Source organism: Proteus alimentorum (genome assembly GCF_002607735.1).
Classification (GTDB): domain Bacteria; phylum Pseudomonadota; class Gammaproteobacteria; order Enterobacterales; family Enterobacteriaceae; genus Proteus; species Proteus alimentorum.
Genome location: NZ_NBVR01000039.1, coordinates 1 through 230,686, shown reverse-complemented (window position 1 = coordinate 230,686; position 230,686 = coordinate 1). Strand labels below are relative to the sequence as shown.

The 230,686-nt window shown below is 38.9% G+C and carries 208 protein-coding genes, 2 tRNA genes and 1 pseudogene; 112 read left to right on the top strand and 99 right to left on the bottom strand.

Going from position 1 to position 230,686, the window contains the following annotated elements:
- Window positions 1–117 precede the first annotated feature (117 nt).
- Window positions 118–1,458 carry an NADP-specific glutamate dehydrogenase gene (gene gdhA / locus B6258_RS16145; RefSeq protein WP_099076115.1) on the top strand — a complete coding sequence of 447 codons (1,341 nt, stop codon included), beginning with the start codon at window positions 118–120 and terminating at the stop codon, window positions 1,456–1,458.
- Window positions 1,459–1,533: 75 nt separating this feature from the next.
- Here the strand turns inward: gdhA and rsmJ are convergent, their stop codons facing one another.
- Together rsmJ and prlC are read right to left on the bottom strand one after the other, a co-directional pair.
- Window positions 1,534–2,280 (bottom strand): 16S rRNA (guanine(1516)-N(2))-methyltransferase RsmJ, encoded by a 747-nt coding sequence (gene rsmJ, locus B6258_RS16140; protein ID WP_099076114.1) that lies wholly within the window; start codon window positions 2,278–2,280, stop codon window positions 1,534–1,536.
- Between the two features lie 3 nt (window positions 2,281–2,283).
- Window positions 2,284–4,326 carry an oligopeptidase A gene (gene prlC / locus B6258_RS16135; protein WP_099076113.1) on the bottom strand — a complete coding sequence of 681 codons (2,043 nt, stop codon included), beginning with the start codon at window positions 4,324–4,326 and terminating at the stop codon, window positions 2,284–2,286.
- A gap of 241 nt (window positions 4,327–4,567) precedes the next feature.
- Here prlC and B6258_RS16130 point away from each other — a divergent pair.
- Window positions 4,568–4,662: transfer RNA gene (locus tag B6258_RS16130), tRNA-Sec, on the top strand.
- Window positions 4,663–4,996: 334 nt separating this feature from the next.
- Here B6258_RS16130 and B6258_RS16125 read toward each other — a convergent pair.
- Together B6258_RS16125 and yajD are read right to left on the bottom strand one after the other, a co-directional pair.
- Window positions 4,997–5,359, bottom strand: a complete 363-nt coding sequence (locus B6258_RS16125) for a YibL family ribosome-associated protein (protein ID WP_099076112.1) — start codon at window positions 5,357–5,359, stop codon at window positions 4,997–4,999.
- 104 nt (window positions 5,360–5,463) lie between these two features.
- The gene (yajD, locus tag B6258_RS16120) at window positions 5,464–5,811 is read right to left on the bottom strand and encodes an HNH nuclease YajD (RefSeq protein WP_099076111.1); all 348 of its coding nucleotides are present in this window, start codon (window positions 5,809–5,811) and stop codon (window positions 5,464–5,466) included.
- A 183-nt stretch (window positions 5,812–5,994) separates the two neighbouring features.
- Between yajD and B6258_RS16115 the strand changes: the two genes are divergently transcribed.
- Window positions 5,995–6,528 carry a DUF2058 domain-containing protein gene (locus B6258_RS16115; protein ID WP_099076110.1) on the top strand — a complete coding sequence of 178 codons (534 nt, stop codon included), beginning with the start codon at window positions 5,995–5,997 and terminating at the stop codon, window positions 6,526–6,528.
- 101 nt (window positions 6,529–6,629) lie between these two features.
- Window positions 6,630–7,112, top strand: coding sequence for a cold-shock protein (locus tag B6258_RS16110; protein ID WP_099076109.1), 483 nt, complete (start codon window positions 6,630–6,632; stop codon window positions 7,110–7,112).
- A gap of 10 nt (window positions 7,113–7,122) precedes the next feature.
- Here B6258_RS16110 and B6258_RS16105 read toward each other — a convergent pair whose 3' ends face one another.
- On the bottom strand, window positions 7,123–7,839 hold the full coding sequence (locus tag B6258_RS16105) for an RluA family pseudouridine synthase (protein ID WP_099076108.1): 717 nt from the start codon (window positions 7,837–7,839) through the stop codon (window positions 7,123–7,125).
- Between the two features lie 124 nt (window positions 7,840–7,963).
- Between B6258_RS16105 and B6258_RS16100 the strand changes: the two genes are divergently transcribed.
- The 4 genes from B6258_RS16100 to B6258_RS16085 all read left to right on the top strand — a co-directional run bounded on the left by B6258_RS16100 (window position 7,964) and on the right by B6258_RS16085 (window position 12,419).
- Complete coding sequence (locus B6258_RS16100; protein WP_099076107.1) at window positions 7,964–8,209, top strand: DUF2543 family protein; 246 nt, start codon at window positions 7,964–7,966, stop codon at window positions 8,207–8,209.
- 214 nt (window positions 8,210–8,423) lie between these two features.
- A complete protein-coding gene (locus B6258_RS16095; RefSeq protein WP_099076106.1) occupies window positions 8,424–9,164 on the top strand; it encodes a MurR/RpiR family transcriptional regulator in 741 nt (246 codons plus the stop codon).
- Window positions 9,165–9,480: 316 nt separating this feature from the next.
- Window positions 9,481–11,037, top strand: a complete 1,557-nt coding sequence (locus B6258_RS16090) for a PTS transporter subunit EIIC (RefSeq protein WP_099076105.1) — start codon at window positions 9,481–9,483, stop codon at window positions 11,035–11,037.
- An 11-nt stretch (window positions 11,038–11,048) separates the two neighbouring features.
- Window positions 11,049–12,419 (top strand): class-II fumarase/aspartase family protein, encoded by a 1,371-nt coding sequence (locus B6258_RS16085; RefSeq protein ID WP_099076104.1) that lies wholly within the window; start codon window positions 11,049–11,051, stop codon window positions 12,417–12,419.
- Between the two features lie 102 nt (window positions 12,420–12,521).
- Here the strand turns inward: B6258_RS16085 and B6258_RS16080 are convergent, their stop codons facing one another.
- On the bottom strand, window positions 12,522–13,838 hold the full coding sequence (locus B6258_RS16080) for a sodium-dependent transporter (RefSeq protein WP_099076103.1): 1,317 nt from the start codon (window positions 13,836–13,838) through the stop codon (window positions 12,522–12,524).
- A gap of 1,392 nt (window positions 13,839–15,230) precedes the next feature.
- On the opposite strand from B6258_RS16080, the gene B6258_RS16075 reads away from it, so the two are divergent.
- Genes B6258_RS16075 through B6258_RS16060 form a run of 4 tightly spaced genes read left to right on the top strand, consistent with a single transcriptional unit; the run spans window position 15,231 to window position 20,020 of the window.
- Window positions 15,231–15,845 (top strand): fimbrial protein, encoded by a 615-nt coding sequence (locus tag B6258_RS16075; protein WP_099076102.1) that lies wholly within the window; start codon window positions 15,231–15,233, stop codon window positions 15,843–15,845.
- Window positions 15,846–15,897: 52 nt separating this feature from the next.
- Entirely contained in the window at window positions 15,898–16,563 is a 666-nt protein-coding gene (locus B6258_RS16070) for a fimbrial biogenesis chaperone (RefSeq protein WP_099076101.1), read from the top strand.
- Window positions 16,564–16,574: 11 nt separating this feature from the next.
- Window positions 16,575–18,980 carry a fimbria/pilus outer membrane usher protein gene (locus B6258_RS16065; RefSeq protein ID WP_099076100.1) on the top strand — a complete coding sequence of 802 codons (2,406 nt, stop codon included), beginning with the start codon at window positions 16,575–16,577 and terminating at the stop codon, window positions 18,978–18,980.
- 2 nt (window positions 18,981–18,982) lie between these two features.
- Window positions 18,983–20,020 carry a fimbrial protein gene (locus tag B6258_RS16060; RefSeq protein ID WP_099076099.1) on the top strand — a complete coding sequence of 346 codons (1,038 nt, stop codon included), beginning with the start codon at window positions 18,983–18,985 and terminating at the stop codon, window positions 20,018–20,020.
- Between the two features lie 115 nt (window positions 20,021–20,135).
- On the opposite strand, the gene fdoI is transcribed toward B6258_RS16060, so the two are convergent.
- The 3 genes from fdoI to fdnG are packed head-to-tail and all read right to left on the bottom strand — an operon-like array spanning window position 20,136 to window position 24,779.
- Window positions 20,136–20,795 (bottom strand): formate dehydrogenase cytochrome b556 subunit, encoded by a 660-nt coding sequence (gene fdoI, locus B6258_RS16055; protein ID WP_099076098.1) that lies wholly within the window; start codon window positions 20,793–20,795, stop codon window positions 20,136–20,138.
- The gene (gene fdxH / locus B6258_RS16050) at window positions 20,792–21,721 is read right to left on the bottom strand and encodes a formate dehydrogenase subunit beta (RefSeq protein WP_099076097.1); all 930 of its coding nucleotides are present in this window, start codon (window positions 21,719–21,721) and stop codon (window positions 20,792–20,794) included. Before fdxH ends, fdoI begins: the two co-directional genes overlap by 4 nt.
- 10 nt (window positions 21,722–21,731) lie before the next feature.
- A complete protein-coding gene (fdnG, locus tag B6258_RS16045) occupies window positions 21,732–24,779 on the bottom strand; it encodes a formate dehydrogenase-N subunit alpha (protein WP_099076096.1) in 3,048 nt (1,015 codons plus the stop codon).
- A gap of 622 nt (window positions 24,780–25,401) precedes the next feature.
- Here fdnG and B6258_RS16040 point away from each other — a divergent pair.
- The 10 genes from B6258_RS16040 to B6258_RS15995 all read left to right on the top strand — a co-directional run bounded on the left by B6258_RS16040 (window position 25,402) and on the right by B6258_RS15995 (window position 36,264).
- Window positions 25,402–26,559 carry an N-acetylneuraminate epimerase gene (locus B6258_RS16040; RefSeq protein WP_206073636.1) on the top strand — a complete coding sequence of 386 codons (1,158 nt, stop codon included), beginning with the start codon at window positions 25,402–25,404 and terminating at the stop codon, window positions 26,557–26,559.
- A gap of 82 nt (window positions 26,560–26,641) precedes the next feature.
- Window positions 26,642–27,337 carry an oligogalacturonate-specific porin KdgM family protein gene (locus B6258_RS16035; protein ID WP_099076094.1) on the top strand — a complete coding sequence of 232 codons (696 nt, stop codon included), beginning with the start codon at window positions 26,642–26,644 and terminating at the stop codon, window positions 27,335–27,337.
- A 209-nt stretch (window positions 27,338–27,546) separates the two neighbouring features.
- Entirely contained in the window at window positions 27,547–28,245 is a 699-nt protein-coding gene (locus tag B6258_RS16030; RefSeq protein WP_099076093.1) for an N-acetylmannosamine-6-phosphate 2-epimerase, read from the top strand.
- Window positions 28,242–29,111 carry an N-acetylmannosamine kinase gene (nanK, locus tag B6258_RS16025; protein WP_099076092.1) on the top strand — a complete coding sequence of 290 codons (870 nt, stop codon included), beginning with the start codon at window positions 28,242–28,244 and terminating at the stop codon, window positions 29,109–29,111. Before B6258_RS16030 ends, nanK begins: the two co-directional genes overlap by 4 nt.
- Before the next feature lie 51 nt (window positions 29,112–29,162).
- Window positions 29,163–30,653: a sodium:solute symporter family protein gene (locus tag B6258_RS16020; protein ID WP_099076091.1), complete on the top strand. Its 1,491-nt coding sequence runs from the start codon at window positions 29,163–29,165 to the stop codon at window positions 30,651–30,653.
- Window positions 30,654–30,666: 13 nt separating this feature from the next.
- On the top strand, window positions 30,667–31,140 hold the full coding sequence (gene nanQ, locus B6258_RS16015; protein WP_099076090.1) for an N-acetylneuraminate anomerase: 474 nt from the start codon (window positions 30,667–30,669) through the stop codon (window positions 31,138–31,140).
- Window positions 31,141–31,330: 190 nt separating this feature from the next.
- Window positions 31,331–32,218 carry a MurR/RpiR family transcriptional regulator gene (locus B6258_RS16010; protein WP_099076089.1) on the top strand — a complete coding sequence of 296 codons (888 nt, stop codon included), beginning with the start codon at window positions 31,331–31,333 and terminating at the stop codon, window positions 32,216–32,218.
- Between the two features lie 175 nt (window positions 32,219–32,393).
- Window positions 32,394–33,284, top strand: a complete 891-nt coding sequence (locus tag B6258_RS16005; protein ID WP_099076088.1) for a dihydrodipicolinate synthase family protein — start codon at window positions 32,394–32,396, stop codon at window positions 33,282–33,284.
- Window positions 33,285–33,463: 179 nt separating this feature from the next.
- A complete protein-coding gene (locus tag B6258_RS16000; RefSeq protein ID WP_099076087.1) occupies window positions 33,464–34,180 on the top strand; it encodes a hypothetical protein in 717 nt (238 codons plus the stop codon).
- Between the two features lie 101 nt (window positions 34,181–34,281).
- The gene (locus B6258_RS15995; RefSeq protein WP_099076086.1) at window positions 34,282–36,264 is read left to right on the top strand and encodes an acyltransferase family protein; all 1,983 of its coding nucleotides are present in this window, start codon (window positions 34,282–34,284) and stop codon (window positions 36,262–36,264) included.
- 81 nt (window positions 36,265–36,345) lie between these two features.
- On the opposite strand, the gene B6258_RS15990 is transcribed toward B6258_RS15995, so the two are convergent.
- From B6258_RS15990 to B6258_RS15980, 3 genes are read right to left on the bottom strand one after another with little or no spacing between them, the layout of a single operon-like run.
- Window positions 36,346–37,059, bottom strand: coding sequence for an MgtC/SapB family protein (locus B6258_RS15990; protein ID WP_099076085.1), 714 nt, complete (start codon window positions 37,057–37,059; stop codon window positions 36,346–36,348).
- A 39-nt stretch (window positions 37,060–37,098) separates the two neighbouring features.
- Complete coding sequence (locus B6258_RS15985) at window positions 37,099–38,346, bottom strand: MFS transporter (RefSeq protein ID WP_099076084.1); 1,248 nt, start codon at window positions 38,344–38,346, stop codon at window positions 37,099–37,101.
- 13 nt (window positions 38,347–38,359) lie between these two features.
- On the bottom strand, window positions 38,360–39,181 hold the full coding sequence (locus B6258_RS15980) for an MBL fold metallo-hydrolase (protein ID WP_099076083.1): 822 nt from the start codon (window positions 39,179–39,181) through the stop codon (window positions 38,360–38,362).
- Between the two features lie 345 nt (window positions 39,182–39,526).
- Here B6258_RS15980 and B6258_RS15975 point away from each other — a divergent pair, with 345 nt between their 5' ends.
- Window positions 39,527–41,734, top strand: coding sequence for an extracellular solute-binding protein (locus B6258_RS15975; protein ID WP_099076082.1), 2,208 nt, complete (start codon window positions 39,527–39,529; stop codon window positions 41,732–41,734).
- 200 nt (window positions 41,735–41,934) lie between these two features.
- On the opposite strand, the pseudogene B6258_RS15965 reads toward B6258_RS15975, so the two are convergent.
- A pseudogene (locus tag B6258_RS15965) lies at window positions 41,935–42,610 on the bottom strand (MBL fold metallo-hydrolase); the annotation flags it as partial.
- Between the two features lie 190 nt (window positions 42,611–42,800).
- Here B6258_RS15965 and norR point away from each other — a divergent pair.
- Window positions 42,801–44,318, top strand: a complete 1,518-nt coding sequence (gene norR / locus B6258_RS15960; RefSeq protein ID WP_099076080.1) for a nitric oxide reductase transcriptional regulator NorR — start codon at window positions 42,801–42,803, stop codon at window positions 44,316–44,318.
- 98 nt (window positions 44,319–44,416) lie between these two features.
- Here the strand turns inward: norR and dmsD are convergent, their stop codons facing one another.
- From dmsD to B6258_RS15940, 4 genes are all read right to left on the bottom strand, one after another.
- Window positions 44,417–44,986, bottom strand: coding sequence for a Tat proofreading chaperone DmsD (gene dmsD / locus B6258_RS15955; protein WP_099076079.1), 570 nt, complete (start codon window positions 44,984–44,986; stop codon window positions 44,417–44,419).
- 78 nt (window positions 44,987–45,064) lie between these two features.
- The gene (locus tag B6258_RS15950) at window positions 45,065–45,964 is read right to left on the bottom strand and encodes a dimethyl sulfoxide reductase anchor subunit family protein (protein ID WP_099076078.1); all 900 of its coding nucleotides are present in this window, start codon (window positions 45,962–45,964) and stop codon (window positions 45,065–45,067) included.
- Window positions 45,961–46,602: a DMSO/selenate family reductase complex B subunit gene (locus B6258_RS15945; protein WP_099076077.1), complete on the bottom strand. Its 642-nt coding sequence runs from the start codon at window positions 46,600–46,602 to the stop codon at window positions 45,961–45,963. The genes B6258_RS15950 and B6258_RS15945 overlap by 4 nt, the downstream gene beginning before the upstream one ends.
- Window positions 46,599–49,019: a DMSO/selenate family reductase complex A subunit gene (locus B6258_RS15940; RefSeq protein ID WP_099076076.1), complete on the bottom strand. Its 2,421-nt coding sequence runs from the start codon at window positions 49,017–49,019 to the stop codon at window positions 46,599–46,601. The genes B6258_RS15945 and B6258_RS15940 overlap by 4 nt, the downstream gene beginning before the upstream one ends.
- Window positions 49,020–49,465: 446 nt before the next feature.
- On the opposite strand from B6258_RS15940, the gene B6258_RS15935 reads away from it, so the two are divergent.
- Window positions 49,466–50,251 (top strand): AraC family transcriptional regulator, encoded by a 786-nt coding sequence (locus tag B6258_RS15935; protein ID WP_099076075.1) that lies wholly within the window; start codon window positions 49,466–49,468, stop codon window positions 50,249–50,251.
- Window positions 50,252–50,320: 69 nt separating this feature from the next.
- Here B6258_RS15935 and B6258_RS15930 read toward each other — a convergent pair whose 3' ends face one another.
- Entirely contained in the window at window positions 50,321–51,820 is a 1,500-nt protein-coding gene (locus B6258_RS15930; RefSeq protein ID WP_099076074.1) for an MFS transporter, read from the bottom strand.
- A gap of 83 nt (window positions 51,821–51,903) precedes the next feature.
- Between B6258_RS15930 and B6258_RS15925 the strand changes: the two genes are divergently transcribed.
- Window positions 51,904–52,458, top strand: coding sequence for a TetR/AcrR family transcriptional regulator (locus B6258_RS15925; protein ID WP_099076073.1), 555 nt, complete (start codon window positions 51,904–51,906; stop codon window positions 52,456–52,458).
- A gap of 81 nt (window positions 52,459–52,539) precedes the next feature.
- Here the strand turns inward: B6258_RS15925 and B6258_RS15920 are convergent, their stop codons facing one another.
- From B6258_RS15920 to B6258_RS15905, 4 genes are read right to left on the bottom strand one after another with little or no spacing between them, the layout of a single operon-like run.
- Window positions 52,540–53,295 (bottom strand): iron ABC transporter ATP-binding protein, encoded by a 756-nt coding sequence (locus tag B6258_RS15920; RefSeq protein ID WP_099076072.1) that lies wholly within the window; start codon window positions 53,293–53,295, stop codon window positions 52,540–52,542.
- 1 nt (window position 53,296) lies between these two features.
- The gene (locus tag B6258_RS15915) at window positions 53,297–54,304 is read right to left on the bottom strand and encodes an iron chelate uptake ABC transporter family permease subunit (protein ID WP_099076071.1); all 1,008 of its coding nucleotides are present in this window, start codon (window positions 54,302–54,304) and stop codon (window positions 53,297–53,299) included.
- A complete protein-coding gene (locus B6258_RS15910) occupies window positions 54,291–55,253 on the bottom strand; it encodes an ABC transporter permease (RefSeq protein ID WP_099076070.1) in 963 nt (320 codons plus the stop codon). The genes B6258_RS15915 and B6258_RS15910 overlap by 14 nt, the downstream gene beginning before the upstream one ends.
- A 9-nt stretch (window positions 55,254–55,262) precedes the next feature.
- A complete protein-coding gene (locus tag B6258_RS15905; RefSeq protein ID WP_099076069.1) occupies window positions 55,263–56,222 on the bottom strand; it encodes a siderophore ABC transporter substrate-binding protein in 960 nt (319 codons plus the stop codon).
- A gap of 451 nt (window positions 56,223–56,673) precedes the next feature.
- Between B6258_RS15905 and B6258_RS15900 the strand changes: the two genes are divergently transcribed.
- The 6 genes from B6258_RS15900 to chbG all read left to right on the top strand — a co-directional run bounded on the left by B6258_RS15900 (window position 56,674) and on the right by chbG (window position 62,037).
- The gene (locus B6258_RS15900; protein WP_069369489.1) at window positions 56,674–57,000 is read left to right on the top strand and encodes a PTS sugar transporter subunit IIB; all 327 of its coding nucleotides are present in this window, start codon (window positions 56,674–56,676) and stop codon (window positions 56,998–57,000) included.
- 94 nt (window positions 57,001–57,094) lie between these two features.
- The gene (chbC, locus tag B6258_RS15895) at window positions 57,095–58,453 is read left to right on the top strand and encodes a PTS N,N'-diacetylchitobiose transporter subunit IIC (RefSeq protein ID WP_099076068.1); all 1,359 of its coding nucleotides are present in this window, start codon (window positions 57,095–57,097) and stop codon (window positions 58,451–58,453) included.
- 60 nt (window positions 58,454–58,513) lie between these two features.
- Window positions 58,514–58,861 carry a PTS N,N'-diacetylchitobiose transporter subunit IIA gene (gene chbA, locus B6258_RS15890; RefSeq protein ID WP_099076147.1) on the top strand — a complete coding sequence of 116 codons (348 nt, stop codon included), beginning with the start codon at window positions 58,514–58,516 and terminating at the stop codon, window positions 58,859–58,861.
- A gap of 1 nt (window position 58,862) precedes the next feature.
- Window positions 58,863–59,720, top strand: coding sequence for a transcriptional regulator ChbR (gene chbR / locus B6258_RS15885; RefSeq protein ID WP_099076067.1), 858 nt, complete (start codon window positions 58,863–58,865; stop codon window positions 59,718–59,720).
- A gap of 160 nt (window positions 59,721–59,880) precedes the next feature.
- Complete coding sequence (locus B6258_RS15880; protein ID WP_099076066.1) at window positions 59,881–61,236, top strand: 6-phospho-beta-glucosidase; 1,356 nt, start codon at window positions 59,881–59,883, stop codon at window positions 61,234–61,236.
- A 36-nt stretch (window positions 61,237–61,272) separates the two neighbouring features.
- Window positions 61,273–62,037 carry a chitin disaccharide deacetylase gene (gene chbG / locus B6258_RS15875; protein WP_099076065.1) on the top strand — a complete coding sequence of 255 codons (765 nt, stop codon included), beginning with the start codon at window positions 61,273–61,275 and terminating at the stop codon, window positions 62,035–62,037.
- 116 nt (window positions 62,038–62,153) lie between these two features.
- On the opposite strand, the gene B6258_RS15870 is transcribed toward chbG, so the two are convergent.
- Window positions 62,154–62,570, bottom strand: coding sequence for a hypothetical protein (locus B6258_RS15870; protein ID WP_099076064.1), 417 nt, complete (start codon window positions 62,568–62,570; stop codon window positions 62,154–62,156).
- A 21-nt stretch (window positions 62,571–62,591) separates the two neighbouring features.
- Here B6258_RS15870 and B6258_RS15865 point away from each other — a divergent pair, with 21 nt between their 5' ends.
- Both B6258_RS15865 and B6258_RS15860 read left to right on the top strand, forming a co-directional pair.
- Complete coding sequence (locus B6258_RS15865; RefSeq protein WP_099076063.1) at window positions 62,592–63,590, top strand: hypothetical protein; 999 nt, start codon at window positions 62,592–62,594, stop codon at window positions 63,588–63,590.
- A gap of 72 nt (window positions 63,591–63,662) precedes the next feature.
- The gene (locus tag B6258_RS15860) at window positions 63,663–64,121 is read left to right on the top strand and encodes a GNAT family N-acetyltransferase (RefSeq protein ID WP_164996186.1); all 459 of its coding nucleotides are present in this window, start codon (window positions 63,663–63,665) and stop codon (window positions 64,119–64,121) included.
- A 59-nt stretch (window positions 64,122–64,180) separates the two neighbouring features.
- Here B6258_RS15860 and B6258_RS15855 read toward each other — a convergent pair whose 3' ends face one another.
- The 13 genes from B6258_RS15855 to B6258_RS18200 form a co-directional block, all read right to left on the bottom strand.
- Window positions 64,181–64,690, bottom strand: coding sequence for an outer membrane beta-barrel protein (locus B6258_RS15855; RefSeq protein WP_164996185.1), 510 nt, complete (start codon window positions 64,688–64,690; stop codon window positions 64,181–64,183).
- A gap of 74 nt (window positions 64,691–64,764) precedes the next feature.
- Complete coding sequence (locus B6258_RS15850; protein WP_099076060.1) at window positions 64,765–65,328, bottom strand: Ail/Lom family outer membrane beta-barrel protein; 564 nt, start codon at window positions 65,326–65,328, stop codon at window positions 64,765–64,767.
- A gap of 341 nt (window positions 65,329–65,669) precedes the next feature.
- Window positions 65,670–66,158: a hypothetical protein gene (locus tag B6258_RS15845; protein ID WP_240531609.1), complete on the bottom strand. Its 489-nt coding sequence runs from the start codon at window positions 66,156–66,158 to the stop codon at window positions 65,670–65,672.
- A gap of 17 nt (window positions 66,159–66,175) precedes the next feature.
- A complete protein-coding gene (locus B6258_RS15840; RefSeq protein WP_099076059.1) occupies window positions 66,176–66,859 on the bottom strand; it encodes a hypothetical protein in 684 nt (227 codons plus the stop codon).
- A 24-nt stretch (window positions 66,860–66,883) separates the two neighbouring features.
- Window positions 66,884–68,440 carry a formylglycine-generating enzyme family protein gene (locus B6258_RS15835; protein ID WP_099076058.1) on the bottom strand — a complete coding sequence of 519 codons (1,557 nt, stop codon included), beginning with the start codon at window positions 68,438–68,440 and terminating at the stop codon, window positions 66,884–66,886.
- On the bottom strand, window positions 68,430–69,665 hold the full coding sequence (locus B6258_RS15830) for an ABC transporter permease (protein ID WP_240531608.1): 1,236 nt from the start codon (window positions 69,663–69,665) through the stop codon (window positions 68,430–68,432). Before B6258_RS15830 ends, B6258_RS15835 begins: the two co-directional genes overlap by 11 nt.
- Window positions 69,646–70,338 carry an ABC transporter ATP-binding protein gene (locus B6258_RS15825; protein ID WP_099076056.1) on the bottom strand — a complete coding sequence of 231 codons (693 nt, stop codon included), beginning with the start codon at window positions 70,336–70,338 and terminating at the stop codon, window positions 69,646–69,648. Before B6258_RS15825 ends, B6258_RS15830 begins: the two co-directional genes overlap by 20 nt.
- Window positions 70,338–72,341, bottom strand: coding sequence for a vWA domain-containing protein (locus B6258_RS15820; protein ID WP_099076055.1), 2,004 nt, complete (start codon window positions 72,339–72,341; stop codon window positions 70,338–70,340). Before B6258_RS15820 ends, B6258_RS15825 begins: the two co-directional genes overlap by 1 nt.
- Before the next feature lie 9 nt (window positions 72,342–72,350).
- A complete protein-coding gene (locus tag B6258_RS15815; RefSeq protein WP_099076054.1) occupies window positions 72,351–73,367 on the bottom strand; it encodes a hypothetical protein in 1,017 nt (338 codons plus the stop codon).
- Window positions 73,368–73,370: 3 nt separating this feature from the next.
- Entirely contained in the window at window positions 73,371–76,079 is a 2,709-nt protein-coding gene (locus B6258_RS15810; protein WP_240531607.1) for a putative virulence factor, read from the bottom strand.
- 2 nt (window positions 76,080–76,081) lie between these two features.
- Window positions 76,082–79,066 (bottom strand): virulence factor SrfB, encoded by a 2,985-nt coding sequence (locus B6258_RS15805; protein ID WP_099076052.1) that lies wholly within the window; start codon window positions 79,064–79,066, stop codon window positions 76,082–76,084.
- A 3-nt stretch (window positions 79,067–79,069) separates the two neighbouring features.
- Complete coding sequence (locus tag B6258_RS15800) at window positions 79,070–80,545, bottom strand: SrfA family protein (RefSeq protein ID WP_099076051.1); 1,476 nt, start codon at window positions 80,543–80,545, stop codon at window positions 79,070–79,072.
- Between the two features lie 579 nt (window positions 80,546–81,124).
- Window positions 81,125–82,630: a vWA domain-containing protein gene (locus B6258_RS18200; RefSeq protein WP_206073635.1), complete on the bottom strand. Its 1,506-nt coding sequence runs from the start codon at window positions 82,628–82,630 to the stop codon at window positions 81,125–81,127.
- 411 nt (window positions 82,631–83,041) lie between these two features.
- On the opposite strand from B6258_RS18200, the gene B6258_RS15780 reads away from it, so the two are divergent.
- From B6258_RS15780 to B6258_RS15755, 6 genes are all read left to right on the top strand, one after another.
- Window positions 83,042–83,827 (top strand): class I SAM-dependent methyltransferase, encoded by a 786-nt coding sequence (locus B6258_RS15780; protein WP_099076050.1) that lies wholly within the window; start codon window positions 83,042–83,044, stop codon window positions 83,825–83,827.
- A gap of 11 nt (window positions 83,828–83,838) precedes the next feature.
- On the top strand, window positions 83,839–85,413 hold the full coding sequence (nikA, locus tag B6258_RS15775) for a nickel ABC transporter substrate-binding protein (RefSeq protein ID WP_099076049.1): 1,575 nt from the start codon (window positions 83,839–83,841) through the stop codon (window positions 85,411–85,413).
- Window positions 85,414–85,487: 74 nt separating this feature from the next.
- Complete coding sequence (opp1B, locus tag B6258_RS15770) at window positions 85,488–86,414, top strand: nickel/cobalt ABC transporter permease (RefSeq protein WP_099076048.1); 927 nt, start codon at window positions 85,488–85,490, stop codon at window positions 86,412–86,414.
- A gap of 2 nt (window positions 86,415–86,416) precedes the next feature.
- The gene (opp1C, locus tag B6258_RS15765) at window positions 86,417–87,286 is read left to right on the top strand and encodes a nickel/cobalt ABC transporter permease (RefSeq protein ID WP_099076047.1); all 870 of its coding nucleotides are present in this window, start codon (window positions 86,417–86,419) and stop codon (window positions 87,284–87,286) included.
- Window positions 87,264–88,079 carry an ABC transporter ATP-binding protein gene (locus B6258_RS15760; RefSeq protein ID WP_099076046.1) on the top strand — a complete coding sequence of 272 codons (816 nt, stop codon included), beginning with the start codon at window positions 87,264–87,266 and terminating at the stop codon, window positions 88,077–88,079. The genes opp1C and B6258_RS15760 overlap by 23 nt, the downstream gene beginning before the upstream one ends.
- Window positions 88,080–88,103: 24 nt before the next feature.
- On the top strand, window positions 88,104–88,856 hold the full coding sequence (locus B6258_RS15755) for an ABC transporter ATP-binding protein (protein WP_099076045.1): 753 nt from the start codon (window positions 88,104–88,106) through the stop codon (window positions 88,854–88,856).
- A 51-nt stretch (window positions 88,857–88,907) separates the two neighbouring features.
- Here the strand turns inward: B6258_RS15755 and B6258_RS15750 are convergent, their stop codons facing one another.
- The gene (locus B6258_RS15750) at window positions 88,908–89,336 is read right to left on the bottom strand and encodes a hypothetical protein (protein WP_099076044.1); all 429 of its coding nucleotides are present in this window, start codon (window positions 89,334–89,336) and stop codon (window positions 88,908–88,910) included.
- A gap of 440 nt (window positions 89,337–89,776) precedes the next feature.
- Between B6258_RS15750 and B6258_RS15745 the strand changes: the two genes are divergently transcribed.
- The 9 genes from B6258_RS15745 to B6258_RS15705 all read left to right on the top strand — a co-directional run bounded on the left by B6258_RS15745 (window position 89,777) and on the right by B6258_RS15705 (window position 100,034).
- Entirely contained in the window at window positions 89,777–91,363 is a 1,587-nt protein-coding gene (locus B6258_RS15745) for an FGGY-family carbohydrate kinase (RefSeq protein WP_099076043.1), read from the top strand.
- Window positions 91,364–91,413: 50 nt separating this feature from the next.
- The gene (locus tag B6258_RS15740; RefSeq protein WP_099076042.1) at window positions 91,414–93,060 is read left to right on the top strand and encodes a signal transduction protein; all 1,647 of its coding nucleotides are present in this window, start codon (window positions 91,414–91,416) and stop codon (window positions 93,058–93,060) included.
- Between the two features lie 10 nt (window positions 93,061–93,070).
- A complete protein-coding gene (locus tag B6258_RS15735) occupies window positions 93,071–94,000 on the top strand; it encodes a dihydrodipicolinate synthase family protein (RefSeq protein ID WP_099076041.1) in 930 nt (309 codons plus the stop codon).
- A 22-nt stretch (window positions 94,001–94,022) separates the two neighbouring features.
- Window positions 94,023–95,075: a sialidase family protein gene (locus B6258_RS15730; RefSeq protein ID WP_099076040.1), complete on the top strand. Its 1,053-nt coding sequence runs from the start codon at window positions 94,023–94,025 to the stop codon at window positions 95,073–95,075.
- Window positions 95,076–95,095: 20 nt separating this feature from the next.
- On the top strand, window positions 95,096–96,070 hold the full coding sequence (locus B6258_RS15725; RefSeq protein WP_240531606.1) for a tripartite tricarboxylate transporter substrate binding protein: 975 nt from the start codon (window positions 95,096–95,098) through the stop codon (window positions 96,068–96,070).
- A 61-nt stretch (window positions 96,071–96,131) separates the two neighbouring features.
- Window positions 96,132–96,593, top strand: coding sequence for a tripartite tricarboxylate transporter TctB family protein (locus B6258_RS15720; protein ID WP_099076038.1), 462 nt, complete (start codon window positions 96,132–96,134; stop codon window positions 96,591–96,593).
- 19 nt (window positions 96,594–96,612) lie between these two features.
- Window positions 96,613–98,130 (top strand): tripartite tricarboxylate transporter permease, encoded by a 1,518-nt coding sequence (locus B6258_RS15715; RefSeq protein ID WP_099076037.1) that lies wholly within the window; start codon window positions 96,613–96,615, stop codon window positions 98,128–98,130.
- A gap of 54 nt (window positions 98,131–98,184) precedes the next feature.
- On the top strand, window positions 98,185–99,186 hold the full coding sequence (locus tag B6258_RS15710; protein WP_099076036.1) for a LacI family DNA-binding transcriptional regulator: 1,002 nt from the start codon (window positions 98,185–98,187) through the stop codon (window positions 99,184–99,186).
- A 257-nt stretch (window positions 99,187–99,443) separates the two neighbouring features.
- Window positions 99,444–100,034 carry a DUF4291 domain-containing protein gene (locus B6258_RS15705; protein ID WP_099076035.1) on the top strand — a complete coding sequence of 197 codons (591 nt, stop codon included), beginning with the start codon at window positions 99,444–99,446 and terminating at the stop codon, window positions 100,032–100,034.
- A 50-nt stretch (window positions 100,035–100,084) separates the two neighbouring features.
- Here B6258_RS15705 and metF read toward each other — a convergent pair whose 3' ends face one another.
- Window positions 100,085–100,984, bottom strand: coding sequence for a methylenetetrahydrofolate reductase (metF, locus tag B6258_RS15700; protein WP_099076034.1), 900 nt, complete (start codon window positions 100,982–100,984; stop codon window positions 100,085–100,087).
- 278 nt (window positions 100,985–101,262) lie between these two features.
- Here metF and B6258_RS15695 point away from each other — a divergent pair, with 278 nt between their 5' ends.
- Window positions 101,263–101,622: a DUF488 domain-containing protein gene (locus B6258_RS15695; protein ID WP_099076033.1), complete on the top strand. Its 360-nt coding sequence runs from the start codon at window positions 101,263–101,265 to the stop codon at window positions 101,620–101,622.
- 115 nt (window positions 101,623–101,737) lie between these two features.
- Here B6258_RS15695 and glpD read toward each other — a convergent pair whose 3' ends face one another.
- The 6 genes from glpD to gntX form a co-directional block, all read right to left on the bottom strand.
- Window positions 101,738–103,231 carry a glycerol-3-phosphate dehydrogenase gene (gene glpD / locus B6258_RS15690; protein ID WP_099076032.1) on the bottom strand — a complete coding sequence of 498 codons (1,494 nt, stop codon included), beginning with the start codon at window positions 103,229–103,231 and terminating at the stop codon, window positions 101,738–101,740.
- Window positions 103,232–103,540: 309 nt separating this feature from the next.
- On the bottom strand, window positions 103,541–104,299 hold the full coding sequence (locus B6258_RS15685; RefSeq protein ID WP_006534541.1) for a DeoR/GlpR family transcriptional regulator: 759 nt from the start codon (window positions 104,297–104,299) through the stop codon (window positions 103,541–103,543).
- 38 nt (window positions 104,300–104,337) lie between these two features.
- On the bottom strand, window positions 104,338–105,177 hold the full coding sequence (gene glpG / locus B6258_RS15680; RefSeq protein ID WP_099076031.1) for a rhomboid family intramembrane serine protease GlpG: 840 nt from the start codon (window positions 105,175–105,177) through the stop codon (window positions 104,338–104,340).
- Between the two features lie 19 nt (window positions 105,178–105,196).
- Window positions 105,197–105,523 carry a thiosulfate sulfurtransferase GlpE gene (glpE, locus tag B6258_RS15675; RefSeq protein WP_099076030.1) on the bottom strand — a complete coding sequence of 109 codons (327 nt, stop codon included), beginning with the start codon at window positions 105,521–105,523 and terminating at the stop codon, window positions 105,197–105,199.
- A 179-nt stretch (window positions 105,524–105,702) separates the two neighbouring features.
- Complete coding sequence (gene nfuA, locus B6258_RS15670) at window positions 105,703–106,281, bottom strand: Fe-S biogenesis protein NfuA (RefSeq protein WP_023583208.1); 579 nt, start codon at window positions 106,279–106,281, stop codon at window positions 105,703–105,705.
- A gap of 60 nt (window positions 106,282–106,341) precedes the next feature.
- Window positions 106,342–107,034 carry a DNA utilization protein GntX gene (gntX, locus tag B6258_RS15665; protein WP_099076029.1) on the bottom strand — a complete coding sequence of 231 codons (693 nt, stop codon included), beginning with the start codon at window positions 107,032–107,034 and terminating at the stop codon, window positions 106,342–106,344.
- A 37-nt stretch (window positions 107,035–107,071) separates the two neighbouring features.
- Here gntX and bioH point away from each other — a divergent pair, with 37 nt between their 5' ends.
- On the top strand, window positions 107,072–107,839 hold the full coding sequence (gene bioH, locus B6258_RS15660) for a pimeloyl-ACP methyl ester esterase BioH (protein WP_099076028.1): 768 nt from the start codon (window positions 107,072–107,074) through the stop codon (window positions 107,837–107,839).
- 118 nt (window positions 107,840–107,957) lie between these two features.
- Here bioH and B6258_RS15655 read toward each other — a convergent pair whose 3' ends face one another.
- The 5 genes from B6258_RS15655 to yihI form a co-directional block, all read right to left on the bottom strand.
- Window positions 107,958–108,188 (bottom strand): FeoC-like transcriptional regulator, encoded by a 231-nt coding sequence (locus B6258_RS15655; protein ID WP_099076027.1) that lies wholly within the window; start codon window positions 108,186–108,188, stop codon window positions 107,958–107,960.
- Between the two features lie 19 nt (window positions 108,189–108,207).
- On the bottom strand, window positions 108,208–110,535 hold the full coding sequence (feoB, locus tag B6258_RS15650; protein ID WP_099076026.1) for a Fe(2+) transporter permease subunit FeoB: 2,328 nt from the start codon (window positions 110,533–110,535) through the stop codon (window positions 108,208–108,210).
- Window positions 110,536–110,583: 48 nt separating this feature from the next.
- Window positions 110,584–110,820, bottom strand: coding sequence for a ferrous iron transporter A (gene feoA, locus B6258_RS15645; RefSeq protein WP_036914344.1), 237 nt, complete (start codon window positions 110,818–110,820; stop codon window positions 110,584–110,586).
- 398 nt (window positions 110,821–111,218) lie between these two features.
- Window positions 111,219–112,664 (bottom strand): DUF4026 domain-containing protein, encoded by a 1,446-nt coding sequence (locus tag B6258_RS15640; protein ID WP_099076025.1) that lies wholly within the window; start codon window positions 112,662–112,664, stop codon window positions 111,219–111,221.
- 224 nt (window positions 112,665–112,888) lie between these two features.
- Window positions 112,889–113,386 carry a Der GTPase-activating protein YihI gene (gene yihI / locus B6258_RS15635; RefSeq protein WP_099076024.1) on the bottom strand — a complete coding sequence of 166 codons (498 nt, stop codon included), beginning with the start codon at window positions 113,384–113,386 and terminating at the stop codon, window positions 112,889–112,891.
- A gap of 188 nt (window positions 113,387–113,574) precedes the next feature.
- On the opposite strand from yihI, the gene B6258_RS15630 reads away from it, so the two are divergent.
- Both B6258_RS15630 and B6258_RS15625 read left to right on the top strand, forming a co-directional pair.
- A complete protein-coding gene (locus B6258_RS15630; protein WP_099076023.1) occupies window positions 113,575–115,047 on the top strand; it encodes a glycosyltransferase family 39 protein in 1,473 nt (490 codons plus the stop codon).
- Window positions 115,048–115,049: 2 nt separating this feature from the next.
- Window positions 115,050–115,601 (top strand): GNAT family N-acetyltransferase, encoded by a 552-nt coding sequence (locus B6258_RS15625; protein ID WP_099076022.1) that lies wholly within the window; start codon window positions 115,050–115,052, stop codon window positions 115,599–115,601.
- Here the strand turns inward: B6258_RS15625 and B6258_RS15620 are convergent, their stop codons facing one another.
- From B6258_RS15620 to B6258_RS18575, 4 genes are all read right to left on the bottom strand, one after another.
- Window positions 115,602–116,060 carry a hypothetical protein gene (locus B6258_RS15620; protein WP_099076021.1) on the bottom strand — a complete coding sequence of 153 codons (459 nt, stop codon included), beginning with the start codon at window positions 116,058–116,060 and terminating at the stop codon, window positions 115,602–115,604.
- A gap of 184 nt (window positions 116,061–116,244) precedes the next feature.
- Entirely contained in the window at window positions 116,245–116,619 is a 375-nt protein-coding gene (locus tag B6258_RS15615) for a hypothetical protein (protein WP_099076020.1), read from the bottom strand.
- A 218-nt stretch (window positions 116,620–116,837) separates the two neighbouring features.
- Complete coding sequence (locus B6258_RS15610; protein WP_099076019.1) at window positions 116,838–118,196, bottom strand: NCS2 family permease; 1,359 nt, start codon at window positions 118,194–118,196, stop codon at window positions 116,838–116,840.
- A gap of 156 nt (window positions 118,197–118,352) precedes the next feature.
- On the bottom strand, window positions 118,353–118,430 hold the full coding sequence (locus B6258_RS18575; RefSeq protein WP_099076144.1) for a type II toxin-antitoxin system YoeB family toxin: 78 nt from the start codon (window positions 118,428–118,430) through the stop codon (window positions 118,353–118,355).
- A gap of 69 nt (window positions 118,431–118,499) precedes the next feature.
- On the opposite strand from B6258_RS18575, the gene B6258_RS15600 reads away from it, so the two are divergent.
- The 3 genes from B6258_RS15600 to B6258_RS15590 all read left to right on the top strand — a co-directional run bounded on the left by B6258_RS15600 (window position 118,500) and on the right by B6258_RS15590 (window position 120,022).
- Window positions 118,500–118,904 (top strand): DUF1240 domain-containing protein, encoded by a 405-nt coding sequence (locus B6258_RS15600; RefSeq protein WP_099076018.1) that lies wholly within the window; start codon window positions 118,500–118,502, stop codon window positions 118,902–118,904.
- A gap of 2 nt (window positions 118,905–118,906) precedes the next feature.
- Window positions 118,907–119,311, top strand: a complete 405-nt coding sequence (locus B6258_RS15595; RefSeq protein WP_099076017.1) for a DUF1240 domain-containing protein — start codon at window positions 118,907–118,909, stop codon at window positions 119,309–119,311.
- 423 nt (window positions 119,312–119,734) lie between these two features.
- The gene (locus tag B6258_RS15590; protein WP_099076016.1) at window positions 119,735–120,022 is read left to right on the top strand and encodes a DUF2645 family protein; all 288 of its coding nucleotides are present in this window, start codon (window positions 119,735–119,737) and stop codon (window positions 120,020–120,022) included.
- A gap of 128 nt (window positions 120,023–120,150) precedes the next feature.
- Here the strand turns inward: B6258_RS15590 and B6258_RS15585 are convergent, their stop codons facing one another.
- The 11 genes from B6258_RS15585 to greB form a co-directional block, all read right to left on the bottom strand.
- A complete protein-coding gene (locus B6258_RS15585) occupies window positions 120,151–120,897 on the bottom strand; it encodes an amino acid ABC transporter permease (RefSeq protein ID WP_099076015.1) in 747 nt (248 codons plus the stop codon).
- A 1-nt stretch (window position 120,898) separates the two neighbouring features.
- Window positions 120,899–121,636, bottom strand: a complete 738-nt coding sequence (locus B6258_RS15580; RefSeq protein WP_099076014.1) for an amino acid ABC transporter permease — start codon at window positions 121,634–121,636, stop codon at window positions 120,899–120,901.
- 107 nt (window positions 121,637–121,743) lie between these two features.
- Window positions 121,744–122,583 carry an ABC transporter substrate-binding protein gene (locus B6258_RS15575; RefSeq protein WP_099076013.1) on the bottom strand — a complete coding sequence of 280 codons (840 nt, stop codon included), beginning with the start codon at window positions 122,581–122,583 and terminating at the stop codon, window positions 121,744–121,746.
- Window positions 122,584–122,797: 214 nt separating this feature from the next.
- Window positions 122,798–123,532, bottom strand: a complete 735-nt coding sequence (phoU, locus tag B6258_RS15570; RefSeq protein ID WP_099076012.1) for a phosphate signaling complex protein PhoU — start codon at window positions 123,530–123,532, stop codon at window positions 122,798–122,800.
- Between the two features lie 14 nt (window positions 123,533–123,546).
- The gene (gene pstB / locus B6258_RS15565) at window positions 123,547–124,323 is read right to left on the bottom strand and encodes a phosphate ABC transporter ATP-binding protein PstB (RefSeq protein WP_006534565.1); all 777 of its coding nucleotides are present in this window, start codon (window positions 124,321–124,323) and stop codon (window positions 123,547–123,549) included.
- A gap of 29 nt (window positions 124,324–124,352) precedes the next feature.
- The gene (gene pstA / locus B6258_RS15560; RefSeq protein WP_099076011.1) at window positions 124,353–125,255 is read right to left on the bottom strand and encodes a phosphate ABC transporter permease PstA; all 903 of its coding nucleotides are present in this window, start codon (window positions 125,253–125,255) and stop codon (window positions 124,353–124,355) included.
- 1 nt (window position 125,256) lies between these two features.
- Window positions 125,257–126,216, bottom strand: coding sequence for a phosphate ABC transporter permease PstC (gene pstC / locus B6258_RS15555; protein ID WP_099076010.1), 960 nt, complete (start codon window positions 126,214–126,216; stop codon window positions 125,257–125,259).
- 76 nt (window positions 126,217–126,292) lie between these two features.
- Window positions 126,293–127,333: a phosphate ABC transporter substrate-binding protein PstS gene (gene pstS, locus B6258_RS15550; protein ID WP_099076009.1), complete on the bottom strand. Its 1,041-nt coding sequence runs from the start codon at window positions 127,331–127,333 to the stop codon at window positions 126,293–126,295.
- Window positions 127,334–127,546: 213 nt separating this feature from the next.
- On the bottom strand, window positions 127,547–128,887 hold the full coding sequence (gene envZ, locus B6258_RS15545; protein WP_099076008.1) for a two-component system sensor histidine kinase EnvZ: 1,341 nt from the start codon (window positions 128,885–128,887) through the stop codon (window positions 127,547–127,549).
- A complete protein-coding gene (ompR, locus tag B6258_RS15540; RefSeq protein WP_023583230.1) occupies window positions 128,884–129,606 on the bottom strand; it encodes an osmolarity response regulator transcription factor OmpR in 723 nt (240 codons plus the stop codon). The genes envZ and ompR overlap by 4 nt, the downstream gene beginning before the upstream one ends.
- 149 nt (window positions 129,607–129,755) lie before the next feature.
- Window positions 129,756–130,235, bottom strand: a complete 480-nt coding sequence (greB, locus tag B6258_RS15535; RefSeq protein WP_099076007.1) for a transcription elongation factor GreB — start codon at window positions 130,233–130,235, stop codon at window positions 129,756–129,758.
- A gap of 181 nt (window positions 130,236–130,416) precedes the next feature.
- Here greB and B6258_RS15530 point away from each other — a divergent pair, with 181 nt between their 5' ends.
- The 5 genes from B6258_RS15530 (at window position 130,417) to hemN (ending at window position 137,156) form a co-directional block, all read left to right on the top strand.
- On the top strand, window positions 130,417–132,756 hold the full coding sequence (locus B6258_RS15530; RefSeq protein ID WP_099076006.1) for a Tex family protein: 2,340 nt from the start codon (window positions 130,417–130,419) through the stop codon (window positions 132,754–132,756).
- A gap of 480 nt (window positions 132,757–133,236) precedes the next feature.
- On the top strand, window positions 133,237–133,911 hold the full coding sequence (locus tag B6258_RS15525; RefSeq protein ID WP_099076143.1) for a CsgG/HfaB family protein: 675 nt from the start codon (window positions 133,237–133,239) through the stop codon (window positions 133,909–133,911).
- Between the two features lie 23 nt (window positions 133,912–133,934).
- Window positions 133,935–134,288, top strand: a complete 354-nt coding sequence (locus B6258_RS15520) for a DUF4810 domain-containing protein (protein ID WP_023583233.1) — start codon at window positions 133,935–133,937, stop codon at window positions 134,286–134,288.
- On the top strand, window positions 134,285–134,941 hold the full coding sequence (locus B6258_RS15515) for a DUF799 domain-containing protein (RefSeq protein WP_099076005.1): 657 nt from the start codon (window positions 134,285–134,287) through the stop codon (window positions 134,939–134,941). Before B6258_RS15520 ends, B6258_RS15515 begins: the two co-directional genes overlap by 4 nt.
- A gap of 841 nt (window positions 134,942–135,782) precedes the next feature.
- The gene (gene hemN, locus B6258_RS15510) at window positions 135,783–137,156 is read left to right on the top strand and encodes an oxygen-independent coproporphyrinogen III oxidase (RefSeq protein WP_099076004.1); all 1,374 of its coding nucleotides are present in this window, start codon (window positions 135,783–135,785) and stop codon (window positions 137,154–137,156) included.
- A gap of 147 nt (window positions 137,157–137,303) precedes the next feature.
- Here hemN and glnG read toward each other — a convergent pair whose 3' ends face one another.
- From glnG to glnA, 3 genes are all read right to left on the bottom strand, one after another.
- A complete protein-coding gene (glnG, locus tag B6258_RS15505; protein WP_099076003.1) occupies window positions 137,304–138,728 on the bottom strand; it encodes a nitrogen regulation protein NR(I) in 1,425 nt (474 codons plus the stop codon).
- A 10-nt stretch (window positions 138,729–138,738) separates the two neighbouring features.
- The gene (glnL, locus tag B6258_RS15500; protein ID WP_099076002.1) at window positions 138,739–139,785 is read right to left on the bottom strand and encodes a nitrogen regulation protein NR(II); all 1,047 of its coding nucleotides are present in this window, start codon (window positions 139,783–139,785) and stop codon (window positions 138,739–138,741) included.
- Between the two features lie 186 nt (window positions 139,786–139,971).
- Entirely contained in the window at window positions 139,972–141,381 is a 1,410-nt protein-coding gene (gene glnA / locus B6258_RS15495; RefSeq protein WP_088494326.1) for a glutamate--ammonia ligase, read from the bottom strand.
- A 359-nt stretch (window positions 141,382–141,740) separates the two neighbouring features.
- Here glnA and typA point away from each other — a divergent pair, with 359 nt between their 5' ends.
- The 5 genes from typA to rluF all read left to right on the top strand — a co-directional run bounded on the left by typA (window position 141,741) and on the right by rluF (window position 147,186).
- Window positions 141,741–143,576, top strand: a complete 1,836-nt coding sequence (gene typA / locus B6258_RS15490; protein ID WP_099076001.1) for a ribosome-dependent GTPase TypA — start codon at window positions 141,741–141,743, stop codon at window positions 143,574–143,576.
- 472 nt (window positions 143,577–144,048) lie between these two features.
- A complete protein-coding gene (yihX, locus tag B6258_RS15485; protein ID WP_099076000.1) occupies window positions 144,049–144,666 on the top strand; it encodes a glucose-1-phosphatase in 618 nt (205 codons plus the stop codon).
- A 67-nt stretch (window positions 144,667–144,733) separates the two neighbouring features.
- Window positions 144,734–145,171, top strand: coding sequence for a D-aminoacyl-tRNA deacylase (gene dtd / locus B6258_RS15480; RefSeq protein ID WP_099075999.1), 438 nt, complete (start codon window positions 144,734–144,736; stop codon window positions 145,169–145,171).
- Between the two features lie 36 nt (window positions 145,172–145,207).
- Window positions 145,208–146,122 (top strand): fatty acid biosynthesis protein FabY, encoded by a 915-nt coding sequence (gene fabY, locus B6258_RS15475; RefSeq protein ID WP_099075998.1) that lies wholly within the window; start codon window positions 145,208–145,210, stop codon window positions 146,120–146,122.
- Between the two features lie 182 nt (window positions 146,123–146,304).
- On the top strand, window positions 146,305–147,186 hold the full coding sequence (rluF, locus tag B6258_RS15470; RefSeq protein ID WP_099075997.1) for a 23S rRNA pseudouridine(2604) synthase RluF: 882 nt from the start codon (window positions 146,305–146,307) through the stop codon (window positions 147,184–147,186).
- 92 nt (window positions 147,187–147,278) lie between these two features.
- On the opposite strand, the gene B6258_RS15465 is transcribed toward rluF, so the two are convergent.
- The 3 genes from B6258_RS15465 to B6258_RS15455 all read right to left on the bottom strand — a co-directional run bounded on the left by B6258_RS15465 (window position 147,279) and on the right by B6258_RS15455 (window position 150,873).
- Window positions 147,279–147,518: a hypothetical protein gene (locus B6258_RS15465; RefSeq protein WP_088494331.1), complete on the bottom strand. Its 240-nt coding sequence runs from the start codon at window positions 147,516–147,518 to the stop codon at window positions 147,279–147,281.
- 87 nt (window positions 147,519–147,605) lie between these two features.
- The gene (locus tag B6258_RS15460; RefSeq protein WP_099075996.1) at window positions 147,606–149,282 is read right to left on the bottom strand and encodes an AsmA family protein; all 1,677 of its coding nucleotides are present in this window, start codon (window positions 149,280–149,282) and stop codon (window positions 147,606–147,608) included.
- Between the two features lie 199 nt (window positions 149,283–149,481).
- The gene (locus B6258_RS15455; RefSeq protein WP_099075995.1) at window positions 149,482–150,873 is read right to left on the bottom strand and encodes a uracil-xanthine permease family protein; all 1,392 of its coding nucleotides are present in this window, start codon (window positions 150,871–150,873) and stop codon (window positions 149,482–149,484) included.
- Between the two features lie 241 nt (window positions 150,874–151,114).
- Here B6258_RS15455 and gltS point away from each other — a divergent pair, with 241 nt between their 5' ends.
- A complete protein-coding gene (gene gltS / locus B6258_RS15450; RefSeq protein WP_099075994.1) occupies window positions 151,115–152,332 on the top strand; it encodes a sodium/glutamate symporter in 1,218 nt (405 codons plus the stop codon).
- A gap of 162 nt (window positions 152,333–152,494) precedes the next feature.
- Here the strand turns inward: gltS and recG are convergent, their stop codons facing one another.
- The 6 genes from recG to B6258_RS15420 form a co-directional block, all read right to left on the bottom strand.
- Window positions 152,495–154,582, bottom strand: a complete 2,088-nt coding sequence (gene recG, locus B6258_RS15445) for an ATP-dependent DNA helicase RecG (protein ID WP_099075993.1) — start codon at window positions 154,580–154,582, stop codon at window positions 152,495–152,497.
- 4 nt (window positions 154,583–154,586) lie between these two features.
- Complete coding sequence (gene trmH / locus B6258_RS15440; RefSeq protein ID WP_099075992.1) at window positions 154,587–155,309, bottom strand: tRNA (guanosine(18)-2'-O)-methyltransferase TrmH; 723 nt, start codon at window positions 155,307–155,309, stop codon at window positions 154,587–154,589.
- A 2-nt stretch (window positions 155,310–155,311) separates the two neighbouring features.
- Entirely contained in the window at window positions 155,312–157,438 is a 2,127-nt protein-coding gene (gene spoT / locus B6258_RS15435; RefSeq protein ID WP_099075991.1) for a bifunctional GTP diphosphokinase/guanosine-3',5'-bis pyrophosphate 3'-pyrophosphohydrolase, read from the bottom strand.
- A gap of 29 nt (window positions 157,439–157,467) precedes the next feature.
- On the bottom strand, window positions 157,468–157,743 hold the full coding sequence (gene rpoZ, locus B6258_RS15430; RefSeq protein WP_006534607.1) for a DNA-directed RNA polymerase subunit omega: 276 nt from the start codon (window positions 157,741–157,743) through the stop codon (window positions 157,468–157,470).
- Window positions 157,744–157,797: 54 nt separating this feature from the next.
- Entirely contained in the window at window positions 157,798–158,421 is a 624-nt protein-coding gene (gene gmk / locus B6258_RS15425; RefSeq protein WP_023583250.1) for a guanylate kinase, read from the bottom strand.
- A gap of 305 nt (window positions 158,422–158,726) precedes the next feature.
- Complete coding sequence (locus B6258_RS15420) at window positions 158,727–159,344, bottom strand: trimeric intracellular cation channel family protein (protein ID WP_099075990.1); 618 nt, start codon at window positions 159,342–159,344, stop codon at window positions 158,727–158,729.
- 136 nt (window positions 159,345–159,480) lie between these two features.
- Here B6258_RS15420 and B6258_RS15415 point away from each other — a divergent pair, with 136 nt between their 5' ends.
- The 3 genes from B6258_RS15415 to B6258_RS15405 all read left to right on the top strand — a co-directional run bounded on the left by B6258_RS15415 (window position 159,481) and on the right by B6258_RS15405 (window position 162,303).
- The gene (locus tag B6258_RS15415; protein WP_099075989.1) at window positions 159,481–160,767 is read left to right on the top strand and encodes a YidR family protein; all 1,287 of its coding nucleotides are present in this window, start codon (window positions 159,481–159,483) and stop codon (window positions 160,765–160,767) included.
- Window positions 160,768–160,985: 218 nt separating this feature from the next.
- Window positions 160,986–161,873 (top strand): endonuclease/exonuclease/phosphatase family protein, encoded by an 888-nt coding sequence (locus tag B6258_RS15410; protein ID WP_099075988.1) that lies wholly within the window; start codon window positions 160,986–160,988, stop codon window positions 161,871–161,873.
- Window positions 161,863–162,303, top strand: coding sequence for a hypothetical protein (locus B6258_RS15405; protein ID WP_099075987.1), 441 nt, complete (start codon window positions 161,863–161,865; stop codon window positions 162,301–162,303). Before B6258_RS15410 ends, B6258_RS15405 begins: the two co-directional genes overlap by 11 nt.
- 55 nt (window positions 162,304–162,358) lie before the next feature.
- On the opposite strand, the gene glyS is transcribed toward B6258_RS15405, so the two are convergent.
- Entirely contained in the window at window positions 162,359–164,431 is a 2,073-nt protein-coding gene (gene glyS / locus B6258_RS15400) for a glycine--tRNA ligase subunit beta (RefSeq protein WP_099075986.1), read from the bottom strand.
- 9 nt (window positions 164,432–164,440) lie between these two features.
- Complete coding sequence (gene glyQ / locus B6258_RS15395; protein WP_004246832.1) at window positions 164,441–165,346, bottom strand: glycine--tRNA ligase subunit alpha; 906 nt, start codon at window positions 165,344–165,346, stop codon at window positions 164,441–164,443.
- A 238-nt stretch (window positions 165,347–165,584) separates the two neighbouring features.
- On the opposite strand from glyQ, the gene B6258_RS15390 reads away from it, so the two are divergent.
- Window positions 165,585–166,169, top strand: a complete 585-nt coding sequence (locus B6258_RS15390) for a DNA-3-methyladenine glycosylase I (RefSeq protein WP_099075985.1) — start codon at window positions 165,585–165,587, stop codon at window positions 166,167–166,169.
- 170 nt (window positions 166,170–166,339) lie between these two features.
- Window positions 166,340–167,599 (top strand): valine--pyruvate transaminase, encoded by a 1,260-nt coding sequence (locus tag B6258_RS15385; protein WP_099075984.1) that lies wholly within the window; start codon window positions 166,340–166,342, stop codon window positions 167,597–167,599.
- Between the two features lie 265 nt (window positions 167,600–167,864).
- Here B6258_RS15385 and B6258_RS15380 read toward each other — a convergent pair whose 3' ends face one another.
- Window positions 167,865–169,523, bottom strand: a complete 1,659-nt coding sequence (locus B6258_RS15380) for a putative transporter (RefSeq protein ID WP_099075983.1) — start codon at window positions 169,521–169,523, stop codon at window positions 167,865–167,867.
- Between the two features lie 390 nt (window positions 169,524–169,913).
- On the opposite strand from B6258_RS15380, the gene B6258_RS15375 reads away from it, so the two are divergent.
- Window positions 169,914–170,249, top strand: a complete 336-nt coding sequence (locus B6258_RS15375; RefSeq protein ID WP_099075982.1) for a YceK/YidQ family lipoprotein — start codon at window positions 169,914–169,916, stop codon at window positions 170,247–170,249.
- A gap of 54 nt (window positions 170,250–170,303) precedes the next feature.
- Here the strand turns inward: B6258_RS15375 and B6258_RS15370 are convergent, their stop codons facing one another.
- A complete protein-coding gene (locus tag B6258_RS15370; protein ID WP_099075981.1) occupies window positions 170,304–170,609 on the bottom strand; it encodes a DUF5339 family protein in 306 nt (101 codons plus the stop codon).
- A 300-nt stretch (window positions 170,610–170,909) separates the two neighbouring features.
- Here B6258_RS15370 and B6258_RS15365 point away from each other — a divergent pair.
- The 9 genes from B6258_RS15365 (at window position 170,910) to B6258_RS15325 (ending at window position 182,037) form a co-directional block, all read left to right on the top strand.
- Window positions 170,910–170,986: transfer RNA gene (locus B6258_RS15365), tRNA-Pro, on the top strand.
- A 206-nt stretch (window positions 170,987–171,192) separates the two neighbouring features.
- Window positions 171,193–172,875 (top strand): ShlB/FhaC/HecB family hemolysin secretion/activation protein, encoded by a 1,683-nt coding sequence (locus tag B6258_RS15360; protein ID WP_099075980.1) that lies wholly within the window; start codon window positions 171,193–171,195, stop codon window positions 172,873–172,875.
- A 519-nt stretch (window positions 172,876–173,394) separates the two neighbouring features.
- Window positions 173,395–175,002 (top strand): dipeptide ABC transporter periplasmic-binding protein DppA, encoded by a 1,608-nt coding sequence (gene dppA / locus B6258_RS15355; protein WP_099075979.1) that lies wholly within the window; start codon window positions 173,395–173,397, stop codon window positions 175,000–175,002.
- A gap of 165 nt (window positions 175,003–175,167) precedes the next feature.
- On the top strand, window positions 175,168–176,187 hold the full coding sequence (gene dppB, locus B6258_RS15350) for a dipeptide ABC transporter permease DppB (protein WP_099075978.1): 1,020 nt from the start codon (window positions 175,168–175,170) through the stop codon (window positions 176,185–176,187).
- Window positions 176,188–176,197: 10 nt separating this feature from the next.
- Window positions 176,198–177,100, top strand: coding sequence for a dipeptide ABC transporter permease DppC (dppC, locus tag B6258_RS15345; protein ID WP_099075977.1), 903 nt, complete (start codon window positions 176,198–176,200; stop codon window positions 177,098–177,100).
- A gap of 12 nt (window positions 177,101–177,112) precedes the next feature.
- Window positions 177,113–178,096: a dipeptide ABC transporter ATP-binding protein gene (gene dppD, locus B6258_RS15340; protein ID WP_099075976.1), complete on the top strand. Its 984-nt coding sequence runs from the start codon at window positions 177,113–177,115 to the stop codon at window positions 178,094–178,096.
- The gene (dppF, locus tag B6258_RS15335) at window positions 178,089–179,090 is read left to right on the top strand and encodes a dipeptide ABC transporter ATP-binding subunit DppF (protein ID WP_099075975.1); all 1,002 of its coding nucleotides are present in this window, start codon (window positions 178,089–178,091) and stop codon (window positions 179,088–179,090) included. The genes dppD and dppF overlap by 8 nt, the downstream gene beginning before the upstream one ends.
- A 526-nt stretch (window positions 179,091–179,616) precedes the next feature.
- Entirely contained in the window at window positions 179,617–180,327 is a 711-nt protein-coding gene (locus B6258_RS15330) for a HAMP domain-containing protein (RefSeq protein ID WP_099075974.1), read from the top strand.
- A gap of 174 nt (window positions 180,328–180,501) precedes the next feature.
- Window positions 180,502–182,037: an insulinase family protein gene (locus tag B6258_RS15325; RefSeq protein WP_240531605.1), complete on the top strand. Its 1,536-nt coding sequence runs from the start codon at window positions 180,502–180,504 to the stop codon at window positions 182,035–182,037.
- A 98-nt stretch (window positions 182,038–182,135) separates the two neighbouring features.
- Here B6258_RS15325 and B6258_RS15320 read toward each other — a convergent pair whose 3' ends face one another.
- The 4 genes from B6258_RS15320 to B6258_RS15305 form a co-directional block, all read right to left on the bottom strand.
- Window positions 182,136–183,146 (bottom strand): serine hydrolase domain-containing protein, encoded by a 1,011-nt coding sequence (locus tag B6258_RS15320; RefSeq protein WP_099075973.1) that lies wholly within the window; start codon window positions 183,144–183,146, stop codon window positions 182,136–182,138.
- Between the two features lie 80 nt (window positions 183,147–183,226).
- Window positions 183,227–183,436, bottom strand: coding sequence for a 2-hydroxymuconate tautomerase family protein (locus tag B6258_RS15315; protein ID WP_006534633.1), 210 nt, complete (start codon window positions 183,434–183,436; stop codon window positions 183,227–183,229).
- A 69-nt stretch (window positions 183,437–183,505) separates the two neighbouring features.
- Window positions 183,506–184,525, bottom strand: coding sequence for an inner membrane protein YhjD (yhjD, locus tag B6258_RS15310; protein WP_099075972.1), 1,020 nt, complete (start codon window positions 184,523–184,525; stop codon window positions 183,506–183,508).
- A gap of 330 nt (window positions 184,526–184,855) precedes the next feature.
- Window positions 184,856–185,245 (bottom strand): DUF1090 domain-containing protein, encoded by a 390-nt coding sequence (locus B6258_RS15305; RefSeq protein ID WP_099075971.1) that lies wholly within the window; start codon window positions 185,243–185,245, stop codon window positions 184,856–184,858.
- 180 nt (window positions 185,246–185,425) lie between these two features.
- On the opposite strand from B6258_RS15305, the gene B6258_RS15300 reads away from it, so the two are divergent.
- The 4 genes from B6258_RS15300 to B6258_RS15285 all read left to right on the top strand — a co-directional run bounded on the left by B6258_RS15300 (window position 185,426) and on the right by B6258_RS15285 (window position 190,356).
- On the top strand, window positions 185,426–186,268 hold the full coding sequence (locus B6258_RS15300; RefSeq protein ID WP_099075970.1) for a 23S rRNA (adenine(2030)-N(6))-methyltransferase RlmJ: 843 nt from the start codon (window positions 185,426–185,428) through the stop codon (window positions 186,266–186,268).
- 144 nt (window positions 186,269–186,412) lie between these two features.
- The gene (gorA, locus tag B6258_RS15295) at window positions 186,413–187,768 is read left to right on the top strand and encodes a glutathione-disulfide reductase (RefSeq protein WP_099075969.1); all 1,356 of its coding nucleotides are present in this window, start codon (window positions 186,413–186,415) and stop codon (window positions 187,766–187,768) included.
- A gap of 623 nt (window positions 187,769–188,391) precedes the next feature.
- The gene (locus B6258_RS15290) at window positions 188,392–189,813 is read left to right on the top strand and encodes an NAD(P)/FAD-dependent oxidoreductase (RefSeq protein WP_099075968.1); all 1,422 of its coding nucleotides are present in this window, start codon (window positions 188,392–188,394) and stop codon (window positions 189,811–189,813) included.
- 45 nt (window positions 189,814–189,858) lie between these two features.
- On the top strand, window positions 189,859–190,356 hold the full coding sequence (locus B6258_RS15285) for a RidA family protein (protein WP_099075967.1): 498 nt from the start codon (window positions 189,859–189,861) through the stop codon (window positions 190,354–190,356).
- Window positions 190,357–190,499: 143 nt separating this feature from the next.
- Here the strand turns inward: B6258_RS15285 and B6258_RS15280 are convergent, their stop codons facing one another.
- Window positions 190,500–191,480, bottom strand: a complete 981-nt coding sequence (locus B6258_RS15280; RefSeq protein ID WP_099075966.1) for a LacI family DNA-binding transcriptional regulator — start codon at window positions 191,478–191,480, stop codon at window positions 190,500–190,502.
- Between the two features lie 216 nt (window positions 191,481–191,696).
- On the opposite strand from B6258_RS15280, the gene B6258_RS15275 reads away from it, so the two are divergent.
- Complete coding sequence (locus tag B6258_RS15275; protein ID WP_099075965.1) at window positions 191,697–193,355, top strand: alpha-glucosidase; 1,659 nt, start codon at window positions 191,697–191,699, stop codon at window positions 193,353–193,355.
- A 64-nt stretch (window positions 193,356–193,419) separates the two neighbouring features.
- On the opposite strand, the gene mobB is transcribed toward B6258_RS15275, so the two are convergent.
- Together mobB and mobA are read right to left on the bottom strand one after the other, a co-directional pair.
- On the bottom strand, window positions 193,420–193,938 hold the full coding sequence (mobB, locus tag B6258_RS15270) for a molybdopterin-guanine dinucleotide biosynthesis protein MobB (protein WP_099075964.1): 519 nt from the start codon (window positions 193,936–193,938) through the stop codon (window positions 193,420–193,422).
- Window positions 193,939–193,949: 11 nt separating this feature from the next.
- Window positions 193,950–194,534 (bottom strand): molybdenum cofactor guanylyltransferase MobA, encoded by a 585-nt coding sequence (mobA, locus tag B6258_RS15265; RefSeq protein WP_099075963.1) that lies wholly within the window; start codon window positions 194,532–194,534, stop codon window positions 193,950–193,952.
- 220 nt (window positions 194,535–194,754) lie between these two features.
- On the opposite strand from mobA, the gene B6258_RS15260 reads away from it, so the two are divergent.
- The 4 genes from B6258_RS15260 (at window position 194,755) to polA (ending at window position 200,111) form a co-directional block, all read left to right on the top strand.
- A complete protein-coding gene (locus B6258_RS15260) occupies window positions 194,755–195,024 on the top strand; it encodes a YihD family protein (protein WP_023583277.1) in 270 nt (89 codons plus the stop codon).
- Between the two features lie 14 nt (window positions 195,025–195,038).
- Window positions 195,039–196,034 (top strand): serine/threonine protein kinase, encoded by a 996-nt coding sequence (locus tag B6258_RS15255; protein ID WP_099075962.1) that lies wholly within the window; start codon window positions 195,039–195,041, stop codon window positions 196,032–196,034.
- A gap of 20 nt (window positions 196,035–196,054) precedes the next feature.
- A complete protein-coding gene (gene dsbA / locus B6258_RS15250) occupies window positions 196,055–196,678 on the top strand; it encodes a thiol:disulfide interchange protein DsbA (RefSeq protein WP_099075961.1) in 624 nt (207 codons plus the stop codon).
- A 634-nt stretch (window positions 196,679–197,312) separates the two neighbouring features.
- Window positions 197,313–200,111, top strand: a complete 2,799-nt coding sequence (gene polA / locus B6258_RS15245) for a DNA polymerase I (RefSeq protein ID WP_099076142.1) — start codon at window positions 197,313–197,315, stop codon at window positions 200,109–200,111.
- 95 nt (window positions 200,112–200,206) lie between these two features.
- Here polA and def read toward each other — a convergent pair whose 3' ends face one another.
- Window positions 200,207–200,725 carry a peptide deformylase gene (gene def, locus B6258_RS15240; RefSeq protein ID WP_099075960.1) on the bottom strand — a complete coding sequence of 173 codons (519 nt, stop codon included), beginning with the start codon at window positions 200,723–200,725 and terminating at the stop codon, window positions 200,207–200,209.
- Between the two features lie 286 nt (window positions 200,726–201,011).
- Here def and spfP point away from each other — a divergent pair, with 286 nt between their 5' ends.
- Complete coding sequence (spfP, locus tag B6258_RS18630; RefSeq protein WP_438361642.1) at window positions 201,012–201,059, top strand: small protein SpfP; 48 nt, start codon at window positions 201,012–201,014, stop codon at window positions 201,057–201,059.
- Between the two features lie 150 nt (window positions 201,060–201,209).
- Here spfP and yihA read toward each other — a convergent pair whose 3' ends face one another.
- Entirely contained in the window at window positions 201,210–201,842 is a 633-nt protein-coding gene (yihA, locus tag B6258_RS15235) for a ribosome biogenesis GTP-binding protein YihA/YsxC (protein WP_099075959.1), read from the bottom strand.
- A 270-nt stretch (window positions 201,843–202,112) separates the two neighbouring features.
- On the opposite strand from yihA, the gene ppiA reads away from it, so the two are divergent.
- From ppiA to argD, 3 genes are all read left to right on the top strand, one after another.
- A complete protein-coding gene (ppiA, locus tag B6258_RS15230; RefSeq protein WP_069369599.1) occupies window positions 202,113–202,682 on the top strand; it encodes a peptidylprolyl isomerase A in 570 nt (189 codons plus the stop codon).
- 372 nt (window positions 202,683–203,054) lie between these two features.
- Window positions 203,055–203,630: an aminodeoxychorismate synthase component II gene (locus tag B6258_RS15225; protein WP_036933913.1), complete on the top strand. Its 576-nt coding sequence runs from the start codon at window positions 203,055–203,057 to the stop codon at window positions 203,628–203,630.
- A 117-nt stretch (window positions 203,631–203,747) separates the two neighbouring features.
- Window positions 203,748–204,962 (top strand): bifunctional acetylornithine/succinyldiaminopimelate transaminase, encoded by a 1,215-nt coding sequence (gene argD / locus B6258_RS15220; RefSeq protein ID WP_099075958.1) that lies wholly within the window; start codon window positions 203,748–203,750, stop codon window positions 204,960–204,962.
- 94 nt (window positions 204,963–205,056) lie between these two features.
- Here the strand turns inward: argD and crp are convergent, their stop codons facing one another.
- The gene (crp, locus tag B6258_RS15215; protein WP_004246872.1) at window positions 205,057–205,689 is read right to left on the bottom strand and encodes a cAMP-activated global transcriptional regulator CRP; all 633 of its coding nucleotides are present in this window, start codon (window positions 205,687–205,689) and stop codon (window positions 205,057–205,059) included.
- A gap of 312 nt (window positions 205,690–206,001) precedes the next feature.
- On the opposite strand from crp, the gene B6258_RS15210 reads away from it, so the two are divergent.
- A complete protein-coding gene (locus B6258_RS15210) occupies window positions 206,002–206,409 on the top strand; it encodes an OsmC family protein (protein WP_023583286.1) in 408 nt (135 codons plus the stop codon).
- A gap of 89 nt (window positions 206,410–206,498) precedes the next feature.
- On the opposite strand, the gene B6258_RS15205 is transcribed toward B6258_RS15210, so the two are convergent.
- The 3 genes from B6258_RS15205 to B6258_RS15195 form a co-directional block, all read right to left on the bottom strand.
- On the bottom strand, window positions 206,499–207,368 hold the full coding sequence (locus tag B6258_RS15205) for a phosphoribulokinase (protein WP_088494371.1): 870 nt from the start codon (window positions 207,366–207,368) through the stop codon (window positions 206,499–206,501).
- A 65-nt stretch (window positions 207,369–207,433) separates the two neighbouring features.
- Window positions 207,434–207,655: a YheU family protein gene (locus B6258_RS15200; RefSeq protein WP_023583288.1), complete on the bottom strand. Its 222-nt coding sequence runs from the start codon at window positions 207,653–207,655 to the stop codon at window positions 207,434–207,436.
- A complete protein-coding gene (locus B6258_RS15195) occupies window positions 207,652–208,632 on the bottom strand; it encodes a hydrolase (protein WP_099075957.1) in 981 nt (326 codons plus the stop codon). The genes B6258_RS15200 and B6258_RS15195 overlap by 4 nt, the downstream gene beginning before the upstream one ends.
- 99 nt (window positions 208,633–208,731) lie before the next feature.
- Between B6258_RS15195 and B6258_RS15190 the strand changes: the two genes are divergently transcribed.
- From B6258_RS15190 to B6258_RS15180, 3 genes are all read left to right on the top strand, one after another.
- The gene (locus tag B6258_RS15190) at window positions 208,732–209,334 is read left to right on the top strand and encodes a LysE family translocator (RefSeq protein WP_099075956.1); all 603 of its coding nucleotides are present in this window, start codon (window positions 208,732–208,734) and stop codon (window positions 209,332–209,334) included.
- Window positions 209,335–210,054: 720 nt separating this feature from the next.
- Window positions 210,055–210,915 carry an SIS domain-containing protein gene (locus B6258_RS15185; RefSeq protein ID WP_099075955.1) on the top strand — a complete coding sequence of 287 codons (861 nt, stop codon included), beginning with the start codon at window positions 210,055–210,057 and terminating at the stop codon, window positions 210,913–210,915.
- A gap of 149 nt (window positions 210,916–211,064) precedes the next feature.
- On the top strand, window positions 211,065–212,609 hold the full coding sequence (locus B6258_RS15180; RefSeq protein WP_099075954.1) for a methyl-accepting chemotaxis protein: 1,545 nt from the start codon (window positions 211,065–211,067) through the stop codon (window positions 212,607–212,609).
- Window positions 212,610–212,708: 99 nt separating this feature from the next.
- On the opposite strand, the gene B6258_RS15175 is transcribed toward B6258_RS15180, so the two are convergent.
- The 3 genes from B6258_RS15175 to B6258_RS15165 all read right to left on the bottom strand — a co-directional run bounded on the left by B6258_RS15175 (window position 212,709) and on the right by B6258_RS15165 (window position 218,945).
- A complete protein-coding gene (locus B6258_RS15175; protein ID WP_099075953.1) occupies window positions 212,709–214,451 on the bottom strand; it encodes a methyl-accepting chemotaxis protein in 1,743 nt (580 codons plus the stop codon).
- A 539-nt stretch (window positions 214,452–214,990) separates the two neighbouring features.
- A complete protein-coding gene (locus tag B6258_RS15170; protein ID WP_099075952.1) occupies window positions 214,991–216,679 on the bottom strand; it encodes a methyl-accepting chemotaxis protein in 1,689 nt (562 codons plus the stop codon).
- 331 nt (window positions 216,680–217,010) lie between these two features.
- Complete coding sequence (locus B6258_RS15165) at window positions 217,011–218,945, bottom strand: ABC transporter ATP-binding protein (protein ID WP_099075951.1); 1,935 nt, start codon at window positions 218,943–218,945, stop codon at window positions 217,011–217,013.
- A gap of 121 nt (window positions 218,946–219,066) precedes the next feature.
- Between B6258_RS15165 and kefG the strand changes: the two genes are divergently transcribed.
- From kefG to slyD, 4 genes are all read left to right on the top strand, one after another.
- Window positions 219,067–219,618, top strand: coding sequence for a glutathione-regulated potassium-efflux system ancillary protein KefG (kefG, locus tag B6258_RS15160; protein ID WP_099075950.1), 552 nt, complete (start codon window positions 219,067–219,069; stop codon window positions 219,616–219,618).
- Window positions 219,618–221,471, top strand: a complete 1,854-nt coding sequence (gene kefB, locus B6258_RS15155; RefSeq protein WP_099075949.1) for a glutathione-regulated potassium-efflux system protein KefB — start codon at window positions 219,618–219,620, stop codon at window positions 221,469–221,471. The genes kefG and kefB overlap by 1 nt, the downstream gene beginning before the upstream one ends.
- A gap of 13 nt (window positions 221,472–221,484) precedes the next feature.
- The gene (locus B6258_RS15150; RefSeq protein ID WP_036914399.1) at window positions 221,485–221,688 is read left to right on the top strand and encodes a YheV family putative zinc ribbon protein; all 204 of its coding nucleotides are present in this window, start codon (window positions 221,485–221,487) and stop codon (window positions 221,686–221,688) included.
- 89 nt (window positions 221,689–221,777) lie between these two features.
- Window positions 221,778–222,428: a peptidylprolyl isomerase gene (gene slyD / locus B6258_RS15145; RefSeq protein ID WP_099075948.1), complete on the top strand. Its 651-nt coding sequence runs from the start codon at window positions 221,778–221,780 to the stop codon at window positions 222,426–222,428.
- An 80-nt stretch (window positions 222,429–222,508) separates the two neighbouring features.
- Here slyD and B6258_RS15140 read toward each other — a convergent pair whose 3' ends face one another.
- Window positions 222,509–222,727 carry a SlyX family protein gene (locus B6258_RS15140; RefSeq protein WP_023583298.1) on the bottom strand — a complete coding sequence of 73 codons (219 nt, stop codon included), beginning with the start codon at window positions 222,725–222,727 and terminating at the stop codon, window positions 222,509–222,511.
- A 334-nt stretch (window positions 222,728–223,061) separates the two neighbouring features.
- On the opposite strand from B6258_RS15140, the gene fkpA reads away from it, so the two are divergent.
- Window positions 223,062–223,811, top strand: a complete 750-nt coding sequence (fkpA, locus tag B6258_RS15135) for an FKBP-type peptidyl-prolyl cis-trans isomerase (RefSeq protein ID WP_099075947.1) — start codon at window positions 223,062–223,064, stop codon at window positions 223,809–223,811.
- 93 nt (window positions 223,812–223,904) lie between these two features.
- On the opposite strand, the gene B6258_RS15130 is transcribed toward fkpA, so the two are convergent.
- Window positions 223,905–224,786: a DMT family transporter gene (locus B6258_RS15130; RefSeq protein WP_099075946.1), complete on the bottom strand. Its 882-nt coding sequence runs from the start codon at window positions 224,784–224,786 to the stop codon at window positions 223,905–223,907.
- 113 nt (window positions 224,787–224,899) lie between these two features.
- Window positions 224,900–225,058: a hypothetical protein gene (locus B6258_RS18105; protein WP_164996184.1), complete on the bottom strand. Its 159-nt coding sequence runs from the start codon at window positions 225,056–225,058 to the stop codon at window positions 224,900–224,902.
- 343 nt (window positions 225,059–225,401) lie between these two features.
- Between B6258_RS18105 and B6258_RS15125 the strand changes: the two genes are divergently transcribed.
- The 8 genes from B6258_RS15125 to B6258_RS15090 all read left to right on the top strand — a co-directional run.
- Window positions 225,402–226,106, top strand: coding sequence for a helix-turn-helix transcriptional regulator (locus B6258_RS15125; protein WP_023583301.1), 705 nt, complete (start codon window positions 225,402–225,404; stop codon window positions 226,104–226,106).
- Between the two features lie 9 nt (window positions 226,107–226,115).
- The gene (tusD, locus tag B6258_RS15120) at window positions 226,116–226,511 is read left to right on the top strand and encodes a sulfurtransferase complex subunit TusD (protein WP_099075945.1); all 396 of its coding nucleotides are present in this window, start codon (window positions 226,116–226,118) and stop codon (window positions 226,509–226,511) included.
- A complete protein-coding gene (gene tusC / locus B6258_RS15115; RefSeq protein ID WP_099075944.1) occupies window positions 226,511–226,879 on the top strand; it encodes a sulfurtransferase complex subunit TusC in 369 nt (122 codons plus the stop codon). The genes tusD and tusC overlap by 1 nt, the downstream gene beginning before the upstream one ends.
- Before the next feature lie 31 nt (window positions 226,880–226,910).
- Window positions 226,911–227,204, top strand: a complete 294-nt coding sequence (gene tusB / locus B6258_RS15110) for a sulfurtransferase complex subunit TusB (RefSeq protein ID WP_099075943.1) — start codon at window positions 226,911–226,913, stop codon at window positions 227,202–227,204.
- Between the two features lie 127 nt (window positions 227,205–227,331).
- On the top strand, window positions 227,332–227,706 hold the full coding sequence (gene rpsL, locus B6258_RS15105) for a 30S ribosomal protein S12 (protein ID WP_004236497.1): 375 nt from the start codon (window positions 227,332–227,334) through the stop codon (window positions 227,704–227,706).
- 99 nt (window positions 227,707–227,805) lie between these two features.
- The gene (gene rpsG / locus B6258_RS15100; protein WP_004246897.1) at window positions 227,806–228,276 is read left to right on the top strand and encodes a 30S ribosomal protein S7; all 471 of its coding nucleotides are present in this window, start codon (window positions 227,806–227,808) and stop codon (window positions 228,274–228,276) included.
- Window positions 228,277–228,354: 78 nt separating this feature from the next.
- Entirely contained in the window at window positions 228,355–230,469 is a 2,115-nt protein-coding gene (gene fusA, locus B6258_RS15095; protein ID WP_099075942.1) for an elongation factor G, read from the top strand.
- A gap of 67 nt (window positions 230,470–230,536) precedes the next feature.
- Window positions 230,537–230,686, top strand: a 150-nt coding sequence (locus B6258_RS15090) for a GTP-binding protein (RefSeq protein ID WP_235514998.1), incomplete at its 3' end; no start/stop codon positions are given.

Below are 230,686 nucleotides of genomic sequence, written 5' to 3'. Positions count from 1 at the left end.
AATGTATTTTAATGATATATTCAAGAAGCAAAACAACATCAACCTCACAAAACCCAAAAATATTCCGAATAAATGAGGTTATGCCAACATCACATTACACCAAAAAGGAATAGCTGAATGAATATATCTGGCTCATTATCTTCGTTTTTAGAAGAGGTAGAAAAATATAACGCTCATCAGCCTGAGTATCATCAGGCAGTTCGTGAAGTTTTTACCACTTTGTGGCCTTTTTTAGAGAAAAACCCACAATATCGTGAACAATCATTACTTGAGCGCTTAGTTGAGCCTGAACGTATTATTCAGTTTCGCGTCTGTTGGTTAGATGATAAAGGGCAAGTGCAAGTTAACCGCGCTTGGCGTATCCAATTTAACTCAGCCATTGGACCTTACAAAGGTGGTATGCGTTTTCATCCATCAGTCAATCTTTCGATCCTAAAATTCTTAGGTTTTGAGCAAACATTTAAAAATGCATTAACGACATTGCCAATGGGCGGAGCCAAAGGTGGTTCTGATTTTAATCCTAAAGGCAAAAGTCATGGGGAAGTGATGCGTTTTTGTCAGGCACTGATGACTGAACTTTATCGCCATTTAGGCGCCAATACGGATGTTCCAGCGGGTGATATTGGTGTGGGTGCACGAGAAGTGGGCTTTATGGCAGGCATGATGAAAAAGCTGTCTAATAGCAATGAATGTGTATTTACAGGTAAAGGTCTTTCATTTGGTGGCAGTTTAATCCGCCCAGAAGCCACTGGGTACGGTTTAGTTTACTTTACTAATGCGATGCTTAAACGTCATGGTATGTCTCTTGAGGGAATGCGTGTGGCGGTTTCTGGCGCAGGGAATGTTGCACAGTTCACTATCGAAAAATGTTTAGAGTTAGGCGCTAAAGTAATAACGGCATCAGATTCAGGTGGTACGGTGGTTGATGAAGCTGGGTTTACCACTGAAAAACTCGCTCGACTCACTGAAATTAAAAATAATTACGGTCGTGTTGAAGAGTACGCAAAAGAATTTGGCTTAACGTATCTTGAAGGGCAACAACCTTGGGCGGTTCCTGTTGATATTGCTTTGCCTTGTGCAACACAAAATGAGTTAGATTTAGACGCAGCTAAAGTACTTATCAAAAATGGTGTGAGAGCCGTTGCTGAAGGTGCAAATATGCCAACAACCATTGCAGCAACAGATGCCTTTATCGAAGCCGGTGTCCTTTTTGCACCAGGTAAAGCAGCTAATGCTGGTGGTGTTGCAACCTCGGGTTTGGAGATGGCACAGAATGCAGCACGTTTAAGTTGGAAAGCAGAGAAAGTGGATGCTCGCTTACATCACATCATGTTAGATATTCACCATGCTTGTGTGAATTATGGCGGTGAAGGTAAGCAAACTAACTATATTCAAGGCGCGAACATTGCAGGCTTTGTTAAAGTCGCTGATGCAATGTTGGCACAAGGTGTACTGTAAATTTTATCTATTCTGAACGGGTGTTAAACACCCGTCAGATTCCAGAAAAACTCAGCTTTACTTGCATGTAAGTGGTTACACACAAGGATAAATATCAAAACGGTGATTTTTTGTCGTTACATTGGCGTGTGCGGGCTGATTATTTAATGGTTCTGCATAATCAGGGCGTTTTACCACAACACGTTTTTTTGCCAAAGTGATTGCGGGTTCTAGCAGTGCATCTGCATCTTCATCGGCACCAACTAAAGATTGAAACACTCGCATCTCTTTTTTCACTAATGCGCTTTTCGCCTTATGTGGATACATTGGATCAAGATAGACAACATCAGGAGGCGGTGTGATCTCAGTGAGTGCTTGGGCAGAGGAGGCATGAATTAACGTCATTCTCTCTCGCATCCATTCACCGATGTCAGCATCAAGATAAGCACGCTTTAGACCATCTTCAAGTAATGCAGCAACGACTGGGTGACGCTCTACCATTCTGACTTTGCAACCAATAGACGCCAAGACAAATGCATCTCGACCAAGCCCTGCTGTTGCATCAACAACATCCGGTAAATAATCTTTTTTGATCCCAACAGCCTTTGCTACCGCCTCACCTCGACCGCCACCAAATTTACGACGATGTGCCATTGTGCCTTCAACGAAATCCACATAGATACCACCTAATTTAGGTTCATCTTGTTTGCGTAATTCAAGGTGGGTAGGCGTTAAGACTAAAGCCATGGTTTGCGTTTCGTCGTGAACTAATCCCCAACGTTGCGCTAAATCAGATAAGGCGCTGTTATCAGCGCCTTCTTCACAAAGTAAGCAGATATTCACATATCATCCTTTAATGCCGTAGCCTTTGAGCATAGCATCAAGTTTCGGCTCACGACCACGGAAGCGTTTGAACAGCTCCATTGGCTCTTCTGAACCACCACGAGTTAAAATATTATCAAGGAATGATTGACCCGTTTCACGGTTAAAAATGCCTTCTTCAGAGAAGCGAGAGAATGCATCAGCTGCTAGGACATCAGCCCATAAATAGCTGTAATAACCGGCTGCATACCCACCTGCAAAAATATGGCTAAAGGCATGGGGGAAGCGAGCCCAAGGCGTTGAAGGAACAACAGAAACTTGTTCTTTCACTTGGGTTAAGGTTTCCATTACACAAGCGCCTTTTGCTGGGTCATACTCTGCATGTAAACGGAAATCAAACAAACCAAATTCCAATTGGCGTAATACAAACATCGCTGACTGATAATTTTTTGCTTTGAGCATATTATCAAGCATTGCCTGTGGTAATGGCTCGCCAGTTTCATAATGACCAGAAATAAAGGCTAACGCTTCAGGCTCCCAGCACCAGTTTTCCATAAATTGGCTTGGTAATTCAACGGCATCCCATGGTACACCATTAATGCCTGCAACATCGGCAGTATCAATTTGCGTCAACATATGATGCAAACCATGACCAAATTCATGGAACAGCGTGGTGACTTCATTATGAGTAAATAGCGCAGGTTTATCGCCTACAGGTTTATTGAAGTTACAAGTGAGGTAAGCAACAGGGTTTTGTAGTGAGCCATCAGCATGGCGCATTCTTCCCATGCAGTCATCCATCCAAGCGCCACCACGTTTGTGTTCACGTGCATATAAATCAAGATAGAAGCTACCACGTAAAGTATTGCTTTCATCATAAAGCTCAAAGAAACGGACATCATCATGCCAAGTGTCGATGTCATTACGTTCTTTGGCTGTTAAACCATAGATACGATGAACGACTTCAAATAAGCCACTTAAAGCGCGTTGTTCAGGGAAGTAAGGACGTAGTTGTTCATCATCGATTGAGAAAAGGTGTTGTTTCTGCTTTTCGCTGTAGTAAGCCAGATCCCATGATTCTAATTTATCAACACCATAGTGTTCTTTGGCAAATTGAGTTAACTCCGCCAACTCTTCTTTACCTTGTGGGTGAGCGCGTTGTGCTAAGTCAGTTAAAAAGCTAAGGACTTGCTCGGGAGATTCTGCCATTTTAGTGGCAAGTGATTTTTCAGCGTAATTTTTAAAACCAAGCAATTGAGCGAGTTCGTGACGTAATGCGAGGATCTCGGCAATAATTTCGCTATTATCCCACTGATTTGCATTTGGGCCTTGATCAGAGGCACGCGTACTATAAGCGATGCTCATCTCTTTTCGCAGTTCACGATTATCTGCGTAAGTCATAACAGGGAGATAGCTTGGCATATCAAGTGTTAACAGATAGCCGTCTTGCTCTTTCGCTTGTGCAATCGCTTTTGCGGCATCAATAGCACTTTGAGGCATACCGGATAAATCTTTTACATCAGTAATTAATTTAGACCAACCCATTGTGGCATCTAATACATTATTACCGTATTTAGCACCTAACTCAGACATACGCGCACTGATTTCACCAAAACGCTGCTGTTTCTCTTTTGGTAAACCGATACCGGATAATTCAAAGTCACGTAATGCGTTTTCAATCGCTTTTTTCTGTGGTTGAGTTAAGGCATTAAAATCAGCACTTTCTTTTATTGATTTATAAGCTTGATATAAGCCTTCGTGCTGTCCCATCCATGTACTGAATTCAGATAGCAACGGTAAACTTTGTTCATATGCTTCACGCAGTTCAGCACTGTTTTTAACTGAATTTAAATGGCTAACGGGGGACCAAACACGAGAAAGTTTATCACCTGCCTCTGCTAATGGTTGGCAAAGGTTATCCCAGTTAAATTGAGTATTATCCGCCAGTAATTTTTCGACGGTTTGGCGATATGTGGTTAAAACTTCTTTTAGCGCAGGGACAACATGTTCTGGTTTGATAAGGGAAAATGCAGGCAATCCCGTTGTGCTAAGTAATGGATTTGACATAAAAAACATCCTGTATTTTGGTTTGCAGTGACGTAAAACACACCACTGAGTTTATTCGTTATAGATAGTAAGATGAGGATGAAACTGTATAAGTTCAATAGTATCGCGGTAATTATCCGAGGTTTTACTCAAAAACGGGATTATTTTATTTGAAAGAACTTTTATTGATTTGATGCACTTGGGATTAAAAATAATTCAGCGTATAATCATCCCATTATTTCCTTTTGACCCATTTAAAAATGGAAGATCATCGTCCCCGGTGGGGCGGCTGGACTTCAAATCCAGATGGGGCCGCCAGCGGTCCTTGGCAGGTTCGACTCCTGTGATCTTCCGCCACTTCTTATTTCATCACTTCCCAATAAAACCTCTTGTTATCTCTTTATCGTATTGATTTTTGGTAAAATAATAAGTTTATTATCTATTTACAGGCACCTTTATTTTTTTGAATACACAGGCTGAAATTTTTGAATGATATGATAAAGATACCCATACAATTAATGAGCATCAAATTAGATGTTTTCTCTGTAGGGAAACTTGCTTAAAACAGAACCATCCGAAATTTTCGGATGGTTCTATTGGAAAGTAATCAATCGGCTTAGTTGTAATACACGCCACATAATCTTTCAGTATTCGTCGAGAATTACAGGCTTGAATGGGGTTAATTTTTTAACTAGAAATCTGTCTTAGAAAAACCGGTCATACCTTCTAGTTCCATTTCGCGGCCTAATGCGGTCATTGGATGGACAATTATCAAGCCTCGTACCGCTTTCTTCAGTTTGCCAATATCCGCTTGTTCTTTCTTAGTGATGAGGCGTTTGAAGGGCATATTCTCTAATTTTTGTGCTTCTTTACTGAGCTTATTGTTACGTAAGGCTTTCAGACGAACGATTTCAGTTTCCAGTTCTACTTTTTCTTTCTCAAACTCGGCGTATTTTTCCGCTTCGTCCGCCAGCGAGATATTTGCCATCTTGTGACGAATAAGGTCTAAACGGTCGCTAAGGAGTTTGATTTTTGCTTTTTCGATTTCTTTCATTATTAATTAACCGTGAACAAATTTCTTGTTAGCAAGTATACACTATTCTGCATAGGAGCGTAAAAAAGGGCGGATTGCTTGCATCAAAGTAGATATCACATTCACTATTTTTTCTTATTAATCATCGATTTTAAATCAGCAAAAGGATTATAAGTGGCTGCACCTACATCATCTTGTGCATCTTCGCCGGCAACAACCGTTGTACCGTATTGGTCTGCTTCGGTGTATTTTGAATGTTCATGATCATGGCAAAATAGACACAATAACTCCCAGTTACTGCCGTCTTCTGGATTATTGGTATGGTCGTGATCAATATGATGAACGGTGAGTTCACGTAGGTTTGAGTAGACAAATTCACGCGCACAACGCCCACATACCCACGGGTAGATTTTCAGTGCTTTTTCACGGTAGCCACTTTCCAACCGTGCATAGTTTTTTGGGATCAGAGCCATTGTTAATATCACCTCTTATAGCGCATCTTTACAATAATGTTTCCAATATACTCTGAATGCACTCATTGGTTCAAATGTTGCGCTGTCTATTTTCCTATATAAACCATCAACCTCACAACCTGATGCACTCTTGGAAATTACAGGTATAATTTCAAAAATTATTGAGCAGATTTAGGCATAAAAATGGCAAAACTTACCTTACAAGAACAAATGTTAAAAGCAGGGCTTGTGACCAGTAAAAAAATGGCAAAAGTCCAAAGAACGGCAAAAAAATCACGAGTTCAAGCACGAGAAGCAAGAGAAGCGGTAGAAGAAAATAAAAAAGCGCAACTTGAGCGGGATAAGCTGCTTAGTGAGCAACAGAAACAAGCTGTTTTATCTAAAGAATATAAAGCGCAAGTTAAGCAACTTATTGAGATGAATAGAATTACGCCAGCCAAAGGCGATATTGATTTTAATTTCACTGACAATAATGTGATTAAAAATATTGTGGTGGATAAACTGACACAATCTCAATTGATCAGTGGACGTCTCGCTATTGCTCGTCTGGATAATGCAGATAAAACCGAATATGCAATTATTCCAGCCAGTGTCGCGGATAAAATTACACAAAGAGATGTGGACTGTATCTTGTTAAATAATGCACTTAGCGAAAAAGAACAAGATGAAGACGATCCTTATGCTGATTTTAAAATCCCAGATGATTTAATGTGGTAATAAGCAAAGTCGCTTATTAGCTCAAAGACATAGTCTGTATAAGCATTGTGCTTTATACTGCGTCTGGAAATTTTTGTAGATAAACGATTAGGTAGGCGATAATGGCAATGAACGGAATAATCACAAAGTGGTTTGAAGATAAAGGTTTTGGATTTATTAAAGATGAAAACGGTGATAACCGTTATTTTCATGTGATTAAAGTTGCCAACCCTGCTTTGATAAAGACAGATGCAAATGTCACGTTTGAACCAACCACAAATACCAAAGGTTTGTCTGCTTACGCGGTGAAAGTGATCCCAGATAGCAAATATGTCTATATTGCAGGTGAGCGAGTTAAGCTGACATCCATTAAATCATTTCGAATTTATAGTGAAGAGGTATCTGCAGATACACATATCAATAAAGAAAACACCGTACTTTCTGTCGGTGCTTTAATGAATAGTATCAAACCAAAATCAGCGGATGATACCAATAATATGCGCACGTTGAGAAAACTTGCGATCACCACAATGCACGGAACAGAAATTGTTTTTACTGAAGATGAACTCGATATCGATGAAACAGTAAAAGCGCTTAAACTGTAAATATTGATATTTAAAACGGGCTCTCGCAGCATGCTTTTATTGGTGCTTGGCTAATGGGGTGGACAAAATGAAGTTCACTTGCATGAAGCATAAGCCGCGGAGTCCGTTCAGTTCTTTCCATTTCATTAATTAAACCTTTGTCGCACCCACCATATAAATCACAACCTAAAATAGGATGCCCTATAAATTGGCTGTGAATACGAAGTTGATGCGTTCTCCCTGTTTCAGGCGTAAATTGCACCCGCGTTAAAGGCAATAATGTTCCACCTTCTCGCGTATGATAAAAACGCTCAATAACGTGATAACGAGAGCGTGCAGGTTTGCCATTCACAGGGCAAATCGACATACGTGGAAACAGAGCAGGATCTTTTGCTATTGGCGCATCGATTATTCCTTCATTCTCATCTAAATGCCCACACAGTAATGCGCTGTATATTTTTGTTACACTACGTTGGCTAAATTGCTGACACAAAAGCGCATTGATTGCTTTATTGCGCGCTACAAGCATCAATCCGGATGTGCCAAAATCAAGTCGATGAACAAGAGTACACCCTGGAAATAGCTTCACTAATCGATAATGTACCGAATCGATATTCTGTGGATTTTTTCCTGACAAGCTCAGTAATCCTGTCGGTTTGTTGATAAGTACTAAGTGCTCGTCTTGATAAAGGATCTCGATTTCATCATGGCAAGGTGGAGCAATAAAAGTATCGATAATCGTAGACATCAGCGTATCCGCAAAAAAGAAGGAAGTGGATGATAGCGAATTTTAGGTTATCAGGCGAATGTAGAGATATACTCTTAATAATTTGAATATAATGACTATAAACGTTAATCCTTGGGGACAACTTATGAATAATGAAATCCACTTTAAATATTATGATATGGTCGAAGAGTATGCGATGGAATCTGCAAAGCCGGTTGTTGAGACAGAAGAAGATGCGCTTGCTCTCTATTTCCAGTTACTCCTTACACGATTAATGAATAACGAAGAAATTAGCGAAAACGCACAACAAGAGATGGCAAAAGAAGCGGGTATTGATAAAAATCGCATTGATGATATCGCTGAATTTCTAAATCGTTGGGGTAATGAATAACATGTATTGGGCTCATTAAAAAATGGGCTCAATATTATCCTAATTCACAAAATACCACTCTGATCCTACATAACTGTATGATTTAACGTATACTTGTTATGTATTTTATTTCACATAAACTCGCAGAAAGCACAGAACTGCTTTTTTGATGTTTGCTGTTTTCATAAGCTTGCTGTTTTCATAAGATAGTTTAGATTAATTTATTGGGTGAGATATGCTGGATTTTTTAAAAAATTATGACAATTTAACGATCAGCGAAAAGAAAGTATTAAAATATCTCACCGATAATATTGCGGATATTCCGTATTTAAATATTAATGATTTAGTCGCTAAAACCTTTGTATCAAAAACAGTTATCATTAATTTATCGCAAAAGTTAGGGTTTAGTGGATTTAAAGAGCTTAAATTCCAAATTAATAATTATATCTTAACGAAAAATAAGACAGAAAAAACAACCGTTACTTCATATAAAAAACAATTAGAAAAAAACATACATAAAACATTTACCTTAATTAATGAAGAACAAATTCAGGAGTGTGCAAAAACCTTACGCCACTCTAGGAATATTTTTATTGTTGCAAGAGGCACGAGTAAAGCCGTAGGGTATTACCTTGAACACCTATTGTTTGCACTAGGTCTACATTGCTTTTTTATTAATGATTACAACTTATCTGATTCGTTTACACGTCTTGTTAATGAAGACGACACGGTGATCTTTATCTCTCTTTCTGGTGGCACTAAGAAAATTATCGAGACAGCAAAAATCGTGCAGTTAAAAGATGCCAACATCATTAGCATGACAGCATTTAATACCAATGAATTAACCACTTATGCAACTCATGCTCTATTTTGTTTCGCTGATAACCATGATACAAAAAAAGATGATACCAAATCCCGTATTGGCTTTTTTATGCTGGTGGATTTATTGATTAATGAGTTGGAAAATCTACTTTAAAAAGAGATAACAGTATTTCTATGATTTATGAGATCCTCTTTTTAATTATTAAAGTGTGAACAGTATTAATATATCCGCTTAGATTAATCACCGTTTATTTTAAAATAGCCTTTCTTTTCAATCTTACTTCTAAATCTTAAAATAAATATTATTTATTTGCTGTTCTTTATTAAGTCGATATTTAATAAAAAGACCTAAGTCATAAAATATGACCTGAGATAATATTTAAAACCAGTGCGTCATTCATTTCCTATAATCCCTAAGATAGAGTACCTCGGTAATTCTTTTATATTCGAGAAGTCATAAGGAAACAAATATGGCCAGAAAAAAGTTCAGCGAATCTATTCAGCGCTTTGGTAGAACCCTACTTCTACCAATCGGCGTGTTAGCACCTATTGGTATGATACTGGGGATCAGTGGTGCTCTTGTTCAGTCTTATATGATTGCACGCTTTCCTTTTCTAGGAAATGAAACAGTCAATGCTTTATTAGTGAGTATTCGTTCTATTGCGGGTGTGGTGTTTGACAATATCCCACTCTTATTTGCAATGGGTGTGGCATATGGTATGAGTCACAAAGATAAGGGGATAGCCGTCTTTGCCTCCGTTGTCGGCTACTTAACTTTGATAAGCACTATCAATATCTGGCTGGTATTGACAGGGAAGCTTGCTGATCCTGCGATTATGACGCAGGTGGGGCAAATCAAGGTGCTTGGTATACAAACCATGAATATTAGTGCCGCAGGGGGGATTATCACGGGATTAATTGCCGCATGGGCAACCGACAAATTCTATAATCTTGAACTTCCTACCGCATTTGCCTTCTTCTCTGGGAAAAAATCTGTCGCCATCATTATGGTCGGATTAATGATTGGCGTGGGTGCATTACTGCCATTTATTTGGGAAGTCTTAGTCATGGGCTTAACTAAGCTCTCGGCTGTCTTCTTAAGTCCTGTCGGGCCTTTTTTTACCGCGGGTGGTGAGCGTCTATTTATTCCATTTGGTTTACACCATGTGTGGAACGTTCTGTTTCGATTTACTGAAGCCGGTGGTTCTTATGTGATTGATGGACAAACCTATGTGGGCGTTGTTCCAGCAATGACAGAAGTGTTATTTAATCAAGGGCCAAGCAGTGAATATTGGGCAATGATGCCAAGCCTAACGCGTTTTATGGCTCAGCAACAGATGCTGGTTACGCTGTTCCTGTTCCCTGCGATTGCATTAGCGATTTATAAAACCTCGAAAAAAGAGAACCGCGCTGAAGTTAAATCGATGTTGGTGACGATGGTCTTAACGGCAATGTTAGGTAACGTTACAGAACCTCTTGAATTTACTTTCGTCTTTATCGCACCGTTACTTTATTTAATTTACGCGATTATTGTGGGTATTGGTGCAGTTCTGCTCTCTTTTGCGGGTGTTGCAATCGGTTATATCCGAGGCACTGTCTTTGACTTCACTATCTTTGGTTTACTGTACGAACACACTAACTGGATCTTCTTAGTGCTGATTGGTAGCGCACTGGCTGTTGTGACCTACTTCATTTTCTACTGGGCTATCGTCAAATTTGATATCAAAACGCCGGGTAGAGAAGAATCAAGCAATATGAAAAATACGCTAATCAAAGAAAAACGTTATGGCGAAATTGCAGAGATTTTAATTCAAGCGTTAGGTGGCAAACAAAATATTCGTAATGTTGATAACTGTATTACACGATTACGTATTGATATTAATGAAGTTAATCAAATAGATAAAGAATTGATGTTGGAGTCTGGCTGTACAGCATTCTTCTTTCCGGCAGCAAACCATGTCCATGTCGTTTATGGCCCTAAAGTCGAGTTTGTTCGCAATGCTGTTGATGAAGCAATGAAGAAATAAAAGGATACATGATGAGAGCGTTATACGATTCTAAAAGTAAAACAATCGACGATCGCGGTATAAAAAATCTGCTGTCCAATGAAGCTAAATATTCAACTTGGTTGATGTTTGAAGCCATGTTAGCGCAAGCACAAGCTGAATACGGTTTTATTCCACAGTCTGCCGCAGATGAAATTAAAGAAAAAGCGATTATTGAGAATATCGATTTCGAAGAGATGAATCGTATTTATCAAAAAATCGGTCATGGCTTTGTACCGTTCTTAAAAGTACTGGTGAATGCCTGTTCTGAAGAGAGTGGTAAATATGTGCACTACGGCATTACCACGCAAAATATACAGCAAAGTTCACAGCTGTATATGATGAAAACGGTACACAACAAATTTATGTTGTTGTTAAGCGAGATCATCGAAAATTTATCAAATCTCGCTGAAAAAACAAAACATATGGTGATGGCAGGTAGAACGCACGGTCGCCATGCTATTCCGATTACTTACGGGTATAAAGTTTCAGTGTGGATCAGCGATTTTATTGATTGCTACCAGCGTATGAAAGAGAGTGAGAAGCGTGTATTCACCATTATGATGGGTGGCGCAGTAGGTGCTTTTAACTCAATGCCAGAAGTGGGAATGAAAGTACAAAAACGCGTTGCTGAATTAGTGGGTATGCAAGCAATGGAAGTACCCTCTCGTAACCTCAGTACGCATAAATTAGAGTACATGATGAACTTGGCATTGATGGCAAATATCTGCCATAAAATGGGTGAGGAAGTGTATAGCACCACGTTAGAAGAGATTGCTGAGGTTTCTGAAGGGTTTACAAAAGGCACGGTGGGTAGTAGCACAATGCCTCATAAAATTAATCCAAAATTAGCGAAAGGCATTATTGCTAACTCACAGAAACTGTATTCCTTACCGAATGTGGGGATGTACTCTGCGGTCAGACCTTATGAAGGTGACAGCAGTTCTTACATGTTATTCGATGGCTTAATTGAAGAAGCATTAGAATTAACAACAGAAATTTTATTAAGAACGGAAGAGCTTTCAAGAACCATCGTTCCTCATGAAGAGAGAATGCTACATAACGTGATGAGAAATAAGGGTTTAGATAATACCGAATACGTTATGATGAAAATGGCAGAAAAATTAGGTAAAGATAAAGCGCATTCACTGTTATATGAAGAAGCCATTAAAACGGCAGCAGACGGCGAGGATTTTTACACTAATCTGATGAAGAATGAAACCATTACCGCCGCCTTTAATGCAGATGAAATTAAGGCAATGCTTGATCCTCGTTCTTATATCGGTTTATCCGTTGAACTTGCTGAAAAAGAAGCAAAACGTGGACTAGCGATTTCTCAAGAAATTAAACAAAGCTATAAATAAAGTCATCAAGTATCCATAAATAAATCATTATCAGTTAAGTCGATAGCCACTCATTTTGAGTGGCTATTTTTTATGAATAACCTGTTTTTGCAGGGGGTTTTTCTAGCCAATCAATCCATGAACTAAAATAATACCGATACAAATTGGACCAATATAACGCCATACCAATAATAAGCTTTGACGTTTTAATCCAGTGATATTTTCAGGAATAAAGGCATTCGCTCTACGAGACCAACCAAAGATCAAACACATTGCAATACCAAACAATGGCATCAAAATATTAGAAGTCAGGTAATCTAATAAATCGAAGACGGTTTTGCCCCCCAGTGTCACATCACTCATAGGTCCGAAAGATAATGACACTGGAATACCCATCAACATAATAGAGGCTGTAACCACTAATCCGGCACGACGACGAGTCCATTGAAAACGCATTTGTACGTAAGCGACGATATGCTCAAGTAATGAAATTGCAGAGGTTAACGCTGCCATTAATAATAAGACAAAGAAAGTCACTGCTAAAATATTACCACCGGGCAAGTTGGCAAAATAAACTGGCATTGTCATAAAGGTTAAACCGGGGCCAGCATTAGGCTCTAAGCCTGCGGCAGATAATGCAGGGAAAATCATTAATCCAGCAAGTACACACACCATACAAGACAAAATAACGACCCACATACTGGAGTTAGCGATACCTTTATTATCCGCTAAATAAGCACTGTAAGTGATGTGAATACCTAAACCGATAGACAGTGAAAAGAAGGCTAACCCTAATGCATCTAATACGCCTTGAGGTGTTAACTTACTGAAATCAGGGTATAAAAATAATTTTAAACCTTCCGAAGAACCGGGTAAGCTGATGCCGACAATAATCAATAAAATCATAATGATAAATAACATAGGCATCATGATTTTGACGGCTTTTTCTAATCCACGTTGTACACCTGCTAAAACGACAAAACAGGTTAATCCAGCAAAGGCAAGGTGAGCCAAAATAGGCCATAAAGGATCACTAATAAAGCGGGTAAAAATACCTGTTAATTCAGCGCTATCGGTAATATTCAACTGACCTGTTGCCGCCATTACGGTATAGCCAATTGTCCAACCGCCGACAACACTATAGAAGCTATAAATACACCATGAACTGAATACACCAATAACGCCAATGATGACCCAATTACGTCCCATCATTTTTTTAAATGCGTTAACGGCTTCAGCGTGTGTGCTACTACCCAAAATATTCTCAGCGAGCAATACAGCAAGTCCGATCACAAAACTAAATAATAAGAAGACAATTAAAAATGCACCGCCACCATTATTGGCTGCGACATAAGAAAACTTCCAGATTGCGCCAATACCGATTGCAGAGCCTGCGGCTGCTAAGATATGGCCGACTCGTGATGTCCATTGCTGGCTCATTTTGCCTCCTGTGTTATCGAATGAGTAATAGAGGCAATTGTCATACGGTGGCTTATTGGTAAGACGTTGTAACTCATCATCCTAATGGTGAAACTAAACATTATAGAAACTCCCCTAAAAGACAGTTCCACCAGTAGGAGCACAACAAAAAGCCACCTTACTGGTGGCTTTTGCAAAAAAATGAACGTGCTCGGCCACCTAACGAAGGAGTAGTAGGTTTAGGCCTAAGAGTCGGTTATTGGTGTTCATATTCATCTTTTTGCTCTTTATTGATAGAAATTTGGTTTGTTGCAGTGATTGATTGATTTTCACTGCTAAGAATCAACCCTTTTGTTATATCACAAAAACAGATTAAAGAAAGCATTATTTTACCTCTTTTGGGATGTGCTCAGTCATTGCGTTCTTTTTGATGAGTGGGGGGTGTGAAAAGAGAATATAATAATAATAGAGTCTAATTTTTTATTCTTAAAGGAGTCTATTTCTCAAGTAATAATAGAATATATATAAGTTGATAATGGAGGTTATATAAAAGACATTCTTATTTTTTTAGGTTTATTTTGAGTTTAATTTTTTATTTTTTTTATAAACAAACTATTCTTTTTTTGACTATCAATTAAAGTTAAATTGTTATCATTTGTAAAAAAATATTATCTTTATAGGAGATGGTTGAAATTTGTTTATTATATTTAATATTGCCGTAAGTCATATGTGTGGATTTTCTATTTTTCTTTAAGTTTATTTAATAGGCGCTTTCTTATGTTAATTTTTTATTTTTAATCAATATTTATTTTTGAGGGTGTAGTGTGTTTTTTTATTTTCATTCGAAAAATAAATAATTCAACCTTTTGATACTAAAGTGATTTTAAGAAACTATTCTTTTTTAGATTATTATTTATAAAACAATCGTTTGATTTTTATATTCTGCAATTAAATGATTTCATTGTAAATAAAAAAGTACAAACAAATGATTTAATAATGATTTAAAGTGTGTTTTATAGGGTTATTCTTATTGCTTTTTTGTTTTTCGCTGTTGTTGTTGGTTGTGCATGGTTGTTTTTCTCATAAGGGTAAAATAGAGTTTTTATCTTAATAATTTTGTTTTGTCGTTATTTTGTATTTTTAATCAATGTTATTTTTATTACGTTTTATTGCATTTCCATTTTTGAGTGCTATTACTTATTGATGTATGGTTATTAACTCATTGTTATTTTTCTCGCGCTAATCGAAAAAAGAATATATAGAAGGGCGGTTTGAATCTTTTTTAAAGGAGTGTGTTTAAGCTGTATATTAAATTGATATTTAATATACAACTATCACAGATGTACTTTCAGGTAATACGCTTTCTGCTATATATGATTAGCTATCTTAAAAAACTAAGTATGGTTATAGAAAATGATTGCATATAAAAAATGTCTTCCCGCGTTACTTGTTTTAGCCTCTTCGACTGTATTTGCTGATGGTACCGTTAATCAATCAGGAACGATTAACTTCCAAGGTGAGATTTATACAGCAACATGTACGATTACAATTAACGATATCAACATTGAAGCAAATCCAAACCCTGTTGTCGAAATGGGACGTCATCCGACTTCTGCTTTTATTGGTCAAGATACTGAAGTGGGGGCATCTAAAAGCTCACATGATGGCAAGGTAACTATTCTTGCTAAAGAGTGTCCGCCAACAATGAATTTGATACTGACACTCAACGGCACAACTGAAAATGGTACAGATAATAAAGTATTAAAGCTGACATCTGATTCTGTGGCCACAAATGTAGGTGTTGTGCTTTATAAACATACAGCCGATGCAGGATTATTAGATAATGCTATTCCAATAAATGGGAAGCCTATAAATTCTAAAGACTATGTTAATGATGGTATTCATATGGATGAAGGAAAAACAAAAAGCATTAGCTTCTATCCTTATTACAGAAAACTGGATAACACAAAAGTCGTTACGGCTGGCAGTGCGGATGCCAATCTAAACTACACCTTAGAATATAAGTAATTATTTTTATGATAAGTGCCTTAATTAAAAACTAAGGCATTTTTGAGGCTATATGAAAAATATTATCTATGCACTGTTCTTTTTTTCTGTTTCGTCTTATGCCGGTTTTGGCTTAGAAACAACGAGAGTTGTTTATCATGGAAATGAGGCTAAAACGTCATTTGTTGCCTTCAATGATTCAGAAGCATCGTCGGGTGAAAATTTTCTTATACAATCGTGGGTGAGTGACCTAACGGGAAAAGAGTCTGATCATTTTATTATGACTCCACCTATCTTTAAACTTAGTGCTTCTGAAAAAAATGCGATAAATATTACTAAAGTAGCTAATCTCCCAGAAGATAAGGAATCCATGTATTGGATAAATGTAAGATTTATTTCACCTGAGAAAAAAGAGGGTGATTCAAATCCCATTAACTATTCATTTACAAATAAGATTAAATTAATTTATAGACCTGATGTTCTGTTAAATGAATCAATCGATAAGCAGTTTAAACTGATCTCGGTGAAAAAAAATCAAGATGGGTTTGAAATTGTTAATCCGACGCCTTTTTATATCAATATAAATCGTGTTGTTTTCAATGGTAATGATATTGAAAATAAAGGCTATATTTTACCGAATTCATCATTAGCATTAAATAAAGTAAAAGAAAATGGCTCTGTTTCGGTATTTTTCTTGAATGATCTTGGTGCAGAAATTGAATATTCATATAAACTATAATTAATAAAAAAATGAAAAATAAACTCTTATTAATTGCTTGTATTTCTATGACATTTGGTGTGCAAGCTGATGATAATTATCCTCTTGGTTTGTTATATAAGGGTGATAGTTCAAATAATAACTATAATGAAGATATTTCATTATTTGTTAATAATGAATTTTTACCTGGGGTATATAATGTCATGCTAATTATTAATGGGCAAAAGATTAAGAGAATAGATAAAGAGTTTATTATTTTGCCTGATAATAAAGGAAATAAAGTATTAACACCTTGTTTTTCAGCAGATGAATTGACTTCGTTTGGAATTGAAGGCGTTAAATTTACGTATATCAATGATTGTGTTGATTTAAGTAAGATAGAATATCTTTCTCACAAAGTTAAAATCGGTGACAACAATCTGTTTATCACCGTGCCCCAATCCGTTTTTAATGAGAATAGAAAACGTGAACTGGAAAAAAGCTTATGGGATGATGGTATTGCTGCTATTTTTACCAACTACACAGCATCAGGTTATGGCTCTGGTGGTGACAGTTTTTCTCATAATTCTAATTATATTAATCTTCAATCAGGTGTGAATCTAGGGGCATGGCGCTACCGTAATTACTCGACATGGCAAAATAATCAAAATGGCAATAAATGGAAAAATATTTCCAGCTATGTCTTTAGAAGTATCAGGTCAATCAATAGCCTTTTATCTGTGGGTGATATTTATACCTCATCATGGCACTTTGATTCGGTCAAAATCTCTGGCGCGAAGCTCGAAACAGACACCATGATGCTACCCTCGGAAGCGAACAGATACACCCCTAATGTCACAGGGATAGCAAGCACAGAATCCACAATTACGATTGTACAGAATGGCCATGTTATTTATCAAAAAGTCGTTCCTCCTGGGACTTTTGATATTACGGATTACTCTCCGACTAATGGCGGTGGTAATTTGTATGTCACGGTAGAGTCTATGAGTGGTGAGAAAAATAGCTTTGTGGTGCCTTTCTCATCAATGCAAAATTTGAAACCTAAAGGACAAGTAGTATACAGCCTGTCAACGGGTAAATATGATAAAAGAAATACGATTGTTAGTCAGGTAGATGTGGCAGCCGGTATTACCCGTTTTATTACCCTTCTGGGGGGTGTTCAGGTATCTAGCCAATATAATGCCTTATCAACCGGCTTTGGGGCCAACTTAGGGCAGCTTGGTGCTTTTGATATTAGCTTGATTTCAGCTAAAAATGATTTGGATAATAAAACAGGCATGGCATTGAAGGCCAATTTATCAAAATCATCCATAGAGACAGGCACAAATTTCAGCCTGATGATAAACCATATATTAAATAATGGTTTCTCTACCTTTAGCGAAGCAATGGATGATGATACTCGTTATGGTAATCGGGTAAAAGATAATATCACACTGACACTATCCCAACAGATATTTGAACATAGCCAAGTTGGGATCGGTTCATCTTTGACAAAAAATCAAAATGGCACAAGAACAAACTCATTTAATGCTTCTTTTTCCAGTAATATAAAGAACCTTTCATATAGTCTTTATATTAATAAATATATTAAGAACAACGGTGCTAATGATCCTTGGTCTGTTGGTCTTAATTTATCAATTCCATTTAGTGTCAATAATAAGCTTTATTGGGCTAACTCAAGTTCGTCATATAACAATAGAACTTTTGCGATTTCGAATAGTGCAAGTGGCTCTTTTGGTGAGAATAATCAAGCACAAGTCTCAGTCAATCAAAGTTCTTATGATGATGGGCGAGATTATAGTTACGGAATATCTGCAAACTATGGAAGCCCTTATGGCAGTATTGGTGCGGGTTATTCTGAATCTAAAAATAATAAATCTATTAATTACAATGCCTCTGGTGCGATAACATTAACACAATATGGTGCATCAATAGGAAACACCTTATCTGATACCAATTCAATTGTTTTAATAGATGGTGTTTCTGGTGTTGAAAATAACAGCGCAACGATGAGAACCAATGGATTTGGTGTCGGGGTGCAACCGGGACTTTCGGCTTATCGAGAAAACTTTGTTTATTTAAATACAAAAAGCATCCCAGATACTATTGATATTAACGAAAGTGTATCTGGTCGAGTTATCCCCACAAGAGGTGCGATTGTTTTATCTGAATTCAATACTAAAAAAGGGAATAAATTATATATCACGATGTTATCTGATAAAACGATCCCTATGGGAGCAATTGCAAAAAACAGTTCAGGTGAAATTTTCTTAACATCCATTGGCAATAAGTTATACCTGACAACGGAAGATGAGTCCGGTGAGATTAATGTATCGTGGAAAGAGGGCGATGTATTAAATGGATGTAAGATTAATTACGATATTAATAATGTGCCTAAAAAAGGCGGCATTGCAATATTAAGTGAAAGGTGCAATTAGTCATGAGAGTATTAATAAGCATAATATTACTTTGTTTTTCGGGATTATCTTTTGCTGAGTGTAAACCAGCAAATGGTAGTCGTATTGTATCAGTTTCTAAAGAGTTTCATACGAGTAGAGCCGCAGGAATAAAAAAAGACGGGCTTGTTTATCAGTATATTATTTCTTCGAAAGCTAATTTATTAGAATGTACAGCAGGATCTAAAATTTATTTAAGTGTGCATAATGATGAGAAATTTGCACCATCTGGTCTTCAAGGGGAATATGGGCGAATTGACGGTAAAATAGCGTACAATTTTACCTCTAACTATGCTTTTACTGTTGATGATGTGGAAACGGGGCAAGAGGTACCTAAATACCCTAGTTATAGAGAAATTACTGTTGATCACGATGGGCTTTATACTCCCCCTTCAATTAAGGTAAGTGTTTATGCCACTAATGACGGTGAAAGTATATCGTCCAGTAGTGTAATTCCGTACACTTATGTTTCATATTTACAAAATGAACAGCAAAAGAGTAGTAAACCCACCCCTTCTAACAACAACGCTATTGTAACGTATATGACAAACGGCTTAATTTCTGCACCTCCTACTACTTGTCGGATCCAAAATGGTAAAAATATATTACAGCTTAATTTGCCTAGGGTAGCGCACTCGTCTTTTCCTGAAAAAGGCTTTACGCAAGACAGTAATGGTGTTGCGGAGGACTATTTTGATATTCAATGTAGTGGTAGTGCAACTGGACTTGTCTACATAACAACTCAGTATGAACATTATGAAAATGTGACCCTTAACTCTAAGGCAGCAAGTGTATTTAAATCACAGAATGAAGGCCAAGATGGTAATGCTAAAGGTGTAGGCATCATTATTTCCGCAGAATCAGATTTCTCAACAGGGTTTGTTGCTAATAACGCAGATCCTCTAATAAGTGCGGGTAAAGAGAAAAAAGTAACCCTTTATGCAAAATATTATCGCTATGCTGATGACTATACCCCTGGAAAAATATCAGGTTCAATTAATTTCGACCTTGAAGTGAGATAAAGAAAAATAGAACAATAGTCTATTAAGTTTAATATTGATTAAAAAGAGAAATGGAGGCCATTAAGCCTCCATTTTTTCTCACATCTATTTTATTTATAAAAACAAAAGCAGTGTATTATTTTTGATTTAATTTGTTTTCTGCTTCTTTTTTCTCTTCTTCTAAAATCTCACGATACCAACGTGGGTGATGCTTTTTCGCCCAACCACGCGTTACCCAACCTTCAATCATGCTACGAATTGAACCTTTTACCCAAAATGCGGCATAAGCATGAACAATCACGGTGATGATCAATAAGATGGCTGACAGTGAGTGAGCCAGTAAGGCAATGCGGATTACCGGAATAGAGAAATAATCGGCAAAATAAGGACGCCAAATAATTATCCCACTAATGGTCAGAACAATCAGGCTGAGACTTAATGTCCAATAAATTCCTTTTTGACCTAAGTTGTAATGCCCAATATCGCCTGCTTCTTCATTTTGCAGCACTTTATGGATATTTTTTGCCCACACTAAATCATCTTTATCAACAGAGTTATATTTGAAGTATCTAAAAAACATAAAGATAAAGAAAAATACCATCGCAACACCCGTAAATGGATGCAGTAAACGCGACAGTTGTGGTGTGCCTAAAATATTCATAAACCAATTTAGAGATGGGAAGAAAAAGCCCAGCCCGCTAAAGGTGGTAAAGACAAAGAAAATCGCCACAACCCAGTGATTGATTCGCTCTGAGGCCGTATGACGAAGGATTTTATCGCTCTTCTTCTTCATTATTTCTGCTCCTCTTTATTCACTGAATTTTGTGATGCTTCCATCTCTTTTTGCGCCTCTTCTTCATCTTCTTCGGTGGTATGGTTAGGGCCAATACCTAAATAATGGAACATGGCACCTGCAAAGGTGGCAGCAAAACCTACTGCGGCTAATGGCTTCCAAATACCTTTCCAGAATTTCACTGTTGAGCTAATTTCTGGGTTTTCTGGTAAACCATGATACAAGTTAGGTCTATCCGCATGATGAAGAACATACATCACATGAGTTCCGCCAACGCCTTGTGGATCGTATAAACCGGCTTTGTCATAACCGCGTGTATTGAGTTCAGCGACGCGCTCATTGGCAAGATGCGTCATTGCTTCTTTAGAGCCAAAATGAATGGCACCGGTAGGACAGGTTTTTACACAGGCAGGCTCTTGGCCTACTTCAACGCGATCAACACACAATGTGCATTTATAAGCGCGGTTATCTTCTTCATTAATACGAGGGACATCGAAAGGGCAGCCAGCAATACAGTAGCCACAACCAATGCAGTGTTCAGATTGGAAATCGACAATACCGTTAGCGTATTGCACAATAGCGCCTTCCGATGGGCATGCTTTTAAACAGCCCGGATCAGCACAGTGCATACAGCCATCTTTGCGAATTAACCATTCCAGCTTGCCATTTTCTTCTACTTCAGAAAAACGCATCACTGTCCAAGATTTGGCGGTTAAATCCATGGGATTATCGTAAACCCCGACGTTAAGACCAACTTTATCGCGAATATCGTTCCATTCAGAACACGCCACCTGACAGGCTTTACAGCCAATACAGGTTGTTACGTCGATAAGTTTTGCCACTTCTTCTTTAAAGTCACGTACCTGTGGTGCTGGCGTGAGGGAATTGGTCGCCGAACGACGAATAATATCTTGAGATTGTAATGACATCAGTTTCCCCTTATGCCTTTTCGATATTAACTAAAAACGCTTTATATTCAGGTGTGAATGAGTTTGCATCACCCACTGATGGCGTTAATGTGTTGGCAAGGAAACCTTTGCGAGTCGCACCCTCAAAGCCCCAGTGACAAGGAATACCGATAGTATCAACCACTTTGCCATTAATCGTCAGTGGTCTAATACGCTTAGTGACCACGGCTTTGGCTTTGATATAGCCACGTTTAGCGCTGACTTTAACTTCATCACCTGCCACAATGCCTTTGCGTGAAGCAAGCTGCTCACCAATCTCAATAAATTGATCAGGCTGTGCAATGGCATTGATCAGAGAGTGTTTAGTCCAATGGCGGAATAATTCAGTAATTGAATAGGTTGTTGCCACATAAGGGAATTCATTCGCTTTACCTAAATGTTCGGCATCGTAGCTGTATAACCGTGCAACAGGGTTACGAGAGACGTTCGGGTGCAGAATATTCTCTTCTGTTGGTGATTCAAATGGTTCATAGAATTCGGGGAATGGACCATCAGCCATTTTATCAACGGCAAACAAGCGTCCCATACCTTCCGGCTGCATAATAAAAGGACCTACACCGCTATTAGGGGCTGCGTTGCTATAGTCTGGCACATCAGGGCCAACCCATTGATTACCATTCCATTTGATCAATTGGCGTTTTTCATCCCATGGTTGACCTTGTGGGTCAACAGATGCACGGTTATATAACACTCGGCGGTTTTGAGGCCATGCAAACGCCCAACCCGGCGTACAACCTAAACCTGATGGATCGGCGTTATCACGGTTGGCCATTTGGTTGCCTTTTTCAGTCCAGCAACCGGAATAAACCCAACAGAAACTGGCTGTTGAACCGTCGGATTTCAGTTGATGGAAACCATCAAGCTGTTGTCCTTTTTTAAACAACAATTTGCCTGTTTCATCAAAGATATCTTGCATTGCTTGACCATTTGCCTCTTTTGCGACTTCTTCAGGCTGAGGATCGTAAGGGTCAACGTAGTTCCAAGACAGATTCATGACAGGTTCAGGACAAACACCGCCTTCTTCGCGATAAAGCTCGCGTAGACGCATCAACAGATGCCCTAAAATTTTACCATCGTGCCATGCTTGTGCTGGTGGTTTAGCGCCAGCCCAGTGCCATTGTAGCCAGCGGCCTGAGTTTGCAATTGAGCCATTTTCTTCTGCAAAACAAGAAGATGGTAAACGGAAGATTTCAGTTTGAATATCTGCAGGTGTGACATCATTCATTTCGCCGTGATTTTGCCAGAAGTTAGACGATTCTGTGACTAACGGATCGATAACCACCATATATTTCAATTTGGCTAAGGCAGCACTGCATTTATTTTTATCTGCAAAGGCGGCTAATGGGTTAAAACCTTGAACGATATAGCCATTCATTTTGCCATCGATCATCAATTGGGTTTGCGCCATGATGTCGTAGCTTTTATCCCATTTCGGTAACCAATGATAGCCCCACTCATTTTGAGCCGTGGCGTGCTCACCCCAGAAGCTTTTTAGCAAACTAATAAAGAAATCAGGGGTTCTTTTCCAGTAGTTAACTTGGTCTGCAACCACTGTTTTGGGTGTCACTTGGGATAAGTAAGTTTCTAATGATGTCTGTTTTTCATTAGGCAGAGGCATATAACCTGGTAGGTTTAATGATAATAAACCCAAATCGCTATAACCTTGGATATTAGAGTGCCCACGTAATGCATTGACACCGCCACCCGGCATACCCACGTTACCTAATAATAACTGGATCATACCTGCTGCACGGATAGTTTGCGCGCCTCCTGTATGGTGTGTCCAACCAAGGGCATACAAAATAGTTGAGGTTCGGTCTTTTACGCTAGTAGACGCAAGGGCTTCACAGATATAGGTGAAATCTTCTAATGGCGTACCACAAAGTGTGGTAACAATTTCAGGGGTATAGCGTGAAACATGTTGTTTTAAAAGATTCCACACACAACGAGGATGTTGTAGTGAATTATCTCTTAATGCCAAACCTTTCTCATCAAGTTCATAGTGCCATGAGGTTTTATCGTAGCTTTGGTTCTCTTTATCAAACCCACTGAAAAGACCTTCCTCAAAGCTAAAATCTTCACGTACAATTAATGAAGCATTGGTATAGGCTTTCACATATTCATGCTGAATTTTATTGTGTTCGATAAGGTAATTAATCACACCTAATAAAAACGCAGTATCAGAGCCTGCACGAATAGGAGAGTAGAGGTCGGCAACGGAAGCACTACGGTTAAAACGAGGATCGACAACGATAACCTTCGCATTGTTCTTAATTTTAGCTTCGATAACCCATTTAAAACCGACTGGATGCGCTTCAGCGGGGTTACCGCCCATGATCAGCACAACGTTAGCGTTTTTAATATCAACCCAGTTATTGGTCATTGCTCCTCGACCGAAGGTTGGCGCTAATGCAGCAACGGTTGGTGCATGGCAAAGTCTCGCCTGACAATCGATAGCAATCATGCCTAATGAACGAGAAAATTTATTATCTAGAATGCCTGTTTCATTACTGGCAGCAGATGAACAAAGCATACCGGTTGTTAGCCAGCGGTTAACTTCTTGCCCTTTTTCATTATGGGTAACAAAGTTTTCATCGCGATCTTTTTTCATTAAGCGTGCGATTTTATCAATCGCTTCATTCCATGAAATACGCTCCCACTTATCAGAGCCGGGTCTACGATATTCAGGATATTTCAGGCGATTTTCACTGTGGATATAATCGACAAGCCCTGCGCCTTTCGGGCATAAAGAGCCACGGCTAACAGGATGATCAGGGTCGCCTTCAATGTGATAAATACTTTTATCGACATTCTTTGCGCCATCCCCAAGGCTATACATCAAAATACCGCAACCCACAGAACAATAAGTGCAGTTATTACGAGTTTCAACGGAACGTAATAATTTATATTGGCGAGCGTTCGCAATAGATACTTCAGGTGCTAAGCCTAGTAATGCAGCAGATGTGCCTGCCATACCGCCAGCACAGATCTTAAAGAACGATCTACGACTGATTTGCATCAGTGTCTCCTTGATAAATTGATAAATAACATCCGTACCGGGCGTTTAAAAAACGTCCAGTAAAGATAAGATTTCATTTTTCAATCATTCAAGACAGACCTGAGTATCGTTTTATGAACTCAATGTGATGAACTACTACTTAAAATGACGTTGGTGATTATAACGAGGAAAAAAAATAAATCCATACTAACAATGCGGATACAAATTATATTAAAAAATAACAAATTAGTTTGATTTTCATCATGTTAAATAACTAATTTTTCAATTAACACACAGGGTAAAAATGAGCATTAAATCGATTAAAAAGGCATTTGAAATAAAACTCCATTTTTACCTTTATCATAAAAATTTTTACTGTAAAAGAAATGACATTATATTCTGCATAAAATCTCAACAATAAATTTTTATGACTATTTTTTATTCAACTGTCAGTTTTTTATCCCTAAATTTAGCTTAAGTAAAGCTGTGAAAATAGAAGGTTAAAAAATAGACATTTTGATCGCCTTCACAATTCAGAAAAGATCGATTTGAAGTTTAACTCCGAAAATAATTATATATTGGAGTGATATTCAAGATACAAGAAAAATACCCTACTTGATGACAATAATAAGAGCTAATAAGTATGAACAGAATAAAGAAAATACCTTACTCCTGTCTTTCTGTAATGCTGGTGTCGGCAATATTCACATCTATTAGTTTTGCAGAAAAACTTCCTGATTTGCCTATGACATTTAAAAGTGGCGCGGGAACAATCAGCGAAAATGTTATTTATGTTGGTTTAGGTACAGCGGGAAAATCATGGTATAAGCTTGATCTCAATAGTTCGATGAAACAATGGGAAAAAATAGCAGATTTTCCCGGAACACAAAGAGACCAAGCTATTGCACTAACACTAGATAACGATATTTATATTATTGGTGGCGCTGGGAAAGAAAATGAAAATAGCGAAACAATGAGTGCGCTTACAGATGTTTATCGCTATTCACCAAAAGAAAATAAATGGGAAAAGATCAATACACGAGCACCTTATGGATTAGTTGGGCACACAGGAATTAATATTAACAATGATCAAGCTATTATTATTGGCGGTGTTAATCAACAAATATTTGACGGTTATTTCATTGATTTAAATCGAACTAAATCAAATGAAACTGAAAATAAAAAAGTCATTAGTGATTATTTTAATAAGCCAGCAGAAGGTTATTTTTTTAATCGAAATATAATGGAATATAATGCTAAAAATAATCAATGGAGATTATTAGGTGTTATGCCATTTAATGGAACAGCAGGTTCTTCACTAGTTTATGATGGCAATAAAATCACTTTAATCAATGGTGAAATAAAGCCAGGATTACGCACTAGTGAAGTACAAACCGCCACATTAAAAAATAATCAGTTACAGTGGAATTCTGTTGTTCAGAAACTACCTGATCCTACACCTAATCAGCGGCAAGATGGTTTAGCGGGTGCATTTGCAGGTTATAGTATGCACACTTTACTTGTTGCTGGTGGGGCTAATTTTCCGGGAGCACAGGCAAACTATGCACAGCAACATTACTTTGCGCATCAAGGGTTAGAAAAGGCATGGCATAAAGAAATTTATGGCTTTATTAATAATCAATGGAAAGTTATTGGTGAATTACCTCTTCCTCTTGGTTATGGCGTTACTGTTTCACATGATAATTCACTTTATTTAATTGGAGGCGAAACAAATAAAGGTGAAGCTGTTAATTCAGTTATTACTTTAACGATGAAAGATAAACAATTAATTATTGAATAATCTCTTCCTACATATAAATTAAAATAATTCATAAAGATCTCCTTGATTAATTCAGGGGATCTCACCTTTGTGGATAAACATTATGCTAAATAAAAAGAAAAAACTTTTATTGTCATGCTGTACTTTATTAATGTCATCTCAATTATATGCGACTACATTAGATTTCCGTCATGAATATGCAGACTCTACTCGAATTAATAAAGATAGAATTGCATTTATTCACTCTTTTTCGAATGGCATTGGTTTTTATATTGATGCTAGCGTTAAATCCGGTGGTGTTGATGGTGAAAAAGATAAGCTATTTAGTGATGTTGTTAATAATGCGATTGAAATGGGATTAAGTTATAACTATAAACTAAATAGCAATATTACATTGCAGCCTGGCCTTATTTTTGAAACCGTAACAGATACTTCTATATATAAACCTTATTTAAAAGCACAATATAACTTTGATAATGGTTTATATATTGCAGGACGTTATCGTTTTGATTATGCCCGTAAAACAAAACAAGGGGTTGATGATGAAAAAACAAATCGTCTTGATGGTTTTATCGGTTATAAATATAACAAATTTAAAGTGGAATATGATTATACTCAAATGTATAGCGACGCCATAAAATATGATAATAAAAAACGTAATTATGAACATAACGTTGCTTTCTCTTATCAAATCAACAGTACTTTCACACCTTATATTGAAGTTGGCAATATGGCGGTAAGCCCTCTTAGTGATGCTCGTCAGACACGTTATCGAGTCGGGTTGCAGTTCCATTTCTAATTTAAGTTAAGTAAAGCAGAATAAAAAAGAGGAAGAGTGGTGGGAACATCACTCTACTTTTTATTTTATCTATTTATCAGTGAGTTGCGAAAGCTTGGCTATTGTTTGATCTTCTTCACAAATTACTGTTTTTCTGATTGAGAAATTAAACTCCGTAAAATACTATAATTTGGAGTTACATTTCAAAAGAAGAGAACAGTGAGTTCAAAATGGCGCTAATTGAAAAGATGACTAAAGATATTCAACAAAAAGGTGGGCTAATTGTCTCTTGCCAACCGGTTGATAATAGCCCAATGGATAAGCCAGAGATTGTTGCTGCAATGGCTCAAGCTGCGGTAAATGCGGGAGCAATCGCAGTGCGTATTGAGGGAATTGATAATTTAAGAGCAACTCGTCCTCTTATTGATGTGCCGATTATTGGCATCGTGAAGCGTGATTTACCTGATAGCTCAGTGAGGATCACGCCATGGCTTAGTGATGTTGATGACTTGGCTAAAGCGGGCGCCGATATTATTGCCTTTGATGGTACTGATCGTGTACGTCCTGTACCCGTGAAAACGTTATTAACTCATATTCATCATTTAGGAAAATTGGCGATGGCAGATTGCGCCACCTTTGATGAAGGTATGTATTGCCAAGAGTTAGGCACTGAATTTATTGGTTCAACGATGTCGGGTTATACCGGTGGTGAAATACCAAAGTTACCTGACTTACAGCTGGTTACGGCATTGGCAGAAAAGGGATGCAGAGTGATTGCCGAAGGACGTTATAACACACCAATGATAGCCGCAAGGGGAATGCAAGCCGGTGCTTGGGCTGTCACGGTAGGCTCTGCAATAACGCGTCTTGAGCATGTCTGTGATTGGTTTACTCAGGCATTAAAGTGGCAGCAGGAGTTAGATAAATGAATACATTAGCCATTGATATTGGAGGAACAAAAATCTCGGCGGCACTAATTAGTCGAGATAACCAACTGACACAACATACTCAGATAGCTACACCTGCAAGTGCATCACCAATGCAACTTTATGAAGCCTTAGTTGCTATTACTACACCGCTAAAACGCTATGCAGATAGCGTTGCTGTTGCATCAACAGGGATTATTTGCAATGGCATTTTGACCGCGTTGAATCCTGATAATTTAGGTGGGCTAAAAGATTTTCCTTTAAAAGAAACACTTTTTGCACTCACCGGATTGCCTTGTTGGCTACTCAACGATGCTCAAGCAGCCACATGGGCTGAATATGATCATCGCCGTGACACTATTTCTGATATGGCATTTATCACCGTATCGACAGGTGTCGGCGGTGGCGTCATTCAACAAGGACAACTTTCTACTGGAAAGCGAGGTATAGCAGGCCATTTAGGTCACACGCTTGCTGATCCTCATGGTCCACTTTGTGGTTGTGGTCGCTATGGTTGTGTTGAAACAATCGCTTCTGGCCGTGCAATTGCGTCGCAAGCGACAGAGGAGCTAGCCGGAAAAGATGCAAAAGCGATTTTTGCTGCCTTTCATCAGGGAAATTCACAAGCAAAATCAATTATTGAACGTTCAGCAAACACCATTGCAAATTTGGTGACCGATATTAAAGCAACAACGGATGCTGATTGTGTCGTTCTTGGGGGAAGTGTTGGGCTAGCAAAGGGATATATCGAACTCGTTCAAGCTGCCCAGATAAAGCAACCAGTTGCATTACAAGTGCCGATATTATCGGCTCACTATCATCATGATGCCGGGCTCTGGGGCGCTGTCCTTTGGGCTAGAGAGCAATAAAAAAACTGTCGTAAAACTTACCTTTTACCCTACATATGGCAGGACTAAAAAATGCAATTACATGATTTTGGTTTTATTAACTATGCAGTGCTGTTTGGTTATTTGGCAGCAATGTTACTCGTGGGTGTTTATTTCTCTAAACGCCAAAAAACAGCGGATGATTATTTTCGTGGAGGAGGTCGAGTGCCTGGTTGGGCGGCTGGGGTTTCTGTCTTTGCGACTACTTTAAGTTCAATTACTTTTATGTCGATCCCAGCAAAAGCCTATACCTCCGACTGGACGTTTATTATCGGGCAATATTTGGCTATTGCTATTTTGCCTTTAGTTTTTTATTTTTACATTCCTTTCTTTAGAAAATTAAAAATCACTTCGGCTTATGAGTATTTAGAAGCCCGTTTTGATGTACGCAGTCGTTTATTTGCCAGCCTTTCATTTATGTTATTCCATATTGGTCGAGTCGCTATTATTACGTATTTAACGGTACTTGCTCTTCGTCCTTTTATGGGTATAGACCCCGTTGTTTTAATCGTACTGATTAGCTTGCTATGTATTATTTATACATGGATGGGCGGAATTGAAGGGGTTATTTGGACTGACGTTATTCAAGGGTTATTACTTTCAGGTGGTGCAGTTCTTATTTTTATTATGATCTGCTTTAAAGTTGATGGCGGAATTAGTGAAATTTTCACTGCAACATCACAAGCCGATAAATTCTTCCCTACGACTCAATTTCGTTGGAGTTGGACTGATAGCACTATTCCTGTTTTGATGATCGGATTTTTATTTGCCAATATTCAACAGTTTACAGCAAGTCAGGATGTTGTACAGCGCTATATTGTGACGGATTCCATTGAAGAAACAAAACGTACACTGATAACAAATGCGAAATTAGTTGCCATTATTCCTATCTTCTTCTTTGCTATTGGATCTGCCTTGTTTGTGTATTACAAACAAAATCCTAATTTCTTACCTGAAGGCTTTAATACGGGGGGAATTTTGCCTCTGTTTATTGTGACTGAAATGCCTGTTGGTATTGCTGGATTAATTATTGCAGCTATTTTTGCTGCGGCTCAATCCAGTATTTCGAGTAGCTTAAACAGTATCTCAAGCTGTTTTAACTCTGATATTTATACTCGCTTAAGTAAATCTGAACGCAGTGCTGAACAAAAGATGAAAGTCGCAAGATTGGTCATTATTGTTGCTGGCGTCTTCAGTAGCTTGGCTGCAATCTGGTTAGTTTTATCTGATGAATCTGAAATTTGGGATGCCTTTAATAGTCTGATTGGTTTAATGGGGGGCCCAATGACCGGATTGTTTATGCTGGGTATTTTTGTTAAACGCGCGAATGCAGGTAGTGCGGTTGTCGGGATCATTGTCAGTATTATTGCTGTATTAGCCGCGCGTTACGGCAGTGATCTTAATTTCTTCTTCTACGGAGTGATTGGCGCAATGTCTGTTGTTATTGCAGGAACAATGACAGCACCGCTTTTCGCATCAGCAAAACAAGTTTCATTAGATGATAGTGAAACATCAGGAAACTAATAGGGAATAATCTATGTTATTTGGACATACCTCAGATCTGACTACGATGCCAGAAATGAATCCTGCGTTGCGTGACGCAATGGAAAAAGCATTAGCACTTGATCCTGCTTCACTTGCACCAGGGAGTTATAAAATTGATGGCGAAACACTGTTTATGAATGTGATGACGTTTGACACTCAGCCTCGTGAACAGAAGCGCGCGGAATTACATCAGCGTTATATTGATATTCAAATATTGCTTAGTGGTGAAGAAATTATTGATTTTGGTATACAGGGTTCAGCGCAAGATGTGACACCTTATAATGAGGCTGACGATTATCAATTAACCGATACAATAATAGGTCAACAGACCTTAACACTTACACCAAGCATGTTTGCTGTTTTTATGCCTTATGAACCTCATAAACCGGGAATTTCGGCTGAAAAGGGGGCAAATACGCTGAAGAAAGTGGTTGTTAAGCTAGATGTCACCGCATTGTCTGACTAACAATGCCTGTTTTTATTAAGCGCTTTATGTCTGACGTATCAGTAGATTGTATTCTGATGATATTGAGGAATAAAGCGTTTTTTATTATCACATTATTGTATTAGCAAGGCTTTTTTTAACCTGTTGGAATTGGTACTCTTGTGGGCAGAATTTTTTTCCCGTGTATCTTCTGCAACCAAGGATAATCTCCATGACAGAACAGGCAACGACCCGATTAAAGCCGGGTAAAATACTTGATACGCTAGGCGCAATGAAAAATAGTCTAACGCGAGTATCACAGCGTATTGCAGACTATATCCTGTTCCATCCTACAGAAGTCACTCAGCTCTCTATTGCTCAACTTTCACAAGCGACAAAAGCGGGTGAAGCGACGGTTGTGCGTTTTTGTCGTACATTGGGTTATAAAGGGTTTCAAGATTTTAAAATGGATTTGGCGATTGAAATGGCGACCTCTGATAATGAAGAGTCACCTATTCTTGATGCAGAAGTCACCCATCAAGACGATATCCATACCATTGGTTTAAAACTTCAAGCAACGATTAATAATGTACTATCAGAGACATTGAATCTACTCGATATGAAGCAAGTTCAAGGTGCTGTAACGGCTTTATTATCTGCAAACTATATTTTTATTTGTGGTGTGGGTTCTTCAGGAATTACAGCTGAAGATTTAAAAAATAAACTGATGCGAATTGGTTATCGTGTTGATGCTGTTACCAATAACCACTTTATGTATATGCAAGCTTCATTATTAAAACCCGGTGATGTTGCTATTGGAATTAGCCATTCAGGTAATTCTCCTGAAACTGTTCATGCGCTTAAATTAGCTAAAGAAGCAGGAGCCAGCACGATCGCATTGACGCATAATTTAGGCTCACAAATTATGGAGTATGCTGATCACCATTTAATTAATGGTAACCGACAAGGGAAACTGCAAGGTGACTCTATTGGTACAAAAACAGCACAACTCTTTGTATTAGATCTTCTTTATACGTTATTAGTGCAAGCTCAACCTGACATGGTGAAAGAGCAAAAATTACGAACATTGAATGCGCTAAAACAGACTCATTCTGCATAAGTTTATCTCTACATCATTGTGTGATTTTTAGTGAAAATTGGCTAAAGATCACACTTTCATTTTTCTCTTCCTTTAATGCTCATTTCGTTATTGCGTTCTGAAGTATTGCTCCCTAATATAGAGCTAAGCTCCATAAAATTAATAGAAAAGAAATTAACCTCCAAAGGAAGTTATCATGAACAAACTCTCTGGACTGATTGCCGCACCACATACTCCTTTTGCAACAGATGGTAGCGTTAATTACCCTGTCATTGATGAGATAGCAAAACACCTGATTGCAAGTGGTGTGACAGGTGCTTATGTATTAGGAACAACAGGCGAAGGTATTCATTGTTCTGTTGAAGAACGTAAGAAAGTGGCTGAACGCTGGGTTAATGCAAGTCAGGGCAAGCTTGATCTTATTATTCATACAGGTGCATTAAGTATTGCTGATACGTTAGAACTTGCTCGCCATGCCGAAACATTAGATATCAAAGCAACATCTGTTATTGGCCCTTGTTTTTTTAAACCGGGCAATGTTGATGATCTGGTTGAATATTGTCGTTTGGCTGCTGCCGGCGCACCATCTAAAGGTTTTTACTATTATCACTCCACCATGTCAGGCTTAAGCATTGATATGGAAAAATTTCTACAAGTAGCGGGTAAAGCAATACCTAATTTATCGGGTATGAAATTTAACTCCCCGGATATGTATGAATTCCAGCGTTGTTTACGCGTAGATGGTGGAAAGTACGATGTTCCATTTGGTGTTGATGAGTTTATTCCTGCTGGATTAGCCTGTGGTGCATTGAGCGCTGTTGGTAGTACATATAACTATGCTGCGCCATTATACCTTGAAATTATTGAAAAATTTAAAGCGGGTGATCATGAAGGTGTTACCGCTTGCATGGATAAAGTGATTGCGATTATTCGTGTATTAGTTGAATACGGCGGCGTTGCAGCAGGAAAAGTGGCAATGCAATTACATGGCATTGATGTGGGTGATCCTCGTCGTCCGTTACGGCCAATGACAGCAGAACAAAAAGCTGATGCGCTCGCGAAGTTTAAAGCGGCTAATTTTCTGTAATCGATTTGACTTTGATTGAGTTCTTTGTAGATAGACCCATCTTTCAACATCTCCCCCTTTGATGTGACTGTGGCTTTCAGAAGAAAGCCACTTTTTTATTCTTCTTTCTAAAGCTTGATTTTAAATGTCACTCAAACCAAAGTACGAGTTATTATTTTATTCTTAATTAAGGTGTGTGGATGGCATACGAATTTCTGACACAAGCAACACTCAAAAAATTGGCAACAGGTGAAACTTGGCAACGACAAATTAATGATGAAAGTATTATTGATGTCAGCTTAAATGCGGGGCAATTAATGATTTGTCAGCCTGAAATTGACGAAAACTTTATTCCCTTTAGCCAGAAGCTAATGACTTATTGTGAACAGCTTGCACTTCAATTTCCATTTATTGAATTTGCTCAGCCACAAGAGTTTCATTCCACATTATTAACGATTTTTAATCAACAAAATGAACAGTTTAAACTGCAACGGCCCATATTATTATCATGGTGCCATGAGATTGCAAAAATCTTTAATCAAATAAAAAGTATCGAAATTTCATTTAGTCATGTTGTCCTAACATCCAATGGCAGTTTGATATTAACGGGTATTTCAGAGGAATTAACACTTTTTAGACAGCAGATTTATCAGCAAATCCCCATTGAGAGTGAGCTTCATAAAAACATTATTCATATCACACTTGGGCGATTACGTGAGAATACATCATCAGCAGAAATGAAAACGCTTTATGATGAGTTAGAGCAGAATCGATCATCATTAATGCATTATGATATTAATATCCCTATCGTTATTCGACACCCTAAATTTGTAGTGAGTAAAGGTTCACTTTCATCTGAAGTGCAATTGGGTTTAACGATGGAATTTAATCAGCTATGGCCATTTCGATGTTATTAATAGTCAATATTAAATAGTCTTCTTCTTTTTGTGACTAAAGCAAAATGGCTAATTGGTATATAATCCAGCGATTCTTTTTATTTGGATTATTTGTTTGAATTATGAATGTAAAATATCGGGCAGATATCGATGGTTTAAGAGCAGTCGCTGTTATTTTGGTTATCTTTTTCCATTTAGATAATTGTTTAATTCCTTCAGGGTTTATTGGCGTTGATATTTTCTTTGTGATCTCTGGTTTTTTGATCTCGCTGATAATCAAAACTTCATTGTCGCAAGGTGATTTTTCATTTCGTGATTTTTATAATCGTCGATTATGGCGATTGCAGCCGCTTTATCTTGTTGTATTAATTGCAATACTAGTAATATCAGGGATTTTTTATCTCCCTAGCGATTATTTAGATATTACAAATAGCGAAAAATACGCCTCAGCCTTTCTCTCTAATAAATATTTTGCGAGAGTAACAACCAGTTATGCAGCGCAAGATGCACTCTTTTTACCACTATTGCATACATGGTCTTTAGCGATAGAGTGGCAATGGTATCTTTTCTTGCCTTTTGCACTTTATTTTCTGCATAAAATCAATATAAAAGAGAGCATTAATCCTTTTTATTTGGTGGCATTAGTCACTGTTATTTCGTTTTTTTTGGTGTTTTTTTACCAAAAAGATCAACCGAAAAATTACTACTATTTTAGTACGCGGATCTTTGAATTTATGTTGGGTGCATGTGTTGCCTACCTCCCAACAAAGATAAAACCTAACCGAAGAATCAATGATGTTATTAGCTTAATTGCGCTAGGTATAATTGTTTGGGTTGCATTTCAAAACGATATTATTGCAGGTTATCCGAACCTTAATACGTTGTATGTTTGTCTTGGTGCTGCACTCATTATTTATACCGGACAGCATGGAAGCATTATTAAAAAAATACTTTCATTAAAGCCAATCGTGATCGTTGGGTTATTATCTTACTCACTCTATTTATGGCATTGGCCATTATTTGCAGTTGCACGTTATATTGGTGTATTTAATACAGAACTGCAAAAAGGATCACTATTAGCATTAACCTTATTGCTCTCTATTATCTCTTATTTTCTTATTGAAAAACCGCTTAGAAGAAAGCGTTTAGCCTTTAAATATTCCATCACACTTCTGTTAATTATTCCTATTTTATGTGCTTTGGGGCTAAATGCACTAAATGAAAAATATCAAGGTTTTGGATTAAGGCTTGGGCAAAATTATGTTAATTTAGAAGCCAAGTTGAATCAGTTTGATTATCCAAATCGAACTAAATGCATGAATTTTGAAGCCACTGATCCAGATAAAATGTGCCATATTGGTGAAGTGGGAAGCCAGAGAAAAGCTTTTTTATTGGGTGATTCTCATGCAAATCATTATTGGGGCTTTATGGATATTTTAGGTAAAGATGCCAAGATAGATGTATATGCACAAGCAACTTCATCCTGTATTACGCTTCCTAATATTTATCTTTATGACTGGTCTAATCATAAAAATACCGTTTATCAACGTTGTTATGATCAAACAGCGAAATATTATCAACTTATCAAAAATAATCACTTTGATTATGTAATATTTGGGCAAGTTTGGAATAACTACGCGTCAAATCATGTCATTAATAAACTAGGCGATGTTAGAACCGTTGAGGAGTCTCGTAAACGCGTTGAGAAAGCGATGCGTGAAGCACTTGATCTTATTATTGCAACGGGTGCTAAACCCGTTTTTATTAAAACAGTCAATTCTATGCCAAGTGGTTTTATGACCTGTTTTTATGAAAATGCAAAATTAAGAAAAGACTTTGCAGATAATAATTGTAACCCTAAAAACTATAAAGGTGAGGGAAATACATGGATGAATCAGTTATTTGTTACATTAAAAAAGGACTATCCAACTTTAATTATCATCGATCCTAAAGATGTACAGTGTGATAAAAATATCTGTTTAACTGATATAGAAGGTGTGCCGGTTTATCGTGATGTAGGGCATATTACAGATTATGCTTCAACAATCTTTGGCATGATGTATCTAGAACGTTTTGATAATCCGTTAGTCATAGAAAATCCTTAATATGACCATCAATCGATCATCAAAATAATAAAAAAGTGCGCGGTTATCTAAGATAATGCGCACTTTTTATTTTTGAATATATTAATGATCAAGCGAAACAGAATGAACATGTTCAAGTTGTTTTAATGAGCAATAAAATTCAGGTAAGGTAATTTTTTGCCTAACCAACAGTTTTAAATTTACTTCAACACGTTCTTTTTTAATATCGCGAATAGTCAGATTTTCAATTACGTCTTTATGGCTTTTTAAATACTCAATTAAAAGAGGAACACCGCTTTCATGAGTAAATAACATACGCACTTTTATCTTACCTAAGCGTTGGTTTTTCATCTGAAATAGCACCACTTGCGGGCTAAGTTGAATAGCCATAAAAAAGAGAACAGTCACAATCATGGCATGCCAATAGAAACCCGAGCCACAAGCAATACCAACACCGGCTGACGCCCATACAATAGCGGCTGTGGTCAGGCCTGAAATTGCATCATCACGTCGATGCAATATAACGCCAGCGCCAAGAAAGCCGACTCCACTGATAATTTGCGCCGCTAATCTCATGGGATCACTACGAATATTGTCGGAAATATTGGCGTAATATTCCGCGGATTGAATAGAAACAATGGTTAATAAACAACTGGCAACAGCAATAATGACACAGGTTTTAAAACCGACAGGTTTTCCCTTTGATTCACGCTCTAAGCCAATAAGGCCACCCAAAATAAAGGCGGCCAGTAATTTAGCGATACTTGAAAGTGATAAAGGGCCAATGCTGTCAACAAACTGTATTAATACATCCATGGTTTGCTCCTAACGTTGGCTTATTCCTTTATTTTAAAACTATGGTGTTGCAATACTTTCTTGTGCTTTTTTATCTTCGTTATTTTTCTTTTTACTCACATCATCTTTAAAGAAGAAGATAAAGAATAGGGATACAACGGCGGCAACGATTGCTGGATATATCCAGAATGTTGACCACTGTGGTAATGCAGCTTCACCGGTTTCTGTTATGGTTGAATTAAAGATTTGACCACAAATAGTGGAAGCAAATAATAAGCCGAAACCATTAGAGACAATAAAGCGTAGGCCTTGTGCTTGAGCACGAATTTCCGGTTTAGCTTTGCGGTCAACATAGATATCACCAGCAGTAAAGAAGAAGTCCCAACATAATCCCTGTAACATTAATCCGATAACGATAAAATAAAACTCTGTATTTACCGCTGCATAAGAGAAGAATATTGAGCGAATGATCCAGCTAACAGCCCCTAAAAGTAATGTGATTTTGAAGCCAAACTTCATTAAGAAGAAGGATAAGACAAACATAAACAGCACTTCACAGGCGATCCCTATTTGCATAATAGACGCTGCGTTATTAAAACCTAATGCTTTAATAAAAACGGGAATATAAGCAGAGTAAGCTGTTTTTGGGATCATTAAAATAAAGATACTAAACATTAAGATCGCAAAATAACGATCTTTAAATAATGAAAGTGCGTCTAAACATAAAATATCACGAGCAGAGAATGGCTTACCTTTCGCTTTAGGTGGCGTATTAGGTAAAGTAAAGCAGTAGAAACCAAGTAAAACGCCCACAGCAGAAGCGATATACCAAGTCATAGTACTACCAGAGAAGCCCATTTCACCTAATATAAACCCGATAGCCATAAAACCGAATGTACCGAATACACGAATAATAGGGAAATATTTCACGCCATTGATATGAGAGAAACTAATACTATTTGAAAGCGCAGTTGTTGGATAAAACAATAATCCAATAATGAAAATTAAGAATAAAGTCATACCACTGTTTTGTGCCTCAATAAATTGAGGAACACAAATAATGACAGCGGCATTAATTAAATGAAGGATGCCCATGACTTTTTGTGAAGCAAAGAAACGGTCAGCCACCATACCTATAAATAATGGGGAGATAATTGTTGCGACACCTAATAAAGCGTAGGCATTACCAATAATGCTTGCCATACCATAGCTACTTAATACTAGCCCCATGGTCATATTCCATGCACCTTGCATGAAATATTGCACAAACATCATAATCAGTAAGCGAGAGGTTATTTTCATATCCATCATCGTTCTCCTCTTAATTTGTTTCTAATGTTAATCCGTCGTAGGCAACGCGGATATTGTGAGGAGCACAAACGGCTTCTAATTCGTGGTGAAGTAATTTGCCACTATGTGAAATATGCGAAACGGCAATTTGTGTATCTTGATGTAAACAACCTTGCTGTTGCAGTTTTTCTTTCGCTGCAAATACGGTTTCTAGGCTCATATGATTATCAGTACGATCTTTACCATTGAGTCCGTAAGTACATTCAAAAACAACGATATCAAGTGGTTTGTTTTCTAACCATTTCCACGTTAATTCAGGGAACCAACCAGAGTCATGGCCATAGAAAATAACCTTGCCATCTTTCTCAATATGATAAACATAGCAAAGTTCCCATTTTGCATGATTAGCGAGTAATGGCGTAATTTTATAACCATTTCTTTCGACAGTAACAAAAGGAATTAAGCAGTGAAAAGCAAAACGCTCTTTGCTGTAACCGGGTAAAACTTCGATACAACCATTAATGGCGCGATCATTACCAAAAATATGAAGGGGATGGTTAATTTCAAAACCATAACCTTCCATTCGGCTAAACAGATCGCCAACATTGAAATGATCAGGATGCGTATGAGTGAATAGAAGGCTTTCAAAATGGGTAGCATCCATTCCATCACGCATTAACTGGTAACTAAATGTAGGCGATACGTCGATTAACATAATGTCATCGACAATGGCAGAAGAGTGAGTCCTGATATCTTTCCCACCGAGTTCTCTTGCTTTCAGACAGTGTTCACAACGGCAGAAGGGATTAGGTATGCCTTCTGAGGCTGCCGTCCCTAAAAAATGAAGTTTCATAAGAAATCCCCTTATCCTATTGTTTTATTATGATTTTATTAATTATCTGGTGTTGGCTATCTATAAGATATAGATTAATTTGAACGTTCCAATAATAAAATGATGAGGATTGTTTGCCAATAAATGAAGATCAGATCAGTGATCTCTTTCAAATTAAATTTATTATATTATTGATTATTATAGTAATAATTTTTAATTGATATTGATAATTATTTATTTGCGATAAGTAAAAAGCGTTTGTTTTATCAACAGTTTAAAAATGGAACGTTCAAATTAATTAGCAGTAGTCGCGATAAATAATTCAGGTATGCTAGTAAAAGCAGAAATTGAGATGGAAAAAGGTCAATGGCAACGATTAAAGATATTGCAAAGCTAGCAGGTGTCTCTCATGGAACGGTTTCTAACGTATTGAATAAACGTGGAAATGTCAGTGTTGAGAAAATTGAAGCTGTGTATCAAGCGGCCAAAAAAATGGGCTATCAATTGAATACACAGGCTCAACTGTTAAGAACCAATAAAAGCCATAAAATTGCGATACTTTTACCTCAATTAGTTTCTGAAAAATATGCAGTTTTCTTTAATTCATTAAGGCAGTCTATTGCTCACTTCCCTGAGGTCACTTACGATCTGTTTTTAACCGACGATCTTGAAACCACAGAATTAGAGGTATTACAGAAAATTGCTGCGGGTGGTTATAAACAAGTGATCACTGTTAGCTGTCTCAAAGATGCAAATATCTATTTTGACACGTTAAAATTACCACCTTCTCAAGTTGCATTTGTTTATCGCCAGCCACTGAATACTCACAGATTTTTTACACTCGATTTTGCTCAAGCAGCAGAAGCTATTTGCCAACAGATTGCAAACACCACAGGTAAATTAGTGGGCATTTTTATGGGGAGTCGCGATTATTTAAATAATCAAAACTTTGCCAATGAATTACAAAATCGACTTTTAAAAAATGCCCCCAATAAAAAAAACGTGGTGCTTTGTGCATCAGATGAAGAGAGTTATAAAATTGCGTTTGATTTCTTTTCTCTAGAGCAAATCCCAGACATATTTATTGCTCAGGATATAGAGAAAGCACGTTATTTAACGCAAGCGAGTTATTTCGGTAGTCATAATGATTGCCCACCTATTTTTGCATTGAGCGATAATATTCCACCTGTATTAAAAGGGTTGTATTACTTTCCAATGAATTACGCTCAACTTGGATTAGAAGTCATGGATGCATTAATGCAAGTAGAGGATGAAAGTGAAATAACTGAAATTAATGTAACTTGTGTACGTAATCAAAGTGACCATCTTTATACTTTAACACCCGCCGTTATCAGTGAGGATAAAGCAGAGATCAGTCTTAATTTACTGATTTTGCCTAGCCCTTCAACGAGTGCATTAAAAAAACTACTGCCTCATTTTTATCGTCAAACAGGGATTAAAGTTAATTTAGCGATACATCCTTACGATGAAGTTTATCAAATTTTAAGTCAGTTACATTTGCATCCCTATTATGATTTATTACGTATTGATATGGCCTGTTTTCCTTGGTTTGCGGAAAGAATATTACGGCCATTAGATAAGATCGGTAATGGGCTAACGGACTTATTAAATAATTTTTCACTGCCTACTCAGCAGAAATTTAGTTTAGTGAATAATGTTGCTTATGCCATGCCTTTTGATGCCAGTGCGCAACTCCTGTTTTATCGAAAAGACTTATTTGAAGATCCTATTCTAAAAAGAATGTATTACGAAAAAACTGGTAACGAGTTAACCGTACCGACAACATTTGAAGAATACGATAATGTGACGCAGTTTTTTACTGAGCAACATGAGGAAGGGCAATTAAGTTGCCCTATGGGCGCTTCAACAACATTGGGCAGTGCTGGGTTGATTGCAACAGAGTATCTATTGCGTTATTACGCCAAAGGTGGGTGTTTAATAGGAAGTCATAATATTCCTAGATTAGAAATGCCTTTAGCGGGTGAAATATTAGAAGAATATTTAAAACAGCTGTCGATCACTGAGAATATTCATAATAAGTGGTGGAGTGAGTCGGTTAGGCAATTTGAGCAAGGGCATCTTGCTATGCTGATCGCTTATATGAATTTATTTAACGATGTTGCTCATAGCAATATTTTGCCTAAAACGGGTTTTGCACCTGTTCCCGGAAGTATTCCACAATTAGGCGGTGGTGTATTAGGCGTTTCGCGGTATAGCCAAAAATCACAATATGCAGAGCAATTTTATCGTTGGCTTTATTCCCCAATGGTTATGGATCACCTTATTTTATTAGGTGGAAACAGTAATCATCAAAATTTCAGCCATAACCAAGAGATTAGCCATCGTTATCCATGGATGACATTGGCTTATCAAGAAATTAATAAGGGAATACGCGAATCTTCGGTACCGAATGGTAAGTTATTTAATTTACGCCAAGCCGAAATTATTATCGGACAAGGGATCACTAATGTCGTTAATAATATTATGACGATAGACGAGACTATCGAATATATAAATCAGCGTTTGTTGATAGATACTCAAGGTGAGCGGTGAATCAGTTTTTATTAATAGAGATAACAAAGGTACGAGATTAAAAAGGTGTCTTCTTTTAGGGCGTTTTTGTGGGGTTTGTTATTGATATATCTAATAATTTAGTTACTATTGATCATACTCATAATGATTTTTGTATCACAACTCCTCATGAAAATCCCGCGGTTCTTTTCCTCGGAAATCTAAAAGTGACATCTATTTTTTCTCGAACTAAAGGTGAACGAGACACAGAAAATTGTGATGTGATCTTCTTGATAGTCCGCTGCCTATTTTAGATATAATTCAACGAGTTGCGTTGGATTGTCACGCCATACCACGCTGTGAGACGTGGCAATCATATCGACAGGTAAATTGAAGCCTAAAATGACATTAATCTTCGGTGTGACAAGGCGACTAAATGGCGTCAAGATATTGGCGTAATAACGTTGGCATTGCTCAAACAGCTCTGTTTGGTCAACTTTATCGTTAAATAAGCGTTCATCACAATAGTGCTGACCAAAGGCATCGTGACTAAATAAAATTGCATTCAGGGTGATGGTGATGACCATTGATTGAGTCAATCGCGTTTGCTGTGCAGTAAATTGGGGTATTAGGAATAAAAGACATCAGCTCAGTGAGTGCGCCAGCGTGATCTTCTTCTGCATGATTAATAATAATGTAATCAATCTGTTCCAGATTAATTTGAGCGCGTAAGTTTTGCACAAATTCGCGGCTAAATTTATGATCAACCGTATCAATCAGGACGTTCTTTTCTTCACATATTAGATAACTGTTATAGCTACTGCCTAATAATGTTTTGTATTCAGTGCCATGAAAATCACGAACTTCCCAGTCACGTTGTCCAACCCAATTAACATTATTTTTAACATGAATAGCCATTTTGTATTGTTCCTTCTCATTAATCTTTTCATAGGGATATGTATTGATATAATCAAGAAGCGTGATGATTTTTATCTCGTTGTTTTTAAATGATTTTTATTTTTGTGGTGATTTGAATATTGTCAATATGACTATCTTTATCATGTCAAAATGACCATAATAACAGTCATAATGACTATGAGGTGTTTTTATGGGCTTTTCCGTTGATGTGCTGGCTAAAATTGCCATTGAATTACAAAAAGATGTCGGTCATCAAGATAGGTTTCAGCGGCTGGTGACTACGCTTCGACAAGTGCTAAATTGTGATGCAGCAGCGTTGCTTCGTTATGAGCCTCATCAGTTTATTCCATTAGCCATAGATGGTCTTGTACCGGATGTTTTAGGGCGTCGGTTTTTACTTGAAGGGCATCCTCGTCTTGAAACGATAGCGCGAGCAGGCGATGTGGTTCGCTTCCCTGCAGACAGTGATTTACCTGATCCTTATGATGGGCTTATTCCAGATAGAGAACATTTAAAAGTGCATGCTTGTGTCGGATTACCATTATTTGCGGGACAAGATTTAATTGGTACGTTAACGCTTGATGGAGTGAACCCTCATCAGTTTGATACCTTTAGTGATGAAGAATTACGTTTAATTGCTGCATTAATTTCTGGGGCATTAAATAATGCGTTATTGATTGAGCAGCTCGAAAATCAAAATATGTTATTTACGCCAACTAATACGTTTAAGCCCACAGTAAAAACAGAAATTATTGGTTTATCGCCTTCGATGATGCAACTGAAAAAAGAGATAGAAATTGTTGCACCCGCAGAGATGAATATTTTAGTGAGTGGCGAAACTGGAACCGGTAAAGAGCTGGTGGTAAAAGCCATTCATGAAATGTCTGATCGTGCAGATAATCCGTTAGTCTATTTAAATTGTGCTGCACTTCCTGAGAGCGTGGCGGAAAGTGAATTATTTGGGTATGTGAAAGGGGCTTTTACCGGCGCAATTAGTCATCGTAGTGGTAAATTTGAAATGGCAGATAATGGCACTTTATTTCTTGATGAAATAGGTGAGTTATCATTATCACTCCAAGCTAAACTACTGCGTGTCTTGCAGTATGGCGATATTCAACGGATTGGTGATGATCGTAATTTACGCGTTAATGTGCGTGTATTAGCAGCAACAAATCGTGATTTATGGGAAGACGTCTTGGCGGGGAATTTTCGCGCCGATCTTTTCCATCGGTTAAGCATCTTTTCTTTGCATGTTCCACCATTACGAGAAAGAGACGAAGATATTTTGCTCTTAGTGGGTTATTTTTGTGAGCAATATCGTCAACGTTTTAACCTTACTCAAGTGATTATTAGTTCTGAATTACGTCTTTATTTATTGCACTATTCTTGGCCGGGTAATGTGCGTGAGTTAGAACATACTATTCACCGAGCAATTGTTTTAGCAAGAGCCGGAAATAAAACTGATAGCCTTATTCTACAAGTTAGCCATTTTGCTTTGGGGGCCGAAAATCCAGCTCACTCTAGTTCTCAAATGTTACCTTCTGAAGAAAAAAATTTAAAAGAGGCAACGGATGAGTTTCAGCGAGATTTAATTAAACAAGCATTGCTACGTAATAACCAAAATTGGGCGGCAACCGCGCGAGAATTATCACTTGATCCTGCTAACCTACGTCGTTTAACTAAACGCTTAGGATTAAAATTATCATAATCTTAAAAAGAAATATTCTAAATGAAAAAGGTAATTTGGGTGCGTGGTCCAAATTACCTTAAATAATTATGTTAGGATGATAAGTTGTTAATAAATTTCTATTTTCTGAATGCGTTCACCGTGATAGTTACCAGTTCTGTTAACGTGCTATAAAATTGGCTATACCCACTCATTTTTAATTTATTTAAATAGTGAGGTAGCCATGTGGTCAAATGAAGGGATAATAATTCATTAACCGCGTCTTCTCTTTTTTCCGATGCCAATACTGCCGCTTGAAATAACATCAAACCGATATGATCAACAGGCTCAGGAAAAGGCGTGTTTACTTTTAAACGTTCCCGTTTTAAAAATTCACTCAGAGCAAGGGTAGAATCCCCTTGTAATAAACCTTCAGGATCTAAATAGACCGAACCCCAAGGAGGGGCAGGTAACGCATTAGGGCCAACAAAAAGATTTTGCCATTGGGTTTTTAATTGCTCTGTATCGATAGAAACGGAATCAATTAAACGCTCACACAGACGGTTTTCAATTTTACAAGGCCACTGTGCTGCAAAATCCCCAGTTTTAAAAAAGTTGAGTGCAGTTTTATTGGTGTCATCATCAGGGGGGAATAAATAACAAATTCCCAATAAATTAAATGCAGCCGCATAATAAGAGAGCCTGCTCATAATTTTTGATACTTCCTTAAACAAACCCCAATCAATGAGGTTTGTTTTTTATTATTTCAACAATATGCTCAATCACAATTAGTGAATTGAGTAGAAAACATAGCGCAGCATAAAGTCAGCGATAATGGCGATAACACAGCCAAGTGCAAAAATAGACTCAGTTGATTTATCTTGATTTTTAGGCGCTAGGAATTTCACTAAACTATAGCCACAAGCTAATACTGCAAAGGTTGCTAATATCCAGCATGTAGTCCGTAATGAACCCATGGAGTAATAGACTTGGATAGGTGATAACGGGAATGTCACCGATTTTTGGCTATATAACGTGCTCGTTAAGTATTGCTCATAAAAAGGTTGATACAGTAATCGCCCCATTAAGCTAAATGCCATTATTCCCCATAATTGCCACTTCCAGCGTATTGGGAAAGAGGTTTGAGGTATTTCAATACCTAACTTAATTCCTACGCGTTGTAATACTTTGATCAGCAAAAAGAAAATAGCCACACCAAGCGTAAACATTGCCCCGAAGAACATCACGTAAGTGTTTGGATCCATCCATGTCAAAATGGAGGTATGGCGATAAATTGATGCCATGCAGTAAATATCAAATAGCCCAATCAGAATACTGGTACTTAATAACAGCATTGAGAGTTTGCGAGTGCGCCAGAGCCATAAAAAAGTTACGCCTAGACAGCCAACAAAAATAGCGGTGACGGCAACTTCACGACTTAGCCAAGCAGAAAAAACATTTCTAATCGCATTAGGGGCATTTAATGGCACACCTAAGTGAGTGATTGAGGCAATAGAGCCTAAACCCGCCAATCCGCAAATAACAAATAAGGCCAATAGCATAAAGCGATAGTAGCTTTCAGCATTGAGATAATGAGAAAGGCGACGAGCAAAAAGCCCTGTTGTTAGCGCAAGACCAATGGTCGCATTCATCATAAATGTGAAGATTAATAATGACCATTCATTCATTTTCTTTCTCCCTTATTATTAATTCCGTCATTGTTTGCACCCTGATGTGGGTTAATAACAAGGTTGGGATGCGTTATTTCAGGGGAAGGTAAACCTGTGACATAATCTAAATCACCATAGCGTTTACGTAGTTCATCAATAGGGCCAAATTGGATTGCACCTAGCGGGCAAGTGGCGACACAAACTGGTTGTTCACCTTTTTGCTGTAAATCAATACAAAAGTCGCATTTTGACATCTGTTTGGTTTCTGGGTTCATTTGTGGCGCGCCATAAGGGCAAGACCACGCACAAGCACCACAACCGACGCATTTGTCTGTATCTACCATCACAATGCCGTCACCTTCACGCTTATGCATTGCTGTGGTTGGGCAGTTTTTAACGCAAATAGGATCGTCACAATGGTTACAAGAAATAGATAACGTGTAAGCAAAGACATTATTGACCAGTGCGCCTTTAGGATTACGGGTATAACCACCGCCCGTGATTTCATAGACACGACGAAATTTGCGTCCGACATCAAGGTTGTTTTTATCTTTACAGGCAACCTGACACGCCTTACAACCTGAACAGCGAGCGCTGTCGATATAAAATCCTAACTGTTTGTTGCTCACAGCGGGATAAACGATAAATTTGCTCATGCTTTTGCTACCTCGACCAATAATGTTTGGTGAGCATTGCCGTGTGCCATTGCGGTGCTACGAGATGATGTTAATACGTTGGCACATCCACCTTGATCTATACCTTTTGCATCAGGTTGCCACCAAGCACCTGCTTGCAAGGCGACGACACCAGGCATAATTCGTTGTGTTAATTTGACGGGAACCATCGTGATCCCACGATCGTTATACACTTTGACTTTCTCGCCCTCTTTGATGTTTCTATCTTGGGCATCTAATGGGTTTAACCAGAGTTCTTGGCGTTGTACTTCTTGCAACCAAGGGTTGGCAAACTGCGTTGAATTTGCGCGATTACGCCCTTTCCATGTGATAAGTTGTAACGGGAATTTATCTGTTAACGTATCTTCAGGACCCTCAATAGCGGGTACGTAATGAGAGAGTGCAGGAATATCGACATTATTCATGTCATATAAGCGTTTAGAGAAAATCTCAATTTTACCTGACGGTGTTGGGAATGGGTTGTTCTCGATATCTTGGATATTTTTCTCAAACGCCACATTTTGAGTATGAGGACGATGTTTTAATAAATGACGGCGTTTAACTAATAGCTCTTTAAAGGTTGGAATACCGTCTTCCGGGCGTTTAACACTTGCGTCATCGACTAAATATTCAATCCAATCGCGGTCAGTCTCTTTACCTTCGCTAAATTGTTCACCTACGCCTAATTTATTGGCAACTTCACATAACCAATCGTAGTCAGTACGACGTTCAAATTCAGGCTCAATCACTTTTTCAGAAAGAATAATGTAGTCGCCATAACTCCATGTACCACCGATGTTCCAGCGTTCTAAGAAGCTGGTTTCTGGCAGTAAAATATCGGCGTATTTTGCACTTGGTGTCAGATAGAGATCACTACAAACAATAAATTCTACTTTCGATTCATCTTCAAGGACTTTCGCGGCATGAAGAATATCGGTATTTTGGTTTGTCATGTAGTTACCCGCCATGGAGAAAATCATCTTGATTTCAGTATCAAGTTTCTCTGCATTCAGTAACCCATTCTGTGGTGTGACTAGATTTTTATCTTCACAGGCTTGTACCCAGTTGGTGATATTGATTTTCGCTTTTACAGGGTTGGTTAATAGGCTTGGCCCTGCGATGGTTTTACGCAGTTCAGAGTTTAATGCCATACCATAACCTGCAGCCCAACCACCACGCACACCCACATTGCCCGTGATAGTCGCAAGTAATGTTGCACCACGCGCCGTCCGTTCACCACAAATATGGCGCTGAGGACCCCAGCCTTGCATTAATGCTGCCGGTTTTGTCGATGCATATTCACGAGCTAATTGTTTAATAGTATCTGCGGGTACTTTAGTGATGGTTTCTGCCCATTCAGGGGTTTTCTTAATACCATCTTTTTTACCCATTAAATAGGCAACTAAAGATTCATTTTCACCCACACCTTCTGGCATTTGGTGTTCATCAAAACCAACCGTGTATTTATCGATAAAAGCTTGATCATGCAGGTTTTCACTTATGATGACATACATCATCGCATCCATCATGGCATTATCTGTTGTTGGCAGTAACGGGATCCATTGATCAGCTAAAGAAGAGGCGGTATCAGAATAACGGGGATCAACAACAATAAATTTAGTGCCGTTTTTCTTCATTTTTTGGAAGAAATGGTTTGAATGGCCAAAAATAGTTTCGTTAGGGTTATGACCCCATAAAATCACAAGAGGGGTATTTTCTAACGTGTCGAGTGTACTACCGCTGGCTGCGGTACCATAAGTATAAGGGGTGACCGCCAGTGTATTACCGTTACTGACAGAGTGATAGTTTTCCAGAAAACCACCTGTGATATTAAACAGGCGACGTAACATATTCGCACCTGAGAAAATACCGCCAGTGACACCCGTACTTAAGCTGACAAAACGAGATGCGGGGCCATATTGCTGGTTAATACGCTGCATGTTTTGTGCAATAAGTGTGGTTGCTTCTTCCCAAGTGATACGCTCAAATTTGCCTTCGCCACGTTTTCCAACGCGTTTCATTGGGTATTTTAAACGGTCTGGATGATAGACAAATTTACGATAACCACGGCCTCGTACACAGGCACGCATAATGGGCATCTCTTCATCTAAATCAGCATCTGGGCGTGTGCTAATACGGGTGACTTTGCCATCTTTTACATGGGCACGAATGTCACATTTACCACCACAGTCAAAGCTACTACACGTTGAAACAACGCGCTCATCCTCTTCGCTTATTATTGATTTTACTGGGATAGCGTTATCTGTTGTCGCAGCAAAAGCGTTTGATGCGAGAAAAGGAAGGGTGACTAATGCTGAGCTCGCTTGAATAAAGTGACGGCGGCTAACATCGTTGAGAATGCTCTTTGTATCACTATCGTGATCGGACTGATTGCTCATAATGAACTCTACCTTAAACATAATAGGCGGATCCCGATATACCCGATACTTGATATAAAGAATGTGCGTGATTTTTCTAGGCTATGAATAAAGGGAATGTCTGGTATCCGCTGCATTATTATTGAATGCATAGATAATTGCAGAATGCTCGAAATAACCTCTGCGAGAGGGATAGTAGTTGATTAATCTTTTGCCAACATTCTAAAACCAGACAATGACATTCGAATTTCAGCCTATTTACGAGGGGTGTTAAAAGCTCGTTTTTTGATTGTTAATAGGGTTTGTTAAATAGATATCAATAAGGTTGAAATTTCATATAAGGTATTTTCGTTGTTTATATAAATATATAACGATTTTAATTATATAGGTCATTATTTGCCAGTGTGTAGAGTGTGGGATAACTGCTATATTAAAAGGACGAAAATAAAAAGAGAGTGACCTAAATTGTGAGAAATGTACCTTTAAAAAGCGTTGATTCACTTGACCGAGATGTTATTGCGCTGGGTACAGACTATTTGCCCAATACGTTATTAGAAACGCATCAACATCGTCGAGCCCAATTTTTATACCCCGCCACAGGCTTAATTGAAGTGAGTACCGATGATGGTGAGTGGGTTATTCCACCCTCTTGTGGTGTGTGGATCCCGCCGGAAACTGGGCATGAAACGCGTATGTTAGATGTGAGTACGCGAAGCCTCTATATCGAGCCTTCTGCTGCTCCTCGTCACAGTAAACAGTGTGAAGTGTTAAGTGTTTCTCCTCTCTTTCGTCAGTTGTTACTTGAAGCTGTGGATGTCCCTGCTGAATATGATAAAAAAGGGCGAGATGGTCTTTTAATGCAGTTAATCCTATGTGAATTAGCGAAAGCAAAACCATTACCGTTTTTTGCGCCTATTCCACAAGACAGTAAATTAGCTAAATTATGTCGTGATTTTATCCGTAATCCTAAAATAGATTCTTTGCCGCAACAGTGGGCAGATAAATTACATAAAAGTGAGCGCTCTTTTAGCCGATTTTTTCGTCAGCAAACAGGAATGTCATTTTCACAATGGCGACAACAAGTCTGTTTATTAAATTCATTAACACGGATCTTATCAGGGCGCGGTATTACGGAAATTGCCTTTGATTTGGGGTATAACAGTGCTGGCTCATTCTCAACAATGTTTAAAAAACAGATGGGGCAATCACCTTCTCATTTTAGTATGGATGCATTGGATATTGATCGGTTTTAGTTGAGTACCCTATTGTTATTAAAAACGCGCCATTTAGACGCGTTTATTTTGCAGAAATTACTTCACAATTTAAGCCACTTTTGTCCGTACGATATTCCGTAAACAATAAGGTAGGATCACTAAGCTAAGTGCTGTAATAATTGCGGTTGCAGTTAGCACGACAAAAAAAGCATTTTCAAAGGCGATATTTGCTTGGGATATCACAAGAGACGCCACGTCATTTGGTAATTTTTCTACCACAATAAGAGCCTCATCTAAACTGTCATATACCGCATCATCAATTGTTAATGAGTCAGGTAACATCAATTTTAAGGTGTACACCGTACTCATTAAACTGCCCATAAATGTCACACCAATCACGCTGCCTAGCTCATAAGCCACATCTTCAATTGATGCCGCCATTCCCGCTTGCCTATCTGCGACACTCAACATAATAGAGGTGGATGCTGTGGTAAAAATAATACCTAAACCAAAGCCGATTAAGAATAAGCTACCGATTAATACCATTGGCGATGTTGTTTGATAAACGGCAATTAACCACAGATTTCCCACTAAAGTCAGCATAAATCCGGTAATAATTAGACGAACTTCACCTAAACGCACCAAGAAATAACCGGCCAATAGAGAAGCAAGTACAGAGCCAATAGGAATGGGTAAAATGACCAGCGCTGCATTAAGTGGAGTAAAACCCGCAACAAGCTGTAAACGCTGGCTAAGCAATAATTCAATGCCTACAATGATCACCATAGAAAGTACAGCCATTAAAATACCGATACTAAAAAAGCGGTTTTTAAAGAGTCTAAAGTCAATCATCGGGTGAGTCTGTTTACGTTGACGTAGAGTAAATAGCGTGAGAAAGACGACGGCAATAATGAGGGCGATCGTTGCTTCATTCCATTGTGTATAAGGTTTTCCTATCTCTTTTAGGGTAAAAATGGCGCTGATCAAACCCACTAAAATGAGTATTGAGCTTAAATAATCAATCTTATGGTCACCATGTCCTGAAAACTTAGGAATAAGCCAAATAGAAAACGGTAATACAAAAAGAACAATGGGGACGTTAATTAAAAAGACAGAGCCCCACCAAAAATTATTTAATAAAATACCCCCAATTAAAGGCCCTAAAGCTGCACCGCCAGAAGCAACTGCAGACCAAATGCCAATCGCAATAGCGCGTTCTTGTGGGTTGCTAAAGACTTGGCGCACTATTGATAGTGTTGCTGGCATACTCATTGCAGCGCCTACGGCTAAAAAACCACGAGAAGCAATTAAAGCGGTAGCTGAGGGTGAAAATGCTGCACATAATGAAGCGAGCGCAAATAGTGGTAACCCACTAATAAATAATGTTTTATGACCCATTCTGTCTGTGAGCATACCTGCCGCAGGTAATAATCCGGCAACAATTAATGGATAAGCATTCATTATCCAAAGTTTTTCTGAAGCAGTTGCATTTAAGTCATGGGTTAAACGTGGTAATGCGGTATAAAGCACAGTTACATCAACAACAATGAGAAACAGCATGCTAGATACCAAAAGTAATATTATCCAACGCTTATAATCTTTTATCATATAAATCTCAGTTATTTTATGAGTATTATTTTTACTAGCGGCTATAATATAAATCCATACGGTCGTATTGAAAAGAGGTTTTTATGGGACGGCAAAGAACGATTGATAGAGAAAAGCTACTCGAAGCCATTTTTGACATCGTCATGGAACAAGGCGCTGCAGCTCTGACGATTGATACCGTGGCGAAAAAAATGGGGATCTCAAAAGGAGGCGTTCAATATTGCTTTAGCAGCAAAGAGGCGATGATAGATGCCATGTTTGAACACTGGGAAGGCAGTTATGAAACGCAATTTAAAAAAATCGTTGAAAACGATAACTCACCTGAAAATCGAGTCACTGCACATATTCATGCCACTCATAATCATGACAAAGTCTCTTTTGCTAAAGGGGCGAGTTTGATGGCGGCATTGCTACAAACGCCTGAATATCTGCAAAGTACAAAAGAGTGGTATCAGCAACGATTAGTTGGTGTAGATGCGACAACAGAAGTTGGAAAACGGGCACGATTGGCATTTTTAGCGACAGAAGGCACCTTTTTACTGCGTTATTTTGGATTAATGGATATTGATGATAACGAATGGCAATCTATCTTTGAAGATATTGATTCAGAGTTGCTTCAACAAGAAAAAAGACAATAAAAAAGCATATTGTTAATAATAAAAACAACATGCTTTTTATTGAAGATAATAGGGCTAAATGGAATTAGTCATACATTGTAATTAGTAATACATTGCAATCAGTTTATTATCGAGCTCTTTAACGTCAACGGGAGTGTCAAAAATATCTTCGATAATATCTGCTTTCATGATCTCTTTGGGTGAGCCATGATAATACAACTGCCCATTACGCATGGCTAAAATATAGTCTGAATAGACCGAAGCAAAATTGATATCATGAATAACGATAATAATGGTTTTTCCTAGCTCATCGGCAGCTTTTCGCAGGAGTTTCATCATGATTACTGCATGCTTCATATCCAGATTATTGAGTGGTTCATCCAGCATGACATATTCTGTGTCTTGGCAGAGTACCATTGCCACATAAGTGCGTTGACGTTGTCCACCAGACAATTCATCGAGATAACGGTGACGAAATTCTGTCAAATTTAAAAAGGCTAATGACTCATCAATCACTTTTTTATCATCGAGCGTCAAACGCCCTTTGCTGTAAGGATAGCGCCCAAAACCGACTAGCTCTTCTACGGTTAAACGACTAACAAATTGGTTTTCTTGGCGCAATATTGAGAGATTTTTAGCAAGAACATCACTATCAGTTGCAGCAACATTCATACCATTAACGCTCACCATGCCACTTTCAGGAAGTAATAAACGCCCAATAACAGAAAGTAGTGTGGATTTACCTGCGCCATTAGGGCCTATGATCGAAGTAATACCGCCACGTTGAATAGTTGTTGTAATATTATCGAGAACAGTTGTGTCTTGATAACGTTTTGATATTTTGCTGATTTCAATCATATTAAAGTCTTCTTAACACCAAATAGATAAAGAACATCCCACCAACAAACTCAATCACAACAGAGAGTGTTCCTGTCATTTTTAAGCCATATTCTAAAACCAGTTGCCCACCGATTAAGGCAATCGTACCCAGTAGGAAGGCTACGGGCATCAAGAAACGGTGTTGGCTACTGCCACTGATATGATAAGCAAGGTTAGCGACAATTAAACCCAAGAAGGTTAACGGGCCAACTAAAGCGGTAGAAACTGCAACCAAAACAGAAATCAGCAACAGAATATAAGTGGTCTGTTTGCGGTAATTGATACCGAGGTTAATGGCATTTGCTTGTCCTAATGCCATGACATCAAAGCTATAACGCATACGCCAAAGTAAAACACCAACAACCACAATAATGGCTAAGGCACAAAAGATAAGATCAGGCGTGGCACGAGTGAAGGTGGCAAACATGCGGCCTTGTAAGATGGAAAACTCATTAGGGTCCATCAAACGTTGTAATAACGTAGCTGAACTACGAAATAGCGTGCCTAAAATAATCCCAATCATTAGGACTAAATTAATGTTAAAGCGTACAGAGCTAAACAGCCAGCGGTAGAGTACAACGGAAAATAGCACGAGTAATGTCGATTCTAAGAAGAACTTTGAGAGGTTCAGCATCCACGAGGCCGGCATATCCCCTTCAAAGAAGACAAACACGGTTTGTAGCAACACAAATAGGGCTTCTAACCCCATTAGGGAAGGGGTCAAAATACGGTTATTCGCGATAGTTTGAAACAATATTGTGGAAACACCTGCGGCAAAAGCCACGACAATCATCGTCAGAATAATGTAAGCACGGTGAGTCAGAATATAAGAGATATTGCCGTTTAGGTTTATCGTCATAAATAACACAATAGATAATAACGATGCCCCTAATAATAACCAGATACGAGACATAGGTGAGAGGCGCATTTTCTTATGTTCGACAGCGCCAGTACATTTGCTAATTATGGATGAATTAACTTTTTGCATAACGTTGCTGCTTTAGTAGTAAGAAAAGGAAAATAATGGCACCTACAGCGCCTAAAATCACGCTGGCAGGAATTTCAAATGGGTAGCGAATAAGGCGACCAATCACATCACACAGTAAAACAATCGCACCACCACTTAAGCAAACCCAAGGGATAGTTTTGCGAACATTATCCCCCATCACTAAGCTCACCAGATTGGGCACAATCAAACCAAGGAAAGGCAATGCACCAACAACAGAAACCACAACACCACTGATAAGCGCGATAATCGATAATCCTATTATCATGACCTTGCGGTAATTCAGCCCCACGTTAATGGAGAATTCTCGCCCCATTCCGGCAACAGTAAAGCTATCTGCAACCCAACACGCCATGATTGCTAGCGCACCGACAAGCCATAACAGCTCGTAACGGCCTTGTAGCACACTTGAGAAATCGCCACTTGTCCATGCATCTAATGATTGTAGTAAATCGAAATACACCGCTAAGAAGATGGTGAGTGCGCCAATAACGGCACTGAGCATAATGCCGACTAAAGGAACTATCAGTGTTGTTTTTAACGTGATCCTTTGCAAAAGCAACATAAACAACAACGTACCCAGAAGGGCAAAAACCGTTGCGACCATCATTTTGGTAAAGATGCTAGCTGCAGGAAAGAGCAGCATGACGACTAATAATCCAAGACTTGCAGATTGTGTTGTTCCTGCAAGAGAAGGTTCAACGAAGCGGTTTTGAGTAAGCAGTTGCATGATTAAACCTGCAACACTAATGGCACCACCGGCGAGTAATAATGATAGGGTTCTTGGAACTCGGCTGATAAAGAAGATATCACGCATATCGGGATCAGAAAAAAGCGAAGCAGGAGTAATATCTCCTGCACCGACAAATAGACTGATCATTGAGAGGATAGCGATAACCCCTATCCCCAATGATAAATGGAACGTTTTCATTCAGTTATTTTATTTTTTTTGATCCAATGCCTGATTAATTGTATCCATTAAGCGAGAGTAAGTTTGGATCCCGCCGGAGATATAAATAGAACTTGCATCAAGATAGATAACTTGGTCTTTATTCCAAGCATTTACTTTTCTGACCAGTGCATTATCAAGGACTTGTTGCGCAGGTTGTGAATCTTCACGACCAATTGCTGCGTCACGGTCAATAACAAACATCCAGTCTGGGTTAAGTTTTAACAGTAATTCAGAGTTAACGATGTTGCCGTGTGAGCCTGGGCTATCAAAAACATAAGCGGGTTCAAAACCTAATACATCATAGATAAAGCCAAAGCGAGAGCCTGGGCCATAAGCAGAAATTTTACCGCCACTGACTAAAACGACCATTGCTTTACCTGCATCTGGTGTTTTGGTTTTTACGGTATCAATTTTGTTATTAAAATCAGCCAATAGTTTTTGGGCTTGTTCTTCTTTGCCAAAAATTTGACCTAATGTTGTTGTGCGTTCAGCAAGGCTTTCGACAAAACGTTTAGGGTCAATATCCATTGAAATCGCCGGTGCAATTTCACTTAATTTTGAATACGCATCACGAGCACGGCTACCACTTAAAATTAAATCAGGCGCTGTTGTGCTGAGCTTTTCATAGTTCGGCTCAAATAATGCACCTTCATTGATATAGTCGTTCGGGTTGGTGTACTTCTCTAAAAATTTTGGTAAATGAACATTCGTTTGTGGAAGACCAACAATAGAAACACCTAATGCATCAATAATATCGAGGGTTTCCATATTCATCACAACCACTTTTTGTGGGTGTGCAGGGATTTCAGTTGTCCCTTGAAAATGTTCAATCGTGAGAGTTTGTTTCTCTGCTGATTGTGCTGTTGATGTGTCTTGAGCGTTATCACAACCTGCGATAACAAGTGAAGAAAGCAGTAAAAACAGTGGGCTTAATGACTTTTTAAACATTCTCTTTCCCATATTGTTGCAACACGAAATAACACGGATCTTTACAGCAGTGGCTTAAATGTCGATCCACAAAAAAGACGATAATACCATCAAAAACATAAAGAGTAATGATACTAATTCACATTCTCATAATAATAAAGGATTAACTTGACTAAAATGGTGAAATTTTGTGAGAGATCATCAAAGGAAAATAAAGAACAAATTTCGTGACGTGAAAGAACTCTTAAGATTATTTGCTCAATTTGTGAAGAGTGTCAAAAGAGTAGGTCAAGGAGAGACAATTCTTAACCTATAAGAAATATCGTTAACTAGTATCATTGCGTATACTTCATTCAAGCAGAAACAATCCTTATTTTAATCTTACTTCGGTTTCTGTACTGACACAGTAATGAATGCACAAGAGAACGCCTTGTTATCTCTAGGGTAATCGTTGCCAACTCAAGAGGGTTTTATGCAAAAGAAATATATTTACTTATTTTGTTCTGCTGGCATGTCAACATCTCTTTTAGTGACCAAAATGCGAGCACAAGCAGAAAAATATGAAGTGCCTGTGGTCATTGAAGCATTTCCTGAAACTTTAGCTGCACAAAAAGGACAGGATGCGGATCTGATTTTACTTGGTCCACAAATTAGTTGGATGTTGCCTGATATCCAAAAATTACTCCCTAATAAACCGGTCGAAGTGATCGATTCTTTGTTATACGGAAAAGTAGATGGCTTAGGTGTGTTAAAAGCCGCTGTTGCCTCTATCAAAAAAGCATCTGCAACCACAAATTAATTTTATTTTTTATTTTTTTATTATTTCTATTCCAGTCAAAGAGCGAATTTTTCAGCAAGCCGAGCAGTTAGCGGCATTTTAAGGGTATTTTTCTATGAGTAAGTTTATTGGTTCACTTGAAAAGGTACTCCTTCCTTTTGCGGTTAAAATTGGAAAGCAACCTCACGTTAATGCGATTAAAAATGGTTTTATTCGTTTAATGCCACTAACCCTTGCAGGGGCAATGTTTGTCCTTATCAATAACGTCTTTCTTAGTTTTGGTGATGGCTCCTTCTTTTATTCTTTAGGTATCCGCCTTGATGCATCAACAATAGAAACGCTCAATGGTTTTAAAGCCATTGGGGGGAATGTCTATAATGGTACATTGGGTATAATGTCGTTGATGGCACCGTTCTTTATCGGAATGGCATTAGCAGAAGAGCGTAAAGTTGACCCGATTGCGGCAGGTTTACTTTCTATTGCGGCCTTTATGACAGTAACACCTTATAACGCAGGTGGTGCTTATGCTGTAGGTGCTAATTGGTTAGGTGGGGCAAATATTATTTCAGGTATCATTATTGGTCTTGTTGTGGCTGAAATGTTTACCTTTATTGTCCGTCGTAACTGGGTTATCCGTTTACCCGATAGCGTACCAGCATCTGTTTCGCGTTCATTCTCTGCATTAATTCCAGGTTTTATTATCTTATCTGTTATGGGGATTGTTTCGTGGGGATTAGCGACGTATGAAACGAACTTCCATCAAATTATTTTAGATTCTATCTCAACACCATTAGCATCAATGGGCTCTGTGGTAGGTTGGGCTTACGTTATTTTCACCTCGCTACTGTGGTTCTTTGGTATTCATGGTTCGCTCGCACTTGCAGCACTTGATAGTGGCATTATGACACCTTGGGCATTAGAGAACGTCTCAATTTATACTGAATACGGTTCAGTCGAAGCAGCATTGGCAGCAGGTAAGACGTTCCATCTCTGGGCGAAACCGATGTTAGATTCCTTTATCTTCTTAGGGGGTACAGGGGCAACACTGGGACTGATTATTGCAATCTTTATCGCATCTCGTCGCGCCGATCATCGCCAAGTGGCAAAACTGGCATTACCAGCAGGTTTATTCCAAATTAACGAACCGATTATTTTTGGCCTGCCTGTGATTATGAACCCCGTGATGTTTATTCCATTTATTCTTATTCAGCCTATTCTTGCCGCTATTACTGTGACTGCTTATTACTTAGGGATAATCCCACCAGTGACAAATATTGCACCATGGACAATGCCAACTGGGCTCGGTGCCTTCTTTAATACCAACGGTAGTATTGCAGCACTGTTATTAGCACTGTTTAACTTGGGTGTTGCCACACTGATTTATCTTCCTTTTGTGATTATTTCAAATAAAGCTCAAACTGAAATTGAAAAAGAAGAAAGTGAAGAAGATATTGCTAATGCGTTGAAATTTTAAGTCATAGAAAAAGAAGTGCAGAGGCTTCTCTGCACTTGTTAGTGTCAAAGAGGAAAGATGATGTTAGATATTGAAAATGCCGTTGATAGCAGTGCAACCGATGATGAATTTGAAGAGATCATTATGGGGCTTATTATTAACTCAGGCCAAGCTCGTAGTGTGGCTTATGGCGCATTAAAGAAAGCCAAGGAAGGTGATTTTGAAAGCGCGAGAAAATTGATGGAACAATCTCGCGAAGCATTAAATGAAGCTCATAAAATACAGACTCGTTTAATTGGCGATGACCAAGGTGTAGGAAAAACGAAAGTCAGTTTGGTATTAGTTCACGCGCAAGATCATTTAATGACATCAATGTTAGCCAGAGAGTTAGTGACAGAATTAATCGAGTTACATGAGAAGATAAAATAAGATGAATACTGTGGTGGAGTCATTGAGAGCACCAAGCGAAATCCGCATGGTCTATGAAGATCAGCTATTTAATGGCAAAAACTTTCATGTCTTTATTTATAATAAAACAGAAAGTGTTAGTGGATTGCATCAGCATGATTATTATGAATTCACCATTGTATTAACAGGGCGCTATTATCAAGAGATTAATGGCAAAAAGGTTTTATTAGAGCGGGGTGACTTTGTTTTTATTCCCATAGGCTCTCATCATCAAAGTTTTTATGATTTTGGTGCAACACGCATTTTAAATGTGGGAATTAGTAAAGCCTTTTTTGATAAACATTACCTCTCGTTATTGCCTTCTTATTTTATCGCTTCACAAGTTTATGAATTAAAAAATGAGTTTCTTTCCTATATTGAATCCGTTATTGGTTCATTAAATTTCCGTCATACCGAATTTAATGAATTTATTGAAATTGTCACCTTCAATGTGGTGAATAGATTACGACACCATCGAGAAAATAGAACGCAAGACGATATTCCCTTATGGTTGAAAGACACTGTAAGCGAGATGCATGATAAACAAAAATTTGGTGAAAATGCACTGGTTAATATGGTGATGTTATCAGGGAAATCACAAGAATATTTAACTCGAGCAACTCGGCGTTATTACGATAAAACACCAATGCAAATTATTCATGATATTCGAATTAATTTTGCGAAAAAACAATTGGAAATTACAAACTATTCGATAACAGATATTGCTTTTGATGCGGGTTACAGCAGCCCAAGTTTATTTATTAAGACATTTAAGAAAATAACTTCGCTGACACCAAATAGTTATCGGAAAAATTTATACAGTATTAAAGAAACAAACTAATTCATTATTAAGCGAAAGAAATTAATCAACAATAAAGATTAATTTTATTGAAAATAGAGAGAAAGAAGAAAATAAGCTTATTTTCTTCATGGCTCTTTACGCCTTAATTTCGTCATTAATACACAAATAACAGCACTATTACGCTGTATGGGAGTATTTTATGAGTCATAAATTAAAAGTAGTTACCATTGGTGGTGGAAGCAGCTATACGCCTGAATTATTAGAAGGTTTTATTAAGCGTTATCATGAACTGCCTATCACTGAATTATGGTTAGTAGATGTTGAAGAAGGGAAAGAGAAGCTTGATATTATCTTTGAGCTTTGCCAACGCATGATAAAAAAAGCGGGTATTCCTTTAACCCTTTATAAAACACTTAATCGCCGTGAAGCATTAAAAGAGGCTGATTTTGTCACAACACAATTGCGTGTGGGTCAATTGAAAGCCAGAGAGCTTGATGAATCTATTCCGTTAAGCCATGGCTATTTAGGACAAGAAACCAATGGTGCGGGTGGGTTATTTAAAGGCTTACGCACTATTCCGGTTATTTTCGATATTATTAAGGATGTTGAAGAAATTTGCCCTCATGCGTGGATCATCAACTTTACGAATCCAGCAGGTATGGTAACAGAAGCCGTTTATCGTCATACCAATTTTAAGAAATTTATTGGCGTTTGTAATATTCCAATTGGTATGAAGATGTTTATTACAGATGTTCTTAAGTTAACAGATAAAGATGAACTTTCCATTGATTTATTTGGCTTAAATCACATGGTGTTTATTAAAGACGTTATTGTAAATGGTCAATCTCGTTTCCCTGAATTGTTAGACGGTGTGGCTTCAGGCACATTAACCGCGGGCTCTGTAAAAAATATTTTTGACCTACCCTTTAGTGAAGGGTTGATCCGCTCTCTTAATATGCTGCCATGCTCTTATTTACTGTATTACTTCAAGCAAAAAGAGATGTTAGCTATTGAAATGGGCGAATACTATAAAGGGGGTGCTCGCGCTAAAGTAGTACAAAAAGTCGAAAAGCAACTGTTTGAATTGTATAAAGATCCTGATTTAAATATCAAACCGAAAGAGTTGGAATTGCGAGGTGGTGCTTATTATTCTGATGCAGCCTGTGAAGTGATTAATGCTATTTATAATGATAAACAAGCTGAACATTATGTGAATATTCCTCACCATGGTCATATTGATAATATTCCAGCAGATTGGTCAATTGAAGTGACCGCTATTTTAGGGCGTGATGGCGCTAAACCTCACCCACGTTTAACGCATTTTGATGAAAAAGTAATGGGATTAATTCATACCATCAAAGCCTTTGAAATTGCAGCCAGTAAAGCGGCGATTAGTGGTGAATTAAATGATGCTTTATTAGCGATGAACTTAACACCGTTAGTCCTTTCAGATAAAGATGCAGAAGTGCTTACGCGTGAAATGTTATTAGCACATAAAGCACATCTACCTAATTTTGCTAAAGCAATTGCTGAGTTAGAAAAAGCCTCTCATTAATTGTCAGTAGATAAAAATAAGTAATAAGGAGACAGAATGGCTGGTTTATTAATTGTGAATGCGGATGATTTCGGGCTGAGTAAAGGCCAAAACTACGGTATTGCAGAGTGTTTTCGTCATGGTGTCGTTAGCTCAACAACGGCACTTGTCAATGCTGAAGGAATTAAACACGCAGCACAATTGCGTCATGAGTTGCCTGGACTAGGTATTGGGCTTCATTTTACGTTGACGATGGGTAAACCGCTGTCTCCTTTACCTTCTTTAATGCGTGAAGGTGTACTCGGGAAATGGGTATGGCAAATGGCTGAAGAGGGCAATTTACCGCTTGATGAAATACGTGTGGAGCTTAACGCACAATATCAGCGTTTTATTGAGATCTTTGGTTGTGCGCCAGACCATATTGATAGCCACCATCATGTGCATATGTTTAAACAAATTTTTCCTATTGTGGCGGAGTTTGCCAAAGAGAAATCGCTACCAATGCGCGTTGATAGAGCGCTAGCCCATAAAGAAGGGATTAATACTCAAGGTGTGATAAGTAGTGATGGTTTTGATAGTCAATTTTATGGAAATGAAATTACTCAAGCATTGTTTTTAAAAGTGCTTGATGAATCAAAAGCGCGTCATGAGCATTCTATTGAAGTGATGACACATCCTGCTTTTGTCGATAATCCATTGCGTGCAAGTGGTTACTGTTTTCAGCGTTTAACGGAGCTTGAGGTATTAACAGATATCACGTTAAAACAAGCAATTATTGAACGAGGATATCAGTTAGGAACGTATCAAGATTTAATAAAATGATTCGGAATGTCGTTTAGGCAATAGATGTCTGTGTTATTCCCTAGTGTGGGTCTTTTGGAAATTATAATTTATTTTATATTTGCCTCTATTTTTATAAAGCAGAGGCATTTTTGTTTTTAAGTGTTCTCATTAAGTAATAATGTAAGTGCATCTGAAACATAACAATAAGATTGTGGTGCAGTGAAGCCTGTTTCTTTAAGTTTTGCGAGTGAGATCGGTTTTTGGTATTCAACTATATTTTTTAACCAAATCATTATTCCTTTTTTGCCATTAGTAAGGTAGTTTTCTAACTCATCGTTTGAGATAGCAATTTTATCTAAATAATACTGTTTTATTTCATCCTTACTAACGTGTTCTATTTTATCGATATAAGCATGACCCGTGATCGCTTTTTTAGGCGATGAACTATAAATATACATTTTATTGTGTTGTATAAAACTTAACCCGACAGATTTACGGAGTTCTATAACTTTATTGCCATTATAGATTTTTTGAACATACTTAGGTTTGATACTGATAATAATTTTTTTCATCTTGATCAGGAATGATTATAAATGACACAAAGTTTAGCTTTTTGGGTTGAAAACTCAAGTGAAAATGCGTTTAACACTCTGGGTTTAGAGCTACATTTTAATTATTGGCACCTTCCTGATGATAAAATAAATTATTTAGATATAGGTGTATTAATTAGTGGGAAAAATAAATGTTTCGATTCAATCAATGTTTACTTACCTTTTAAGTACAATATAAAAAGCTATATTCCGACTTTAGGGGATAAAGTTGTTGAAAGTGAAAAATTAATCTCGGCTGTTTTTAATAATGATGTCAGTAATATAAAACCAATAAGAGAATGTAGTGCTAAATACATTGTTTTTTCAGAACAAAAAGATAGCGAAGGTATTGTATTTTTTACTAATTTATCACATGGAACATCAGAAGGTAGAGTGTTAATTGAAGAGCATAGTGAAGATGACGAAGTTGGAACAATTATTAAATTCTCCAATAAAATATTCAATTGTTCAGAAGAGTATAAAGAAAAAAATTGGTATTTAAGATTTAGGTATATTCTAGAAAAAGAAGATATTGATAATATTTCAAGAGAGTATAAATCAAAAGATTCATTAATAACATATTATTTTGAAAAAAGCGAAGTTGTAGATTTTAGAGTTAATGAATCGCGTAATTTACCGAAAACAATTAGAGAAAAAGTCGCGACATGCAGAGAGATTAATAAAGTTCATTTTTTCCTCATTAGAAATGAATCCTCAGAATTTAAAATAGGACATACAACCTATGATCGCTGTCGAATATTAGAAGATAAACTGTGGGATTCATATCTTTGTTATAATAAAGATACACAGGTCAAAACAAAAATGTTGATCTATCATTGGAAGACAAAATCAGAGAAAAACATAGAGTATTTTTCAGCTTTTGCTAGGTTTATGACTCGAAAAGTGGGATTAAAAGAAGTTATGTTTGTTATATTATGTATTCTAGTTCTAGGTACTATTTCTAGTTTACTTGCAACAGTATTAACGAATATTATTACTTGATTTTTTGTAAGTTAATATATAATTAAAATTAATCCATTAATAATAGGTTTTTATATGAAGAAGGAGAGTTATATGCGAAGTATCAATTATGCTTCTCTATTTTCGTATGATCACCAAGCCTCTCTGTTACAGATCAGCCACTTTTTAAGTGACATATCTGCGTTATATCCTAATTTTAATTACTGGCTCCAATATAAATTTTATCAACCATCTCATGAAAGTCAGCGAAAAATTATTATTGCTCATAATGGTACTGCGCTCTTAGGTATCGCTTTACTGAAAAAAAGCCATGATGAGAATAAAATTTGCACCCTTTACACTTCACCATTTCATCAAGGGCAAGGGATAGGTAGCCAATTGGTCGATTTATCATTGCAATACTTTGATTCACCAGATGTACTTATTACGGTTGCACAAGAAAAGTTGATAGAATTAGCACCTATTTTAAAATCAAAAGGTTTTATATGTACGTCGTCAATACAAGGGTTTTATCGCCCAGAAAGTACAGAATATTTTTTTAATTTAGAATAATTTTTTGGAAACGAGGTTTAGGCAATATTTTAAATTTAAAAACACGCCTGTACAGTTAATCAAAACCGATAACCAATATTGCCGATAAGTGCATAGCTTGGGTAACTTTTTCCTTCCATTTTAAAATAACTACCTTCATAACTAACGGTTAACGCTATATTTTTGGCGATTGTAAATGTGGATCCTGTTCCCCAACTTAATGATTTTGAAGCATTATCTTTATTGGCATTTTCTTCAGTATGATAACTAATGCCACTTGCACCCACTGTGGCATAGAGGTCAATAAAAGGCGTTAGAGCATAAGCAGGGCCTAAGGAAAGGGAAACATAACGTAATCTGCCATTATTGGATAATGGCTGGTGTGAGAGTGTACCCGAAAATTGCATAGAAATTTTTTTATTAGTATGAGGTGATGTTTGAACTCTTAGATTAACGCCATTTGCGGTAGGCAAATCTTTTACTTTTATATAAGCATAACCAATAGAATAGAGAGTACGATCATTTTTAGCATAAGTGAGAGAAGTCAATAATAGTGTAAAGGGCAATAGCGCTAATAATGTTTTTTTCATAAAAATAAAAACTCTAATAATAATTAGAACGATAGAAGAGCACATATTATAAAAATAATATGTGCTTTATATAATTAGAATCGGTAACCGATATTGGCGATAAATCCATCCATAACTAAGCGATTTTCGCTTAATTCACTCATTTTATAGCGGCTGTTTTCGTAACCCACAGACATAGACAGCATTTCAGTTGGGTTAATAATCATACCAGCCCCCCAGCTAAAGGTATTTTTCTTGATTTTATTTTTTCCAATATTTTCATCAGTGATATTTTTGAACTGTATTTGGCTAATACCTGCGACGCCATAAACACTGAAGAAATCATTTAAACGTAGTGTGGGACCAGCCATAACAGAATAATAACGGGCATTCACATCACGCAGAACTTGTTTGACGGGTTTATCTAAATCGTATTCATTTTGTGCATAGGTTGCTGTTGCTAAAATACCAAACTGTTGATTCAATTCTTGGCGTAAAGAAACAGAACCGCCATGCATAGGGTCTTGTCCTTCCATTTTGAGTTGTGCGTAACCCGCTGAAAGTGTTGTTTTACCAAAATTAAGATCTTCTTGAGCCTGTGTTGAAGTTGTCGCTAATAAACCAGTAATAAATAAAATCGATAGTAATTTTGTTTTCATAATTTTTATTCCATTAATAAAAGAGTAAGGATGGCTATTAAACGAAGAAGATTATAATAATGACTTTATTTTTAATGGAATAAAAAATAGCGCGTTGATTTAAATACGGTTGTTTTATTAAAGAGATCTGTTAAACATTATCAATGTTATATAAACAANTGGAATAAAAAATAGCGCGTTGATTTAAATACGGTTGTTTTATTAAAGAGATCTGTTAAACATTATCAATGTTATATAAACAATAATATGCGATTAATATAAATCACCATGAGGATAAATAAAAAATAAGCATGAAAATAAATAAAAGGCTCTCTAAAAAAAAATAGAGAGCCTTTTTCGGTTTATTTAAGACCTAAATCACTTTGTAGACTGAGTACTTTATTTTGTAAATTATCTAATTCAAGCTGTTTCTCCATCACTGATTTTGATGGATTGTTTTGTGCCGCTTTCATTTGTTTATCAATTTCATTGATCTGTTTTTGAATATCATTTTGCCCTTTGGTTTTTTGGCGAATTTGATTTAACAGATTGGTCATGGACTGATTTAAGGCACGTTGATTTGCTTGTTGGGTTTTGAGGCTCGCATTGGTCTGTTGCTTTTCTTTCTCTATGGCAGCAAGAACCGCTTTAAACTCTGTATTTAATGCTTTCTCATTAGCGAGAGTAGCTTGTTTTTGCTCGATACGATTATCGTAAGTCCCTGAATAATTACAGTTAAACTTAGTAATTATACTAACATCACCCGTTGTTGGATCACAATCTGCGGGATTGGTGACACAACCGCTTAATAGTAAGGTCATGCCAACAAGGGAAAGAGGTAAAAATTTCATTATCATCCTTTTTAACGTTAACTAAGTCTTATTGCAGTGCGTTGAGTATAAAGGCTATCAAGCTCTTCTTGTAAAGAAGCAACTTGTTGCTTCATCCCATCGATTTGTTTATCAAGCTGTGCGGTTTTTAAGCCATCTTGACGACTTTGAGCCGCGATATCACGCCACTCACCTTCACGTTTTTTCATATCTGCTAAGCGTGAACGAAGTGCTGCAATATTGGCATCAATACCTTTGAGTTGTTTCTCTGCGGCGTCTTTATTTAAACGTTGCTGTTTCATATCTTGCTGAATTTTGGCAATGGCTTTTTTATCATCAGCAATCACGGCTTTTGCCGTGTTAGAGGCGCTTTGTAAGCGCTGATTTTCATTTTGAATATCAGCAATCATGGAATTGAGCATCTCTTCTTTTGTCGCGTAATTTTGGCGTTTATTGTCTAAATAGGCATTGGCACCAATACCGACACCACACCCCGCGACAGCAGCAATAAGCATACATGCGCCTTTATTGCTGGAATTTGAGACTAAGCAGCCTAATGCGCCAATAGCGGCCCCCCCTGCACAAGCCGTAATACCTGACTTGCTGAAAAACTCCATATCACTGTTATTTTTCAAACGAGGATCAGTACCGTTATTACTTTGGCACCCTGATAAGGCAAGTAAAGCACTAATGCTAAGTACCGCCATAAGTTGTTTATTCATACCACACCTATCCCAAAGTCTCTGTTATTGTTTTTTGCACGCTTCAAGCCATTCATTCCGTGAAACTTTACCGTTAGCCCAATATCCTTGGAGTCCCTGCATATACGTTGAAAGGTACGTATTTAAATTTGATTTGCCTCTGGCTTCCATCAATTGGCGTACAACGTCAATTTGTGGTTTTACTAAAGAAGCATCATACGTTGTTGCCATATCCACTAATGTGTCTGCGTAATAACTCACGACAAAGTCGAGGGTTTTCTTATGTTCGTTAACTTGTTCTTGACGTCGTTCACAAGTGGCATCTTTTGTGCCCGCAGGACAATTTTTTTCATGTAATGCAATTAATCTGTCGTAGAACTCGCCATCATCTTTTAATTTGGTACATAAAAAAGCGCCTAATTGCAGTGAAGTACGGATAGCTTGATCTCGTTGCTCATCACGCAGTTGCGCATTTGCGCGTAATGTATTTTTCAATTCAGCTAACTGTTTTTTCAACGCTTCATCTTGTACTTGGGTTGAGAGTGTATTCAGGCTATTAATGGAATTATCGCTATTGGTTTTCGATTTATTATTTGTAGGTTTCTCATTACCTAACTGTTGCCACTCTTTTTCGATCTCTTTGATTTTGTCTCGTGATGTTAATGCTGGGGCAACAATCGCTAAACGAAAGCCTGTGTATTTGTTTTTATTTGCACCCGTATTGGTGTAATAAGGCTCTTCTTGACGCCATGAACTGCGCATATCGCTTTCTGGGGTGAGATAGCTACCACCACGCACAATAAAACCACCAGCTTGACCATGTAAGCGGTCGAGTTTGTTTAATCTAAAAGGTTCAAACATCATTTCTGCGACATTACCGAGCATGTCATGCAAACCTAATGGATTAGGTGATAACAACCCTGTTAGCTGTAAAGAACCATTAGCAGATTGACTGCCTGCTGACCAAATATAGTTCTTAGTACCTTCTGGCATTGGGAAACGCACATCACGAAATTCTGAGGCTGAGACTTTTAAACCGCCACGCGCCGCAAATTCCCATTCCGTTTCTGTCGGTAATCTTGCAAAACCTTTTGCGCCATCTTCCACGGGTAAAGCATCAGCATGATTGCTTCTTAACCATTGATTGTATTGATCCGCAAATTGCATCGCTTCATACCAACTGATATTTACTTTAGGTAAACGTAATTTGTTGGATGCTGTAGGGCACTCTTTGCCGTTTATCGCGCTCTGCATGGCGTTATATTGCAGATCGGTAACGGGGTATTTTGCCATAAGGTAGTAACGGCCTTTTTCTTTCCCTTTTAATGGAAAGCTACCCGCAATATGTTCTGCTCGTGATTGTTCTAAATAGCCCCACTCATCACCTTCTTGCCCTAGGGTTACACTGTAATCTTGTAATGGCTGGCTTAAAGGAATGGTGACTTGGCGAAAAACCATTGCACCTTCACAAGGGAAAGGCAGGATCACATCATCAGGCAACGCTTTTGGATTAACGAATTTATCATCCCATTTGGCCGATACAGTAAAACTGCTAGATAACAGCGCGAATGATAAAGTGAGAAGCGATAAATTAAATTTCACGTAAGCTCTCCGCAGGTTCAATTGAAACGGCTCGTAATGCGCCAATACTTGCCACCACTAAAGCCACAAGTAAGGCACTGCACATGGCAATCAATAAATCCCAAAATGTTAACTGACAAACAAAGGCTTGTTCAGGTAAATGTGTACCTAATAATGTGGTAAATAAGGCACTACCGATGGCATAAAGCCCAAGGGCTAAAATAAAGGCAACACTCGTTAATAACAGTGCTTGCAACACAATATATAAAGAGACGGCAAATTGACGAAAACCCAATAGGCGTAATACCGCCATGTCTTTGCGTTTACGGTCAATATTGGCAAGGAATGCGCCAATGAGAGAGGCAATACAGCCTAAGAGTGATACCCACGCAATCACGGAAAAAATAACGTTAAGGACATAACTGATTGCTTTTACAGAATCGATTTGGCTTCTTTGTGTCATCACATCAATGTGTTGTTGTCTAAACCAATCATCTAGCGGTGCAATGGCATCTAAATTTTCTGCATAAAGGCGAGCTTTAGCAAACTGAGTTCTTGATTTCGCTTCAGTGCCTTGTGTTACGCCAAAAAGAGGCGCTTGATAACCATCTCGGTAATCTTCCATTGCCACTAAAACATCAAGAGAAACAAACGCAGCTGCTCTTGGAAATTTGCTGTCACTGATAATGGCACTGACCGTAAAGGTACGTTTGGCGCGTTCATTGGCGCCATTAAGTTTACGGCTGATAAATAAGCGTACACTATCACCTATATTCGCCTGTAGTTTATGTGCCGCATTGGCAGAGAGCACTAAGGTGTCTGCATTTTGAGGAATAGCTACACCCTCTAATAATGGATCGTTTTCTGCTGTCGGAATAATTTCTGCATTATCAATAAAACGTTGTCCATCAATCACAATATCAGCTTGTGTGTTTAAGCTACGTGTTAATGGGATAACAAAACGAACCTCTTCTTTGTGTGCAATCTCATTAAACCAACTTTGTGGATAATTGCCATTGCCTAACATCCGTATTTCAAGGTTACGAGGATCATTGAGTAGTTGGTTGTGAAGTTGCGTTACAATGCCATTTTTTAGTCCAAACAGCAGTAACAGTGGCGCAATCACTGAGACTAAAGAGAACACAATACAGAGCGCGACTTTGCGATCATAAATTAAGTCACGCCAAGCGAGTGAACTGAGTAAGCCAAGGCGATTAGGATTGGTATTATTGTTTGATAAAGACACTACCGTCCCCTTGTAGTTGTGCATGATAGTGACTAAATTCAAAACGCTCGACTAAAGACCAATCGTGACTCACAACCAACGCAGAAATATCGAGTTGCTTTACCATCTCCACAATCAATGCATATAACGCTTGTGCATTATAAGGATCGAGAGCGGCTGTAGGCTCATCGGCAAGTAATAAAGCGGGTTCATGGGCGATTGCGCGAATAAACGCCGCACGCTGACGCTCACCAATGGAGAGTTGTCGAGGAAGACGATTAAGTAAAGGGCGTAATTGCAGATGCTCAATTGCGTGATCGAGCCAAGCAGAGTGCGGCGTTAATCCCAGCATCTTACGAGGTAATTGAATATTTTGCATGACGGTTAAAAAGGGAAGTAATCCGCCACTTTGGAGCATAAAACCCAATTTCTCAGCACGTAATGATGCGAGTTGAGCTTGTTGATGACTCGACACTGCTCGCGTGATAATTAAATCATCACTGAGTTGAAAATGCGTTAATTCATCGGGGCGTAAAATCAACCCTATCATTTCTAGTAAGGTACTTTTACCACAACCACTTAATCCCGTTAGCGCGCCAATTTCTCCTTTTTCAAGGATCAATGAAGGAAGCGCAACACGAAAACCATGTTGCGCATCTCCACGCGTAATTGCCATGCCTTCAATCTGGATCATTAAGGCAAGTTTTCCAGTGGAACAGGATAAACGTGATCGCGAGGATCACTTTGCGGTGCAAGAGATATCCAACGATCAACATCTTCGTTATAACGTTGATAGTATTGTAACTTGGTATTTAATCGACGAATAAATTTCTCTTGCTCTAGACCATCCCAGCTTTTCCACGTTTCTTCATCTAAGCCCAATACTTCACTTAAATAAGGGAGGTTTTCGACGTATTCACCCAATAAGCCCATTTCGCCTAATTTAGTCGCTGAGCCTTGTTTGATTTGATTTGGATCGTTCCCCATAGTGGCGGCAATTGAGCGTAAATCCGCAAACATATTGTCAGGAGAGATCAAACCTTCATTAGCCGCATTAACGATTTTTTTCATCACATCGCTTAAATCGCTAAGCTCACTTTTCGTCAGTAAAACCTGCACTTCAGTGGTTGGGATATTTTGCTGTAATAAATCTCGGTCACTTATCCATGCTTTAAACACAGGAGGCGCTTTTGTACCTTGTTTTTCACCTAAATAGGCTAAACGCATGGCATAGCCTAAATCGTGTGCATCGTTAAGCAAGGTATCTGTCTCTTTATCTTTGCTATAAGTAGGATCAGCATTTAATGCACTACCTACAGTCACTTCACCACGATAAGCCGTTTGAATTTGAGTGGTGACAGCAGTGGCTAGACTATCGACCATCCGACCAAAACTATTTACATCCCCTGAGTTGATAGGGTAGTAAAGCGATTTATGTAAGAACGGGTTAAGCGTTAATGCTTCATATTGGGCTTGTGCTGAAGCATGATTTTTTGCCCCTGATGGGGTTTTTAAATGCAGTGTATAAAGTGCAACACCGCGATAAGCGGCTTCTTGGCGAATTTGTTCAGCATCCAGCTTAGTGGATGAAAGAGGATCATCGCCTGTTAATGCGCCAGCATCAGTGATTAAAATAACGTAACGCGCACCAAAGCGTGTCCAATCAACATCATCAAGGGCTTGCATTACACCCGCATAAGCATCTTCATCAAAACGACTACTTGAGACTTTAGCTTGGCGTAATTCTTTGACTTTATTCAGGAAATCGGGCCCATCTTTTACATCATTGGGGTTTACAAACATTTTGCTGTCGTATTCCAATGCAGGGACGGCTTTGATATTAGAGCGAAACGCCACTAAGCCAAATTTTACCTTATCCAACATGTTGTCTTTTTCGACTTGTGCATAAACCTTTTGGATCGCTTCTTTGGTTCTATCAATATAAGGATCCATCGATATTGTTGAGTCGATAACAAACACCACTGCGGCAGAAAAGCCTTGCATCATATTATCAGCATCTTTGCTGTTAGGTGTTGCCGGTTTTGTATTGTTTGCCGTTGTATTTGCATTCTGTGTGTCTTTGCTGTCTTTGGTTTGAGAAGAGACAGAAGCCACATTGAGCACACGTACTTTATAGCCCGCATCAGTAAAGACTTCATCTGAGCCTAATACAGGCAGTAGATAGAAATTACTTTTCTGATCAATCATATAATCAGGCTCTTTTGCTAAAACAGCCGGATTCACTTTTTGGTTTTTGATATCCGCTAAAAAGGGTTTGTACTGTTTTTCAGGGGTTGGGCTTTCAAGTAAGCTTTCAACCGTTTGTTTATCTTTGAAAAACAGCATTGGGTTACGACCTGCTGGGTTAGTAAATGCGAGTGTTAACTGCATTTTCCACTCTGATGTACAACTTGCATCCATCCAACCACTGATATGGCCTAAGCTATCAGGACCAACTTGTAACCACTCATTAGCGCCTTGTTTTTGGCGTTGATAAACATAAAAACGGCTGAATGCAGGTTGCTCTTTACCTTTTGCGCCAACAGTATCAGCGACTTGGCAACCTGGATAAGTTAGTACACGTTGATAGAGGGTTTTTTTACCCTCTTGTAATAGCGGTTTTTTCTCTTCAGCACTTGCTGGCGCTGTTAGAATTAAACCGCTGAGAATAAGCGTAAGCCAATGCGCCTTTTTCATGCGACTTTCCTATTTTTTCAAAGCTTCAAGACGCGCTTTGGCGTCACTGTTTTGTGAGTCATGATTGAGAACCGCTTCGTACCAATAAATAGCGGTCTCTTTGTCTGCACTAAAGCAGCCTTGTGTTGATGCGGTTTCTGGATCATATTCACGCGCGTAATTCAGTGCGATCTCAATATCACCTGATTGTGCTTTATAAGCATATAAACGCTGCGCAACATCACATTGATTGTTCTGTTTCGCTTGTTCAATTGTTGCAAGGATAGTTTTGCTATCAGGTTGACTCTGTATGCAACTTTGTACAAAAGCTAATGCGGTACCCGATTTCATGTTTTCAACACTACACACACTGGGTGTTGCCGGTTCTGGTGTTGGTTGTGGTGCAGGCTCGCCTGCTGGATTGCCTCTTAGTAAGAAGAACCACGTTAAGATACCCGCTAAAATTAAAATCAAGATAATCGCTAAAATTAAGCCAATTTTTGATTTTTTCGGCGCGGGTGGTGTTGGTCGTTGTGGTGGTTCATCTACGTTGATTTCAGGGATAATCGGCTCTGGTTCTTCCGATCCAATTTTAATAGGTTCTGGCGCTGGCTCCGATGGGGTTTCTTCAACAATAGGAGTAGGCGGAACAGGCTGATTATCTAATGTTGCTATGGATTTTAATGCTTCACTTTGACCTTGCGCTTGTGAGGCTAATACGCCATCACGAATACGTAATCGCCCGATATCTTGTGTTTCATTATCGTCTTTTAACGTAAATTGATACGCCATTTGTAAGTTGCTAACGAGGGGATCAACTAACGTTTTATCAAGAATGATTTGATAACCGTCATCAGCATCTTCAAGTGAAAGCTGGTGGAAAAAGGCATTACCCACCCATTCCCCTTTATCATTTAAGAAATAACGATCTTGGTTACGCTGAATGCTTAAATAAACAGGGGAAGCGTCACCTTCCCAATTACGAATACTTAATACCGCAAAGCCGGGACGAGCAGGTTGTACGGGTTTTAATTCTGGATTAAACACGAATTATGACTCCACGACGGATGATTTCATGGTTTGAATGATTTGGCCTAATAGTGCGTTTTGTTCAGCACTGATCTCTCTTCCCGCAGAATGCCCCGCATTCTCAGTAATAATCGCGGATAAAGCGATAAGCCAATCAATTACAAATAAAAGGGTGTAGTTAACAGGGTTGGTCGGTAAGCGGACTAAACGCTCATCATCACCCCATTGCACACTGGTATTATCGGGTCTTTCAAAGATTTTATGACCGACATTGATTTTGCTCTCTGGCTTCTCAACACCGTTATCTTTGAAATTAAACCAAGTAATAAAATCACCTAGTACATTATAAACACGAGATGATTGCTGTTCTGCTAAGTCATCACGGCGGGCAATGGCTTCAGTCCCTGCAAGGGTTTTCAACATGCGTTGTTCAACACCGAGACGATTAATCGCCGTGATAAGCTCATCAACTAACAGCACCATAATTTCTTGGTCAATGCCTAAATAGGTTAACAAAGTGCTGTTATCGGGCAGGCTACGCAGATGATTTATCCATAATGCCATCACTTTTTTAGGATAGGTAACCTCATTGCCATGACCTTTAGGGGCCTCATTTTCTTCTGGCTCTAGAGAAATTGGCGCATCGCTAAAGAGATCGAAAGTCGGTTGCTCCATCGCCGCAAAGGCAGAAACGGGGGCTTGAGTCGCTTTTTTGTTATCTGAAAGCGTATCGATAACCTCTTTTTCTTGCATATACAGGTCGTAGAGTGATTTGCGAGAAGGTAACAGGTAATCCAGTAATGCACCTTGCAAATAAGGGCGACTTTGCATAAAGCGTAAAATAGTGGCTGCGTTACGACGTTTGACTTGGAGCTCTTCTTCACCACCTGATTGATACCATTTTTCAAGATGATGACCGATTAAATCACGTTGAATTTCTTGCAATTGCTCGCTGATACGTTCAAGTTTTAGTGATTTTAAGGCAACGGTTTCAAGATAATCAGCAAGGCGCTGCATACCCCCATCGTTAAGCGACAACATCGCATCCCATGCTTGGTCTGGCTCACGAATATAGCGTTGGACCGTTTCGTCTTCAGCAAAAGTTTTTTTCATCAAATGTAACTGTGAAACACTGTCCTCATTTAGAACAGTCTCTTTGCCATTGCTGATTTGAATAAACGGGGTAGGTACACCCGGTTTACGCACTAAGAAGGTGTTATTAAAGGCTTCACCATTGATCCAATCTGATGACATCCATTCATATTGGCCAAAGCGCTCTAACATCGCCATTTTGATCATGCCACCTTTACCCCATGATTGGCGTAATAACGCTTCATTCATGGTTAAAGAGTTGGTAATACGCATATCAAACATGGTCATTGCCCAAATTAAACCAGAAGGGCGTTTGGCGCGCGTTAATGCATCTTTACCTTGCGTGTTATTGATCCATTCTGTGAGGACAGCACCGACTTCTTTCACATCTGACTGTTTGTTCGATGCGGTACACACGACTAACACATTCATCTCTTGGTTATCGGTATAACGCTCAAACAGATAGGCAACTTTACCCCGAAGGATAAGCTGTGCCAGAGGGTTAGCACTGTCATCGTTGACCTGACGACGTACATCTGCCATGGTTTCAACCCCCAAACGACCGCGATAGCCCGGAAAATCGAGCAGCTCAACGTGTTCAAACAGGGCTTTGCTTGGCGCATCTAATAATGGGACGACTAATTCAACCGTCAGCGCAGTTAACTCTGCTAACGAAAGGGTGACAGGGGCATCAATACGATCACCATGAACAGGACAAATACTGATCTGGCTATCATTGGCAGTATTGAGACGCTCTAACATATCCACGTTCATAATACTGTCTGCTTGTACTAACACACCGTCTTGCTCTTTGACTAACGAAGAGAGTGGAGCCAAAACAAGAGAGGCATTACCTAAAGCAGAAAGTGTGGTGCTAAAACGTTGATAAGCGGATGTCAGCTCTGCAATATCGCCCCATAAAACAGAAAAGAGTTTAGCGCGTTGCGCAATGCTGAGATAAGGCGCTAATTCAATCGCTTTAGGCCAATAGGTTGTTGCCAATTTTTTCTGGCTTTTTTCCGCATGGCGTTGCAGATAATCCCATAATGAAACAACATCATCATGAGTAATACCCGCAACAGGTGTCGCGCTGCATTGTGAGCTTAACGAATTGATTAAACGAGAAATTTTCTCATCATCTAATTCAAATTCAATTTTTTCCTGATTAAAGTCATACAGGTAAGCATTGGCAAGAATTTTAACGATCTCAATTTCGCTGAAAAGATGTAGCTCGACAGGAAACGCTTGTGTACCTTTTGTGGCGCTGCGACTAAAACGAGTCACTAAACCCGTTGCCTCTTTACCGCCACCCGGTGGGTTGATATGGTCGATAAAATCAAGGGTTTTACCTGACATGCTGGTTCTTAATCGGCCTTCTTGCCCTGCGGCAAGTGCTGAAATTAGGTATGATTTTCCTGCCTGTGATAGCCCAAAAAAGCCCACAGACATTGGTCGCTGAGTTGCTAAACTGAGATTTTTTGCCATATTACGGCTGCGGCGCAAGCGATAGATAAGGCTATCGGCTTCGGTATTTAAACGCGGTGCATTACTTCTTACTGCCGTTACCCAATCAATGGCTTTACCCGCGCCTTGATAAATGGCATCCCATTTGGCTGTTAACTGTTTTTCATCCATCATATTCATTTGCCTAATACACTCCCGCTATCCAGCCAATAGGATGTTTCACCAATACCACTATCTGCTAACGTATTGAGTTTGAAACTTAAACCGTTCTTATTAACGCCACCTTTGCCATTAATAAGCTCCATTTCTTCGATACGTAATTTTTCAGATTTATTGTCATCATTATGGCCTGAGGCACCTCTTTCTTCTCCAAGCTTGATATGCAATACGCTGTCTTCTTGGCTAAGTTGCTGCGCCAATTTCGGATTTTTAATGCGTAAGGTATAAAGTGGAGATGCAGGCCAACGGGCATTATCTAATTGACGGAAACCTAAGCGGATCCCGCCTCTGACTTCAAAATAGGTATCCGGATCAGGCTCAAATTTATCCTGAATATCACGGTAGTAAACGTCATTATCGGAAATCGTGTTGTTGTTATCCAACATCCCTAAATAACGTACTGTTGAGTAAGTTTTAAAGTTACCTGTCGAGAAGTAGAAGTTGAGTAAACGGGCATTTTCAGCCATTAAACACAACATCGCACCGACGGCTGCTGTTGATTTTGGATCGTCAATACGGCCTTTTTTGTTGAATGGATACCAACCCCCTGTTTTGTAACCGTGTAATGGCAGAATACGAGAAGGCGGCACAGGCTGTAAGACTTTTAATAGTGCTTGAATACCCGGTAAACGAGAAGGGCGACCTGTCAGCAGTAAAACATCACAGGAGTAGTAATAAAGCACTTCACACAGCGCTTTTAAACTCCGTGTGATATTAATACGTTCACCAGAAATAAATTCAGCGTGCAATTGTGCAAAGTTAATTTGTACAGGCACATTTAAAATGGAGAAGCTGTCACCACCACCGAGCTCTTTATTGGCTGCATCATCAATATAACGGCGTACATGCTCTGTCGGGAGAACGTTAAGTAATTCACCAAAAGTACTGTTAATGCCTTCATGTGGGACTAAGGGATCGTAGTTTTCGTATTGGCTTAAAATCGTCAACCCAATGGGATTAAAGATTTGTAGGGTAAGTTGTTGGCGCAACACTTGTTGCCCAGCATCTAAACCTTCACTGCCAAAAAGAGAAGACATCAGAGCATCAGCATCAGAAATACCTGCATCCGTTAATGCGGTGCGTAATGCAGGCAATACGCAAATCTGGATGATATCTAATAAAATATCATCACCTGCAATTTTGAATCCTTCACGGAATAACTGTGTTGGAATAATTTTGACGTTACTACCGGTACCCGTATCCAGTTTATAGCGTGTGATAACGAGATCGGTTGTTCCGCCACCAATATCAATGGAGGCAATCTTTAACGTACTATCACCCGTTAATGCGCGGTTATCTTCACGCACTTGGCTGGCAAAAAAGGCTTCCGTACGTTCACCAAATTTAATTTGTGTTTCGTTGTAGAGGTAAACTAACTGACCACAAGTGGCTTCATCCCATTTCACATGGATGTTTGGCATCGGGAGACGGCATTGTTCATCTTTACCATCAAAACGCAGTTTTTCGTCTGTAGGATCCCAATTCATTGCCTTCCAAATTAGCCCTAATGCGTTTTCCATGCAGGTTTCAAAAATAGCGCGCTCGGGTTTTGGCATCGCAGGTGGAATAGTCAAAATGATATTGCGCAATTGACGAGGCGCACTTGCGTGACTCATTTTAAGGCGTTGAGCAGGGCTGTTCATTTGCGTTAATGCCTGTGCTAACACTTCGGTTAACATCATGGTCATTAATGAACTGCGAGTATAGTTTGGCGTAAATACTGGCATGCGATCATCCGGCTCTAAACGGAATAACGGTTCGCCGTGATCGTTTAGAAGGTATGTCATCGGAACTGCGGTCGCCAGTGGCTCTCTGTCTGTTTGACCAAAAGAGCGACTAAAGCGCCAACCCGGAGAATACGGCGAGTCATCCCATAAATAGCGTTTAGGGCTTGAAATGCCTGTTGAGCCTTCAGTCCCTAAACGTTGCGCTGCCATGCGATTAGCTTCAGGGCCAACGCGCCCAATCGTGGGCCACATAAAGGCGTTGTTGCGACCGCTATTCACTGAAAAATCTTGTTTACCAAATTCTGCTTGCGCAAATTCAACACGACTTTCAAATGGCTCATTATAGATTTGATAAGGGTGGCTTAAATCACGCAGTGTCATTTCATAGAGTTGCGTTAGCCCTTTGTTATCATTGATATGATCTTCAATTAAGATCCCACAAGTGCGTGAGTTACCCACATCAAGAATAAGATCGACTTCAATCGCAGGCTCTTGTGGTTTGGTTTCGTTAATTTTGATTTCAGGTAAGTGGAGTTTCTCACCTAAGATATTGAGTAAATTGAGATAATGTGCCTGATGTTGAAACTCTTTGAGCGCATCTTCAAGTTCATCATGGTACATTTTGGTGACAGCCAGCGCTCTTTCGCTAAAGACTTCCTTTAACCAACCATCAATCCATGGTGTTTCAAGGAAGTTTTCAACTTCATAACCTAAATAGGCCAGCGCAAAAGCAACACCAGAGCGAACATCTTCTTCGTTGGGTGCCAGATAAGCGGTATTGGTGCGATTCGGTTCAATTCGGGTATCAAATGCCACAACAACGCGGTGTGTATGTCCATCTTCATCTGGTTCTGGCAGTTGATGGAACATCATTCTTACCCAGTTATCAGGGCCTTGAGAGAATGCGCGTGGCGGATTAAAGCGGAAAAATGGCACGGGTAGCCATGTGTCATTTAATAACGTTAATGACTCTTCAAGGGAGAAACTAAATTCAGCTTCTCTCGGTGTTTGAGACTGATTTTTAGGTGCAGGATAAAGATAATTATCATCTCGTTCATTATAGATGAGTCGCATTAACGGGCCGTTTTCGCCTTTTTTAACAAACTCACCGTACTCTTTGCGCTGTGGTAGCTTAAAACCAAAATCCAGAAACTGAATATTGCTATCTCGGATAAGGGTAATTTTATCTTTATAATCGGTCAGTGGCGCTAACATGAATTAGTTATTCTCCCGCTTCATTGATAATGGGAATGGCTGATTGTTTTCATATTTTCCTTGGCAATCAGCAATATTTTGGTTTCCTGGTTGGCAAATAATATTTGGCATCAAATAGTTTGAACCATCACTACACAGAGCCTGACCTTGGTTATTAATATTTAATCCACCCTGATTAATGGCTGCATTGACAGGCGCTTTACAGGTCACGCCATCACTGCGTGTCATGACGACTTGTCCTTTACCATTATCAATTTGGTAATTCAGGCTCAGTGGTTTACCTGTTTTTTGATCTTGAATTCCTGCTCCTGCTTTCCATTGACCATTTAGGAATTGGGTTGAGCCATTGGCTAACGCATTTGCCGGGATCGTCAGTGGTGTTGTGTTATCTGCTGTCACCGGTGGGGTGACATCGGGTGGTGCATTAGGATCAACAGGAGGGGGAGGCGTGTTGTTCTCATTTCCCGTATTTGGGGTGTTATCTGTTTTCGGTTGCTCATTTTGAGCCGCAGGATCAACGGGCGGTATATTCGGTTGTTGCGTATCTTCAGGCAATGTTCCTTCAGGTAAGGCACCTTGGTTATTGTCTATTTGAGGATCAACCACAGGTAAACCCGCATTAGGATCAACCACTGCGCCATTACCGTCAGTGCCATTCATCACATTTCCATTCGCATCTACAGTGCCTAATGTTCCTGTGTGAACCGTACCTGTTGGTACACCGAGTGTGTGACCGTTAGTCACCACGGTAGGAACTGTCGGCTTTTCAAGCGTAGGATCGGGCAATTTAGGTGCTTCAATATCGGGCGTTTTAATATCGACTGTAGGTAATGCTGGCGTTGAGAAACAGCCTCTTAAGAAGAAAATCGCGAGTAGAAGTAATAATAAAGGTAACAGCCACCATAAGAAACGCCACCAAGGGCGTTTAGTGTCAGTAATGATGACTTTTTCTTGTACTGGTGGAACTACGGTTGATGTTGGTGCGATTGGCGCAACCGCTGGCTTTAAGCAAGCAACAGGATCAACTCTCAGTTGTTGGTTGGCGCTGACAAATCCCCAAAAGGTAATAATCGGCTGTCCATCAACAATAAAAATATGGTTTTCGTCAGGAAATTGGATAGTTTTACTGAGTAAGGCACCAAAAAGCTGACTTTCTTTATTTCCAGCTCTTTGCTGTTCTTGTTCACTAAAGGCGATTAAATCATCTTGATTCTTTTTCAGTAGCGCATAAGCGGCGGCGCGCTCTTCTTCTGAAGCCGCAGACCAAGGAATAACAGCACCGTCAATCGGTGAATACCAGTCAATACGCTCGCCTGTTTCATTTGGCTGAGGAATAGCAAGGCATTGAGAAATATGAGCCTTTCCTCTTAAACGTAGAGTTTCACGTAGCTGCAGTGCCGAGATATAAACAGCCTGTCCATTTTCTCCCATAGGGAGGTAACTTTCTAATTTACCACTTCGTAAGAATGCTTTATTCACGACGATCATTCCGCTAGGCAAGATTATCTATGGGTAAGCTGGCTTATCCGTAAATAGGCTTTAAGGCTAAAAATAAAGATATAAATTTGATATACATTTTATATTATCAGAAATTGGGTGTCTATCTAGCGGATTATTTAGGGTTAATTAACTGATTATTATTAAAGGCTTTTTTATTTTTCTTGAGTGAAAGTGGGAATATTAAGATAACAATTATGATAATTAAATAATGACGTTACAGGTTGCGCTATATTTTCTTAAATATATAGATTAAATCACCGAGATATTGATTTTTACATTAAAAAATAATGGAATAGAAGAAAAAAAAGATAAAATATAAAAGAACAAACTATTAATGTTCATCTATTTGTTGTGATAATAATCACAAAATAGGTTTATTCTGAATAATGAGAGAATAAAAAAAGAAAAAACACATAATTAAGGAATGGTCTTAAATAGATAAGATATAGAGCTTATTCGCTTCAATATAATAATAAAATACACGTAATACGTGAAAAAACTCACCCTCAATGTGAAACCAAAGAGGGTGAATTAAATATTAGCAACAGTAATCACTCATTATTTACAGTTCTTGGGAATATAATCTTCAATTGCTTTTCGAGTCATTAAAGTGACTTCATCCGCATTACGTGCTGTGAAGACTTTACCGCCAGTTGCATTCGCCACACAGTTACCTGCGCCGGTACCTAAAATATCAACCACATTAATGATGGCGCGAGGGTGAGCACGTTTTAAGGTTCTAGCGGCTGCACATGGGTCTTGATCACAAGACTCTAAACCATCTGATAACAACACAATAATGGTGTCACGATTATTGCCTTTAATTAAATTACCTGCGCGTTTAATAGATTCGGCTAATGGAGTGCCACTGTCTGGCTCAATGCGCTTAATGTAACTGAGTAATTTTGATCTCTCATTACCCCCATAAGCAGGGCTTGATTTCACAACACCACAATCAGATGCCACAACGGTGGTAATTTTCATATCGGATGGAATGTTATTAATGATTTTTATTGCTGCGTTTCTTGCGGTTGTGATCCGTCGAGGTTCGGCATCATAACCAGGGAAAAGTTGTCCCGTTGAAGCGATATAGTCTAAATCACTCTCTGTTAAATTCATGCTCAGTGCCATAGAGCCGGATGCATCAAAGATAAGGATCACTTGAGGTGCAAGTTCCGCGGGGCGATCTGCGGGGCACATTTGCTTAATGTTGTTTGCTAAGCGATTTTCACACGTCGCATTTGCTGTTTTCTCTGTCACCCCCGCTTTTTTCAATTCATCTTGTACACAAGCTTCTAGTGGCGTGAGTTTTTTCACTGGCACCGGCTTGGGTGCAGGTTCAGGCACGGGTTCAGGTTCAGAAATAGGCTCTGGTACAGGTTCTGGCGCGGGTTCAGGGATTGGCTCTGGCTCAGGGACAGGCTCTGGTTTTGGTGGTATGACAACGGCAGGTTTTTCTTCAACGACCGGAGGAACCGCTTTCGGATCAAAACAGCCTTTCAGCCAAGATGCCAGTAAGACCAAAAACAGTAACAATAACAGCAGTAATAACCAACGTAGCCAGCGATTGCGTGTTTTAGCAGGTACATCAGCAAGTGCTGCACCTGCCGCCGCGGCACTTGCGCCAGCAGTGACTTGTGCAATAGGTGGTGGCAATGGTGTTGTGCGTGGCCACCATGTAATAACGGGTTGCCCATTAATAATATAGACACTTTCGCTATCAGGTAGTGTTGATGCTGTATCTAAAAGATGGCGCTCTTCATCCGTAATTCTGTTTTGCGATGCTAATAGCGCCGTTTGCGTTTTAATATCGTTAAGGCGTTCATCTAAAATGCGTCTTATCTCTTGCTGCTCTTGTCCTTGTAATGATGTTAAAGCGACAGGATTACCCGAAACAGGAGAATACCATTCAATCACGTTATCCGATTTTTTCTCTGGCGTCGCAAATAGAGAACGATATTTAGTCGGAAAGTGTTGAGTCAGCAATTGAAGTAATTGCTGTTGATGCGTTAAGGCAAAATCGGCGCGGGTAATATCAGCCGTTAATCGTGAGATTCGATTCATATTTTAGAGAGCCTTATGTGACGGCTATATTCGTTTAAAGAAAGAAATTTAAGATAGCAATATTATTGACTATAACGGTTTTATAAAAAAGGTGAAATTAAAGCGTTCACTTTTTTAATATAAGACAAAATTAATTTTTATTTCTAAATTCGCTCAATTTGTTTCTCTATTTTATCAGGGGAAATAATCCATTTGCTTATTTATCTTCACTCCCATTAGGATGCACATTTATGTTAAAGATGAAGATCGCAAATTGGCAGATCTCTCTTATTGAGTACTGGTGAATATTGATATAGCACATAGAGCATCTTGGGGTTACAAGGTATGTTACCCACACTAAAAAATAGCCAAATCATTCGCTTTTAGGGGGATTTATTCCTCTCTTTACGTTGATATAACAGCAGGTTTCTGATGACAAATAAGATAAATAATAACCAATTACTTAATGATGTAACTCGCTACTGGAATATCAGAGCTGAAAGTTATAGTGAGTCTAATCAACAGGAATTGCTGAGCGAGAAACAACAGAAATGGCGTCATCTGTTATTGGGGCATATCAAAGAAGGTGAAACCTTAAAAGTGCTTGATATTGGAACAGGACCCGGCTTTTTTGCCATTTTATTAGCGTTATCGGGTCATGATGTCACTGCAATTGATGCAACTGAGGGGATGTTGCTGGAAGCCAAACAAAATGCGCAAACGCATCAGGCAAATATTCAATTTATTCGTGGTGATGTACATCAACTGCCTTTTGCCAGTGAACAATTCGATTTAGTGGTTAGTCGCAATGTGACATGGAATTTAAAAGCGCCTCAAAAAGCGTATTCGGAGTGGTTTCGTGTATTGAAACCGGGTGGCAGTTTAATTAATTTTGATGCTAACTGGTATTTACATCTCTTTGATGAGAATTATTGGCAAGGTTTTGTGGCAGATAGAGAACGTTCAATTGAAAAGCAAGTTGAAGATCACTACGTCAACACAGATACCAAAGAGATGGAACGCATTGCTCGCCAGTTGCCATTAAGTCAAATTAAACGCCCACAATGGGATATTAATACTCTACTAGAAGTCGGTTTTAGTCGATATATGATAGATACTCGCATTGGTGATTTTGTGTGGAACGAAGAAGAGAAAATTAATTATGGCTCAACACCCATGTTTATGATCCACGCACAAAAACAAAGAATAGATGATTAAAGGAGAATAACGTGAAGCCCTTATTTTCAGTGTTCCCAACACTCTTATTAACACTTGCATGTGCTTTTCCTGCGTTAGCAGATAAAAGTAATAATATGTTGGATTATGCCAGCACAAAAGACATTCGTGATATTAACCCGCATCTCTACTCTGGTGAGATGGCGGCTCAAAACATGGTATTTGAACCCCTTGTATTAAATACCGAAAAAGGGGTTGCGCCTTATTTGGCGGAGCGTTGGGATATTTCTCCTGATGGAAAGAGCTACACTTTCTTTTTACGTCATGATGTGACTTTTAGTGATGGTGAACCCTTTAATGCTAAAGCGGTAAAATTAAATATTGAAGCGGTGCTAGATAACTATGAACGTCATGCATGGTTAGAATTAGTTCGTCAGATTGATAGCATTGAAATTGTTGATGAATTCACGGTTAAATTAAATCTGAAAAATCCTTACTACCCAACATTAACTGAATTAGGTTTAACTCGCCCATTCCGCTTTATTTCGCCGAATTCTTTTATTAATGGCAAAACTAAAACGGGTGTCGCGAGTTATGTTGGTACTGGGCCTTGGGTATTAACGGAACATAAAAAAGACCAATATGCAGAGTTTAAAGTTAACCCAAATTATTGGGGAGAGAAGCCAGTATTAAATGGTGTGATGTGGCGAGTGATCCCCGATAGACAAACTATGTTACTTTCTCTGCAAAAAGGGGATATTCAGCTTATTTTTGGTGCAGATGGCGACATGTTAGATATGGATTCATTTGAAGCTCTTATGGCATCAGATAAATTCAAAACTGAAATGAGTGCACCGATCGCTTCTCGCGCGATTGTGCTCAATAGTAGCCGTACAATGACATCCAGCCAAAAAGTCCGTCAAGCATTACAATACGCAGTTGATAAAGAAGGCATTGCACAAGGTATTTTAGCGGGTAGCGAAAAAGTCGCTGATACTTTAATGGCGCGCAGTGTGCCTTACTGTGATTTTACTTCTCCAACGTATGTTTACCAACCAACAAAAGCGATTGAATTATTAGAAGCTGAAGGCTGGGTATTACCAAAAGGTAAGGCTATCCGTGAGAAACAAGGTGAGAAATTACAGCTGTTGCTCTCTTATAATGTGAATAATGCTGTTGAGAAAGAGATCGCTGAACTTATTCAAGATGACTTTAAAAAGATTGGTGTCGGTTTAACAATTTTAGGTGAAGAGAAACAAGCCTATTTAGACAGACAAAAGAATGGTGATTTCGATTTACAATATTCACTCTCTTGGGGAACGCCTTACGATCCGGCTTCTTTTGTTTCATCATTTAGAATACCGGCTCACGCTGATTATCAAGGGCAAAAAGGGTTAGCAAATAAAGCCCAATTGGATGCAATGATTGGCGAGTTATTAATTACCCCTAATGAAGCGCGCCGTCAGGAACTCTATCACACTTTGTTTACTTCATTAGCAGAGCAAGCGGTCTATATTCCGTTAACCTATTCACGTACTAAGGCGATCCATCGTAGTGAATTAGAAAATGTAGGCTTTAATCCATCTCAGTATGAAATACCGTTTGAAAAGATGCGCTTTAAACCTTAATTAATGCATCAACGAGATTAACTAAAATAAGTGTGGCACGTAATATCAACGTGCCATACTACTGATCAAATCTTATGTTACGTTATATATTCTGGAGAGTGCTGGCTATCTTCCCACTGGCACTCATGATTTCATTTATTGCCTTTATTCTGTTGGAGTTAGCCCCATCTGATCCCGCGGAAGTCGCGCTACGTATTAATGAAATAGTACCAACACCTGAAGCCATTGAAGGTATGCGCCATGAGTTAGGATTAGATAAGCCTTTTTTTACGCGTTACTTTTTATGGTTAATCGCGGGTTTGCAACTCGATTTTGGAACCTCTTTTCTTACAAGAACCCCTGTTATTCAAGAGATGTTAAGGGCGTTACCGCCAACACTTTGGTTGGCCTCAACGGCGCTATTTTTTACGATTATTCTGACACTTCCTTTAGCATTATGGTGTGTGGCTAAACCGCAAAGTTTTACGGATAAATGTATCCGTTTCATTGTGTTTGTTTTAACGGCTATTCCTAATTATTGGTTAGGATTGCTATTAATTTGGGGCGTTGCTGTTTATTTAGATTGGTTACCTGTCAGTGGGATGTTATCGCCTCAGTCTGTTATTTTGCCTGCTTTAGCGCTCTCTTTAGGCTATATCGGCACTTATTTAAGGCTATTACGAGGTGCGATGCTAAATCAATGGCATCAGCCTTATGTCTTTTATGCTAAAGCACGTGGATTACCTGATCATCTTATTTTACGTCGCCATATTTTACGTAATTCTCTGTATTCCAGTTTAACCGCGTTGGGGATGAGTATTCCGAAGCTTATTGCTGGTACGGTGGTGATTGAGAATATTTTTGCTTGGCCGGGAATAGGGCGGCTATGTATCAGTGCTATATTTGGTCGTGATTATCCGATGATACAAGCTTATATTCTATTGATGTCACTGTTATTTCTCTTTTTTAATTTTCTGATGGACGTCATTCAAATGATGGCAGATCCACGGTTAAGGAGATAATGATGTGGCGACTTTTTTGGCAACGACTCAGAAAAGATAAAAGTGCACAACTGTGTTTATTGGTGATTATGATGGTGGTTATTGCAGGTATATTCGCCCCTTGGTTGGCTCCGCATGATCCCACATTAACGTCGATACGCTTGAAATTTAAGCCCATGAGCGTTGATTATCCGTTGGGGACGGATAATTTAGGGCGCTGTATTTTTTCAAGGTTATTGTTTGGTGTAAGAACGACGGTATTTTATGCCTTATTAGCCATGAGTGTGACATTAATGATTGGTTGGTTAATGGGGATGTTAGCCGGGTTTTTCCATGGTAAAACAGATACCCTGATTATGCGGTTATGTGATGTGGTTTTGTCATTTCCTGCAGAAATTATGATCTTAGCGTTAGTGGGAATAATGGGGCCAGGTATTGGTAATATCTTAATTGCCGTTATTTTAGTGAAATGGGCATGGTATGCCAGAATGATCAGAGGGGTTGTTCGCCAATATTCTCATCGTAATTACATTGCATACGCACAAGTGATTGGCGCGCCTTCTCACCATATTTTACGACGCCACTTATTACCTGTGACTTTTGCTGAAACTATTGTCTTAGCATCAACGGATATTGGTAGTGTTATTTTAATGATTTCAGCACTCTCCTTTTTAGGGTTAGGTGTACAACCGCCAACGCCAGAATGGGGAAATATGCTCAGTGAAGCAAAAAATGTGATGGTATTACATCCAGAGCAAATGTTACCCGCAGGCATTGCCATTACCCTTGTTGTCACCGCATTTAATTTTTGGGGTGATTTCTTACGTGATGTGTTTGATCCGGATAATCGCCAGTCAGTAGGAGAAAAGCATGAACAACTTACTGACGCTTGAGCACGTTTCTATTACTCATCAAGAAAGCGGAAAAAAACTGATTGATGATATCTCTTTCTCGATAAAGCAAGGGCGTACATTAGCGATTGTAGGCGAAAGCGGTAGTGGCAAAAGTTTGATGAGTAAAGCCATTATGGGATTGTTACCTGAACAATTAATCATGTCAGGGGCGATTTTCTTGAATGGAAAGAAAATCAGTCATGAGGCGCTTTCTCAACGTCGAGCTTTATTGGGGACATCTTTAGGTGTGATTGTGCAAAATGGCATGAGTGCGTTTGATCCTCTAATGAGAATAGGAAAGCAATTTTGCCAAACGTTAATCTACCATTTTTCCTATTCTAAAAAGCACGCTATAAAAGAAACTGAGTTGGCATTATCCCATGTTTTTCCTCATCAATTTCAATCTATTATGCAAGCATTTCCTCATCAATTAAGTGGTGGGCAATTGCAGCGAGTGATGATTGCGATTGCACTTGCTTTATCCCCGACGTTATTAATTGCAGATGAACCGACAACGGCGCTTGATGCACCTCTTCGCCAAGATATTTTAAAACTACTCCAGCATGTCGTCACAACTCATCACTCAACACTGATTTTTATTTCTCATGACTTAGGGATAGTTAATGAAATCGCTGACGATATATTCGTCATGCAAAAAGGGAAAATGGTTGAATGCGGTGAAAAAGCAACCGTTTTATCGCACCCAACACAAGAATATACGCGTTATTTAATTAATGCACGACGACAGCTTTCATTACGTTTCGAACAATTGATTAATAAAAAAATAGATTAATATTATCCAAATAAAAGAGGGTTTATGTTATTAAACGTTAAGAGTATTAGTAAGTATTATACTCAAAAAAATAACACACTATTTGGCGAAAAAGTGAAGGTTATCGACTCACTCTCTTTTAATATTCATTCGAGTGAAGCTTTTGGTTTAGTGGGTGAAAGTGGTAGTGGTAAAAGTACGTTAGCGCGTTTAATTTGTGGATTAGAGTTACCTGATAGTGGTGCTATCTCTTTAAATAATAAGCCTGTTACAAAACGGCTTCATCGCCAAGGTATAATAAGTATCGTTTTTCAAGATTATATGACCTCAGTGAATCCAACATTAACAGTAGGCGAGATTATTGCTGAGCCGATTAAAATCATTAATCCAACGATTAATCATCAAGCACTGAAAACACTTATTTTGGCTTTTCTAGATAAAGTAGAATTACCTAAAAGCTGCTATACACGTTATATATTTGAACTTTCTGGAGGGCAGGCTCAACGGGTGTGTTTATGTCGTGCATTAGCGTCTTATCCAAAACTTATTGTATTAGATGAAGCGCTTAGCTCTTTAGATATTCCTACTCAGGTTCAAATATTAGATTTATTAAAACAGTTAAAAGAAGAGTTTACACTCTCTTATCTTTTTATTAGTCATGATATTCAAACAGTGGCTTATTTCTGCGATAAAGTAATGTTTTTTTTACAAGGTAAAAATATTGAATTATGTGAGATAAATAATTTAGGCAATGTTTCTCATGATTATTCTAAAAAGCTTATTCAAGCAGTTATTTAATCAACAAACAGCAATACCTTTAAGTATTACTGCTTGTCGAATTTAATGTATTTAGAGGTTATTCATTAAGTGTTCTTGAACCGCTTTTGCATCATTTGCGGCATTGAAATCAATACCAAAATTCAGCGTGCCTTCTTTGAGTTCAATACTACGCGGTGTTGCTTTGTAGCAGGTAATATTCTGTATTTTTTCTTTTACCGTTTCTTGTGCTATTTTTGAGCTCTCGCAGGTATTAATTACGCCTTTTAATCCTTCGCTACAATAGCTATCAACACCTGTTGTTTTTAAATCATCGGCAGTAAATGCAGACCAATCAAAACTGACTTTTATATTGGTATCACAGCTTTTATTTAAATCGACAACACGAAACTGAATATTTTCTTCGAATTTTTGTTGTAATTCTTTTTCAGCTAATGTTGCTGAAAAGGCAGAAGAGGAAATAAGAAGCAGAGAAAGACTAATAGCAATATTTTTCAACATAATGAAATGCTCCAAAAAAGAATATATAAATTTAAATTAACTTATTAAAAATAAAGTAATAGAGCGTTATAGCAATAGGAATATTATTGTTTTTTCTTATTTCATTATTCTTTGAATAATATCTCTCATTATTAGTGAGATAGATTTTAATAAAAGGATATTTATTGTCGAGATATTGATATTTTTATTTGTATTTTTACTTATCTTATTAATTAAATGTTCGTTAGTTTCATAACGAACATAATCGATTCAGTACATCATCTCAATCACTCATAAAGTAAAATAAATAAAACATCAATAAAATCATGATATTAAATTATCTATATAGATCTGCATCACAAACTAATCTTATTGTGATTGTTTTTTCGTCATGCTCGAATTAACTTGCTAACTCGAAGTAGCAAAAATTAGCATAGCGTTAGCAAATGATGAGGGTTCGCATGGAACAACAATATTTTATTGGCGTTGATGTTGGCTCAGCCAGTGTCCGTGCAGCGGTATTTGATAGCAATGGAAAGCGTTTGGGCTTTTCTGTCCGCCCTATTGCTCAATTCCGCCCAAAAACGGATTTCGTTGAGCAATCGTCTACCGATATTTGGCAGCAGGTTTGCACTACTGTAAAAGAGTCGGTGGCGTTATCTGCTATTGACCCTATCCATGTGAAATCTATTGGTTTTGATGCCACCTGTTCTTTAGTTGCTGTGGATAAAGACGGCAAGGGACTTTCTGTTTCACCAAGCGGTAAAGCGGAACAAGATATCATCATGTGGATGGATCACCGTGCTGTTCAAGAAACAGTCACCATTAATCTGACCAATGATCCTTCACTACGATATGTCGGTGGTGAAGTGAGTATTGAAATGGAATTGCCAAAAATTCTGTGGTTAAAAAATCATTATCCAGAGCGTTATCAAAATGTTTGGCGATTCTTTGATTTAGCTGACTTTTTAGTTTGGAAAGCCACATCAGGGGATGTTGCAAGTACCTGTACATTAACCTGTAAATGGAACTATTTAGCACATCAGGGGCAATTTAGTGAGAGCTTGTTAGCCGATGTAGGTTTGGATGAATTATTAGAAAAAGTACCACAAACCATCCTTGCGTTAGGTGAACAAGCGGGTTGTTTAGATGAGTCAGTTGCCAATGCGTTTGGCTTGCACACGGGTGTCATTGTTGCTTCAGGCATTATTGATGCTCATGCGGGTGGTTTGGCATTAACGGCGTCACAACCTGAAGGAAGTTTGGCAATTATCAGTGGTACGTCTAACTGCCACATGATTGTAAGCCAATACCCCATTATGGTGCCCGGTGTTTGGGGACCTTATTTTGGCGCGATGTTACCCGATTTATGGCTAAACGAAGGCGGTCAAAGTGCTGCTGGTGCGTTAGTTGAATGGTCTATCCGCCGTCATGAGTCATGGGCTGAATTAGAGCAAGAAGCGAATGAAAAAGGCGTTAATTACTATGCTTTACTAAACGAAGCCGTCGCTGAATTGGAAGAGAATGAACAATATCCAACGGCACAGTTTCATGTTTTAGCTGACCATCATGGCAATCGTTCTCCGCGCGCCAATCCTGCTGCAAAAGGCATGGTAAGTGGATTAACGCTGGAAAGTGGTCGTGTTGCATTGGCGCGTTATTATCTTGCAACACTGCAATCTATTGCTTATGGCACACGCCATATTATTGACACACTTGAAGATGCTGGACATCAAATCAATCGCATCGTGATGTGTGGTGGAGCAACGAAGAATCCATTGTGGCTACGCGAATATGCCAATGCGACAGGTCGTGAAATTCATTTAGCGCAAGAAGAAGATGCGGTGAATTTAGGGGCTGCATTATTAGGTGCCGTAGCGTGTAAAGCCTTTGATGATTTCTCTAAAGCTGCCAGCGCAATGGTACGAGAAGGTGGCATTATCACACCAGATAGCGACACGTTTGCCTTCCATCAGGCTAAATATCAAGTTTATTTGCAGATGTATCAAGACCAGCAGCGTTATAACGAAATGATGTCAGATTGTTGACCACTAATTTTTCCGATTATGAACCGAGTTTACCTTACCAGGGATATCTTATGTTGAACTTAAATCTACCAAAATTACCGACAACCATCACAGCAGGTCAGAAAGAGATCCTGATGGTCACCAACGCAGACTTACGCGAGCCTGCAAACGTAACGTGCTGGCCTGTACAGAAAAAATTTGAAGATAAACTGGCTGCTGCACTAGAAGCTCAAGGTTACAAAATGAAGCGTGCTCATGAAATTAATGAAGCTCGCGGTCATGGTTTTATCAGCAGTCAGCGTGAAGGTTGCGATATGTTTGCTGCAATCGATCCGGATGCTCCGGTTATCGTGTTATTAACCGCATGGCAATATTCACACCATATCGCCTCTTCCTTAGCGCACCATCGTGGCCCTATTTTACTACTGGCTAACTTTGATGGGACATGGCCGGGTCTGGTAGGCATGTTGTGTTTAGCGGGTACGATGACCAGTTTAGGTAAAAATTATTCACGTTTATGGTCAGAAGAGTTTGATGATGAATTCTTTGTAGATGGCTTAGCAACTTGGTTGAAGTATGGTTATGTAAATCATAAGCTTAGCTATCTTACAGATATTGCGCCAACACACAGGGTAATGGCGACAGAAGCCGGCGAAGTGGGTCGTAAAGTCGGCGAATATATAATTAAAAATAAAGAAATAATTGGTTTGTTCGATACATTCTGTATGGGAATGATTAACGGGGTCTTCCCACAACAGGCAATGATCAATATTGGTATGCCAATTGAATCCCTTTCTCAATCGGCGTTACTTGTCGAAATGGCGAAAGTACCAACAGAATTAAGAGAGGCATGTTTACAGTGGTACGAAGATAACGGGATGACGTTTATGTTTGGTCAAGATGACAAAACTGAACTCACTCGTGAACAAGTGATGGAGCAGTGCGCCATGATGATTGCAATGGCGCGTTTCGTAAAACGTTTTGGTTTAACCGCCGTGGGTGTGCAATATCAGCAGGGCTTAAAAGATTGTTGTCCTGCATCTGACTTTGCTGAAGGTGCGATTGGCTCAACCGCACGTTTCCCATTGCCAGATGAAAACGGCGAGATTATCTGCCCTAACACGCCAATTCCTTGTATCAACGAAGTGGATATGGGTACGGCTATTCCTCAAACGATGTTATGGCGTTTATTAACATCATTAGGACTACCTGCTGAAACCACACTACATGATATTCGTTGGGGTAGTGAGTATGAAGGAACATTCTACTGGGATATGGAAATTTCAGGCTCGGTTCCTTTTGAACACCTCAAAGGTGGCCTAAAAGGTGCAACAGGTTATCGCCAACCTCCAATGTTCTTCCCTAAAGGAGGATCAACCATTGCAGGTCAAGGCAAAGCAGGGCGCTTGTTATGGGGTCGTGCGCACTATGAAGGTACTGATGTGATTATGCATATTGGTACGGGCGTGGCTGTGGAGTTACCTGAAGCAGAATTTGAACGTCGCCGTAGAGCAACTAACTACGAATGGCCATTACTGAACTGTACGTTAGATGGCGTAACTCGTGATGACCTTATGGCGGGACATCAAAGTAACCACATTACTGTGGCGTATGTTGATGAAGATAAATTGGCGTTTGTGCTAAAGGCATTCGTTGCTCAAGCATTGACTCAAGGTATCCAAGTGAAAGTGGCAGGCGATGCCATTAACTTACTGTAAGGAATTGATGATGAGTCAGCAAAAATACGTCGGTGTTTGGCCTGTTATGCTAACCCCTTTTGATGCCAAAGGGGAGATTGATTGGGCGTCATTAGAGCGCCTTGTAGACTGGTATATCGACTCTGGTGTACATGGACTCTTTGCCGCCTGCCAATCAAGCGAAATGTTTTATTTAAGTGATGAGGAAACTCAAGCACTCACCCGTTTTATCGTTGAAAAAGCAGATGGAAGAGTACCTGTAGTTGCTTCTGGTCATACTGCAACTGCATTAAGTCAGCAAAAAGAACAATTGCAGGCAATGGCAGGTACGGGTGTCGATGGCGTCATTATGATCAGTAATCGCTTGGCTCTCATCGGGGAGTCGGATGATAAGGCGCTGGAAACACTGCAAGTCTTAACCAATGTGGTACCAAAAGAGATTGATTTGGGTATCTATGAATGCCCTTATCCTTACAAACGCTTGTTATCTGAAGAAATTGTAGAGTGGTGTGCACAAAGTAATCGCTTTACCTTTATCAAAGATACTTGTTGTTCTCTTCCGATGATAGAACGTCGCTTGGCATTATCAAAAGGAACTCGCTTGCATCTTGCAAACGCCAACAGTCAAACGCTATTAGCTTCATTCCAAGCAGGATGTCAGGCATATAGCGGTGTTATGGCAAACTTCCATCCAGAGCTTTATGTTTGGCTTTATGAAAATTGGAAAGATAAACCAGAGCAGGCTGCGGTGTTAGCAGATTATTTATCAACAGCAGCGATGACCGAAACACTGGATTATCCAGCATGCGCTAAATATCATCAGCGCCTGATTGGTAACTTCAGCACACTGGTTTGCCGTTCCCGTAACAGCAGTCAGTTTGAAAACTCATTTTTCCCTTCTGCCGTCAATAGCATGACCGCATTGGGTGAGAATATGAAAAAGTGGCTTTCGTTAGATTAATTTAGGACACAGGAGTAGGAATATGCCTTTCGTGATGAAGGAAACTCAGTTTGTGCTTGATAATGCACATTCACTTTTTAATCACTGCCATGCTTCAACGATTGTGCGTGTGCCTAACTCTGAGCGTTTGTTAACCGCTTTTTTCGCTGGTGATAAAGAAGGTAGCGGTAATACCGCTATCTGGCTAGTGATGAAAGAGGGTGATCATTGGCAACACGCTCAACCTGTTGTTAAAAATCCGGGTGTTGCGCACTGGAATCCAGTTTTACATGTTGACCCATCAACAGGTAATATCTGGCTGTTTTATAAAACGGGTCCCGATGTACATAGTTGGACGACCCAATACGTTATCTCGAAGGATGGCGGAAATAGCTGGAGTTTACCAAGTGAATTGGTTTCTGGTGATGTAGCACCTAGAGGTCCTGTGAAAAACAAAGTGTTAGTGATGTCGAATGGCGAGTGGTTGGCACCGGGATCGGTTGAGGATGACCAATTCTGGGATGCGTTTGTCGATATTTCGAGTGACAACGGTCAACACTGGTTGCGAGTAGATATTCCAATTGAACATCATAAAGGTGAACAAGCGGAACATGAAATCTGGCAGGGTTTAAAGGACGATGCCTTATGGGAGACTGATCTACAACGCGTTTTTCAATGGGATGGCGTTATACAGCCAACACTATGGGAATCCCAGCCTGGGCATGTGCATGCCATGATGCGGAGTACGCGCGGTACTATTTATCGTAGCGATTCAACGGATTATGGACGCAATTGGTGTCCGGCTTATGCAACAATATTACCAAATAATAATAGCGGCATTGATGTCGTCTCCTTCGCAGATGGTCAACTGGCATTGGTGTATAACCCGAATTCAGGTAACTGGAGTCGTCGTTATCCCATCTCTGTCAGTCTTTCATCCGATAATGGCAGTACTTGGTCTGAACCATTCGATTTACTCGATGGGGAAGGCGAATTTTCATATCCGGCTATTATTGCTGAAAACAATACCCTACACGTGACCTTTACTTGGAATCGAAAAAACATTGTTTATCAGCAGTTAATGGCTACTCAATAAAAATGTGGAGAAAGGGTTTTATGAAAAAGAGTCTACTCGCAGCGTTGGCGATTACGATGACACTGGGCATGGGGAATGCAGTTGCCCAACAGTTAACGTATCCTACAAAAAATATTGATGTTGTCATCCCGAAAAACCCGGGCGGTGGTACTGATACTTCTGCACGTACTATCATTGAATTTGCAAAAGATGTTATGCCGGCTGGACGTATTTTCGTTCCGGTGAATAAGCCTGCTGGTAATGGTTTAACGGGTCTGATTGAAGTTGCTAATGCGCGCCCTGATGGTACAAAATTAGTCATGACAACCGTTGAACTCGCGATGTTCCCACACCAAGGAAAATCACCGGTTACTTATAAAGATTTCACGCCAATCGCAACAACTATCGCTGATCCTGTGGTGTTAGTTGTTAATGCAGAATCACCTTACACCACGTTACAAGAGTTTATCGATGGCGCAAAAGCGAATCCGGGTAAACTGAAAGTCGGTAACTCAGGTATGGGGGCTATTTATCACTTAGCTGGCGTGAATATCGAACGTACCACGGGTGCTAAATTTAACCATATTCCTTATAACGAAGGTACAGGCCCTTCAATCGCTGCTTTAGTGGGTAACCACATCGATGGCGTATTAACAACGCCGGGTGCAGTTAAGTCTCAAGTCGATGCTGGTATTCTACGTGTTCTTGGTGTAATGGATGAGCGTCGTTTCCCATTATTCCCAGCCGTACCTACTTTTAAAGAAGCATTGAAATTAGACACTAACGTGAAAATGCGTGCTTGGGCTGTATTAGCAACAACGGCTAATGTACCTGATAACGTGAAGAATGAGTTAGTTGGTGCATTCTCTGAAGTGGTTCAAAAACCTGAATATCAAGAAGCACTGAAAAAACAAGGTATTATGCCTGTATTCATCACTGGTGACGATGCGTACCAAATGATGAAAGAAGACCACGAGATGTATGCTGAGTTAATTTCAACAATCCTGAAAAAATAACTTTTCTATTATTATAAACCACCCTACCTGTCACGGCAGGTAGGGTCGGGGAGATCCCGACATGACAAAAATCAATACAATCATCGGTGCGATTTCAGTGGCTTTCGGGGCACTAATTATCTATCTCTCCCGTGATATGAGCATGTTTGATGATTATGGTGTGCCTGGGGAGCGTTTTTGGCCTTATGGTCTTGCCATCTTATTTATTTTACTGGGGATTTTTCAATGGATCAGTGTTGTGGTTGATAAAATTAAACATGTACACCAGTCTGTTGACCTAAGTTCTACTGCAGTTAAACGCGCTTATGGTTTAGGCCTCTTTATGTTGGTCTATGCCACTGGTCTGCACTTTTTTGGCTTTATTATTCCGTCACTGCTTCTTATCCCGATCATTATGTGGCTGATGAATGAAAGAAAACCTATTGCACTGATTATTATTCCGGTTGTAATGGTTGCCGCCGTTTATGTCTTCTTTGACATTATCTTTAATTCACCTCTGCCAACCTCCGTCTTTTTTGAGTAAGCGGTAAAGGAGCTTTGAGATGGAAATACTAGACGCTTTAATGATCGTTTTCAGTCTGGAAACGATAACGATGATCTTGTTGGGGGTGTTCGCGGGTATTATTATCGGCGCATTACCAGGCCTAACAGTGAATATGGGAATTGCATTACTTCTCCCATTAACTTACTCCTTCCAAGGAATGACAGGGATCCTCCTGTTATTAGGAATGTATTGTGGTGCCGTTTACGGTGGTTCAATTACTGCGATATTGATTAGTACGCCGGGTACTCCCGCTTCTGCTGCAACGGTATTGGATGGTTATCCAATGGCGAAAAAAGGTGAAGCAGGAAGAGCGTTGGGTTTATCTACGATGGGCTCTATGTTCGGGGGGATCTTTAGTACAATCGCCCTGATTGTTATTGCGCCTCAATTAGCTAAAGTGGCAACAGGTTTCTCTGCGGCTGAGTATTTTGCACTCGCTGTATTTGGCATAAGTATTATTACCAGTGTATCATCGCAATCGATTGTAAAAGGATTAATGGGAGGGGCGATAGGCTTAGCGATTGCGACTATTGGGCTTGATCCAATGACATCAGGGCCTCGTTTCACCTTTGATACTGTTTACCTAATGGGTGGGGTTTCATTTATTCCTATCTTGGTTGGTCTGTTCGCTTTCTCTCAAGGCTTGATTAGTTTTGAAGAAGAATATCGTGAGCGCAAACAGAAGAAAAGTGAAAAAATTAATGCGCGTATTCACCGTGTATTACCAACATGGGCTGATTTTAAACGTGTATTGCCCACTTACTTCCGTTCGTCAGCGATTGGTACAACGATTGGTGCAATTCCGGGAACCGGCGGAGATATCTCATCATTTATCTCTTATAACGAAGCAAAGCGTTGGTCTAAACACCCTGAAGAGTTTGGTCACGGTTCACCTGAAGGAGTATCTGCACCAGAAGCGGGTGCAAACTCAGTAACAGGCGGAACCATGGTGCCTTTAATGACCTTGGGTATTCCGGGTGATGGCGCAACGGCCATTATCATGGGTGCATTTATGGTTCAAGGATTGGCATTAGGGCCTCAACTCTTTACTGACAATCCCGTTGAAGTTAACAGTATCTTTATTGGTTTGATGATGGCGAATATTTTCCTCGGTATCTTAGGTTTCTTATGTATGAAACTCTTCGTGCGAGTGATGGATGTTCCGCGTCGCGTATTAGTGCCAATTATCTTTGTATTATGTAGTGTAGGTGCTTATTCTGTGAACCATAGTATCATCGATGTATTCGTGATGATGGGGGCAGGATTACTTGCTTATATTATGATTAAGCTCGATTTCTCCATGTCTCCTGTCGTTATTGGGATTATCTTAGGGCCGATGGCAGAATCAAACTTACGTCGTGCTTTAATGATGTCTCAGGGGGATTTATCTATCCTGTATACACGCCCAATTACAGCGACATTTTTAGGTATTGCGATACTGACGTTGATCCTACCTATTATTGGCCCTTCGTTAAAAGCGATGTGGAAGAAATGCCGAGCTAAGCCTGCTCAGTAAAGGTTAACTGGCCCTCATCATTACGATGAGGGCAATATCAATGATGGAATATTAATGGCAAAAACAGTTGAACAGATTGCAAATGACCTGAATTTGTCTATTACCACAGTCAGATTGGTATTAAATGGCAAAGGTGATCAATACCGGATCAGTGCAAAAACGCAAAAGAAGATAGCGGACTATGTTGAGGTGTTTGGTTATACCGTCAATCATGCGGCTAGAAGCTTAAAGCTTAATAAAACAGATACCTACGGATTGGTTATCCCTCGCCTTTCTAACCCATTCTTCGCCGCTTTAGCTGAAAAATTAGAGATGCATTGTCACCAAATTGGTTGCCAGCTAACGATTAGCTGTACCTATGGTGATATCAAAAATGAAAATAAGCTCGTTAAATCAATGGACGAGCGCAATGTGGATGGCATTTTTATTGTTTCATCAAGCCGCAAAAATCAACTACATCATGTTAAACATCGTCAAAAACCCTTGGTTTTTTTAGATAGAGATTTCTCTGTCAGTGAGGCTATTTGTGTCGCGTCAGATAACTGTGATAGTGGTGCTCAGTTGACAAAAGCGATGATAAAGCAAAATGCGCCAATTCACTTTTTTGCGGGTGATGCATTATTACCCACTATTGCCGCTCGCTTGCGTGGTTATGTGCAAGCCATAAAAGGGCATTATGGTGATGATAACCGTGTCACGGTCTCTTATGCTGAGCATAATACGACCAAAGATGGTGAGCGGATGATGAAGCAGTATTTGGAACAACATCAGCAAATACCTTCTCATTTTATTGCCTCATCATTGCCTATTCTTGAAGGTTTATTGAGTGTTATCCGTCAACGTGAAGGCAGTATTCCTGCGCATCTTCATATTGGTACATTCGATGATCATGTGATGCTCAGCTTTTTACCGAATAATGTGTGGTCAATGAAGCAGGATGAAGCGTTATTAGTCGAAAAAGCCTTTGAAATCATGACGGCAAAAATTTCAGGCACTGCCGTGAAAGCGCCTGCACTTATCAAAACACAGCTTATTGAACGTCTCATTCCAGCCTAATGAGTCAATTAGCAAACTTATTCACCTCACTTTGTGAGTAGAATAGACATTTTAATTGACTCATTGCTGTACAAATAAACCACAATCGCGACATGAGTCTGTTTATTTTCTTGTTATTCTTTTTTTCAGTTTCGCGAGAGCGCGCTACGCTATTCAGTGTCTTAACAAAAATAGGGGCTCTTGATTATCAGTAGGTAGAGGCTCATAATTTAAGCGGATAGTTCCATTTTATTAATATAAAAGGATATTAAAGAAAGATGAACGATGATGTTGACCGATGTCCTGAGTGTGAAGTAAGGGCATATTATACGAATGATTTTGTTCGTGTTTATCAAGCCTATTCAAATACTATTGCTCAGAGCGCAGTCGCAAACGGAACTTTTGTTTCGCCTCCTTTTAGTATGACCCGTATGACTTGGGTAAAACCTTCCTTTCTTTGGATGATGTACCGCTCTGGTTGGGGACGCAAAGACGCTAATCAAGCTTCTATTCTTGCGGTTGATATTACGCATGAAGGTTTTCAAGAGATGCTGACACAAGGTGTGGTGAGTCATTTTGATCCAGACCGCTATGCCAGTGCTGAAGCTTGGAAAGAGGCATCAGAAACCAGTAACATTCGCATTCAGTGGGATCCTGAGCGTGATATTTATCTGAATCGACTCAGTTATCGCACCATCCAAATTGGTTTGCGAAATCAAGCAGTTGAAAAATATTGCAAAGAGTGGATTGTGAATATTACGGATATTACCGATAAGGTCCGTAAAATAGATGCTTGTATTGCTAATGGTGATCTCGACACCGCATACAGTCTATTACCAGTAGAAAAACCGTATCATATTGGTGAGTAACCCACCGAAATGTCACCCCGCTTTATTGGCGGGGTCATTGTAAGATAAGATCAGGCTTGAACAAGTTCAGGACGAACGCCTAGCGTATGGCAAATAGCATAGGTTAATTCTGAACGATTGAGTGTATAAAAATGGAAGTCTTTGACCCCTTCACGGCTTAAAATTTTCACCATATCGATAGCAATCGAAGCACCTACCAGACTACGGGTTTCAGGATCGTTATCTAACCCATCAAACATTTTATGCATCCAACCAGGAATTTTCACATTGGTTAAACCGGCAAAGCGTTTTAGCTGTTTAAAATTAGTGACAGGTAAAATGCCTGGCACAATTTCAACATCAATCCCCGTTGAAACACAACGATCACGAAAACGTAAATAGCTTTCGACATCAAAGAAAAATTGAGTGATCGCGCGATTTGCTCCTGCATCTACTTTTCTTTTTAAGTTAATTAAATCCGCTTGTGCGCTTTTTGCTTCTGGATGTACTTCAGGATAAGCCGCAACAGAGATATCAAAATCCCCCACGCCTTTAAGTAAGTGCACTAAATCTGTGGCATACATATCGGGCTTTTGAGTGTTATTGGGTAAATCGCCCCGTAATGCCACAATATGGCGAATACCATTTTGCCAATAATCTTGTGCGATACGTTGTAGCTCTTCACGGCTGGCATCAACGCAAGTTAAATGCGGTGCAGCTTCTAAGCCTGTGCGCTCTTTAATTCCTTTAATAATCGAGTGCGTTCTATCTCGCTCGCCCGAGTTTGCACCATAAGTCACAGAAACAAAGCTCGGCTTTAAGGTATTTAAGCGCGCAAGAGATTGCCAAAGGGTATTTTCCATCTCTTCGGTACGAGGCGGAAAAAACTCAAAGGAAACTTGGATCTGACCATCAAGTTCGGCAAGATTTTGGTTTAATGCTTCGTGTTGACTTGCGTGATAAAAGCTCATACCTGTACCTCATCAATCATATCACTGTGTTGTTATTCTTATTTAAGTATCACTACCCATTTGTCCATCTAACCATTTAGACGTCTAGATGTAGACTCTATTAATTAGGTTATTTAGTCAACAACTATTCACCCTGTTTTTGATGAGGATAATTCAATAGAAATGAGAGAAAACTTCATGTTGAAGCCTTCTTTAAAAAGAAAATTAGTCTCACTAGGCATTAGCCTGATCATTTTTCTTCTACAATTAAGCGAACTAATTTATTAAAGGAAGGCGAAATGATCACCTGTAAACGCGTGTATAACGATAAAGGCGGGGCGAATGAAGGTTATCGCGTATTCGTTGATAGATTGTGGCCTAGAGGTGTGAAAAAGACCGATTTTCATTATGATGAGTGGAATAAAGGTGTTGCACCTTCAACTGAATTACGAAAATGGTTTCATGCTGGAGGCGGGGATTTTTCTGAATTTACGCAACGTTATATTGGTGAATTGACAGGTGCTCCTGAATATTGGCAACCGCTTGTTGCAATAGCCAAAGAGAAGCCATTGGTATTACTTTATTCAGGTAAAGACGAGCAACAAAATAATGCAACAGTGTTAAAGGATTTTCTAGAAAAACAGCTAACACACTGTTAATGATGGTAATTTTAGCATTTTGGTAAAAAAAGCAAAAAAAAGTGGCGCGGTATTAGGCGCCACAAAAATTGCTAATAAAAACATCGAACAGAGTCAGAGAATATTTTTGCTACTCTTATGCAGTGTGTGTATTTGCTGCTAACCACGCAGCAATACGTTGTTTTTGTTCGTCATTTAGCCACATGCCGAGTTTGGTACGACGCCAAATCGCATCATCAACTTCGATAACCCATTCATGTTTCACTAAATAACGTAATTCTGCTTCATACAGATTATGACCGAAGTTTTCGCCCATACCGGCTAAATCAGTAATGCCTTCAAGCAGTAATTCCGTGTTGCTACCATAAGTGCGGGCAAAACGCAGTGCCAGTGCTTCTGGTAACCAAGGGTGACGTTGGCGAATTAAACGAGAATAACCATCACGATCACAGCCTTCTAAATTACCACCCGGTAATTGACCATTTTTAGTCCATGGTTTACCCATGTTAGGGAAGTAAGCAACAAGTTTATCAACGGCGTGTTCACCTAATTTACGATAAGTCGTTAATTTACCACCAAATACAGATAACAGTGGTGTTTGACCATTATCATCATGAACATCTAAGGTGTAATCACGAGTAATCGCTTGTGGTGAATCTGATTCGTCGTCACATAATGGACGTACGCCAGAGTAATCCCAAACTACATCTTCTTTGGTTAACTGCTTTTTAAAGTGATCGTTATAGACTTTCAGTAAATACTGAACTTCGTTGTCATCAATCGCCACATCTTTCGGATCGCCTTTGTATTCCACATCGGTTGTACCAATGATAGAAAACTCATCCATCCAAGGAATGACGAAAACGATACGGTTATCTTCGTTTTGTAAAATATAAGCTTGTGGTTCGTTATGCGCACGAGGAATAACAATATGGCTACCTTTAATTAAGCGGATACCATAAGGTGATTTCAGTTTTAAGCCTTCATCAAACAGTGTTTTAACCCAAGGGCCAGCAGCATTGACTAGTGCTTTTGATTGATAGAGCGATGTTTCACCAGTACGTAAATCCTGCGCTTCTACCATCCATAAATTGTTTTCACGCCAAGCACGGGTGACTTTAGTTCGTGTGCGTACTTCACCGCCACGACGAACGATTTCTTGTGCATTGAGCACCACTAAACGTGCATCATCAACCCAACAGTCTGAATATTCAAAACCGCGTGTTAATTCTGGTTTTAAAACAGAGTTTGCACCAAATTTAATACCTTTACTGCTTGGTAAGCTGACACGTTTTCCTAAATGATCATAAAGGAATAGGCCAATACGGATCATCCAAGCTGGGCGCAAGTGTGGTTGGTGTGGCAGGCGGAAACGCATTGGAAATGCGATATGTGGTGCTAAGCGTAATAACACTTCACGCTCTGCCAGTGCTTCGCTCACTAAGCGAAACTCATAATGTTCTAGATAACGTAAACCACCATGAATAAGTTTAGAGCTTGCGGAAGATGTCGCACTTGCTAAGTCTTGAGCTTCCAGCATAAGTACTGAAAGGCCTCGGCCAGCTGCATCCGCCGCAATTCCAGCGCCGTTTATTCCGCCGCCGATGACAATCAAGTCTTGAGTTTTCATAACATCCTCCTACGAATGCGCGAAACAATTCTTTAATGTTCGTTTTCGCTCATAATTGTAATGAAGTTTGATGAAAATGCCAACTATATAACTGATAAAAAACATAACCGCGTGATATGGATAACAATTTATTATCATATCCACAAGTTTTGTGGGTTTATTAAAAATAAGCAACATTGTTAATGTGTTAATAAAAAAGAGCGTAGATAGGTAAAAAAAGAGAGTAAATAGAATGGGTTAATCAGAATTTAGTGGGGAATAGGCGAAAAAAAAGTACCTGATAAGGTACTTTTTGAGGAATTTATCTAATTAACACAATTCAAGTTGAACGTTGTGTTGTTCAACAATTTTTTGGATCCCTGCAGGTGGTTCTTGATCGGTAAATAAGTAATCGATCAGATTCATATTACCTAAATTCACCATCGCATTACGACCAAACTTAGAATGGTCAGTCACCAACATGACACAGCGTGAGTTTTCGATAATTGCGCGTTTAGTTCGCACTTCATGGTAATCAAACTCAAGTAGAGAGCCATCCATATCAATACCGCTTATCCCTAAAATACCGTAATCAAGACGGAATTGAGAGATAAAATCAAGCGTAGCTTCACCGACAATACCACCATCTCGTGTACGCACTTCACCACCTGCAAGAATTAAGCGAAAGTCTTCTTTGCCCATCAGTAACGTTGCCACATTGAGGTTGTTGGTCACGATACGTAGGTTTTTGTGGTTAATTAATGCATGTGCGACAGCTTCAGGTGTTGTACCGATATCAATAAACAGTGTTGCACCATCAGGAATTAAGCTGGCGACTCGTTGTGCGATACGTGATTTTTCATCAGACCACATAATTTTACGATCATGATAAGCCGTATTCACTGAGCTTGAAGGTAATGCCGCGCCACCGTGATGACGTTGGATTTTGTTCTTTTCCGCTAATTCATTTAAATCACGTCGGATTGTCTGTGGGCTGACTTCAAAATGCTCCACCAATTCTTCAGTGCTGACATAACCTTGTAGGCGTACCAGTTCAATGATGGCATCATGTCGTTGCGTTTGCTTCACAGGTATCCCCTAATGTTAAAAATATCATGTTAATTTTATTATGATCTACGAGATAATTGATGTCGATTATCCCACAAAGCCATCAATAAGCCGATAAGGAAGCCTGCAAAATGTGCAGTATTTCCGATAGAGTCACCTAAAACGCCCATATAACCTGCAACAATCCACAAAATCGAAAAGACGAGTAAGCCTGTTGGAGCACCAATACCTTTTTCTGGATTACGCATTCCTGTTAAGCCGACATAGCCAATTAATGCGTAAACAACACCAGAAAGTCCACCAAAGTTGGAGTTTGTAAACAGCGATTGTGCCCAATTACTAAAGAGCGCAGAAACGAGTAGGATGACAAATAACTTACCCGTGCCTAATCGCTGCTCTGTTTGACTTGCGAGATACCACCACATCGCAAGGTTAAAGGCGATATGCATTAGTGAGAAGTGAACAAACGCAGGGGTGATATAGCGCCAAACTTCAAAGTTCAGGCTCTCGTTATAAGGCCACGCTAGATGAAGCATGACATCATAATCACCTACCACTTGTTGCCAAATAAAAATCAGGGCACATAAAATGACCACTAGCACCGTTAATGGGCCTGATCGTTGCACCATATTTTTTATCGAAAAGGCTGGGCGATATTTGATCCCCGTATTTTTCGGATCACCCGTTTGCCAACTTGCAGCTTGGTAACGTGGGTGAAAAGGCTCACGTAAAAAAGTATTTAGTTCTTTTTCAACCATATCCAACTGATGTTGGTCTTCTAACCAAAGTGAGATCTGCTGATTTTCATTTTTTGCGTGAATTTGTACACCTTTCGTTGCCATGTAATTGACAAACAAATCAGCCGCTTGAGGGTTAGAAAGCGTAATAATGTGGATCATTAACAAAACTCATCTGTAGTTATTGCAGAGAAGTTATCGCTTGTGGAAACTCTCTTAGCCATGCTTCAAAACCACCGTTAACACTATAAACGGTTTCAAAGCCCATATTGACCAGATATTGAGCTGCGCCTTGACTACTATGGCCGTGATAACACATCACCATAACCGGTATATCAAAGTCAGCGTCTTGTAAAAATTGGTTTAGCGTATCATTGGTGAGATGAAATGCGCCGGTAGCATGACCAATGCGGTAACTCTGAGGATCTCTAACATCAACTAATATCGCTGATTGAGATGTCCAGAATTGATAGGCCTGTTCAATGCTGAGAAATTGAAACTTATCCATAATTGTCTTATTTATTATATTGTTAATCGATTTATTTGTTCTGAGCGATAGAACGATACATTTATCATAACGTCAAATAGGTAAAGATGACGTTACACTTTGTAAATGATTATTTTAATAAACAAATCCCCCATGATATCAGTGCAGGTGAGTACCATAGGGGATGTGATACTGAGGGATCAGTAGTAGGAGTGTTCGCCACGTTGGTGTTCAGTTAAATCTTTCACACCTTTTAACTCATCTGGGAACAGGTTTAACAATTCTTTTTCGATACCATCTTTTAATGTGACATCAATCATTGAACAACCGTTACAACCACCACCGAATTGTAAGATAGCATAACCATCTTCGGTGATTTCCATTAAACTAACACGACCACCATGACCCGCTAATTGTGGGTTAATTTGTGATTGTAGTACGTATTCTACGCGTTCAATTAACGGTGCATCAGCATCGACTTTACGCATTTTGGCGTTAGGTGCTTTCAGGGTTAATTGTGAGCCCAGTTGGTCAGTGACAAAGTCAATTTCCGCATCTTCTAAGAACGGTGCGCTGATGTCATCAACATACGCAGAAAGTTTTTCGAACTTAATTTCAGTATCGTTTGGCTCTACGGCATCAGGTGGGCAGTATGAAACGCCACATTCAGCATTAGGTGTGCCTGGATTGATAACGAATACACGAATTTGGGTGTTGGGTTCTTGGTTAGCCAGTAGTTTGGCAAAATGCGCCTGTGCGGCATCAGTAATAATAATCATATCGTCTTGCTCAATAGTTGACTGTTCTGGTTGGTTATCATACGCCCAATTGGCGGTTAACTACAAGGTTCGACAAATCGCCCATACCTCAACAGAGCGTGCTCCCGCACGAAATAACAAGGGTACAATGCTCTTTAATGTCGCGCCTGTAGTGATAACATCATCAATTAGTGCCAGATTTTTCCCTGATACCGACACTGTGTTATTTAATACAAAAGCATTCTTTAAATTTTGTTGCCTTTGTTTGGCATTAAGATGCGTTTGCACCAGTGTAGCACGAGTTCTTATCAGGGTATCTGGTTGATAAGCACAATTTAGCCACCTTGCCAAAGGCTTAGCGATAGCTTCTACTTGCTCAAAGCCTCTAGACCAACGGCGATGACGATGCGAAGGAACGCTAATAATTCTATCGGGTTTCTGCACCAAATTTTCTCGCCGATGTGAAAGCCATCGCAATAGAAAAAGTCGTGCAAGACATAACGCTATCTGAGGGCGAGGTTGGTATTTATAAAGGTGTAATAATTTATTTAATGGCGGTTGATAGTCAGTGACTGTCAACATCTGTTTCCATGGCGGAGGCGATTGTAAGCAACGTCCACATAGCATCATAGCGTGAGATGAGGGATATAAACAGCACGGGCAACGATCCTGCTGTTTAGGTAAATTGCGAATACAACTCGAACAAATACCTTTAGTATCATAATGTAAGGGTTGGCGACATAACCAACAATATCCTGCTATTGTTATCCACATAATGAAAATCCCTGTACTAAGAAAAGAGAGCATAACAATGAATAAATTGTATTGGCAGACAATCGGTGAAGGAAAAACGCATCTTGTGCTATTACACGGATGGGGATTGAATGCAGAGGTCTGGCAATCATTAATACCGCGACTAAACTCGCATTTTACACTGCATCTTGTTGATCTCCCTGGATATGGACGTAGCCAAGGTTTTCCTGTTCTTACATTAAAAGAGATGGCTGACATTGTTTTTGCCAAAGCCCCTGATCATGCCATTTGGTTAGGATGGTCTTTAGGGGGATTAGTCGCGAGCCGTGTTGCTTTGGATAATCCCAATAATGTGCAAGCATTGATTACGGTAGCGTCTTCGCCTTGTTTTGGTGCTCATAACGATTGGCCGGGTATCAAACCTGAAGTTTTAAGCGGATTTGAACAGCAGTTAAATGAGAATTTTCATCGTACCGTTGAACGTTTTTTAGCACTGCAAACATTGGGCACGCAAAGTGCCCGTGAAGATATGAAGGCATTAAAATCAGTGGTATTAGATCAACCACTTCCTTCTGTTGAAGTGCTTAATGGCGGATTAGAAATTCTGCGTACTGAGGATTTACGAGAAGAATTGAAAGCCTTGCGTTGTCCTTTTGTTCGTTTTTACGGCTATTTAGACGGCTTAGTTCCTCGGAAAGTGGCTGGATTATTAGATGCCATTTATCCACATTCACCTTCTGTTATTTTCCGCAATGCGGCTCATGCACCATTTATTTCACATCCAGATGAATTTAGTGATGCACTTATTAATGCGTGTACAGAATGAACCACTATATGCGGCAAGATAGAAATACGGCAAGATAGAACACGAATACCATTTTCTGTTTAGGATAGAAAAATCCCCTATAAAAATAGGGGATTTAGGTCAGTTATAAACTATTTTGTTAGCGTAATTGATAAAGCTTTGTCTGACATGAGGTGGCTTCTGGGCAACTTTTACAACTGCCCGTCAGACAATCTTCTACATCCACCTCTTGAAGCTTACCCATCAATGTGAGCCGCTCTAACATTGCTTGCACCAGTGGTTCAGGCATATTGAGTTGATGGCTGATAAGACGGGCATCGGCTCGACCATTAAGAGCGATACAATCACGTACTTCTATCAGACTTGCCATCTTACTTTTCCTTTGTCACTTAGTGACAACTACCTTTTGAACAACATTGTTTAGCCAATGAAGGCTTATTGCTTAAGTTAATTGTTAGACGACTACGTGCATTACGCAATAAGATAAACAAAATTAAGTTGAAGATAACCACTGCGGCAATGGTTATGCCACTGCTTTGTGGATGTTCACTAAAGGTCGCGACTTGATAGAACAGTGTCGCCAGTGAGTAAGCAATATTTAATCCCCAAAGAATAGAGAAGGTCATCCAGCCACGACTGGTTTCACGAGCGATAGCACCCATTACTGAAACACAAGGTACATACAGTAAAACAAAGATTAAGTAGCTATAAGCAGCAATGCCTGAGCCAAATTTTGCCCCCATCGTTCCCATTGTGCCACTATCCATTTCACCATCACCTTTACTGGCTTCAATTGGGTTAGAAAGTGCGGCTAAAGTGAACGTCTCTTTTAAACTATCCCATGTTTCACCAAATGCATCACCAATTTCTCCCCACAAGTCGAACTCTTCAGGATCAAATGGCTCATTAACAATGCTTTCTGCGGTATAGAGGGTATTTAATGTTCCCACAACCACTTCTTTTGCCATGGCACCAGTGACTAAACCAACCGTTGCTTGCCAGTTATCATTGTGAACACCAATAGGTTGCAGTAATGGTGTGATCACTTTACTGACAGAAGCTAATGCAGAATCATTGATGTTATCTGCCGGTTTACCTGAGAAGGTAAAACTGTTTAGCGCACCAATAAACATACTCGCAATAATGATGACTTTACCTGCACGTACAACGAAGCCTTTTAAACGTTGCCATGTTTGCATCAGTAACGTTTTTAGGTGTGGAACGTGATAAACAGGCAGTTCCATCACGAAAGGCGAGGCTTCACCGCGCATAATGGTGTGTTTTAGTAGTAAGCCTGTGAGGATAGCAACCACAATACCCAGAAGATAAAGTGAGAAAACAACACTTGCGCCGTTTTTACCAAAGAAAGCTGCCGCAAATACCGCGAAGATGGCTAAACGAGCACCACAAGACATAAACGGTGCCATTAATACGGTGATCAATCGCTCTCTTGGTGCATCAAGAGTTCGCGCACCCATAATGGAAGGTACGTTACAACCAAAACCGACAATTAGTGGTACAAATGATTTACCCGGTAAACCCAGAGCCTGCATTAATCTATCCATCACAAATGCGGCACGGGCCATATAACCTGAGTCTTCAAGGATAGATAAAAAGAGGTACATCATCCCGATTTGTGGCACCAATGGAAGAACAGTATTGATACCGCCACCGACACCTTGAGCAAGGAAAATTGTCAACCATTCAGGGAAGTTAAAAGTTGCACCAATCCATTGAATACCATGAATAAAGATAGCTTCGGAGCCACCTTCAAAAGCAGGCTGTAAAGCACCACCGATGTTTATTGCGAGGACAAACATTAAATACATGACAAAGAGGAAGATAGGAACACCTAACCAACGGTTTAATATCACTTTATCGATATTTTGTGTCAGGATATTAGGCTTAATGGCTTCCATATTAATCACGGTATGGCAGATGCGCTCAATATTTTGATAACGGGCATCCGCGATGACTAATTCGGGTTCATTATTCTGTTCATCTTGAATTCGTTGGCGAATGGTTTTGATATCGTCACTAGTGACTTGGGCTCGTTGATGAGTATAGATATCGCCCTCTAAGCACTGTAATGCCATCCAACGACGTTGCTGCAAATTAAACTCATCATGATTAATTTTTTCAGCAAGTGCTTCGACTTCATTTAATAGCCATAGAGGATAAGAAGTCAGTAATTCTTGTGGTTTTTTCTTTTCAGCAGGGAAGGTATCAATGGCTTCTTTGAGCTTATCAATGCCAGATGCTTTGGTTGAAACCATTGGAATAACAGGGCAACCCAATTGCTCTGAAAGCGCCTTGATATCAATTTGCATATCTTGGTGTTCTGCAATATCAAGCATATTTAATGCCACGATACACGGAATACCGAGCTCAAGCAGTTGCAATGTCAAATAGAGATTACGCTCAAGATTGGATGCATCAACCACGTTAATCAGCATGTCTGCTTCATTACTTAAAATGAAATGACAGGCAATTTGCTCATCAAGCGATGTCTGTTCTGAAATTGTCGTTAAAGAGTAAGTTCCGGGTAAATCGACGAGTTCAATTTTATGATTTGCCGTTGTGAAACGACCAACTTTGCGTTCGACCGTTACACCCGCCCAGTTACCCACACGCTGACGAGAGCCTGTTAACTGATTAAAAAGTGTTGTTTTACCGGCATTGGGATTACCGATAAGGCCTATAGTGAGAGGAGTCATAATAGTGATGCCAATAGTTGTCTTGCCTGGTTGAATGAGAAATAACGATTATTTTTCGTTATGAACCACTTCGCTAAGATTAATGAGTGCGAGATCTTTTTTTCTCAAAATTAAGGATACTCGGTGCGTTTCTATTTGAATAGGATCACCCAGTGGTGCGATACGAATAACGTTAAACACAGCGCCAGGTAACATACCTAAAGATAATAATTTCTGTCTGTATGCAGGGCTAATCTGAGGTGAGTAGCTCAAGATTTTATAACTGTGATTTGGGATCAGAGACATAATCGTCCTTCCACGAATATTGATACAAAAAATAATGATACTGATAATTATTAACGTGTATGAGAATTCACATAACAATAGTCAGGTTAATTATAATAAATATTTTTAATGCTAATGAGAATTATAATTATCCTTATTGGGTATAATTTAGCCTAGTCTACGCTTATCTACACTTGATTTAAATCAACCAGAGAAAAGATATTGAGATGAAAATAGACTGTTTATCTTATCTGTTACTAGACAAAAACAGAATGTGAAGAGTTGAAATGTCAATGTAGCAACAAAATAACAATCAATTAATGATATTAACGAGTAGCAATATAAACGTAGATTTCAATAATATGAAGATCGCGAGCTTAAGTGAAAAGCTCGCGTTATTCTTGTGAAATACCCACTAATTAGTGGGTTTGCTGGTGGCTAAAAAGTTGGTAAATATTATTCGGGGTATAACTATCATCTTCGTATGAAACGACCCAATCAGTGATTAATGCGGTGTTAATAGGATAGATTTCACCTTCTTGCATATCCTCAACATAAAAAGGCACGTTGAGTAGTTTTGCATAAACAGTGTCTCCATCACGAGACTGCGGCACAAACCACATATGCTCTAGCTCTTTTTCTTCCTCTTCACCATAAGGAATGCCGAATTTGATCATAAACTGCCAAGGGTTTTCGGTCTCTTCCGGTTTGTCTTTTCCCAATAACTTGGAGAGAAAACCACTTTTTTTCTCAACAGGCGGTTGATTGTAGTTATCAAACATAGAAACGAAGTATTCCCAGCGTCGCTTGGCTTTTTCAGACATTTCATAGGTTTCTTCATTGCTACGCAGTAGCATCATCGCTTGTTGCTCTTCATAACCTTTAAAGAAGGTTTCTAAAACAGGATTTTCTTCATTGGTTCTAAATAGCATAGAAGAAGGATGTTGATGATATTCATCACGATCAGCTAAATCACCCAAGAAAACGCCATTTGGTGCGCCTTCTGTGTCATAACGCATCTCTTCTAAAGGTCTAAGGTTTTCGAGAGGGGTTGATTGATTAATATGGCGAATACCTTCTTCAAAAGGTAATGCGACAAGATATTCCAAGCCTGATGATGTTTGACCACAAAGCATCGGTTCACCAAATTCAATTTGGCGATGATTAATACTGTTGTTAACAAAGCAACGGAAGAGATCAGGAATACCATAGTAAGATTCAAGCATACTTGGAATAACTAAATCGACTTCTGTTAAGCCACAACGTGCTAATCCATGAGTATGGAACCAGAACATAGTGGGTGGATCATTTTCTGTGTCATAGACAGCATGAATTACATACAAGCTTTCTACTTCAGGATAGAGATCGGGCGTTTCTAATTGGAAGCGGATCCACTCAGGTGTTAATGCTTTACCTGCTGCGGATTCATCTAATGCTAAGACCATTTCAGGTGCGATGATATTCAGAAAATTCAGTTGATGGCGATAGCTTGCTAAAGGATGCAAGGTTTCAGTAAAAAGTGTTTCTAATAATAAATCTTGAGTTGTCGCATTCGCATGTGTGAGTTGTTGTGGTGTGAGTTCATCAGTTGAATACATTGGACGTATTTCGTAATCTTCATCACGAGGGTAAAGACAGACAAAAAAATGTAACTCGTTATCACCATGCTGGCAACGATAGAAAAAACCGTCGTCAATATTTTCACTTAGATAGTTTATCTCGCCATCAGTGTAATCTGTCTGTTCTTCTAGGCGTTGTTCAATAAGTGCATAGTTTAGTGGCTGTGCAGGGAAGGCCACTATACGAGAGGGCACTTTTTCTCCTTGCCCGGCTGCGATATCTAAGTACTGCTGTCTGTTATCCATATTTTTTATCACTCGTATATTAAAGATAGAAAAATAGGATATCAGGTATAACAAGAGAGGAATAGATGGCGTTATCTGAGCTTGAGAGGGTTATTTAATCTATTGTTAATAATGAGTATTAATGAAAAGTAAAATAGAGAGAAAGCTATAAAAAATAACGGATATCAATAAGTTATTGATATCCGTTAGATGTAAGGTAATCAAGGCAATAATTAGCCTTTTGATTATTTACCTTTCAGTAATTGCATGATGTCTTCAGTTTTTTCTTCATCATCATCATCTTCAAACTCAATACCTAGCTCAACCATTAATTCGTCAATGCGATCAAGGGTTTTCTCAGTATAAGCTTGTTCTTCTGCGTTGAGTTTTTCACCGTTTTCAAGACGAGACAGCAATTCGTCTAAACGTGCATCGTTTTCTAACAGGTCTAATTCTTGCTCAGGCGTTAAACGAACCGGCTCTGCTTTAACTGGCGCAGGTTTTTTCTTCGCAACTTTTGGTGCATCACCCACAATCAGAGGGATCGGTTTTTTGCTACCAATACGTGGATCTTTCGGCGCTGTATTTTTTGCTTGCTGTTTATTTTCTGCTTCCTGCTGACGGTTACCGGCAGGATTGCCACGGTGTTTCTTTTGACGTTTACGTTCACGTCCTTCCGCGTTCAGCTCTTCACGCGATTTCTTACGTGCTTTAGCTGCGGGCTTTCTTTTAATCATATTCATAATGGTAACTCGATAGTGATCTTCTTGGTTGCGCAATCTATCAGAAACAAATTTTCAATAAAAGCGCAAATTTAAGACAATTTAATTTTTGCTCACGTACAATGTGCGGTTTGTTTCACTATACTTTACTGTGTTGTGACGTCAATTAACGACTAAACTAAACTAATTAACTTAAATTTCTATTTATTATGACATTATCATCTGCACAATTACGTAAACCAGTATATTGGTGGGTTATTGGTTATGCGACATTTTGGATCTTAGTGAGTTATCTCTTTGACCCTACTGTGCCTTATGATGCCGTTGAGGCTGTCAATTGGGGCACTAACGGAGGGTGGGGTTCCCCCAAAAATCCCTGGTTTGTGGGTTTTATAATGACACCCGCTATTTACGGCGGTATCGATTTTAGCTTTTATTGGTATTTTATCCACTTTATTGTCATTGCCGTTGGGCTATTAGGCGTTTGGAACTTAGCTTACAAATTGACACAAAATACTAATCTAGCTTGGTTTGCTATGTTGGCGCTTAATTTATCTGGCGTTATCAACTTTGATATTATCCCTTATAACGATAACTATATTCTAGTTGGTTGTTGGGCGTGGGCGTTCTATTTTTTCCTTTGTGCGATTAATGACAATCAAAAATATTGGATTGGTTTTGCGATTACGATGGGTATCGCCACAATGGGGAAATATTCATCATTGGCTTTTATTGGTTCTGTGTTTTTATCAAGCCTTTTTGTACCTAAAGTGCGAGCAAGTTATTGTTCACCCTATTTCTATTTGGCATTGGCTATTTGGTTTGCTTTTGTTATTCCCAATTTTATTTGGCTGTGGCAAACCGATTTTGCGGCGTTTAAATGGGTCGATTCACAAATCGAAAGCCGTTTTAATTTACGCACCACTCGCGCTGCATTGACGGTTTTTTACCCTGTGATTTTAATGTGGGGGATTTTACGTTTTTATGGTGGACGTGTGAGTTGGTCTGCTTCTAAAGATAGCCAATTACTTAATTTTATTTTTTTGTTCCCATTAACGATTATTTTTATTTGGTTTAGTTTCCATGAGGGGGGGCGTATCAGCGAGTGGCTGCAACCCTTTATGTCAATTGCGACGGTGCTTTTTGTCGGCTCAATTAGTGTAATGCCTAAACGTTCATTACGTGGTGCACTGTATGGTTTAGGCGTTTTCGGTATGTTGGTTGTGTCTGGTTATACTGTCGTTCAAGCCGCTAATGTGCGTAATGCTGGTCAAAAATTTATTGGCGTAAAAACCTTTGTGCAAGATGTTGAACAAGCTTGGCATCAGCATTATCACACGCCGCTTGCGTATGTGGGCGGTGAGTATATGCATGAATGGGTGACTTTTTATGGTAAAGATAGGCCATTATCGTCCCAGCCTTGGGTATTAGAAGAAAATGTGCAACCACCTAATATCTATAATCGTCATATCACGCTTCAACAATTAGAAGAGAAAGGCGTCGTGTTGATCAGCGAAGTGGGCTATTACTGTGAAAAAGCTTCTTTTGATAAAGGATTAAAATACTGGCCGAGTTTAAAAATAGCCGATACTCAAGAGATAATGTTTCGTGCTGAACCAGATGCCATCGCCGAGCCGGTTTGTATTGCTTTTGTGGCGCCAAAAACACATAAGGAAAAGTAGAGATGCGTTACGCGGATATTCAGGTTGAAACAGAAAGATTGAGATTGCGTCCTTTTGAAATGGGAGATGCTGAAGATTGGTTTAAGATCATGAGTTCACCTGAAGTGACGCGCTACTGGAGTCATCTCCCTTGGCAATCACTACAAGAAGCGCAGGAAGATATCATTCAAGATATCACGCATATGGAAAGAAAAGAGTATCTGCGTTTAGCCGTGATAGATAAAGCAACAAATGCGCTTATGGGCATGTGTGTTTTCTTTAATCATTACCCTAATTCACGCCGGGGTGAAATAGGGTATTGCCTTGATACGGCTTATCAAGGAAAAGGTATTATGAAAGAAGCCATGACAGCGTTTATTACGTATCTCCAAACGCATTTATCGGTTCGTCGTTTAGAGGCGGATATTCACCCTGATAATAAAGCATCCGCTGCGTTGCTAGCGAAATTAGGTTTTGAGCAAGAAGGTTATCTTAAACAGCGTTGGATAGTGGGTGATGAGGTTTCTGATTCTGCTATTTTTGGTTTGTTATTGCCAGTTATAGATAAAGCCTAATTAGATGCTCTCTGTTAGGCTTGATATTGCAAGTAAAACGATCCTTTCGCCAAAATCGCCTTCTGGAATATTTAAATTTTCTAAGAAGGCGAGATCAACATTAAAATCTATTGAAGAAGGTCTACTCCAAATATAAGCGCTGTTTGTTATGAGAGATTTTCTATCGCATTCATAAAGCATCAATTCACCATCAGAAAAGTATTTATGTGATAGTGTATTATTATGACAATGCATAACGTAAAGCGTAATATTTTCTGAATTTGATAAACCAATTGCCCATAAACTCATTCCCCCCAGCGTTTGCTGAGTATCACTAATTACGCCACCATAAATTTCAATTATTTTTAAATAGATTGCAACTGAAATGCCTAATGAACGATATTCATTATCTACATAGGCAGATTCTATTTGAGGTAAATTAGGTGAAAATAATACTGGTGTAGATAAATTAAAAGTCATTATATAATTAGCAACAACAATATTGTTTTTTATATCTTTAACATATAGCCGATTTAATTCAATGCTTACTTTTTCTCTTAATAATACATATTCTTTTTGGTCATTATCTAAAATTACACCTAATTCATCTATTTCACCAAAATCCCCACTATTATCTGGGTAAATAAGTCGTTTATCATGACGATCAATTAAAATGGGAGGTATTCATTCGAGCCTTTTTATGCTGTAAGTTAAACGTTTTAATCATTCTTTTAAGCTTTCTATGATTAAAAAGCTTTTCATATTGTACTTTATATTTATTATTTATTTTATTTGAAAAAGATTCAGATACAACACTAAATCCTTTTTTATTTTTAGAGGGTGCTAATTGAAGTTCAAGAATAGGATAAACATTATCCCAAATAGCCGTTTTTTCCCAACCATCATTAAGGATTAAAACTCTAGGCCTTGTTTCGCGTTCTTTCATTATTCTAACTTCGAAATTAACACCTTCACTATCTTTAATTTCACCAATTAGAATAGTTCTACTTGCTATTGTATGAGGTGAACGTTTATTCATTTCTCCTCCTAATAATTAGTAAACTTAAAGTGATTATGATGAATATAATGTTGGTAAATAATATAACTATTAATAGAATTATTTATTACATACCATTATAAACAACCATAACGTTCCCTTTATAGTATTTTAGAGATGTTTAAAAATAAAGCAAAAATTATTACTTGATAAAAAATAGAAAAAGCAATAGTCCGGAGACTATTGCTTTAGAGTGTGATTTAGAAAAGATTATTCAAATCAATAACATGGGTATCAATTAGTAATATTTTTAAAATAAATAGCAGTGAAACAATCACAACACACAGGTTAATTTCTTTCCAGCGGAAAGTACCCACTTTCATCACGCAATAAGCAATAAAACCAAGCGCAATACCTTCGGTAATTGAGAAGCTAAATGGCATCATTACTGCGGTGATAAAGGCAGGTACGGATTCTGTTAAATCATCCCATTTTACGCGCGTTAGGCTTGATGTCATTAACACACCCACATAAATCAGTGCGCCAGCCGTTGCGTAGCTTGGTACCATGCCTGCAAGTGGTGATAGGAAGATCGCGAGTAAGAAAAGAATACCGACAACAACCGCCGTTAAACCTGTACGACCACCAACAGAAACCCCTGACGTACTTTCGATAAAAGCAGTAACAGAAGATGTTCCCATTGCTGAGCCTGCAACAGAGCTTAAGCTATCGACATATAATGCTTGTTTCATGCGTGGAAACTTGCCTTTGTCATCAGTTAAACCCGCTTTATCCGTGACACCAATTAATGTGCCTGATGAGTCAAATAAGTTAACTAACATAAAGGCAAAAATGACACCAGAAAGGCCGATATCTAACGCACCGACAATATCCACTTTACCGACCACAGTAGTGATGGAAGGTGGCATCGCAAAGATACCTTGATATTGAACATCCCCTAAGAGAAGACCAATGACAGTGGTGATAACAATAGAAATAAGAATAGCCGCGTGAATATTACGAGCGGCAAGAATGGCGATAATAAAAAAGCCTAAGGCACCTAATAACACGTTATGAGAGGCAAAATTACCAATAGTAACGATGGTATCGTTGTTAGGAATAATAATACCGGAGTTTTTTAGCCCCATCATGGCGATAAACAGGCCAATACCGCTCGTAATACCAACACGTAAACTCAGTGGAATATGGGCAATTATCCAATAACGAATACGAAAGAGAGTCAGTAAAAATAGCCCTACTGCACCCCAGAAAATTGCACCCATAGCGACTTCCCATGAGTAGCCCATTGCGCCAACAACGACAAAGGCAAAGAAGGCATTTAGGCCCATTGCAGGGGCAACAGCGATAGGTAAATTCGCCACTAATCCCATTAAAATACTACCAAAAGCCGCAATTAAGCAGGTTGTTACAAAGACGGCTTTGATATCCATATTGGCAGCAGCGAGGATTTGAGGGTTAACGAAGATAATATAAACCATCGTTAAGAAAGTCGTGATACCCGCAATTAGTTCAGTGCGAGCGTTTGTACCGTGTTCTTGTAGCTTAAACACACGTTGGAGCAAACCCTGTGAACCAGAATTTGGTGATGACATGCTCATAGACAAAAGATCCCAAAAAAAATGTTTTTCGCTTTATCCTACACAAATAAAACCAGAACTGCATCTAAAAAAGTAATCGATTGCGTAAAGAGGAAATAGGAAACTTGAAAATACGTTGATATCCTTTAAGGGTTAAATTGGATAAATGTAAGGGGATTAATAATGGTATCGACATGATGCAATTTCTATAGCGGGATCAGTAACACGGTAGATGAGACGATGTTCATCAGTGATTTAAGTACAAAAGTAAGTACTTAATGATATACACGGAGATTGTTTTAGGAATAGAATAAGGAGTTAGGAATGTCAGGTAAGAATATAATAAGGATAATCTATTTGGTTTCAGGTGTTATATTCGTTATTTTCTCAATGGAGCTATTTATTTCAATAGAAAGTTATATTCATTATTTTTCTCTCGCTGAAGAAATTAGATCCTCATTCAAAACATCTGTTTTTTTATTTACGGCACCTGCAGTTTTCTATCTTCTCTATTTATTGGTTTTTCCACCATCCAAAAAGAGGACAATAAAAGGAAGTGAAAAAATAATGTTCTCTTTTCTCTTGTTTTTTATTTTTGGTGCATTTTTTAGCTTTTTCTTTTCTGACTATGTTGAAAAAGATCTACTTTCTCAAGGTTATTTTATTTGTGAAAAAAGCACTTTTACAGAATCTAATCTCTATGTTAAATCATTAAATAGGTGTCATTAATCATGGATATTGAAACTAAAGATAGAATCTATTTAATTTCATTTATTATGATCCCTCTCTTTCTTTTTTGTGTTGTTTCATCATTAGGAGATTATGCTAATTATTTTTTTCTAGCAGAAAAAATAGATTTTTATTTTGTTACCGCAAGTATGCCTTTTCTATCACCCTTTTTTTGTTATCTATTTTATCTATTGCTGATGTCTGCTATCAAAGAAAAAATAATAAAAATTAATAACAAACTTGCGATAATCACAGTGTTGATTTTCATTTTTGGTCTTCTATTTGGCACCTTTTTTAATCTTTATGTGAGATATGATCTTGTCTCTCAGGGATATTTTATTTGTAAAAAAGGGCCTTCGGCTAAATCAAATACTTATGTGGTATCACCAAAGCTATGCCGTTATTAGCCTAAAATTTTTTAGTGAAACCTTTTTATTTATTTCTCTGAATAACGTCTATTTAATCAGAACTATTGAATTATTGTAAAAATAATTAAATTGAGTTATGCCATATTCAACTGGATAAGCTACAGTAAAAAGCTTTTAATAAGCTTGGTTTTGTTAGCAGAATGATAATCTAAACCAAACTTATGAGAGTTTAAACCATCTCTTATTAAAGGAATGTTGTAAACCGTTATAAAATTCTAATTTAATCTGTTTCAATTAATGGGGTGTGGACATGCTATGTTTAATGAGCCATATTATTTATCGCACATAAATTATATGATGGAAAATATTTAACCATGACGGAAAGACCTGAGAGGACATCCTACGGCAGGCGAGCTTTAGAGAATAGAGATAGAATTAAAATACTTCTCAGTATTTTGTGATATGAAAATAATGCTTAAAATAGTTGTATTTCTATATTTTATTTTCTTATTACTATTAATCAAAATCCTTTCAATATCTGACTATGAATGGATGGTTGGAGATAGTGATGTAGAAAATCTTTGTCAGCTTCCGTTAGGGGGTAGGTATGTTATTGAGCCTATTTTAATATTAATACCGAGCACCTTGTTTCTTTTTTTTGAAAGGAATAAAAAAGTAAGATGGGGCTATATGTTAATTGTAATTATATATATGACATGGTCATTTTTTTTAAGATTTACTTTTTGCTAAAAAACTTCTTAGTTTCGATAAGACCCATTATGTTAAACGGGGGAAGTGGGCACAAACTCATGAGAGTTTAAACCACCTCCCACCAGAGGTGTATCGTAAACAGCCAGAAAACCTTAATTTAATTAGTCTCAATTAATAGGGAGTGGATATTTTCGTTTAAACGGCAACATCATTTGCCAAAAAGGGCGTTTCTCTTTTTGTGTTGAGAATAATTTAGCCACTCTATTGGCAATAATTTCTAATGAGAAACAGAGAACAAAATAGACGAAGGCCACAAATAAAAAGACTTCCATTGGATAAACCATACTGCGGTTATTGACTTGCGTCGCTAAGAACGAAAGCTCGCCTACACCCACCACATAAGCTAATGAAGTATCTTTAATTAAGGCTATCCACTGATTTATAAATGAAGGCACCATCATGCGCAATGCTTGGGGTAATACGATATACCATAGTACTTGCCAGCGATTAAAGCCTAAAGATAATCCTGCCTGCCATTGCCCTTTGCCAATCGCCAAAATACCCGCTTTGACACCGTGCGCAATATAAGACGATGTAATTAAAGCGAGTGCACAAATGACTGTGGTGATTTCAGGTATTTCCATTCCCAATACAACAGGCAATAGAAAATAGACCCAAAATATCAACATAATGACAGGAATAGCACGGAAAAACCCTAAAAAAGCCGCAAAAAGGTTAACCCAGATACCTCTGAGCATTGCCAGCGCAATGCCACCTAATGTACCTAAAATAATAGATGCAATACCCGCAATGATACTGATAAAGATGGTCAACGCTGCGCCTTCTAAAGGCCCGTCAGGATAAGCACCAAAAAGTAAGTACTGCCAGTTATCAGCAATAACAGTAAAGTCCATATTAATACCCTTGTGCTAATTTACGTTGCTGATGCCATTGTCCCCAAGCCTCCATTAAGGCTATCGCCGCAATATAAAGAATGGTTGCGACACCAAAGGCTTCAAAGGTACGTAATGACTCTGTTTCGACTTGTCTTGATGCATAAGAAAGCTCCGCAACACCAATAGCCATCGTCAGTGATGAGTTTTTTATTACATTCATGTATTGACCCAGTAAAGGCGGCAGAGCAATACGAAAGGCTTGAGGTAAAATCACATAACGCATAGATTGCCACGGTGTTAACCCGAGCGCTAAAGAGGCATATTTCTGCCCTTGTTTAACACCTTGAATACCCGCTCTTAGCTCTTCGGCAATAAATGGGGTTGAGTAAAATGTCAGACCCACAATGCCAGCTAAAAACTCAAAAGAAGGCCAAGCAAGCGTTAATCCTAGAAAGGAAATTTCATGAGGCGTGTTTAGCCACATCATGGCACTTTGCGGCAGAATTTCTCCTGATGCGAAATACCAAAAGAACAACTGCACTAACAGTGGCGTATTACGAAACAGTGACGTATAAGCAGTAGCTAACCAGCGTAATGGTGTAAAAGTGCTATCTCTTGCAGCACTAAGGGCGAAGCTCATTAATGTTGCAATGACTATAGTCCAAAAAGAGATAAGTAAGGTGATTAGAAAACCACTCCAGAGCCAGCTTAAATAGTGTGGTTCAAGAAGGTAATGTGAAAGAAATTGCTCAAACATAGTGTAGGCCTATTGTAGACACCAAACCCCGCAGAAGCGGGGTAGGTGTTTTAATAAAGGAATAACTTTGTTTTTAATGAAAGAAGAAAGTTATTACGCTTTAAGGATCAAGATTGTGGTGTTTGCTCTGACAGTGGGGCAAATTTAAAGTCACCACGAGGTTGCGCTGATTTTGTTTCAGGACCAAACCAACGATTGTAGATCTCGTCTGCTTTGCCTTCTTTTTCTAATCTTAATAGCGTGTTATTGATTTCATTAATTAAACGCTCTTCACCTTTAGCTGCTGCAACTGCTTGGTATTCACGCGTAATGCTAAATGGTGAGATTTCAAAGTCAGCTTTTACAGCATCAGGTAAATTTGCTAATAAACCCACGAGTTTTGCATCATCTTGCGTGATGGCTTGTACGTTACCGTTACGTAATGCAGCGAAAGCGAGTGGTGTATCGTCATAAGAGATCACTTTGGTATCAGGATAGCGTTCACGTAAAGTAATTTCTTGAACGGTACCTTTATCGGCACCAATACGCAGAGAGTGAATTTGTTCAGGGTTTGTTAGTACTCCCTTACGTGCAATAAATTTTTGTCCAGTTGCAAAATAAGGCACAGAGAAGTCAACTTGCTTAGCGCGTTCATCGGTAATGGTGAAGTTAGCGGCAATTAAATCGACTTTCTTTGAGCTTAAAAGAGGAATACGGTTTGCTGGATTTGTTGGACGTAGCTCCAGTTTTACACCTAAATCGTTGGCGATCTCATTGGCGATATCTGCATCATAACCGGCCAGTTTTTTGGTTTGAGGATCAATAAATCCAAAAGGAGGATTGCTATCAAAAATCGCGATACGTACTACACCTGCTTTTTTTATATCATCGAGCTTATCTGCTTTTGCAACACCAGAGAAAAGCACTGAGCCTGCAATTAATGCGGTTGCCAAAACACGTAATTTCATTATTCACCCCAAAGAAAAGAATTATCATCGTTATGTTGGATATCACGCTATCAAGTTGATCTAAGTTCATAAAATAATAAAAATTGATATAGATATACTTTTAAGGAATAAGGTGAGGAAAAGCGTTGAGCTAGAACGGTATTAATTTATGAGAGAATAAAAAAACAGCGACCTCAACGTCGCTGTTTTGAAGAGAAGAAAAAGAGAGAGAAATTTATTTAGAGGCGTTGCTGTCGTCACTTTTTGTCAGCATTTTTTCTACTTGATCGCCTCCTAAATGGCGGAAATCATGACCTTTCACGTAATAGAAAATAAACTCACAAATGTTCTGGCAACGGTCGCCAATGCGTTCGATTGAACGCGCACAAAATAGTGCAGTTAGCACACTTGGAATGGTGCGAGGGTCTTCCATCATGTAAGTCATTAATTGACGGACGATGCCTTCATATTCGTTATCAATTTTAGCGTCTTCACGATAGATACGTACGGCTTCATCCAAGTCCATACGCGCAAACGCATCAAGAACATCATGAAGCATTTGTATGGCGTGTTGACCTAACGATTCTAAGCTCACGAGTAGAGGTTGATGCTGGTGTGAAAACTTTTCAAGCGCCGTTTTACAGATTTTTTCAGCAACATCACCAATACGTTCTAACTCAGCGATTGTTTTTGATATCGCCATAATTAAACGTAAGTCACTCGCTGTTGGCTGGCGTTTAGCAATAATTCGCATACACGCATCATCAATGGCGACTTCCATCATATTGACGTTATGATCACCTTGAATAACTTCATTTGCCAATGCTTGGTCTTGATTATGCATTGCTGTAATGGCTTTTTTGAGTTGTTCTTCAACAAGCCCACCCATAACCATCAGCTCGGTACGGATATGCTCTAACTCAGCATTAAATTGACCAGAAATATGCTTATTATGATTTAAATTATCCATTTATTGCCTCGTTATCAGCCATAACGCCCAGTGATGTAATCTTCAGTTTGTTTTTTCGCAGGACGCGTAAATAACGTATCCGTATCGCTAAATTCAATTAACTCGCCTAAATACATAAATGCCGTGTAATCAGAACAACGTGCCGCTTGTTGCATGTTATGTGTCACGATAACCACGGTATATTCTGATTTGAGCTCGCTGATAAGTTCTTCAATACGACCTGTTGAGATTGGGTCTAGTGCTGAACAAGGCTCATCAAGTAATAAAACTTCAGGACGAATAGCGATACCGCGCGCGATACATAAACGCTGTTGTTGACCGCCAGATAGACTATATCCACTCTGATGTAATTTATCTTTGGTTTCGTTCCATAATGCGGCTTTAGTCAAAGCCCACTGAACACGTTCGTCCATATCAGCACGAGACAATTTTTCGAATAAGCGTACACCAAAGGCGATGTTGTCATAAATTGACATCGGGAAAGGTGTTGGTTTTTGGAACACCATTCCGACTTTGGCACGTAATAGCGCAATATCTTGCTTATCTGTCAGAATGTTGTTGCCATCTAGCAGAATTTCGCCTTCTGCACGTTGTTCGCCATAAAGCTCATACATTTTATTAAAAGTACGCAGTAAGGTCGATTTACCACAGCCAGAAGGGCCGATAAATGCAGTTACCTTATTTTTGGCAATATCTAAAGAGATATTTTTCAGCGCATGGAATTTACCGTAGTAGAAGTTCAAATCACGAACTTGAATTTTATTTCCTGCGTTATCATTAGCCATAATCATTCAACGTCTCTCTTGCTTAACTTTCTGCGTTAACCGTGCTTGCGTTTAGCAAACAGCACGCGCGCAATAATATTGATAAATAGAACACAGAGGGTGATAAGTAATACGCCAGCCCAAGCAAGCTCTTGCCATTGTGCAAAAGGACTCATGGCGAACTTAAAGATAGTCACTGGTAAGTTGGCTATCGGTTCGTTTAAGTCTGTGCTCCAGAATTGATTTGATAGTGAAGTAAATAACAGTGGTGCAGTTTCACCTGCAATACGTGCAATCGCTAATAACACACCTGTGATAATGCCTGATACCGAGGCTTTTAAGGTGATTTTAGAGATCATTTTCCACTTGGGTGTTCCTAATGCGTAAGCGGCTTCGCGTAAGCTATCAGGGACTAACTTCAACATATTCTCAGTGGTACGAATAACGATAGGAATTTGCAGTAACGCTAATGCGATAATCCCAGCCCATCCTGAAAAGTGCTGCATCTGTGCAACAACGATGGTGTAGACAAAGAGTCCGACAACGATTGATGGTGCTGACAGCAAAATATCGTTAATAAAACGGGTTGTTTCAGCAAGCCATGAACGACGACCATATTCTGCAAGATAAATCCCTGCAAGAATACCTAGCGGTGTTCCAATAACCGTTGCCCATAAAATCAGTAATCCACTACCCGCAATGGCGTTTGCCAATCCACCACCATCAGTATTCGGCGGAGGCGTCATTTCAGTAAAAAGCGCCAGTGACATGCCATCAAAGCCTTTGGTGAAGGTAGAGAATAAAATCCACGTTAACCAGAAAAGACCAAATGCCATAGTAGAGACAGATAAAAACAGCGCGATACGATTTTTTTGACGACGCCAAAGTTGGCGTTTATGACGTACACGCAGTTCGTTTTCTGTTTGAACGCGTAATGAAGAAGAGGATGTTTTAGACATATCAGCGCGCCCCTTCATTTTTTGCTAAACGTAATGTCATAAACTTAGAGATCGCAAGAACGATAAAAGTGATGACAAACAGGATAAGCCCTAATTCCATTAATGCAGCAGTGTGTAATCCCGTTTCTGCTTCAGCAAATTCGTTCGCTAATGCAGATGTAATACTGTTACCCGGCATAAACAATGAGGCAGAGTCTAATTGGTAGGTATTACCGATGATAAAGGTTACTGCCATAGTTTCACCTAAAGCACGTCCTAATCCCAACATAACACCGCCAATAACGCCATTACGGGTATAAGGTAGAACGATATTCCAAATCACTTCCCATGTTGTACAGCCAATGCCGTAGGCAGACTCTTTCATCATGACCGGTGTCTGTTCAAACACATCACGCATTACAGAAGCGATATAAGGAATGATCATGATAGCGAGGATAACCCCCGCAGCTAAGATACCAATACCAAAAGCAGGGCCAGAGAAAAGTTCGCCAACGATAGGAATGGAAGAAAGCACATTGCCTACGGGCTCTTGGAAATAGGTTGCAAAGAGTGGTGCAAAGACAAATAGTCCCCACATACCATAAACAATACTTGGAATAGCCGCGAGTAACTCAATAGCGATACCTAACGGGCGTTTTAGCCAATTAGGGGCTAATTCAGTTAAGAAAAGAGCGATACCAAAACTGACAGGAACGGCAATTACCAGTGCGATGACTGAGGTAACAATAGTACCGTAAATAGGCACTAGCGCACCAAATTCCTGAGCAGGAGGATCCCACTCTTTCGACCATAAGAATGAAAGGCCGAATTGTTGAATGCTTGGCCATGAGGCGAAAATCAGTGAAACAATGATACCTGTTAAAAGCAAAAGTGTAATCAACGCCGCTAGACGAACCAGTGCGCTGAAAATAACGTCCCCTCGTTTACTAGGGGCCTTTATTACCGTTGTATACTCGGCCATAAAGCCTCTTTTAATTTATTACCCCCTGTGTAGCAGGGGGTGAACGTTAACTTATCTCTTAATGGTTGCCGTTTTATTAGTAAATCGGTTTACCATTACTGTCTTTGATACTTGTTTTCCATGCTGCACGAATTTGTTCTACAACTTCGGTGGGTAATACTGCGTAATCTAGGTTTTTCGCTTCCTGATTACCTTTGTCATAAGCCCAGTTGAAGAAATTCAGGACTTCTTTACCTTTCACTGCATCTTTTTGTGTTTGATGTACAAGGATAAAGGTGGTTGAAGTAATCGGCCATGCGTTTTCACCTTTCTGATTAGTCAGGTCTTGTGCAAAGCTTTTGCTCCAATCAATTTTTCTTGCCGCAGCACTGAAACTGTCTGCTGTCGGCGCGATTGCTTCGCCGTCAGCGGTGACTAATTTAGTATAAGCAAGATTGTTTTGTTTCGCGTAAGCATATTCAACATAACCAATTGAACCTGGTACACGTTGAACGAATGCTGCGATACCATCATTCCCTTTTCCACCTAAGCCTGTCGGCCATTTAACGGTAGAACCAGCGCCGACTTCATCTTTCCATGTGCTATTTACTTTTGATAAATAACTCGTGAAAACGAAAGATGTTCCTGAACCATCAGCACGACGAATAACCGCGATATTTTGGTCTGGTAATTTTACGCTAGGATTGAGTTTAGTGATGGCAGGATCGTTCCATTTTTGGATCTTGCCTAGATAGATATTACCGATAGTGTCGCCATCTAAGGTCAGCTCACCTGATTTGACTCCAGGAATGTTGACCGCCATAACAACGCCACCAATCACGGTAGGGAATTGAAATAAACCGTCAGCTTGTAATTTGTCGTCTGCTAATGGCGCATCAGAAGCACCAAAATCAACGGTATTTGCAATGATTTGTTTAACACCACCAGAGGAGCCAATGCCTTGGTAGTTAATTTTGTTACCCGTTTCTTTCTGATAGGAATCTGCCCATTTAGCATAAACTGGGGCAGGGAACGTTGCGCCAGCACCAGTCAGCGAGGTCGTTGCCTGTGCAGAAAGAGCGGTCATTGAAAACGCAGCGGCAATGACACTAGTCAGGGTGGTACGCATCAGTTTCATAATCCCTCCTGTGGGATAGGTAGAATAAATTTCGACATCTATCAACTTCGGTTACGGTACGCACAGACAATAGGTCAGTTTGATGACAATTAAATGTCTTAATTGTGACAGTTTTATGACAAAGCGAAAAAATGATGAAATATTTATAGGAGGAGAGAAATTAGAATGGAGGCGGCATAATAGAAAGCACTTCAATACGGGAAATAGAGCGGTCTAATCATCCTCATCTTCGCGCTCTTTTAATGGAAAATTAGCACGAATTAATAACCCGCCTTTAACGCTATCATCAAGCTCAACATAACCCCCATGAGCATCCATAATACGGCGAATAATCGATAATCCTAAACCTGCACCCGTTGAGCTACGGGCTTGTTCACCTTGAACAAAAGGTTGGAAAAGATGTTGTCTATCTTCTTGTGGAATACCAGGGCCATCATCTTCCACTTGGAACCAAGCATATTCTTCATTTTTTCCACTTGAAATGCTTATCCAGCCATTGCCATAGCGAGTGGCATTCACCACCATATTGGCAAGTGCGCGTTTTACAGCAATAGGGTTAGCTGTGATATTAATGGGTTCAGAATAAAGATGTTCTTCACTGATTTTTCCTGAATTAGATTCAGCTGAAATGACTTCTTGCAATAGATTATTCATATCACACAGTTCTAAAGACATCTCTTGACCTGTGCGCATATAGTCTAAGAATTGCCCAATAATGGCATCACAATCTTCAATATCTTTATTGATAGAGTCTGCGAGGTAACTATCTTCGGGACTCATCATTTCGGTTGCTAAACGAATTCGAGTCAGTGGTGTACGCAAATCATGGCTAACACCTGCCATAACAAGCGTTCTATCATTGTCTAATGAGCGAATGCCTGACGACATCTGGTTAAAGGCACGAATAATTGAGCGCATTTCAGAAGAGCCAGATTCAGGAATAGGAGGAGGAATAACACCTTTTCCTATGCGGCGTGCGGCATACTCCACCTCATTGAGTGGGCGATTTTGAAAACGGTTATACAGCCAGAAAAAAGCGACAACGATAATAATAAAAATAATCGCTTGTCGATAAACAGGCAGTAAAAAGTTTTGCCCTAATTCAGTCAGTGGTACGCGGATCCAAAGAGAAGGGGAAATATGTGTATTGACCCATAAAACAGGATATTCCAGCGTGTTTTCGATCCAAATTTCGGTTTTTCCCCCAAGATACTCCGTCATTTGTTCACTTAATTCATCATCTATTTTGGCCCAATAGAGTCCTTCCTCAAGTGCGACTTTTTTATCAAAGAAAGAAATGCCCAATTCGTTATAGATTTTATTGCGTAAGGCGGGGGATATTTTTAGCGGAGTGCCGTCAACTAGGATCAGTTCTTCAGGCATTAACGTGCTTATTTCATACGCTAATACTTTATTAAATTGCTGAAGGCTTGGCCCAACAATAAGGTGCTGCACAACGATATAACTGGCTATCAAGCTAAAAAAAAGTAGCGAAATAACCAGAAATAACGAGCGTGTCAGCTTATTGTGAGGGGAAAGCCTCAGCCTTCTCATTGAACGCTGGTTCCATCAGGAACAAAGACGTAACCAAGACCCCAAACCGTTTGAATGTAACGAGGATGCGTTGGATCTTCTTCAATCATGCGGCGTAAACGAGAAATTTGAACGTCAATTGAACGCTCCATCGCACTGTATTCGCGACCACGAGCAAGGCTCATTAATTTATCACGAGAAAGCGGTTCACGAGGGTGTGATACCAGCACTTTCAATACAGCAAATTCACCACTTGTCAGAGGCATATGCTCTTCTTCGTGGAACATTTCACGTGTACCAAGGTTTAGCTTGAACTTACCAAAAGAGATAATGGCGTTATCTTGTGAAGGTGCGCCAGGTAATTCGTTTGCTTGACGACGAAGAACTGCACGAATACGTGCCAGTAGTTCTCTTGGGTTAAAGGGTTTTGAGATGTAATCATCAGCACCAATTTCAAGTCCAACGATCCTATCAACCTCTTCCCCTTTCGCTGTAACCATAATAATAGGGATAGGGTTGTTTTGGCTTCTTAAGCGGCGGCAAATAGATAAGCCATCTTCACCAGGAAGCATTAAATCGAGCACAATAAGATGGATAGATTCGCGAGTGAGCAGCCGATCCATCTGATCGGCGTTTGCAGCAGTGCGGATTTGAAAACCCTGTTCTGTCAAATAGCGCTCTAAGAGTGAACGCAGACGTAAATCATCATCCACGATTAGCACTTTATAACTTTCTTGCATTTTTTAAGCTCCCGAAGTGCAAATGCTTTTATTAGCGAATTCTATCATTGATAAGAATATTAAACCAAAACCAAAGAATAAATGTTAATAATTTATAGATAAAACTTGTTAATTGGCTCTAGTAAAGGGGATGAAACTATTTATTTATCTTATTCCGAATGGTATTTGATAGATAATACACAGTAATTAACTTCACCACCTGGTGTCTGCACACTAATTTCATCATCAACTTGCTTACCAATAAGCGCTCTGGCAACAGGGGAATCAATAGAAATCCACTGTTTTGCTGGATCAAATTCATCGGGACCCACCAGTCTAAAGGTTTTGATATTTTCGTCATCATCTTCAAGCGTGACCCAAGCACCAAAATAGACTTTTCCTTCTTGGCGAGGGTCTGGGTCAACGATTTTTAGTTCATCAAGACGTTTTGATAAAAAACGAACACGTCTATCAATTTCCCGTAATCGCTTCTTTCCATAAATATATTCAGCATTTTCTGAACGGTCACCTTGTGCCGCTGCTTCTGAAACCGATTGTGTAACACGCGGGCGTTCTTCTTTCCAAAGATATTTTAGCTCTTTGTCTAAGGCATACCAGCCATCACGAGTAATATAGTTACTTTTTGCCATTACGAATAAAAACTATCATCAACATTGAATTTCATAAAGATACTATAGCGTGAATGTTAAAATAATCTGTTAATTTCCTCATAATTGTCGAGCTAGATGGGAAATTTGCCAAATTTTTTTAATGCTCTGCGTGTATAATAGCCATCTTTTTTAACTATTCCTCTCGGTAGGTAAATATTTTATGAATGAATCATTAAGCCGAATTATTGCAGATGAGCTCTCTGTTAAGCCCCAGCAAGTCCTTTCGGCCATAACGTTACTGGATGAAGGGAATACGGTGCCATTTGTTGCCCGTTATCGTAAAGAGGTCACAGGCGGATTAGATGATACGCAATTACGTCAATTAGAAACTCGCCTCGGTTACCTTCGGGAACTCAACGATCGCCGCCAAACAATTTTAAAATCAATTGAAGAACAAGGAAAACTGACGCCAGAACTGCGCTCTTCAATTAATGAAACTCAAAGTAAAACAGAGCTTGAAGATCTCTATCTTCCTTATAAGCCTAAGCGCCGTACTCGTGGTCAGATTGCGATTGAAAATGGATTAGAACCCTTAGCAGATTTACTGTGGAATGAACCACAAAATAATCCAGAAGAAGCGGCAACCGCATATATCAACACCGAAAAAGGTGTTGATGATACGAAAGCGGCTTTAGATGGTGCACGTTATATCTTAATGGAACGCTTTTCAGAAGATGCCGGATTATTGGCGAAAGTTCGTCAATACCTATGGAAAAATGCGCATCTTGTTGCCAAAGTGATTGACGGAAAAGAAGCTGAAGGAGCGAAGTTTAGTGATTATTTTGATCACCATGAGCCTATCGCTAATGTTCCCTCTCATCGTGCGTTAGCTATGTTTCGTGGCCGCAATGAAGGGATCCTTCAATTATCTCTTAACCCAGATCCGCAGTTTGAAGAAGCTCCCAAAGAGAGTTACGGTGAACAACTGGTTACGGAACATTTAGGGCTGCGTTTAAATAATCAACCCGCAGATGGCTGGCGTAAAGCTGTCGTAAGTTGGACTTGGCGCATAAAAGTTTTAATGCATATTGAAACAGAATTGATGAGCCAACTACGAGAAAAAGCGGAAGAAGAAGCGATTAATGTTTTTGCTCGTAACCTTAATGATCTATTGATGGCAGCGCCTGCCGGCATGCGTGCCACAATGGGACTTGATCCTGGTTTACGTACGGGGGTTAAAGTTGCGGTTGTTGATAGTACGGGTAAATTAATTGCCACAGATACAATTTATCCTCACACAGGACAAGCGGATAAAGCGGCGGCAAGTGTAGCCGCGTTATGTATCAAGTATAATGTTGAGTTAGTGGCGATTGGTAATGGTACAGCTTCTCGTGAAACCGAACGCTTTTTTGCTGAAACAGTAAAACGCTATCCAGAAGTAAAAGCACAAAAAGTGATTGTCAGTGAAGCGGGTGCTTCTGTGTATTCAGCGTCAGAGCTTGCAGCTAATGAATTCCCTGATTTAGATGTTTCTATCCGTGGTGCGGTTTCTATCGCGCGCCGTTTACAAGATCCTCTGGCTGAACTTGTAAAAATTGATCCTAAATCAATTGGTGTGGGTCAATATCAGCACGATGTTAGCCAAACATTATTAGCGAGAAAACTTGATACTGTCGTTGAAGACTGTGTGAATGGCGTTGGTGTTGACTTAAATACAGCATCAGTACCGTTATTAACGCGAGTTGCAGGGCTTAGCCAATCAATTGCTCAAAATATTATTAACTGGCGCGATGAAAACGGTCGTTTTGTTGATAGAAAACAGTTACTCAAAGTGGCGCGTTTAGGGCCGAAAGCTTTTGAGCAATGTGCTGGTTTCTTACGTATTCGTGATGGTAAAAATCCGCTTGATGCCTCAACAGTTCACCCAGAAGCGTATCCTATTGTTGAAAATATTCTGCAATCTACCCATCAAAAAATTGATGATTTAATGGGTAACAGCGCTTTAATTTCACAAGTAGACGCAAGAGCATTTATTACGGAGCAATTTGGTCTACCAACGATTAATGACATCTTAAAAGAGTTAGCAAAACCGGGGCGCGACCCACGTCCAGAGTTTAAAACTGCGACTTTTGCTGAAGGTGTCGAAACAATGAATGACTTAGTCAGTGGTATGATCCTTGAAGGCACGGTGACTAATGTAACTAATTTCGGTGCATTTGTTGATATCGGTGTACACCAAGATGGTTTGGTTCATATCTCTTCTTTAGCTGATCGATTTATTGAAGATCCACATACTGTGGTGAAAACCGGAGATATTGTTAAAGTTAAAGTGCTTGAGGTTGATTTAGCTCGTAAACGTATTGCACTGACTATGCGTTTAGATGAAGTCGCGGGTGATAGTGATAAGAAGCCATCATCATCAAATACCCCGAATTCTATTAGGAATAACAAAGGGCAAAAACCCGCCCGTAATAACCGTCAGCCAATGAATAATGGTAATAATGCAGGAAATAGTGCGATGGGTGATGCTTTAGCCGCCGCATTTGGAAAAAAACGCTAATAGCGCATTTATTGCTACCGTATTAGTCGGTAAAAAGAACGAAAATAATGGGCGTGATATAACCAATATTGGTTATATCACGTTTTTTATTACACCTTATTTAGATTCTTTCTGTAGATAAAGATATTTATAAGAACTAATTAAATAGCAAAGTAATATAAATTATCTTCTATTTTTTATAGGTTTAATTTTAAGCTGACTTAAGGGATATTGAAAAAATAATAGATAAAGCATTCTCTGTTTTATCTCTATATTTATTTGTTATTATTTTTATCACCCATCGTCTATTCTCCCCGTCGCCGATTGCCTTTATATTATCAAATAAGAGTTGGTAGCCTTTTAACCTTATTATCACTGAGGTTTTAAGAGTGACGCCCTCGAGCTAAAACTGAAAAGCATTATTTCCGTTTATATCAACTCTTCTATTAATTAATAGAATGAATATCTATGGGTTTATTTCACCTTTATTGGGTTATTAATATGAATTTAAATAAATTATCGTTGGGTTTGATCATGATTTCTGCTTCATTACTCGCAGGGTGTGCATCAGAATCTTCACGCTCTTTAGAAGTGGCTAAAGTAGCAACCTATAACACGACTTATACTGGTGCAAAAAGCGCTATTTCTATTGGTAAGTTTGATAACCGTTCTAGTTATATGAATGGGATCTTCTCTGATGGCGTTGATAGATTAGGAAATCAATCCAAAACTATTTTAATGACGCACTTGCAACAAACAGGGCGTTTTAATGTATTAGACAGAGCCAATTTATCTGAACTAAAAGAAGAAGCCGGCATTAAAGGGCAAAGCCAACAATTGAAAGGCGCTACTTATGTGATTACTGGTGATGTGACAGAATTTGGCCGTAAAGAAGTCGGTGATCGTCAATTATTCGGTATTTTAGGTCGCGGTAAAACACAAGTTGCTTACGCTAAAGTGAATTTAAACGTTGTGAATGTAAATACATCCGAAGTGGTGTTCTCGTCTCAAGGGGCGGGTGAATACGAGCTTTCTAACCGTGAAATCATTGGGTTTGGTGGAACAGCAAGCTATGACTCAACACTGAACGGTAAAGTGCTTGATTTAGCTATTCGTGAAGCGGTTAATAACTTAGTTGCAGGTATTGAGAGCAATGCTTGGCAGCCTTCAAAATAATGCACCTTTATAGGGATATAACGATGTCTAAATCATTAATAAGCCTTGTTTTGGGGGCATTATTACTGACGGGCTGTGCAAGTGGCCCTAAACCGCTTTATAACTGGGACAGTTATCAACAAGTGGTATATCAGCACTATCAACAAAGTGAAAGTGATCCTCAAGCACAAATTGATGCATTGAAGAAAAGTATTGAGCTTTCTCGTGCTAAATCATTAGGTATTCCACCAGGATTACATGCGCATTTAGGGATGTTATATGGTGCGACGGGTGCGTTAGATTTAGCGATGGCAGAATTTAATGAAGAAAAAGTACTTTACCCTGAATCAGCAGAATTTATGGATCGCCTGATGAAAAATAAAGGAATGCAAAAATGAGTCGCTTATTCACTTTAATTTGCTTGGCTTTTGCATTGGTATTAACGGGGTGCGCCCAGCCTGTTAAAACAGATTACACTGCATTTAAACAGAGTAAACCAAAAAGTATTTTAGTCTTAGTGCCTCAAAACCACACAACGGAAGTCGGAGCCGGGCACAGTTTCTTATCTCAAGTGACATATCCTTTGGCTGAAGCAGGATATTATGTTTTTCCTGTTGCTGTCGTTGAAGAGACATTTAAGCACAATGGTTTATCCATGGCAGGGGATATTCATGCAGTAAGCCCTAATAAACTACGTGAAATCTTTGGTGCTGATGCTGTCTTATACTTAGATATCACAGAGTTTGGAACGTCATATCAAATTATTTCTAGTGATACGCGAGTGACTGTGACTGCTAAGCTTGTTGACCTTCATAATGGTGGTGTGTTGTGGAGCCGTTCTGCAACGGCATCAAGTACGGAAACAGACGGTTCATCAGGTAGTTTAGTCGGGATGCTGGTTTCAGCTGTTGTGAATCAAATTGTGAATACAGTATCAGACAAAAGCTACCAAATTGCAGGCATAACAAGTGTACGTTTACTTTCAGCAGGAAATGCGAACGGTATTCTATATGGTCCTCGTTCTCCTCGTTATGGTAAAGATGCTGAATAAGCAAATGCAATAAAATAAGCATAATAATGAAAAGGCTCTGTTTAATTAGTTTAAAATAAGCAGAGCCTTATTTTATTTACAGATAATAATCATTCTTATTTGATGTTGGGAAATTTATCACAGAATAAGTATAAAAGAGGGAGTAAATAAAAAAGAGGGGTTGTTATTGAAAAGATAAACCATCCTTGGTTGCTAGTCCGTTTCCTTCCGTGGTTAATAATCCATAATTCGGGTATATAAAAGAGACTGATTAAATAAGAGAAACGTCAATTAGAATAAGATAAGGTATGGGGGATGCTATCTTTCCTTGTAATATAGCGACCTTTATTCTTTAAATAGTCCTCAAATTTAAATCAAAACACGACTTAGTTGGATATTAATCAATGTTTGCCTCTAGGATATGTAATATTATAATTTAGGTAAAGATATAATTGTTACTATTATTAGAATCATCGAATTAAGAGGGAATAAAAGAATAATAAAATTAATATAACGAGATATTTAATTAATTTAAATCGTATTTTGAGTAATATATCGTTTTAAACTCGGTGTAAAAGTTATCTTCAAATCTTCCTCGATGAATTTAAACGACTAACATATTGAATAAACTTAAATTATTCATGAATATCTTTAATGAATAAGACTATTTTTACATAATGTGATTTACATCACGTCGTATATTTGAGTGTTATCGACTATCAATAAAAAAATAGGGATTTATACGATACCTCTTTCGATCATATTCAGTTCCCGATTTATTGGTTACACTATTCTTTCAGATACTCATAATGTCTGTTTGCTGGTATGAAATATCAGCGGTTCACTTTTGGAAGGTAGAGGCATGTCAGAACAAACAATTATTTGGGATCTTGACCTGATCCATAAGTATAACTATTCAGGTCCTCGCTATACATCATACCCAACAGCATTAGAGTTTAATCAGCAATATGGTGATGATGATTTTATCAAAGCGACTCAACGTTATCTTGAGCGCCCTTTATCGCTTTATATTCATATCCCTTTCTGCCATAAGCTGTGCTATTTCTGTGGCTGTAATAAAATTATTACACGCCATAAACATAAAGCAGATGAATATCTTGATGTTTTAGAAAAAGAAATTATTAACAGAGCACGCTATTTTAAAGACAGAAAAGTGACTCAAATGCATTGGGGTGGGGGTACACCTACTTTTCTGGATAAGCAACAAATTAGCCGATTGGTTTCGCTATTACGTCACCATTTTCATTTTGTTGATAATGCCGAACTCTCTATTGAAATAGATCCTCGTGAAATTGAACTAGATGTTATCGACCATCTACGTCATGAAGGATTTAATCGCCTGAGTATGGGGGTGCAAGATTTCAATAAAGAAGTGCAACAGAAAGTCAATCGTGAGCAAGATGAAGCGTTTATTTTTGCATTGGTAGAGCGTGCGCGTGATGTGGGTTTTCACTCCACCAGCATTGACTTAATTTATGGCTTACCTAAGCAAACCAAAGAGCGTTTTGCCTTTACATTAAAACGCGTTATTGAATTATCACCAGATAGATTGAGTGTTTTTAATTATGCGCATTTACCTAATTTATTCGCGGCTCAGCGTAAAATTAAAGATGAAGATCTCCCTTTAGCAGAAGAAAAGTTAGAAATATTACAAGAGACGATTTCTACACTGACAACAAACGGTTATCAGTTTATTGGTATGGATCACTTTGCTAAACCTGATGATGAATTAGCGGTTGCTCAGCGTAAAGGTATTTTACACCGTAATTTCCAAGGCTATACCACTCATGAAGAGTGTGATCTATTAGGCATGGGAGTTTCTGCAATAAGTATGTTAGGTGATAACTATGCGCAAAATGAAAAAGTATTGAAAGAGTATTATGCGCGAGTCAATAGTGAAGGAAATGCATTATGGCGAGGTTTATCTCTGACTAATGATGATTGTATTCGCCGTGATGTGATTAAAACCTTAATTTGTAATTTTAGTCTGCATTTTTCTGATATTGAAAAAATGCACAATATTGTCTTTCATGACTATTTTAAAGAAGACTTAGAATTACTTGTGCCAATGAAGGATGATGGCTTAGTTGAAATAACCGTAGACAGCATTCAAGTTACACCACGAGGACGTTTGCTTATTCGTAATATTTGTATGTGTTTTGATACGTATTTACGAAATCAAATGCGCCAACGTCAATTCTCGCGTGTAATTTAAATACAAAAGAGGGTATATACTCTAAATCATTCGAGTTGCAGGTAGGCGGCAAGCAAAGATATCCCGATGAGCATACTCATGTATGTGATTCGGGTACCTGAGCGTAGACAACACCCTTGCAACTTGAAGGATGACGAATATAGAGGGTTAATACTCCTCTATCCCTAACTCTTTTAATTTGCGTGTTAGTGTATTTCTACCCCAACCGAGCAATCGCGCTGCATCTTGTTTATGCCCTTGCGTATATGCCAAGGCACTGAGTAATAGTGTGCGCTCAAATTGAGGTAGCGCATCTGTTAGGATGTTTTCTTTCCCTTCCCCTAATGCTTCATCAGCCCATAATGAAAGATGTTGTGACCAATGTTGAGAAGGCGCAATTCGATTGATATTTTTTGCTTTCTCATCCGGTTGGCGAATTTCTTGTGGTAAATCTTGAGGCATAATCTCTTGGCTTGCCGTCATTACCGTTAACCAGCGACACACATTCTCTAATTGTCTGACGTTACCTGACCAGTTGTATTCCATCATTATTTGCAAACTTTGCTGATGTAGAACTTTGGCTTCCACGCCCAATTCTTTTGCTGTTTTTTGCAGAAAATAGCGCGCTAAGCTGGGAATATCCTCTGTTCTATCGCGTAATGGTGGTAACTGAATGCGTATGACATTGAGTCGATGATAGAGATCTTCACGAAAATCACCTGCTTGAACTCGTTTTTCTAAGTCTTGATGTGTAGCCGCAATAATACGCACATCGACTTTTACAGGGGCATAACCGCCTACTCGATAAAATTGCCCTTCAGCCAGGACTCGCAGTAAACGTGTTTGAATATCAAGAGGCATATCGCCAATTTCATCAAGAAATAGTGAACCGCCATTCGCTTGTTCAAATCGGCCTTGGCGTACTTGAGAGGCGCCTGTAAATGCCCCTTTTTCGTGACCAAAAAGCTCTGATTCAATCAAATCTTTAGGAATAGCCGCCATATTTAAGGCGATAAAAGGAGAGGACGCTCTTGGACTGTGGCGATGTAATGCATGTGCCACTAGCTCTTTTCCTGTACCCGATTCCCCATTAATAAGAACACTAATTGAGGAGCGAGAAAGCCGACCAATAATACGGTAAACCTCTTGCATTGCAGGTGCTTCACCAATCATATCTGTCACTGATTGTAGCGAGGTTTCATCGGTATTGGGTCGTTTTTGTTCGCGATAATGAGTTATGGCACGGTCAATTAATGCCAATGTTTCGTCGATATCGAACGGCTTTGGTAAGTAATCAAAAGCTCCTTGTTGATAGGCATTAACCGCAGCATCGAGATCAGAATGTGCCGTCATGATAATAACGGGCAGAGTGGGATATTGTTCTTTAATTATTTTTAAAAGAGATAAACCATCAATATCAGGCATACGAATGTCTGATAACAACACATCAGGTATTTCTGTATTGAGTGCATTAAGCACATCATTCGCATGTTCAAAGGCTTTACAAGACATGCCTTCACGAGAAATGGCACGTTCAAGTACCCAGCGAATAGAGCTGTCATCATCAACAACCCATACATTTCCTTTTTGCATTGGTTATCTCCTACTTAATTGGTAAATAAATAGAAAATTCAGTATTTCCGGGCCAACTGGTAAATTCAATTTTACCTGCATGTTGATCCACTAAATTACGCGCAATAGAGAGTCCCAATCCATTTCCACCTTCTCTACCACTCACCATGGGATAAAAAAGCGTGTCTTGTAGATGAGGAGGAATACCATCACCAGTATCAATCACATCTATACGGGCAACAAGGCGATGACGTTCGCCATGAAGTGTGATTTGAAAAGCAGTACGGGTACGCAAAATAATCGTCCCTCCTGTTTTTTCAACGGCTTGTAAGGCGTTGCGCGTAATATTTAGGAGTACTTGTTCTATTTGATCTGGGTAATGTGATAACTCAGGTAAGCTGGGATCGTAATCTTTTAGCAAGGTGACATTGTCAGGGCATTCGAGCGAAATAAGCTGCGCAACGCGCTCAACAACATGGTGAATACTCTGATGTGTTTTTGTCCCTGGATGTTGGGGACCGAGTAATCTGTCCACCAGCACACGTAAGCGATCGGCTTGTTCAATAATGACTTGCGTATATTCCGTTAAAGCAGGATCAGGTAAGGATTTTGCTAGCAATTGAGCCGCACCCCGTAATCCTCCCAACGGATTTTTAATTTCATGTGCCAGCCCCCTAACCAATTCCCTAGCAGCCATTTGCTGTGCTTGTTGTATCTGCTCTTGGCTTAACCGGCGTTGACTATCCATAGGCGCCAGCTCCAGCAAAATATGTTGCTCGGAAATAGGTTGGGCACTGAGCGACATTGTGTGTGATTGGTTATTGACAACCAAAATCACTTCATTGTCGGTAAAGCTTTGTCCATTCGCTAATGTTTCACGCATTAAATCAGCATCAAAAGAGTAATAACTGAAAAGGGCAGTGAAAGGTGTTTCAAATAATTTTCGACGGCTTTGTGCTAAAACCTGTAACGCAGAATGATTTGCGTAGCAAATAATAAACTCTTTGTTGATAACCAATACTGAGTGTATCAATGAGTCTAAAATTAATGAGTTATCAGGTAAGTCTGCCGTTTCCATATTGAATACCCCCATTGCACCATTTTAGTGCATCTTACCTTTATTACATTAATGAACCAATGCGTAAGTGAAAAGACTGACTCCTTAAATGGGAGAAAAGTGCCCATCCGAAGATGGGCAAAATAGCTTCACGGCAAAAAAAACAGTTTTACATCTAGGCTTAAGTGTTTATCAGTAAAAATAGTCTTAAGCGCTGTAATACATTTCAAATTCAAGAGGATGCGGAGCCATACGTACACGTTGAACATCAGCACGTAATAATTCTAAATAAGCATCAATAGCATCATCAGTAAATACACCGCCGCGGGTTAAGAATTCACGATCGGCATTTAATGTGTTTAATGCTTCTTCTAATGAACCTGCGACAGTTGGGATCTCTTTCGCTTCTTCTGGCGGTAAGTCATAGAGGTTTTTATCCATAGCATCACCAGGGTGAATTTTATTGATAATTCCATCAAGACCCGCCATTAACTGCGCGGCAAACGCCAAATAAGGGTTTGCTAAAGGATCTGGGAAACGGACTTCAATACGGCGTGCTTTCATACTAGCAACCACTGGAATACGAATTGACGCTGAACGGTTACGTGCAGAGTAAGCTAGCATTACAGGGGCTTCAAAACCCGGAACTAAACGTTTGTAAGAGTTTGTGGTTGGGTTAGTAAAAGCATTTAATGCACGAGCGTGTTTGATAATACCACCAATGTAATACAGCGCCATTTCAGATAATCCGCCGTATTTATCACCTGCAAACAGGTTTACACCGTTTTTAGACAGTGACATATGGCAGTGCATACCTGAACCGTTATCACCCACTAATGGTTTTGGCATAAAGGTCGCTGTTTTACCAAATACGTGAGCCACGTTTTGTACCACGTATTTATAAATTTGGGTTTCATCTGCTTTTTTGGTCATGGTATTAAAGCGAGTAGCCACTTCATTTTGACCTGCTGTGGCAACTTCATGGTGATGAGCTTCAACAACTAAGCCCATTTCTTCCATGATATTACACATGGTAGAACGAATATCTTGTGATGAGTCTACTGGTGGCAGTGGGAAATACCCCCCTTTCACCATCGGGCGGTGGCCTTTGTTGCCGTCTTCATATTTGGTATTGGTGTTCCATGCCGCTTCAATATCGTTGATAGCGTAAGATGCGCCGGAAATATCGTTTTTGAAACGAATATCATCAAATAGGAAGAATTCTGGTTCTGGCCCAAACAGCACTGTGTCTGCGATGCCACTCGATTTTAAATAGTCTTCAGCACGTTTTGAGATAGAACGAGGGTCGCGATCGTAACCTTGCATTGTGCCTGGCTCTAAAACGTCACAACGAATAATCAGAGTTGGATCTTGGAAAAATGGGTCAAGCATTGCAGTTGTTGCATCTGGCATCAGCACCATGTCTGATTCGTTAATGCCTTTCCAGCCACCAATAGAAGAACCATCGAACATTTTTCCTTCTTCAAAGAAATCATCGTTAACCTGATGAGCCGGAATAGTAAGATGTTGTTCTTTACCGCGGGTATCAGTGAAACGTAAGTCAATATATCTAACTTTATGTTCTTCAATCATGGATAACACATGTTCAAGGGACATAGGAACTCTCCTGGCGAATGGTTTTATTGAGTGCAGTGGCCTTACACATTTTTCGGTGAATTTTTTGCTCACCTAAATTCTATTGCGAAAAGCATGCCAACTTATCTAAAAAGGGATATATACTGTATTGATGAAGTTTAGTGTAGAATATCTCCTGTGATTTTTTAATTATTGCACAAAGTTGGTGCAAATTAAGCCTAAATACTTGCACTGTTTTGGTGCAATCGAACGGATGCTACTAAATTCTGAGGCGTGAAAAGGATCACAATTCAATTAATTGCATATTGTTAAGCAATCATTATTGTGATCTTGTTTAGTCTCTCGTCTAAAGCGTGTACAATACTGCGCTTATTTCTACAATGCCTGAGGCAAATTTTGTGATCGAAAACTTGCGTAATATCGCCATCATCGCCCACGTTGACCATGGTAAAACTACTATCGTTGATAAATTACTACAGCAATCTGGTACGTTCGGCGAACGTGAAACCGTTGCTGAGCGCGTGATGGACTCAAATGATCTCGAAAGAGAGCGCGGAATTACTATTCTTGCGAAAAATACAGCGATTAAATGGAATGACTATCGTATCAATATCGTAGATACCCCAGGACACGCCGACTTCGGTGGTGAGGTAGAACGCGTTATGTCTATGGTAGACAGCGTTCTATTGCTGGTTGACGCGATGGATGGCCCAATGCCACAAACTCGTTTTGTGACACAAAAAGCGTTTGCTAACAACTTAAAACCCATTGTTGTTATCAATAAAGTTGACCGCCCTGGTGCGCGTCCAGACTGGGTTGTTGATCAGGTATTTGACCTGTTCGTAAACTTAGGCGCAACTGACGAACAACTTGATTTCCCAATTATCTATGCATCTGCATTAAACGGTATTGCGGGAACAGATTACAATGACATGGCTGAAGATATGACTCCGTTATATGAAGCTATTGTCAAATATGTAGAACCACCAAAAGTTGATCTGGAAGGTACATTCCAGATGCAAATTTCTCAGTTGGACTACAACAACTACCTAGGTGTTATCGGTATTGGTCGTATCAAGCGTGGTAAGGTTAAACCTAACCAGCAAGTGACTATCATCGATAGCGAAGGTAAAACGCGTAACGGTAAAGTCGGTAAAGTGTTAGGTCACTTAGGCTTAGAACGTATTGAAGTTGAAGTTGCAGAAGCTGGCGATATTATCGCAATCACAGGCTTAGGCGAACTGAATATTTCTGACACGATCTGCGAAACAGGTGCTGTTGAAGCATTACCTGCATTAGCCGTTGATGAACCAACTGTTAGCATGTATTTCTGTGTTAATACTTCACCTTTCTGTGGTCGTGAAGGTAAGTTTGTGACTTCTCGTCAGATTTTAGATCGTCTGAAAAAAGAGTTAGTCCATAACGTAGCATTACGTGTAGAAGAAACTGAAGATCCAGATGCATTCCGTGTATCAGGTCGTGGTGAGCTTCACCTGTCAGTTCTGATTGAAAATATGCGTCGTGAAGGTTACGAATTAGGTGTATCTCGTCCTAAAGTTATCTTCCGTGATATTGACGGTCGCAAACAAGAGCCTTTCGAACAAGTTACTATCGATATTGAAGAACAGCACCAAGGTGATGTGATGCAAGCGATGGGTGAGCGTAAAGGCGAAATGCGTGATATGCAACCAGATGGTAAAGGACGTGTACGTTTAGACTACATCATCCCTAGCCGTGGTCTGATTGGTTTCCGTACTGAATTTATGACCATGACATCAGGTACTGGTTTACTGTATGCAACATTCAGCCACTATGATGATGTTCGTCCAGGTGAAATCGGTCGCCGTAATAACGGTGTTATGATCTCTAATGGCCAAGGTAAAGCCGTTGCTTACGCACTGTATAGCTTACAAGACCGCGGTAAATTATTCGTTACTCATGGTGCAGAAGTTTATGAAGGCCAAGTCATTGGTATTCATACTCGCTCTAATGACTTAACAGTAAACTGTTTAACAGGTAAAAAGCTGACTAACATGCGTGCTTCTGGTACAGATGAGGCGACAACGCTGACTCCACACCTGAAACAAACATTAGAACAAGCATTAGAATTTATTGATGACGATGAGTTAGTTGAAGTGACTCCGCAGTCTATTCGTCTGCGTAAGCGTTATCTGTCAGAAAACGATCGTCGTCGTGCTTACCGTAGCAAAGACTAATTCGTTATTCTGATAACATAATGCTTAGGGCGCGTTTAGCGCCCTGAGTTTATACTCGTCATACTTCAAGTTACAGAGGTGTTGACTATGTTCAACTAGTCGAGTCACATAGTTTATCTATGTTCTTCGCCTATCTTTATTGTTGCCTACCTGTAACTTAAATTATTTAGAGTATCTGGTACTACTAGTCGTACTATAAGACGAATGCGGTGGAAAATTTGCCACCGCATAAGTTTTACGCTTCCTTTCTATCTTTTTTTATCTCTACCTGATGTTCTGTAAACCCAGCCTTTCAGTGAACTACATCTTAAAAGTTAAACTCTTTTTGTCTCACTTTTCCTCACCCCCTCTTCTGGTTTTCTGTATGACAAAAAAATTAAGTGTGATTATTGTACTTTTTTAGCGTTTAAGCCTGTTCAGTAAAGCGATTTATGATTAAAGTAAAATGAGTTTTCTATTATGGAGAGGATTTATGCTTTATATCTTTGATATGGGTAATGTGATTATTGATATCGATTTTAACCGAGTATTCGCAGTATGGAGTAAGCTGAGTGGTGTTCCATTAGCAAGCATAAAAAAGAATTTCACAGCAGGCGAAGTTTTTAAATTACATGAGCGCGGTAATATTACAGATATCGAATTTGCTGAAGAAATTAACTCAGAACTTGGTATGAATTTGAGTTTTGAGCAATTTGCTGAAGGATGGCAGGCTATTTTTATCGCAGTACGACCTGAAGTCATTGATATAATGAATAAATTAAGAGAGCAAGGACATCGGGTTGTGGTGTTATCAAATACAAATCGCTTGCATCATGATTACTGGCCTGAACACTACCCTGAAATTGCGGCTTCTGCTGATTTTCTCTATCTGTCGCAAGATCTTGGCATGAGAAAACCTGATCCTGAACTCTTTAAGTATGTTTTAGAATCTGAAGATGTTGAAGCACAAGATACCGTTTTCTTTGATGATGTAAAAGCCAATGTTGATGCAGCCATTGCTGTGGGTATAAAAGGTGTACATGTCATTGATAAACAGACCGTCATTGACTACTTCAAAGATTATGATTTTTCTCTCCCAGTAGAAGAATAATGCTATTGTAAGGATAACAATGGATTGAATTTGTTATCCTTTTTTATTGATTTATTTTGGAGAGAGTATGATCGCGTTAATTCAACGAGTGACACAGGCAAAAGTGGATATTGCAGGTGAAACAGTCGGCGCTATTCATCAAGGTTTATTGGTTTTATTAGGTGTAGAGAAAGACGACAACGAACAGAAAGCCAAAAGATTATGTGAGAAAGTATGCGGCTATCGCGTATTTAGCGATGAAAATGACAAGATGAACCTAAATGTGCAACAAGCCGGTGGTGCTTTATTAGTTGTCTCTCAATTCACACTTGCTGCGGAAACACAAAAAGGAATGCGTCCAGGATTTTCGAACGGTGCCCCCCCAGAATTAGCGAAAAATCTTTATCACTACTTTATTGAACAGTGTCAGCAACAAGGTTTAGAAACACAAACAGGCCAATTTGCCGCGGATATGCAAATCACACTGACTAATGACGGCCCAGTCACCTTTTGGTTGCAGGTATAACGTCAAACGTACAGTGATGTTAAAAGGAGCTCAGATATGTACCATTTGCGAACCCCAAAAACAGAGGCGGAATTTGATGCCTATTATGCTTTTCGCTGGGAAATGCTTCGTAAACCTCTACATCAACCTGAAGGCTCTGAAAAAGACGGTTATGACACTCTTGCTCACCATCAAATGGTTGTCGATGAAACAGGACAACCCGTTGCAATTGGGCGACTTTATATTAATGCGGATAACGAAGGCGCTATTCGCTTTATGGCGGTACGTACAGATGCACAAGGTAAAGGCTTAGGTACTCTTGTCGCCATGGCGCTAGAGTCGTTGGCTCGTCAAGAAGGTATAAAACGGATCGTGTGTAGTGCACGAGAAGAGTCTGTAAGCTTTTTTGAAAAATTGGGTTATGAAAATTGTGGTTTAGTGACAGGCCCACAAACAACACCCATTAAGCACTTTTTTATGAAAAAAAGTATTGCGTCTTTAGATGATATTCTTCATCGACCAGACTGGTGTGCTGAATTACAAAAACAGTGGCACCAGCATATTCCTTTAAGTGAGAAAATGGGGTTACGTATTACTCAATATACGGGAACCCGTTTTTATACCACTATCCCAGAAGCGGGAAATCAAAACCCTCACCACACTATTTTTGCCGGTAGCCAATTTTCACTCGCCACATTAACAGGTTGGGGATTGATTTGGCTATTAATGCAAGAGCATAAGTTGCAAGGTGATATTGTGCTGGTGGATGCGCATATTCGCTATCGCAAACCAGTCTCTGGGCGTCCTGCCGCTGTTGCTGATATGGAAAATTTAAGCGGAGATTTAGGGCGGTTAGCGAAGGGGAGCAAAGCTCGTATTAAGTTGGATGTCGATATTTGTGGTGATGAAGGTGTTGGTGCTGTTTTTAGTGGTACTTATATTGTTTTACCTTCACAAAATAAGCAGTGCTAATTCAGCTATCTATCTTTAGAGTAACTTAAAGGGAAATCGCTATTTTCTTTTGGGGTGCTTTTCTATTTTCTGAGTTTTTAATTAAAAAAACAGAGTATAAGAAATCTATTCTTGGATGCTGGTGTTATAGAGTTTCTATCCCTATCCAATTGATGTATATTTCGCAGTTTACGGAGGGAAGCATGGACACCAATTTATCTACTCGTCTTAATAAATATATCAGTGAAAGCGGGATCTGCTCACGTCGTGAGGCTGACCGTTATATTGAGCAAGGACTTGTCCTTATTAATGGCAAACGTGCCGGCATTGGCGACCAAGTATTTGCTGGCGATGAAGTCAAAGTCAATGGTCGATTGATTGAAGCACAGGATAACTCTGAGCTGGTTTTGATTGCGCTGAATAAGCCTGTGGGCATTGTGAGTACCACAGATGATGGCGAAAAAGATAATATTGTTGACTATGTTAACCACAGTACCCGTATTTTCCCAATTGGGCGTTTAGATAAAGATTCACAAGGATTGATTTTCCTGACCAACCACGGTGATTTAGTCAATAAAATCCTACGTGCAGGTAATGATCACGAAAAAGAGTACCTTGTGACAGTGAATAAGCCGATCACAGATGAATTTATTCATGGAATGGGGGCGGGTGTTCCTATCATGGGACAAAAAACCAAGAAATGTAAGGTCAAGAAAGAAGCGCCGATGGTGTTTCGTATTACCTTAGTTCAAGGGTTAAATCGCCAAATTCGTCGTATGTGTGAATATTTTGGTTATGAAGTCACTAAGCTTGAACGCATTCGCATTATGAATGTGCGTTTATCGGGATTACCTGTTGGCGAATGGCGTGATCTGACCGATGATGAACTCATTACCTTATTTGAAGCGATTGAAAAATCGACTTCTGAAGCGCCACCAAAACCAAAGCAAAATAAGCCGAAAAAACAAATTAGTAGTAATGCGAAAGCATTGGGAATTCATATTCCTCAAACAAAAACTAAAGAAGCAGAAAATAATTCCCGTAAGCGTTTTGTTCAGCCAGGTCGTAAAAAGAAAAAACGTTAATTTTATCGATGAAAATGCGATAAAAACAAAAAAACACCTGAAAGGGTGTTTTTTATTTGTTCTATTTAAGACAAGTTATTGCATCGATAAAATTAGTCTAAATCTAGCTCATCTAATTTATTTTGGCGACGTTCAAGTACGATCGCTGCAAGTTCAGCATCCATAACTCGCTCAATCAATGCATCATAGTCTTCTTTAGAAAGACAATAGAACAACGGAGTTTTGTTGTCATCACACACGAGCAGTGTGCTGTTATCTTCAAGTGCAGTTAAAGGAGATTGTTGAAATACATTTAAAGATATTTTTTCAGGGGAAAAATCTTCGTCAGACATGAAAACTCCACAATAAAGAAAAGGGCAATAGCGCATTGTAACGCTTTTTATAAAGGGAGCAATCCGTGCTCCTGCGAAAGATCAATATTATAGGTGATTAATTATCTCGCCATTTTGTATCACTGAGTTGAGTATTTGTTGCTCACCTTTATTTCCAGTTAATGTACCATTAAGTGTTGATGTCACTGGGTTTGAACGTAAATCCCCTTTCAATTTTAGTGTGAATTGTCCTATTTCATCAGAGTAGGTTGTTTTTAAACCTAATGTATAAGGCGTTGATAAAGGGACATTTAGGCCATTAGCAATAAGTGAAAATTGGCGCTGTTGTTTAGATTGCACTAAACCCGCAGAACCTCGAATAATGCCATCACCAATAAATGCTGAATATTGCTCAACAATAGCGTTATCTTGTTGAGTGACAATTTTTAAATCAGGGCGACGTAATTCAATACGATTTAGCGTACCACTATCGGCATTTAATACAGCTGAACCTTGCCATAATCCCCATTCACCTTCTTTTGCAACCACTAAATTATGCAATTTTCCTGTTAAGTTGGTGAATTGGAATGGAAATTCTGGCGTGATATCAATCAAGATAGATTGATTAATCGATAATTGTTCGATAGTGATATTTTGAATATTACTCTTGTTATCTATTGGTTTAGCTAAAAAAGTGAGCCAATTTTCAGGTAGCGTATATAAAAGGCCTGATAGTGTGGCCTCTTGGATCGTGACGGTTTTATTGTCTTGATCCCAATGACCAGCAAGCTTAATTAAGCCTTTTTCATAGCGTAGGCTGAGGTTATCTAGATTGAGTTGATTGTTCTGTTGGTTAAGTTTTGCGATAAGATCAGTGAAGTGTTCATCTTGAAAAACAATGTCATTTGTATTGAGTTCGCCGGTTGTAAATGAAAGCGCGTTATCCCATCTAAATTGAGAAAATTGCCCATCAAAACCACTGATTGCCCACTGTTTTCCTTCAGCAGTAAAGTCAACAATATTGAGTGCTCTTATGCTAATGCGGGGATATTCAGAGAGCGACTGAATTAATTTGTCAAAAGTTTGCGAGGATTGCCAGCGCAAGCCATTCATATAAACTTCATCAAATTTCCATTGATTATCTTGATATTGTCCACTCAAGGAGAGTGAGCCATTAAGTAGGCGAGTACCTAATTTTTCTATTTGAATACTATTTGGCTGATATTGCCCAGAAATAATAAAGTTACTGAATTCATTATTATTTATCATCCCGTTAGCAATAGAGAATTGGAAATGGCCCGCTCCGAACATGTCGGTTGGTGTCGGGATCCATGGTGTGATCCCTCCCGTTACTTTCTTGGCATCAAAAGAAAAATCAGTTTTTTCACTGCTTAGTGCCATGTTTTTAAATTGTAAGATGTCGGCGCTTAACGGTATTGAAGGTGTTTTGTCTGCAAAATCAATATTGCCATTTTCCAATGTGATTTTTTGCAGATGAGAAGGAGTGATAAAAAATTGCCAATTAAACCGGATTTGTGCTGATTTTGCCGATACCGTGGCTTTATTTTGTTTAGGATTAATGAGGAGATCATGAACAATGACTTGCTCGGGTTGCATAAGATCATGCTCAATACCTGAAAAGCGAATATCATAGTCAGTGTATTGTGTCAGCCATTCACTGGTTTTTTGTGCGCCCCACTGAGTCTGAATAAAAGCGTAAATTATAATAATAAATAAAATAACGATAAGTATCAGAGATACCAAACTTTTCATCAGCCAGCGCATAACCCTTCTCCTGTTTTATACTCCATCAAAACATTATACAGTTATGCCTGAAAACTAGGCGATGCTCAAGCTTTCATCGGGTAAATCAACGTTATTTCACGAGAGTATTAATATAGGCAACATGAGTAAGACAAAAATAAAGCGCCATTTATCATTAAGAAAAATGGCGCTTATTATTTTTGCTGATTCACCTTTATCGTTATTTTTCTGGTGGGAAAATTAGGTTTAAAATGATGGCGGTTAAACCCCCCGCAGCAATACCTGATGACAGCAATGTTTTTAGCCAATCAGGTGCAAACTGCAATATTTGAGGCTGCTGTGAAACCCCCAATCCTACCGCAAGTGAAATCGCAAGGATCATGATAGCTCGGCGGTTTAGTGCTTCTTTGGAAACAATACGTACACCAGATGCCGCTATCGTACCGAACATGACTAATGTGGCGCCACCTAATACGGGCTCAGGAATTCTTTGCACAAATTCTGCGACGAAAGGAAATAAGCCTAAGATGACGAGCATTGCCGCAACAACATAACCTACGTAGCGACTAGCAACACCTGTTAATTGGATCACACCATTATTTTGACCGAAACAAGAGTTTGGGAAGGTATTAAAAAATGCCGAAACCATGGAGTTAATTCCATTCGCCAATACGCCGCCTTTGATCCGTTTCATATATAAAGGACCACTGACGGGTTGTTCTGAAACATCAGACGTTGCCGTGATATCGCCGATGGTTTCTAGCGAAGTGATCATAAACACCAGCATTAAAGGAATAAGTAAATGCCAATCAAAGGACAGCCCATAATAAAACGGCTCAGGAATAGTCATAAAAGGTGTTTCTTGATGTTCTGCTGGTGTGGGTAACATATCTAAAGCCCAAGCAAGAACATAACCTACAGCCATTGCAATGACTAAAGAAGCAACTCGTAAGTAAGGATTTTTTTGTCGATTAAGTAAAATAATAACGATAAGAACAGAGCCTGCTAATAACAGATTTTGTGGTGAACCAAAGGTATTATTCTCGATGGCTGCATAACCTCCCCCAATTGAGGTTAATCCAACTTGAATTAAAGAAAGACCGATTATCATCACAACCACACCTGAAACTAATGGTGTAATGATACGTCTTGCTAAGTGAAGCACACGAGAAAGGATGATTTCGGTTAATGAGGCGACCATTAATGTGCCAAAAAGAGCTGCCATCATTGTTGGAATATCGGCGCCACCATTTTTAAGTGCTAATCCTCCCATAATGAGCGGAGCAACAAAGTTAAAGCTTGTTCCTTGGATTGATAACAATCCTGAACCTATCGGCCCCCATGCCCGAATTTGAATAAGAGAGGCAATACCTGATGCAAATAAAGACATGCTGATAATGCGTTGAGTATCGTGTGCAGGTAATCCTAATGCTTGGCAAATGAGGATCGCAGGCGTGATAACCGCGACAAACATAGCTAAAAGATGTTGGCAAGCAGCAAAAAGGGTTTGAGGTAATGGCGGTTTCTCTTCTAAAGCAAAAAGAAGTTCGCTATTTTTTTTAATTGAAACGTCACTATTTTTAGGCAAATTTTGATTTTCTGAAGTAACCATGGTGTGAATTTCTTATTCGGCAAAAACAGTATTTTAATGATCTGTGCCACAAAAGCAATCGTTTGCGTGAAAATGATGTTATCAAAATGCATAAGAGGCGCTCACATTTTTATATGTTTTAACTTGTGTTTGTCTCCGTTTTTTTTTCTAATCGGGGATACCTGCTTTTGGCGTTGTTTATGGATGAACTTAGCGTCGTAGTATTTTTATATAAAATTAACAAATAAGACGGGGTACATAAATGTATCATCTTGATGTTTATGGCACGCTGGTTGCGGCCACTTTGGTTCTCTTGATCGGACGTAAGTTAGTGAAATCTGTTCCTTTTTTAGAACGGTATACGATCCCGGAACCCGTTGCAGGTGGGCTACTTGTTGCCGTTCTTCTATTAGCATTCAAATCTTTTATGGACTGGGAAGTGAGTTTTGACCTCTCACTTAAAGATCCATTAATGCTGGCCTTCTTTGCAACAATTGGTTTAAACGCAAATCTCGCTAGCTTAAAAGCGGGAGGAAAAGCGCTTTTTATTTTCATCTTTGTTGTTGTTGGACTGTTGTTAGTACAAAACACAGTGGGTATTGCATTAGCAAAAATGTTAGGCCTTGATCCATTAATGGGATTATTGGCTGGTTCGATTACATTATCGGGTGGTCATGGTACAGGGGCTGCTTGGGGTAAAACCTTTGTTGAAAACTATGGTTTTATGAGTGCATCTGAAGTCGCGATGGCTTGTGCTACTTTTGGTTTAGTTTTAGGGGGATTGATTGGTGGCCCAGTTGCACGCTACTTAATCAAAAATATTCCAACGCCGGGATTAGGCGCCGACGACCATGAAATGCCAACGGCGTTTGAGAAGCCGACAACAGGCCGAATGATCACGTCGATGGTGTTATTAGAAACTATTGCGATGATCGCTATCTGTTTAATGGCAGGTACGTTCCTTTCTCAACTGTTAGAAGGTACGGCATTCTCATTACCGACCTTTGTGTGTGTTCTGTTTATTGGTGTTATTTTAAGTAATAGCCTTTCAATGCTTGGATTCTACCGTGTTTTTGATAGAGCGGTATCAGTCTTAGGTAACGTGAGTTTATCGTTATTCTTAGCGATGGCATTAATGAGCTTAAAATTATGGGAGCTTGCGTCACTGGCGATACCAATGCTGGTTATCCTTGGTGTTCAAGCCGGTGTAATGGCTCTGTATGCAATTTTTGTGACTTTCCGTGTCATGGGTAAAAACTACGATGCCGCGATTTTAGCAGCAGGTCACTGTGGTTTTGGTTTAGGTGCTACACCAACTGCGATTGCGAATATGCAAGCGGTAACAGATCGTTTTGGACCGTCTCATCTTGCGTTCTTAGTCGTACCTATGGTCGGTGCATTCTTCATTGATATTGTGAATGCAATAGTGATTAAACTGTATCTGATGCTACCGTTTTTTACGCCTATAGTGGCAGGGTAGTTTGGTTGCTATAAATTAAAATCACTTCAAAAATGTTAAAGAGCACCTCAATGTTGCATATCGACATTGAGGTGTTTTTCTATGTGGTAGTTAACTTACGGATATTTCAAGAACAACTCAAAGCGAGTTTAAACACACGCTAAGCCATGCAAAAGAGTAACCTTAAGCTTGGCTATATTGTGTCTTAGCAGGCAGCCAGCGTTCGATTAAGGCCTGAGAATGCTTAGGATAGTGTTGATGTAGGTATCGAGCGATACGCTGAACTTCAGGAACGAGTCCTTGATCGCGTAACAAATCAGCGACTTTAAATTGTGCATTGCCTGTTTGCTTAGTGCCTAAAAGCTCGCCGGGGCCACGGATTTCGAGATCTTTTTGTGCAATCACAAAACCATCATTGCTATCTCTTAATACCTGCAATCGTAAACGTGCTGTTTGAGTGAGTGGTGTTTTATATAACAAGACACAATGAGAGGCGATAGCGCCTCGGCCTACACGTCCACGTAATTGGTGTAACTGTGCGAGCCCCAGTCGTTCTGGGTTATCAATAATCATTAAACTAGCATTAGGTACGTCAACGCCAACTTCAATCACTGTTGTTGCAACTAAAAGTTGAAGTTCATTTTCTTTAAATGCGGCCATTACAGCCTGTTTCTCTGCGGGTTTCATTCGCCCATGTACCAATCCCACTTTGATTTCAGGAAGTGCAATGGTCAGCTCATCATAGATAACTTGGGCTGCTTGCGCTTCAAGAACATCAGAATCTTCAATTAAGGTACATACCCAATAGGCTTGTCGCTTTTCTTCTGTGCAAGCTAGCCTAATACGTTCAATAATGTCATTACGGCGAGTATCAGGGATAGCAACAGTGGTAACCGGTGTGCGCCCTGGTGGTAATTCGTCGATGATAGACGTGTCCATATCTGCGTAGGCTGTCATCGCTAATGTGCGAGGGATTGGCGTTGCTGTCATCACCAATTGATGGGGATGAAAGCCTTGCTCTTCACCTTTTTTCCATAATGCGAGGCGTTGATGTACACCAAATCGGTGTTGTTCATCAATAATCACTAAGGCTAGAGAGTGAAATTTAACTTGTTCTTGGAAAATGGCATGTGTTCCAATGATGATCGATACTTCACCATGCGCAATGGCATTTTGCTGTGTTTCGCGCGCTTTTCCTTTCTGTTTTCCTGCTAGCCAACCCACTTGGATGTCAAAAGGCTCAAACCATTTTTTAAAGGTTAATGCGTGTTGCTCTGCCAACAATTCTGTTGGTGCCATTAAAGCCACTTGTTTGCCATTAGCAACGGCCCGCAATGCACTTAGTGCTGCAACTAAAGTCTTACCTGAACCTACATCCCCTTGGATCAACCGCATCATCGGATAGTCTTTTTCTAAATCTGTTTCTATTTCATTGACGACACGTTGTTGTGCATTTGTTGGGGTAAAAGGGAGCGATGAGAGAAATTGCTGACGTAATGTTGACGTGTTTGGCATAAACAAGGGCTCTGCACGATAAGATTGTGCCCCCGCTCTTGCATTGAGCATACCTAGATTATGGGCGAGTAACTCTTCAATAATGAGCCTTTTTTGCGCAGGGTGCTGTCCTTTCTCTAGTTCTGCAAAAGCGATATCAGGTGGCGGATTATGCAATGTACGTAATGCTGTGGCTAGCGGGGGTAAACCGTGAATAAACTGTTCGGGTAATAATTCGTTAATAGCACAGGTATCAAGTAATTCTAACGCTTGCTCTATTAATTTACGCAGTGATGTTTGGCGTAAGCCTTCTGTTGTTGAATAAATGGGCGTGAGGGTTTCTTGCAGTTTAACTTCCGAGCCTGCAACTTTGATTTTGTATTCAGGATGAATAATTTCAGGGCCTCGGCTTCCTCGTTTAACTTCGCCATAAGCAGTGACTTGTTTACCTTGAGCAAGGTTGTTTTTCATTGCTGCTGTAAAGTTAAAAAAGCGAAGTGTTAAAATGCCGGAGCCATCAGAAATTTGACAGGTCATCATTTTACGTCGGCCAAAACTGACTTCAGTTCTTAATATTTCGCCAGAAACAGTGGCAGGAATACCGGGAAGGAGATCGCTGATAGCATAGAGGTGCGTTTGATCTTCATAACGCAAAGGAAGGTGGAGCAACAAATCCTCAATAGTCACAAGCCCTATTTTTGCCAGCTTGTCTGCCTGACTTGCACCTACGCCGTGAAGAGTGGTTAAGGGGATTGCATCAAGCAGTTTTCCTTTCATGAGATCAATACTCCGTCTTTTTTAATTTCCTAAGTTGTTTTTGCGTCATTTGCATTTCTGCCCACCATGACTCAGGCGCTTCAATCTCACCGCTACCATTAATATAAGGGCGAGGTAGTCCTTTTCGACGAGAAACTTCTGCCAATACGGGGTATCCGCCTTCAAAGAGAAGAATTTGCTGTTCTTCTTCCGTTAAGGTGCTCTCTGTTCGATTATACATACCCGCAGCCTGACGTTGGCGTTGTGCTTCATATAAAATGAGTGCACTGGCGACAGAAACATTTAGGGATTGTACCATTCCCATCATCGGCACAATAATATCTTGATCTGCAAGTGCGATAGCATCTTGTGAGATCCCCGTTTTTTCTTGTCCCATAATAATACAAGTTGGGCGTGTGTAATCAATCTCACGGAAATCCACGGCTTTATCTGAGAGATGAGTCGCAAGAACTTGCATACCTTGGGCGCGAAAGGCGCTAACGGCATTTGTAATAGTAGGATGTGTTTCTACATTGACCCAACTGTTACTGCCCGCTGCGGGGGAAACTAACATCCGCATTTTTTCTTCAGGCCAAATCGCATGAATTTTAGGGATCCCCACCGCATCAGCTGTTCTTATAACAGCAGCAACATTATGGGATTTATGCACTTCTTCAAGGCAAACAGTAAGATCAGGCTGCCGCATCGCCATCATTTGGCAGATGCGGGCATATCGAATTGAATTCATGACTAGTTTTTATTACGGCTAACGCGCAGAACGTCTGGCATGATGCGAAGTTTACGCATGATATTGGCTAATTGAATTCTGTCTTTCGCCGTTAAGCGAATAAAAGCACAATACACACGACCATCTTTCTCTTCTGTATTCATACTTTGAATACTGGAGTTTGCATCATTAATAGCTGCGGTTAAATTTGCTAAAGCGCCTTGGTGGTTAATCATATCGACTTTAATTTCAGTAATGAAATCGCTGTTGATCTCTTTATCCCACTCGACAGGCATGAATTTTTCAGGCTCTTTTTGGTAACCGCGAATATTACGACAAGATTCATGGTGAATAACCAAACCTTTGCCTGGGCTAATATGTGCAACGATAGGATCACCCGGAATAGGGCGACAACATTTCGCGAAGGAGATCAATACACCATCAGCACCTTTAATTGGGAGTTTAGGTGTTTCATTATTGCTTGTTTCTGTTGGTGCGTTTTCATCTTGATTTTGACTATCAATCAATAAATTACGCGCAACAACAACGCTCATTGTATTACCTAAACCAATTTCAGCCATTAAGTCGTCGATTGAATGAAGCTTCATTCGCTTCAACTCGCGCTCAATATTTTCAGCTGAAATATCAGCAAGCTTGTGCTCACCTAATGCGTGATTGAGTAAACGACGACCTAAATTAATAGAGTCTTCACGTTTTAGGTTTTTCAGTAGTTGTCGAATTTTAGAACGTGCTCTTGAGCTGACAACAAAGTTTAGCCAAGCCGCATTTGGTCTTGCACCTGGAGCGGTAATAATTTCAACTGTTTGTCCGGTGCGTAGCGATTGTGAAAGGGGGTAAGGTTGTCTATCAACCCTTGCACCCACACAGGCATGGCCGATATCTGTATGTACGGCATAAGCAAAATCGACAGGGGTAGCACCTGTTGGTAATTCAACAATGCGACCTTCTGGCGTGAAAACGTAGATTTCATCAGGAAAGAGATCTGATTTTACGTTCTCAATAAATTCAAAAGAGCTACCTGCGCTTTGTTGCAATTCAAGTAAACTTTGCATCCAGCGTTGCGCTCTAACTTGTGCAGTTGTGCCCGGTTGTTCACCTTGCTCTTTATAAGCCCAATGTGCAGCAACCCCCATTTCTGCCATTTGATCCATATCTTCAGTACGAATTTGTACTTCAACGGGCACTCCATGAGGGCCAATGAGTGAGGTATGAAGAGATTGATAGCCATTGGCTTTTGGGATTGCAATATAGTCTTTAACTCGACCGGGACGTGGTTTATAAAGGCTGTGCATTTGACCTAAAACGCGATAACAGGTATCGACTTCTTTCACGATAACGCGAAAGGCGTAAATATCCATGATCGAGTGAAAACGTTGCTCTTTTAACAACATTTTTCGATAGATAGAGTAAAGGTGTTTTTCGCGGCCGTTCACTTTGCATTCGATATGCGCTTCTGTCAGGCGACCTTCAATTTCAGAGAGGATTTTATTAATCATCTCTTTACGGTTGCCTCGAGCCGCTTTAACGACTTCTTTAATGACACGGTAGCGATTAGGATGTAGCGCCTCGAAACCCAGTTCTTCAAGTTCTGTTTTGATATGGTGTATACCTAAACGGTGTGCAAGAGGACTGTAAATTTCGAGTGTTTCGCGAGCAATACGGCGACGTTTATCTGGGCGTAATGATCCCAGTGTGCGCATATTGTGAGTTCGGTCTGCCAGCTTGATCAAAATGACGCGGATATCTTTTACCATCGCCATAATCATCTTACGGAAGTTTTCAGCCTGAGCCTCTTTTTTGTCTCTAAACTTCAATTTATCAAGTTTAGACACGCCTTCAACAAGATCGGCCACCGTACTACCAAAGAGGCTTTCGATATCTTGGAAGGTTGCAGGTGTATCTTCGATAACATCATGCAACAGCGCCGCCATCAGCGTTTGGTGGTCTAATCGCATATCTGCAAGAATACACGCAACCGCAACAGGGTGAGTAATATAAGGCTCACCACTTGAACGAGTTTGCCCCTCGTGGGCATTTCGGGCGACGATAAAGGCTTTTTTAAGTTGTTCAACTTGCTCCGATGGCAAGTATTTTTGAACGATTTGATTCAGGCTTTCAAACAGGTACAAGGCAGACCTACCCCTATTTTATAAAACGATTAACGACGACCTTCCGCAATCGCTGAAACAGCTTGTAATTCTGCTGCTTCTTGCTCTTGCTGCTCTTGACGTTCACGAGCATCAAGAATTTTACCGTTAATCAGGCCTTCTTCGATTTCACGTAGCGCGACAACAGTCATTTTATCATTTTCTTCAGGAACTAAAGGATCTTTAGCGCCAACTTGTAACTGACGCGCACGACGTGCTGCGACCAGAACGAGGTCAAAACGGTTACCAATTTTCTCTACAGCGTCTTGAACGGTTACGCGTGCCATATTTGTGTTACTCCACCATTAACGAAATGACTGGGCATAATACTGAAAGTTAACTCAGTCTGCCAATAATTTGCTGATTAAATCACCATGTCGTAGCGTTTGACGATCAAGGCGTAATTTTTCTGAACGAATAATTGATTGTAAATCAGCAAGCGCAGTATTGAAATCATCATTAATCAGCAAATAATCATACTCATTAAAATGTTCCATTTCCGATACAGCTTGCGACATACGTTTTGTAATCACTTCTTCGCTATCTTGCCCTCGTCCACGAAGTCGGCGGTAAAGCTCTTCTTTTGACGGTGGCAGAATAAAAATACTGCGAGCTTCTGGCATCGCTTTACGCACTTGCTGTGCGCCTTGCCAGTCGATATCTAAAAAGACATCAACACCACTGGCTAAGATTTCTTTGATAACTTTGCCGGATGTACCGTAATAGTTACCAAAAACACAAGCATGTTCGAGGAAATCCCCGCTGTCTATCATGCTTTTAAATTCTTCTTCAGTAACAAAGAAGTAATGTTCACCATGGTTCTCTCCCGGTCGCATTGGGCGGGTTGTATGAGAGACAGAAACCTGTGTGTCATATAAAGGCTGTGTTTTTAACAGCGCTTGAATAAGACTTGATTTACCCGCACCGCTTGGAGCGGAAACAATATAAAGTGTTCCTTGGATCATGATGACTTTCTGAATTTGACTGGAGAATTAAGTATAAATACATGTTTAGGGAGCAAATCCCCCATATAGTATACACATACAATGAATGACATACAGTGCCCATGTTTAATACAGGGCCATTTTTTTCTTATTGCATTCTATTTTCTTAATATAGAAACAAGAGAAAAATTAAACTATATCAATATTAACATACAATTAAAGGCTCAGTGATAGGAATTACCTTTTATCACAATAGCGAAAAGAGATTATATTTTGAGATACCCCACAGAATCAAAAAGAACCACTGTCGTTAAAACAGTGATTCGTTAATCTTGATTCTCGTAATTAAAGACAGGTAAGCCCAATTTATAACGAATAGCGAGAAGTCGAGCTGTTAACCCAGCAATTAGGGTAATAATGATAATGACGTCTCTTGGTAATGGTGTATAAAACAGTAATCCCATATAAAGCCAAGCAGCACCAAAAGCGATACCGGCATAAATTTCTTTTTGGAAAACCAGAGGAATGGTATTACAAAGCATATCTCTTAATACACCACCAAAAGCACCCGTAATCACTGCGGCAATAGCAGCAATGATAGGGCCATATTCCATATCGAGTGCGATTTGTGCGCCGATAATAGAAAACACCATAAGACCGATAGCATCGAGGATAAGGAATAGACGGTGCAAATGTTTCATCATAGGGGCAACCCAAGTGGTGATAACAGCTGCACATGCAACAGTGACGATATATTCCGGGTGTTTAACCCAACCTAGCGGATAGTGACCCAGAAGAATATCTCTCACTGAACCACCGCCAATGGCGGTTGCAGAAGCAATAATAATAACGCCAAAGAGATCCATCTTACGACGACCAGCAGCAAGTGCACCTGTCATGGCTTCTGCCGTAATACCGATAATATAGAGAACACTAAGTAACATGATGTTTTTATTTTCTGACTATTTAGTGAGGATAGAGTAATCACCTTGCGAAAAAGTCTCGACTGAATTTTTTTAGTGCCAGGTAAAATTAATTAGTTTTTATAATGTGGAAATTTATTTCCCGATAAGGATAAATATGTCTTTTCAGGAACACCAGATTACGTTTGATAGCCGTCATCATCAGCTAACTAATATAAATGTTTGGACGCCAGATAGCCAGTGGTTAGTCTATGATGTACGTCCCAATGGGGGATCTTTTACAGGTCTAACCATAGAAAAAATTCATGCGAAAACAAAACAGCAACAGATCATTTACACCGCAACACAAGGGGCACATGCAGGTGTTGCGACCGTCAGCCCAACAGAGCCCGTGCGTTATGCCTTTATTCATGGGCCCGAAAATCCAGATAATGAATGGCATTATGACTTTCATCATCGTCGTGGTGTGATTGTTGATGAGTCAGAAAACAATCGTGTATTTAATATTGATGCTTGTTCACTGACATCACCTTATCAAGCAGGTGCATTACGTGGCGGTACGCATGTTCATGTCTTTAGCCCTGACGGCTCGCGTTTAAGTTTTACTTACAATGATCATATTATGCATGAGCTTGGTGGCGAATATGATCAACGTAACGTGGCTGTTGCTGTGCCACTGAAAGCGGTTAATGTCGCTAAAAAACATCCTCGTGAATATGACGGTGAATATTTTTGCACTGTAATAAGCCAAACCGTTGCTCATCCACAAAAGGGAAGCGACGAGATTAATAAAGCTTATGAAGAGTGTTGGGTTGGTACTCAGGGTTATACAAAGGCTGATGGTTCACAACAACGTTGGGCTATTGCATTTATCGGTGATACTGTGAGTGAAAATGGCGATAAAGTGTCTGATATTTTCTTAGTGGATTTACCTGATGATAATCAGGCTTTCACTATTGAAGGTAATAAACCATTAGCAGGAACTGATACAACAATGCCAGCAGTGGCTAAAGGTATTCACCAAGTTCGCCTAACAAATACAGCAAATAGAAAATATGCAGGTGTTTTAAATCAACCTCGTCACTGGTTAAGAAGCTCTCCACAAGGCGATGCGATTGCGTTCTTAATGAAAGATGATAACGGTATTGTGCAGTTATTTACCGTCTCGCCAAGTACGCAAGAAATCAAACAAGTCACTTCGCAGGATTGGGATATTCAGTCGGCCTTTACATGGAACAGTAACGGGCAATATCTCACTTTTATTTGTGATAATAGCGTGATGTTATGTAATGTGAAAACGGGTGAGTTAACTCGATTAACAGAAAAAACAGCACAGGCACCAAGCAGTGACGCTGTCGTATTCTCTCCAGATGACCACTATATTGCATTTATGCGCGATGTTGAGGGTTATCGCCAGATATTTACAGTAGAGACTGGGTTGTAAAACTTCTCAATATATTGAGAAGGGGGTCTTAAATAATAAGATCCCTTCTCATTTAATAAAAAACTAATAATTTGAATATGAATTAAAATATTTATTTGTTTTAATTTATTTTATTATTTTTTCTCTTTTTATTTTTTGTGATAAATTAATAAACTTTAGTGAAATAATAACGAACAATATTTGAAAGCAATTTATTATTAATGGAATGATATATAAAAATGGAATTGAATTTATGCTGGTGGAATATGGGATTATCTCCACCAATAAGATCAAGTAAGAAAATAGATATAGAAGATATTGGATTAGCAAAACAATACCTTGGGAGAATGATAGAAAAAAGAACACTAGATATCGTTGCACTTTGTGAGATTTCTAAAAAAGAAAATTTAGATTTTAAACAGTTAGCCTGCGAATTAAATATGGAGTACGTTGATTTATCAGGAAGAATAGGGCGTATATTTATTGATATATCTATAATGTATAATATGAATAAATTAGTATTTATCTCAAGTAAATTTTTAACTAAACTTCAGCCTGATAATAGAACAATAAGAGTAGGAGTAAGTGTTCTATTTAAAGAAATTGAAAATCAAAAAATGATCACACTCTTTTTATCACACTGGCCATCTGTACTCAGTGCTGATGCAAAAACGAGACATATAGCAGCCCAAGAATTGAGAAATAGTATTGATAAGCTATTTGAAAACCAAGGAAAAGATACTCAAATTATTTGTATGGGAGATTATAATACAGAACCCTATTCTGATGTGATGATTAATACATTATATGCAACAAGAGACTACCATATCATAAAAAAGAAAAGAGAGTTATTATTTAATCCATTTTGGTATCTTTTGTCAGATAAGAAAACGAATAATTTAGGTACATATTATTATAACTCCGCCTCAATGAGTCGATGGTATGTATTTGATCAAATGATCTTCTCTTCTTCATTTTTATATGGAAAGAAAGACTGTTTTAAGTTAGATCTCGAACAGATTGATTTTTATCGGATCCTAAATGATGATAATCACTGCCTCGATGATGTTTTCTTTAAAAAATTTGATCATTATCCCATATTCTGTAGGATTTCACATGAACGATGAAAATAATTTTTTTGAAAAGATAAAGGCTTCATTGGATAGAGCATCATCTATCATTGATATAAAAAAACAAATAGAAAATAAGATAAGTATAGTTATCGAAAAACTCGAAATGATCACTAATAATAAAATAAAAATCTTATTTAAAGATAATCATCATTACTGCCCTAAATTTATTAATAGTGAAAGGCTTATTTATATCGATAAAGTAAATGTAAGTGATGAGTCTGGATTTATACTATTTGGTTATAGTTTTAGTAAAATAAATGGTTTTCCTATTGAGATAGAAACTGAAATTGAATCTTTTCATGCAGAAAATATTGATGATTTATTACATATTATTGTGAATATCATTGATAGAGAATCGATAAGAATTATGGAGCTTGTTCATCATTCCCTCAAAGATAACTCAAGTGAAAATAGTGATGTGTGATAAAAAACCGGCATTGTGAAAACAATGCCGGTTTACGCTTTCTGAGCTTTACAATTTATTGTAAAACAGAAATATCCGCGACTTTTAAGAACAGTTCACGCAATTGACTTAACATGGTTAAACGGTTGATACGAACGGCTTCGTCTTCATCCATTACCATAACTTTATCAAAGAAGTTATTGACTACATCACGTAATGAGGCCAGTTCAACTAATGCTTCTTGGTATTTACGCTCTGCAAATAATGGTGCCAATTTATCTTGTAAAACAGAAAGATTAGCCGCTAACTGAACTTCTTCTGGTGCTTTTAAGACGGAGGCTAAAACGGTGTCATTCAGTTTTACATTAGCTGATTTCGCTAAGATATTAGAAACACGTTTATTGGCTTCTGCTAACGCAGAGGCTTCCTCTAATGTACGGAAATAAGTTACTGCTTTAACACGCGCATTGAAGTCAGCAGGTTGTGTTGGACGACGTGCTAATACAGCTTGAATAGTATCAATGCTGTAACCCAGTTCTTGATACCAAGAACGGAAACGACCTAACATAAACTCAACCACATCACTGACTACATTCTTATTAGTCAGTTTGTCACCGTAAAGGCGAACCGCTTCTTGTGTCAGCTCTTCAATATCTAACGGTAAATCTTGCTCAACGATAATACGTAAAACACCCAGTGATGCACGACGTAGAGCAAATGGGTCTTTATCCCCTTTAGGATGTTGGCCAATACCGAAAATACCCGCAAGTGTATCCATCTTCTCTGCAATAGCGAGAGCGCTAGCAACAGGATTAGAAGGTAATTCATCACCCGCGAAACGAGGCTGATATTGTTCTTTCAATGCAACGGCGACTTCTTCGGCTTCACCATCATGACGAGCATAATGCATACCCATAACACCTTGGGTATCAGTGAATTCGAACACCATATTGGTCATTAAGTCACATTTTGACAGTAAACCTGCACGGGTTGCTTTATTAACATCCGCGCCCATTTTGCCCGCAATAAAACCCGCTAATGCTTGAATACGGTCTGTTTTATCACGCAGTGTGCCTAAATCTTTCTGGAATAATACGGTTTCAAGGCGTGGTAAGTTATCTTCTAAACGTTGTTTACGGTCAGTTTTGAAGAAGAACTCAGCATCCGCTAAACGAGGGCGTACTACTTTTTCGTTACCGTTAATGATCTGCTGTGGATCAGAAGATTCAATATTAGTGACGAAAATAAAGTTAGGTAACAATTTGCCTTGCTTGTCATAAACAGGGAAGTATTTTTGGTCACCTTTCATGGTATAAACCAGAGCTTCAGCAGGCACTTCAAGGAATTTTTCCTCAAATTTTGCTGTTAACACAACTGGCCATTCAACTAATGAAGTGACTTCTTCGACTAAGCTATCGCTTAAATCTGCAATACCGCCCAGTTTTTCAGCCGCAAGGCGAGCGTCATGAAGAATAATTGATTTACGCGTTTCGTAATCAGCAATGACTTTTCCGCGCTCATAAAGGATCTCAGGATACTGATCCGCATTATCAATAGTGAATTCAGCTTCACCCATAAAGCGGTGACCACGAATAACGCGATCGCTTTGGATACCTAAAATTTCACCATCAATAACAGTATCACCTAATAATAAGGTGACAGTATGGACAGGGCGTACAAAGTGAGTTTCTTTATCGCCCCAGCGCATTAATTTTGGAATTGGTAATTTTGATAAGGCATTACTTACCATGCCAATCAGTAATTGGTTAACTGCTTCACCTTTTACTTCTGCACGATAAAATAACCATTCGCCTTTATCTGTTGATAAGCGCTCTGCTTGGTCAACAGTAATGCCATTACCTCTTGCCCAACCTTCAGCTGCTTTGGTTGGTTTACCATCAGCGTCAAATGCTTGAGCAATCGCAGGGCCACGTTTTTCAATGGTTCTATCTGCTTGTGATCTTGCCATATTAGCGACTTTAATGGCTAAACGGCGAGGAGCTGCAAACCAAGATACATCACCATGAGTGATGTTTGCGTTATCCAGTTCAGCAGTAAAATTAGCAGCAAAAGATTCGGCTAAAGAACGAAGCGCTTTCGGCGGTAATTCTTCTGTGCCGATTTCCACGAGGAAAGTCTCAGTTGTCATGATAGCCTCTTACTTTTTACACATAGGGAAACCAAGCGCTTCACGAGAAGCATAATATGCTTCAGCAACCGCTTTGGTTAAAGTACGGATACGTAAAATATAACGCTGACGCTCTGTCACAGAGATAGCTTTACGTGCATCCAATAAGTTAAAGGTGTGTCCTGCTTTTAAAATACGTTCATAGGCAGGTAAAGGCAGAGGTTTTTCTAACTCTAACAACTCACGAGCTTCTTTTTCATATTGCTCAAAGCAAGAGAACAGGAAGTCTACGTCTGCATATTCAAAATTATAGGTTGATTGCTCAACTTCGTTTTGATGATAGATATCGCCATAGGTGGTTTTACCTAACGGGCCATCACACCAAACTAAGTCATAAACGCTATCAACACCTTGAATATACATGGCAAGGCGTTCTAAGCCGTAAGTGATTTCACCTGTAACCGGTTTGCACTCTAATCCACCTACTTGTTGGAAATAGGTAAATTGCGTTACTTCCATGCCGTTGAGCCAAACTTCCCAGCCTAAGCCCCAAGCACCTAAAGTTGGGTTTTCCCAGTTATCTTCCACAAAACGAATATCATGGATTGTTGGGTCTAAGCCTAACTCTCTTAATGAGCCAAGATAAAGCTCTTGAATATTATCAGGTGATGGCTTAATGATAACTTGGAATTGGTAATAGTGCTGTAAGCGGTTAGGGTTTTCACCGTAACGTCCGTCAGTTGGGCGACGAGAAGGCTGTACATAAGCCGCAGCGATAGGCTCTGGACCTAATGCTCGTAAACAAGTCATTGGGTGTGATGTGCCTGCACCCACTTCCATATCTAATGGTTGGACAATGGTACAGCCCTGGCGAGCCCAGTAATCCTGCAGTGTCAGGATAAGACCTTGAAAGGTTTTGGTATCAAACTTTTGCATGTTATATCCGCATGGCGATACATAGAATAAAAAGAAAGGTTTCAGTATACCTTCTAGACGAAAGATATACAGCAAGGAATACGGGCAATTTTCCCTCGATCAAAAAAATAATTCCTTAATTGAGTTTATGACTATGCTCAAAGAATTAGATTGAATTTTTTTTCGTCTATTTACATGTATATTTATACAGTATATAAAATGGTGTTATTAAAAGCTATTGGTAACAAGGAATGAAAAAATGAATAAGCAGCGTTGCGATTGGGTAACCAGTGATCCTGAATATTTGGCATATCATGATGAAGAATGGGGCAAACCTGAACGAGATAAATACAAGCTTTTTGAAATGATCTGCCTTGAAGGTCAACAAGCTGGGCTATCTTGGTATACGGTGCTTAAGAAAAGAGAAGGTTTTCGTCGCTGTTTTTTTGATTTTTCACCCGAAAAAATTGCCAAAATGACAGATAAAGATGTTGAAGCCTTATTGCAAGATCCCGCCATTATTCGTCATCAAGGAAAAATCAACGCCATTATTAATAACGCACGTATTTTTATGGCAATGGAAGAACAGGGTGAAGATTTTAGCCAGTTTATTTGGCAATTTGTTGATAATAAACCCATTATTAATCAGTGGAACGATATATCTCAAGTACCAGCATCCACTGAAATCTCAGATAAAATGGCAAAAACCTTAAAGAAAAAAGGGTTTAAATTTGTTGGTACAACAACGTGCTACGCTTTTATGCAAGCTGTTGGTATGGTAAATGACCATATTCTCTCTTGTTTTTGTCGCCAAGAAGAGAGTGGAAACACCAATAAACAGTAAAATATGAGTTGAGTTATCTTTAGTTTTGAATGTTATTAGCTTTATATTTCAATATATAAAACCATACTAATATTACTATTCAATCATTTCGATTATAACTATTGATGCGGGTTAAAGCTCGCGGTATGGTATTTCTTAACGAGAAAGCAACATAGAAGATACCTGCAAAGATGACTCAACTATCACAATTTGGGCAAAAGTTTGCTCAGCATTCAGGCATCGCTCGCTTGATGCAAGACTTAAATGAAGGTATACGCACACCTGGCGCTGTGATGCTCGGGGGCGGAAATCCTGCTCATATTCCTGAAATGGATAACTATTTTCGTCAATTACTTAAAGAGATGACAGAAAATGGCGCATTAAGTGATGCGGTTTGTAACTATGATGGCCCGCAAGGCAAAGATGCCATGTTACAAGCATTGGCGACATGTTTAAAAGAGAAGCTAGGCTGGAATATTTCAGCGAAAAATATTGCACTAACTAATGGCAGCCAAAGTGCTTTTTTCTATCTGTTTAATTTATTAGGTGGCACAACTAAAGAGGGAAAAAAACGTAAAATTCTTTTCCCAATTGCCCCTGAATACATTGGTTATACAGATTCTGGGTTAGAAGAAGATCTGTTTGTTGCGAATAAACCAACAATAGAAATGTTGCCGAATGGGCAATTTAAATATCATGTTGATTTTGCTCATCTTGAAATCAGTGATGATATTGCAGCTATTTGTGTTTCAAGACCCACAAACCCAACAGGTAATGTGATTACCGATGACGAAGTTGAAAAACTAGAAGCTTTAGCTAAAAGGCATAATATCCCTCTGATTATAGATAATGCTTATGGTGTTCCTTTTCCGGGCATTATTTTCACTCAAGCAACACCTCGTTGGAATGACAACACTATCCTTTGTATGAGTCTGTCTAAGTTAGGCTTACCGGGAGCACGTTGTGGCATTATTATCGCTAATGAAGAACTGATTTCAGCTATTACAAATGTTAACGGCATTATTAGCCTCGCACCCGGTGGAATTGGACCTGCAATGGCATTAGAAATGCTAAAACGCGATGATTTAATGCGGTTATCCCAAGACGTGATAGGGCCTTTCTATCATCAACGAGTACTTGAAACGATTAATATTATTCGTCGCTATCTACCTGAAGAACGTTGTCTTATTCATAAGCCTGAAGGTGCAATCTTTTTATGGCTTTGGTTTAAAGATTTACCAGTTTCTTGTGAAGCGCTTTATCGCCGTTTGAAAAAACGGGGTGTATTAATGGTGCCGGGGCATTACTTCTTTCCGGGATTAGAAGATTCATTGGATCACGCTCATCAATGTATGCGAATGAATTACGTACCTGAGCCGGAATTGATTGAGAAGGGAATAAAAATTCTGGCTGAAGAAATCGAGAATATCTATCAGCCAGTGAATATCTAATAAAAATGCCCCTTCAGCGAGAAGAAGGGGCAAAGACAATAACGAGGACTTTTGAGCATAAGTTTGACGGAAAGAAATTGATTACTAAAAATTTAGCAATCCGTCTCAATCTAAATTTCTTAGCACGAGAACTATTAAAACAGACATTTATAAAATCTATGGCTTAAATAAGAGCCATTCATTGCCTTAATTATCCCTCTGCTAAGCCAAATGTGGATTTTGATAACAAATTTGGTTCAACTATTTAATATATTTATTATTTTTACTACAAAGTCCATATAATAAGTGCCATTAATTGTGGTGTTATGATGCGTAAAAACATGGCTAAAGGGTAAACTGTGGCATAGGAAAGCGCGGCAGCCCCACTTGAGCTATGAATTGAGTTTGCGAAGGCTAATGCAGGGGGATCAGTCATTGAGCCGGCTAACATTCCGCAGAGGCTTAAATAATTGAGTTTAAAGAAGACTCTGGCGATCACACCGACAATCAATAACGGTAATAACGTGATTAAAATACCGTAGCCAATCCAACTCAAGCCTTGACCATAAATTAATGTTTCAACAAATTCACCGCCAGAGTTTAGCCCTACCACCGCAAGAAACATGACAATACCCAACTCCCGCAATGCCAAGTTTGCACTTGGTGGCATAAACCAATAGAGCTTACCAAATGTACCAATACGCCCTAAAATTAAGGCAACAACAAGGGGGCCTCCTGCTAATCCCAGTTTAAGCGCTACAGGAATACCGGGAATAAAAATAGGAATAGAGCCAAGTAAAACACCCAACCCGATACCAATAAAGACAGGGAGCATTTGAACTTGTTCTAATTTCTGACGAGCGTTACCTAACAGGACTGTAATGGCTTCAATAGATTCAGGGCGTCCAACGACATTAAGAATATCGCCGAATTGCAACATACTGTTATTGCTTGGGATCAGTTCGATACCTGCGCGATTCAATCGAGTGACGACAACATCGTATTTTCTTTTAAGATCCAGATCTTTTAAACGCTTACTGAGTACGGAATCATTCGTTACAACGACCCGCACTGATTGCAATAAATTTGTTGATGTTGAAAGTGAAGCATCGACCTCTTCACCAAGTACTAGGCGTACTTTATTGAGATCTTCTTTTGAACCTACAATATGCAGTAAATCTCCCAACTGAATAATCGTTGATGGCATAGGTACCATAATGTTATCTCCGCGCTTTAAGCGAGAGCAGACAATGGCATCTTCATTGAGCAAAGGAATATCTTGCATTAATAAGCCATCTAAATTGGGGTTTTTAATCGCAATATTAATGGTGTGCAGTGCATCTTTAGTGCTGTTTTGTTGATTGCTAAAGGCTTTTGCTTCTTCATCAATGTTGATTTTAAAGAACACGCGAATAAGCCACATTACTAGCAGAATACCACAGATCCCCATCGGATAAGCCATGGCATAGCCCATCCCCATTTGCCCTACAGATGTTGGGTCGATATGCAGATCAGTCAGTATTTGTTGTCCTGCACCTAAAGAAGGGGTGTTGGTAACCGCACCAGAAAAAATACCCAAAATAATAGGTAAAGGAACGTCAAATAGACGATAAATAGATGCGGTTATGATTGAGCCAAGAAGAATAATTAATATGGCAAAGGCATTTAGTTTTAAGCCCGAAACACGTAGTGAGGAGAAAAAACCCGGGCCGACTTGGATACCAATAGTATAAACGAAAAGAATAAGCCCAAATTCTTGAATAAAATGAAGGGTTTGTGCATTAAGTGAGAAATTATAGTGCTGAGCAAAATGGCCAATAATAATTCCACCAAAAAGAACACCGCCTATCCCTAGGCTGACTCGATAAATTTTGATATTGCCAATCCAAAGACCTAGAGCGCCTGCTAATGACAACATCACCATTGTTAATGCAATATCACTCATAAAAAAGATCCTGTACCCAAAAATAAAAATGAGAAAATTTGAGCTAAAACGATAAACCTATTTTGGCAAAGAACAATGAAAGTCGCTGTGTCTTATCGCACAAATTCAACATATATAGAGATCAAAAAAATAAGAAAGATAAATATAGCGTTGAAGTGTTTATTTAAAATAATGAAGGTTGAATTTTAATATCATCGAAACATAATAATTAATAATATTATTATTGTTTTTTTAATTAAGCAAAGTGAAACTTTCTCACTCTAGAATTATTTATTTAATGACTGAAAAATTAAGCTTTTTTATATCATCTTTCTCTTGTCCTGTAAGAGAAAACAGGTTTAACTATATGATAAAAAGCGTTGACTACGGATCTCGTTTTATAGGTGCCCTATGATATTCAGAACAACAAGTAAAAATTTAACATTAGTCACATTTTTGACGACATTATTGACCGGTTGCTCAAGTGTTATGACTCATGCTGGTCCGAATAAAGAGTTTTATTCAGGGACAAAAAATAATATGACAATGCTAAAAGATGATGAGACTGGATGGGCAATGAAACCCTTGGTCATTCTCGATCTCCCTTTTAGTGCCGTGTTAGATACTTTATTATTACCTTACGATTATTACACTCAGGGGGATGATAAAAGTGATAATTCACCTAAAGAACGCATAAAAAGATTGGAAAGTACAACTGCGAATAATAATCATGAAAATAAGAATTAATATCAAATTAATGACTAAATACTAAATAATTAATTATATTTAGTCATTATCTGTTTATTTATTTAGCGCCGTTTCTTCTTTAGGGCCAAACATTTTATTCAAGCTATTAAGCTCTTGCATTTCCTTGTCACATATTGCTTTTTGTTCTGCCAGAGGTGCTGTCATTATCTGCTTTTTGCTTTGCTCGAAGTTAGCTTTAATCTCCGGCATATTATGTTTTAGATCTTCTCTTTGAGAAATGTACTGAATAAATCTCTCCGCTTCTTTAAAGTACACTCGGCAAGCATGAGCTGTTGATGCTTGAGCTGGAAGTGTGATTGACAATAAAAGTAATGCGACACCCGACCAACAATGTTTCATTCTCTAAACTACCCACCTTATTTGACATAAGTAAATTATATAAAAAGCACACTCATTAAACGATAATAATTAAGAATAAATTTGTTATTTTTTCTTGTTTTTTTATCAACACTGTAAAGAAACGCGGACTCAGAAGAGAAATAGAAAAAATCGATTGTTATAGTAACGCTAAAAATGAATGGTTTTTATGATAAAAAAGTTAAAAATCAACCGTTTTGATTGAAAACCATACGAACAGTCAGGAGATACTAAAAAAGTATTGACGGAGTGGGTTTCTGGCAGTAAGATGCACCTCGTTTTCGGCGAGTAGCGCAGCCTGGTAGCGCAACTGGTTTGGGACCAGTGGGTCGGAGGTTCGAATCCTCTCTCGCCGACCATATTAAGAAACCCCGCTTTTAAAGCGGGGTTTTGTCGTTTAGGGCATCCCTTCATCAATCATCTCTTATGACTTTTTACTTTCTGATAGGTAGGCATGGTTGCATTATTGGTAACTATGTAGCTAAAAGACGTTTTTTATAAATCTTTTTTGTTTCTCTTTGCATATACATAACACTCCTATTCCCTATATAAGAGTGCATATTGAATGCGTATTGAGTTGTCTATTCTAATCTACTGTATTTTATGGTGTTGTTCCTTTCTCTCTGTAGCAAATGAAAGGCTCATCGATTTTCCCGTACCGGTAGATTTACCGACAGAGACACAACTTAGAGATAGCTTACTACAACAAGATGACAATGTTTTTTTAGTGAATTTAGCGCAACAAAATAAAATGGAGTTTGTTACACCTTTTTTGCCATGTTTTTCAATCAAACAGGTAAAAATTCATCATTTCGAGGCGCTTTCTTCCCCATCACTACAACGCCAATTGACGAAATGGCAAGCGGCATTAATAGGGCATTGTCATTCGCAGTCATTATTAGAACAAGATATCAATATTCTTAATGCGATGCTTTATGATGCTGGTTATGTGACGAGTGAGGTGGGTAACGTTGATCTTTATGCCGATGACGAGGTATTGGATATCACATTAAATATCGGGAAAGTACAAGATATTGTTTCTAACACACCGACAGATAAACACTATTTGATCTCACAGGCCGTGCCTATAAAAAAAGGTGATATTTTAAATATTAAAGATATTGAACAGGGCGCTGAAAATGTCAAAGCAGTCCCTAAAAGTAATGTCAAAATTCAGATAGAACCCTCATCAAAAGAAAATGAGTCGATTATTTCTCTTTCTCAAGTTGGAAAAAGGACAATGGCAGGCTCAGTAGCGATCGATAATAAAGAGCAAAAAATTTACGGAGATCTATTTGGTACCACAAGGCTAAGCTTTGGTAATTTAGCACAACTTAATGACACATTAATGGTTATTCTTTCAAGCCAGCTTGATACCTTAAAATCCAGAGGTATTAAAAAACAGATCTTTTTATGGCAGGTACCTTATCATTATTGGCGTGCTACATTATTTGGTTATGATATTGAATCAAAACGTAGAATATCGGAAATGACAAAAGAGTTACAAAAAACGCGTCAACAACTTCTCTCCTTTGAGATCCAGCGCCAGTTTAGACCCTCAACACAGCGTACGGTGACTTTCAGAGGGGGAATGCAATATTACACTTATCGAAATGAAATGTCAGACTATCGCTTATCAGTGCATGAGCGTCGTAGCCCTTATATTAATGCGGGTATTGAGCAAAATTATCGCTTTATGAGAGGGGGTTATCTTAATACTACATTTAATTATAAGCAGAGTGTTTTTATTCCTGGTGCTAAACTTTCTCCGATAGATTCACTTAATGGTGTGCCAATTTTTAATATTAATTTAGATGCGTTAATACCTTTTAAAATCAATTCACAGTCATTTTTTTATCAGCCAGAAATGATATTTCAACTAACTCGATCGGATATTGATGGGTTACTTGATAAAGCAAACATTGGTGGCCTATATAGTGTGTATGGCTTTGAGTCAGGCAAAGGTTATTCTGATGCAAATCAGTTTGTTTCCCGACATAAGGTCACTTGGCTTACACCCTTTAATAACCAAATGCTATTTTCTGCAATAGATTATGGTTCCGTCTCAGAAGAGAGAAAAAACGTTTTTTATAATAAAAATAAATATTTGGTTGGTGCGGCAACAGGGCTAGAAGGGAGCTTTAAACAACTGAGTTATCAGTTAGTATGGAGCATACCGTTATCGGCGCCTTCTAGTAGAAAAACAACAGGATCACAGTTCAATTTCAATACCCAATTGAATTTCTGATTTTGGCTGTTTATTTTATATTTCTTACTATTAATTTTATAAATCATTTAATAAATAACTATAGATTATTGGCTGATATAGCATATTCATCGTTAAAAAGAGATAAGGTATTTTTATCTTTTTAAGTTGGCTTAGGATTGCACTGATTATCTTCTATATAGTGGTGTTATTTTTTAGGCCTAACAGAATAAAGCACCAAGTTCTTTGTTTTATTTCAAAATATTCGTTTAATATTTAAGCGGTCAATCACAAATTATGGCTTTTTTTAAAATAGTCATTTCACTTAAGGATTTCTTAATCTGTGGTTTTATTGACTAGATATTAGCCAGAGATTTATTTTTTTATTCTGAGTTTGTTCGATATTCGTTTCATTTGTGTTTATAACTTGTTCTTTTTACCTTCTAACACCTTATTGACGTAAGGGAATACAGTTGGTTAATTGAACAATGACAAAATAAAAAGGTATTCCGTTTTTAAACAGGAAACCAAAACACAACAGAACAATTTCGGAGAGTAATGATGAAAAGCTCCAAAAAACAGACAGGAATTTTGACCGCGACAATTGGACTGCTTGCATTAGCTGTTTCTGCAGGTGTACAGGCAAAAACATTGGTGTATTGCTCTGAAGGTTCACCTGAAGGATTTAACCCTCAGTTATTTACCTCTGGAACAACCTATGACGCAAGTTCAGTCCCTATCTATGACCGTTTAGTTGAATTTAAACTGGGTACAACAGAAATTATTCCGGGCTTAGCTGAAAGCTGGGATGTGAGCGATGATGGTAAAGTGTATACCTTCCATTTGCGTAAAGGCGTGAATTGGCATAGTAGTAAAACCTTTAAGCCAACGCGTGAATTTAATGCGGATGACGTGATGTACACGTTTATGCGTCAAATGGATCCAAAACATCCTTACCATAAAGTTTCTGGCGGAAGTTATGAATATTTCTCCGGAATGGATATGAACAACATGATCGAGAAAATCGAGAAAGTTGATGATCATACCGTTCGTTTTGTTTTGACTCGTTCAGAAGCACCTTTTATTGCTGATATGGCAATGGACTTTGCATCCATATTATCTGCTGAATATGCGGATAATATGATGAAAGCTGGGACACCTGAGAAAGTGGATCTAGATCCTATCGGTACAGGGCCTTTTCAATTACAGCAATATCAAAAAGATTCTCGTATTCTTTATAAAGCCAATGACCAATATTGGGGTAAAAAACCAGATATTGACCGTTTAGTTTTTTCTATTACACCTGATGCCTCTGTACGATATGCAAAACTGCAAAAAGGTGAGTGTCAGGCCATGCCTTTCCCAAATCCTGCTGATATTGCGAAAATGAAGCAAAATAGCGATATCAATCTGTTAGAACAACCTGGCTTAAACGTGGGTTATATCTCTTTTAACGTTGAGAAAAAACCACTGGATAACCAAAAAGTTCGCCAAGCATTAAGTATGGCGGTGAATAAAGACGCCATTATTGAAGCGGTTTATCAAGGTGCAGGCCAAAAAGCGAAAAACCTCATTCCTCCTACAATGTGGGGTTATAACGATGATATCGTTGATTACGAATATAACCCTGAAAAAGCTAAGGCACTGCTAAAAGAAGCCGGTCTTGCTGATGGTTTTACTATCGATTTATGGGCAATGCCAGTACAGCGCCCTTATAACCCAAATGCCCGTCGTATGGCTGAAATGGTACAAGCGGATTGGGAAAAAATTGGTGTTAAAACCAAAATTGTAAGTTACGAGTGGGGTGAATATCTTAAGCGTGCTAAATCGGGTGAACACCAAGCGGTCATGATGGGGTGGACAGGTGATAATGGGGATCCAGATAACTTCTTCGCTACGCTATTTAGTTGTGCGGCAAAAGAGCAAGGATCGAACTATTCAAAATGGTGCTATAAGCCATTTGAAGATCTGATCCAGCCTGCACGAATAACGGCCGATCACGAAAAACGTGTTGAACTTTACAAACAAGCTCAAGTTGTTATGCATGATCAAGCACCTGCTCTGATTATTGCTCATTCGACCGTTTATGAACCAGTGAGCAAAAAAGTAGAAAACTACGTGGTTGATCCATTAGGCAAACATCACTTCGAGAATGTCTCTCTTAAATAATAGCAATACCTAATCGTTGGATTGCCTTAAGTACGGTGTCTTTCTTGATGAAAGGCACCGCTATTCAATAATAACGAATACATTCAGTACACTGTGGGCGCAGGGGACTTTCCCCTGATTTATCAGCGCTATCTTTTAGCTGATGTTTGAAAAGAGAATTAGGATATGCTGCAATTTATCCTTCAACGTTTGGGACTTGTGATCCCTACGTTTATCGGAATTACATTACTGACGTTTATTTTCGTTCATCTTATTCCCGGTGATCCGGTAATGATTATGGCGGGTGAGCGTGGACTTTCTCCAGAGCGACATGCTTATTTAATGGCAGAGTTGGGGCTGGATAAGCCTTTATGGCAACAATATATCAATTACCTAAATGGCATTTTCCATGGTGATTTGGGTATCTCATTAAAAAGCCGCATTCCTGTATGGGATGAATTTTTACCTCGCTTTAAAGCTACTTTAGAACTTGGCGTTTGCGCCATGATCTTTGCGGTTTCGGTTGGGATCCCTGTTGGTGTTTTGGCCGCGGTAAAACGTGGTTCTATCTTTGATCATACTGCGATTAGTGTGTCATTAGCTGGTTACTCCATGCCAATCTTCTGGTGGGGGATCATGTTAATCATGCTAGTGTCTGTAAAATTAGACCTAACCCCTGTCTCGGGGCGCCTCGCTGATAGCGTTTTTTTAGATGACAGTAATCCACTCACTGGATTTATGCTGATTGATACCTTTATTTGGGGTGAGGAAGGGGATTTCTTAGATGCCATTCATCACATCATTTTACCTGCCATTGTATTAGGAACCATTCCTCTCGCTGTTATCGTGCGTATGACGCGTTCTTCGATGCTTGAAGTATTAGGCGAAGATTATATTCGTACTGCTAGAGCAAAAGGGTTAAGCCGTGCTCGCGTCATTCTTATTCATGCATTACGCAATGCGATGTTGCCTGTTGTCACCGTTATTGGGTTACAAGTCGGAACAATGCTGGCTGGTGCAATCTTAACAGAAACTATTTTCTCATGGCCGGGATTAGGACGCTGGTTGATTGATGCCTTACAGCGACGTGACTACCCAGTTGTTCAAGGTGGTGTGCTTTTAATTGCAACGATGATTATCTTCGTCAATCTGTTGGTTGATGTTCTTTATGGCATTGTGAATCCTCGTATTCGCCATAAAAAATAAGGAATGCATAATGACTGAAAATAAAGTAATACCGGTCATCAGTGCACCGGTTCCTATGACGCCCTTTCAAGAATTTTGGCACTACTTTAAACAAAATAAAGGTGCCGTTGTTGGGTTAATCTATATTGTAATTATGTTGCTTATTGCATTATTGGCCGGTTTTCTTGCACCTCATGCCCCTAATGAGCAATTTCGTGATTTTCTATTAGCCCCTCCTGTTTGGCAAGACGGAGGAAGCTGGCAATTTATTCTAGGTACTGATGATGTTGGTCGCGATATTCTTTCTCGTTTAATGTTTGGTGCTCGCCTTTCATTATTAGTGGGCTGTATTGTCGTCGTGCTATCACTTATCTTAGGAATTATTCTAGGGCTGGCAGCGGGTTATTTCGGTGGCCTTGTAGATATCGGTATTATGCGTGTCGTTGATATCATGCTGGCATTACCCAGTTTATTATTGGCATTAGTCTTGGTCGCTATTTTTGGCCCCTCTATTGTTAATGCTTCTATCGCGTTAACTTTTGTTGCCTTACCGCATTATGTTCGACTGACTCGTGCCGCTGTTTTAATTGAAGTTAATCGCGATTATGTGATTGCTTCTCGTGTCGCGGGCGCGGGTTCACTGCGTCAGATGTTTATCAATATCTTACCTAACTGCCTTGCACCTTTAATTGTTCAAGCCTCTTTAGGTTTTTCCAATGCAATCTTAGATATGGCGGCATTGGGCTTTTTAGGGATGGGCGCGCAGCCACCAACACCCGAATGGGGAACCATGTTATCTGATGTGTTGCAGTTTACACAAAGTGCATGGTGGGTTGTGACGTTTCCTGGTCTGGCGATTTTGTTTACCGTATTAGCCTTTAACTTAATGGGTGATGGTTTACGAGATGCGCTTGATCCGAAATTAAAGCAGTAACGGAGTAAGAACATGGCATTACTAAATATTAATCAACTATCTGTTCACTTTGGTGATGAAGATACTCCGTTTAAAGCGGTAGACAGAATTAGCTATCAAGTTGAAGAAGGGCAAGTTGTCGGTATTGTAGGAGAATCTGGTTCAGGTAAATCAGTCAGTTCACTGGCGATTATGGGGCTTATCGATTTTCCGGGGCGTGTGAGCGCACAAGAGCTCTATTTTGATGGTAGAGATCTTATGAAAATCTCTGAATCAGAGCGACGCAATTTAGTCGGTGCCGATGTTGCGATGATTTTCCAAGATCCAATGACAAGCTTGAATCCTTGCTTTACGGTTGGCTATCAAATTATGGAAGCATTAAAAGTCCATCAGGGAGGCAGTCGTAAAACACGTAAACAACGTGCTATCGACCTCTTAACGTTGGTGGGTATTCCTGATCCAGCTTCTCGCTTAGATGTCTATCCACACCAGCTTTCAGGGGGAATGAGCCAGCGTGTTATGATCGCAATGGCGATCGCTTGTCGCCCTAAGTTATTGATTGCTGATGAACCGACCACCGCACTGGATGTGACTATTCAGGCTCAAATCATAGAGCTGTTGCTCGATTTACAAAAACAAGAAAATATGGCGCTAGTGTTGATCACTCATGATCTAGCATTAGTGGCAGAAGCCGCGGACACAATTATTGTGATGTATGCGGGGCAAGTGGTGGAATCCGGAAAAGCATCAGAAATTTTTAAATCGCCTCGCCATCCTTATACTCAAGCATTATTAAGAGCACTTCCTGAGTTTGCGAGTAATAAAGCGCGATTAGCATCGTTATCGGGCGTTGTGCCGGGACGCTATGATCGACCAACAGGTTGCTTACTCAATCCACGCTGCCCATATGCTCATGATGAATGCTATAAGATTGAGCCTGAATTAAAAGAATTAGGAACGCATCGTGTGAAATGTCATACACCGTTAGATAATGCAGGGAGACCTAACCATGGCTGAAGTTAATCCAAATGCATCAACTCCCCTATTAAAAGCGGTTAATTTAGCAAAGTATTACAGCGTAAAAGGTGGTTTTCTTTCAAAAGAGAGAACAGTTAAAGCCCTTGATGGTGTCTCTTTTGAATTAGAACGCGGTAAAACTTTGGCTGTTGTTGGTGAATCAGGGTGTGGTAAATCCACATTAGGTCGATTATTAACGATGATTGAGATCCCGACTTCAGGTGAGCTTTCTTATCGTGGACAAAATCTGTTAATTAGAGATAAATCAGCTGAGAAGCTACGTCGCCAAAAGATCCAAATTGTGTTTCAAAATCCTTATGGATCATTGAATCCGCGTAAAAAAGTGGGGCAAATATTAGAAGAGCCTTTATTGATTAATACAACACTGAATGCCTCTGAGCGTAAAGAAAAAGTATTATCAATGATGGCTAAAGTAGGATTAAAAATAGAACATTATAGCCGATATCCACATATGTTTTCTGGCGGCCAACGTCAGCGTATTGCTATTGCGCGTGGCTTGATGCTTGATCCAGACATTGTGGTAGCCGATGAACCTGTTTCTGCGCTGGATGTATCGGTTCGTGCCCAAGTACTGAATTTGATGATGGATCTGCAACAAGATATGGGACTCTCGTATGTTTTTATTTCCCATGATCTTTCGGTTGTTGAGCATATTGCAGATGAAGTTATTGTCATGTATTTAGGGCGTTGTGTAGAAAAAGGAACAAAAGCTCAAATTTTTGAAAATCCCCAACATCCTTATACGCAGGCATTATTATCAGCAACACCAAGATTGACGCCTGAACTAAGACGAGAGCGTATTAAATTAACGGGAGAATTACCAAGCCCATTAAATCCGCCAGCAGGTTGTGCTTTCGCAGCTCGTTGTCGTCGCGCATTTGGTCCATGTAGTCAATTACAGCCAACATTAAAAGAATATAATGGTCAGCTTATTGCTTGTTTTGCAGTGGAGCAAGATAACGCGATAGTTTAAATAAAATAAATTTATCTCATTAAATAAGAACAATATACTGATATATATTGTTCTTATTTTTATTAATAATATTTAATTAATCTTAACTAAATAATATAATAATGATTTCATAGATATCAAATATTATATTTATGTGAGTTTTTTAAAATATAAACTTCAATGATATTAAAGGAAAATAATGTTTTCCATTAAGAAATGTACTGCGCTTGGTATTGCATTTTAACTTGTAAGTAAGGATTTAATAGCGTTTAATTTTATATATTCTGGTGTTTTTTAGTGAATTGTATCTTTTGATTAAAGTAAAGTAGATTTGTTGTAAATAACAAAGAGAGCGTAAGATTTTATTTTTATTTTACTATTTCTATCTTATAACTATACTCAAATAACAATAATTATATATTTATCTACTTTCATTTTAATGGGTAGGCGCTTTTTATAACGTTATTTTCTTTATTGAGAGTGATACATAATCACAAAAATACAGTATAATCACTCTGTTCAGACATGTATATTGGAAATAGCAACGATGAAACCTCATCTTAAACATTCATTAACAATAAAACAGATGGCCGCTGTTGCGGGCGTTACGTTGGTGACTGTTGCTATTTTTATCAGTATTCAACTCGTTTATTTGATAGATCAACGCCGTGAAGATTATCAAAATCAGCTTTTTAATGCCGGTGTAAGTATCCAGCAACCACTTGCTGATGCATTGTTACGATCAGATTTAAACGATGCTAAACAGCAGATAGTGGCACTAAAAGCGACAGGTATTTTGGGTAAAGCGATTGTCATGCAACCCGAAAATGTGCAAGTGATGAATTTAGATTTTGCACCTAAGAAAGAAGTCTCTGAATTCTCAAGTTGGCTTTTGGGTATCCCCGTTGAAGCTGTTATTCCTTTACAGCCATTAGGCATTACTTCAACGGATGATAAGTCCTATAGTGGTTATCTCATTTTACAGGCTGACACAAACCGTTTTTATCGTTTTGCCAGTAATACAGTTGCATTGATGCTAACAACATATCTGTTGATGGGGCTTATTCTGACGGTTGCTATTAGTTGGTGTATTAATCGTATTGTTGTAAAACCTTTACGCCAAATCGCCGTCACCCTCAATAAAGATAGCCAAGTTTCAGCGTTATCTTGTCCAAAATCACATTGTGATGATGAGATTGGTTTGCTGGTTAAAGGATATAATCATCAAAAATCTGATCAAAAATTGCCGAAGGTCTGAACCTTCTTACGCCATAATGAGTCTAATCACTATAGTGATTTCATTTCATGTTTCTGTGGTGATAAAGAATGATAATACAAAAAATAGACATCCGACATCTAACATGTCTTTTGGCACTTATTGTTAAACCTCATAAGTGGTTTAATACCAAGGATTAATACAATAGAGGTTCACATGCAGGGTGTAATGACACGAATTTTATTGGGAAGCGTTATGTTCGGCGCTGTTGTTTGCCAAGTTCAAGCGGAGGCTTTACAGCCTGATCCGGCTTGGCAAGAAGGGCGACTAGCAAATGGTTTTCAGTGGCAAATTTTACAAACACCACAACGCCCAAATGATAGAATACAGATCCGTTTATTAGTTAATACAGGTTCTTTATCAGAAAAAAGCAGTGAAACGGGTTTTTCATCCTTGGTGTCCAAACTCAACGTTTTGGAAAATACAGGTTTAACGCCAGAGAAACGCGATAATCTATGGAAAAATGCGTTAGATCCTGACTATCCGTTGCCTCCAATGATCGTTTCATACGATTTTACTGTTTATAATCTAAGTTTACCGAACAATCAGCCTGAGTTGCTAAAGGATGCTTTCGCATTATTAGCAGGTATTGCTAAACCTGCACAATATACTGAAGATGCGGTTCGTAACGCAGTTCAATCACCGCTTCCGATTGCAACGTTTCCTCTTAATATCGAAGATCCTATCTGGCGTTCACGTCTTGAAGGCTCTAATTTGAAAGGTCGCAATCCGGGAAAACCTGTTAATCAATCTGTAAATACTAAAGAGCTATCAGATTACCAACAGCGTTGGTATACCCCAGATATGATGACACTTTATGTGGCAGGTAATGTTGATAATCGAGTATTGACGGAAAGCATTAATCAGGCCTTTTCACCGCTATCAGGAAAGCGTGTAACACCCGTTCCCGTCCCTATTCTTGCCGATATGAAACCTGAAACGTTATATGTGCAAGAGCCTATGCGTGCAAAAGACCAAATTGCTTTAATTTGGGATTTAGACTGGTCGCCAGTAAAAGACTCTGACACGTTAAATAAATATTGGTTAAGTGATTTAGCTCGTGAAGTGATTTTTGTACATTTAGGTCGTAGCCTTGAGCAACGGAAGGAAAACGACAGTACTCAAATTAACATTGATTGCCGGGTACAATATCAGCGTGCAAGTTGTTCTTTAAATCTTGATACTGCCACAGCGCACATTCCTGCATTAGCATCATGGGTGGGAGAAGAATTGGGTCGCTTGCGTAACCAAGGTATCAGCGATGAGTTATACAAAGAGCTGCAACAAGAGAAACAACTTCAATTAACTCAGTTATTTGCACGTTATGCAAAAACCAGCACGGCTATTTTGATTAATCAGCGTCTGTTATCACAACAAAGCAATATTATTGATATACCACCTGAACAATATCAGCGTTTACGCCAAGCATTTTTAGCGGGTTTAACAAAAGAGACATTAAATCAGGAACTTTCAAGAGTTTTATCTGAGGATATTACTTTTGTATTAACGCAAAGTGGTGAAACACCAACGGTAAATCTAGGTGAATTACGTATTCAATTTGAAAAACAAGTTCATCCAGAAACGGCAAATACACCTACGCCTGTTGTAACTGATGCTACACCAAATAACACAGTTGAAACTCCTGCTGTAATAACTCCAGCGGTAGAAACAACACCGACGAAGAAATCATAATAAAACAGAGATAGGCAGATATTGAAAATATATCAGCCATAAAATAAAAAAAGCCAAAAGTGTTATCAATACATTTTTGGCTTTTTATTTTTTTGATTTTAAAGGCGTTTAAATGCTTCTTTAATAATGGCGATTAAATTTTCACGGTTATTTTTTTGAGTTGTAAAACCTGCAATAGCAATTTGTTTTTCAGGTAAGTAATAAGCTACTGAGCCCCAATAACCAAGGTGATAGTAAAGTGTGCCTATGCCAGTTTCTTCGGCCATTAAACCTAAACGATAATTTGCCGCACCTGTATGCGAGCCTTGCCATTTCATCTCTTTTAAGGTTGATGGGTGCAAGTAAACTCTATCTTCGAAGAGGTCAGCTGTAAATTTAGCTAACTCAAGGGTTGTCATCACAAGCCCACCACCACCAAAAGCATCCATTGAAGCATCAATATGAGTACCTTCATGCTCACCTGTAAATTGTCTAGCACGCACTTTAGGACGATTAGGTTGTCGTTCTAAACCTTCCCACCACGTTTGTGGTAAATCTAAGTCTTGAAAATGCAATAATTCACGAACGGCGGTGGCCATGTCTTTTCTCATAAATTGAGAAAGGATATCACCTAATAAAATGTATCCTGTATCTGAATAAATGAAGCGTTTTCCAGCAGGAATAATGGGGAAGCCTTGTTGAGCATAGCGTGCTATTTGCTCTTCTCGTGTCCATTTATGTGAGGGATCTTTCATTACATCTTCAAGGTAAGCTTCATTTGCATGATCAAATAAGCCACTGCTATGGCTTAATAAATGGCGTAATGTAATAGTGTTAAGATCATACCCTAACTCTAATAATGTCTGTTGATAATTAGCACTTAAATATTGAGTTATATCATCATCAAGGGATAGGGCATCTTGTTCCCATAAACGTAAAAAAGCGGCGGCGAGAAAGGTTTTTGTATTACTAGCGATTCGAAAAGGTGTATCTACAGTTAATTTTTTCTGGGTACTTTCGTCGGCAAATCCGTGCGCCATACCAAAAGGGTATTGAATGCCTGCACCTGTAATATAGATAGCACTTGCTGAAGGTAAGGCATGAAAAGCATCAGTCATTGATTGAACCATAGTTACTTCCTTATCTGTCAGGAAAATAAATCAGCAAAAAGGGTGTACTTAGCACCCTTTATCTATACTGCAGAAATTTTTTATTTACTTTTTGTTGCTGCTCGTAATTCTGTTACTGTTTTACCGCCTATTCCCCAGTTATCTGTTTCAACTTCATCAATGACTACAACAGTAGTTGCTGGATTTTTGCCTAATACATCAACCAAAAGTTGTGTCGCTCCTGCAATGAGTTGTTCTTTTTGTTCTGCGGTTGCACCTTCACGTGTAATTTTAATATTAACGTATGGCATTGTTTTTCCTTATTACGTTATTTATAGGCGGTTAGTGCAGGGAATTAACCATGTCGGTTTATCATAAATTTAAGATGTTGATTGCGTTTCAGCCAACTGTTCTTTGCGCATATTTGGGCCATCAGTGGCGATCCACGCGGCACAAAAGAGCGTTAATCGGGCAAAAAAGTAGAAGAAAGCCATTAAACCTATCACTGAACCAAATGCAGCACCTGAAGGTGAGCTTGCGATTCTGGGTAGCATCCATGTCATGACAGATTTCAATATTTCAAAACCAATAGCGGCGATAAGTGTGCCTTTCATCAGCGAAATTCGTTTTGGTTGATGGCGAGGTAGGATCCACAATATCCATAAAAAAAGTAAATAGTTTGCAGTAATGGAGATAGTTAAGCCGATTGTTGTCCATACTGGTGTTAACCACTCAATACCATCTAATCCCAATGTGTGAACAATCATTCTTTGGGCTGAACCTGCCACAGACGTTAGTGTAATAGTGACAATTAACGCAAAAAGTAAGCCAATTAGCGCTAAAAAGTCACGAAAGTAGCGGAAATAGATTTTCTCTTGCTCTTCTTTATTTCTTTCCCAAACGGGGCGTGATTGCGCCAAAATGGCTTGGCGTAAATTACCTACCCAATTAACACCAGAATAAAGAGCGATCGCTAAACCGGTTAAACCCACGGTTGTACGCTGGCGAACGGCGGTATCAATACTTTGTTGAACCGTAGATGCAAGCGTTGGATCGTCAATGCTATTTGCAACACCTGTAATTAATTTAGCGAGTAAATCTGGATTTGAGGCTAAAATGAAACCCGCACAAGCAAAGGAAAGCATTAATACAGGGATTAATGATAAAAATGAAAAATAGGTAATAGCGGCACCAAACTGATTTCCCATTCTGTCAGTAAAACGTTCGGCGGTACGAATAAGATGTGCAATAAAAGGAATGTTAGTAATAAAATTACTGATTTTTATCCCAATACCGATGGCTTTTTTTCCACCATGGATCCCTTTTTCCAGCCCTTTTTTGAGCGGCTGAGTCAGTTGAGTTTTTGCGTTCTCTGTTTTGGGTTGCTGCTCTTCTGACATATATCCTCTTTGATTAGATCTGTCCATTTTTAATAATTGAGTGTCACTACTATAGTTTTCACTCAAAAATATCATAGCTTAATTTCTGTTACACATCTTATGCTTATTGTAATTAGCCACTGATTTAGGAGATGTATTTGTTTGTTCTGGCTTAAGTGTAGATGATGCTCTATCAAAAGGCGTAGATAATCTTGTACTTAATAAAGGATAAAAAAACAATATAGCAATTCTGAAATTAAGTTTAGTTTAATAAGGGAATGGCTACTCACTTATTGTTTTATTCTGTATTGCACAGTCAAATAAGGAGTAGGCATTAATTACTGATGATAACTACTTTGTCAGTAGATTTAATTCTTCTTCAATTGCCTTTAAGTCTGCTTTTTCTTCCGCTAATTTTCTCTCTTGTTTAGCAATTTTATCTGCATCACCCTTAAGTTGTGCTTCTTTTAATTCGAGCTCGCGCTCTTTAACATCAAGTTGTTTTTCACGTAATTCAAGACGTGTGCTTTCAACCACTTTTTCAGGCGTGCAATAGCGTTCAACATTTTGTAATGCTCGCTCCAAGCCTTGGATACGATATTGATTACCCTGTGTTTTTGCATATTCCATCTGTTTTTGGATATTCTGCTTTTTTATCTCACAGCCATTGGTTGATCTATCTGCATAGGCGTTACTTGCGAGTAAGCTTAAGGTTATGGCAGCCAAAAGTAATTTTTTCATCTTTCTATCCTATTTAAACTTAAGTGAAATATGGACTTATCATAACGGCTGAGTACTAAGACACAACGTTTCTTTCGCTTTCAATGAAGAAGTTCGGCTTTTTCTGATACACTGAGTTTAATCGCTATTTCAGAGTAAATTAATTACTAAGCTATACTTATTTCTAACGGAAGATAAAGAATGCTGAGCTATCGCCATAGTTTCCATGCTGGCAACCACGCCGATGTTTTAAAACATATTGTTCAAACACTCATCATTGAGTCTTTAAAAGAGAAAGAGAAACCTTTTCTTTATCTTGATACTCATGCTGGCGCTGGACGTTATCAATTAACCAATGCTCATGCGACTCGCACTGGCGAATATTTAGAAGGGATCGCTCGCTTATGGCAGCAAGAAGAAGTGCCTGAGCTTATTTTGCCTTACCTCGAAGCGGTGGGGGAATTAAATGCAAGTGGAGAACTGCGTTATTATCCTGGATCACCTCTATTAGCGGGCAAATTACTAAGAGAACAAGATTCTTTAGTGCTAACAGAATTACATCCAACGGATTTTCCTTTATTACGTACCGAATTCTCTCGTGATGAGCGAGTTAGAGTTTCTCGTGAAGATGGCTTTGGCCAATTAAAATCTAAGTTACCTCCGCCAAGTCGTCGTGGATTCGCATTAATTGATCCACCTTATGAACTTAAACAAGACTATTCTGCGGTTGTTAAAGGTGTTGTTGAAGGCCATAAGCGCTTTGCGACAGGAACTTACGCGATTTGGTATCCAGTTGTTCACCGCCAGCAAATCAAACGCATGTTAAAAGAGCTTGAAGCAACAGGGATCCGTAGGATTTTACAAATTGAATTAGCCGTAAAACCCGATAGTGATCAACTGGGGATGACGGCATCAGGCATGATTGTGATTAACCCACCTTGGAAATTAGAATCACAAATGAAATCAATACTCCCTTGGTTACATAAAACCTTAGTTCCTGAGGGTATTGGACATACATTAGTTGAGTGGGTTGTACCAGAATAAGCATCTTTATTATTGTTTTTGCCTATTACTGTAAAAGCTAAAATCTGACGTGCTATGTTTTAAATTTTGTCATAATAGACATCATGATATGAAAGACTTAGCCTGTGAGTTACCTATTTTTCTACAGATAAATGGATCAGAGAAATGACGAGCAAACATTACGATTATATCGCCATCGGTGGCGGTAGTGGTGGTATCGCATCAATTAATAGAGCGGCAATGTATGGCCAAAAATGTGCATTAATTGAAGCGAAAGCATTAGGTGGCACTTGTGTTAACGTGGGTTGTGTACCTAAAAAAGTGATGTGGCATGCAGCACAAATTGCTGAAGCTATTCATCAATACGGCCCTGATTATGGTTTTGACACCACAGTGAACCGTTTTGATTGGGATACGCTAATTAGTAGCCGTTCTGCTTATATTGACCGTATTCATCAATCTTATGACCGTGTATTAGGTAATAACAAAGTTGATGTTATCCAAGGTTTTGCTCGTTTCGTTGATGCTAATACTATTGAAGTTAATGGTGAAAAGATCACCGCCGATAATATTTTGATTGCAACCGGTGGTCGTCCTGTTCAACCTAATATTCCAGGTGCTGAGTATGGTATTAATTCTGATGGTTTCTTTGAATTAAAAGCCTTACCAAAACGTGTTGCTGTTGTTGGTGCAGGTTATATCGCTGTTGAACTTGCTGGTGTGTTAAATGCTTTAGGTAGTGAGACACATTTATTTGTACGTAAACATGCGCCATTGCGTAATTTCGACCCATTAATCGTTGAAACACTGTTAGAAGTGATGGAAACCGAAGGGCCTAAGTTACATACACACGCTATTCCTAAAGCTGTGATTAAGAATGCAGATGGAAGTTTAACGCTACAACTGGAAAACGGCACAGAGCAAACAGTTGATACCTTAATCTGGGCGATTGGCCGTGAGCCGGCAACAGATAACCTGAATTTGGCGGTAACGGGTGTTGAGTTAAATGAAAAAGGCTATATCAAAGTCGATAAATTCCAAAATACCAATGTAAAAGGAATTTATGCTGTTGGCGATAATACAGGGGCGGTTGAATTAACGCCGGTTGCTGTTGCCGCAGGGCGCCGTTTGTCAGAGCGTTTATTTAACAACAAACCTAACGAACACTTAGACTATTCAAATATCCCAACGGTTGTATTTAGCCATCCTGCTATTGGTACTGTTGGTTTAACAGAGCCTCAAGCGGTTGAGCAATACGGTGCGGATCAAGTCAAAGTGTATAAATCGTCTTTCACCGCGATGTATAGCGCTGTGACTCGTCATCGTCAACCGTGTCGTATGAAGTTGGTTTGTGTTGGTGCAGACGAAAAAATTGTTGGTATTCATGGTATTGGGTTTGGTATGGATGAAATGCTACAAGGTTTTGCTGTGGCCCTGAAAATGGGGGCAACGAAAAAAGACTTTGATGATACTGTGGCAATCCACCCAACGGCAGCAGAAGAATTTGTTACGATGAGATAAGCTGTTTCCATTTATATCGCTTAAGCTTATTTTTATTCTTACGTGAAAAGCTAGAGTTAACCCTCTGGCTTTTTTTATTGAAAATTTGTACTTACCCTTCGTTTTATTTCGAACTCAAACATCCTCTTTTCTACGCATTTTTCAAAAAGCATATTCGTCTACTTATTGACCAATAAACCAGTCATTAAGTGAAATAACTTATTTTGTAAAAAAAAAGTTATTACATCGCCAATATTGGTTTTTATTTTGTGTCATTGTGCGATAGGTTTTGCTTGTTTTGTAAACAAAAATTTACAGGTTTACATGTTGTTTTTTATAAAAATGTTAATTAAAGAAATCATCATGTTTTTTTATCAAAAATTCTATAATTTATAAATATATTATTATATATCAATATGTAGCGTATTTTACTTCAGAAAAATAATGTCTTTAATTGATGGTTTTTTATGAGGAAAAACGATAGAAGTAACCATGTTGTATCTGTGGATATTGTTGTTGAGTGAAATGGTTAACAAATAATTATAATTATTAACAATATAATGAACTATGATAATATCCACTTTTAAAGATACAAATTAATAACATTATAAATATAAATGGTAAATCCATTACTGAGGTAGAAGATGAAAATTTCAAGGAGAAAGCTGCTTTTAGGTGTTGGTGCTGCGGGTGTTTTAGCCGGTGGTGCTGCGTTAGTTCCAATGGTGCGCCGTGATGGCAAATTCGTTGAAGCTAAATCTAGAGCATCATTTGTCGAAGGTACAGAGGGTGCGCTGCCTAAAGAGTCTGATGCAGTGATTATTGGTGGTGGTATCCAAGGTATTATGACCGCTATCAACCTTGCAGAACGTGGTATGAGTGTCACAATTTTAGAAAAAGGCGAGATTGGCGGTGAACAATCAGGCCGTGCATACAGCCAAATTATTAGTTATCAAACATCACCAGAAATTTTCCCATTACACCATTACGGGAAAATCTTATGGCGTGGAATGAACGAGAAGATTGGTGCTGATACCAGTTATCGTACACAAGGCCGTGTAGAAGCCCTTGCTGATGAAAAAGCATTTGATAAAGCTCAAGCGTGGATCACCACAGCAAAAGAAACAGCGGGATTTGATACACCATTAAATACGCGCATTATTAAAGGTGAAGAGTTATCAAATCGTCTTGTTGGTGCTCAAACACCATGGACTGTTGCTGCTTTTGAAGAAGACTCAGGTTCTGTTGATCCCGAAACAGGAACACCAGCATTAGCACGCTACGCTAAACAAATTGGCGTAAAAATCTATACCAACTGTGCAGTAAGAGGCATCGAAACTGCGGGCGGTAAGATTTCTGATGTTGTAACAGAAAAAGGCGCAATTAGAACATCTCACGTTGTTCTTGCTGGTGGTATTTGGTCACGTTTATTTATGGGTAACATGGGCATTGATATTCCAACGCTGAATGTTTACTTATCACAGCAACGTGTATCAGGTGTTCCGGGCGCACCTCGTGGTAACGTGCATTTACCAAATGGTATTCACTTCCGTGAACAAGCCGATGGTACTTATGCTGTCGCACCACGTATTTTCACCAGTTCTATCGTGAAAGATAGCTTCTTGTTAGGGCCTAAGTTCATGCACCTATTAGGTGGTGGTGAGCTGCCATTAGAATTCTCTATCGGTGAAGACTTATTTAATTCATTCAAGATGGCAACCTCTTGGAAATTAGATGAAAAAACACCGTTTGAACAATATCGCATTGCAACAGCAACACAAAATACTGAGCACTTAGATGCTGTATTCCAAAGAATGAAAGCTGAATTCCCAGTATTTGAAAAATCACAAGTTGTTGAACGTTGGGGAGCAGTCGTTAGCCCAACATTTGATGAATTACCTATTATTTCTGAAGTCAAAGAATACCCTGGTCTGGTTATCAATACAGCAACAGTATGGGGTATGACAGAAGGCCCAGCAGCAGGTGAAGTTACTGCCGATATCGTAACGGGCAAAAAACCAGTTATTGATCCAACGCCATTTAGTATGGATCGTTTTAAGAAATAAGTAACCCCTTGTTTTACTGTAAATTAAACATATTAAGGAGTTTTCATGCGCTATAAAAGTTTACTTGTTGCCCTGCCTTTTATTTTTGGTGTAGCAAGCGCAAATGCAACGGAGAATGTTGTGCATCATAAATTAAACGGTATGCCTATTTCAGAAGCAGTTGAAATTAATGCAGGCAACAATCTGGTTTTCTTAAGTGGTAAAGTCCCTACTAAGAAATCAGCAAATGCACCAGACGGTGAATTAGCTTCTTATGGTAATACAGAAGAACAAACCATTAATGTTTTAGAGCAAATCAAAACTAACTTGAATAGTCTTGGTCTTGATATGAAAGACGTTGTTAAGATGCAAGTATTCTTAGTTGGTGGTGAAGAAAATAATGGCACTATGGACTTTAAAGGTTTTATGAACGGTTACTCTAAGTTCTATGATGCTTCAAAAACTGATCAACTACCAGCACGCTCAGCATTCCAAGTTTATAAACTAGCGAATCCAGCATGGCGTGTAGAAATTGAAGTTATCGCTGTTCGTCCTGCAAAATAAGGCAACAAGCTTTATTCAATTTTGAAATAAAATCTAATGTGATAAAACGTCAAAGAAGGGTAACTTTCTTTGACGTTTTTTATGGTATCAATATGTTATAGCGATATCTCAACACAAAATTGTCATAAGAATTGAATCAATAATTAACTACTTTCACCTTGAATAAACTTCACTGGAATAACAGAGACGATATCTGTTATTTCTTTATTCTCAATTAATGCACTAATCACTTCTACGCTTTTTTCAGCGAGTTTTTCAAAGGGTTGTTCAATACAGGTTAATTGACGCAGTGTTTGGTTTAACCAAGGGCTACCATCGTAAGCAACAATTTTTAATTGTTCAGGAATGGCGATATTTCGCCTTGTTGCTTCATTAAATAATGCCATGGCGGGAATATCAGCAGCAAAAATAGCATCGATATCTGAATGCAAAGAAAGTATTTTTGTTGCAAAAGCGTGAAAATAGTCTTTCTCTTCTTCTTTCCAATTTACTTTGCAAGGAATTGGTTTAATACCTGCCTGAATAAGCGTTTCTTTAAAAGCTAAACAGCTTTGATATGATGGGGTTGATGATAAATAACTTGAGTTATCTTCAATATAAAGGATTTTTTGGCAACCTTTTTGAATAAGGTGTTCTGCTGCTAATCGACCACCAGTATGATGATCGGAACAAACTAATGGAATATCACGAAGATGGCGATCTAGCGTTACCACGGGTTTTTGAATATGCTGATATTCACTATCATCCAATAACAGATATTCTGCAATAATACCGTCGATCTGGCCGCGTTTAAGCATATCAAAAAAGATACGTTCACGTACTTTGCTATTTTGTGTTGCACATAACATCATGCTATAGCCATTTTCAGCGAGCTTATTTTCAATAAAACGTGTCACTGTCGCAAAATAAGGGTATTCAAGGCTATTAATAATGACACCAACAACCGCACTTTTTTGTTGATACAAATTTCTTAGCCAAGTATCAGGAATATAATCTAATTCTTCTACCGCTTTTTTTATTTTTTCTCGTGCAGATTGAGAGACATAACCACTGTTATTTAATGCTCTGGAAACAGTACTTGCTGCGACATTTGCTTTTTTTGCGACATCACGGATCCCGGCCATTGAATATGCTGTTGCTCCTTTCAATTAGTTGATGACCTAATATATCTTAATATGATTATGACAAACCCATCTTTATTGAGGTAATTGTGTTTTTTTAGTATGAGCTATTTCACATTTTAGTATGTTAATTACCTTCCCCTCTCGTTTAGTGCTTATAGTATCTTATATTAATTATGGAACAGTTCCATATGTACTCATTACCTTGGTGAGGTGAATATGTCTAATACTTGGTGGAAAGAAGCTGTGGTTTATCAAATTTATCCCAAGAGTTATTATGATAGTAACGAGGATGGTATTGGGGATTTAGCTGGGATCACAGAAAAATTAGATTATATTCAGTCTCTTGGTACAAACGTTATTTGGTTATGCCCCATTTTTAAATCGCCAATGAAAGACAATGGTTATGATATTGCTGATTATTCTGCTGTCGATCCTATCTTTGGTGATAATAACGCGTTAGATAAACTCATTAGCGAAGCGAAAAAACGTGATATTAAAATTCTATTAGATTTAGTATTAAATCACTCTTCTGATGAGCATCCATGGTTTAAATCGGCAATTGAAGATCCTAATAGCCCATATGCTGATTATTATATTTTTAAACAATGGGATAAGCCGACACCTCCTAATAATTTACGCACTTATTTTGATTGCTCTGTTTGGAGTCGTGTTGGTAAAACTAATCGTTGGTATTTCAATTCATTTGGTCCTGAACAGCCGGATTTAAATTGGGAAAACCCACAATTACGTAAAGATATTATCGACATGATAAATGTCTGGATCAAAAAAGGGGTTGCAGGATTTCGCATTGATGCGATTGGTAATTTAAAAAAATCCCCTGAAGCCTTATCTGAATATCAATTTGAACCTGATAAAGATGATGGTTCTGCATCTTTAGTGCCTTGGGTTTTAAATCAACCGGGTATTGATAAGTTTTTAACTGAATTAGCTGAGAATACTTTTAAGCCTGCAAATAGTATGACGGTTGCAGAAATTGATGTACCTGAAAAAGATTTACGTGCTTATGTGGGTGAGAATGGTTATTTCTCCATGGTATTTGATTTTAGTATCGCTGACTTAGATATTCGCAATGAAAAGCCCTTCACCATTAATCCAATCACAGGTGAAAGGTTAAAACCTGTCTTTATTAAAAGCCAATTAGATACCCAACGGGTTGGTTGGGGAGCGCCTTATTTAGAAAATCACGATCAACCTCGTTCGCTAAATAAATTTTTACCTCAAGGCGCAATTAGCCCTATTAGTGCCAAAATGTTAGCCACCTTTTTATTAACCCAACGAGGTACACCTTTTATTTATCAAGGGCAAGAAATAGGAATGTCTAACTGCCCAATGACATTAGAAGAACACGATGATTTACATGTATTTAAATTATACGAATGGGGTAAAAAACTAGGTTATAGCGATGAAAAAATGATTGAATATTTTAATCAACGTAGTCGTGATAATTCAAGAACGCCTTTTCAATGGAATAATAAAGCATATAGTGGATTTACAACAGGAAAGTCGTGGTTAAAAGTAAACCCTAATTATAATCAAATTAATGCAGAACAAGAGATTGCAGATAAGCACTCGCTTTTTTCTTATTATCAGCAGTTAATCACATTAAGACGACATTCAGAAATCAGTGATATTTTGATTTATGGTGAGTTCTTGTCATTAGATTCACCAGAAAATGTGATTGCTTTTAAGCGTACGTATGAAGGCCAAGCAGTCAATATTTACTGTAATTTTAGTGGTGAAGAAAAAGCACTAACCATTAAAGCTAAAGATATTTATTTGCATAACAGCCCAATAGTGGAAGACGCACAAGGCAACCTTATTCTTCAGCCTTATCAAGCAATTATTTTTGCTTAATTCTCTCTATTTAATTGAAACTAAAGCGCCTTGCTTTTATAAGGCGCTTTATGATTTGCAACCTTTATTTCGTCTGTTTCAGCCAATCTGCAATAAATTCTGCAATAGCTTCGGGTGCATTGATATCGAGTAGTGGAAAATCGACACTTAAATCACAATCACTGGCGACAGCAATAACGTGCTCATCAAGTAAATCATTAAAATCACGCTCGTTGATATGGCGATAAAGTGCAATTTTAGGAATGGTTTCGCCTTTAAATCCTTCGACTAAGATTAAATCTAGCTTACTTGCATCAAAGCGAGATGCGAGATAATACAAATCTAATTCTGGTCGTTCTGGCGTCTCTGTCATTAATGCCCAACGTTGTTGGCTTGCGACTAATGTTTGGTCTGCTCCCGCTTTTCTAAGCTCGTAACTGTCTTTTCCAGGCTTATCCACATCCATATCATGATGAGTGTGTTTGATCATGCCTACACGAATTTCTCTTTTACGTAATTGTGGAATAAGTTGTTTTAGTAGTGTCGTTTTACCCGTTCCACTCCATGCCGTGATCCCTAAAAGGGGTAAATCTACTTGTGCCATATTTTTCATTCCTATTTTTTTAATTTGTTGGCTTTTTCAATATCGTCAGGGGTATTTAAATTAATAAAAGCACTTGCTTGATCCGCGAATAAAACAGGGTGCGCATTTATCTGCTTCATAAACAACATTAATTTTCGATCACCTTGTGCTAAATAAGCTTCTAGCATAGGAATAATACGACGATTTAGCAGCGCTAAGGTAGGATGTTCTCTTTCACCATCATCAACATAAACGGCTAATGCTTCGCCTCTTTGCTCATAGAGTTTTTCAACTAAATTAAGAGGGAAATAGGGGACATCGCAAGGTACAAAGGCAACCCAAGGTGTTGAGGCTTGCTTTAATAACGTGAGCATGCCAGCTAAAGGCCCTGAAAATCCTTCTATTTCATCTGTAATAACAGGATATTGGCTTTGGCGATATTGTTCTAAATTTCGGTTAGCACTAATCAGTATGCTATCAACTTGAGGTGCTAGTTTTTGGGCAATATGGCGGTATAAAGGCTGTCCATGTAGAATTTGAAGCCCTTTATCAGCCCCTCCCATTCGTGTTGCTTGGCCACCCGCAAGTATACCACCTGTAATATTCTTCATTTTCATATTCAATATTTGTGAATAAATGGGCTAAAATTTCCGAACGATTTTTATCAAGTAAAGACGATATACTAATAAGAAATATCGACTTAATGAGATTTCATGTAAAGCGACAGCAATTTTTATCAAAAAAGCGTAATCTTTACGCATATTGACAGAGGTTTCCTTTTTCTATCGGATAATAATTGGTACTTTGTTGTTGTCATTAATAATAAGGATTTTTTGTATGAAATGTCACCGTCTTAATGAAGTTATGGAATTATTGCACCCAGTTTGGGAAGAAAATTCTGATTTAAACTTAATTCAATTATTGCAGAAACTGGCTGATGAAGCGGGTTTTAAAGGTCAATTATCTGATCTGACTGATGATATTTTGATTTACCATCTGAAAATGCGTGGTTCAGCGCCGACAGATGTGATACCTGGGCTGAAAAAAGATTACGAAGAAGATTTTAAAACCGCCATATTACGTGCTCGTGGCGTGATTAAAGATTAAATTCAGGATAGAAAATGGAAATGTCTGCCTCATTTAATTTTCAGGGACTTTCACCTGATAACATTTGGGACGCGTTAGTTAAAATCGGTTTTTATCCTGAGTCTGGGTTAACGGAATTAAATAGCTATGAAAATCGTGTTTTTCAATTTATGGATGAGCATCGACAACGTTATGTGGTGAAATTTTATCGTCCTCAACGCTGGTCGTATGAACAAATAAAAGAAGAGCATGAATTTGTTTTAGCCTTAAAGGAAGCTGCGGTATCTGTTGCGGCGCCTTTAATTATTAATAATGAGACAGTTCATCTTTCTGATGATGGCTTTTATTTTGCAATATTCCCCAGCATAGGGGGAAGAGCATATGAAACTGATAATTTATTTCAGCTAGAAGAGGTTGGACGCACATTAGGACGCATTCATCAAATAGGTAGAAAAAAGCGTTATGAATATCGACCGACGGTTTCTATTGCAGAATATCTGATAGTGCCAAAATTAGAATTTGAAAGTAGTGTGTTAATTCCTAATAACCTCAAACCTCAATTTATAGAGGTTATAGATAAACTTATTCATGATGTGCGTCCTAAAATAGAGGACTCTGCATGGCAAATGTTACGGCTACATGGTGATTGCCATCCCGGTAATATATTGTGGCGTGATGACGTTGTAATGGTTGATTTTGATGATTCCCGAATGGGACCTGCGGTACAAGACTTTTGGATGTTATTAAACGGCTCACGGCAAGAGCAGGTTATACAATTAGATACGATCCTTGAGTCTTATTATGAATACCAAGATTTTGATTTACGTGAATTGTCATTAATTGAGCCACTAAGAGCAATGAGAATGGTGCATTATCTCGCGTGGGTATTAAAACGCTGGAATGATCCTGCTTTCCCTCGTGCTTTTGTTTGGTTTCAAGAGCAAGATTTTTGGTTTAAACAATTAGCCTTATTCAAGGGACAAGTGGAGCAATTAAATGAGCCTCCTTTACAACTTAGCCCAATGTATTAATTCTTAGGAGACGATGAGAAATGAAAAAGATTTGGCTGGCGTTAGCAAGTATGGTGTTAGCATTCAGTGTTTCTGCGGCTGATATTTCTGAAGGAAAACAGTACACTAACCTTTCTAAGACTGTTGCAGCAGCGCCTGATGTTGTTGAGTTTTTCTCTTTTTATTGCCCACATTGTTATCAATTTTCTGAAGTGTATAAAGTCAATAGTACTGTTGAAAAAAATGCACCCAAAAATACCAATATTGTCCGTTACCACGTTGATTTCTTAGGTCCTTTAGGTAAAGACTTAACACGTTCTTGGGCTGTGGCAATGGCCTTAGGTGTTGAAGATCAAGTTTCTCCTGTTTTATTTAAAGGTATTCAAGAAACTCAATCTATTCGTTCTGTTGATGATATTCGTAATGCCTTCATTAAGGCTGGTGTTAAAGGTGAAGATTATGATGCTGCAATGAATAGCTTTGTGGTGAATTCTTTAGTTAGCCAACAACAAAATGCTGTCGCTGATTTCCAAATCAATGGTGTTCCAGCCATGATAATTGGCGGTAAATATAAAATGAAAAATGATGGTATCAGCGCAAAATCACCAGAAGAGTATGCAAAAACCTATTCTGATATCGTGAACCAATTATTGCTGAAAAAATAATATAGGCTTAATTTTCCTATATAGACTAAGTAAAAGCATATAGATTTTTATATAAAAATAGCACTCAAGAAATAGGGGTGCTATTTTTTTTACTTTCATATTTTTGTCATAATATAACTATCCACATTAATAAAAAATACTTCGATTAATTTATAATATCTTAATGAATTCGCTAAGTGATTGATTTTTTAATTGTGTTAATGAATTGAAAAGAATGCTAACTTATTAATATAGAGAGGATTACAAAACTATTAACAGAGTTATCCACAGGTTGTTTGGGTATTGACTAAAAAATAAGTCCTTAATAAAAAATATGACACTAATATGAACGTTAATATTAATGATGAGCAAGTGGCACTATCTTAAATACTTTCTAAATAACACAGTGAGTTTGCTTTTTAGTCTTTGCTTTTAATTGAAATCAGATTAATAGATATGGCTTCTGATAAAAAATAGCTTTAATTAATATTAAGTTATCATTCATGCTTATTCTTTCTGTTAAGTTCGGCTAATAATAAATAATTGAGTATTTAAGCCGAATTTCTGCATTTAAGAACAGGTAATATTCGTCTATTGGGCTGTGATGTGGCATTCTAGTCATATCAACGAACCTCAGAACAATGATGAACAGATTATGGTCCAGATAGCAGAAAACCCCTTTATCCTTGTAGATGGCTCCTCATATCTTTACCGCGCCTATCATGCATTTCCACCGCTAACCAATAGCCAAGGTGAGCCAACGGGTGCGATGTATGGCGTGTTGAATATGCTGCGTAGCCTGATAATACAGTATAAACCAAGTCATGTTGCGGTTGTGTTTGACGCTAAAGGTAAAACATTCCGTGATGAGTTGTATGAGGAATATAAATCTAATCGTCCTCCAATGCCGGATGATTTACGTGAACAGATAGCGCCTTTACATGAGATGGTGCAAGCAATGGGTTTACCATTGTTATCTATTTCAGGTGTGGAAGCTGATGACGTTATTGGTACATTGGCACTAAAAGCAGCAGCTGATGGGCGTGATGTCCTAATCAGTACTGGTGATAAAGATATGGCGCAATTAGTGACGCCAAAGATCACGCTTATTAACACGATGACCAACGTTATTTTAGGCCCTGATGAAGTTAAAGAGAAATATGGTGTTCCGCCTGAACTGATTATTGATTTCCTCGCACTAATGGGTGATTCATCCGATAACATCCCTGGTGTTCCGGGTGTGGGCGAAAAAACCGCTTTAGGCCTTTTACAAGGGCTTGGTAGTTTAGATGATATCTATAAGCAGCTGGATAATATCGCAACGTTGAGTTTCCGTGGTGCTAAAACACTTGGCGCTAAAATGGCAGAGCATGAGAAAGTAGCAAAACTTTCTTATAAATTGGCAACGATTAAAACGGATGTTGAACTCGATAAAACATTTGATGATTTAGTGGTTAATGAGCCAAATTTAGATCAATTATTAGAGATGTTTACGCGTTATGAATTTAAACGCTGGATAAGCGACCTTCAAAATGGTGGTTGGTTAGCGCAACGTAGTACACACAAAGTTGCAGTGCCTTACACCTCAGAAGCCGTTAAATCTAAAGAAGCACCTGCATCAGCTAATTTCCCTGTTATTACACAAGAGAATTATGAAGCTGTCTTAACGCATGACAGCTTAGCGCGATGGGTTGAGCTTCTCAAAAAAGCGCCTGCATTTGCATTCGATACAGAAACTGACAGCTTAAATAATATTGATGCTCGTTTAGTGGGGCTGTCATTTGCTATTGAGCCGGGTAAAGCCGCTTATATTCCGCTGCGTCATGAGTATTTAGATGCGCCAGAGCAACTCCCTGTTAATGAAGTGCTCGCGGCATTAAAACCGATTTTAGAAGATAAAAATATCTTAAAAATTGGGCAAAACTTGAAGTTTGACCGTGGGATTATGGAAAATGAAGGTATCGAGTTAAACGGTATTCATTTTGATACGATGTTGGAGTCTTACGTATTAAATAGCGTAGGCAATCGACATGATATGGATACGTTGGCTGAAAAACATTTAAACCATAAAACCACAACATTTGAAGAGATTGCGGGTAAAGGTAAAGGTCAACTGACTTTTAATCAAATTGAGGTTGAGCAAGCGACGTTATATGCTGCTGAAGATGCTGATATCACGTTATTACTCCATCAAGCACTCTATCCTCAAATAGAAGCCATTGAGCCTCTTAAACATGTTTACCGCGATATTGAAATGCCATTAGTGCCTGTGCTTTCCAGAATGGAACGCAAGGGGGTATTAATTGATGCTCAAGTGTTAGCGGTTCAATCTCAAGAAATTACACAACGTTTAGCTGAAATTGAAAAAGAGACGTTTGCGTTAGCAGAACAAGAATTTAATCTCTCTTCACCTAAACAGTTACAAGAAATCTTATTTGATAAACTGCAATTGCCGGTTATCAAGAAAACCCCGAAAGGGGCGCCATCTACCAATGAAGAAGTATTGGAAGAATTAGCGCATAGCCATGAATTGCCCCGTTTGATTTTAGAGCATCGTGGTCTTGCGAAACTAAAATCTACCTATACGGATAAATTGCCATTAATGGTGAATAGTAAAACGAAGCGTGTACATACTTCATATCATCAAGCGGTGACGGCAACGGGGCGTTTATCTTCTCGCGATCCGAATCTTCAAAATATTCCAGTGAGAAATGAAGAAGGACGTCGAATTCGCCAAGCATTTATTGCGCGTGAAGGTTTTAAAATTGTCGCCGCCGACTATTCACAAATTGAATTACGGATTATGGCGCATTTATCGCAAGATAAAGGCTTATTAGATGCCTTTGCTCAAGGTAAAGATATTCACCGTGCAACAGCATCTGAAGTGTTTGGTATACCTTTAGAAGAAGTCACTTCTGAACAACGTCGTAGTGCAAAAGCGATCAACTTTGGTCTTATTTATGGTATGAGCGCATTTGGCTTATCACAACAGATTGGTGTTGAGAGAAGAGAAGCTCAGCGTTATATGGATCTCTATTTTGAGCGTTATCCGGGGGTCTTGGACTATATGGAGCGCACACGTAAACAAGCTTCTGAACAAGGCTATGTTGAAACGTTAGATGGTCGCCGCCTCTATTTACCAGAAATTAACTCAAAGAATGCAATTCGTCGTAAAGCTTCAGAGCGTGAGGCGATTAATGCACCAATGCAGGGTACAGCGGCGGATATCATCAAAAAAGCCATGATTGCTGTGGATCATTGGATTTGCAATGAATGTCCTGCTGATGTGCATATGATTATGCAAGTACACGATGAATTAGTGTTTGAAGTGCGAGAGTCTTACCTAGAGAACGCAAATATCATGATCCATAAATTGATGGAAAGCAGTATGGAGTTAGCTATTCCGTTAAAAGTTGAAGTGGGTGTGGGTAATAACTGGGATGAAGCACACTAGTTTTTAAATACTATTCTTAACGAGAAAAGGGCACAGGATTGTGCCCTTTTCTATGTCAAAACTTATTGAAATGTGAAAAAGAGATAAGTGAATAATTAAGCAACTTGTGAGTCTATCAGTTTGCTCAATTTCTTCTGTTTTTTCTCAATACGTTGACGTTTTAACGGAGATAAATGGTCAATAAAGAGTTTACCATCAAGATGGTCTAACTCATGTTGAATGCAGCCTGCAAACAAATCAGAGGCTTCAAGTTCAATTTCATCACCATTTCTATCCAATGCCTTAACCTTTAAGAAGCGATAACGCTCTGTTGGGGCAAAAGAATCAGGAATAGATAGACACCCATCCATCATATCCATCACTTCATCTTCAGTGCTGATAATTTCAGGATTGATAAGTGCAATCGGTTGATCTCGTTTTTCAGAAACATCAATGACAACAATGCGTTTAGATACATTAACCTGAGGCGCCGCTAAGCCAATACCTCGTTCTGCATACATGGTTTCAATCATGTCATCGATTAATGTGCGTATTTTGTCATCTACTTTTTCCACTGGTACTGCGACTCTGCGCAGACGCTCATCTGGAAAACGCAGGAGTGTTAATACAGCCATGGATACCTCATTTTATCGCTAATTACATATTTACTACGGTCTCGTGATAAGCGTATCACAAAATCATTAAGGATAAACCGCACCTTTTGTGTGATTTGTTCTATTTTTAATCATATTCATGTAAGTGATTAAAGTCTCATAATTATGTAATTAAACTACATTTATTTGTGGTTTGAATACATAAACACATAGCTGAATCGTGTCTGCATGTGAAAAAAAATTACAAAAGGGCTTTTATTAACCAATAAAATAGAGTACATTATCTCTTGTAGGGTACAGAGGTAAGATGTTCTATCTTTCAGACCTTTTACTTCACGTAATCGGATTTAGCTGAATATTAGCTGCCCCAGTCGACTTTATTTCGACTGGGGCATTTTTTTGCCTAAAATTCACTGAAGTGGTTTATGCGAGAAGTGAAAGGGAAAGTGATTTTCCCTTTATCAATAGAAAATTAGAACGCTATCGTTGAGAAAAAAGACGATCATTAAGCGTTATCATCATTTGTAGGCTGTTCTTCTGAACCTGAAAACCATTCATTAAGTGTATTACGTAGCTTATCAATGCCAATTTTTTTCAATGATGAAAAATATTCTACGCGGATATCACCTACTTTATTTGCCAGCTCTTCACGTACGCTCATTAACTGCTTTTTACGCGCCCCTGATGCTAATTTATCTGCTTTAGTGAGTAAAACGAGAGTAGGAAGCTCTGAACCTACAGCCCAGTCAATCATTTGCATATCGAGATCTTTTAATGGATGGCGAATATCCATTAAAATAACGACACCTTTTAAGCACTCTCTTTTTTGTAGGTATTCACCTAAAGAGCGTTGCCATTTACGCTTCATTTCTTCAGGCACTTGGGCATAGCCGTAGCCTGGTAAATCGACTAAGCGTAAGCCTTCTTCAATTTGAAAAAGGTTGATTAATTGCGTGCGGCCTGGGGTTTTACTGGTTCTGGCTAATCCATTTTGTTGGGTTAACGCATTTAAAGCACTGGATTTACCGGCATTAGAGCGACCCGCAAAGGCAATTTCAATCCCTGTATCTGGTGGTAAATGACGGATATCAGGCGCACTGATGATGAAATGTGCTTTTTGGTAATTAAATTGGGTCATTATGGTATAAACCTCTCTGAAATAATGCGGCTTTTCATGCATACTCATTTCAATTTTGCATGAAAATGAATATCTAAAATATTTATTTGCTCTATTTTGGCGCAATTTAATGACTTATAACAGTGCTTAAAAATTAAAATTTACCCTGTTATAACGTAATTAGACTTATTGAGCGTAAATAAAGGTAAATGATTGGCACTATTTACCTCAGCGAATTAGAATCGCTGCATATTAAGTAAGTTGTAGACTATTAAAGTAAAGGATCCCTGCATGTTAAAACGTTTTCTTGTCACCTTCGTTACCGCTTGCACTTTAACAACAGCGACTTTTGCAATGGCAACGGGAGAAACCTTCGTTAAATTAGTCACCTCTGAAGGCAATATTGAAATATCACTGGATAATAAAAAAGCCCCAATTACAACGAAAAATTTTATTCAGTATGTCGAAGATGGGTACTATAACGGCACCACTTTTCATCGTGTTATTCCTGGCTTTATGGTTCAAGGCGGTGGTTTTACTGCTGATTTACAGCAAAAACAAACCAGAGCACCAATTAAAAATGAAGCCGACAATGGATTACGCAATGTAAAAGGTTCTATTGCCATGGCGCGTACGTCAGATAAAGACAGCGCAACCAGCCAATTTTTTATTAATGTGGCTGACAATGCATTTTTAGATCACGGTCAACGTGATTTTGGCTATGCCGTATTTGGTAAAGTTGTGAAGGGAATGGATGTCGTGGATAAAATTTCACAAGCGCCAACTCGTAATATTGGACCTTACCAAAATGTGCCAGTAAAAACGGTCACTATTTTATCTGCGGAAGTCGTAAAACAATAAACACATTATTAGGGTAGGATATTTACTTATTCTAATAAGATAAAATGCATATAAACCGGAATGAATGTTTTCATTCCGGGATTTTTAGTACGAAAAAATATTTTTATCCTTCATTTTTTCGTGTGATCTCCTGCAACAAGTATTCACTACGCTATTAATCACTCTATTCATCATCAATTACCGTCATTCTTGTTATTGCGCAATAAATCAGCAGGTTTTCTTGCTTACTATTCATATTTTATACCTGTGCTATGATAATCGGCTTTGTTGTACCCAAGTCGGTTAAACAACGAGCTATTTTGGCAAATCTACACTCGCTTTAAAATAGTAATAAAATAGATAATGATAAGAAAATCAGTCGGATAGGCTAATATGCTGTTACTTATTGATAATTACGACTCGTTTACCTACAACCTCTATCAATATTTCTGTGAATTGGGTGCTGAGGTTGTTGTTAAGCGTAACGATGAGATCGGACTTAAAGAGATAGAAAAGATGATGCCAGCACATCTTGTTATCTCGCCAGGACCTTGTACTCCTGATGAAGCTGGGATCTCTCTTGAGGCTATACAGCGGTTTGCAGGTGAAATTCCTATTCTTGGTGTTTGTTTGGGACATCAAGCGATAGGGCAAGCTTTTGGTGCATCGGTTATCAGAGCACGAGAAGTGATGCATGGTAAAAATTCATTAATACATCATAACCAACAAGGTGTTTTTAAGGGACTTAATCGACCTTTAAGTGTGACGCGTTACCACTCTTTAGTGATTGATGCGACGACATTACCTGTACCTTTTGAAGTGACGGCATGGAGCCAACATGATGGAAATGTTGATGAAATTATGGGAATTCGCCATCGTACTCTACCAATTGAAGGGGTTCAATTTCACCCAGAAAGTATTTTAAGTGAACAAGGACATGAGCTATTAAATAATTTCCTTAAATATTAAATGGATAGCATTTAAATAGCGAAATAACGCCTTTTTATACAAAACCACATTTGATTTTTTATTCATATTTAGTGATTATATTTTCATATTGAATGTGAATAACGATCAGGTGGGGTAATGACAAAGCAAAGCATCAACAGGGCAACTTACGATCAAGTAATGTTGCCAATTTATTCACCCGCAGAATTTATTCCTGTTAAAGGGATGGGTAGCCGTGTTTGGGATCAACAGGGAAAATCGTATATTGATTTTGCTGGTGGTATCGCTGTTTTAGCACTGGGGCATGCTCATCCTGCTCTTAATCAAGCCCTGAAAGAACAAAGCGAACAACTTTGGCATGTTAGTAATATTTTTACTAATGAGCCTGCATTGCGTTTAGCGCAAAAATTAATAGATAACACATTTGCAGAACGTGTCTTTTTTGCCAATTCAGGCGCAGAAGCGAATGAAGCAGCATTTAAATTGGCCCGCCATTATGCCATCACTCGCCATAGCCCTTATAAAACTAAAATTATTGCTTTTCACCATGCATTTCATGGCAGAACGCTGTTTACAGTCTCTGTTGGTGGACAACCTAAATATGCAGATGGCTTTGGCCCTAAGCCTGCAGATATCGTACATGTTCCTTTTAATGACTTAGATACGGTTAAAGCGGTAATGGATGATCACACTTGTGCGGTTATTTTAGAGCCAGTTCAAGGTGAAGGTGGCGTAACAGCGGCAACGCCTGAGTTTATGAGAGGGCTACGTGAATTGTGCGATAAGCATCAAGCTCTGCTTGTCCTCGATGAAGTACAAACAGGTATGGGGCGTACAGGCAAGCTTTTCGCCTATATGAACTATGATGTGACACCAGACATTATTACAACTGCAAAAGCGTTAGGAAGTGGCTTTCCACTCAGTGCGATGTTAACAACGCATGAGATAGCATCGGCAATGGGGGTCGGAACGCATGGCACAACTTATGGTGGCAATCCATTAGCTTGTGCAGTGGGCAATGTTGCATTTGATTTAATTAATACACCTGAGGTACTTGAGGGGGTAGAAAAGCGCTATCAATGGATTGTGGATGAACTGGTGGCAATCAATCAGATGTACAATGTCTTTTCGCAAATCCGTGGACAAGGTTTATTGATTGGTGCGCAATTGGCACCCCAATATGAAGGTAAAGCCAAAGAGTTGCTTGGCCTTGCTGCCAAACATGGTTTAATGATGTTAAACGCAGGAGCCGATGTGATGCGTTTTACACCATCGTTAATTATTACCCAAGAAGAGCTACAAGAAGGAATGGTGGCATTAAAAGCGGCTGTTGCGGAATTTGTAAAAGGGTAGTATTGACTAAAAACCCCATCAACGAGGATGGGGTTTACACAAAAAGCATAACAATAGCCCTTTTATGGGCTATTGTGTGTTTAGGCGGGGAAACTTAGCGAGTCCCGTAAACGACGATAGTTTTACCGTGTGCGGAGATCAAGTTTTGATCTTCCAACATTTTCAGAATACGGCCTACAGTTTCGCGCGAACAACCAACGATTTGACCAATTTCCTGACGTGTAATTTTAATTTGCATGCCATCAGGATGCGTCATGGCATCGGGTTGTTTTGCTAAGTTTAATAAGGTTTGTGCAATACGGCCTGTTACATCAAGGAAAGCAAGGTTACCTACTTTTTCTGATGTGGTTTGTAATCTGTTCGCCATTTGAGCAGAAAGACGCATCAGAATATCAGGGTTAACCTGAATTAATTGGCGGAATTTTTTATAGGAAATTTCTGCTACTTCACAGGCTGTTTTTGCTCTAACCCATGCACTACGTTCTTGATCTTCTTCAAATAATCCAAGTTCACCGATGAAATCCCCCTGATTTAGGTAGGAGAGGATCATTTCTTTTCCTTCTTCATCTTTAATAAGAACAGCCACGGAACCTTTAACAATATAATAAAGTGTTTCCGCTTTCTCACCTTGGTGGATCAGCGTGCTCTTGGATGGATATTTGTGAATATGGCAGTGTGACAAAAACCATTCAAGAGTCGGGTCTGTTTGCGGCTTGCCGAGAACCATTCGCGTTATCCTCTGTACGTTAAATGCAGCCTTTCAAAACGGATAGGTTCCCTTTTGAGACAGCGTGCTTAAAAATCCTATCTTTACCTATTAACTTCCTGAGAACACGGTAAGTTAATATGGAGTAGATTATAATAAATGAGAAAATAATGCATTGATCTTAACCACTATCATCAAGCAGATATTGTTTTTAACACAATTAGTGCATTAAGTCTCGTTTTACGCAGTCAGCATAATAAACCTATTTGCTAATTGCTAGTTGAATTATGAGAATGTACTCTTTTAGTTTCGGTCGTCTTTAGGGGAAAATAAATGGAAGCACGAGTTAAGTGGGTTGAAGATTTATCTTTTGTCGGCGAATCTTCATCTGGCCATCAAATTATGATGGATGGGAATTCGGGTGATAAAGCCCCAAGCCCAATGGAAATGGTATTAATTGCTGCGGGTGGATGTAGTGCGATTGATGTCGTAAGTATTTTACGCAAGGGTCGTCACCAAGTAACTGATTGTGAAGTGAAATTAACATCAGAGCGACGCGAAGAAGCCCCTCGTTTATTTACTGATATCAATTTACATTTTATTGTTTCGGGTAAAGAATTAACGGATAAAATCGTAGAACGAGCGGTTCAATTATCTGCAGAAAAATATTGTTCTGTTTCTTTAATGCTAGGAAAAGCAGCCAATATTACGCATTCATTTGAAATAAAAGATGCTGACTAATTTTGATATTTTAAAATAAAGTTTAATTTTAAAAATAATATCCCTTAATTAATGGGATATTATTTTTATAGAGATAAATTTTATTTTGGTTAACTTATCTTTTCGCCATTTAATAATTTTTTGACTAATGGCGCCATAATTAATTCCATCGCTAGTCCTAATTTCCCGCCCGGTACAACAATCGTGTTTATTGTTGACATAAATGAGCCATGCAACATCGCAAGCAAATAGGGAAAATCAATATCGGTTAAGCCTCGAAAACGAATAACAATAAAACTTTCATCGAGAGTGGGAATGGCTTTGGCAGAAAAAGGATTTGAAGTATCAACCGTCGGGACTCGTTGGAAGTTAATGTGAGTACGTGAGAATTGAGGAATAATGTAGCTAATATAATCATCCATTGAGCGTACAACGGAATCTCTTACCGCCTCTTGTGAGTGCCCTCTTTCTGTGGTGTCTCGAATAAGCTTTTGTATCCACTCTAAGTTTACGATAGGAACAACACCGACCAATAAATCAACATGTTGAGCTACATCGTGTTCGTTGGTAACAACGCCGCCGTGTAATCCTTCATAAAAGAGAACGTCAGTATTATTGGCGAGTGGTTCCCAAGGGGTAAATGTTCCTGGTAATTGGTTATAAGGTGTTGCTTCATCATAAGAGTGTAGATACTTGCGAGATTGACCTTGTCCTGTATCACTATATTGACTTAAGGTCTTACTCAGTAAACTAAAATCATTTGCTTCAGGGCCAAAATAACTGATATGTCTACCTTGTTCTCTGGCTTTTCTTATCGCCATATCCATTTCAGGGCGGGTATAGCGATGGAAACTATCTCCATCAATCAATGCGGCATTTGCATTGAGTTGTTGGAATATTTTACGAAAAGCTTGGCTTGTTGTGGTTGTTCCGGCACCACTTGAGCCAGTCACTGCGATGATAGGATGCTTGATTGACATAGGTTATCCTTTTGCTAAATAAGGTTGGCCCTTATTGATGGCGATACATCGCTTGCTTTGAATAACTAACCAGAGCGAAACTGCGATGCAGGCATAATATTGACGCTCTCATGAAGTTCAGACCAAACTAACACAGCCTCGCCAGATTTAAGTTGTTTTTTTACGTCGGCGACTTTTTGTTCAAGCGTTTTCTCTTGGATACCATAATCAGTGCCTTCTCGTAAAACGAAACTTTCAATGAGATTGTCTAGTGTTTCAGTTGAAAGCTCGTTCCAAGGTATTATCATTTTGTTTTCTCCAAATAGGTTGTTAACCAATCCGGAATACGGCTTTCTAGCCACATCACTGGTTTAGAGAGTTTTCCACCAACAAAACCCACATGTCCGCCAAATTCTGTAAGTTGATATTCAATGTTATTGGGGAGTGTTTTAACATCAGGAATAACATCCGCAGACATAAATGGGTCATCTTTAGCATGAATGATAAGTGTAGTTTTCTTTATTTTATTTAATAAAGGCAACGCACTGCATTGGCGATAATAATCTAACGCATCTTTAAATCCGTGAATTTTAGAGGTGATAAGATCGTCAAATTGGCGTAGTTTTTTGATGGATTTTATCGTCAATAAGCTGATCGGTAAGGACTCTGGATAACGAATAAGCTTGCGTGTCGCGTTATTTTTGAGCTCTTTTAACAGATACCATTGATAAAAACGAGAAAAACCATGTTCAATTTTTGTTGAGCAGGGTTCTAGCATTAATGGTGCAGAGACAATAACGGCAGCATCTACAACCGCATTTTCACCACTTTCTGCGAGATAATAGGCAAGCATATTTCCACCAAGAGAATAGCCAACAGCGGCTGTTGGTTGCTCACCAAATTCTTTTTTCAACCAATTTAAGAAGTAGCGAGCATCTTCCGTTTCACCTGAGTGATAAATACGGTTTTGTCTATTGGGTTCACCACTACATCCTCTAAAGTGCATTACAACGCTTAGCCAGCCCCGCTCTTTTGCTGCGGCTAACATGCCGTGAGCATAAGGGCTACTAAATCCACCTTCTAAGCCATGAAAGATGACTAAGCGTGGTTTATTGAGTGCTGTTGTCGGATCTTCACTCCACGCTAAATCAACAAAATCGTTGTCTGGAAGATTGAGTCGTTGCCAATGTGGCGTAAGTTGTGGCGTCCTACGTACAATTCTGGGTAAGAGCGTTTGTAAATGTGGATTTTTAGCCCAACGCATTGGATTAAAGTATTGAGACATATTTTCCGTCTATCAAAATGAATTAACACTTGTTTGCTAAATAACATACTGCTATTTTCGGTGAAAATAAAACGTCTGTCACATCTTTGAGCACACACCATGACAATTAGTCTTATTTTTTCTTTAACTATTTTCCTGTTTATTGCCGCGATAACACCAGGACCAAACAACTTATTGCTTACTTCATCAGGGGCGAATGTAGGCTTTAAAGGCTCGTTAAAGCTAATGGCTGGCATTATGCTAGGTATGCAATGCGTTTTATTAAGCTCTGCATTTGGCGTTGCCGCATTATTGATAATTTATCCTGCACTGCATATCGGATTGAAGATAGTCGGGAGTGCGTATTTGCTTTGGCTTGCATGGAAAACAGCAACATCATCTTATCAGCGTTTAGATATTCCAGCAAAAACACCCCAAGCAGTAAGCTGGTTTCAGGGGGGATTATTACAATTTCTAAATCCAAAAGCATGGATGATGGGGTTAGGTGCAGTAGGGAGCTTTAGTTTATCAGGTGATGCTTATTTTAGCTCTGTTATTGCTATTAGTTTTGTTATGGTCATTGTTAATTTCGTTGCTGGCATTGTTTGGATATTAGGCGGAACATTAATTAGCCTATTTTTACAAAGCAGACGCTCTTGGTTTGTTTTTAATATTTCAATGGGGATATTAACAGCGCTTTGTGTTCCATTGATTTGGTTTTAATGATTAATAAATAGTGATAAATCAATGGGTAAGTTAATCATTGCAATTCAAATAATCGTTTTTTAAGTTTGGTTGAAATGATCTTTCTAAATGCGTATCAAAAAAAGAGAATTAATCTATCAAAAGAGAGAGTTGCGATCATCTGTCATCTCTATTATGTATGTTACAGTATCATCATATAGAAGGCTTATTGGTTTCAGGTTTTTACTCTCTTTAATATCAGTCTTTTTATTTAATTATGTCATTTAACCTATTTTTATATCATTAAAAATAATTCTCCCATTAAGGAATTATTTATTCCCGCTTACTGTTTGTAATTAAAGGTTTTTTACTGTGTTAATGTTTTTAAAATGTGTTTTATATGGTTATTTAGTTAATGACTATGTTTAAAAACGCAATTTTACTGAATATAAATATATTCAATTTATATCGTGTTATTGACCAAGAAGAATAAAATATTATTTAAAATTGGAAAAAATTAAATTAAGTATTATAAAATATAGAGGTTAATGTGTGAGAGATTGAATAAAAAGAGTCAATATAACGTTATTATAAGAACAAGTATTTCGATAATAATATTACTTTTTTTATGATTTATTGTATCTCATGTTTTGTTTCTAATTGATTTTATTCTAAAAACCTAATTACTTTAGGTATTAAACGTTTTATCAAAATTATTCCATATATAACTATATTGTACTCAAAGTGGATATTGTCATTATGCCAACATTAACGAAGATTGCGTGGATCAAGCCTGGTATGGCTACAAATCAGCGTAAGATAGCAGACTATATTTTAGATAACCCAGAAAAAACGGTGACGCTTTCATCACAGCAATTAGCGGTCATTATGGGGGTCAGTCAGTCAGCCATTGTTAAATTTAGCCAAAAGATGGGGTTTAAAGGTTTTCCGTCTCTAAAACTCGCAATAAGTGAAGAGCTCGGTCGAAAAAATGCGGGTGCTGGGCAAAATGGTAGCATATTACATAATCAAATAGGCTCTGATGATAGCCTAGTGGTTATTGCACAAAAACTGGCGCAAGAAAAAAATAACTCTATTAGTGATACGACTCGCCAAATTAATTATCTTCATTTTGAAAAAGTGATCCAGCTTATTGATGAAGCTCAACGTGTTCAAATTATAGGTATTGGTGGATCTGGGTTAGTGGCGAGAGATTTAAGTTATAAATTGCAAAAAATTGGGATCACAACACTGATTGAAACAGATCATCATGTTCAGATATCTGTTGCTCAAATGTTAAGTTCAAAGGATTTACAGATAGTTATTTCTTATAGTGGCAAAAGAAAAGATATGTTAGTTGCGGCCTCGGTGGCTAAAAAACAGGGAGCAAAAATCATTGCTATTACTGGAGAAAAACACTCTCCATTAGGAAGAATTTCTGATTATATATTAGAAACAATTGCGGATGAAGGTGAGTGGCGAAGTGCTTCAATTTCTTCACGTACAGCACAGAATACGATCACCGACCTTATTTTTATGGCATTATTAAAGAAACGTGATGAGTGTGCGAAGACATTAGTGCTAAGTTCACAGGCATTAATTAATAGCTTGGATAATTAAAAATTTTGAACTGATTCAAAAAACTAATATTTAAATGTAGGTATTTACACTTATTGCTAAAGTTATTCTCCTAACAGCCGAAACGATAGTTATTTAGGCAGTCTTTTTTTGTTGAGATGTTTTAATTTCAATGTCGAGGAGAGTAACTAATGCGTAACAATCAACCGGTGACACAGCGAGAATACCCGGTATCTGAAAACGCAACACTGATGTCGACGACAGATCTTGATGGTAATATTATTTATGCCAACGAGGACTTTGTCGAAGCCAGTGGTTTTTCAGTGGAAGAACTTGTGGGGCAACCCCACAATATTGTCCGACATCCAGATATACCTTCAGAAGTCTTTAAGGATATGTGGAAAACCTTAAAGCAAGGCGAGGTTTGGACTGGGATCGTGAAGAATCGGCGTAAAAATGGGGATCATTATTGGGTAAGAGCGAATGTCACTCCTATTATACGTCAGGGTAAAATTCAAAGTTTTATGTCAGTAAGGACTGCGGCAACAAAAGAGGAAATAGCACAAGCCTCCGTACTTTATGACGCATTTAATCAAGGTAAGTATCCTTCTCACACGTTTTTAAAAGGTGCTTTTGTTTATAAAGGATGGCAACGTTGGCGCTCATGGAATCAAACAATCTCATTAAAAAAACGACTCCGTCTTTTTATCCTCTTACCCTTACCTTTTATGTTGTTAAGTGCATGGTTTGCCGGTTTATCGGGTTATACTCTTTTTATTCATATCGCGATTTTGCTGGTATTACTGATGGCAAATGAACGTATTCTGTATTTTCAAATTGTTAAGCCAATTAGACGACTTAATGAGCAAGCGAATCGAGTTGCAACTGGCGATGAACATAACGTTACATATATAAATCGCATTGATGAAGTGGGTATGACACAGCGTTCCGTTAATCAATTAGGACGTATGTTCCGCTGGTTAGTCAGTGATGTGAGTCATCAAATTCATCAAGTAGATATCTCTTGTGATCAATTAGCCGCAGGCAATCGCGATCTGTATGTGAGAACAGAGCAAACCGCCAGTAATGTTGAAGCAACCGCTTCAACGATGAATGAATTAACAACGGCGGTAAGCAGTAATAGTGAAACGGCAGGGCAGGCAAACAATCTTTCTAATATCACTTGTGAAGCAGCGATAAAAGGAGGTAATGCAATGGATAATATCGTTAACACAATGAATGATATTGCGAAAAGCTCTGATCGCATTAGTAATATCATTGGTGTGATTGATAGCATTGCTTTCCAAACGAATATCTTGGCACTTAATGCCTCCGTCGAAGCCGCTAGAGCGGGTGAACAAGGTCGAGGTTTCTCAGTCGTTGCGACCGAAGTTAGAGAATTAGCACAGCGCAGTGCAGAAGCGGCTAAAGAGATCAAAACATTGATCAATGCTTCGAGTGGTAATATCAAAGTCGGTTCAAAGCAAGTCAATGAAACAGTCGGAACAATGGAAGATATTGTGGTGCATGTTAAAAATGTGACCGATTTAATTGGTGAAATCAGTCTTGCATCATCAGAGCAGAGTGCGGGTTTAAAAGAGCTTGGTCGTGCTGTCGAAAAATTGGAATCGATTACGCATGAAAATGCGAATTATGTTTCGAAAGCCTCAATGATTTCAGGTGAAATGAAAGTACAAACTAACTACTTAGTTAGTGCAATCAATGTATTTCATTAATTTATCATTATTTAAGAAGTAAAAGAAAAAGACACCTACTAAAAATAGGTGTCTTTGTGTTTATTTAAATCACATTTTTATTATGATCAAATCAATGACTTAAAAGCTTGTCCAATCATCATCTTCACCATCGTTTACTGTCGTTTCTTTTGTCGATTTTTTCTCTTTGGCTTCTGCTTTGACGGTATTCTTTAGCTTTTCATCTTTTGTATGTAGTGATTTTTCAGATGAGAACTGTTTTTCTATGACCTTATGTTGAGCCTTTTTATTGAACTGTTCACTTTCAGCTGTTTTAAACTGCTCAACGATTTGTTCAAGGTTACCAGCTTCTTCAGTCAATAAACTGGCAACAGCGGAAGATTGTTCAACCATAGTCGCATTTTGCTGTGTTGCTTTATCCATTTCAGTGACAGCAAGAGAGACTTGAGTAATACCTCGAGTTTGCTCTTCTGACGCAGATAAAATTTCCGTCATTGAATCTTCAACATGTTTTACAGATGTCAGTATTTCGCCCATAGAAATGCTAACTTGTTCAACAAGATCATTACCATGGCGAACACGGCTAATAGAGGCATCAATTAATTCTTTAATTTCCTTTGCGGCCTCAGCACTGCGTTGCGCCAATGCTCTAACTTCGGTCGCAACGACTGAGAAACCTCGACCTTGTTCACCCGCTCGAGCGGCTTCAACCGCAGCATTTAACGAGAGAATATTGGTTTGGAAGGCGATGCTATTGATAACGGCAGTGATTTCACCAATTTTTTGTGAACTGTCGGCAATGTCAGTCATTGTTTTCACCATTCTATTGGTGACATCCCCCCCTTTGCTGGCAATATTGGAGGTTTGACTGATCAGGTGTGAAACTTCACGAGCACTTTCTGTATTGTTTCTCACTGTTGCTGTGAGTTGTTCCATACTTGATGCCGTTTCCTCTAATGCACTCGCTTGTTCTTCAGTGCGACAAGAGAGATCGGTATTCCCTGCGGATAACTCTTGGACACCAGTATAAATATGATGACTTGTCCCTCGGATCGCATTCACAATTAATGACAGTTCGGTACGCATATATTGAATGCCTGTAATTAATTGGTCGATTTCATTATTTCCTTTTGCTGTGACATTTTTATTTTCTAATAAGTTTCCTTGTGAAATTTCCGACATATAATCGACAATTTGATTGATACGTAAAACAATATTTCGACGTATCCAAATTACAACAAGGACAGTGAAAAGAATAAAAACAAGCATAAAGACAAAAGTTAAAACTAAGGTACGTTCATAATTACCTTGAGCCGCTTTTACTGCGTGAGTAACAACATTATCGCTGAGATAATCTGTTGCTTCATAAAGGGATTGAGTGAAGCGTTCATTGGTATTATGAGCATAAAGAGATTGAAAACCGTAGTAATCACGGATCTCTAAACATGAGACAAGTTGGTCAAGATCGTAAATTACGCGCTTAAAGAGCTTTTTCATATTCTCTATTTTTTCGGGATCAAAATTTGCCTCTTCAGTAGCAGTGAAGTATGCGGTAATAATACGAGTAACTTCTTGTTTTCTCTTTGGATAAGAGGAAAGAAAATCAGAGATTTTATTTTCTGCAATATCAGGTGTGAGATGAGCTTCAAACATAACATTTAGCATATCTTCACGTAATTTATTTAACTCAGCATAACCATAATCCATCGTTTTTATCTGTTCAAAGCCATTCGCTAATTGTGAGATCCGCTTATTTGTTAAACTCGCATCACGGATACTCATTGCACCAGAAAAAAGTTGAATGGCGCAAAACAGTATTAAGATAAACATTAAGCCATTAGATATTTTTATTCGTTTCAGCATAGCCTTACCTATTTAATTGGTTTATAGGACACACAGCAAGGAGCGATAACTATTTATCAATTAAACTTATTCGGCTTAATATTTAAAAACTTTACCTTTTCTACTCTATTGAATAGTAAAGACGACTTATATTTCTTTTTTTAGCTTTAATTGCCAGCTAATGGCTAAAATTTTCTAATGATTAATAGAATAGTCTATAAGTATATTATCTTACTTGTTTTTTGTGTTAATTATTAAAATATAAATATTAATAATGTTTTGTTGAATATTAAAACGATAATAAGCAGTATTTTATTTTTATTTATCTTTTTATCTTATGATAAGTAAAATAAAATTATCTATTTCATAAACATTCCTAATATTTCTTAAAAAATTCATTTTTTTTCGTATGAAAAACGATCTATTTTTGTGTTTATGTGCGGAGAGATCTGAAATACTCCCAGAAAAATGACTGGGAGTAGGGTAGGTAGAGGTTTTGTTATATGTTTTGGACTATTTTCTACACAGCTCTCTCACACAATGCTGTGTGAGAGATATCATTAAAAGCTTTCCCAATTATCGTCTGTTTCATGATTATGGGTTTTGATTGTTGGTGTTTTCAGTGTCCCCGTGTCTTGTGATTTAGCTGAAAATGTAGGCAACTTAGCGTTAACGGGTGTGACTTTTTCATGCTCAACTTTAAATGTATTCACAATCGTATCCAACATACTTGCTTGTTCACTCAATGTGGCAGAAGCCGCTGTTGATTGTTCAACCATCGCCGCATTTTGCTGGGTTGCTTTATCCATCTCATTAACAGCAAGGCTGATTTGTGCAATACCACGCGTTTGCTCTTCTGATGCAGATAAAATTTCTTTCATCGACCCCGAGACATGATTAACAGATGTAACAATCTCACCCATTGATAAACTCACTTGTTCGACGAGGTCATTACCTTGTCTAACACGTAATATTGTTGATTCAATAAGTTCTTTGATCTCTTTTGCTGCTTCTGCACTACGCTGTGCTAAATTGCGAACTTCACTTGCCACCACAGAGAAACCACGACCTTGTTCGCCCGCTCTGGCCGCTTCAACGGCAGCGTTAAGAGCTAAGATATTGGTTTGGAAGGCAATATCATCAATAACCGCAGTGATTTCACCAATTTTTTGTGAGCGATCGGCAATGTCGGTCATTGTCATCACCATCTTATTACTATGCTCACCACCTTGAACGGCAATATCAGCAGTACTCATAACGAGCTCTGTTACTTCACGAGCGCTTTCCGTGTTATTACGAATCGTTGCGGTCATCTGCTCCATACTGGATGCTGTTTCTTCTAATGCGCTGGCTTGCTCTTCAGTCCGGCTCGATAAGTCATTATTACCTGCAGCAATCTCTTGTACGCCAGTGTAAATCGTTGCACTAGTATTTCGAATAGAACTTACCATCTCTTTTAATTGAGCACGCATTTGTTGTAAGCCGAGCATGAGCTGATCGATTTCAGTCTTACCTGAAACATCACTATCAATGCGACTGACTAAATCACCTTTAGCAATTGCTTCTTGATAGATGATCATTTGGTTAATGCGCACAATAATGTATTTGCGGATCCAAATAAGAACTAAAGTGGTAAAGATGAGGAAGATACCCATAAAGAGCGATGCTATCCACAACATGCTGTGGTAATTATTTTCTGCTTCAATCACCGAAGGATTAACAACTTCATCGGTAATAAAGTCTGTGGCTTCATACAATGAATTTGTGAAGTTAGTGTTTGCTGGGCTTTTTAAAATTAAACGAACAGCGTTAGTGTTACGTTCACTTAAATACTGCACCAGTAAATCAAGATCAGCTCGGCTCTTTTGATAGAGCTGTTTGATCTGTGCCATACGTTGCTGATCGAAACCTGTTTGTGCGGATAGTTCAACATACTCATTCATCAATGCATCAACTTGCGCTTTACGTGCAGGCATGGTTTGCATAAATGTGGTGATGTTTTCATCCTCTGCTTGAGGATTTGAAATATAACTAAATGCTTGCGCAATAACATCAGTACGTAATGTATTCAACTCCGCATAGGTATTATCCATGGTGCGTAGTTGATCGAAACTGTATGAAATTTTTTTAAGAGTATTTTGAGTCTGGTAGGCATCGAGAATGCTTTGTACTCCAGAAATGATCTGAATAATACAAAACAGAGTCAAGACACACATTAAACCTTGAGAGATTTTAATTCGTTTTAACATAACCCTACCTATTAGCTTTGCCTTTTCATTGGTAAGTGGGAGGTCCACTTAGCAGAATGATTAATTCGGCTGGAATGTTAAAAACTTTAGAGTGAAAGAATTTATTTCCCTTACTTAATATAAATAGGTAGAAAATAAACGTTAGATGGTTATTTTTATTGGGTTATTACTAGATAGGGTGAGATTATGTTTTGTGTAAATCGTGCTATTGTAAAATGATATAAATACTGTAAGTGAAATGAATTGTATAAATTTTTAGAATGAATTGAAAGGCAAAAATAAAGGAACTATTTCACTTTAAATAGTCCCTTTTTTAATGAATGGCGCTGTATTACTGGGCTTCAAATGCGTTTGTCATTTCTTCCAGTGTTTCTTGTAACTCCATCCACTCCATTTCCACTTCTTCCAGTGCGGATTTCGCAACACCTTGTCGGCTTAAGCAATCAGAAAGCTCATTTTTACGGCTAGTATCATAAATACCACTATCAGAAAGCGCGGTTTCGATATCACTAAGCTCTTGGCTTAATTTATCCATCTTGCTTTCTAATGTTGTGAGTTTCTTGCGTAGAGGCTGGGTTTGTTGCCTAAACTCAGCTTCTTTGCGTTTTTGCTCTTTTTTATCTTGAGCACTTAAATTGGCGGTTGTCGTGGTATTGTCGTTATCTTGTTGGCTCTTGTTTGCCTGAGTTTCTTGGCGATTTTGATCAACTAACCATTGTTGGTAATCATCTAGATCGCCATCAAATGGCTCAACTTGGCCATCGTGTACAAGATAGAGATCGTCCGTGGTAGAGCGTAATAAATGCCTATCATGGGATACAACAACAATTGCCCCTTCAAAGCTAATTAAAGCTTGGGTTAATGCTTGGCGCATATCTAAATCAAGGTGGTTTGTTGGTTCATCCATTAATAGCAAGTTAGGTCGTTGCCAAACTAAAAGTGATAAGACTAAACGAGCCTTTTCACCTCCAGAAAATTGACCACAAGCATCAGTGACTTTATCGCCATGAAAGCCGAAACCACCCAAGTAATCACGTAATTTTTGTTCAGTTTCTTTGGGGGCTAAACGAGTTAAATGCTGTAGTGCCGACTCATCAGCGCGTAAAAATTCTAATTGATGCTGGGCAAAATAACCCAGTTTAATACCTTTAGAAAGAGCCAACTTCCCTTGTAATGGTTGAATTTCTCCTGCAAGTAATTTGATCAGTGTCGATTTACCTGCACCATTGCGTCCTAATAATCCAATACGTGAGCCGGGAACTAAATTGAGTTTGATGTCATTAAGAATAACTTTTTCACCATAACCTGCGCTGACTTTCTCCATTGATAAAAGTGGATTAGGTAAGCTTTCAGGTTGGCGGAAACTAAACTGGAATGGGTTATCTGAATGTGCAGGAGCAACTCGTTCCATTCGTTCAAGCATTTTTACACGGCTTTGAGCCTGTTTTGCTTTTGTCGCTTTTGCTTTAAATCTATCTATAAAACTCTGTAAGTGTGCAATTTTGGCTTGTTGATTTTCAAACAAAGCTTGTTGTTGTGCGAGTTTGGTTGCACGTTGCATTTCAAACGAAGAGTAGTTACCTGAATATTCAAAGATTTTTTCTTGCTCAATATGCAAGATTTTATCCACGATAGGATCAAGAAAATCACGGTCATGGGAAATTAAAATAAGCGTGCCAGTGTAGCTTTTTAGCCATTTTTCTAGCCAAATAACGGCATCTAAATCTAAGTGGTTGGTGGGCTCATCAAGTAGCAGTAAATCTGATCGACAAATCAGCGCTTGTGCTAAGTTTAAACGCATTCTCCAGCCACCTGAAAATGATTTTACAGGTTCACTAAGCTGTTGTTGGCTAAAACCTAAACCATTCAGTAAGGTCGCTGCACGAGATTGTATTGTCCATGCATTAATTGCATCTAATTGCCCGTGTATCAGTGCAATAGCGTGACCATCGTTTATCTCGTTAGCCTTTTGTAATTGTTGTTCTAACTGGCGATATTCTCTATCGCCATCAATAACATAATCAATAGCAGGTACATCAAGTGCGGGAGTTTCTTGGTTAACCCATGCCATTGACCATGTACTAGGATAGGTGACATTGCCTGCTTCAGCTTGAAGTTCACCTTTCAATAAAGAAAGTAATGTGGTTTTGCCACAGCCATTTTTACCGACTAGACCAATTTTTTGCCCTGGATTAATGGTTGCACTGGCATTGTCCAGTAACACTCTGACACCACGGCGAATTTGCAAAGAAGAAAAAACAATCATAAATATCGTCTATTAAGAGTATGTAAATTAATATATAGAGTAAGTTGTTCGTAACAGTTGGTCACAATGCGTGCATGGTAACGGAAAAAACAGTTTCTGACACGTTTTGTAAGGAGGAATGATGTTAAACGCATCAAATGTATTGCTGGTGTATGTTCATCCCGAGCCGCGCCAATCAATTGCCAATAAAGCGTTATTAAACGCGGTAAGGGATTTAGAGAATATAACTATCCATGATTTATATGCTACTTATCCTGATTTCTTTATTGATATACACCATGAACAATCCTTGTTGTGTAAGCATCAAGTGATCGTTTTTCAATTTCCATTGCAAACATATAGTTGCCCTGCGTTATTAAAAGAGTGGCAAGACAGAGTGTTAACACGTCCATTCGCGAACAAAGCAGGTAGCGCGCAATTAAAAGGTAAATCATTTCGTTGTGTTATTACAACGGGAGAGCCTGAGCAGGCTTATCAACGTAATGGGAAGAATCACTACACACTCACAGAATTATTACGTCCCTTTGAATTAATGGCAGAAATGTGTGGTATGCGCTGGTTATCACCAATGATTGTGTATTCAGCAAGACAACAATCTAAAACAGCGTTGACGCATATCAGTGAAGCTTATCGCCATTGGTTAAGTGCGCCACTTGAAGGGGAGCAAGCTTAATGGAAGATAATTGGATGATTAAGGCTGTGCTCTTTTTCCTGTGTGCTGCCGTGGTGATGGTACCTATTGCACAACGTCTTAAAATTGGTGCAGTACTCGGTTATTTGATTGCTGGTATTGCCATTGGACCTTGGGGATTAGGGCTGTTTAAAGATGTCGATAACATCTTACATTTTGCTGAATTAGGTGTGGTCTTTTTAATGTTCCTTATTGGTTTGGAATTAAATCCAGCCAAGTTATGGGAATTGAGACGTGCTATTTTTGGTGTTGGTTCAATGCAGGTGGTATTAACCGCTTCTATTTTTTCAGGGCTCATTCTTGTTTTTACTTCTTTCTCATGGCAGGCAGCCGTTATTGGTGGATTAGGTATTGCGATGTCTTCCACGGCGATGGCATTGCAACTGATGAACGAGAAAGGGATGAACCACAATGAAGGGGGGCAATTAGGTTTTGCCGTTTTACTTTTCCAAGATATGGCGGTTATTCCTATCCTTGCCGTTATTCCTTTGTTAGCTGGAGAAACGGCAAGCAGTGATTGGTATCGCATTGGCGTGAAAGTGGCTGCTTTTGCTGGGCTGCTGATTTGTGGTCGTTATTTATTACGTCCACTTTTACGCTTAGTTGTGAAATCTGGAGTAAGGGAAGTTTTTACTGCTGCTGCACTACTTGTTGTATTAGGTGCGGCTATTTTTATGGAAACCCTCGGTTTTTCAATGGCAATGGGAACCTTTATTGCAGGAGTGTTATTGGCAGATTCAGAATATCGACATGAATTAGAGATCTCCATTGAACCTTTTAAAGGTTTACTTTTAGGACTCTTTTTTATCTCTGTCGGTATGTCTTTAGATATCGGTATTTTATGGCGTTATCTTCCACAAGTATTATTGGGCGTATTAGTTCTGGTTATTGTGAAAGCATTGATACTTTATAGTATTGCTTGGCTAGCCAGATTGCGTTTTTCTACACGTTTACAATTCTCAGCCGTATTAAGCCAAGGCGGGGAGTTTGCGTTTGTTGTTTTCTCGACATCTATGGTAATGGGCGTATTAGACAGTCAGCAAATGGCATTATTGCTGGTGGTTGTCACGCTTTCAATGATGACAACGCCACTTGTGATGCAAATGACAGACGCAGTGTTATCGCGTCGTTATAATGAGGCTAAAACAGATGAACAGCCCTTTGTTGAAAATAACCACCCAGAGGTCATTCTTGTCGGATTTGGGCGAATGGGGCAGGTTGTCGGGCGTTTGTTAATGGCAAACAAGATTAACGTCACGGTATTAGAGCATGATGTCGGCAGCATAAGCACCATGCGAAAATATGGCTATAAAGTTTATTACGGTGATGCAACCGATCTCAATCTATTGCGCGCTGCTGGTGCTGAGCATGCTAAAACCATTGTTATCACTAGTAATGAACCCGAAGCTACGATGGAAATTGTTCATCTTTGCCAACATCATTTTCCTAACTTGCATATTATTGCAAGGGCAAGAGGGCGTGTTGAAGCTCATGAGTTGCTCAAGGCGGGTGTGACCGATTTTAGTCGTGAAACATTTTCTAGCGCCTTAGAATTAGGACGTAAAACGTTAATTGAACTAGGCATGCATCCTCATCAAGCTTATCGAGCACAACAGCATTTTCGTCGTCTAGATATGAACTTATTGAAAAAGCTGGTGGATGAATCTCCTGAAGAAGTCTCTAACGTTTCACGAGTCAAAGAAGCGAGACGGGAACTTGAGGAGCTCTTTAGTGAAGAAATTCGTCAAGAACACCATCAGCCTGATATTTGGGATGAATCTTTAACAGAAGATATTCCTCAAATACATAAAGAAAAAAAATCTATTGATAAATAGGAGAACTGACCCCATGTCTGCAACCCGTAAACGCTTTATCGCAGGAGCCGTGTGTCCACACTGCCAAGCTCAAGATACACTCAAAATGTGGCGTGAAGATAAAGTGGATATTGTGGAATGTGCGAAATGTGGCCATCAGCAACGGCAAACAGAGGGTGAAGTTAACTCGCTTGTTCGTGAAAATGAACAAGTCATTGGGATCTTTACACCACAATAATTGTAGGTTTTTTTGATATAACCCGATACAGAAGATTTATTTTTCGTTACAATCGGGAAAATTTTGCCCACGGGTATGTAGGAGATGTCATGAAAGTAGCAAACGACTTGGTAGTTAGTCTGGCTTATCAAGTAAGATCAGAAGACGGTGTTTTAGTTGATGAGTCCACGGTGAGCGCACCGTTAGACTATCTGCATGGCCGTGGTTCTTTAATCAGTGGTTTAGAAAATGCATTAACAGGTCGCGAAGTCGGTGAAAAATTCGACGTAGAAGTCGCTTCTGATGATGCATATGGTCAATACGACGAAAACTTAGTTCAACGCGTACCAAAAGATGTTTTTGTGGGTGTTGATGAGTTAGAAGTTGGTATGCGTTTTCTTGCTGATACCGATCAAGGCCCCGTACCAGTAGAAATCACTGGTATTGAAGGTGACGAAGTTATCGTTGATGGTAACCACATGTTAGCAGGTCAAAACCTGAAGTTTCATGTTGAAATCGTTGCAATTCGTGAAGCGACAGAAGAAGAATTAGCTCACGGTCACGTACATGGTGAAGAAGAAGAGCACGAATGTTGTGGTGGCCACGGTCACGGTGAAGAAGGCGGTTGCTGTGGCGGTGGTCATGGTCATGGTCATGGTCATGGTCATTCACACGGTGAAGAAGGTGGATGCTGCGGTGGTGGCGGCCATGGTCATGGTGGTCACGGCCACGGTAATGGCGGTTGTGGTTGCCAGCACTAATCTTTCTTTGAAAAGATCAAAAGGAGCGTTTAAGCGCTCCTTTTTTGTTTTCAATTTTGATATTAACAGCGAACAACGATTTAATAGTGAGGTGGCGGCGTTTCATCCTCAGGCCTAGCAAGTATTGAGGTTTGAGAATTTTTTAGGCGTTCAGAAACAATTTTTAAGGCTTCTTTAAAGCGGCTGATTTCAATTTGCTGCTGTGTGACCACCTGATTTAATTCTTCAATAGTCGCATCTTGGAAAGCAACTTTGCTTTCTAATTGAATGAGCAATCGCTCTACTTCCTTAATATCCATTGTGTTTTTCCTCCTTTAAAATGTCCTATTACGACGAATATGATTAACAAAATCGCGAAATTTAATCTTATTTACTGATATATACACAGGAAGACATAAATCTGGTTTGAGATAAAAGACTATTTTGCTAATGTGATAGCACTCTGTGCTGACAAAAATCCTAACATTAACTGTTAAGAGTGTCGGCAAATTTTTTAAATTCATATAAAATCGCTACCCGCGGATGAGATCTATACCGCAATGACAGCAAGAAGTGATGCAAAACGATTTTGCTAAGATCGATGATGATCGTTTGTAAAACGTAGCGACTCACTAACATATACTGGAGAATGGGATGAAATCTTTATTAAAAACGACGTTGCTGGCAACCAGTTTAGCTTTCGCATTCAGTGCACCTCATGCATTCGCTGAAGAAGCAGCTAAAGTGCCAACACTAAATAGTGCATTTAAAACTCAAAATGAGCAAAATGCCTATGCGTTAGGTGCGTCGATGGGTCGCTATATGGAAGCTGCATTACAAGAACAAAAAAATATTGGTATTACTTTAGATTCTAAACAACTGCTGGCCGGTGTTCAGGATGCATTTAATAGTAAATCAAAATTATCAGACTCTGAAATTGAATTAACGTTAGCGGCTTTTGAAGATCAAGTCCGTACTGCTGCAACAGCAAAAATGGAAAAAGAAGCAACAGAGAACAAAACTGCGGGTGATAAATTCCGTACAGAGTTTGCTGCGGAAAAAGGTGTAGTAAAAACTAAGTCAGGTTTACTGTATTTAGTTGAAAATCCGGGTAAAGGTAAAACACCAACAGATGCTGATCGTGTTACCGTAAACTACAAAGGCATGCTGATCGATGGTAAACAATTTGATAGCTCTTATGATCGTAACGAACCTCTGACAATTAGCTTGAAAAGCGTTATTCCTGGTTGGACTGAAGGTATGAAGTACATCAAAGAAGGCGGTAAAATCAAGTTAGTTATTCCACCAGAATTAGGCTACGGACAACGTGCAACAAGTGGTATTCCCGCTAACTCAACATTAGTTTTTGAAGTTGAATTACTGAGTGTTGAAAGCGATAAGTAATTCACTTATTTCTAAATATCACTAAAAAATGCTGACATTCATGTCAGCATTTTTATTTCTAATGTATCACTCATCATTTATTAACGCATCGTGTTAGTCTACTGTCTCTTCTACAATAATGGCTTTGGGTTTTTTAAAAACAAACAGCAAGCCTACAATGATTGCCCCCATCCCAGCTAAACTCAGCCAAGACATTTTATTACCTAAGAAGATGTAATCCATTAATGCTGTCACGCCAGGAACTAAATAAAATAAGCTAGTGACGTTAACTAAATTACCTGTTGTGAGTAAACGGTAGAGTAGCAATTGAGCAACAACAGAAATGATCACGGCAAGCCAAAGTACAGGAATGATAAAGCCAATATCGAATGAAGCATGAAAAGGCTGGAATGGCACAAATAACAAGCACAACACAAGGCTAACAACATATTGTAGCGGTAGGGCATCCATTGGCGCTAATTGCAGTTTTTTCTGTGAGATTGCACCAAAACTCATACAAAGTAGTGCAACTAATGCATAAATCATTCCTGTTAATGAGAAGGCTGTATTAAATAAACTTTGGGCAACCACTAACACTAATCCAGCCAAAGCGATTAAAAGCCCTAATAGTCGTGTCGCTGTAAAATTACGTTCAATTATCCATAGTGTAATGATCGGCTGAACACCCATAATTGTGGCTAACATTCCCGGTGTAATGCTATTAGCGAGTGCTAAAAGATAACAAATGGAATAACCACCAATAATAAGTAAGCCGACCCATGCCGTTTTTAAACGACTTCCTTTGGGTGGCAAAAAGCGATGGCGCTGAATACACAAAAAAGAGAGAAATGCTAAAGCGATAATAAAACGCCAAGTTAAAATAGCAAATGAGCTACCATTATCTAAACCCCAACGAGAAAAGATAGCGCCACTGCTCCACAATAAAACGAATAATGTCGTTGGGCCGAATTTTGCCCAATATTGACGTAAGTACATGATGACATACCTGTAAAATAAGCAATAAGAGAGCTTGATTATTTTTAGTGATTATTAGCTAATTGATAAGATATAGATGTTGGTTAAGTCTGTTCTTAAGCTAAGCAAATCAATCAAGCAACGTGAGTTGCAACAACAACCGTTGTATTGACTACAACCACTTTCACAGGCGGAGGTGGTGAAGAGAGAATTTCAATAGGTATAGAAGCAACAGAAATTAATCCTATTGTTGATGAAGTTCGCTGAGATTGGCATATCATCAGTATATTCATAGGATTAATCACTCGTTAAAATAATAATTTGGAATATAGGTAATCTATTCAATAGTGTCAATCTTTATCCTACCCGGGCCTAAAAAGGAAAGTTTCAAAAATAAACGGTGGGGATGAGTACAAAATATAAAGAAAAATGAAAAAAGCTGTGACCTATCACAAAGCTCTTATTCTAAGTCACTTGACGTAGATCTTCTGGCGATCTAACGTCAGAATCGTTCTTAATTCTGTTTTTATATTTAAATTTTTTTAATATTGAATTGATCCGCAATGACGAATCGTTATAAAAAATAGAACCTCAAGTCATTATCATAATTAAAGCCTTTAAGGATTATATAATCAAATGTCTAGCCCGTTATTTAATGGTGACAGCAGCGAGTTTGAAAAACTAGATAGCCGACCTTTTACTCAAACTGATCACGAAATACTAAAGTCCTATGAAGCTGCCGTGGATGGTCTGGCAATGCTCATCGGCAATCATTGCGAAATCGTATTGCACTCTCTGGAAGATTTGAAATGTTCAGCGGTTAAAATCGCAAATGGAGAACACACTGGTCGTAAGATTGGTTCTCCAATTACCGATTTGGCATTACAAATGTTACATGATATCACAGATGAAGATTCAAGTTTTTCAAAGGCTTACTTTACTAGAGCGAAAAGTGGTGCATTGATGAAGTCAATCACGATTGCCATTCGTAATCGTGAACGTCGTGTCATTGGTTTATTGTGTATTAATATGAACCTTGATGTTCCATTCTCTGAAATAATTAAAACCTTTATTCCTGAAGAAACACATGAAGTTGCATCTGATGTTAACTTTGCCTCATCTGTTGATGATTTAGTGGCGCAAACATTAGAGTTCACGATTGAAGAAGTAAATAATGATCGTGAAGTCGCAAATAATGCCAAGAATAAACAAGTCGTGTTAAGCCTTTATGAGAAAGGTATTTTTGATATTAAAGATGCCATTAATCAGGTTGCAGACCGCTTAAATATCTCAAAACATACGGTGTATCTCTATATTCGCCAGTTTAAAAATGGGGAATAAGGCAACATTATGAGTTCCTTGACATATTGTTTAGTGGTTACAGGGCCTCATTACGGAACTGAACAAGCTTCAAGTGCCTATTTATTCGCAAATGCCCTTCTTGAAAAAGGGCATCAAATTACACAAATTTTCTTTTATCGGGAAGGTGTTGTGAACGCCAATAAATTGGTATCGCCTGCAAATGATGAGTTTGATCTTCCTAAAGCGTGGGTGACATTGGCGAAAAAACATCAAATTCCCTTGCATGTTTGTGTTGCCGCTGCATTGCGTAGAGGCATTATCGATGAACAGCAGGCCAAAGAGCAGGAAATGGATAGCTATAACATGGCACCTGAATTTGAGCTAAGTGGTTTGGGCTCACTGGCTCAAGCGATGTTGACCTGTTCCCGAGTGGTGCAATTTTAATGAAGAAAATGAATTCGACCGCATTCCTTTTTACTCAAGCACCTCATGGTAATAGTGCAGGGCGAGAAGGTTTAGATGCTTTACTCGCAACTTCTGCATTAACAGAAGATATTGGCGTTTTTTTTATTTCTGATGGTGTGTTTCAACTCGTTGAAAATCAACAGCCTGAAGGGGTGCTGTCACGTCACCATGCGGCAACATTTAAAGTACTACCCTTGTATGATGTGACAAACGTCTATATATCACAGAAAGACATGGCTCATCGTGGATTATCCTCTCAAACTGCTTTTGTATTGGATGCACAGGTGATATCCCAACAAGATATTGCTCAAAAATTGAGTGAATATGATGTGGTATTACGCTTTTAATACAGAAGTTAGTCAGGAAGGTTGAACGGTTATGTTGTATACTTACTCTGTCTCTATTTATCAAAGTGATTTAGAGGCTTTTTTATCTTTATTGACAAAAGAAGATGATGTTTTGTTAATACAAGATGGTGTACTGGCAGTCCTTGATGACAATCCTTTATTAAAATATTGTCTTCAACAGCAAATTTCAGTTTACGCATTAATTGATGATGTTTTGGCAAGAGGCTTAAAAGATCAAGTATCTCATCATATTAAACTCATCAATTATGGTGATTTTGTCGATTTAACGGTAAAACACACCCAACAAATTCATTGGGGAGCGTAGAATTGCTGTATAATTCTTGACACATGAGCCCGTCAGCAATAAAATTCTGCGTCCTCATGTTTTGTCTTGTTGACAAGACAGAGTTCAAATCCGTGTTTACGAAGCAAAAACCAGGAGCTTTTTTTAAATGGCAACTATTAATCAGCTGGTACGCAAATCTCGTAGCTCGAAAGTTGTTAAAAGCAACGTTCCAGCTCTGGAAGCTTGCCCGCAAAAACGTGGCGTATGTACTCGTGTATATACTACCACTCCAAAAAAACCAAACTCAGCACTGCGTAAAGTATGCCGTGTGCGTTTGACTAACGGTTTCGAAGTTTCTTCCTACATTGGTGGTGAAGGCCACAACTTGCAGGAGCACTCCGTAATCTTAATCCGTGGTGGTCGTGTTAAAGACTTACCAGGTGTGCGTTACCACACTGTTCGCGGCGCGCTGGACTGTTCTGGTGTTAAAGACCGTAAACAAGCTCGTTCTAAGTACGGTGTGAAGAAGCCAAAGGCTTAATGGTTCTCCGTTAAGTAAGGCCAAACATTTTTTCACCAATAATGTCAAAATAAACTCATTGAGTTTTGGACAACCCTGAATTTTAAACGGAGTATTTCCATGCCACGTCGTCGTGTAATTGGTCAACGTAAAATTCTGCCAGATCCTAAGTTCGGATCAGAACTGCTGGCTAAATTTGTAAACATTCTGATGGTAGACGGTAAAAAATCTACTGCAGAATCTATTGTATATAATGCGCTTGAGACCCTGGCTCAGCGTTCAGGCAAAACTGAACTGGAAGCGTTCGAAATCGCATTAGATAACGTACGTCCTACTGTGGAAGTTAAATCCCGCCGTGTTGGTGGTTCAACTTACCAAGTTCCAGTTGAAGTACGCCCAGTTCGTCGTAATGCATTAGCAATGCGTTGGATTGTTGAAGCTGCTCGTAAACGCGGTGATAAATCCATGGCTCTTCGCCTGGCAAATGAATTATCTGATGCGGCTGAAAACAAAGGCGCTGCTGTTAAGAAACGTGAAGACGTTCACCGTATGGCAGATGCAAACAAGGCGTTCGCACACTACCGTTGGTAATCCACGGAGTATCGCAACTCTTTTCAGGACAGCTCTGCTGTCCTTTACCTGAATTGAACGCCCACGAGAGAGGAAAAAATGGCTCGTCAAACCCCCATAGCACGCTACCGTAATATCGGTATCAGTGCGCACATCGATGCCGGTAAAACCACTACAAGTGAACGTATTCTGTTTTATACCGGTGTAAACCATAAAATTGGTGAAACTCACGAAGGTTCAGCAACAATGGACTGGATGGAGCAGGAGCAGGAACGTGGTATTACTATCACATCCGCAGCAACTACTGCATTCTGGTCTGGTATGGCTAAACAGTTTGAGCCTCACCGTGTAAACATCATCGACACCCCAGGACACGTTGACTTCACAATCGAAGTAGAACGTTCTATGCGTGTTCTTGATGGCGCGGTTATGGTTTACTGTGCAGTTGGTGGTGTTCAGCCTCAGTCAGAAACAGTATGGCGCCAGGCTAACAAATATCATGTACCACGTATCGCGTTCGTTAATAAAATGGACCGTATGGGTGCAAACTTCCTGCGTGTTGTTGAACAAATCAAAACACGTCTGGCAGCAAACCCAGTTCCACTGCAAATTCCAGTAGGCGCTGAAGAAGATTTCACCGGTGTTGTTGACTTAGTTAAAATGAAAGCAATCCGTTGGAATGAAGAAGACCAAGGTGTTACTTTCGAATACGAAGACATTCCAGCAGATCTACAAGATTTAGCTGAAGAATGGCACAACAACCTGGTTGAATCTGCTGCGGAAGCATCAGAAGAACTGATGGACAAATATCTGGGCGGTGAAGAACTGACAGAAGCAGAAATCAAAGCTGCTCTGCGTAAACGCGTTCTAGATAACGAAATTATCCTGGTTACCTGTGGTTCTGCATTTAAGAACAAAGGTGTTCAGGCAATGCTGGATGCGGTAATTGAATACCTGCCAGCACCAACAGATGTACCTGCAATCAATGGTATCTTACCAGACGGTAAAGATACTCCAGCAGAACGTCATTCAAGCGACGAAGAGCCATTCTCATCTCTGGCATTCAAAATCGCAACTGACCCATTTGTTGGTAACTTAACATTCTTCCGTGTGTACTCTGGTGTGATTAACTCAGGTGACACAGTTCTGAACCCGGTTAAAGACAAAAAAGAACGTTTTGGCCGTATTGTTCAGATGCATGCTAACAAGCGTGAAGAAATTAAAGAAGTTCGTGCGGGCGACATCGCTGCTGCTATCGGTCTGAAAGACGTAACTACGGGTGATACTCTGTGTGCGATTGATGCACCAATCATCTTAGAACGTATGGAATTCCCAGAGCCAGTAATCTCTGTTGCTATCGAACCTAAGACTAAAGCTGACCAAGAAAAAATGGGTATCGCTCTGAACCGTCTGGCTCAAGAAGATCCATCTTTCCGCGTATCAAGCGACGAAGAAACTGGTCAGACTATCATTGCTGGTATGGGTGAACTGCACTTAGACGTGTTAGTTGACCGTATGCGTCGTGAATTTAAAGTTGAAGCGAACGTAGGTAAACCACAGGTTGCTTACCGTGAAACTATTCGTGATACAGTCACTGATATCGAAGGTAAGCACGCGAAACAATCTGGTGGTCGTGGTCAGTACGGTCATGTTGTTATCGACCTGTCTCCATTACCAGCAGGTGGTGAAGAGAACTACGTATTTATCAACGATATCGTTGGTGGTGTAATTCCTAAAGAATTCATCCCAGCTGTTGATAAAGGTATTCAAGAACAGCTGAAATCTGGTCCATTAGCAGGTTACCCTGTTGTGGATATTCAGGCTCGTTTACATTACGGTTCTTACCATGATGTTGACTCCTCAGAAATCGCGTTTAAAATTGCCGCATCAATGGCATTTAAAGACGGCTTCATGAAGGCTAAGCCAATTCTGCTTGAGCCAGTCATGAAAGTTGAGATTGAAACGCCAGAAGATTACATGGGCGACGTTATCGGTGACTTAAACCGTCGTCGTGGTATGGTTGAAGGTATGGACGATCTGCCTACCGGTAAGATCATCCGTGCTCAAGTACCACTGGCTGAAATGTTCGGTTATGCAACTGACCTGCGTTCACAAACTCAGGGTCGTGCTTCTTACTCTATGGAGTTCTTGAAGTACAACGAAGCGCCTAGCAACGTCGCTCAGGCTATTATCGAAGCTCGTAAAGCGAAATAAGATCCTTTCGAGTTCAATTTAGTTTACGCTCCCTCTACTTGAGGGAGCGATATTAAGGAATATAGTCGTGTCTAAAGAAAAATTTGAACGTTCCAAACCGCACGTTAACGTTGGTACTATCGGCCACGTTGACCATGGTAAAACAACTCTGACTGCTGCAATCACTACAGTTTTAGCTAAAACTTACGGTGGTTCTGCTCGTGCATTCGATCAAATC

Excerpts from the sequence above, each read along its gene's own strand:
- gdhA (WP_099076115.1), top strand. The coding sequence starts at position 118 with ATGAATATATCTGGCTCATTATCTTCGTTTTTAGAAGAGGTAGAAAAA.
- prlC (WP_099076113.1), bottom strand. The coding sequence starts at position 4,326 with ATGTCAAATCCATTACTTAGCACAACGGGATTGCCTGCATTTTCCCTT.
- B6258_RS16125 (WP_099076112.1), bottom strand. The coding sequence starts at position 5,359 with ATGAAAGAAATCGAAAAAGCAAAAATCAAACTCCTTAGCGACCGTTTA.
- yajD (WP_099076111.1), bottom strand. The coding sequence starts at position 5,811 with ATGGCTCTGATCCCAAAAAACTATGCACGGTTGGAAAGTGGCTACCGT.
- B6258_RS16115 (WP_099076110.1), top strand. The coding sequence starts at position 5,995 with ATGGCAAAACTTACCTTACAAGAACAAATGTTAAAAGCAGGGCTTGTG.
- B6258_RS16110 (WP_099076109.1), top strand. The coding sequence starts at position 6,630 with ATGGCAATGAACGGAATAATCACAAAGTGGTTTGAAGATAAAGGTTTT.
- B6258_RS16105 (WP_099076108.1), bottom strand. The coding sequence starts at position 7,839 with ATGTCTACGATTATCGATACTTTTATTGCTCCACCTTGCCATGATGAA.
- B6258_RS16100 (WP_099076107.1), top strand. The coding sequence starts at position 7,964 with ATGAATAATGAAATCCACTTTAAATATTATGATATGGTCGAAGAGTAT.
- B6258_RS16095 (WP_099076106.1), top strand. The coding sequence starts at position 8,424 with ATGCTGGATTTTTTAAAAAATTATGACAATTTAACGATCAGCGAAAAG.
- B6258_RS16090 (WP_099076105.1), top strand. The coding sequence starts at position 9,481 with ATGGCCAGAAAAAAGTTCAGCGAATCTATTCAGCGCTTTGGTAGAACC.
- B6258_RS16085 (WP_099076104.1), top strand. The coding sequence starts at position 11,049 with ATGAGAGCGTTATACGATTCTAAAAGTAAAACAATCGACGATCGCGGT.
- B6258_RS16080 (WP_099076103.1), bottom strand. The coding sequence starts at position 13,838 with ATGAGCCAGCAATGGACATCACGAGTCGGCCATATCTTAGCAGCCGCA.
- B6258_RS16075 (WP_099076102.1), top strand. The coding sequence starts at position 15,231 with ATGATTGCATATAAAAAATGTCTTCCCGCGTTACTTGTTTTAGCCTCT.
- B6258_RS16070 (WP_099076101.1), top strand. The coding sequence starts at position 15,898 with ATGAAAAATATTATCTATGCACTGTTCTTTTTTTCTGTTTCGTCTTAT.
- B6258_RS16065 (WP_099076100.1), top strand. The coding sequence starts at position 16,575 with ATGAAAAATAAACTCTTATTAATTGCTTGTATTTCTATGACATTTGGT.
- B6258_RS16060 (WP_099076099.1), top strand. The coding sequence starts at position 18,983 with ATGAGAGTATTAATAAGCATAATATTACTTTGTTTTTCGGGATTATCT.
- fdxH (WP_099076097.1), bottom strand. The coding sequence starts at position 21,721 with ATGTCATTACAATCTCAAGATATTATTCGTCGTTCGGCGACCAATTCC.
- fdnG (WP_099076096.1), bottom strand. The coding sequence starts at position 24,779 with ATGCAAATCAGTCGTAGATCGTTCTTTAAGATCTGTGCTGGCGGTATG.
- B6258_RS16040 (WP_206073636.1), top strand. The coding sequence starts at position 25,402 with ATGAACAGAATAAAGAAAATACCTTACTCCTGTCTTTCTGTAATGCTG.
- B6258_RS16035 (WP_099076094.1), top strand. The coding sequence starts at position 26,642 with ATGCTAAATAAAAAGAAAAAACTTTTATTGTCATGCTGTACTTTATTA.
- B6258_RS16030 (WP_099076093.1), top strand. The coding sequence starts at position 27,547 with ATGGCGCTAATTGAAAAGATGACTAAAGATATTCAACAAAAAGGTGGG.
- nanK (WP_099076092.1), top strand. The coding sequence starts at position 28,242 with ATGAATACATTAGCCATTGATATTGGAGGAACAAAAATCTCGGCGGCA.
- B6258_RS16020 (WP_099076091.1), top strand. The coding sequence starts at position 29,163 with ATGCAATTACATGATTTTGGTTTTATTAACTATGCAGTGCTGTTTGGT.
- nanQ (WP_099076090.1), top strand. The coding sequence starts at position 30,667 with ATGTTATTTGGACATACCTCAGATCTGACTACGATGCCAGAAATGAAT.
- B6258_RS16010 (WP_099076089.1), top strand. The coding sequence starts at position 31,331 with ATGACAGAACAGGCAACGACCCGATTAAAGCCGGGTAAAATACTTGAT.
- B6258_RS16005 (WP_099076088.1), top strand. The coding sequence starts at position 32,394 with ATGAACAAACTCTCTGGACTGATTGCCGCACCACATACTCCTTTTGCA.
- B6258_RS16000 (WP_099076087.1), top strand. The coding sequence starts at position 33,464 with ATGGCATACGAATTTCTGACACAAGCAACACTCAAAAAATTGGCAACA.
- B6258_RS15995 (WP_099076086.1), top strand. The coding sequence starts at position 34,282 with ATGAATGTAAAATATCGGGCAGATATCGATGGTTTAAGAGCAGTCGCT.
- B6258_RS15990 (WP_099076085.1), bottom strand. The coding sequence starts at position 37,059 with ATGGATGTATTAATACAGTTTGTTGACAGCATTGGCCCTTTATCACTT.
- B6258_RS15985 (WP_099076084.1), bottom strand. The coding sequence starts at position 38,346 with ATGGATATGAAAATAACCTCTCGCTTACTGATTATGATGTTTGTGCAA.
- B6258_RS15980 (WP_099076083.1), bottom strand. The coding sequence starts at position 39,181 with ATGAAACTTCATTTTTTAGGGACGGCAGCCTCAGAAGGCATACCTAAT.
- B6258_RS15975 (WP_099076082.1), top strand. The coding sequence starts at position 39,527 with ATGGCAACGATTAAAGATATTGCAAAGCTAGCAGGTGTCTCTCATGGA.
- norR (WP_099076080.1), top strand. The coding sequence starts at position 42,801 with ATGGGCTTTTCCGTTGATGTGCTGGCTAAAATTGCCATTGAATTACAA.
- dmsD (WP_099076079.1), bottom strand. The coding sequence starts at position 44,986 with ATGAGCAGGCTCTCTTATTATGCGGCTGCATTTAATTTATTGGGAATT.
- B6258_RS15950 (WP_099076078.1), bottom strand. The coding sequence starts at position 45,964 with ATGAATGAATGGTCATTATTAATCTTCACATTTATGATGAATGCGACC.
- B6258_RS15945 (WP_099076077.1), bottom strand. The coding sequence starts at position 46,602 with ATGAGCAAATTTATCGTTTATCCCGCTGTGAGCAACAAACAGTTAGGA.
- B6258_RS15940 (WP_099076076.1), bottom strand. The coding sequence starts at position 49,019 with ATGAGCAATCAGTCCGATCACGATAGTGATACAAAGAGCATTCTCAAC.
- B6258_RS15930 (WP_099076074.1), bottom strand. The coding sequence starts at position 51,820 with ATGATAAAAGATTATAAGCGTTGGATAATATTACTTTTGGTATCTAGC.
- B6258_RS15925 (WP_099076073.1), top strand. The coding sequence starts at position 51,904 with ATGGGACGGCAAAGAACGATTGATAGAGAAAAGCTACTCGAAGCCATT.
- B6258_RS15920 (WP_099076072.1), bottom strand. The coding sequence starts at position 53,295 with ATGATTGAAATCAGCAAAATATCAAAACGTTATCAAGACACAACTGTT.
- B6258_RS15915 (WP_099076071.1), bottom strand. The coding sequence starts at position 54,304 with ATGCAAAAAGTTAATTCATCCATAATTAGCAAATGTACTGGCGCTGTC.
- B6258_RS15910 (WP_099076070.1), bottom strand. The coding sequence starts at position 55,253 with ATGAAAACGTTCCATTTATCATTGGGGATAGGGGTTATCGCTATCCTC.
- B6258_RS15905 (WP_099076069.1), bottom strand. The coding sequence starts at position 56,222 with ATGTTTAAAAAGTCATTAAGCCCACTGTTTTTACTGCTTTCTTCACTT.
- B6258_RS15900 (WP_069369489.1), top strand. The coding sequence starts at position 56,674 with ATGCAAAAGAAATATATTTACTTATTTTGTTCTGCTGGCATGTCAACA.
- chbC (WP_099076068.1), top strand. The coding sequence starts at position 57,095 with ATGAGTAAGTTTATTGGTTCACTTGAAAAGGTACTCCTTCCTTTTGCG.
- chbA (WP_099076147.1), top strand. The coding sequence starts at position 58,514 with ATGTTAGATATTGAAAATGCCGTTGATAGCAGTGCAACCGATGATGAA.
- chbR (WP_099076067.1), top strand. The coding sequence starts at position 58,863 with ATGAATACTGTGGTGGAGTCATTGAGAGCACCAAGCGAAATCCGCATG.
- B6258_RS15880 (WP_099076066.1), top strand. The coding sequence starts at position 59,881 with ATGAGTCATAAATTAAAAGTAGTTACCATTGGTGGTGGAAGCAGCTAT.
- chbG (WP_099076065.1), top strand. The coding sequence starts at position 61,273 with ATGGCTGGTTTATTAATTGTGAATGCGGATGATTTCGGGCTGAGTAAA.
- B6258_RS15870 (WP_099076064.1), bottom strand. The coding sequence starts at position 62,570 with ATGAAAAAAATTATTATCAGTATCAAACCTAAGTATGTTCAAAAAATC.
- B6258_RS15865 (WP_099076063.1), top strand. The coding sequence starts at position 62,592 with ATGACACAAAGTTTAGCTTTTTGGGTTGAAAACTCAAGTGAAAATGCG.
- B6258_RS15860 (WP_164996186.1), top strand. The coding sequence starts at position 63,663 with ATGCGAAGTATCAATTATGCTTCTCTATTTTCGTATGATCACCAAGCC.
- B6258_RS15855 (WP_164996185.1), bottom strand. The coding sequence starts at position 64,690 with ATGAAAAAAACATTATTAGCGCTATTGCCCTTTACACTATTATTGACT.
- B6258_RS15850 (WP_099076060.1), bottom strand. The coding sequence starts at position 65,328 with ATGAAAACAAAATTACTATCGATTTTATTTATTACTGGTTTATTAGCG.
- B6258_RS15845 (WP_240531609.1), bottom strand. The coding sequence starts at position 66,158 with ATGAAATTTTTACCTCTTTCCCTTGTTGGCATGACCTTACTATTAAGC.
- B6258_RS15840 (WP_099076059.1), bottom strand. The coding sequence starts at position 66,859 with ATGAATAAACAACTTATGGCGGTACTTAGCATTAGTGCTTTACTTGCC.
- B6258_RS15825 (WP_099076056.1), bottom strand. The coding sequence starts at position 70,338 with ATGATCCAGATTGAAGGCATGGCAATTACGCGTGGAGATGCGCAACAT.
- B6258_RS15820 (WP_099076055.1), bottom strand. The coding sequence starts at position 72,341 with ATGAAAAAGGCGCATTGGCTTACGCTTATTCTCAGCGGTTTAATTCTA.
- B6258_RS15810 (WP_240531607.1), bottom strand. The coding sequence starts at position 76,079 with ATGATGGATGAAAAACAGTTAACAGCCAAATGGGATGCCATTTATCAA.
- B6258_RS15805 (WP_099076052.1), bottom strand. The coding sequence starts at position 79,066 with ATGTTAGCGCCACTGACCGATTATAAAGATAAAATTACCCTTATCCGA.
- B6258_RS18200 (WP_206073635.1), bottom strand. The coding sequence starts at position 82,630 with ATGAATCGAATCTCACGATTAACGGCTGATATTACCCGCGCCGATTTT.
- B6258_RS15780 (WP_099076050.1), top strand. The coding sequence starts at position 83,042 with ATGACAAATAAGATAAATAATAACCAATTACTTAATGATGTAACTCGC.
- opp1B (WP_099076048.1), top strand. The coding sequence starts at position 85,488 with ATGTTACGTTATATATTCTGGAGAGTGCTGGCTATCTTCCCACTGGCA.
- opp1C (WP_099076047.1), top strand. The coding sequence starts at position 86,417 with ATGTGGCGACTTTTTTGGCAACGACTCAGAAAAGATAAAAGTGCACAA.
- B6258_RS15760 (WP_099076046.1), top strand. The coding sequence starts at position 87,264 with ATGAACAACTTACTGACGCTTGAGCACGTTTCTATTACTCATCAAGAA.
- B6258_RS15755 (WP_099076045.1), top strand. The coding sequence starts at position 88,104 with ATGTTATTAAACGTTAAGAGTATTAGTAAGTATTATACTCAAAAAAAT.
- B6258_RS15750 (WP_099076044.1), bottom strand. The coding sequence starts at position 89,336 with ATGTTGAAAAATATTGCTATTAGTCTTTCTCTGCTTCTTATTTCCTCT.
- B6258_RS15745 (WP_099076043.1), top strand. The coding sequence starts at position 89,777 with ATGGAACAACAATATTTTATTGGCGTTGATGTTGGCTCAGCCAGTGTC.
- B6258_RS15740 (WP_099076042.1), top strand. The coding sequence starts at position 91,414 with ATGTTGAACTTAAATCTACCAAAATTACCGACAACCATCACAGCAGGT.
- B6258_RS15735 (WP_099076041.1), top strand. The coding sequence starts at position 93,071 with ATGAGTCAGCAAAAATACGTCGGTGTTTGGCCTGTTATGCTAACCCCT.
- B6258_RS15730 (WP_099076040.1), top strand. The coding sequence starts at position 94,023 with ATGCCTTTCGTGATGAAGGAAACTCAGTTTGTGCTTGATAATGCACAT.
- B6258_RS15725 (WP_240531606.1), top strand. The coding sequence starts at position 95,096 with ATGAAAAAGAGTCTACTCGCAGCGTTGGCGATTACGATGACACTGGGC.
- B6258_RS15720 (WP_099076038.1), top strand. The coding sequence starts at position 96,132 with ATGACAAAAATCAATACAATCATCGGTGCGATTTCAGTGGCTTTCGGG.
- B6258_RS15715 (WP_099076037.1), top strand. The coding sequence starts at position 96,613 with ATGGAAATACTAGACGCTTTAATGATCGTTTTCAGTCTGGAAACGATA.
- B6258_RS15710 (WP_099076036.1), top strand. The coding sequence starts at position 98,185 with ATGGCAAAAACAGTTGAACAGATTGCAAATGACCTGAATTTGTCTATT.
- B6258_RS15705 (WP_099076035.1), top strand. The coding sequence starts at position 99,444 with ATGAACGATGATGTTGACCGATGTCCTGAGTGTGAAGTAAGGGCATAT.
- metF (WP_099076034.1), bottom strand. The coding sequence starts at position 100,984 with ATGAGCTTTTATCACGCAAGTCAACACGAAGCATTAAACCAAAATCTT.
- B6258_RS15695 (WP_099076033.1), top strand. The coding sequence starts at position 101,263 with ATGATCACCTGTAAACGCGTGTATAACGATAAAGGCGGGGCGAATGAA.
- glpD (WP_099076032.1), bottom strand. The coding sequence starts at position 103,231 with ATGAAAACTCAAGACTTGATTGTCATCGGCGGCGGAATAAACGGCGCT.
- glpG (WP_099076031.1), bottom strand. The coding sequence starts at position 105,177 with ATGATCCACATTATTACGCTTTCTAACCCTCAAGCGGCTGATTTGTTT.
- glpE (WP_099076030.1), bottom strand. The coding sequence starts at position 105,523 with ATGGATAAGTTTCAATTTCTCAGCATTGAACAGGCCTATCAATTCTGG.
- nfuA (WP_023583208.1), bottom strand. The coding sequence starts at position 106,281 with ATGATTATTATTACTGATGCCGCACAGGCGCATTTTGCCAAACTACTG.
- gntX (WP_099076029.1), bottom strand. The coding sequence starts at position 107,034 with ATGTGGATAACAATAGCAGGATATTGTTGGTTATGTCGCCAACCCTTA.
- bioH (WP_099076028.1), top strand. The coding sequence starts at position 107,072 with ATGAATAAATTGTATTGGCAGACAATCGGTGAAGGAAAAACGCATCTT.
- B6258_RS15655 (WP_099076027.1), bottom strand. The coding sequence starts at position 108,188 with ATGGCAAGTCTGATAGAAGTACGTGATTGTATCGCTCTTAATGGTCGA.
- feoB (WP_099076026.1), bottom strand. The coding sequence starts at position 110,535 with ATGACTCCTCTCACTATAGGCCTTATCGGTAATCCCAATGCCGGTAAA.
- feoA (WP_036914344.1), bottom strand. The coding sequence starts at position 110,820 with ATGTCTCTGATCCCAAATCACAGTTATAAAATCTTGAGCTACTCACCT.
- B6258_RS15640 (WP_099076025.1), bottom strand. The coding sequence starts at position 112,664 with ATGGATAACAGACAGCAGTACTTAGATATCGCAGCCGGGCAAGGAGAA.
- yihI (WP_099076024.1), bottom strand. The coding sequence starts at position 113,386 with ATGAATATGATTAAAAGAAAGCCCGCAGCTAAAGCACGTAAGAAATCG.
- B6258_RS15630 (WP_099076023.1), top strand. The coding sequence starts at position 113,575 with ATGACATTATCATCTGCACAATTACGTAAACCAGTATATTGGTGGGTT.
- B6258_RS15625 (WP_099076022.1), top strand. The coding sequence starts at position 115,050 with ATGCGTTACGCGGATATTCAGGTTGAAACAGAAAGATTGAGATTGCGT.
- B6258_RS15620 (WP_099076021.1), bottom strand. The coding sequence starts at position 116,060 with ATGACTTTTAATTTATCTACACCAGTATTATTTTCACCTAATTTACCT.
- B6258_RS15615 (WP_099076020.1), bottom strand. The coding sequence starts at position 116,619 with ATGAATAAACGTTCACCTCATACAATAGCAAGTAGAACTATTCTAATT.
- B6258_RS15610 (WP_099076019.1), bottom strand. The coding sequence starts at position 118,196 with ATGAGCATGTCATCACCAAATTCTGGTTCACAGGGTTTGCTCCAACGT.
- B6258_RS15600 (WP_099076018.1), top strand. The coding sequence starts at position 118,500 with ATGTCAGGTAAGAATATAATAAGGATAATCTATTTGGTTTCAGGTGTT.
- B6258_RS15595 (WP_099076017.1), top strand. The coding sequence starts at position 118,907 with ATGGATATTGAAACTAAAGATAGAATCTATTTAATTTCATTTATTATG.
- B6258_RS15590 (WP_099076016.1), top strand. The coding sequence starts at position 119,735 with ATGAAAATAATGCTTAAAATAGTTGTATTTCTATATTTTATTTTCTTA.
- B6258_RS15585 (WP_099076015.1), bottom strand. The coding sequence starts at position 120,897 with ATGGACTTTACTGTTATTGCTGATAACTGGCAGTACTTACTTTTTGGT.
- B6258_RS15580 (WP_099076014.1), bottom strand. The coding sequence starts at position 121,636 with ATGTTTGAGCAATTTCTTTCACATTACCTTCTTGAACCACACTATTTA.
- B6258_RS15575 (WP_099076013.1), bottom strand. The coding sequence starts at position 122,583 with ATGAAATTACGTGTTTTGGCAACCGCATTAATTGCAGGCTCAGTGCTT.
- phoU (WP_099076012.1), bottom strand. The coding sequence starts at position 123,532 with ATGGATAATTTAAATCATAATAAGCATATTTCTGGTCAATTTAATGCT.
- pstB (WP_006534565.1), bottom strand. The coding sequence starts at position 124,323 with ATGATTATGGCTAATGATAACGCAGGAAATAAAATTCAAGTTCGTGAT.
- pstA (WP_099076011.1), bottom strand. The coding sequence starts at position 125,255 with ATGTCTAAAACATCCTCTTCTTCATTACGCGTTCAAACAGAAAACGAA.
- pstC (WP_099076010.1), bottom strand. The coding sequence starts at position 126,216 with ATGGCCGAGTATACAACGGTAATAAAGGCCCCTAGTAAACGAGGGGAC.
- pstS (WP_099076009.1), bottom strand. The coding sequence starts at position 127,333 with ATGAAACTGATGCGTACCACCCTGACTAGTGTCATTGCCGCTGCGTTT.
- envZ (WP_099076008.1), bottom strand. The coding sequence starts at position 128,887 with ATGAGAAGGCTGAGGCTTTCCCCTCACAATAAGCTGACACGCTCGTTA.
- ompR (WP_023583230.1), bottom strand. The coding sequence starts at position 129,606 with ATGCAAGAAAGTTATAAAGTGCTAATCGTGGATGATGATTTACGTCTG.
- greB (WP_099076007.1), bottom strand. The coding sequence starts at position 130,235 with ATGGCAAAAAGTAACTATATTACTCGTGATGGCTGGTATGCCTTAGAC.
- B6258_RS15530 (WP_099076006.1), top strand. The coding sequence starts at position 130,417 with ATGAATGAATCATTAAGCCGAATTATTGCAGATGAGCTCTCTGTTAAG.
- B6258_RS15525 (WP_099076143.1), top strand. The coding sequence starts at position 133,237 with ATGAATTTAAATAAATTATCGTTGGGTTTGATCATGATTTCTGCTTCA.
- B6258_RS15520 (WP_023583233.1), top strand. The coding sequence starts at position 133,935 with ATGTCTAAATCATTAATAAGCCTTGTTTTGGGGGCATTATTACTGACG.
- B6258_RS15515 (WP_099076005.1), top strand. The coding sequence starts at position 134,285 with ATGAGTCGCTTATTCACTTTAATTTGCTTGGCTTTTGCATTGGTATTA.
- hemN (WP_099076004.1), top strand. The coding sequence starts at position 135,783 with ATGTCAGAACAAACAATTATTTGGGATCTTGACCTGATCCATAAGTAT.
- glnG (WP_099076003.1), bottom strand. The coding sequence starts at position 138,728 with ATGCAAAAAGGAAATGTATGGGTTGTTGATGATGACAGCTCTATTCGC.
- glnL (WP_099076002.1), bottom strand. The coding sequence starts at position 139,785 with ATGGAAACGGCAGACTTACCTGATAACTCATTAATTTTAGACTCATTG.
- glnA (WP_088494326.1), bottom strand. The coding sequence starts at position 141,381 with ATGTCCCTTGAACATGTGTTATCCATGATTGAAGAACATAAAGTTAGA.
- typA (WP_099076001.1), top strand. The coding sequence starts at position 141,741 with ATGCCTGAGGCAAATTTTGTGATCGAAAACTTGCGTAATATCGCCATC.
- yihX (WP_099076000.1), top strand. The coding sequence starts at position 144,049 with ATGCTTTATATCTTTGATATGGGTAATGTGATTATTGATATCGATTTT.
- dtd (WP_099075999.1), top strand. The coding sequence starts at position 144,734 with ATGATCGCGTTAATTCAACGAGTGACACAGGCAAAAGTGGATATTGCA.
- fabY (WP_099075998.1), top strand. The coding sequence starts at position 145,208 with ATGTACCATTTGCGAACCCCAAAAACAGAGGCGGAATTTGATGCCTAT.
- rluF (WP_099075997.1), top strand. The coding sequence starts at position 146,305 with ATGGACACCAATTTATCTACTCGTCTTAATAAATATATCAGTGAAAGC.
- B6258_RS15465 (WP_088494331.1), bottom strand. The coding sequence starts at position 147,518 with ATGTCTGACGAAGATTTTTCCCCTGAAAAAATATCTTTAAATGTATTT.
- B6258_RS15460 (WP_099075996.1), bottom strand. The coding sequence starts at position 149,282 with ATGCGCTGGCTGATGAAAAGTTTGGTATCTCTGATACTTATCGTTATT.
- B6258_RS15455 (WP_099075995.1), bottom strand. The coding sequence starts at position 150,873 with ATGGTTACTTCAGAAAATCAAAATTTGCCTAAAAATAGTGACGTTTCA.
- gltS (WP_099075994.1), top strand. The coding sequence starts at position 151,115 with ATGTATCATCTTGATGTTTATGGCACGCTGGTTGCGGCCACTTTGGTT.
- recG (WP_099075993.1), bottom strand. The coding sequence starts at position 154,582 with ATGAAAGGAAAACTGCTTGATGCAATCCCCTTAACCACTCTTCACGGC.
- trmH (WP_099075992.1), bottom strand. The coding sequence starts at position 155,309 with ATGAATTCAATTCGATATGCCCGCATCTGCCAAATGATGGCGATGCGG.
- rpoZ (WP_006534607.1), bottom strand. The coding sequence starts at position 157,743 with ATGGCACGCGTAACCGTTCAAGACGCTGTAGAGAAAATTGGTAACCGT.
- gmk (WP_023583250.1), bottom strand. The coding sequence starts at position 158,421 with ATGATCCAAGGAACACTTTATATTGTTTCCGCTCCAAGCGGTGCGGGT.
- B6258_RS15420 (WP_099075990.1), bottom strand. The coding sequence starts at position 159,344 with ATGTTACTTAGTGTTCTCTATATTATCGGTATTACGGCAGAAGCCATG.
- B6258_RS15415 (WP_099075989.1), top strand. The coding sequence starts at position 159,481 with ATGTCTTTTCAGGAACACCAGATTACGTTTGATAGCCGTCATCATCAG.
- B6258_RS15410 (WP_099075988.1), top strand. The coding sequence starts at position 160,986 with ATGGAATTGAATTTATGCTGGTGGAATATGGGATTATCTCCACCAATA.
- B6258_RS15405 (WP_099075987.1), top strand. The coding sequence starts at position 161,863 with ATGAACGATGAAAATAATTTTTTTGAAAAGATAAAGGCTTCATTGGAT.
- glyS (WP_099075986.1), bottom strand. The coding sequence starts at position 164,431 with ATGACAACTGAGACTTTCCTCGTGGAAATCGGCACAGAAGAATTACCG.
- glyQ (WP_004246832.1), bottom strand. The coding sequence starts at position 165,346 with ATGCAAAAGTTTGATACCAAAACCTTTCAAGGTCTTATCCTGACACTG.
- B6258_RS15390 (WP_099075985.1), top strand. The coding sequence starts at position 165,585 with ATGAATAAGCAGCGTTGCGATTGGGTAACCAGTGATCCTGAATATTTG.
- B6258_RS15385 (WP_099075984.1), top strand. The coding sequence starts at position 166,340 with ATGACTCAACTATCACAATTTGGGCAAAAGTTTGCTCAGCATTCAGGC.
- B6258_RS15380 (WP_099075983.1), bottom strand. The coding sequence starts at position 169,523 with ATGAGTGATATTGCATTAACAATGGTGATGTTGTCATTAGCAGGCGCT.
- B6258_RS15375 (WP_099075982.1), top strand. The coding sequence starts at position 169,914 with ATGATATTCAGAACAACAAGTAAAAATTTAACATTAGTCACATTTTTG.
- B6258_RS15370 (WP_099075981.1), bottom strand. The coding sequence starts at position 170,609 with ATGAAACATTGTTGGTCGGGTGTCGCATTACTTTTATTGTCAATCACA.
- B6258_RS15360 (WP_099075980.1), top strand. The coding sequence starts at position 171,193 with ATGCGTATTGAGTTGTCTATTCTAATCTACTGTATTTTATGGTGTTGT.
- dppA (WP_099075979.1), top strand. The coding sequence starts at position 173,395 with ATGAAAAGCTCCAAAAAACAGACAGGAATTTTGACCGCGACAATTGGA.
- dppB (WP_099075978.1), top strand. The coding sequence starts at position 175,168 with ATGCTGCAATTTATCCTTCAACGTTTGGGACTTGTGATCCCTACGTTT.
- dppC (WP_099075977.1), top strand. The coding sequence starts at position 176,198 with ATGACTGAAAATAAAGTAATACCGGTCATCAGTGCACCGGTTCCTATG.
- dppD (WP_099075976.1), top strand. The coding sequence starts at position 177,113 with ATGGCATTACTAAATATTAATCAACTATCTGTTCACTTTGGTGATGAA.
- dppF (WP_099075975.1), top strand. The coding sequence starts at position 178,089 with ATGGCTGAAGTTAATCCAAATGCATCAACTCCCCTATTAAAAGCGGTT.
- B6258_RS15330 (WP_099075974.1), top strand. The coding sequence starts at position 179,617 with ATGAAACCTCATCTTAAACATTCATTAACAATAAAACAGATGGCCGCT.
- B6258_RS15325 (WP_240531605.1), top strand. The coding sequence starts at position 180,502 with ATGCAGGGTGTAATGACACGAATTTTATTGGGAAGCGTTATGTTCGGC.
- B6258_RS15320 (WP_099075973.1), bottom strand. The coding sequence starts at position 183,146 with ATGGTTCAATCAATGACTGATGCTTTTCATGCCTTACCTTCAGCAAGT.
- B6258_RS15315 (WP_006534633.1), bottom strand. The coding sequence starts at position 183,436 with ATGCCATACGTTAATATTAAAATTACACGTGAAGGTGCAACCGCAGAA.
- yhjD (WP_099075972.1), bottom strand. The coding sequence starts at position 184,525 with ATGTCAGAAGAGCAGCAACCCAAAACAGAGAACGCAAAAACTCAACTG.
- B6258_RS15305 (WP_099075971.1), bottom strand. The coding sequence starts at position 185,245 with ATGAAAAAATTACTTTTGGCTGCCATAACCTTAAGCTTACTCGCAAGT.
- B6258_RS15300 (WP_099075970.1), top strand. The coding sequence starts at position 185,426 with ATGCTGAGCTATCGCCATAGTTTCCATGCTGGCAACCACGCCGATGTT.
- gorA (WP_099075969.1), top strand. The coding sequence starts at position 186,413 with ATGACGAGCAAACATTACGATTATATCGCCATCGGTGGCGGTAGTGGT.
- B6258_RS15290 (WP_099075968.1), top strand. The coding sequence starts at position 188,392 with ATGAAAATTTCAAGGAGAAAGCTGCTTTTAGGTGTTGGTGCTGCGGGT.
- B6258_RS15285 (WP_099075967.1), top strand. The coding sequence starts at position 189,859 with ATGCGCTATAAAAGTTTACTTGTTGCCCTGCCTTTTATTTTTGGTGTA.
- B6258_RS15280 (WP_099075966.1), bottom strand. The coding sequence starts at position 191,480 with ATGGCCGGGATCCGTGATGTCGCAAAAAAAGCAAATGTCGCAGCAAGT.
- B6258_RS15275 (WP_099075965.1), top strand. The coding sequence starts at position 191,697 with ATGTCTAATACTTGGTGGAAAGAAGCTGTGGTTTATCAAATTTATCCC.
- mobB (WP_099075964.1), bottom strand. The coding sequence starts at position 193,938 with ATGGCACAAGTAGATTTACCCCTTTTAGGGATCACGGCATGGAGTGGA.
- mobA (WP_099075963.1), bottom strand. The coding sequence starts at position 194,534 with ATGAAAATGAAGAATATTACAGGTGGTATACTTGCGGGTGGCCAAGCA.
- B6258_RS15260 (WP_023583277.1), top strand. The coding sequence starts at position 194,755 with ATGAAATGTCACCGTCTTAATGAAGTTATGGAATTATTGCACCCAGTT.
- B6258_RS15255 (WP_099075962.1), top strand. The coding sequence starts at position 195,039 with ATGGAAATGTCTGCCTCATTTAATTTTCAGGGACTTTCACCTGATAAC.
- dsbA (WP_099075961.1), top strand. The coding sequence starts at position 196,055 with ATGAAAAAGATTTGGCTGGCGTTAGCAAGTATGGTGTTAGCATTCAGT.
- polA (WP_099076142.1), top strand. The coding sequence starts at position 197,313 with ATGGTCCAGATAGCAGAAAACCCCTTTATCCTTGTAGATGGCTCCTCA.
- def (WP_099075960.1), bottom strand. The coding sequence starts at position 200,725 with ATGGCTGTATTAACACTCCTGCGTTTTCCAGATGAGCGTCTGCGCAGA.
- yihA (WP_099075959.1), bottom strand. The coding sequence starts at position 201,842 with ATGACCCAATTTAATTACCAAAAAGCACATTTCATCATCAGTGCGCCT.
- ppiA (WP_069369599.1), top strand. The coding sequence starts at position 202,113 with ATGTTAAAACGTTTTCTTGTCACCTTCGTTACCGCTTGCACTTTAACA.
- B6258_RS15225 (WP_036933913.1), top strand. The coding sequence starts at position 203,055 with ATGCTGTTACTTATTGATAATTACGACTCGTTTACCTACAACCTCTAT.
- argD (WP_099075958.1), top strand. The coding sequence starts at position 203,748 with ATGACAAAGCAAAGCATCAACAGGGCAACTTACGATCAAGTAATGTTG.
- crp (WP_004246872.1), bottom strand. The coding sequence starts at position 205,689 with ATGGTTCTCGGCAAGCCGCAAACAGACCCGACTCTTGAATGGTTTTTG.
- B6258_RS15210 (WP_023583286.1), top strand. The coding sequence starts at position 206,002 with ATGGAAGCACGAGTTAAGTGGGTTGAAGATTTATCTTTTGTCGGCGAA.
- B6258_RS15205 (WP_088494371.1), bottom strand. The coding sequence starts at position 207,368 with ATGTCAATCAAGCATCCTATCATCGCAGTGACTGGCTCAAGTGGTGCC.
- B6258_RS15200 (WP_023583288.1), bottom strand. The coding sequence starts at position 207,655 with ATGATAATACCTTGGAACGAGCTTTCAACTGAAACACTAGACAATCTC.
- B6258_RS15195 (WP_099075957.1), bottom strand. The coding sequence starts at position 208,632 with ATGTCTCAATACTTTAATCCAATGCGTTGGGCTAAAAATCCACATTTA.
- B6258_RS15190 (WP_099075956.1), top strand. The coding sequence starts at position 208,732 with ATGACAATTAGTCTTATTTTTTCTTTAACTATTTTCCTGTTTATTGCC.
- B6258_RS15185 (WP_099075955.1), top strand. The coding sequence starts at position 210,055 with ATGCCAACATTAACGAAGATTGCGTGGATCAAGCCTGGTATGGCTACA.
- B6258_RS15180 (WP_099075954.1), top strand. The coding sequence starts at position 211,065 with ATGCGTAACAATCAACCGGTGACACAGCGAGAATACCCGGTATCTGAA.
- B6258_RS15175 (WP_099075953.1), bottom strand. The coding sequence starts at position 214,451 with ATGCTGAAACGAATAAAAATATCTAATGGCTTAATGTTTATCTTAATA.
- B6258_RS15170 (WP_099075952.1), bottom strand. The coding sequence starts at position 216,679 with ATGTTAAAACGAATTAAAATCTCTCAAGGTTTAATGTGTGTCTTGACT.
- B6258_RS15165 (WP_099075951.1), bottom strand. The coding sequence starts at position 218,945 with ATGATTGTTTTTTCTTCTTTGCAAATTCGCCGTGGTGTCAGAGTGTTA.
- kefG (WP_099075950.1), top strand. The coding sequence starts at position 219,067 with ATGTTAAACGCATCAAATGTATTGCTGGTGTATGTTCATCCCGAGCCG.
- kefB (WP_099075949.1), top strand. The coding sequence starts at position 219,618 with ATGGAAGATAATTGGATGATTAAGGCTGTGCTCTTTTTCCTGTGTGCT.
- B6258_RS15150 (WP_036914399.1), top strand. The coding sequence starts at position 221,485 with ATGTCTGCAACCCGTAAACGCTTTATCGCAGGAGCCGTGTGTCCACAC.
- slyD (WP_099075948.1), top strand. The coding sequence starts at position 221,778 with ATGAAAGTAGCAAACGACTTGGTAGTTAGTCTGGCTTATCAAGTAAGA.
- B6258_RS15140 (WP_023583298.1), bottom strand. The coding sequence starts at position 222,727 with ATGGATATTAAGGAAGTAGAGCGATTGCTCATTCAATTAGAAAGCAAA.
- fkpA (WP_099075947.1), top strand. The coding sequence starts at position 223,062 with ATGAAATCTTTATTAAAAACGACGTTGCTGGCAACCAGTTTAGCTTTC.
- B6258_RS15130 (WP_099075946.1), bottom strand. The coding sequence starts at position 224,786 with ATGTACTTACGTCAATATTGGGCAAAATTCGGCCCAACGACATTATTC.
- B6258_RS18105 (WP_164996184.1), bottom strand. The coding sequence starts at position 225,058 with ATGAATATACTGATGATATGCCAATCTCAGCGAACTTCATCAACAATA.
- B6258_RS15125 (WP_023583301.1), top strand. The coding sequence starts at position 225,402 with ATGTCTAGCCCGTTATTTAATGGTGACAGCAGCGAGTTTGAAAAACTA.
- tusD (WP_099075945.1), top strand. The coding sequence starts at position 226,116 with ATGAGTTCCTTGACATATTGTTTAGTGGTTACAGGGCCTCATTACGGA.
- tusC (WP_099075944.1), top strand. The coding sequence starts at position 226,511 with ATGAAGAAAATGAATTCGACCGCATTCCTTTTTACTCAAGCACCTCAT.
- tusB (WP_099075943.1), top strand. The coding sequence starts at position 226,911 with ATGTTGTATACTTACTCTGTCTCTATTTATCAAAGTGATTTAGAGGCT.
- rpsL (WP_004236497.1), top strand. The coding sequence starts at position 227,332 with ATGGCAACTATTAATCAGCTGGTACGCAAATCTCGTAGCTCGAAAGTT.
- rpsG (WP_004246897.1), top strand. The coding sequence starts at position 227,806 with ATGCCACGTCGTCGTGTAATTGGTCAACGTAAAATTCTGCCAGATCCT.
- fusA (WP_099075942.1), top strand. The coding sequence starts at position 228,355 with ATGGCTCGTCAAACCCCCATAGCACGCTACCGTAATATCGGTATCAGT.